Raw genomic sequence first — 230,686 nt, 5'->3', positions numbered from 1 at the left:
AGTATTGCCACCAATCGTGACGTCGTCGCCAATGGTAATTGCGTTATGAGAAACCAGCGCCGTACAACTCATGCCCACGCGGTCGCCAATCTGAATGCTTCCGCCCAAGTCAGCAATGAAAAAACAGGGCTGCTGTCGGCCGATGCGATTATGATTTCGGCCATTATTGATATTGAATGACCTGCCGATGGTCATCGAGCAGCCGTCGTTAATGTCGACGATGGGGATGCCGCAGCTTTTCAGGCCCGATCCGTACGAAACATTATTCAAGTAAAAGCGTACACGAGTAACCAGCGCTTCGGCAATCCGTCGACTGCGTCGCCATCCAAATCGGATGATCCGAAAACCGAAGCGAATAAATTTAAAGACCATATATAATCTTTTTGTACTCTGCCCGACAGACCAGCAGCATGCTTATATTCCAAATTGTTCCAGCAATCACCACACTTGCCGGGCCAACGTTAAGCCAGCGGAACAGTAACGTTATCAGACCAACATAAATGACGACGCCGGTTAATGAGACATACGTCAGTAGGCGAATTTGCCCGGTTCCGTTGATCAGGGAGTTGTAGTTGCTTAAAAAGACAAAACTGATTACGTAGGCCGTTAGCGCAAGAGACAGGTCTGCCGGAACCTTAATGGCCGGACCAACCCACACCTGAAAGATCGAGTTTGCCGCTAAGGCCATCAATCCGGCCAGCAGCGCCATGGCGCTGCCAATGTGATTCAACTGACGCATTGTCGCCCGAATCCAGACGTTATCGTGCTTGATATAGGCATCGGTAAAGGCCGACCAGTAAGGCGTAATGACGATACCATGCAGTACCGTTATCACACTGAAATATTTGTTGGCAATACTGTAGGGACCCACACTGGCAGAGCCCAGAAAGTAAGCTATAAAAAGCCCCCCCGACGTGAACACCAGTATACTAATGAGTTGGAGAATAAAAAATTTACCACCCATGCTGAATAATTCATGGCTTAGGGAAAAGTCAATGTCAGTGAAACGGGGAGCGATTTCCGCATAAACGTATCGGAAAAGGTAGCCCGAAACCACAAGAAGTATTGTAAGGGGTACCAAGTTGTAAATGTGAGCGACGTTAAGTAGTGATTTATTCAAGGTGCTGGACCCAAAATAAATAATGGCGATGATGACGACATTGGTCAGGAGCAAAATCCAACTCACCAAGGCGGCTTTCTGATCGGCAAAGAGGATCGAATTAATAGGCTTCAGCATAAGCTGGATACTAAAACTTACCAACGTATACGTAATAATAGCATTGACCAGCCGGGGCTCCGGGCTCTGAATATTCAGTAATGAAGTCCACTGGAGATAATGCCCGATTGCCAGAAAAAGGACGGTAAGCAACAACGCTATACCTATTGATAACGCATATAATGTGCTTACATATTTTCGGGCCGTTTGAAAGTCGCCGGCAGAAAAAAAAGCAACCAATTTATTCCGCAGACCATTGCCAAAGCTCACATCGATCAGGCTGAACCACGACGTCAGGAACGTAATGGTCATCCAAATGCCAAAATCTTCGATGTTGATGTACTCCAGCGTGAGTGGAATCGTCAGAAAGCCAATCAGAATACCCAGGCCTTTAACAAACACAGACTGTACTACATTTCTATAAATAAGCAGGCTACGCTCGTTGATAGAAGCTGGCCAGTTTATTTTAGCGAACAGCGATTTTGGCTTCATGACGATCAAAAAGCATCGGTATTTCCCTTTAGCATAGACACTAACGTTTGCAGGCAAATAGAGATGTCCATTTGTAGCGAGGCTTTGCGAATATAAAATTGGTCGTACATCAACCGATGTTTCATTTTAAGGGGGTTACCTGTTTCGCCCCGGCATCCCCGTGCCTGGGCAAGTCCTGTAATTCCTGGCCTGACCTTATATCGATGCGAATAACCCGGAAGGCTAAGCCAGAATTGAGCGTCCAGTTGGATCGGGTGGGGGCGTGGCCCTACAATGCTCATATCACCTAATAGAACATTGATGAACTGGGGTGTTTCATCCAGGTTTGTACGGCGGAGAAACTTACCAAGCGGAGTTACCCGGGTGTCGTCCTTTGAGACTTGTCGGAAGGGCTCATCACCGGTTGGCCACTGCATTGTCCGAAACTTATAGCAGATAAAACGCTGTCCGTACAAGCCTGAACGAGTTTGCCTGAAAATAGCGGGTCCGCGAGAGGTAAGCATAACGAGAAGACTGAGTAGTGGAATGAGCCAGCTCAGGATGAATAGGGTGACCAAACCGGCCACCAGTAAATCAAATAAACGCTTCCGTCTATAAGTGTTACCTGCTTCTATGAAAGGTTGCCTGACGCGGGCTTTAATACGGTGGGGGTCCAGGGCGTTAGAGACCATAACGGAACACGTTAAGTAGTAGAAGTTAGGCGGCTTAGCAGCGTTTTTTTCTTGACACTCGAATGGCCATATGCACTCCCTTTCTGTCCATAGCTGTAATAATTCGGTTCGCTGTCACCAACGTCATTGAGCACAATGTTGAGCTTGTTAAATCGCTTTTCGCGGTGGAGCATCTCAATCATTTTCAAATAGTTTCTGGGTGTAACATCGTGCCGAACGATGTATAATGTTGCATCGGCGTAGGGGGCAATCAATTGTGCATCGGTAACCAGTCCAACGGGGGGCGCATCAATAATTACATAGTTGAAGCGTTCCCTCAGCTCAAGAATCAGTCTTCCCAGCCGAACTCCGCTTAGTAATTCCGATGGGTTGGGTGGCAGCGGCCCACTTCGAACGATGTAATAGTTGTCATTGTCCAGAATAGGCTGAATGATAGAATCAACGTTTGTTTCGCCGATTAAATAGTTGCTCAACCCCAAGCCATTGTCGATATCGAGTGAGTTACGCAGTTGAGGTTTGCGTAGGTCCATCTCCAGGATCACGGTTCGTGATCCAACCAGGGCAAGGCTGGCTCCGAGATTGAGGGAAAGAAATGATTTGCCTTCACCGTTGATACTGGAAGTGAAAAGCAGTACCTGGCTGCCCGTGCGGTGCTCGCGTAGAAAACTCAGGTTAGTGCGAAGGGCCCTGATTTGTTCGGCAATGACGGAGTTAGTTCTCGATGACACAACGAGTGAACCTGGCGAGCGTTTTCGTACAATTTCGCCTAAAATGGGCGTTTGGGTTTGACTCTCCACATCGGTTCGCCGGATTACCCGATTGTTAATCACATCACGGCTGGCCATGACGCCTATGGGGATTATCAGACCAATCAGCGTAAACAGCAGGTAGGTGAGTGGTTTGTTTGGCTTGGTTGGGTCAGCCTCACTACGGGCTACGTCGATTACACGGGAGTCGGAAATGGTTGAAGCAAAGGATACCGCCGTTTCTTCCCGTTTGCGCAACAGGTAGGTATATAAATCATTTTTTATAGCCTGTTGCCGGGTGATGTTCAGTAAAGCCCGCTCTTTGGCGGGAATGGTTCGGATTGTTCCTTCTATCTTCTGATTAGTTTGGGCAAACTGGCGCTGAGCGGTGGTCAGCATAGCCCGCATGGTACTAATGTTTTCGTTAATATCGGCTTTAATGGCCCTGATCTGGGCATCGACGGTACGCAGAAGCGGGTTTTTATCTGGAACCGTCTGGGCCAGCTCGTTCCGCTGTGCCTCTAACTTAGTGGCGGTCTGAATGAGGTTAATCAGCGTAGGGTCGCTTAACCCGAGGGTAGCTGGCGTCCCATTTCGTTGGCCAGGTTGCTGGTGAATATAGTCTTCAATTTCGCGGAGGGCGCCTAACTGAATGGACACCTGACTGAGTTCGGCATCGTTGCGCTGAACCGTTTCCAGAAAGCCTTTAGCCTGGCTGGTGAGGTCGGTAATTCCCTGAGCCGATTTATATCGTTCAACTCCTTTCTCAACAGATTCCAGTTCGCCCGCTACCAGTTGCAACCGTTCTTCGATGAAATTCAGCGTATTTGAGGCAACGCGATTTTTATCCAGTACGGCGGCTTCGTTATAAACATCGATCAGGCGATTCAGGATCGCTTCTCCTTTGTCCTGAACTCCTGTTTCGAGAGAAAGTGCGATTACAGTAGAGGCTTTACTGGTGGGTTCGGCCTTTAATACTTTCAAATAGTCGTTGGCTGTTTTCTGCTCTTCAAAAACCTGAACAAAAATTGGCGCGGTCGAAGACGAAACCGGTTGGCGGGGGAATACCCGTAACCGTCCGTAAGGGGTTCGAACGCTTTGATTCAGCGGATACAACTGGCCGTTTATTTGTACAGTGTTTTTATCGATGAATGACAGGTTCAGAAGGCTTTCTGCCGAGTACAGTGATGGATTCGCCTGTTCAATGATCAAATGCACCGGCGATTTGTTAAAGATTTCCCGTTTTCCAAATGGGGTATCCTGGTAGTAAACTACATCCAGATGGAGCTGCTGCACAACTCTGGCCATTAGGGTGTAGGATTTCAATACTTCAATTTCATTCTCAACTACTTTCTTGGGGGCAAAAATCTCCAGCTCTTTGAGCATGCTTTCGGAGTCCAGCCCCTTTTTTTCGTCTTTAACCAATAAGCTGGCCCTGCTTTTATAGACAGGCTGCTGGTAGAGCAGGTAAAGAAAAGCAGTAATGAGCAAGGTTCCGACCGACAGTACAAACCAGTACCAATGGCGGACATACCGTAACAGCGTTGCTCTGATTTGGGTGTTACCCGTATCCATAAGTTGGTAAGGTATGTAACTGTAGTTCGATGAGTTGGTTGCCATAGCGCAGTTAATAGGTTCGGGAAATGATGATGGCAACTAATGATAAGGCGCTTAGAATAGCTGGTACGATCTGGTAAAAGTGATCGGCATTATTTACCCTGGCCCGGCCGGGTTCTACGTAAACTATATCGTTCGGATGCAGGTAGTAGTACGGAGACCGAAACAGACCCCGTTTGGTAATATCAACGCGAGCAAAGGTTTTCTGCCCATTCTCCTCCCGAACGACAAGGATGTTGTCCCGTCGTCCGTAAATGGTTGCATCACCGGCTAAACTTAAGGCTTCAATAAGGGTAATCTGATCATTAGGTATTGTGAAAAGTGAAGGCCGCATCACTTCGCCGAGTACTGAGATGCGGAAGTTCAGGTTTCGTACGTTCACCGTTGGCTCTTTCAGGTACGTAGACAATTTTTCCTTAATCAGGGCGCTGGTTTGCGAAGTTGTCAGCTTTTCTACTTTCAGGAGACCAATTAGCGGCAGTTCGATCTCGCCCGTACCAGATACCATATAACCCGCCATTTCGGGAAGTCCAGCAGTGTTTGTTGGCTGTTGAGTACGCGGAGTGGTCTGGGATATGGGGGTGTATGGGTTAAAAAAAGTGCTTGCTTCAAGATTAAGGCTACTTACCTGGACGGATAATACATCGCCTGCTTTAATAAGCGGAACATAGCTTTCCGGCATTCGAACATTGGCGCTATTTTCCATGTCACTCTGAAAATAGACGATCCTCGTTGAGGATACGCAGCCTGCCATCGTAACCAGCGCTACCAAACAAACAGTAGCTATCAGAGATTGTAGAAAAGTATGCTGAGAGGGAAAGTCGTAAAAAGTACAATTCATGCGATAGTCATAGCAATAGATGATGAAGCCAGCTTTCAGACGGAGTAAATAATCTTTGGTAACATATCATTTTGGTACTTTGGGAACCCTTATTTATAGGTTAACCAAGCTGGGCTGTCTATTTCGACTAGTACACGATTCATGCCAAAGCGTATAATCAGGCGATAATTTTGACGGGATTATCTGAAGTGAACTCAGGGAAGATTTGCATTCAATTTGGGACTATACAGTTAATTGCCGTCCCTTAACGTTGAAATTCAACAGTCAAGAAACGGCAATCAGCTTGTAAAACAGCCTGATCAGTACGTCGGGCCATCGTCGAACCTAAGTAAGTTCAACTCAAAACGGAGAGGTAATAGCCAACCGCCAAAAACCCTTTTTAAGGTTGACGACATTGATATCTACCGCTTCCTAATCTGCAAACGAAGTGCTTTAGGCCTTATAAAGATTCAGCCGGCAGAGGTTGGACTGTTGATGAAAAACTTGTTTTCAGGCATTAAATCTCCTTCCAAACTAATGGAACTGCAATGCAGATTTCATGTATCCCCTACAGACTACCTGCAGGAAATAAACTGGCATTCGTTTATACCAGCCGGGTGAGGCCTGTTAAAGTCGCCGGAGGTCACGCCGAAACCGTTTGATCAGTTCCTGCTCTTTGCGGGAGGTATCGTCGTGCGACTGGGCGATCTGGATTAATATGTCGACGAACTGTTTTTTAATAGGCTCAGTAAGGCCTTTTCGATTGTTGGTGAATCGTCGCATCCCAAAGGCATAGGCCTCTTCGACGGTTTCATTACAATTTTCGCGAAGGAAAAAAGCGTACAGGGCTAATTCGCCATGGGGCACGCTGGCCAGCAGTTCTTTAACGGTTTGCATCTCGGCCAATTGAATGCGGCCATCGACTTTGGCCAGCGCGTACGCCACACTACCCAGACCCATGTACAGATCGGCTGGTTCGGCAGTTGATTGATCAAGATTTACTTCTTCGTTGGTATTCATGAGAATTGGGTTTACTGGTTTGCAGGAATTGTGGGTGTTATTTTAGTTTACGTTGGCCTGCCAACATAACTTGTCCTTGTGGCCGGGTGCTGTTAAATAGTAGGCAAAATCAGGCAAATCGGAATCTGAACGAGCCGAATATCAATGGCCGTTTTACTTTTATCGGCTGAAACATAGGTGCTAAAGGCCGCGATCATCAGGCGGTTGCGAATCAGCAGACTAACGAAACGGAGATCGTCGCATTCGAAATTATGGAACCCGGGGCGCGACAGGGTAATTTCGATGGACTGATCATCCGTACAACGTCGATCCTCCAGAATAACTGTCCACTTGGGGAACTCATTGATGAAATACTGGTATACCGGGAGTACAGGTGTGTCTGTCATAGTGATAAGTGGAACGGGCGGTTAAAAGGGGCTTACATCAGTTTAGGGGTAACCGCCGGATAGACCGGCGCGCTTCGCCAGGGCTATCTGGTGGTGCAGAGCGGCCAACTGCTGTTCGGTTTCCTGTTTAGCCGCCAGCAACGAATCATACTGAATGACCTGATCGTTATAATTCTGGCGAATTTGCTGTATTTCCGTGCGTTGGCGAAGAAGATAGACCAGGGCAATGCAATACAATAACCCATTCAGCAGGATGAATACAAGGATAATAGGCTGGTACCTGCGCTTTTGCGGTCGGCCGTTATGGCCGGGGCGACGGCCCAGACTATCCGGTTCGGAGTAATCGAGAATGTAAGGGTTCATGACGGTTCAGCTTAAACGTTGGTCTTACTAGCTCTGCAACCTGATATTCGGCTGCTCTCTGCTGGATGGACACAAAGTTGCAATCTCGGCTTTAGAGCCGAATTAGCCCGTCATTAGAAACAGATTAGAATTGTAAAGGGCTCGCTGCTAGACGGCTCGGGGGAGGTCAAGCTGGAAGGAGGTGCCCTGCGCTTCGTTGGAGGTGACTGTTAGCTTACCCCGGTGAAGTTGAACGATACGCTGAGTTAGCGACAAGCCAATGCCATGCCCGGCCACGCTTCGGCCGTTGGTGCCCCGTTGAAAGGGTTTGAAAATTTCGGGTAATTCCCCGGCCGGAATAGGTGGCCCCTGGTTTTGGAACGTCAGGGTAACCAGATCCGGTTCGATGACCAGCCGGACGCTCACTCGGTGATCGGGAGAAAACTTGCCGCCATTTTCCATCAGGTTAAATAGGGCCGTGCGCAGCAATGATTCATTGCCCGTCACCAGCGGGGTAATTTGTGGGTTGGGCACTTCTCCAAAAGTAACAGCCACGGTATAGTCAGGTCGGAGTCGGAGTAAGTCGGCGCGTACCTGCCAGACCAGTTCGTCGAGTGATACGGCCCCAATAGCTACCGCCGATTCATCTACGCTCACGTTTGCCAGGCTCAGCAGGCCATTGGTCAGGCGGTTCAGGTCGCGTACGTCTTCCAGCACAGATCGAACCGTATCCCGCAGGTCGTTCAGGTCGTCTCCCGCCAGTAAGGCTACTTCAAGCTGCCCGGTGATGGCCGTCAATGGTGTGCGTAATTCATGTGATGCATGCGAAACGAACGTTCGCTGCTGACGAAAAGCCTCTTCGAGCCGGTCGAGCATACGGTTGAAGCGCTGAGCCAGCTGAGTAAGTTCATCGGCGTCGGTGCTTTCGGCCAGCCGCCGTTCCAGTTTGGAGGCTGTGATCGTATCGATCTGCCGGATAATACGCCGGATGGGCCGTAACGCCCGACCGGCATAAATAAGCCCGGTACCAAAGACAATCAGTACGGCGAGTCCCCAGCCAATCGATAGCAACAGGGCGAGTGCCCGTTGTTTACTAAAGCCGTACTTATCTACGCCGGAGGCCAGGACCACCAGTCGGTTGGCGTGCTGCGTGTATCGTATGCCGATGATTTCGCGTAGCCCAACGCGCCAGTATAGCTGTCCTGCCAGCCGTACCTGGTCGAGTTGTTTTTTTGAAACGGTCAGGTAATCGGTTCCGCTCTCAAAAGCAATCCGGTTTCGGTAGTCATAAATGATAATCTCTTCTTCATCCAGCACCGTCATGTGATTCTTGTCCAGGAGCTTATACAACTGCCTGCCGGTTGTGTCGGAGCCAAACAATAACTCGGCCGAGGTAAGCGCTTCAGCCTTCAGTCGCTCGCGAAACTCGTATTGCCGGTGGCGTTCGGCTACCAGATAGATAATGCCGCAAAACAGCAGCAGCAGGCCGGATACAACGGCGGTGAACAGGCCCGTAAGTCGGTTGCGGAGAGTCATGCGGTGGGCAGCATTGCGTTATTTTTCCTTTAACACGTAGCCGAAACCAACAACGGTATGGATCAACTTCACCGGTTCGCCTTTGTCGATTTTGTTACGGAGGTAATTCACGTATACGTCAATAACATTGGTACCGGTATCGAAACCTACATCCCAGACCTGCTCGGCAATGTCGACCCGCGACACAACCCGTCCCTGATTTCGCATCAGGTAGTCCAATAGGGCAAACTCCCGGACGGTGAGGTCGATGGTGCGTCCGGCACGGCGGGCTACCTTTTGTTGCCGATCCAGTTCCAGATCGGCCAACCGCAGTATTGGCTGGCTTTCTTCAGGGGGAGCCGACCGGCGAAGCAGTGCCCGAACGCGGGCTACCAGTTCCAGGAAATCGAACGGTTTAGCCAGGTAGTCGTCGGCCCCGGCTTCAAAGCCCATGAGTTTGTCGGTAGTGGAGTCGAGGGCCGTAAGCATTAATATAGGCAGCTGCATATTCTTGGTGCGTATGTATTCGGCCAGTTCCAGCCCGCTTACGAACGGCAGGTTAACATCCAGAATAGCCAGATCGAACCGTTCGGTGCCAATCAAGCGTTTGCCCTCGCGCCCATCAGCCGCAATGGTAACCGTAAACGACTGTGTTTCGAGTCCTTTCTTAATAAAGAGGGCCACTTTGGTTTCGTCTTCAACGACCAGCAAGTGTGGCTTTGTTGTATTTAGCATGAATTACCGACCTTATTTAGCTGCTCCCTGTTCCAAAAGGCACAAGTTAGGCGACAAAAGCTGAAAGCGTATACGTCCGGGTACGATAAGTGCGTCAAGTTGCGGGCTGATAGATTCGTCAGATTAACGATCCGATAGGTGTGGAGAAGCGTGGTTTGGCATTGGATTCGGGTCGCGTACCGCTCGAAGCAGGTCTAGTTGGCCATCAGTGCCAGCCACACATTTCGTAAGCCAAGAAAGGCCGTGACCGCTACAATGAAGAGCATGAGTACGTTTTGCCACAGCCGGTTACGATATTCTTTCGGTATAATTACTTTGTTATTGACGGCAATGAATAAAAATATCGTTACCACGGGCAGTAGTAATCCATTGGCCGCCTGTGCCAGCACGATGACCGGTATGGGTTTGATACCCAGTAACCCGAACGTCAGCCCTACCGCCATAACGGTAAGCCAAACGGCCTTATATGCTACGGAGTTTTCCGGCCAGCCCAGCAGGCTTTTAGCGGTTATAGCAGCGGCTAACGGGGCCGTTAGGGCAGAGGTGAAACCAGCCGCAAAGAGTCCAAAGGCAAACAAAGCCGCAGCCCAGCTGCCCAGCCGGGTGGTTAGGGTCTGAGCAACGTTTTGAAACGAGAAATCGCCGGTTACGAGCGTGCCCGATACGAGGATTGCCATCGAAATAAGCCCGCCAATGAGCACGGCAATACTAATGCCCCAGCGCATTTCTGACAACGGCTGAGATTGCCCGATACCGGAACCAAGAAAAAGGTTGTATGGTACGATGGTGGTGCCAATCAGCCCGATCGCCAGCACGGTAGCGTTGGCCGGGAGTGAAGGAACGAAAAGCGCCGATGTGAACTGAACGGGTGTAAACGATGCATTGGCCGCTACATAGGCAAAGGCGACGCCCATAACGAAAACAATCAACCCCAGGAAGTTGGCAATGAGTCGGGTAGACCCCTGCCAGAGCAAACCGATGCAGATAAGGCCGAGTAAGACTGTTAGTAGTTGAGGAGTGAGGGCCGTTATGCGATCTGCGGTGAGCAGCGACAGACCGGATACTGCTCCTAGTATATTACCCGCCTGATAGGCTGCACAACCCAGGGCTACGGCGCTAAACAGGACGACCATCAGCCAGCGAACGCGTAATCCGTAGGTCTGGGTCAGGAGTTCGCCCAGACTTAGCCCTGAAGCAATAGTAACCCGGGCGGCTGCTTCCTGTAAAACAATGGTGCCAATGGTAGAGAAGGTGAGGGTCCAAAGCAAATCGAGACTGAAGCGCGACCCCGCCATTAAGCAGGTTGTTACAGTACCGGGACCGATAAAAGCGGCCGAAATCACCGACCAGAACAAGACGCTGCCAAGACCGGCGCGGAAAGATAGAACTTTAGGCACTGATAGAAATAGGGAGTGGTGACGTATAAATGATGAATGTAGTTAATTACCGCATCATTTATAGGTCACCACTCCCCATTTTTCACTACGAGAGGTATTTACGCAGCATCCAGGCCATTGCCTCGTGCGCTTCCATTAGACCCGTCAGGAAATCGGCGGTGCCGGCATCCTTCAGCTCTTCATCGCATTTATCTACATCTTCGCGCAGTTCACGAACAATCTGCTCGTGATCGGACAGCAGATTTCTGAACATATCCGCCGTGTCTTTCGGCTTACCCGAATCTTCCTTCAGACTGGTGTTATGGATAAACTCGGCCATGGTAGCCAGCGGGGTACCGCCTAACTGCCGGATGCGTTCGGCCACTTCGTCAATCTCAGCTTCAATGGCTTTGTACTGTTTCTCAAAGAATTTATGGTATTCCATAAAATTCGGACCCGCTACATTCCAGTGGTATTTGCGGGTTTTGATGTACAGCACATGAAGGTCGGACAGGAAATCGTTGAGGAGTATGTTGTCCTGTTTGAGGACATCTTTTTCAAGGCCAATATTGGGTTGCATGATACTAACGTGAGTTTGTAAGGTTGTCAGGAGCACAGTGCTCCATACATTAACTAACCCACAAGCGCCCGCTTTGTTTTGCTATCCTATCAACCCGGCAAACAAGGTTTTTACCATGGCCAGGTCTTGTTTATGGGCATCCACCGCATTCATCGTATCGGGCGAACCTTTCTCCAGACATTGTTCCAGCACCAGATTCGGACGTACATCCTGTGCTTTTAACTCACTGGCAAGTCGCTTGTAATCAATATCACCCTCCCCGAACGTTTCCTGCCAGATGCCGTTTTTTGACTGGCGGATGTGGATTTCGACGACCCGTTTGCCATACAGCTTCACTACATCGAACAGCGCTACCTGCGAATTCCCCGAACCCCGATACACCCAGTGGGCATCCAGACAAAGGGATACGTTTTTCGGGTCGGTGGCCAGCAGCATATGGTGAAATTCGCGGGCGGCCTGCCGGTGCTCAGGGGCGTGGGTGTGGTAGGCAAGGGTAATGCCCCGTTTGCGAAGCTCAGCGCCAAGCCGGTTAAGGTTGCGGGCTTGCTCGATCAGGTCAGCATCCGTCTTATCGTCGTTCGTGCCCCATTTAATAGGACTCGGGTTTGTGACGAAGATCGACGTTCCGGCGGGGCGGGCGGCCTCCGCAATTTCCAGTACCGAGTCGATGGATTTTTGTGCCTCATGCGCCTGGTGGAGCGTGCTGTTCACGTAAAGCGAATGCATGGACAGCTTATGCTTTGTCAGGAAAGGAAGGAGCTTCGTGACCTCGGCCGCCGAAGTAACCCCCGGCTCATAGGCCGTTATGCCTGTTTTGGCTAGTTCGGCCAGCGATGCATCGGGATCGGCCATCCAGGTTTTGCCCTGCCGCTCGTAGAAGGTAAGCCAGGTGTAGGAGTTACAGGCAATGGGAAACGACTTTACGGCTGATTTCGCCTGAACGGATTGACTGTCAGGAAGCAACGCGGCACCGGTCAGGGCGGTGGCAGTAGTGAGGAAACGGCGTCGTGTTGAGGACATAGGGCCTTGGAAGATACGTTTGTAAGCACGGATGCGGTTCTGATTTACTCTATATAGCGCAGGTTTTTACCAGTATAGACGCCCAGTCCATTATGTTCGGTCAGAAAAAGCAGGGTGCCGTCGGGCGTAAACTGCATTTTCAGGACATTCATGGCAGGGCCTGCTGCGTATGGACTGTTCGCTGTCCACTTGAGATTTAATTTCAGGGTATTCAGCCATTTTTTTATATCCGACAGATCTGCCGTCGGTGAGCCCTTGAAAATACCAAACTGCGAGTAAAAATACAGACACGTATTGACCGGGTTATAGGCCATTGGACCGATGCGGTGACCGCCTTTCCAGGTAATTAACCGCTGTTTTTTTTTCTTGCCCGTGCGTGGGTCTTCCATCATGACCTCTACCGGAGTTTCTTTGTCTTTGGATTGTAAAACAGGTGTCGCCAGTCCGTTCGAAAATCGACTGATAGAGCCATGCGTCAAAAACATATGGCTGACACCTCCCGACATATACACGTTCTGGCGATCATCGCAGAAGCCATTTACCGGGTTTGTTGTCATCCTGATCTGTTCCGTTTGCAGTTGGCGAAAGGCGTGCCGGCGGGTATCAAACGAAAATACATCACCGCCCCATTCGCCATGATTGAAGCCCAGCCATAGGTTATCCTGGTAATCTAAAAAGCTGACCGGCGGGGAAAACCAGCCTCGTGTGTACCGAATTTGCCTGTTGGTATAAAATGAACTGTCGGGGAAGTATGTCGTGTGGGTTTGGACATCAACAATTCCCTTATCCGTAATCAAAAAACACTGGTTCTGGCTGTTGAAAACAATACCGGTCAACTTATCAGTGTAGGTCGACAGAACACGCCAGGTTTTTTGCCGGGAATTATAGGCCTGGATGGAATGGTTTGTGTCGCCGATAACGATCGTGCCTTCACGGTCGATGGTTGCGGCAACAACGGGAGCCGCTGTTTGTACCGGTATTGCCTGTTTGGCGGTGAGGCTGTTGAACAGGTCAAGACGACCGGAGCGGGTTAGTAGCAGGAGGCTCTTGCCCACCAGTGAAAAGTCTTTGTACCTAACCTCCTTACTGACTTCCTGACCACGAACGGTCTCTCTGTTTACGAAGAGTAAGACCAGCGAGAACAGAGTAGAAAAGACGAGTTTCATCCAATGCCAGTTTAAGAAGTACCCAGTTTTTGTGCAAACCGTGTCACTAATGCATGAATCTCCTGATGCTTAATCAGGGTTTGAAGCCACGCTGCCGGAATGTCGCTGTAACCAAATAGAATACCCGCCAGTCCACCGGCCACTGTTGCCGTTGTATCGGTATCTTCACCCAGATTAACTGCTTTCAGGACACATTCCCGGTACGATGAACTGGTTAGCAGGCACCATAAACTACTTTCCAGCGTGTCGATCACGTAGCCCGAACTGCCAATGTCGTCTTCCTTGCATTGGCTTATGTCTTGCCGGAGAACCTTATCAAAAAGAGTGACTTCCAAACTGGAAAACGCTTTTTTCTCCGCGAATTCGTTGACAGAGTCCTGCATCTGTTTGTAGGCGGCAACCTTGTCCATGTTTGCCAGGAGCCGGATACCGAATTCGACGTAGATAAAACAGGCAAATACCGAACGGAAGTGACCATGCGTGAGACCAGACACTAACTGAACAATTCGGTATCGTTCTTCGGCTGAAGGTTCGTTTTTCAGGAAATAGACCAGTGGGAGAATCCGCATGAGTGATCCATTTCCATTATCGTGCTCCATCATACCACCCGACAAGGTTGGATCAGTGCCTGAAATCAACCGGTTAAGCGCACTCCTCGTGGCATTGCCAATGTCGAATACTACATCGTGCGCACCCCAATAGCCCTCTTTATACCATCTGACAAAGGTTGAGGCCATATCGGCAAGATCGAACCCCTTGCTCAAACTTTCCGCTGTGCAGAAAAGCAGCGAGCTATCGTCGGAGAATGTTCCGGGGGGCTGGTGCCAGACCCCGTAACCACGCATGCTTACAACCGGGTTGTAGGACAGGGCTGTACGGGCTGAAAACTCTACCGGAACACCCAGCGCATCGCCAACGGCCGCCCCGAAAAAACCACCTTTTATTTGATTGATCATACGAAGAATAAGGTAAAGGCCAGCAGATTGGTCGCGTTAGTGATCAGCTAGCTGTAGAATTGTGTGGTTTGCCAAACGTGATTTACAGACTTATCTCCTACAAACAGGGCATCCCCAGGGGACTATCTCGCAGCTTACCTTAAGAACAGTCCAGCGTTCAGTACGTTTAGGTCAGATGTGCGTGAAGTTTTGATGGGCTTATGTCCAATATACCCATCGACTGTCGCTTAATTCTTCATTTTAACCGAACCGGCGCACACATCACCGTCTGCAAGGCCCGTTAGCCAGACTGTCAGGGTTTTGGTTCGTTGCCGGGTAAGTTCCGTACGGTAAGCTGCTTCACACATGGGTTGCGAACTGCCATAATAGCCAGCCGGGCGGTTCGGGTATTTCATCTTCACTTCGGCATCCCGAAACTGAACCCAGATTCGCTGTGCGGTTTTTAGGTTTTTGATGAACTCGACGTCCTTGCTGTATTGCTTCAACACGTTTTGATAAACGGAATTCAGGGCTTTGTCGGCCTGTTGCAGGGTTTGGCCCTGCCCCTTGTTTAGGGACGATTGGGTTTGGCCAAACGATGCAGTAGTGACGATGAGCAGAGCACCAGCGATAAACAGCTTACGAAAATTGATTGACATAGGCGTTAGGTCTTGAACGTAATGAAAACAGTTATTATCGTTTATCCGGTCACTTTGCCAGCGCCACCGCCCCCCGGCGTTTCCAGCCGGATGCGTTCTCCCGCCTGCATGGCTCGGGTGAAGATGCCCGGCAGACTTTCCAGTCGGCCGTCGGCATGAATCAGTGTTTGCTGACCGGTTGCGCCCGCGTCTCCGCCATTCAATCCGTATGGTCTTTCTACCCGATGCTGGCTGAGCAGTGTAGCCTGTACAGGTTCCAGAAACTCAATTTCGCGGATAATACCGTCGCCCCCGCGCCATTGGCCGTTGCCGCCCGAACCGCTGCGAATGCTGAATTCATGGAGCCGAACGGGGTAACGGCGCTCCAGTTCTTCGGGATCGGTAAGTTTAGTGTTGGTCATGTGCTGATGCACCGCCGACCGGCCATCGGCACCAACTGTTGCCCCGGCACCCCCGCCAATGGTTTCGTAATACCCGAATGGATTTGGCGCTTCTGCCGACTTTCCGAACAGAAAATTATTCATCGTTCCCTGACTACAGGCGGCTAACCCCAGCGCTTTCAGCAGCGTGTCGACCAGCCGTTGGCTTACTTCGGTGTTGCCGCCTACCACAGCCGGACAACTGGCGGGGTTGTCGGGAAAGACCGGGTTCAGGAAGGAGGATTCCGGCAGGATCAGGTCGACCGGGGCCATCAAGCCTTCATTCAGGGGAATGTCTTTGTCGCACCAGAGTCGCAGCACATACAGCACTGCGCTGTACAGAATGGATATATTGGCGTTAAGGTTGTTCGGGTGAACGCCCGATGTTCCTGAGAAATCGAATGTGATCCGGTTATTGGCTACGCTGATTTTTACGCAGATTTTGTGCCCATCGTCGAGGGATTCTTCGGCAGCAAACGACTGTCCATCGAGTGGCTGCAACACGGCAAGAATGGCATCGGTGGCCGATTGCTGGAGCCGGTTCATGTAATGCTGCACCGTGGCCAGTCCGTATTGCCTAACGAGCGTACGCAGGGCCATTTCGCCTGCTTTCAGGGAAGCCAGGGCAGCTTCAATGTCCGCCTGATTTTCGGCCAGTGCGCGGGTCGGGTAGGGGGCATCGGTAAAGTGGGCCGCTAATCCGCTTGTCTCGTTGTAGCTTTGCCACAAAAAGTCGCCCGCCTTCACCACGTACATCGGTTCCAGCACGACACCTTCCTCAACCAGCGATGTGGCATCGGGTGGCATGGAGCCCGGCACTTTTCCGCCAATTTCGGCGTGGTGCGCGCGGTTGATGACGTAACCGATCAACTGGGGCGGAGTGCCCGATGATTCATCGGTAAAGACGCCACTGATCAGCGTGACGTCTGGTAAATGAGAACCGCCGTACTTGGGATGATTCGTGATGGCCACGTCGCCCGGTTCAAGGGACAATTTTGCTAAAACTAATCGGGCGCAAACGCCCAGACTCCCCAGATGGACCGGAATGTGGGGCGCATTGGCAACCAGTTCGGCCCTGGCATTGAGCAGGGCGCAGGAGAAATCCAGTCGCTCTTTAACATTGACCGAAAAGGCCGTTCGCTGCAACTGAGCTCCCATTTCTTCGGCAATGGCGCGGAAACGCTGGGTGAATAATTCAAGCTGAATAACTTCGCTCGCTTCCGACTCGCCCGGCTCTTCGATGTCGGCGATGTAGTCGACAAGGGCATTTCCATCTGCCTGAACAACCAGCCGCCAGCCAGGTTCGATGAACGCCGAGGAGGTTGTGTTCAGTAGCAAGGCCGGACCACGAAACGTGTCGCCTTCCCGCAACAGTGTCCAGTCGTAAGCCGGGTAGTGGTCTGTTTCGAAGGCGGGTACAGCGTGGCGATGCGTTACCGGAGAACCGCTTACCGGTTGCTCATTGGTGGCTGTACTGACCAGCACCCGTACGCTTTCTACTTCAATCGGGCGTGGCTGACCGTTGGTACCGCTTGGAAAGTGACCGTACAAATGCTGGTACTTCTGCGCGAAATCGGTGGCCAGACAGTTGCTTAAAGGCACATCGACGGTGGCTTCCTGGCCGACAAGACGCAGAAACACCGAGATGGATTTAGTTTCGACGACTGTGTCCGGGCCAACATCCTGCCGTAGCAGATCGGTTGCTTTGGTGATCAGGTTTCGGCAAAGCACATCGAGGTCAGGCTCAACGGTCGTTAATGGTTTGAGGACGGATTGAGCCGTCATGCGTTCAATTTTCGCCTGGCCAATGCCGTAAGCACTCAGTAGTCCGCCATCGAAAGGTAGAATAAGCTGTTCCATACCTAGTCGGCGGGCAATGGCGCAGCCGTGTAAGCCACCGGCACCCCCGAAAACCAGCAGTGAATACGCTTTGGGGTCAAATCCGCGCGCTACCGAAATTTTTCGGATAGCCCCGGCCATCGTCTCATTGGCAATGTGTTCAAAGCCCCGCAGCACACTCATGGATGACATGAACGAACCAGCCGCTTCGATTTGCTGACTGACGGCTTCGAGTGCTTTCTGTGCATTTTCGGGGAAAACAGGAATGCCAAACTGTTTTGGATGGAGTTTGCCCAGCAGCAAATTGACGTCGGTGATCGTTAGTAACGGGGCTGCGTCGGCGATGGTGCGGGCTCCGTAGCAGGCGGGTCCGGGATCGGCTCCGGCGCTATGGGGACCCACGCGTAATTGGCTCCCATCGAACCAGCAAATGGATCCGCCACCGGCGGCTACCGTTTCGATTGCCAGCGAAGGCAGCTGCAAATCGAACGGGCCAATTTTTGTTGAAAATCGGTAATCCAGCCCGCCCTGAATCCGCGCCACATCGGTACTTGTGCCGCCCATGTCGAGGGTGAGCGTACCTTTTGTACCCGACAGCGCCTTGCTTCCGGTGGTATTTTCCTGCGGTTGCAGGATGCGGCCGGATACCTCACTTGCCCCAATAACACCCCCCGCCGGGCCACTTAGCAGGCTGTCTTTAGGTTGGAACAAATCCGCCCGAACCAGCCCACCCGAACTGGTCATGATACGAACCGCCCCACCGCCTAACTGCTGTTGTACGTTATCCAGATACGACCGCATAACGGGCGTCAGATACGCGTCGACCACCGCTGTCTGGGTTCTTGACACATACTGCGGAGAGGTTGATACATGGCTGGAAAGCGTTACATAGGTGTGTCCCGTCCGTTGAAGCGCATCCAGTAGCTGTCGTTCATGAACCGGGTTTCGGTAAGCGTTGAGGAGGGATACCGCCACGGCATCGGGGTTGATCCGGCTGAGGTCATCTACTAATCGGGCAATACTCTGCTCTGATAAGGGGGTTAAAATCTGCCCGTTGGCCGTGATGCGTTCGTCCAGTTCGAAAACGGAATCATACAGGACTTGAGCGGGCGGAATAGCCAGTTGAAAGAGATCGGGCCGTTGCTGGCTGCCGATTTTCAGCAGGTCTTTAAAGCCTTTGGTTACGAGTAAGGCGACCCGGCCTCCCTTCCGTTCGAGCAGGGCGTTGGTGCCTTTGGTCGTTCCCAGCCGCATGTCCAGCGCAGGGAATGGTTCGGTAACTGGCGTTCGAGTCAGTAGACGAGCGGCCAAAACAGGCGCTTCTTCACCCGTAAACAATTCAACCGTCAGTGGCTGGTCAACTACCTCGAAAGGACGGTTAAGCATCAGGCGCCCATCGGTCTGTAACGACCTGATCGTATATTGCTCACCTGTTTCGTTGATGCGAAGTTGATAACCGTCAAAAATAGGGGCAGTTAACCAGGGCGCTATCACGTTGCCGTTTATCAACTGGCCGCGTAGCCGACTACTGCTCAGCACTTTGGCACGGTGCAGGGTTCCGTTATCGTCCAGGGCAAGGCCATCCGTAAAGGTGCCACCGGTATCAATCCAGATTTGGTACATGGTTAATTAATCAGCGTAACGCCCGCCTGCCGGTAAGCCGATACGACCTCAGGCTTCGCTTCGGCATCGGTAATCAATACATCAAACAGGCTTAGGGGCGCAAAATAGAGGTATTTGTTGGTTTCTAGTTTCGACGAATCGCAGAGGAGATAAACTTTATCCGTTTGCCGGGCAATGGCCATTGTAATGCTGGCTTCTTTCTCGCTATTCGCACTTAACCCGTGTTCGAGAGAAATTCCGTCGACGCCCATAAACGCCCGATTGGCCCGATAACGGGCAATGTGTTCTTCGGCAATAAGGCCATGAATTGCCTGCCGACCCTTATCCACTTCACCACCCACCAGATTGACCGTCACCTCAGATGACAGTAACTCCGCCACAACGGGCAATGAATTAGTAACTACCGTAATCCGTTTGTTACGAATAAACTGACACAGCCGGAATACCGTACTGCCGCAGTCCATGAAAAGGACATCGTCCTCCTGTATCTCCTGGGCTGCCAGTTGACAGATATAGTCTTTCCGGTCGGCGTTGACGGCGGCTTTGTTGTCAAAACGGAATGAATCGGTGGCCAGGCTAACTTTCATGGCGCCACCGCGCGTACGATACAGCAGGCCTGAAGCTGCCAGTTGAACCAGGTCGCGCCGGACGGTCATTTCGGATGACTGCAGTAAATCAGCCAGTTCGCGCACATCCACGGAGCCACGCGCATCGACCGTTTGTAAAATAAGCTGCTTCCGGTGTTGGAAATTCATACTGAATTACGTTGTTTTGTTCAAAAATAAACAAAAATTAACAATATCAAACAAATGTTAGCTGAGCATACAGAACGGGTCGAAATAACGGAAGAAAAAATATTATCGGATAATTGGTATGTATTACGGCGGTTCACCTTCAATTACCTGGGAAAAAATGGGGAGTGGACCACCCAGCAACGGGAGGCATATGACCGTGGAAACGGCGCCACGATTCTGTTGCACAATCCGAAAACAGATACGGTTATTTTAACCCGTCAGTTTCGGTTACCGACTTTCGTGAATGGCAACCCAACCGGCCTGCTGATCGAAGCCTGCGCGGGACTGCTCGACGATGAAGACCCGGAAGACGCCATTCGACGGGAAACTGAAGAGGAAACGGGTTACCGGATTCAGTCGGTAGAAAAAGTAATGGAAGCCTATATGAGTCCGGGGTCGGTAACCGAGAAGTTATTCTTCTATCTCGCCGAATATTCCGCCGACACCGAGCGGACGGATGGCGGTGGTATCGACGAGGAAGAAATCGATATTCTGGAACTATCGGTTCGTCAGGCGATGGCCATGATGGAACGGGGGGAGATTATGGATGGCAAAACGATTATGCTGTTGCAATACCTGCGCCTGAAGCAGTTGGGTAATCGTTAATTAAGGTTACGCGGTTGGTAACAGAGTCGATATGGTCGTGTAGTGGTGTGTGGTGTAGTGGTGTGTGGTGTCAGTTTCTTAAAACTGACAAGTGAGGTTTCTCAAAACCTCGTGTGACTAACTGGTTAATCAACGAGGTTTCTTAAAACCTCGCTATGGCGGGTCAGATGACCCGCCACCACAAGCAGGCTGATACCTCACGAACAGACTGTATTGTAGAACAAAAAACTATCAAAAAGGACACGGTAACAAACTGAATCAAATAAGAGAGGTAGGTGCTGATAACAGGTAGTTGTGATAAAAAAGCAACGCTCTTCTTTTAATAACGTACGGTTGCGCAAACCCATAAAACACGTGTTTTAGCTATACGCATAAGACGAGTTCACGGCCAGTGAGCCACTTGACTATTTACTTTTCGGATGAATTACTTAAAACCTCGTGTGGCTAAATGGTCAATCAATAAGGTTTTGAGAAACTTTGCTTGTCAGGTCTAAGGACCTGACACCACCCTGATGTGTGCCATTGTGCGATTTGTGTGATGTCGGGTCCTTAGACCTGACACTACACCACACGATCACATCGACTCTAAACCCGGAACGCCAGGCTTCTCGTTAATAAAATGCCTTAAATAGCAACTCTACCTTTTCGGTTGTGAGCCCGATACGGAAGCCGCCGAATTATTGCCCGCCGAGATCATATTGGCGAACAGTCGATAGGCACCGGGAACACCAGCGGGGAGTTCGCGGAAGAAGACCAGACCGGTGTACATAAAATGCCCTTTGCCGTATTTCGCGTAAATCAGACTGCCCTCTTTGGGCGCTTCGTTCTGATCGTGGGAGGAGAAAATTGGCTCGTACGCTTTGTCCCAGTCCCGCGCAAAGTAGATACCGCGCTCCTGAATCCAGCCCGAAAAATCGGCGTCGGTAATTTTGTTCGGGTAGTTGAGCAGTTGGTGATTCGGGTTAATGAACGTCATGGGCGCATCTTCCTCCGTTACACGCTCGTTGACAACCGTGAATGGATACGGGCCTAACTGGGGTAGGGGAGACTCATTCCGGAAGAATGAATTGACCGGTGTTACGTATTGTACAATCATCGTTCCGCCGTTTTTAACGTACTCCATCAACCTGGGCTGGTAACGAGCCATGGCACTATTTGTGTTATACGCCCGAACACCCACAACAATAGCGTCGTAGCCGGACAGGTTACCCGTTAATTCTGTTGGACCCAGGATGGTTACCCGACAACCCATTTGCTGGAGGGCCGCCGGTACTTCATCGCCCGCTCCCACAATGTAGCCGATGTTTTTAGCCGTCACTTTTACATCCAGTTTAACCAGTTTGGCCTCGGCCGGTGGGAAAAGTGTCTGCGTAGGAATATGCTTGTAGGCTACGTAACGAAGCCCCGTCGTAAACGTGCCCGTGCCGGTTGTCATCACCGCCTGCAGCTTGCCGTTCTGTGCTTTGTCAGAAGGGGTCAGCCGGAACGTAATCCGCTGCTCATCGCCTTTATTTGTCAATGTAAACGGTTGCGTGGCCGGTTCAATTTGCCAGCCTGCGGGCACCGACATCTTGAGCGTACCGGATACATTGGCCCGACCGGCTCTGAGCACAATATCGGCTGTTTTAGGTCTGTTGTCGCTGAAGGTGAACACGCGCTCGGTCAGGTTGGCCATCACATCGGGCTGAATAATAAACGGACGGTAAATCTCACCATCCACAGGATCCGTTGATTTGTAAACGACCGGTCGGGTAAACATAAAACGCTGACCACTAATCTCGAAGGTATAACTGGCCGACATAGCCGCCGGGTTTTCGGGCAGGCCAATGAGCTGCTGATTGTCAACCTGGAACAGCCCTTTATCGATGGGTTTTTCGAGCCAGTACGGTTGTGAAATCTTCGCCGTTTTGGGGATGGTTACCGAAGTTGGAAATAAGATAACGTCGTTCGGCTTCAGGGGGGTGTTGAGCGTCGTATCCTTACCGGTAGAATACTGAACCCGTACCAGCGTAATAGGTAAATCGGCCCGATTAACGATGTTGGTTGTCAGCTTGATTGTCTCGCCGGGCGTAGCGGCATAGTCGGCGGGGTTAGTTTCAAACCAGAGACCCAGGCACTGGCGAATCAGCGTTTCAACTTCTTCACGTTTGGCTTTTACATAAATATTGGTCGTATCCAGTTTGCTGATAGTTCCGTATAGCTGAACGAGTGCCGGTACCGAAGCTGCTGGCTGATCGGGTCTGAAATTCGCGATAAGCTGCGTTACCTGTGCCTGAGCGGCTCCACTGTTAGGCACCCTTTTCCAGGTCATATCGACACCTTCCATCGGGTCTTTCTGAACGGGATCACCACCTTTCAGCAGCAGGTAATCAACTTTAGCACCCCTGTTGGCAGCCACACCAAATCCCTGACTCTTGTGCTGGCTGCGACTTTCGGCCGCTATTTCACCATATGATTTTCCCAGTAACGGGTTATACAAGCCCGTTTCAATGCCGATCAGGTTTCCGGCTTCCTCCGGTTTTTTATTGCTCAGAAACGCGCCTGGAATAAACATGTTCCACATGATTCGGCGGGCCTGCCAGGGCTTTACGAAAGCCAGCTGCTCGGGGAATTTCGTTGGGTCATTCGATATTTTGAACGCTTCTTCGGCCAGAAAACCGGACGCGCTATGGTGCCCGTGACCGGCGCGGGAATCGGGCGGAAAGCGGGTCATGATCACGTCGGGCTGGTATTTGCGGATCATCCAGACCACGTCGGCCAGCACTTTCTCCTGTCCCCAGGTACGAACCGCTTCGGAAGTTTGTTTGGAAAAGCCAAAATCATAGGCCCGGCTGAAAAACTGATCGGGACCGTCCACGCGTCGGGCTGCCAGCAGTTCCTGGGTTCGGATCACGCCAATATTCTCTCCCTGCTCGGGGCCAATCAGGTTTTGCCCGCCATCACCCCGGGTGAGCGAAAGATACCCCGTACGAACGAGCCGTTCTTTGGCCAGATAAGATAGCAACAGGGTGTTTTCATCGTCGGGGTGAGCGGCTACATAAAGTACCGAGCCCAGGACATTGAGCTTTTTTAGGTTCGAGAGTATTTCGCCCGGGGCCGCGGGTTTGATCGGGCCATAAGGAACCTGAGCGAAGGAAGGAAACGTGAGCAAACTGCCGACGAGCAGTGTATAAAGCGATTTTCTAAGTGACACAGGCAGGGAATGAGTTTGAACGATTAAACCCAAAGATAAGAAAAGGCTACCTAAAACTGAGGTAGCCTTTTGACTCACTTGACCTAACATTAACTTATTACTGGAAGATCGGTACTTTCTGGAATTGATCGGGCAGGGGTTTGGGTACGTTAGGGTTTGTATTGATTTCGTTCTGCGGGTAGATAAACCGTTGTGGTTTTTTCGTGCCGGCATACAGGGGGATTGGCAGTTGTACCACAGGAACGGCTTTTTCCAGGCGCCGTACATCATTAAACGCTTCGTACTGCATCAGGAAAAAAATATACCGCTGGGTGATAATCTCATACAGCAGCGCCGTTTGTACACTGGCCAGCTTCATGGGATTCGCCAGCCCGGCGGGAGCAAAATCAGCCAGGGTGTATGCATCATATTTTAACCCAGTGGCCGACATATTTTTGCCGTTTAGGTAGCCGCTGGCCAGACCGGATCTGACGGTATTGAGGGCCGATAGTGCCTTGTCCGTAACCCCCAATCGGGCCTGTGCTTCGGCCAGAATAAGCTGGTTTTCGTAGTAGGTAATAATTGGATGAGGAGCGTCTTCGGTAAAGGCCCCATCGTCGGTATTCGGGTCCAGCGCCCCTGTTGTTGAAATGCCCACTTTAAAATAATGATTATAGAGGGCTGTTTCGTTGGTTTTTGTATTGGCTGAACCAATCCGCGACTGCATCAGAACCGGGAGGTAAGCCCCGTCGAAGCCCGTGTCGCCCGCCCGTGTGATTCGGAAAAAGTCGTAGTTCTGATTGTCATCTACGCCCTGGCTGGTACCGTGTGGGGTTAGCGCATCGCCCGCCGTGCTGCCAATGCCCGATGTCGCATTGGTAACCGCCTTGGCGTAATCGCCGGTGTGGAGATAGAGCCGGGCTTTGAGGGTGTACGCAGCCGCTTTCCACTTAGCCACATTGCCTTTGTACAGATAATCCTGCCCCGAAAAAGCCAGCCCTGAGGGCGCCGACAGATTCTGAATGGCGTTGTCGAGAACGGCCTGAAGAGCCGTATACACATCGGCCTGCTTATCAAAGACAGGGGTGGGGTACTTCACGTCGTCGAAGGCCTGGCTATACGGGATGTCACCGTACAGATCCGTCGCTTTGGAAATTACCAGGGCCTCCAGAACCTGGCCAACGCCTTTTATCCATTTGTCGCCAACGGCATCGGCTTTTGTCTGAATCAACCGTGCCTGACTCGCAACCGGATACAGCGGACTCCAGCCAAACGTGCCTGCCGAAACAATGTAGCTCGCGTAAGTCTGGTGCTGCCTCGACAACCCGTTCAACTGACCGGACCAGATGGCGCCAATCCGCACATCGGTGTCTTCGTGCAGCATCGAAACGCCCAAAAGTGTACCTGAGAGCAGGGTGGCCACATCAACATCCGTAACGGCGTTCGGGTTATTTTTAATGTTGGCTTCATTGAACAAGTCGCTGCAACTACTGAGCAGCGTAAGGCTCAACAGGGTAATCGTAATTTTATGAGAAACAAATTTTTTCATGATCGTGCCTTATCGGTTTAAGTAGCCTGAAACGGATTAATAGTTGATCTTGATCGAGAACAGGATCGATTTTGTGTTTGGGTTGGTAAACCAGTCCTGACCACGGGCCAGGCTGGCTCCGGTGATGCTTACTTCTGGATCGGTACCCGTGTATTTAGTCCACAAAACGACGTTACGTCCGGTGAGGGAAAAATCAACCGACGACAGGTGGGTTACCCGGCGGAATCCGGGACTGCGCAGGCTATAATTGAGCGTCACTTCGCGCAGGCGAGTCGATCCGCCATCTTCTACAAACTGCCTGGTAGAAGCTGAGCTGAAGGAAGTGCCGGGTCCCTGATACCAGGCCTGCGTTAAGGCCACCGGGCCAGCGCCAAAGTCCTGTATGTTACCCTGAAACTTTGTGCCAGCGGCAATACGATTGCCGTTGTAGTCCTTTATGCCACCGGAGGGAGCAACCGATGTGTTACCCACGTCGCCGTGCGTACCAATCAGGTAGAGCGCTCCCCGTGTGCCGTTGTAAAAGTCATTACCGTAGACTTTGTCGAACAGAAAGTACAGCGAAACGCCTTTATAAGAGAAGGTACTACCCAAACCACCCCGCCATTTCGGATTCGGGTTGCCAACAATTTCGTTGCTGGTGCCGCCCTGCGGGAATCCGTTGGCATCCAGTATGTATTTGCCGGACTCATCCTTGAGGAAGTCCGTTCCGTAGAATACCCCGAACGGCTGGCCCGGAATCAGGGATTGCCCTGCGTAGGTGTTCGACAGGGTATAAACAGATGCATCGGCCAGAGATACAACCTTATTGCGGTTCATCGAAAAATTGGCCGACAAATTCCATTTGAACGCACTCTGCGGGAACATGTCAGCACCGGCGTCGAATTCAAGCCCTTTATTCGACAATTCGGCGGCATTGATGTTCCGAACGGCATACCCTGTTTCATACGGTACATTCAGCGACAGGATTACGTCCTTGGTATTGTTGCTGTATGCCGTTCCTGAGAACGAGAACCGGTTGTTGAGGAAGCGTAAGTCGACCCCCACTTCGCTTTCGGTTTTCCGTTCCGGGCGCAGAAAGTCGTTACCGGCCGTTGTACTCCGAACATAGCCGCCACCATATAAGGAACTGGCTGCCGAGAGACCATTGGCGTAGGAATCGCCAAAGGTGGCTGGGTTAAAGGTAGTGAAGTTCTGGTAAGGCTGAGGCTGAATCCCCACTTGCCCCCAGGTAAGCCGGAGTTTACCAAAGCTCAGGACAGTGTTTGTCTCCAGTCCTTTCAGCTTCGTGAACTGCCACGCCAGGGCTGCCGATGGGAAAAAGAAACTGCTGTTCGTTTTTGAGCCAAATGTAGACGCACTTTCGTTACGGCCCGTCAGCGTCAAAAACAGCATGTTATACGCCTGCATTTCGGCCTGGGCGTAATACGCATAGGTCCGGATCAGCGAGTTGTAGTTGCTGGCCGATAAGTTTGAGTTCAGGGCGTTGGTCAGAATATCGGGCGCGGTTGGCACGATCAGGTTGGAGATCGCATCCGAAAGGGTAGCCTTTCGACGGCTGTTGTAATTAACCCCCACCAGGACCGATCCACTGAAATCGTTGCTGAATGTCTTATTCGCATTGATGAATACATCCGTGTTGAACTGTTTTTCTGTGATCCAGTTCTTCGACAGAAAGCCGTTCAGGTAGTTGGCCGAGTTGCGGGCAAATCGCTCCAGACGATTGTCCGTAAAATTGTCGATACCCGTTCGACCCGTAATGCTTAGCCAGGACATGGGCGTGATTCCTAATTCAACATTACCCGTGATCCGGTCAACATCGGTTGTGTTGCGGTTATTGTTGATGTTCCAGACAGGATTCGAATAAATCGTGTTCTGATCGATACCCAGCGGATTCCGGTACGAAACGTGGGCATCGTTGAACACCTGGCCGGATGCATTGGTGTATGTTCCGGTATAATACTGGTTGTTAAAATCGGAAGGGGTACGCGTACCGCCCAGCAAGATACCATCGAGGTTGTCGCCCTGCTGAATACGTGAAGACCCTACTTTACTGTACCCTACATTGGCCGATGCCCGAAACCATTCGGTGAACTGGCTGGCCACATTGATACGGGCCGTATTCCGCTGATAATTGCTGAAGGCTTTGACAATACCATCCTGATTCAGATTTGAATAACTGAGCATGAAGTTGGAACGGGCATTTCCTCCACTGATATTGATCGCGTTGTCCGTAAAATGACCCGTCTGAAATACATCGTTCGCGTGGTCATAAATGTCTTTGGCGTTTTTGCCGCCATGTGGATTGGCTGCATTGCCAGACGCTATGGCATATCGTTTGGTGCCATCGGGAAAAGTAACGAAGCCCTGGTAGCCAGGTGCCGAAGGGTCTGTAATGTAAGTATCCGGTCCACCGGTACGGTCCGCAATCAGGTCGCCGTAGCTGTACTTATTGCCTTGCCTGAAAAAGCCGCCACTGCCCTGTCCATAGGTGGTTTGAAGGGGAGGCATTTTGTTGACCTTATCAAACGAGACCGACGACTTAAAGGTGATGTTGACTTTACCTTTGGAATCTTTTCCTTTTTTAGTGGTAATTACCACAACACCATTAGCCGCCCGGGTACCCCACAAGGCGGCTGCCGATGCGCCTTTCAGCACTTCCATGCTTTCGATATCTTCGGGATTGATATCATTGATACGGGATTGCTGAACAATTGAGTTACCCCCGGCCGAACCATCATTATCGTTGGAATTACTAACCGGAACCCCATCGACAATAAAAAGGGGCTGGGCGTTGCCATTGATCGTGTTCTGACCACGAATCTGAATGTATGAACCGGCACCCGGATCGCCCCCGCTTTTGGTTATCACCACGCCGGAAGCCTTACCGCTCAGGCCCGATAGCAGACCGGTCTCCCCGGATTGAGCGATGCCTTTGCCGCCTACGGTCGAGATTGACGAGGCAAACTTGTCGCGTTCTTCTTTAACGCCAAGGGCTGTAATGATGACTTCAGTTAATTGCTTCGTGTCTGTTTTGAGCTGAACGTTAATGGTTGTTCGGCTGCCAATTACCTCTTCAACCGATTGCATGCCTACAGCTGAGATAACCAATGCATTTCCCGCTGGTGGGACCGTTAAGGTATACGCCCCATTGACGTCCGTTACTGTACCGATTGTTGTGCCTTTAACAACAATCGTCGCACCTGCAAAACCACCATTTCCTTCTTCGGCAGAGATAATGCCGCTGACCTTTCGGCCTTGTGCCCATCCACTCGAAAAACTTAAGCCGACTAATAGAAGGCTCATGAGTAATAATCTCATCATAGCTTAGTTTAAGTTAAGAAATGTTATAAGAGGCATATAAACACCTACCTGTGTGTGAATATGTAGAATAAATTTTTAACAAATAGATTAAATTTGGAATTATATATTAGTTATACAAAATATTTCAAAATAAATTATATTTTAATCTGATTTTAACCGTAGTTTATTTGGGTTAAGGTATGTATGTCTTAAGTTGTTTATAGATAGACGTTTACCGCTTATTTGGGTTATAGCTTGTCGGCAAATTCGGAGTTTGCCGGGGTGTAATTAGTGTAGGTCTATATACGGTAACTACTTAGTTCGTGTAACGCATAAATGCCCGACTTTACCGGATAAACTAGACGGTAAAGTCGGGCATTGGGATCACGAAGGATAGCTATCGTCGACCTCGTGAGTCATCCGGGCACTATCAGGGCCGGGTAAGGAGTTGGTTTATAAGTAGAACTTCGCCGTTTCGAATAACCTGCTCTACATTTAGGGCATCCTTTATGTTAGTGAGGGGATCTCCGTCAACAATCACCAGATCGGCTAGTTTGCCCGGTTCAATCGACCCAAGGTCTTTGCTGACTCCTACGGTCTCAGCCGCCCACAACGTAGCCGAGCGTAATGCCTGATACGGCGTTAGGCCCGCCCCAACAAACGATTGAAGCTCGGTATGCAGGCTCATACCGTAGGGCACAAAAGGGCTGTCGGTACCGGTAGTCACGTGGGCTCCGGCGTCAATCAGGGCTTTTACGCCTTTCTGGAGATTTCCGAAGTTGCTTAGATAACCAGGGCTCAACTTAGCATACTGAGCCGACCCGGCCAGAAGGGCATTTGTGTACTCTTCCGAATAGAACGTTTTATACTGCCGATTTTCGAGTAGACTGGGGTCGTTCGTTGTTAGTACTGAAAAACCGCCCTGCAGGGAAGCCGTGGGTGTAATGTTCATGCCGGATTTAGCCAGTAGCTGAATCACGTCCTGATAGCTGTGGTTCATGGCCGTAATCTTGGGCGAGTAGCCCCGCCGACTTGTGCCGCCAATGTGTTCTACGGCATCGACATCATAGCGCATAGCCGGGAAAATCTCATGCGAGGATACCGGTAAGCCGTGGGCGTGGGCGAATTCCGTAATGCGTTGCTGTTTGTTATCCGGCATACGAACATAGGTTTTGATCAGGTCATAGCCCAATTGTACGGCCCGGTTGAGTTCACGGTCAAGTTGCTCATCGGAGTTGATGCTGGTGGCGGCTCCGTAATAAATTCGGTTGCCGTCGGTTAAGCCGCCCGTAAAGAATTGCCGGGGGCCAGGCCGTACGCCACTGGCCCAGGCTTCTTTTCGTTCGAGGGCGTCGTAGGGGTCGGCACCGGGTTCGCGAATGGAGGTGATGCCGAAGGATAACCACAGCCGACCGATTTTTTCGCCCACCATCGAGTGCTGATGGGTATGCATTTCAAACAAGCCGGGGATAATCGTTTTGGTCGACGCGTCGATCAGTTTACCCGGCCGCCCTGCCTGATGGGGTAGAACCGCCTTGATCCGGTGCCCATCGATAATGATGTCGACGTTGTTACGGTACGTGCTGGATTTCCCATCAAACAGCCGTCCGGCATGAACGACTACGGTTCCTGTCGGCTGGCTTATCGTCCAGGAGAGGTCCATCGGGTAAGTATCGATGTGCCCGTCTGATAGAAAAACCTGTTTGAAAACGTCCGTTGCCAGAAATAACAGGCTTTTTGAGTCACTCGTCCAGGTGGGTGTCTCGGCCTGTTCAGTCGTCAGCTGGCGGGGTGTGCCAACGATGGTGCCGTCGGGTTTAACATCGGTAATCCACAGGAGCCCATCGAGCACATACGCCATTTTAGTGCCATCCGGCGACCAGACAGGCCCATTTTGCCCGCGTGTGGCGAGGCTGTGGTTTGGTGCGGGCGATACATAACGGTCGTTTTTACCATCGAATGATAGGAGCAGCACCTCACTAACGCCTTCGCGGTACCGCGACGAGTAGGGGTGAAGGGCCGACACGGCAATGGTTTTGCCATCCGGCGACCAGCTTGCCTGACTCGGAACAAACAACGACTCGTGTAGTTTTCGCGTTTTGGGCACCGTTACATCAGCAGTATAGGTCACATCGGCTGCATAGAGCGTACTGCGGCCCCAGGCATTTCTCGGGTCGCTTTGGTAAAAGGCGATCTTGCTGCCATCCGGTGACCAGGTTGGGTAATGAAGGTCATCCGCCATATCTACCAGCAGCCGGTCCTGTCCGGTTTTAAGGTCACGAATCCAAACGTCCATATTCCCGTTTCGATCCGACACATACGTCAGTTTAGTGCCATCTGCCGACCAGCCGGGTTCAACTTCCATAGACTGCCCCTTGGTCAGGCGTTCGGGCACTTTGTTTCCTTTCGTCAACAGCCAAAGGTCGCCCAGTGCAGCAAATGCAATCTGTTTACCATCAGGCGAAATCGCCGATCCTTTAATGCCTTTAACAAGCTGTGGTTTCCGGCTGTCGAAATCGTAGGTTTTTCGTTTGTAGGTGTTCCTGGGTAACGTAATGACCACCTGAAACGGAATGGTCTGTGCTGTTGCGCTACCCAGCCGACGCCGTTTCAGGAGCCCATCGGCTGTATATAGATACGTATCTGCCGAAAACCAGCTGGCCCGAAACGGGAAAACATCTTCTTTGGCCTCCGTCAATATTTCCGCTTTCCCATCGGCAACGGATGCCCTTGCCAGGCCGCTTTGGGTATTGTTTAAAGTATTGTAAAATAACTGCGACCCATCGGGTTGCCAGGATACACCCGCCAGTTTGCTTGTTGAGGGAGTAACCAATTTTTCAGTACCGCCTAATGGGAGAACATAAACGCCCGGCGCATCCGTCCGATCAGAAATATAGGCGACCTGTTTGCCATCCGGTGCGTAAGCGGGATTGAAATCGTTACCTGAGTCGTGGGTCAGTTGGGTCAGTTTTCCATCGTCCAGATTTAGTTGCCAGATGTCATAATTACCACTTCTGTCGGAGGCAAAAATCAGTTGTTTGCCATCCGGCGACCAGTGGGGTTCACGGTCATCAAAAAGTCCGTTAGTGAGTTGCCGGGGTTTGCCACCCGCTGCCGAAACTGTCCATATATGGTACCGTCCGTCCCAGAACGAGTGGAACGCAATTTGTTGCCCATCCGGCGACCAACTCGGCTGTCGGCAGTCGCCCAGCGGGTCGGTCAATGGTTTGGCAACACCGCCCGTTGCGGGCAAAAGCCAGATGGTTCCCTGTAAGTCAATGACAATCTGCCGTTTATTGGGTGAAAGGTCGGCAGCCATGTTGGTTCCCTCTTTAACAAGTACCCGCAAGGAATCGGCACTCATTGACTGTGATGCGTTTGGGTAAAAATAGATAAGCCAGAATTGTATGGTTGTAAGTAGCTGAAATGCCAAACTGATATTCTGCATAAGGTTATAAATTCAATAGATATATTTTATCCAGACTTGTTTTTCATGAACCTACACAGCCTGCTCGCTACTTCCAAATGTGGACTCGATTTGTACCGCTGTAATTAGAAAACTCCTTGAATAACCGAAAAAATCCTCAAAAAAAGTCAATGAATTTACCTTGAGTTTGGTCGTATTGCAGAGGCAAATTCTATCTTTGCGGGCAATCAACCCTTTAACTTCTACCTATTTCTATGAATTACAGTGTTTATCTGGTCCCCATCCTTGGCGTTGTAGGCCTGCTGGTGATGTTTACCAAATTTATGTGGGTTTCGAAGCAGGAAGCCGGTGACGCCAGGATGCAGGAAATTGCGGGCTACATTGCTGATGGAGCGATTGCTTTTCTTAAAGCAGAGTGGCGTGTTCTCACCTATTTTGGCATTATCGTAGCGCTTCTGCTGGCCTACATGGGCAGCCTGGTGCCAAACTCCAGTCCAATCATTGGATTTTCTTTTATTCTCGGCGCGTTCCTATCGGCGCTGGCCGGGTACATTGGTATGAATATAGCCACGAAGGCAAACGTTCGTACCGCTCACGCAGCCCGCACAAGTTTGACTAAAGCCCTCGAGGTTTCGTTTACAGGTGGCTCTGTAATGGGGATCGGTGTTGCCGGTATTGCGGTGCTGGGACTGGGTAGCCTGTTCATTGTTCTCTATAAATTGTATGTTGAGCCATCGGGCGATGTCAACGGTTTACCCATGGAAAAAGCCCTCGAAGTATTGGCAGGCTTCTCGCTCGGTGCCGAATCCATCGCGCTTTTTGCGCGGGTGGGAGGTGGTATCTATACCAAAGCCGCTGACGTTGGTGCTGACCTTGTGGGTAAAGTAGAGGCTGGTATTCCGGAAGATGACCCACGCAACCCGGCCACGATTGCCGATAACGTAGGCGACAACGTAGGTGATGTAGCTGGTATGGGTGCCGACTTATTTGGTTCATACGTAGCCACGATTCTGGCAACGATGGTGCTGGGCCGCGAGATCGTTATCCCGAATGATCCGATTATAGGTCACGCCCCCATTGTACTACCGATGGTCATTGCCGGTCTGGGTCTGATTTTCTCCATCATCGCGACCTATCTGGTTCGTGTGAAAGACGACAACGGTAACGTGCAGGCTGCTCTGAACCTGGGCAACTGGGCATCGATTGGTATTACGCTGGTTGCTTCCTATTTTCTGGTCAACGCTATGCTGCCCGAAGGCGTGATGTCCATTCGGGGGGTTGAGTTCGACCGGATGGATGTGTTTTATGCCATCGTAACAGGTCTTATTGTGGGTGCGCTGATGAGCATCATTACGGAATATTATACCGCTATGGGTCGTCGTCCGGTGCTGTCGATCATTCGTCAGTCGGCAACGGGCGCTGCTACCAACATCATTGGTGGTCTGTCGGTTGGTATGGAGTCGACGGTGTTGCCAATTTTAGTGCTGGCTGCCGGTATCTATACGTCATATCACTTTGCCGGTCTGTACGGGGTGGCTATCTCGGCCGCCGGTATGATGGCGACAACTGCCATGCAGTTGGCCATCGACGCTTTCGGACCAATCGCTGATAATGCCGGTGGTATTGCCGAAATGAGTTATCTGCCCGAAGAAGTTCGTGGTCGTACCGATATCCTGGATGCCGTTGGGAACACGACAGCCGCCAGTGGTAAAGGGTTCGCTATTGCTTCGGCTGCCTTGACAGCCCTGGCCCTGTTTGCGGCTTTTGTGGGTTTGTCGGGTATTTCGGCTATTGACATCTACAAGGCCGATGTGTTGGCCGGTCTCTTTGTGGGTGGTATGATTCCGTACATCTTCTCCTCGCTGGCGATTGCGGCTGTGGGTCGTGCGGCTATGGCGATGGTAGAAGAAGTTCGTCGCCAGTTCCGCGAGATTCCCGGAATTATGGAAGGAACGGGCAAGCCGGAATATGAAAAATGCGTAGCTATTTCAACGCAGGCGTCGATTCGCGAAATGATTCTTCCGGGCGCTATTGCCCTGACAGTTCCGGTTATTGTGGGCTTTATTTTTGGCCCCGAAGTACTGGGTGGTGTGCTGGCCGGTGTAACAGTATCGGGCGTGCTGATGGGTATTTTTATGAACAACGCCGGTGGTGCCTGGGATAACGCCAAGAAATCCTTTGAAAAAGGGGTATTGATCAACGGCGAGATGTATTATAAAAAATCTGAGCCCCACAAGGCATCGGTTACGGGCGATACCGTTGGTGATCCGTTCAAAGATACATCCGGTCCATCCATGAACATCCTGATCAAACTGATGTCCATCGTGTCGCTTGTCATTGCGCCGTACATTGCGGTTAAATCGACTTCGGCGAGCGAAGGTAATCGGGAAGGTATTACGGCTCAGGGCGGTATGCCTGGCGTTGATCTGGAAAAGTCAACAGCGGCCGAAAACATAACAGTGACGGAGAATGTACTGAAGTTTAAAAACGATAAAACCGGTGTCGACCTGAATTTGTCGGGTGTGGGTAAAATTGAAGAACAACTTATTGAGTTCATCAACTCCGATAAGGCTGTCGATAAGGAAACCTGGTTCGATTTTGATAAGCTGACGTTCGAAACCGGCAAAGCGACGCTAAAGCCAGAATCTCAGGTGCAATTAGGTAACGTTGCACAGATTTTGAAAGCATATCCTAATGTGAATGTTAAGGTTGGTGGCTATACGGATAACACGGGTGTGGCTGCCAGCAACCTTAAACTCTCTCAGGATCGCGCTAATTCCGTTCGGGTTGAGTTGGAGAAACTAGGAATAAGCAACGATCGGCTGGCCGCAGAAGGCTATGGCCAGGAGCACCCGGTTGCATCGAACGACACCGAAGAAGGCCGGGCACAAAACCGCCGGATTTCGATGCGGGTAACAAAGAAGTAGTCAGAACGGCCAATAAGTAGGTTCTTATATCGGAAAGTCAGCTCATTACGTGGGCTGACTTTCTTTTTTTATCTACTAGTTCAACTCACACGAAATCAATTGATGAGGGAACTCAAAACCGGAGAGAGTGGGCAAATTAATACGTAGAATCATACCGGATCAGCTTCCCAGAGCATTGTAAATCAGCAACTGGTTTGTGGTAACAACCCGGTCTCCGGGGGCAACACCGCCTGACAGGTAAGTCTTCTTGCCAATGGTTTTGTAGATCGAAACTTCGCGGACAACAGGCTGATTTTCTTTGTTGACCATCACGACGAAGTTGCGATTCTTGTCAAAAACAACAGCAGCCGCCGGAATGGCTACCCGCTGGTCATGGCCGGCATACGTAACGCTCACATTGGCGAACATTTCGGGTTTTAGCCGGTAATCGGCGTTATCAAGTGTAACGCGTACTTTAAGGGTTTTACTGTCGGGGTCGAGGACATTGAATATCTTGTCGATCCGTCCGTGAAAAACTTTATCGGGGTAGGAGATGGTCGTTATGGTTGCCGGGTCGCCTTCATGAACATTGGCCAGATCAGACTCATACACGTTAGCCAGTACCCAAACATGGTCGAGGTTGGAAACGGTGAACAGGTTTTCCGGATCATCTGAGCGAAGTTCCATACCCGACGAAGCTGTTTTTTCGACGATAAACCCATTCATGGGCGATTTGACCAGATAAACGGAGCCTGTGCCACCAACAATTCGGCGACGTTCGCCAACCCGGTTAAGTTCTCCTTTAGCCGCTTGTAGCTGTTCCTGACTGGCAACCAGGTCTTTTTGCGAGCTAAGACCGGCCTTGGTCATATCTTCCGTTACCTGCTGGTTCTTTTGTGCAACTGCAAGTTGCCCGCGTGCCGAGATGGCCTGTTGTTCGAGGTCGGCAAGATCACCGGAGCGAATAACTGCCAGTACCTGACCTTTCCGGACGTAATCGCCCAGATCGGCCTTTAACGTCTCTATATGGCCGCCGACCAGCGGAAATACCTTAACTACCTGATCCTGGTTGAAGGTAATCTTACCCGTCAGGTTTAGTTCGTTTTTAGCATTTTCCAGCTTTGCCGTATCGAGGGTAGCCGTGGCCAGAAGGTTGCTCTGTCGGCGTGTTGTTTCGGTTGAAGTTCCATCGGCTTTCGTTTCACTCCGACAGCTCGCCAAGCCAGACAGGAACAGTAATCCGACCAATACCTGGCTACAAAGCCAGAGCGGCCTGACAGATTGAGAAGATTGCGCTCTAATTAACTGGTGACGCAGCTGAAGCCACCACCTGTGAAGTGGGAAGCTATTTATTGGGTAAAGCAGGTGTTTGTTCATGGCTATGTTCTTGATAACAAAAGTCTGCATCGCCAATTAAACGCTCCTTAAACGAAAATTAAAAGGTAGTTAAACCCATATAACACGCAAAATCCCCACCGGAGACCGATGGGGATTGGCTTTCAAGAACGTTGAGTAAATCGTGTATTAAGGCTTAATTGACTTTAAACGAAGACTGCGCATCGTTTATACCCTCGCGGGCGTCGTCTGCCAGTTCATCAACTTTGTCGTTGTACTGACTCTTAGCGTTCTCTTTGTTTGCATTGACCGTAGACTGAGCCTGATCTTTATACTGGTTAAGCTGATCCTTAGCTTTTTCAGTATACTGGCTCACCTGGGTTTTTGCCTGTTCGAATCCTTCTTTAACCTGCGATACGCCTTTTTCCCACTGATCTTTCAGATCGCCGGAACGCTTATTAGCCTCTTCGGTTAATTTATCTCTTGTTTCTTTACCGCTACGTGGAGCTGTCAGGATACCAATAACAACGCCTGTGATAATACCGGTCAGAAAATCTCTTGTGCTTCTCATGATTTGTTTGTTTTAGGTGAGTTGGTAGATAAGATAGTGAATTAATTACTGTCTTGCTTTTCGCTTAGCCTGGCTAACTACATCCTGGGTCTTTTCGGCAGCAGAGTCTACATAATCATTGTATTGACTTTTGATGCTCTCCAAACCCGACTGGAGCTGATCCTGAAGATCTTTAAAGAACGAGTCAGATTCTGACGAAATGCGCTTACGAGTTTTCTGGCCACTTTCCGGAGCCAGTAAAATTCCAACAACAGCTCCAACAGCTAATCCTACTAATATTCCTGGCAATGCTTTCATGGTTTCTGAAACTTTTGTGAATGATTTACTAAGTTATCAATGACTGGTGGATAGAAAATTTTGTACCAGTAATAAATTCAGAGGGGTAAGCCTTTGATAACAAGTTTGTTACCTATTTGCTGTACACTTGCTTGCGCTTTCTTTATTGAGGACTTTTTTCTACAAGGGCGTCCACGATTTACGCAACTGTGCCCCACTGTCAGGTTAGAATTATAAGCTTTGCACTGCAATTATACAGGTTTAGATTGAGCAGGTCACATCTTTTGAAAAGGGGTAAAATAAAAATCCCCGCGCTCAATTTGGCGCAGGGATTCCGTACCCACCGTAACTTGTACTTAACCTAAAATGAAATCACCTAAATGAATAGGAATGTTATTTAGACTGTCATAAGCCCTTTCGGGTTACTTAATCAATATTTCTAAGGTACTTTTATCTTCACACAGCGCAACATCGTACCAGACAAAGTATAACTGCAATTACTGCAACTACGAATGATGTGTGGATTAGACCGCTAGTTGCGGTGCCCATTTTCTCGACTTCCGGGAATCCCGAAAGTTACGTGTTGACAGGCACTGCCGCTATCGTGTAAAGAAGGTTTCCCATTATGTTTCGTGAGTAAATCAGAATAAGCCATTTTGCAATCGATAAGGTTTAGAGAAAAATTTGTGCCAACTACCATTAAATTCAACGGATGTGGTAGAGTTAGGTTGACAAAACGGCCTATTGGCTTGGAAATGAGCAAATAGAGGCATTTTTTATTTGAGTGCCAAGAAAAATGAGCCTTGTGTAAAAAAATCAAAAAGTGGGGAAATTGTTCCACATGTGTGGAATTAACGTGGAAAAATGGCCCATTCTACACAACTGCCAAGTGTAACTCACTGAAACTATATCGTTTAAAAATGAGTAGTATTAATCCGCAAACAGTTAAGTTATCGGCTTTTAATGGATATAATGAGCTTATTTCTGTAGTCTTATGAATTTTCGGCATCATATTTTATATAGAGAATGAATAAGTAAGAAATTTTAGAAAACGAAATTCACCGTGGTAAGACCGATAATAGGCGTTAATGCGGGACAGCAATTTAGACCAACCGTAATGAATACAACAGCTCTTGCAAAACGAGTGTTGATTGTCGATGATGAAGCGGATATATGTTTGCTATTATCTGGACTGTTACGTCGGTTGGGCTATCAGCCTACCTGTGCTCATTTTATAGAAGAAGGGCGTCAGTGGCTCGATTCACAACAGTTCGACGCAATATTTTTAGACTTGAATCTTCCGGATGGACTGGGCTTTGATTTGCTTCCTTTTATTAAGGACGGTCAAAATGAGGCCAAAGTAATCATGATTAGTGCCTTCGACGGGCAGGCTGAAAGACGACGCGCAACGGAGCAGGGAGCCGACTATTTTATTGGTAAACCATTTACCCGACGCTCGGTTGAGACAGCTTTGCAAACCATTCAGGTTTGAGTAACTTTGTTCATAAAGCCAACAATGGCTACCTCCCGTTGCACATGTTGTGTGCAGCTTAGCCTGAGTGTGGTCTATTTGAACAAGCTTCTTCCTCTTCATGGAAAAAATTCTGATTATTGACGATAACAATGATATATGTCTGCTTTTAGAGCGCTATTTAACCAAGCAGGGGTATAAGACGGCATCAGTTCAGCGAGGGGATGATGGTCTCGTTCTATTGCGAAAAGAGTCTTTTGAGTTAGTCATTTGTGATTTTAAGCTTCCCGATATAGATGGCCTTGAAATGCTTCGCCGTATTAAGGTGATGCATCCAACGACAGCCGTTATCATTATTACAGGTTACTCCGATGTTCGTGTTGCCGTACAGACGGTGAAACACGGGGCATATGATTACGTAACCAAACCCCTCTATCCCGACGAGATTCTGTACACGATCAAGGGCGCCCTCGAGCGTCGTGTACAATCGCTGAGTCAGACAAAGTCAGCCACACCGGCAGCAACACCCGCTGCAAAGTCCAGCACCGTTAAAGCGGCCTCCAGTAAGTTATCACTGACACCTGACGGAAAACGGTTCATCTTCGGAAAAAGCCGGGCCGCTGAACAACTTCAGAAACATATTGACTTGATCGCCCCTACCGATATGTCCGTTATCATAACGGGCGAAACCGGTACGGGAAAGGAGTTTGTGGCCAATGCCATTCACCTCAAGAGCAAACGAGCCGATAAGCCTTTTATAGCGATCGACTGCGGAGCCCTGGGGAAAGAACTGGCAGGTAGTGAATTGTTCGGCCATGTGAAAGGCTCGTTTACCGGCGCTATGTCCGATAAAGCCGGTAGTTTCGAATACGCGAACGGTGGAACCATTTTTCTCGATGAAATTGGCAATCTGTCGTACGATAACCAAATCAAGCTATTAAGGGTCTTGCAGGAGCGAAAAATCCGGCGTATTGGCAGCAACCAGGATATACCGGTTGATGTACGGATCATTGTTGCTACGAATGAAGACCTTCGCGAAGCCGTTCGGCAGGGGAAATTCAGAGAAGATATCTACCATCGTATTGCCGAGTTCGAGATGCATCTGTCGCCTTTGCGTGAGCGAAAAGCCGATGTAATGATCTTTGCCGAACACTTTCTTGAGTTAGCCAATCAGCAACTGGAGAAAGATATTTTGGGTTTTGACGAGGAAGCGAAAGAAAAACTGAAAGAATACTACTGGCATGGTAATCTGCGTGAATTGCAGAATGTAGTGAAGCGTGCAGTGCTGCTTACGCAGGGAGACTACATAGAGGCTGATGTATTACCTCAGGAGATTATATCCCCTCAGTATTTGACGGCGGAAGACACTGGCACGCCTTCTATTCAGATCAACTATGACCCCGCCCGCCCTGGTGTACCGGTCTTCAGTCAATCGGCGGCCAACCTGAAATCAGTTTCAGAGAACGCCGAACGGGCTGCCATTTTGAAAGTTCTGGAGAAAACTGGATACAACAAAACCAAAGCTGCTGAAGTGCTTAATATTGACCGTAAAACCTTATACAACAAACTGAAGGCTTACGACATCCATTTATAAAGTGAGTTACTAACCCAACTAAAAAGGCCAAACGCTTAATGCGTTTGGCCTTTTTAGTTGGGGACTGTTTTGTGAACTTAGTTGATGCTGAAACCAACTGAAAGCAGACCAACACCATTTTTGGCACTTCCCAGTAATGTTTTAGCGGCTCCGCTATTGGCAACCTGCTGAAGACCCTGTTCATAACGGGCTCCGATGAAGGCTTTACCAAAATAAAGGTTGATGCCACCCGCAATACCGTAATCTATTTTGTTGAAATTATCCCGGTTGATTGCCGCTGTGCCCGTACCAAAATCGCTGTTTGAATTGATGTTCGAGTTCAAAAGATAGGATACGTACGGACCTGCCTGAAGTTCGACCGCCTGACCAAGTTTGAACGTCGCAAGAACTGGCAATTCAGCATAGTTGAGCTTGAAGGTATTCTTTCCATTAACGCCAAGAACATTGAAATCAGCTGATGCCCCCTTTGTCATATACAGCAACTCGGGCTGAATGGCAAAAAACTCCCCAATAGGCGCCTGAGCAAATACACCCACATGATACCCAATACGCTCGTTCTTATTGGTTGCACCCTGGCTGTCATAAAACAGTGAACTGGCATTTAAGCCACCTTTAATACCAACTCGTGTCCGTCCCTGAGCCAAGGCATCTGATGAATTGAAAACAATTGTACCGGTTAATAAAACGGCACTTGTCAGCAAGGTATTGACTAACTTTTTCATAACGATTAGTGAATTAGAAAACAGATTATAAAATTATCTGTGTTAGCTCATAATAGGTTAAAATCGTGCCAATACCCTTTCCAGGAGATGCATTAGCCCTATAGCGTTGTATTATACCTATTTGTGGGTTGAGAAATATTAAATTGATGTTAGGCATAAACTGACACCTTGCGGAGGAAATTCCCCATTTTGTGGAAGCGTATAATCAATATGTAAAAATTAGCCTCTCGAATAAAGTAAGTATAAATTTTAAGATTTTTAGTAGGTTTAGCGCAAATAAGCATTGCCAGTGGGCCATTAATTAACAATACTTACTTTTGTGTAATAAAGTGTTTGTTGTAATTAATAAAAGCGAATAGTATGTTTCATAATATTAAAATCAACACGAAATAAAATAACATATGGTTTAGTACTGTATGATCAATTGAAAAACAATGTTTTTAAGTATCTTTGAAATAAAGAATCGCTTCCTGATTTATTGAAATTAGATTTTAATGTTTACTATAAAAGCAGTAAGCTATTATAATAAACATTCACCTGAATGTACAAATCAATACAATTAGGTTGCCGTAACTTCTTTATCCAATTTAACCGTATGCACCGTAAGCAAGCCCTCATGACCATTCTCATTGCCGATGACGATTCCGATGATCGCTTATTCATGGAACGCGCCCTTCGACAGAGTGGGTACACACAAACTATTCAATTCGTTGAAGACGGCGAGGATCTGATGGAGTATTTACACCGTAAAGGTCGTTATACCGAACAAAATGCGCCTTGGCCGGACCTTCTGATTCTTGATCTGAATATGCCGCGGAAGAACGGATTTCAGGCACTTAGCGAAATTAAAGACGACTCTAAATTACGTCGATTACCCGTTGTTGTTATGACAACGTCCTCAGCCGATGAAGATATATTGAAGACATATACATTAGGCGTGAATTCATTCGTTACAAAGCCATTCAACTTTAACCGGCTGGTTGAAATGGTTGGGGCGCTGAAAACCTACTGGATGGACACTGTTAAATTACCGTAAGTTGTATTTATGTTATTGGTAAAATACCTCGTTACTGGTGTTTGTGTCTGCCAGTTGTTCACTATGATTAGTTAACTGATTGCCTTTATGACTCCTGTTGCAGCTGTACTCAATGTTACTGATGAGGAAGAAATGATCCGCGTGCTTCTTATTGAAGATGACGAGGACGATTATTTGTTGACAAAAGCATTGGTGTCAGCTAAAGAAAATGCAACAATTAAACTAGACTGGGTAGATAGTTACGATCTTGCTTTGGATACCATCGACGCCCATAAGCACGACGTGTACCTCGTTGATTATCGATTGGGGCACCATACCGGGATTGATCTTATCCAGGAAGCTTTTCGTCGGGGGTGCCGGGCACCTATGATTCTGCTCACCGGTCAGGATGACCTTACTGTAGATCAGTCGGCGCTGGAATTAGGTGCGGCAGATTACCTGGTTAAAGGAAGAATTGATGCCCAATTGCTCGGACGAAGTATTCGGTACGCCCTTCGTCAGGCGAGTGTGTTAGCAGAAGTAGCTCAGAAAGAGAATAAATATCGGTCTCTGTTTGAACGATCGATCGATGCCATTTTTGTCGCCAGTAATGAGCTTCGCTTTCAGGATGCCAATTCATCCGTCGAACGCTTGCTGGGCTACAGTCGTGACCAATTACGAACCCTCAATCCCGCACGCCTGTTTGCCGACCTGAATCAACTGCGTAATTTACGTTTCAACGTTCGGGAGCACGGGCAGATAAAAGATTTCGAAACTACACTGATCCATCGGACCGGGCGCAAACGGATCTGCCTTATTTCTGTCTGGGCCGTTGAAGACTTCGTTGGCCGGCCCGAATGGTACCAGGGTATTGTACGTGATATTACCGATGAGAAGAAAGCGCAGCAGGATCTTATCCTGGCCGAGAAGCTGACAATGACCGGCAAGATTGCCCGCAGTATTGCCCACGAAGTTCGGAATCCCCTTACTAATCTTAGCCTGGCACTCGAGCAGTTAAAAGACGAACTGGATACCGACAATGAGTACGTCACGATGTTTACGGACATCATTGGCCGGAATGTAGACCGTATTGGCCAACTGATCACGGAAATGCTTAATTCATCGAAGCCGCGTGATCTTGATCGGAAAAAGCAGGACTTCAATCAGGTTGTCAAAGAAACGCTGCAGCTCGTCAGCGACCGCATCAAGCTCAAGCGGATGCGGCTGGAAACCAACTTTATCGAAGGAGAATGCCAAGCCCTCATCGACCGTGATCAGGTAAAAACAGCCTTACTTAATATACTCGTCAACGCCGTTGAGGCCATGCAGGAAGGAAAGGGTATATTGTGCGTCAAGACAAGTTGTACGGACGATAAACGGGTTTACGTAGAGGTGACCGATAACGGTGGCGGAATTAGCGAAACAGATCGACAACGCCTGTTTGATCCATTTTTCACCGGTAAATCCGGGGGAATGGGATTGGGCCTAACAGCTACTCAAAACATTATTAATAGCCATAAAGGGTCTATTGAAGTAGAAAGTCAGGTGGGGCTGGGTACAACATTCAGGCTCTACTTTCCAAAATAGACAGGTGGCACCCTTACGTATAAGTGCCACTCAATTCCACAAAAAAGCCAGCTCTGACACAGAGCTGGCTTTTTTGTGGAATTGAGTGGGTATTTTTCTACACATCTTCATAGCTATTTTCTACATAGTATTAATACTTCTCAATAAAATCTGTAGAATAAAAGACGCATTGTTGAAATAGTATTTGTCTGATTATGAGTGTGTTGATTGGCTGTTAACTTCTTCTGCCCCAACCTTATAAAGAAGTGGCACAATATGCGCTATTCTATTAGCAACCTTCATCCAATTATTATGTGGACTACCAAACACTTTCCGGCGGCTATGCGGTCGCTTAATCCGAGTACTCGGGCTAAAGCCATCGAGGTTGCTAACCGGCTGTTGGAACAAGGCCAATTGGATAAGCAGCGCGTAGTTGCTATGAGCATTGAGGAAGCCCGTAGATGGACACGTCTGGAAGCTGCTCACGCGGAGTGGCCCACACCAACGATACGAACATTTGCTTAGTTAACATCAATATAAAGCCATTAACTACCATGATTTGGAAAAAAAGCATCTACGACTCGCTAACCAGTTGCGCCACACTCTGTAACGAGTTTGCTACTGAATGTTCGAACTCCGATTGTATCGAGGACTGTTACCGCAGCATATTTCTAAGCCTTGATTGCAGCGACATGTGCCGGAATTTGGCCATGCTTTATGTACGCGGTTCTGAGAATGCCCGTCTACTGGCACAGACCTGTATCGAAGTCTGTGAAAAGTGTGCTCAGGAGGTTGTTCAAGTTAAGTCGGATCGTGCTCAACAGGTATATGCTATGTGCCAGCAAACAATTTGCAGCTGTGTCAGCATCATTGAGATGAGTTCTCAAACAGGAATAGACCCTAAAAATCCTGCGGTTACGCCAGCATCCTTGTTTTACGGGATCGATCTTCGCGAAACGCTTCATAACTAATTAACCAGACAGTGGTTAATTGATTGTACCAGGTCTGACCGGGTGCAGTCAATTAACCACTTTTCGTTTATCAATTTTCAGAACGTTATGGAAACAAAACCACAATCGAATAAAAAGCTTGAGAAAGTCGCTGATCTGATCGGCGATATTCGCATTGCAATGATGACAACCGTTGATGAGCAAGGTAATTTGGTAAGCCGTCCAATGGCTGCGCTTCAGGTAGATGAGGACGGAACCATTTGGTTTTTCACGCAGCGCACGTCACCGAAAGTAGAACAGATTGATAACGCTGATCATCATGTGAATTTGTCCTTTGCCGATGTTGGTGATGCCAGTTATGTATCCATATCGGGAACGGCGGAGGAGCTGGATGATCGTGCCAAGGTAGATGAGCTCTGGAATCCACAGGCAAAAGCCTGGTTTCCAAAGGGTAAAGATGATCCAAATTTGATTCTGCTCAAGGTGCACACCCACATGGCTGAATACTGGAGTGCCAGTTCGAGTACGATGGTTCGACTGGTGCAGCAGGCCACCGCAGTTGTAACGGGTAATCCACCAAAAATGGGCGAAAACGAGAAAGTATATAACTAGGTGCCGGGTGTTGTAATCGATTGACAGTCCTAAAATAGTTTAATACTTTTTAACACCTGATTTATCAGAAGGCGTAACGAAAGGAGGGGAGTGCTGGAAAGAGAAGGTAGATGATACAATTTCTTTCTTTCAACCCGCTCTACCCGTTGCGCTTTTGTTCTTTCTTATGATTGTTACACAGACAGACGAAGGTTGGGGAATCATTAACCAGCAGGCGCATGGATTGCTGGCCGTTCAACTCGCTTTGCAGTGGCAAGTCGAGAAGCGCCCCGTTCATTGGGTCGAAACCCTGATTGCACTGACAGAGCACGACGACGGACAGGACCCTTGGGAAGGCCGTAATCACCTGACAGCAGCCGGTGCTCCGCTGCACTTTAAAATTCTGGAATATTCAGTCGATCAGTGCCGGAAAATGATTCAGATTGGCTTGCAAAAAAGTCGCTGGAATGCCCTTCTGATGTCATTGCATACCACGTTTCTGTACGAATCAAAACGAGGAACCGACAAAGAACTGGATGATTACCTGAATCAACAAATCACCAACCAAACAAAGTGGCGTAAGGAGTCGAACGCTACAAAAGAAGAAGCGGCCTATGGGTATGCGTTTCTTCAGTGGTGCGATGCGCTGTCTTTAATACTGTGTTTAGAGCAGGTTCCGCCAGAAGGTCGTCGTCTGGAAGTTAGCCTCGGTCCGGATGGTGTACCTTATTTTATATATCAGCGAACAGACGGGCACCTAGCTATGGACCCCTGGCCATTTAAATCCCCGACCTTCAACGTTCATGTGGAGACATTTCAACTCGCTCAGCTTATGTTCAAGAACGACAAACAGCTTTACAATGCTATTCAGGACGCGCCTGTGCGGGTGAAAGAGTGGACATTCAGTAAGGATAAATGACCAGCCGGTCAAGAAACGAAAAAAGCCATAACGATCTGTCATGGCTTTTTTCGTTTCGTATCGAATAAGACTATTTAAGTCGTAATAGCATCGACGAGCGGCCGGTAACATCAATCGAATGGCCACCTTTAACAGTCATGCCTTCCGGATATACCTTCCCTGAGTTCGTATCCATTATAACTTCCCAGTCTTTACTTTTTCGGCCAATCTTGGGAATCATGAACGGTATGGTTTCCCAATAGGAATTCAGAATCCAGATCAACTGTTCATCGCCGATATCCTGCCCATCTTCCGTTTGTTCTGTTACGCGCATGCCGTCAATGAAGAGTGCCAGACAATGCGTATTTGGATTCTGCAAATCGTCACCGGTCATTTCGCCACCATCCGGCAGCAGATAAGCAACCTGATCACTATCGAAGAACCGACGTCGGCTTAGTAATGGAATAGCCTGGCGTAAGGCGGTCAGCTGGCTTGTAAATTCAAATAGTGCCTGTTGTGATTCGTTCCAGTGCCAATCCATCCAGCTGATCTCGCTATCCTGATTGTATCCGTTGTTGTTTCCGTGCTGTGTACGACCGCACTCGTCGCCCATCACCAGCATTGGCGTTCCCTGGCTAAGCAGCATGGTGGCCAGGAAATTGCGTTTCTGTCGCTCGCGCAGCTCATTAATGGCCGGATCATCCGTAGGGCCTTCTGCACCACAATTCCAGCTCAGGTTGTCGTTGGAGCCATCATTGTTATCTTCACCATTGGCTTCGTTGTGCTTCTCGTTGTAGCTAACCAGATCGTTCAACGTGAAGCCGTCATGAGCTGTAATGAGGTTAATGCTGTTTGCCGGAGAGCGACCATCATTAGCATACAAGTCGGGGCTACCCAACAGGCGAACGGCCGTTTCGGCGGCTTTGCCTTCGTCACCTTTCCAGAAGCCTCGGAGGGTATCGCGATACTTACCGTTCCACTCCGACCAGCTCACCGGAAAACCACCCACGTGATACGACTGAATATCCCAAGGCTCTGCAATCAGTTTCACAGAAGCCAGAATCGGGTCTTGAGCTACCGTGTCCAGGAAGGACGAAACGGTACCAAACTCTTCGTCGGTGCGGATCAGGGCAGAGGCCAGATCGAACCGGAAACCATCGACGTGCATATCGGTTACCCAGTACCGCAGACTGTCCATAACCAGTTGGAGAACACGCGGGTGGCTTAAGTTAAACGTATTGCCCGTACCCGTATAATCCATGTAATACGCTGGATTATCGCCTACCTGGTGGTAATAAACCCGGTTGTCGATCCCTTTAAACGAGAGCAGTGGTCCAAGCTGATTGCCTTCGGCGGTGTGATTGTACACAACGTCCAGAATTACTTCTATACCTGCTTTGTGCAGATTCTTGACCATCTGCTTGAACTCAGCTACCTGCTGGCCCGCCATCCCGGACGATGAATAGGTGTTCTGTGGGGCAAAGAAACCAATGCTGTTGTACCCCCAGTAACTTTCATCTGTAAATTGATGAACAGGCAGTAACTCAACGGCTGTAATACCTAAACGTTTGAAATAGTCGATACTTTCGGGTTTGCCAAGGCCGGCATAGGTTCCACGGGCCGTTTCGTTAATGGTGGGGTGCAGGTACGAAAAACCTTTTACGTGCATCTCATAAATGACCGACCGATGCAACGGGATGTCCGGAGCGGAGTCATCTTCCCAATCGAAAGTCTGATCTACCACAACACTTTTTGGCATGGAAGGGCCACTATCTTCCGTGCTCATTGTTAGGAGCTTATTGGCTTCCCGATCGGCATCCATCTTTTTATGGTCGTAACCCAGCCAGGCATCGTTATGATTTACCGGAGCATTTATGGCTTTAGCATATGGGTCAAGCAAGACTTTATTAGGATTGAAGAAGTGCCCGGACGGCGGATCATAAGGGCCATCAACCCGATAGCCATACAATTGGCCAGGCTGTAAGCCATCAAGATAGATGTGCCATACGAGTTCAGTACGCTCTTCCAATGGAATTCGAGCTACTTCATGGCTGGCATCGGCCGGGTCGTAAAGGCACAGATGAACAGCGGTTGCATTTTCACTAAAAAGGGTGAAGTTTACGCCTTCGCCGTCATATGTGGCTCCCAGAGGGTAGGGCTTGCCCGGTTTGGAATGTATGGATTCGAGAGAAAAATCCGATTTGGAATGTTTACTCATAACGTGTTTGTATGAATGTTTTTTTTAGCCGATAAGGGCTTTTATGAATCAACCGCTTGTGCGTTGGGATTGTTTTTAGCCGAGAGAATACAAAAAAGCCTACCCCCAACGGAGGTAGGCTTTCCAATCCCACCATTCACTACACTACCAAGGCCAAACGAGCCATCGTTGCATTGGCCGAATCGATGCTCTGTTTTTGATGGAGCAGTAACTCACGGGTGCTGGCAACCAGGTCGGTTTCCTGCAACACCGAATTATATGTATCAAGGGCTTCCTGATCGCCCCTGTGGCACTCCTGAACGGTTGCTTTATCGTCGTCGGAGGCAAATGTCGATTTTATGTTTATCCAGGCACGGTGCAGGTCGGCCGCAATGCTTGTGCCGTTATCTGGCTCACCGCCTAATGCCCGAATTTCCCGGTCTAATGAAAGTGCAAATTCGCCACGCTGGCGCGACTGATCCAGAAATAAACTTTTCAGATCGTTGTCTTTTGCGTTTTCTGCAGCTTCCTGATATCCTTTTTCAGCGTCGTGGCTGATCGTTAAAAGACGGTTAAGCTGGTCCAGGATTTCTCCTCTTGTTTCCTTTACGTTCATGTCTGTGTATGTTTTGTCGAGTTGTTAATTAGGACTGGTAATCTTATGGTTGAGTAAATCAGAAAGTGCTTGTAATCAATCACTTGTTGGGGCTATGCCCAGTACTTTAGTCTATTGTAGTGCGTCTATTTTTTGCCTTTAGACACCTCACTGGCCGACTTTATAATTTTTTTGTCACCCTGTTTCAGCACAAGCGCAGGTTCTTCTTTAGAGCCTTTACGTTTCACGTTAGTGCCCTGTACTTTCTTCTCTACATCGTCGGTGTGCACTTCGGCAACAACGCCTTCTGCTTTCCCTTTTCCGTAGTTCCAGGTAACTGAATCTCCTTTCTTAACCGTTGCCATAGCTGATTTTATTTATTCGCCGATCTTACCATCTTTTGCATCGCGCTGTAATTGCTTGTTGGCGAAAACAGCAACATCTACGCGACGATTTTTCCGGCGACCTGCTTCTGTTGTATTATCTGCCACAGGCTGTGCTTCGCCGTAACCTATTTCATCAACTCGCGAGGTTTTTACACCCTGCGATTCAAGGAAACTACCAACGGCCTTAGCTCTTTGTTTAGAAAGTTCTAAATTGTGAGCATCCGATCCCGTTGCGTCAGCATGTCCCTCAATTCGGACGTCTGTGTCCTCATACTTGTTGAGGGATTTAGCAAATTCAATGAGTTGTTGTTTGGTTTCTGTCTTCAGGGCATATGAGTCAACATCGAAGAGGATATCCGAACCGAGTGATACTTTTATCCCTTCTCCAACCCGTTCTACCTGAGCATTGGGCATCTGACGTTTAATTTCTTCAGCCTGTTTGTCCATTCTCCGACCAATGACAGCACCGGCAGCACCCCCAACGGTGGCACCAAGGATAGCACCCAATGCAGTATTGCCTGTTTTGTTTCCGATGATTCCGCCGATGACAGCTCCACTACTGGCGCCAATTACGCCACCTTGCTGCGTTTGATTTAATCTTTTTGATGATTTACAACTTGTCAAAACATTACCTGATAAAATACCCGCAGCCATTAATACCGCTAGGGACTTTTTTCCGGCCGATTTCAACTGATTATTCATAGTGTTGTGAACATTTGGTACTGCCTACACTCACCCAAATGCTGTACCACTTTGGTTAGCATGTCTGGTAATCAATCTGAAATTTGAGTACATATGCTTGATTATCAGCATATATGGTATGGATGGTATATTATTTTTTACAGACGGGCACTTCTTATTCTAAAGTAGTTCTGTAGAGTAATCGGGAAGTATGATGCCTATTGTTGTAGAGTGTATTCCACATAATCATAATTACTCCCCAACGCTAGATGGTAAAGGAAACTGCCGCAGGAGATTCAGTCCCTGATAATCGTTTGCAAAAGTCCTTTTGATTGTTGATAATTATTTGGTAATCAGGAAGTTATTTTGGTTGAGTGCTTTGTTTTTATGGGATGTTGATAAACGAAAACCTAGTCAAATTCGTTAAAAAGTAGGCCGATAGACACGGTACATTTTCCCCAATGATACTATTCAAATCAACGCTTATTCTTTTTCTGGTTGGAACTATGCTGCTGGTTGTACCGACCAGTTGCAATCAATCAAAGGGAAGCGAATCTGTTACGCCAGCACCGGCGCGGACACTGGTCAGTAGCACGCTGATTGGCGAGTATACACCCGATCAATTACGAAGTCGGTTCAGTGGTGCCACGACTTTGTTTCAATTCTTCATCCGATACGGGATCAAGGCGTATCGACTGGAATACAACACCACCAATACTGACGGGAAGCCCATTAAAGCATCTGGTGCGGTTATCATTCCTAACGTAACAACGGGTGTACCGCTGTTGAGTATGCAGCATGGCACCATTACCAGCGATGGAGATGCACCGTCTTATTTTCGTTCCAGCAGTGAAGCGTACACATTCGGGTCGGTGTTTGCCTCCCAGGGTTATATCATTGCCGCTCCTGATTATATCGGTTATGGGGCTTCCAAGGAGGTGCCGCATACATATGAACAGCGGAATGGCCTGGCTACGGCTTCTCTTGATATGCTGCGGGCCACCCGCGATTTTCTGAGCGATCAGAGAGTTAACTGGGACAATCGTCTGTTCATTGCCGGGTATTCGGAAGGAGGGTACGCCACGATGTCCTTGCAGAAGAAACTGGAAGAAGAAACGGGTTCGGAGTTCAATCTGGTGGCATCGAGCTGCGGAGCGGGGGCTTATGACAAGCCCGCTTTCATGAAGCAGATTATTAACGAAAAAACCTCCGGAATCGACTACGTCAATCGCCTGTATCTCTGGGTGTTGCAGACTTATGACCGTATTTATGCGCTCAACCGACCTGCAACGGCCTATTTTAAAGAGCCTTATGCTACACAGATTGCGGCTCAGGGACAGTCGGTTTCGATCAATGTCAGTTTAAATCAGGTGTTTAACGATGGCTTCAAGCAGGGAATAAACGATGGTACCGACAAGGCGTTTCTGGCGGCTGTTCAGGATAACGATGTTCACGACTGGAAACCGCTTACACCAACCCGACTCTATCATGGTGATGCCGATGAAACGGTGGCCTTTCTGAACTCACAAAACGCATATGATGCCATGCAGAAGCGGGGCGCTGCCAATGTGCAACTCATCCGCATTAGTGGTGCTACTCACGCCACCGGAATCCTGACGTTTATTACCGGGACGTACGAGTTTTTTGGGTCGATACAGTAATGATCGTATACGCGGCCTGATTGGCCTGTCGGGTTCTGTTGCCAACCATTGTTTTCGCCCGGTCGTCATCATGAATAAGCAGGAGCCGATTGGCATCCAGGGGTGTTATGTCTTCTGCTTTATGACCGGGCGTATGCAGCGGTTGCCCTTTGGCATCCCGAACCAGCGTAAAGGGTTTGTTGGCATACAGGTCATTGGCTGATATAGTCCACAAATAGGCGTCCAGCTTTCCATTTGCCTCCATTGAAGTCAACATCCAGAATTGCTTACGATAGGGGTCGTACTCCAGGCTCGACAGGGCAAGTGGCTTGGGTAGTTCGGGATGTGCAGAAACGATGTCGTAATTATTGATGATCCGCCAGTCGTTTGCCAGACGAATCCGGTCCACGTCATTGTGTTTCTCGATACGGTAAGTAACGCTGATGACTTTGACCTTATATGAGAAGTTTTCGTATGATTTACCTTCTTCCCGAATACCGAACAGGAGCTGCTTGTCTGTGGCGGCCAGCCCCTCGATTTTGAAGTAAGGCATACCTTCTGGAAACGCAGCATCGGCCAGCAGTTTTGCTATCTGCTGCCGGTACGACATAGAGGTTGTGCTGGTATTGTCGGGAGCGAGTACGTACGGGTGTTGCTCGTCGTCGGAACGCCAGTATAAAATCGTATTATACCCATCCCAGTCGTGACTGCCTTCTTTTACCCGGTCGAAAGCGGTCGTCAACAGGATAAACTTTCCATCGGGTGTCCGGGCAAAGTCCTCATACTTGCGGGCGGCTGAAAAGGTGGGCTGGGTTAAATAAACCGGTGTTTTTGTGGAATCGCCCAGTGCAGACAGCGTTTTGGTAAAGACCGGACTTTGGCCGGCGGGCATGTCTTTATCATTAGCCAGAAACAGGTTTTTGCCATCGTAAAGCACGGCCGAGGCCTCGCACCACACGGGTTGATTGTTGAGAGTTGTACTGGCGGTAAAGCAATTGATAAAGCCTTCTTCCGTAATGGTGGCCGTAACGGCTGTGGTTGTCGTTAAGGGTTTCGCTGTTTTGCAACCATAACTCAGTAGGAGCGATGCTAGGAAAAGGGCAGAAAGTCGACTGTTCATTGGTGTACGCGGAGGATAAATAGGTCTGCAAATCTCGCAGATTAATCCCGCAAAACGAATGATGGCTTCACCAATTGATAATACGGTTAGACAGACCGCGGGCGTTGGTTCGCAGATTGGTGAGCAGAGGGGTAAATTCTGGTTACTCACCAATCCGCGAACCAACGCCCGCAGCTAATTAAACCGGAAAAATCAATACTTCATTTCACCCCGATCTTTTTCCACCGCAGTCCGGCCTTCTTTCATCCAGACGGGCATGGGAGCATCTTTCAGGTAGTAATCGAAGTATTGGTACAACCGGATGCTTAGGTCTTTGGAATTGTGCCGCTGGGTCAGGTTGTGGCCTTCGCCATTGTAGACCAGCATCCAGACCGGTTTATTCAGTCGGCGCAGGGCTGAGAACAACTCGATGCCCTGATACCAGGGGACGGCTCCGTCGGCATCGTTATGCGTCATCATCAGGGGCGTTTCAATTCGGTTGGCAAAGAAAAGGGGCGAATTCTCGATGTAATTCATCGGTTTGTCCCATAATGTTCCGCCAATGCGGCTTTGGGTTTTCTCGTACTGGAACGCCCGGCTAATGCCCGTTTCCCACCGAATGCCGCCATACGCGGAGGTCATATTGGCGACGGGTGCCCCTGCTTCGGCCGCCCGGAAGAGATTCGTGCGGGTAATGATGTAGGCAGTTTGGTACCCGCCCCAGCTCTGGCCCTGAATGCCTAGACGATCCCGGTCTACAAACCCTTTGTCGAGCAGACTCAATACCCCCGGCACAATGCAGTCATAGGCATTAGGCCCTGGTTGACCGGTTGTGTAAACGATATCCGGCACGAAAACCAGGTAGCCATTCGACACGCAGTAGGGTATGTTGATGGTCGACCGGCTGGGTGAAGGCGCCCGGTAGTCGTTCAGCGTTTCGGCGTTGCGCTCATAGAAATACGTGAGCATGGGGTACTTTTTCTTGGGATCGAATCCTTCCGGTTTGAATAGCAGCCCTTCGAGCTTGATGCCATTCGTTCCAATCCAGCTTACAATCTCGGCACTTCCCCACCGTACGCTATCCTGTTGTGGATTCGTATGCGTAAGCTGAATGGGAGCCGTCAGCGTGGTATCGGTTTGAAAGAGATTGGTCGACTCTTTGTAATTTCCCCGATAGAACGTCATAACGGGCGCGTTTTTGGCCTTGCTCAACCCGAAATACCGGTGATTGCTTCGGGTGAGCACCGTTGGTTCGGCAACCGCCATTCCATTCTTACTCTTTAGGATACCGGTGGCTTTATCACTTTCCCAGATACCCGTCAGAAACAATTCGGCTTTTGGGTCAATGGCTTTTTCGGCGGCCGATCGTCTGCCCGGTGAATCATCATCGCTGTCGATTTCAGCCCGGCGCAGCCGAATTTTGTTTTTACGTCCCCAGCCAGCCGTCAGGTTAGTTGGTTTGTCTTTGCCGGTTGGGTCCACCTGCCAGATGTCATAGCGATCATACAGCCAGAGGTACCGGTCGCCGGTTGTCCAGCCTGCTGAGCCATAAGCACCGGGTAAATTTGGGGTGTCATGTTCCTCATCGAAAAACTTGCTGGGTAAGCCGCGGGTGAGGTCCAGTCGTTTGCCGTCGGCCACCGACCAGGCCCGCCAGAGGGAATCGCGCTCATCGAACCAGTAAGCGTACTTGCCCTCGGGCGACAGTTTAGGCTGAGAGGCCATGATGTCATTGGCAATACGCTTCTTTTCTCCGTTTTGGGTATCAACCAGATACAGGTCTGTATGGCCGGGGTCCCACGACGCCTGAACCTGATAAGGCAGGTCGCTCAGGCCCAATAAATACCGGCTGTTAATTTTAGTGTCAAAATTCACCGTTGGCATTTCCCGGCTGGCTAATGGGATAACCTTACCGGATGCCGGATCGTAAAGGGTTAGGAAACCACGTTCTTTTTCTTCCTTTAGCCGCCGTTGCTGCATGGGCTGCAAGCGGGTGTCGGTCCAGGTCCAGATGTCCATCTTGACTTTTTCGTCATCGGGCGTCAGGGTGTCTTTAGTTGGCTTGGGGGCAATAGGAGAAGTAGAAAAATAAAGCCGTTTACCATCGTCCGAAAACTTTGGCTCGCGGTACTCATTTACCGACCAACGTTTGGGTAAGGATGCTGTCAGCGTATCGGCAATGACGTTGAAAGGGGCTGCCGGGGCTGTTGTTTTTGCTTTTTTACCTTTCACCGCAACGGCTGGAGCGAGGCTCTTGTAGTAAAGAGTAAAGACTTTCACATCACTGCCGGCACTGTCGGCGGAGGCCATCCAGCTCAGTTGCTGCCCTACTTTGTCAATGGCCAGACCTTTGTAAATTTTTCGTTTTGAACTGGTATCGACGAGCATGGTTTGACCACTGGCGGTATTGAACAGGAATACACCGGGAACGCTCGATTCGCCCGTCTTAAGGGAGTCGTTTGCCGATTCTTTACTGTAAAAGATAGCCCGGCCATTATCTGATATTACCACGTTCGATACATACCGGACCGTTTTACGCGTGCCATCCGCCATGTTAAACAGCGTCAGGTCGTCGCCTTTAGGTTTTTTTACGGGCCCTTTTCGGGTGGCAACGGTAGTCGTTGATACAGGGGCCGAGGGCGTCAGAGTGTCTTTCAATGAAGCACTTCGGGATGCCGGAGCAGCCCGTTCTTCTTTACGTTCCTGTACAACCGCCAGCCACGAACCGGCATCCTTACCGTAAACAAACGATTTGGCGTTGGGAAGTTTCGTCTGTTTTCCCGTTGCCAGGTTCAATACGAGCAGACTGTCTTTTGGGAGCTCGTCTGCTTTCTTTTTCTTAAGTTTAGCGGTACGGGTGGCCAAATAGGGGGCTTTCAGCCGCACGACCAGAAACTTGCTGTCGGGCGTAAACTGCGCCATATAGCCACGGGGAAAAACATACTTGCTGCGGTTTGTGTTGGCAGTAGACGATACCACTTCCAGTCGGCCATCGCCTTCCTGCAGGTCGACCTGATAAGCAATCCAGCGGCCGTCGTCCGATAATTTTTCGGATCGTACACTTTGCCAGCGGTCATAGTCCGTTGCGTTTAGTGCTCGTTTCTGGGTTTGGGCGGCCAGCGGGTAAGCAAGGAGAATGTAGAGTACTAGTTGACAGAAGTGCCTCATGAAGGAAGAAGAGTTAATGTATTAACGAAAATACGTAAAACCTGTCATTGGTCTGTTGGTGTCGCCTAATCAGTCTATTAGTTATGAGATACATACCATTATTTGTTGTTTTCTTCATTTGTATTCCGGTACATAGCTACTGCCAGCAGAAAAATCGCCTAAAAAATGAGCTTGACAGCATGTATGTGCTGGACCAGCGCAACCGGGAGTGGCTCACTAAGTTGGGGAACAATCAACCGTTGACCGACAGTTTAAGTACTGTGTACAAGGTCGACCGGGCCAATCTGGCTGGAAGGTTGTGGGCCGAGCAAACGAAAATCGATACCAGCAACCTGGCCCGTGCCGAAGCTATTCTGAAAGAACAGGGTTATCCGGGGAAAAGTCTGGTTGGGACACCCACCAATGAAGCCGTGTTTTACATCATTCAACACTCCAATAAAATTGATACGTACCTGCCGGTCATAAAAAAAGCAGCCGATCAGGGGGAGTTGCCTTTTTTTCAATACGCCATGATGCTCGACCGATCCCTTATGCATAGTGGTAAGGCGCAACTTTATGGCACACAGGTCTCTTGCCGACAGCTGAAAAGCACCCGGCAGTCGCGTTGTTTTGTCTGGCCCATTGCCAACGCCAAAGACGTCAATACGCGTCGGAAACAGGCCGGTTTCGAGTTGACAGTAGAAGAAAACGCCAACCGGCTGAATGCGGCTTACGAACCGGGCAATACCGTTGAGGAGATACGGAAAATGTACATTTTCTAACCCCGGGAAAGACAATCGGCAGCTGCTCTCGCTACGCCTGCACCAGCTCCGCCAGCCCGACTCCCGAATCGGCAGCACCATAATAAACCCAGATTTTATCTGCGTTTACGCTTTCATCGGGCCATTGAATCCAGCCATTCGAGAAAACGACATTGGGAAAAAATCCTTCGCGTTCCCACGGTAGTTCCGGCGTGAGCAAGGGCGTGTGGGAGCGGTCGAGAACCTTTGATGGATCGTTGGTATCGAGTAGCGCAAGGGCAAGTGCGTAAGCGTGCGTTGCATCGGCACCGTGGTAGCAAACTAACCAGCCTTCATCGGTTAGTATCGGTTCGGGACCGGCGCCAATTTTACCGCCTTCCCAGGCGAACGGTTCCGTTAAGGGGGTTGAACTGGCCTGGCCGCGTCCGCCAAACAGGAATTTATGATTGCCCCAATGAATGCCATCGGTCGATTCGGCCAGCCATACCGACGGTTTGCCAATCTCGGAAACCATTGGCCGATGCAGGAGCATGTACTTTCCATTTATTTTTTGCGGGAACAATGCCACATCTTTATTGGGTGGCGGCAGAATCATACCTACCCGTTCGACTGTCTCGAAATCGGTCGTGACGGCCAGACCAACGCCCGGTCCGTGTTCCGAAACGGCAGTATAGGTGATCCAGTATTTGCCTTCCAGCCGTGTGATGCGGGCATCTTCTATACCGAACGATTCATCCATCCGGGCCGGAAACAGAAACGGTTTTTCATCGATAGAGAAGTGGACGCCATCGCGGCTGCGGGCCAGGCGAAGGTGGCTTATGGATGTTAAATAAACCTTACCGTCGAGCGTCACCACGCGGGGGTCGTAAGGGCCGGCGGGTTCCGGAAACCGCTTGATTGTCACCGTTGGTACGCCATCCTGCTCATCAATGAGGGGAACAAGAATAAACCCCTTTTCGGCAGGTGGGGCCTCGGCAACACGAAGGAGCAGCAGAATTTCACCGTCGACGTAGCAAGCTGCCGGATTGAATGCCCCCAGTACCTCAAAACCGTCAAGGGCTGGTTTTACGTCGCTGGTTTGAATGATTGGCTGGTCAAAAAGTCGACGGAGTTGATAATCTTTCATTTATACTGAATTAGCGTTGAGTGTAGAACGCACATACTCAGTAACTCACAAAGAGAAGGCTGTGTTCGGCGTCAAAAAGTGGCAGAAGTTTACAAAATGACTAAACCTTCCGGGAAATTGACGCGTTATGAGGGGTGAACTAACTTTTATACTCCGTTAACCATGATTTACGAGCCAGCATTTGATCAGGACGAAGATGTTCTGATGCTTAACCCAGATCCGGAAACAGCCGCCTTCGACGACGACGACGATGACTTCGACGACGCGGGGGCTGATTTCGATGAACTGGGCTCCGGAGCCGCCAGCGGCTATGGAGCAGATGATTTAGACGACATAGAAGAGGACTTCAATGAGGACGATCTGGATGAAGATCTGGACGACGACTCCATTGAAGACGATCTGGACGACGATAGCATGGAGTAAGGTTTATCGGGCAGATCAACGACCGGTTCGTCCACTATCGTAAGTCGTATTAATCAGTTCACTACATTTCTTTACTCAATCACTAACATGGCAGATCAAGAAGCAAACCCAGGCCCTGAAGAAGAATTAATCGTTTCGTCGGAGAACGCCGTTACGGAAGGTACCGCACCCGATGCAGATACGCAATCGTCTGCGGCTAGTGAAGCCGGAGGTCGGACCGACGAAGATGGCTCCCGTGCGCCTAATGACCCCGCCGAAGGCGCGTAAAGAAATGTAGTATGATGAATTAAGAATGATACGTATTGCGGAAGCAATCGATTGTTCTTAATTCATCATTACCTGCAACAAAGTCTGACACTTCATTTCGGTTTCGAACCATTCGCGCTCCGGTACGGAATCCTCTGTAAGACCCGCTCCCGCGTAGAGAGTTGCCATGTTTTCCTCCAGCTTCATGCAGCGGATGTGGACGAAAAGATCACTTTCTGCCCCTTCCTTGTCGGTATTGACATTAACGGGCCCCAGAAAACCGCTGTAAAACTCCCGGTCGTGCGTTTCGTGCTGGTTGATAAAGTTGAAGGCTACATCGCGGGGCATTCCACAAACCGCTGAGGTCGGATGCAGCAACCGCAGCATAACCGTACCCAGTTGCGGATACCGAACGGCCTGTGTATCGACGGTAAAATAGGTGCTTAAGTGCATCAGGTTACCCGCAATGACCGTTTTAGGCCCTTCTTCAAGGTATTCGCGCAACCGAATCTTTTTGAAACATTCAATAATATAGCGGCTTACAAGCGCCTGCTCTTCAATTTCCTTTTGCGACCACATGGCTTCAGCGGGTCGTTTGGGCGTTCCGTCGGCTTCAAATGCCGACTGCGTTCCCGCAAGTGAGGCCGTTCTGAAAATACCATAGGCATCAACACTCACCAGCCGTTCGGGCGTGGCACTAATCCAAATCTGGCCCCTTTCCGGAATCGATACGGCCGATATAAAGGCCGTAGGGTAAGCCGTGCATAGCTTATCGAACAAAGCGACGGCATCTGGCGCATCAGCAAACTGCACCTGTTTGGTTCTTGATAAAACAACTTTTCGGAACTCACCTCGTTGCATGGCCTCAACGGCCAAAGCTACATTGCGTATATAAGCCTCCTGAGCATCTGGGTCGGCAAGGGGAGTGCCCGTCTGCGCTTTGTTCTCCGACGTCTGTTTCGCCATCTGCTCCCGCAAAAGCTGCCGGAACTCGTCGGCCGGCGCGTTGGCTTTGATCGTTACCAGCCGACCAGAACGGGTAGTTGCCGGTTCGGAGAAGGAAGCCTGGATGTCGGCCCTTAGAAAAAGCGATTCCGTACTGATACTGTTGCCCAAGGTCGATCCGAGCGACATATTGGTGGGCGCCGTGCTGGCCAGATTGTCAAAGGGGCTGATCAGGAAGCCCGCTGGTAACTCGTCCAAATCCGCCGATACGCGGGGAAGCACCTCATCAAACGAAACGATGAGGTGTTTGTCCTGCTTATTGGGTAAGCGCCAGAGGGCCGCCGGAAAGCCGAGTAGATGAGCCGTTTCCCAGATATGACTGGCGCTGGGCTTGCCGGTTCGATTATAGGATTCAGTTGCTGATGAAGTCGTACTAAAATAATCAGGTTGCATAGCCGATAACCGGGCGGGTTAGGCCCCGTTATAGAGATAACAGTTTGTACACGAATTTTGTGCATACAAATGAAAAACAGTTCTCATTTGTACATAACAAGCAGTTAATCAGGCATATATTTAGCATATACATGAGTTGTACATAAAGTTATGGTGGGAAAACTACCCGATTTTGTGACGGTAAAAAAGAAAACTCCCCGACGTAAACGAGATTTTCTTTTTTTGCGCCCCTAAACCTTCCAGCCATGAACGCTTTTCCCGATCTCTCAAAAATCATTCGTAGGCTTCCCTTCATTGTGGCGCTGCTGGCTCTTTATCCCTGTACTGCCCAGCCGCCCGCTTTCAGGATACTCGACAAACCCATCGTTTTCGATGAAGAACGGAAACAGTTGTCGCTCGACTACCTAGCCAGGCGTCATGGCATCCAGCAATCGGAGCCGTACATAAAACCCAGGATGATTGTGCTGCACTGGACGGCCGTGCCAACCCTTGATGCTACTTTCGATCTGTTTAACCCGAGTGTGTTAACGGGCCGTCCTGACCTTCAGGCGGCCAGCCGATTAAATACGTCCGTCTCGTTTCTGGTCGATCGGGATGGCACGATCTACCGGCTTTTGCCCGACACAGTCTTTACGCGTCATTGCATTGGTTTGAATCACTGTGCCATTGGTATTGAAAACGTTGGCGATAACGACCTGACCGACGCCCAACTCGAAGCCAATGTGCAACTGGTACGTTACCTGAAGCAGCGCTATGCCATCGAATACCTGATTGGCCATTACGAATACAAAGATTTTATTGGAACTCCGCTCTGGAAAGAGACCGACCCGACCTATATGACCGGAAAAGCCGATCCCGGAAAAGAATTTATGAAGAATGTACGGAAGCGAGTGAAGGAGTTAAACTTGAAAGGAAGTCCCTTGCAGGCGGATTAGCCATTAGGAGATCGTTCCTGCCAAGTGACATAAATTCAAAAAGGAGCGGGATATATGGGTTCTTTTCTGCGAACTTCGCAGCCGGAAAATCTGCTCCCGACTTTATGATCCGTATCTTTCAGCAGGACGCTACCGCCGTCCGGAAAATTCGTGATATCGACTCCTTCTCCAATACAGAGCGTACGCTCTGGGTGGATTTGCAAAACCCCACACCCGCCGAAATCAAAAGCGTCGAGGAGAAGTTCGATGTCGACTTTCTGAGCCAGCAGGAGCAGTTGGAAATCGAAAGCAGTTCGCGCTACATTGAAGAGGACGATTTCCTGATTGCCAACTCCAATTTTCTGGTGCCTGATTCGGAACAACGGTACATCAACGTACCCGTAAGTTTCCTACTTAAAGATGACACACTTTTCACCTATCGCAACGCCGATCTGAAATCCTTCGCCGACACCGTAAAACGTATCAAATCGCGCCGGGCCTTATTTAGTGACGGAGCGCAGATACTGATTTCGATCTTTGAGTCCCGCATCGACTACGATGCAGATTTGATTGAGCTGGTCTCGGGTGAGATCAAAGCCATTAACCGGCTGCTCGACCTGGATGCTAACCTGGACCGCGAAATGCTGCTCAACATCAACGACTACCAGGAATTGACGATGTTGATTCGGGAAAATGTGGTTGATAAACAACGTGTTATTACGTCCATGATTCGGTCTGATGGCTGGTTCAACGAGGTGGAACAACAGCGCCTGCGAACGCTTATCAAAGATATAAACTCACTTATTGAACATACTAACTTCATATTTGAGCGGCTGGAGTTCCTCCAGAATACGTACCTCGGTCTTATTGATCTGGAACAGAATAGGGTCGTGAAAATCTTTACGGTCGTATCGCTCGTTTTCCTGCCGCCTACCTTGCTGGCCAGTATCTGGGGGATGAATTTCGACGAAATGCCCGAGGTCCACTGGAAGTATGGCTATGTATTTGCCCTGGCCATGATGGTTATCTCGTCTGCTCTGACTGTCTGGATATTCCGGCGCAAGAACTGGCTGTAGTTGTTGAGTAAAATTACTTATACGAAGCTAAGCTGTACTACTTAGTTATAAGCACTTTTCTGCTTATTTGCGTCTGATTTTCAACTTACTTACCTATTTATTAGTATGGATCAGACACAAACGAGAATGGAGCGCATTTACGATCAGGTACTGGCATTTGCTACAATTTATGGGGGCCGTATACTACTGGCCATTTTAACGCTTGTTATTGGGCTTTGGGTCATTGGATGGATTGTACGGGTGTTGTCGTCCATCATGACCAAACGGCATGTAGACCGGGATGTACAGCCTTTTTTATTATCGTTGCTTAGCGGGCTGCTGCGAGTTTTACTATTGCTGAGTATTGCCAGTACCCTGGGTGTACAAACAACGTCGTTTGTTGCCATTATCGGGGCGGCTGGGCTGGCGGTAGGTCTGGCGTTGCAGGGTAGTCTGGCCAATTTTGCCGGCGGAGTATTGATCTTGATTTTCAAGCCATTTCGGGTTGGCGATCTGATAACGGCCCAGGGTTTTACGGCAACCGTAGAAGCGATCCGTATTTTTGATACAACCCTGGTGACCCTTGATAACAAAACCATTATTCTGCCCAACGGACCCCTGTCAACGACGGCTATTGTCAACATTAGCACCAAGGGTATAATTCGGGTCGATCAGGTGTATGCTGTTGGGAGCCAAAATGATATTGACGCAACTAAAGCGTCGTTCATGCGGGCCATCAATAGCTGTCCGTATGCGTTGCCAGATCGGGAACACGATGTCTTAATTGCGAAACTGAATCCTAACTCAAGAGAGTACGACGTGCGCGTGTGGACCAAAAGCGAGAACTACTGGGATACATACTATTACATGCTTGAGTGCATTGCCCGTCAGTTTGTGATTGATGGTATCGAAGCACCGAAACCAAAAATGTTTATTACAAACGAAGAGTGAAGGCTTTTGAGTAGCATTTTATTAATTGCTGATGAAATAACCTGATCAGCCGGGGTACGTCTTGCCATCACTCCGATCATACCTTATCTCAGGAATAGCAGGGTTGATCAAAAGGGCTGCTTCGCGTACCCCGATTAAGTTACGGGGAATGAACACTTTGTTTGATGGTCGGTTAAACGTTTGGGGGGCAGACACATCTAACCTTCGACGCGTTTCGATACGCGGCAGATAACGACCTACTGTCATGACTATCCTGAAAACACTACACGTACTTGGCCTGGTGGCGGTACTTGCTCTGGATCCAATAGCTCCCCAAAAAGCTACGGCACAGCCGGGGATAAGTGTTCCCATCCAAACATTTTATAATGAACTGGCTCCCTACGGACAGTGGGTGCCCAATCCGGTATATGGCTCCGTCTGGCTACCGAACGTGGGGCCGGATTTTCAGCCCTACGCAACCGACGGGCATTGGGTCGTAACGGAGTTCGGCAACACATGGGTATCCGATTATCCATGGGGATGGGCTCCGTTTCACTACGGGCGCTGGTTTTTTGACAGCCAGTACGGTTGGGCGTGGGTACCGGGCAACGACTGGGGACCAGCCTGGGTATCCTGGCGTACGGGTGGCGGTTATTATGGATGGGCACCGCTGGGTCCTGGCGTCGATTTTAACGTAAACATTAATATTCCAGCCCCGTACTGGACCTTTGTGCCGCAGATTTACATTACCAGTCCCAGACTTTACAGTTACCGGGTAGCTCGGCCAAACGTCATCAATATCTATCAGAATACCACCATTATCAATAATGTGTACCGGTCAAACAACCGGGCCTACGTGTACGGTCCTAACCGGAATGAAATTGAGCGTGTAACCCGCCAGCGTGTTCCGGTGTACCGAATTGATCCGCTGGACCGGCCCGGCCGGTCTGTGGTAGGCAATGGCTCGGTGGGCTTCTATCGCCCCGGTCAGTCGTCGGGTTACGGACAGAATTATGGGCGCAATGACCGTGACCGGTACAACGACCGATACGATAACTCGTCCCGCCCGAATTATAACGGCAACTATAACAATCCCGGTCGTGGCGCTTACAATGGCGGTACCAATGTTCCTGATCGGAATTATAATGGTAATGCTACACCTAACCGTCCATACGAGGGAAATACCACGACCCCCGGTCGGGAGTATAATGGCACGCCAAGCCGGGGTGGAAGTTACAACAGCGATTTTAACAATAACCCAACGTCGCCAAGTCGCAATGGATATAATGGCACACCGGGAACTAGTAACCCGCCCGCGCCCACACCCGCGCCCGTTGAACCTAGCCGTGGTTCATATTCATCGGGTAACACGCAGCCCCAACAGCAGGGAGGGGGTTTTTCCCGAAGAGACGACCAGCCCGCCGGTCTTCAGCAAACACAACCCAATCGAACGTACGAGCAACGAACGGAGCGGTCGAATCAGAACCTCGGCAACACACCGTCAATGCCGGGCGCACGCAGTGAAAGCGGTGGTGGTTTCCAGCGGTCGCAGGAGAATAGAGGTGGTCAACCTCAGCAACGTATTCAGGAGCAGTCACAGCGCGTGAATGGTGGGGGCGAACGCCAGCGCGGTCCCCGGTAGACCAAAATTAGGACAGATCATCAAAGCGGCCACCGGGTGAACGATATTTCATTCTGGTGGCCGCCTTAGTTTAGGTGAAGTCAAGTGCTCAAGCCTGATTTCATCTATTGTCGGTAAGCACAGGGGCTGCAATTGAATTCGGGACGACTCATGTTTAGTTAAATCGCTCTGTTGACAGCGTCGCTAAGTGCTGATTAAGCGGTACTTTTGCCCGTTATGCGTTATTTTATTGAATTATCGTATCGGGGAACGGCTTATCATGGCTGGCAAACACAAGCTAACGGGGTGAGCGTTCAGATTACGCTGGAAGCAGCCCTGACCCAGCGCCTGGGGCATCCCATTTACATCATGGGCAGTGGCCGTACGGATGCGGGCGTCCATGCCAAACGGCAGTATGCTCATTTCGATGTTGAGGAACCGCTGGACCTAACGGAAAGCCTTATTTACTCGATCAATTGCATGTTGCCGGAAGATATCGCCATTCATGACATTTTTCCCGTTTCCGCCAAAACGCATGCTCGCTTTTCGGCGGTTTCCCGGTATTACCAGTACCACATCACCCGCCAGAAGAATGCGTTTCAGAGTAGTCTCACTTATCATTTTCGGCCGACTCTTGACATCGACCGAATGAATGACGCCTGCCAACTGCTCCTTCAGCACACTAACTTTCAAAGCTTCAGCAAAGCCAGAGCCAATGTGACTCACTTTCATTGCCAGCTCGATTTTGCCTATTGGGCATATACAAATGCCGATTGCCTGACGTTTCATATTAAAGCGAATCGATTTTTGTGGGGCATGGTGCGAACAATTGTGGGAACGATGCTCGAAATAGGGCAGGCGCGCATGAACCTTGACCAGTTTGAGAAGATCATTCTGGCCCGTGACCGTAAGCTGGCTGGTCGGGCTGCACCGGCAAACGGGTTGTACCTGATGGAGGTAGGCTATCCGGTGGAGGTATTTGCGCAGCGGGGGAGGAGTTCAGGGATGGGGTAGAGTCGGAGCTAAAGCGAAGCAGTGGCTGATGAATTGGGTGTCAGGTAGGGTGCGTAGTTATGGCTCCTTTGTCGAGCCCCCTCTGTCGGTGGCGGCATTTCCCCTTAAATTTTGTTAATTTGGAGCGTTCCCCCGTGGAATCCGTTATTTTTGTCTCATAACACGAACCCCATAAATGGCTCGTAACAAGAAGAAAGTTGGTGCGTATCCCAGTGGCATGATCTTATTCAGTCTGACACTGGCATTATTTTTAATCGGTTTTTGCGGATTGCTGGCTATCCAGTCAAAAAAACTGGTGACTTATATCCGTGAGAATTACGAAGTGCGGGCATTTCTGGATAAGGATCTCGACGTAAAAAAGAGTAGCACACTCTTTCGCACGATTTCTGAGCGGCCTTATATTCTTAAGACGAATGGTGTACCTCAGGTAAATCTGGTTACGAAAGAAGATGCCGCCAAAGAGTTTATTGCTGAAACGAAAGAAGATTTCTCGAAATTTCTGGGTGAGAATCCGCTTCACGACAGCTACCGGATAAAGCTGAACGAAGGGTACTTTGAAGAAGCCAAGTTACAGGAAGTAAAAAAAGACCTGGAGGAAATTGACGGTGTTTTTGAGGTGGTTTATCAGGAAAATTTGGTTGATAACATCAACCGCAACATTACGAAGATCTACGCCATCATGTCGGCTTTTGCCCTCATTCTTTTGTTGATTATTGTGGTGTTAATGAACAACACGATCCGACTGGCGCTTCACTCGCAGCGGTTACTTATTCGGAGTATGCAGTTGGTGGGCGCGACAAACGGGTTTATTACCCGGCCGTTTTTAGGGCGGGGCATGTGGCAGGGCTTTCTGGCGGGCGTTATTGCCGTTGTGCTTCTCATTGCCGGATTGCAGATCGCTATTCATAATCTACCTGAATTAGGCGCTTTTCAGGACACCGAAAAGATGATTTTCCTGATGGCAGGTATTGTAGGCTTGGGCGTTTTAATAGGTTTCTTAAGTACATTTCAGGCCGTAAATCGGTATTTGGGCCTGACATTGGATGAGTTATATTAATTGAGCTCACGTTACGCTTCCAACTGATGCATAAACTAGAGCCCGATTTTTACAGTTACACAAAAAGCATAACTGACGAACGAATATGGCAAAGGATAAACAAGCTGGCACCCCTACGCTCATGCGTGATGAACCAGTTAAGAAAATAGTCGATACGACACCGGCAGCACCTAAAACGGTGCCAACGCGGCCGTCTATGGCAGAACCCGTACGCCGTGACTCGGCAGCAGCACTTCCCTTCGGGCGGCAGAACTACACACTTATGCTGGCGGGTATCGGCGTTATTCTGGCCGGGTTCTTTATTATGAGCCTCGACAAAGAGGAATTCGGATTTGGTTTTCTGGGCCTTACACTCGGTCCCTTAGTGGTTATGGGTGGTTTTGTGCTGGAGTTTTTCGCTATTCTCGCCCGGCCCAGAGCGTAAAAAGTTTAGTTGTTAATCGTTTGTTATTTGCCGTTTGATTCTGCTTGCCATAAGTTTGTCTGCTCTTGGCAACCAATTAACTGCAAACGACAAACGATTAACTATTTTTGATGGAACTGATTCACGCTATTGCGCTGGCTATTATTGAAGGCTTGACCGAGTTTTTGCCGGTCTCCTCAACGGGCCACATGATTATTTATTCTTCGTTGGCCGGTATTGCCGGGAATGAGTTCACTAAATTATATACGGTCGACGTTCAGTTTGGGTGTATACTGTCGGTACTTGTCATGTATCACCGGCGTTTCATGACCGATACCCGCACGGGAACGTTCGTAGTGCCCAGTTACCTGAAATCGCTGCCCGTCCGGTTGCAGCCCATGGCGGATTTCTACAGTAAAATTCTCATCGCTTTCTTGCCAGCTGCCATCATTGGTTTCCTGCTGAACGATTTTATCGACTCACTTCTCGAAAGTATTACCACCGTTGCCGTCTCGCTCCTGGTGGGCGGTATTGTACTGGTCTTTATCGACCGAATTGTCAATCGCCAGCCTAAGGATGGAGAAGTAACGGTCCCCGACGCCATTCGCATTGGCTTTTTCCAATGTATCGCCATGATTCCGGGCGTATCCCGCTCGGCAGCAACCATTATTGGGGGCATGTATCAGGGATTGAGCCGGACCCAGGCAGCCGAGTTCTCCTTCTTTCTGGCTGTGCCAACCATGGCAGCGGCTTCGGGATACAAACTGCTGAAAACCTACAAGCTGATACAGCCCGCCGACTACCAGACGTTATTGATTGGCAATGCCATTGCCTTTGTGGTAGGCTTACTGGCTATTCGCGGGTTTGTTGGCTTTCTTAACAAGTACGGTTTCAAAGTATTTGGCTATTACCGAATTGCGCTTGGGTTACTTCTGCTGGGCCTGATGGCCGCTGGTGTGAAGTTGGACGTGCTATAGTTTTTTCCCACGGGCATACACCGCGATTTCATCTGCATCTTTTTCTCTGTGTATCTCCATGCTTCTCCAAGTATTTCTGTGTCGCAACAAAATCAACAAACGCCCGACCCCGGTCAGGTAATTTTAATAGATAAGCCACTGACCTGGACGTCGTTCGACGTGGCCAACAAGCTTAAATACGCCTGTAAGTTCAAGAAAATCGGTCATGCCGGTACACTGGACCCACTTGCTACCGGTTTGCTGATCCTCTGTACGGGTAAAATGACCAAACAGATAGACCAGTACCAGGCTCAGGAAAAAGAATATACTGGCACCCTGGTGCTGGGTAAAACTACGCCATCGGTTGATCTGGAAACGGCCTTCGATGCCGAGTTCGATACAACGGGAATCACGCCTGAGCAAATTCAGGAAGCCGCTCGTCAGCTAACGGGCGACATTCTACAGGTGCCACCCATTTATTCCGCCGTTCGGGTGAATGGTGAGCGACTTTATGAGAAAGCCCGCCGGGGCGAAACCGCCGACCGCGTTGAGGGAGGAATTAAAGCGCGTCAGGTAACGGTGAAAGCGTTTGAGGTCGATACCGAACGCTTCCCGGAAGTCGATTTTCGCATTGTGTGTTCAAAAGGCACTTATATTCGTAGTCTGGTACGCGACATGGGCTTACTGCTCAACAATGGGGCTTTTATGAGTAAGCTGCGCCGAACACGTATTGGAGAGTTTAACGTAGAGAATGCCCCTACCATCGACGCATTTATTGCAGCACACCAGGCGGCACAATCAGAACTGTTACCAACGAACGAATGATTATTTACAGAGGCCTCGATGATATTCAGCCTTTACTAAATGCCGTTGTAACGAGCGGTACATTTGACGGGGTTCATAGGGGCCATCAGATTATTTTATCCCGGCTAACGGAAATAGCGCAGGCAAGCGGGGGCGAGTCGGTTTTGATTACTTATTGGCCGCATCCGCGTACGGTGGTATCGAACGATAGTCAGAATCTGAAGCTGCTGACCACGCTGGATGAAAAAATTGACCTGCTCGATCAGGCAGGTGTTGATCACCTCGTTGTTATTCCATTTACGCGCTCTTTCTCCGAACTCACATCAGAAGAGTACATCCGGCAGATTCTGCTCGAAAAAATAGGTACCAAGAAACTGGTTATTGGCTATGACCATCGTTTTGGCCGCGATCGGGAAGGCGGTTTCGACTACATACAGGCCCACCAGAGTGAATACGGCTTCGAAGTAGAGGAGATTCCCCGGCAGGATGTGGAAGCGGTTGGCGTTAGCTCCTCAAAAATCCGGGCTGCGTTAAACGAAGGAAATGTGCATACGGCCAATCTGTTTCTGGGTCGGCCGTACAACCTCACCGGAACGATTGTAAAAGGGCGCCAACTCGGTCGGACTATTGGCTTCCCAACGGCAAACATGCAGGTCGACGATCCATCAAAGCTGATTCCGGCCAACGGGGTCTATGCCGTTGATGTGGAATATGCCGGTCAAACGTTAGGCGGTATGCTCAATATTGGCTTTCGGCCCACGGTGGCGGGTACGTACCAAACTATAGAAACCTACATTTTTGACTTCGATAAGGACATTTACGGGGAGCATTTGACCCTCCGATTCCGGGAGTTCTTGCGGCCGGAACAAAAGTTTGACGGCCTGCCTGCACTGGTTGCTCAGCTCAAAAACGATGAGGAAGCTGCCCGTAAAGTACTCGGGGTCTAGACGGATTACTTTCCGATGTTCAACCCGGCAACGTAACCCGTTGTCCAGGCACTCTGGAAGTTGAAGCCGCCCGTAATGCCATCTATATCCAGCACTTCACCAGCGAAGAACAGTCCCGGCTGAGATTTACTTTCGAGCGTTTGCGGATTCAGACTACCGAACGAAATCCCTCCGCAGGTGACAAACTCATCTTTGAAGGTGCTTTTGCCCGAAACGGTAAATTGGTTATTTGTTAGCTTCTCAATGAGTCGATTTAGCGGTTTGGCGGGTAAATCTGCCCAGCGTTGTGTCTCAGCAATACCGGCTTCCGAAGCCATCATCTGCCAAAGTCGGGAGGGCAATGCAAAGGGGTTTTGAGAAATCACCTGCTTGCGGCCGTTTTGCTGACGGAAATCCTGTAAAGCCACCCTTAGCTGATTTTCAGTTAACTCGGGCGTCCAGTTGATGCGCAGGGTAAACTGATACGCTAACCCGGCCAGGTCGCGGGCAGCCCAGGCCGACAGCCGTAAAATGGCGGGGCCGCTAAAACCCCAATGGGTTATTAATAGTGGCCCTCGCTGCTCTTGCTTGGTACCTATAATCGATACTTTGGCATCCGGAACGGATACCCCGGCGAGGGGCAGAAAAGGGTTCTCCGGCACATTAAACGTAAACAAAGAGGGCACCGGCGGCACCAAAGAATCGGATGGTTCAGGGAGCCAGCTATAGCCGTCTGTTTTCGGGTAACCACCGGTAGCCACCAGCACACGATCGGCGGTGAGGATTTCATCGGTATATAGGTGAAGTTGCCAGCGGTCGTTTCCATCGCGGGTTAGTGTGCTAACTCCGCAGCCAGTGCGAACGGTGATGCCCAGCCGACGCGCCGTGGTAAGCAGACAATCGACAATGGTATCGGAGGTGTTTGTGCTGGGAAACATACGTCCATCGGCTTCCGTCTTCAAAGGCACCCCCCGCTTTTCGAACCATTGAACCGTGGCGGTGGCGTCGAAGAGGTTCAGTAGTGGACGCAACGGCTTTTCGCCCCTGGGATAATGCTTCACCAACTGCCGGTTGTCGAAGCAGGCGTGGGTAACATTGCAGCGTCCGCCACCCGAAATGCGTACTTTGTTGAGGACCGTGCGGTTTTTTTCTAAAATAGTAACGGTAGCATCCGGAAAGGTTTCGGCCGCTGTAATGGCGCTAAAGAAACCGGCGGCACCACCGCCAATGACGACAATATTCAACGAGGACATACATTTTTAACAGCGGTTTGCGGTTTACGGTTCACCGCTTCATCAGCATGCTAAAATCCGTGTAACTTTACTTTTATGTTCTTCAAGCCTCGTTTTTCAACAAAAAAGTACGCCCGCCGTGGCTTTCGGCTGCGTGGAAACACGCTTGTTCTTTTGTTTATATTCTTCCTGATTGGTCTGTTTCTGCATTATGGCGGGCAAACGAAACCCGTTGTGGCATTCTGGAACGATTTCAGGCAGATGATTGGACTCGGGCGCTCCCGTTCCGATGCAACAAAAGAAGATAACCCCTACAAAGCTCCGGAACCGAATACCAACGACGAAGCTACCGATGATCGGCGTGGTAAGTCGCGGCAACGCAATAGGACCGACGAAAGTGAAGCCAGTGACCATAATGGGAAGCCGTCAACGGCCTCGTCAGGAAACACTCGATTTGATTTTGAGAAGGAAGTCGATTTCCTCCTGCCCCTCGTAAAGGCCGGAGACGAAATTATTCGGCACGAAGGGTACACGCTCCGGTACCGTGACCAGTACAAAGACGCCGACTGGGTGGCCTATCCTTTACTGGCTTACGAAACAACGGGCGACGCAGACCGAAAAAATGAGCAGTTTAAGCCCGATCCGAGCGTTGAAAATGGAACGGCGCTACCTTCCGACTACACCCGTTCGGGCTACGATCGGGGGCACCTGGCTCCGGCGGGTGATTTTAAGTTCTCCCAGCGGATGATGCGGGAAACGTTCTACATGAGCAACATTACACCCCAGGCACCGGACTTCAACCGGGGTATCTGGAAAGAACTGGAAGAGTTGATTCGCAGCTGGGCTATCCGCGACAAAGGGATTTATGTAGTAACGGGTGCTGTGCTCAAACCCGGTCTATCCACGATTGGCAAGACGACAGAAGTCAGTGTGCCTGAGAAATTCTATAAAGTGATCCTGTATTGCAATAAGCCAGAGATCCGGATGATCGGCTTCTTGCTGAATAATGAGCCATCAACCCAGTCACTAAAACAGTTTGTTGTACCGGTTGACCGGATCGAACAGCTAACCGGAATTGATTTCTTTCCCAAGATTCCGGATGAGCTGGAGCGTCGGTTAGAAAGCAAAAGCCGGGATGAAATGGTAGCGGAGTGGTTTTCCTATTCGAATTAGGAAGATCACTGCCTAGGTCTTCTGCTTCTTTTTCTTGGCAGCGGGGAAGAGGATATTGTTGAGAATCAGTCGATAACCGGCGGAGTTGGGATGAAGATTCAGATCGGTGGGTTCTTCGCCGATTTCATGCCGGTAGTCTTCGGGATCATGACCGCCGTAAAATGTGAAGAAACCCCGGCCATAGGGTGAGTGAATGTAACGAGCTTCACCTGCCGCGCGGTTTTCAGCCAAAATGACTACTTCGGGCTTGATGTAATTTTTTTTGAACGCCGTTGTTTGTCCCATGAATCCCTTAATCACGTTAGCGTGATTCTGCGTCAGCATCGTTGGAATGGGGTCGTATTTAGCCGAAAACTGGAACAGGGTGAAGTAATCGTTGTGCTCGCTCAGGCCACGCTCTTCGGGCTGATTGTCGATATTGGAAAACTCGATCAGAAACGGATTCGTGTAGACCTGAAAGTTTCGGAACGCCATCGTCTGGCTGTAATCCAGCTTGTTGTTCGCATTGGGATCGGCACCGTCGCCGTCGTAAAACGAGTCGACAATATCGGTGTTGTGGGCCGATAGGGCGATATCATACGTATCTGTTGCATTGCACATGGCGAACAGGTAGCCGCCACCCAGTACAAAATCACGAATTTTCTGGCTTACTGCCAGTTTTAACTGAGGCACTTTGGATAAGCCAAATTTGCGCGTAATATTTTCAGCTTCCTGCTTTTGGGCAATGTACCAGGGCTGGTCTTTAAAATGAAAAAACTTGCCGTACTGGCCCGTAAAGTCCTCGTGATGCAAGTGAAGCCAATCGTATTCGGGGAGTTTCCCGTTCATGACCTCTTCATCGAAAACTACATCATACGGGATTTCGGCATAGGTCATAACCATCGTTACGGCATCGTCCCAGGGCTGTTTTGTTTTGGGAGAATAGACGGCCACTTTGGGGGGTTTTTGCAGTTTCACCGCATCCATGTTTGCATCAGCTGCCGAAACCTCCGACAATATCTGAGCTGATTGCGCATCTGAAATGACTTCATAACTTACGCCCCGGATGACCATTTCGTTAATGAACGCCTGGCTTTGCGGCATCATGAATGAGCCACCCCGGTAATTGAGCAGCCAGTCGATCTCTGTATCATGCGTTTTGAGTATCCAATAGGCAATTCCGTAGGCTTTCAGGTGATTCTTCTGGCTATCATCCATGGGAATCAGAATTTTAGAGGCCCACACACGACCCGTCAGCGTGAGAAAAAGGATGAGCGGTAACAGCAGACGTTTCATTGGCTTCCCGGATAAAAATGCTTATGCTAGTTTTGCTATAACGAAAGATACACAAATATTGTGCGAGAAAATATAGACGAACGAGCGAATGCGTGAAAGAGCGGAAAAACTAAGCGTATAAGTCTACGCATTTCACGCATTCGCTCGATTATCTCTTCAGCTTTACTAGATGAACTTACTCGAAAATATACGGGAAGGTTTGCGCTCAATTGCGGGTAACCGCTTACGAACCATCCTGACCTCACTCATTATCGCCATTGGCATCACCTCACTGGTTGGAATCCTGACGGCTATTGAGGGCATACAAAGCTCGGTTAACAGTAGTTTTGCCGGACTTGGCGCCAACACATTTAACATTGTGGCCCGGCAGGATGCCTTTCGGCGGGGAGGGCGCATACAACGGCAGGATGCTCCTATTGACTATTTCGACGCTATTCACTTTAAACAGCGGTTTCCTTACGGGGCTACAATTGCCGTTTCGAGCGTGGTAACGGGGGCTGCACAAGCCAAATTCGGCTCAAAAAAAACGAATCCCAACGTCCAGTTGATTGGTATTGACGATGTTTTTCTGTCGGTGAAAGGCTACACCCTCCTCAGCGGCCGAAACATGACGCAAAACGAGTTGCAGTATGCCCGCAATGTGGCCATTATCGGGAGTGAGTTAGCGGGTACATTGTTTGAAAAGAAAATAAATCCGCTTAACCAGCTAATTCGGGTGTCGGGGGCGCAGTACAAAATTGTGGGCGTGCTGGAAAAGAAAGGTGGGTTTTCGGGCGGGGGCGACGATCGACTGATTCTTATTCCGCTCGATAATGCCCGCGCTCTGGCAGGAACCCGAAAACTGTCATTTGATATTACGGCCTCGGTACCCAGCGTTGCCGATCAGGATGAAGCCGTTGGCGAAGCGCGCGGAGTAATGCGGTTAGTACGGCAGGACCCGCTGGGGCAGCCCGATTCGTTTGATATCGAGCGAGCAGATGAACTGGCTAAGGAAACCGAAAACATTACCGGTTACCTCCGGATCGGAGGCTTTGGCATCGGATTTATTACCCTCCTGGGTGCCGCTATTGCGCTGCTCAATATCATGCTGGTGTCGGTTACTGAACGAACCCGTGAAATTGGGATCCGAAAATCACTTGGTGCAACGCCCAAACGTATCCGGGAGCAGTTCCTGATCGAGGCTATCGTTATCTGCATTCTCGGCGGGTTAGGGGGGATAACCCTGGGGCTCGGCATTGGTAACCTCATTGCCACGCTTGTCAGCCAGGGTAAAGGAAGCTTTGTTGTGCCCTGGGTATGGATGGGGCTTGGTATTGTCGTTTGTGTAACCGTCGGCCTTTTTGCCGGTATTTACCCCGCCGTACGTGCTTCTAAACTCGATCCCATCGAAGCCTTGCGGTACGAGTAAACTACCTAACCGGATGCCTGCTCTGGCGAGCCGGTCATGATTCAATTAGTGGCAGAAATACTGTAAATGTAGAGCCCAGGCCTGGCTGACTGTGCGCTACAATGGTACCTCCATGGTTTTCGGTTACCTTGCGGCATATGGCCAGACCAATTCCCGTTCCTGAGTATTCATTCCGACCGTGCAGCCGTTCGAACAGATGAAAAATCTGCTCCTGGTATTTTTCGTCGAATCCAATGCCGTTATCTGAAATATCGATAGCGACCCATGAGCGCATTGTTCGATCCGGTACGAATGCAGGCACTTCCTCTGGCGAAACCATCTGTACCCGAAACGTTATTTCGGGAGTTCTGTTTAAGGGAATGAATTTCAGAGCGTTACTAACTAGATTCTGAAATAACTGCCGCAACTGACTCCGATTGCCATTGAAGCAAATCAAGGGGTATTTAGACTCGTCCTGAAACAGTAGACGCGCCTTCTTTTCGTTAATAACCAACTCGAGGTCGCTCAGGATTTCGGCCAGTATCCGCTGGAGGCCAATTGGCTCAAACGCTTTCAGCTCGGCGGTCAGTCGGGAGTAAGTCAGCAAATCGCGGATCAACTGACTCATTCTGTCGGCGGCTGATTGCATTCGTTTGAGCATCATTCGGCCATCATCCGGCAACAGGTGGCCGTATTGGTCGATGATCAAATTGCCAAATGACTGAATTTTGCGCAGTGGCTCCTGTAAATCATGGCTGGCTATGTAAGCAAACTGCTCCAGGTTATGATTGGAATGGCGTAAGTCGAGGACTACCTGCTCTGCGTACCGCAGGGTTTTGCGAAGGAGTGTATTGTCGTGCGCTACGACTACAATTCCGTCGTCCTGTTTAACGACTGAAATGTCGAACCAGCCATCAACAGCCCCATCGCTGTAGTACTGTTCAAATCGTTGGGTTTGCCCTGTTTCGACTACTTCGATATAATGGTCAAAAATGCCGGACGATTTTAGACTCGGGAGTACCTCCAGCATGGTCCTGTGCTGGGTTTCTTCAATTGGGTGGCCCACCAGGCGGGCATTTGCGTCGTTCTGAACCAGGTAACGGAAGTCGATAATTTGATTCGTCTGATCTCTGATTGCTTCAAACAGGACGATGGGAGTCTGGCATCCATCCAGAATACTCTGTAAGATAGCGGCCCGCTGTTTGGCCAGCGATTCGGCTTCTTTCCGCTCGTTGGTGGTTACGTATACCGAAATGAGTCTGTTCGCATCAAGCCGGTTGATCCAGTTGTCGGTGTAATTGCTGTGCCCGTCGAATGTATAGTGTGACTCAAAATGCTGAGGCTGGCTACTTTGTAAAGCTGTACACAAGGCATCCCAATGGGTTGTGTGTATAGTATCCGGAAAAAGGGAGAGCACCGATTGGCCAATTAACTGCTCACTGCTCATCCCGGTGTCTTGCAAAACCGTCTCGCTAACACGAACGTACCGAAAGTCAACAGGATGGCCGGCATCATCCCGTATCGCTTCGAGGACCGAAAGGCCGTTGGTCATCGTTTTCAGGACTCCGTCAAAAAGCTGGGCCTGCTCCTCAATTTGCTGTGTAGCCGAGTAAATCTGACTAATGTCGTTGAAGGTGGCCACAAGTCCATCGCCAAGCTTGCTCACGGTAGCGTCGAACCACTTCCCCAGGGTAGGAAAGTAGTGCTTCCCGCGAAAAAGTTGTCCTGATTCATAAACCGATACATATTGATCCCAAAGGCCGGTGTTTTTCGTATCGGGGTTAAGCGAGGTTAATAAACGGCCAACGATATTTTCTTCCGTGCGGTAAGAGGCCCTTAGTGAAGCATCATTGGTTAGTACTACCCGAAAATCGGCCAGTTTTCCGGTATCGTCATGGACGGCTTCGTAGACCATGATCGAACTCAGCGAAGTACTAAGTACACCATCCAGTAGTTCGTTCTTTTTGCGCAGGGCTTCAGCATCGAGCCGCATCTGGGTAATGTCATTGAGCAGGATGATGATGTTGTCAGCATCCATCCGTGTCATTGACAACTCCAGGTGTTTATTAATAGGTTTGGCGAAAAAGGTAGTTTGTAAGGGCTTACCCGTTTGTAATACGTCGATGTAGGCAGCCATCAGGCCCGACGGTTTGAACTCGGGGTTAAACTCGCTTACAGTTCTCGTAAGTACCTCGTCTTCTGTAAACTGACCCAGCCTCAGAGCTGCCGGATTAATTAATGTTATCTTAAAGTCAATGATCTCACCAGAAGCGTTTCGAATGGCTTGTTCAACGGTAATACTGTTTGGCGAGGTGTCGAGCACACTTTTAAGCAGTAGTTGCTGTTCTGTAGTCCGGCTAATCGTTTCTTCGAGTACTTTATTTTGTTGTTCCAACTGCAGCTCTGCTCGCCTAAGATCGTCGATGTCGCGAATAGTTGTAAAAAAACCAGTGCCTAACTGACGATTTTCAAACGAAAACCACCGATTTTTTTCGGGGATGATGTGCTCAACATCAAAGGGAAGTTTCCGTTCCACCACCTGCCTGAAATTCTCTTCGTGTTCCCGCGCGTAAGGTGCCCGCTGGAATAGGGACAGGTTCATCAGTTCCTCATGGGTATGACCTGTAATGGCCAGCACACGCTGATTATAGTACACCGTCTGATAATCGATAATCGTACCCAATTTGTCGTGCACCGGTTCATAGACGATAATGCCGTTGGGTAAGTTGTCCACTAAGCTAGCGAAAAGGAACGGGGAGGGGGCAGAGGAGGGTACCAGTCTTGAGGTGGTCATGAGGAACGTTGTAGTACGGTAAATTTAAGAAAACTGCACGAACGCACCGCTTCATTTTATCTCTAATTTTTATTTGCAAAAGCCATGTTAACGCCTTACTTTTGCACCCACGTTTGACAAACGCATCACGCAAGAGCGTGACGATTCTGTCGCCGGGATGGCGGAATCGGTAGACGCGATGGTCTCAAACACCATTGTCTGCAAGGACATGCCGGTTCGAGTCCGGCTCCCGGTACTTCTAAAGGCTTTAGATACTTGTTTTACAAGTGTTTAAAGCCTTTCTCTTTTGCTCTTTTCGTCGGTTATTTTTGATGCGACATACGAGCTTTTGGGTTTTAAACTGACCTGGTATTAGCCTGCGTAGAGCTAGTATCCCCTATACCGCAATCATCCCTTTTGTGTATAGCAGCGCCCGACAACACGGTATAAACAAGCACACTAGAGCAACTCGTATCTTCAGAATTGCTCCAGAATCATCAAATAATTTTGATGCCCAGTTAAACCATTGTATTGCTATACTAATCTCATCAGTTTAATGGCCTGTTCTTCATTGACGGGTTATTTTTTTGACGTTTAATCTGTTCTAGCTACAAATCATCCATTGGTAAATCGTTCCTTATCTATTTTGGTCGTAGAGGCCAATCCCGATCATCATTTACTTATTGGCTACAGTTGTCAAGTAAACAAGTTTCAGGTAAAACCTATTTTTGCCACAACTGTAGAGGAGGCACTGGATTATCTGAACGTATACGCCAATGACAGGCAGTTATTTCCTCAGCTAGTATTGGTGGACATTCTTCTGCCCCATCCTGAAGCCGGACTACAGTTAATCAGAGATATCAGGAGGTCGTATCCTCGTTTGCCTATTGTGGTATTGAGCCATCACCAAGACCAGGTCGATATTCAACAGGCCTATGATGTAGGGGCCAATTCGTTTATCGCCAAGCCACTCAACTTACTGGATTGGGAAGAACATTTTCAAATTTTACTTTCTTACTGGTTAAATGTCGTTACCCTGGCTCCCTCTTGACCAACTGTTTCAGGAGTTATAGAAGCGGCTTGAGCCCTGGTGAAAATGTTATCGGACGAAGGGATTTACCGGACCTGCGGGAATAACTAGAAGATCATTCCATACTCATTTAACGCAAAAAAGCCGGGGGCAACAGTTAAGTCGCCCCCGGCTTTTTTGCGTTAAATGGAATCGTTAACGACAACTCACACGCCCCGTCCTTGAATAAGACGCAGGATGATTGCAATAACCGCAATGACTAACAGAATGTGAATCAGACCGCTGGAGGCAATTCCAGTTCCTAAAACGCCCAAAAATCCGAGTAGCCAGATGATAATCAGAATCACCGCAATGGTGTATAATAAATTGCCCATGGTATTTATTTAATTAGTAGATGTTCGAAGTTCTAACTCGTACACTTTCTAAACGTTTAGAAAATTGAGTGAACGGGCAAACATATATGTCCTTATACGTAGAACAAAAGGGGTAGTATATAGAACTATTTGACGTACTTATGGCAACTGGTCCAAAAATGAAGACTGGCTGAACCTGCGGTCGATACATGGACTTCTTAATTTATTATATTTTGTTAATGCGCTGATTTTTAGGGTAATGTAGGAGATTGTGGGATAAAAATGTTTTCTAAATAGGTGGCTTCTTCGCCTGCGAAAGGAAAAGGTTTACCCAATCAGTGTATTTATTGCCGGATGATTTAGCGTGTACTTTTACCTGCTCGATGTCTAGTACAAATTGCACAACTTTGTTTGTGACAAGATTGGAATTCGGTGAACGAATGGCGACGTTTGCTTCCGTTTCTTTTCCATCTTTCCTCAATAATGGCTAATTCAACTCTTTTTCAACTTTTCCCGTCGGATGACCGGATTCCTGCCGAATACCGTATCGAACCGATTCACCAGCGCGAATACCTGCTCAACGGCGAAATGCGCCGGTGGGACGGTCCCGTATCGGAAGTGTATTCGCCCGTCTGCATCCCCGATAAGAATGGTCTCCTGCAACGACAACTGGTGGGTAGTTTTCCCGTTACAGGTCCTGAAGAAGCACTCGAAGCACTCGAATCGGCGGTGGCTGCCTACGATAACGGACGGGGCGAGTGGCCCCAGATGTCGGTGGCGGGGCGCATTGCCTGCATGGAAACATTTGTCGGGAAGATGCTTGAACAGAAAAAACTGGTCGTGAACCTGATTATGTGGGAAATCGGTAAAAACCTTGCCGATGCTACCAAAGAGTTTGACCGGACGGTAACCTATATCTACGACACCATCGATACGCTAAAAACGATGGACCGAAATTCGTCACGGTTCCGGATTGAAGAGGGTATAATTGGCCAGATCCGACGGTCGCCCCTGGGCGTGGTGCTGGCCATGGGTCCGTTCAATTACCCGCTCAACGAAACCTACACAACGCTCATTCCGGCTATCCTGATGGGGAACACCATCCTGTTCAAGACGCCGAAGCATGGCTCTCTTTTGCATTATCCCTTGCTCGAAGCGTTCCGTACCAGTTTTCCCAAAGGCGTTGTCAATTCACTGTATGGCAGAGGAGCCAATGTCATTCCGCCCGTTATGCAGTCCGGTAAAGTAAACGTCCTCACGCTGATTGGCTCCAGTCGGGTTGCCGATGAACTCCAGCGGCAGCATCCAAAACTAAACCGGCTACGGTCCATTATGAGTCTGGATGCCAAGAATGCCGCCGTTATCCTGCCTGATGCCGATCTGGATGTAGCCGTCAAAGAGTGCCTTTTGGGTACACTTTCGTTCAACGGGCAGCGGTGTACAGCCATCAAGATCATCTGGGTCCATCGCTCAGTTGCCGACGAATTCCTGAAACGCTTTAGTCCGGAAGTGAGTAAGCTAAAACCCGGCATGCCCTGGGAAGCCGGTGTGCAGATCACCCCGCTTCCCGAACCAAACAAGACGCAGTACCTGACAGACATTATCGCCGATGCCAAAGCAGGGGGCGCGTCTATTATTAATGAGGGCGGGGGCGAAACGGAGGCATCGCTGTTTGTGCCGGCGGTCGTCTCGCCGGTTAAAGAAGGGATGCGGTTATACCGGGAGGAACAGTTTGGTCCCGTTATTCCGGTGGTTGTATTCGACGACACCGAAGAGTTTATCGACTACCTCATTACGGACGATCATGGCATGCAGGCGAGTATTTTTGGTACCGATACCGAAGAAATTTCCCGATTAATTGACCCGTTGGTGAACCTGGTAAGTCGGGTGAACATCAACGCCCAATGCCAGCGCGGACCCGACACGTTTCCCTTCACCGGCCGTAAAGACTCGGCAGAAGGTACACTATCGGTCGAAGATGCCCTGCGGTCCTTCTCAATCCGGTCGGCGGTAGCTACGAAAGATACCGCTACTAACAAAGCGATTCTGAACGACATTGTGGAGCACCACAAATCTACATTCCTGAGTACGAATTTTATTTTTTAAGGAAATCTCCACCCGACCGTCGATGCGTTGAGCTACGCTGGTCGGGCAGGAGTTCACACGTAAATGGCTGACCGTTCCGGTTGGCACTACATGCTTACTGCCACCAAACTTTCCAAAGTCTATTCGAACGTTACGGCGGTTCGTAATGTATCGCTATCGCTCGAGCCGGGTCAGATCATGGCCCTTGTGGGGGCCAGCGGCTCGGGGAAAAGTACGCTGCTGAACCTGTTGGCAGGTATGGCCGATCCGGATACCGGCATGGTCAGTCTGGATGGCGAACGGGTAGCGGGTCCTTCCGACGTACTGGTGCCGGGTCATAAGGACATCCGGCTTGTGCATCAGGAATACCAACTGATGCCCAATGTCTCCGTCCGGGAGAACATTCGGTATGCACTTCGCTTTTTTGAGAAAAGCTACCGCGATTTCCGGGTCGATGAACTGCTGCGGCTGTGTCGCCTGACGGAGGTGCAGGATCGCGTACCCCGGCAAATATCGGGGGGCGAGAAACAGCGCACCGCCATTGCCCGCGCCATTGCCGACCGACCTGCGGTGTTGCTGCTTGACGAACCATTCAGCCATCTGGACCTGCCCAACCGGCTCATCGTGCGCGATTTACTGTTCGATATGGTTCGGGAGGGAGCAGGTAATGGGCGTGCAACGTCCTGTCTGATCGTTACGCACGATGCTACCGACGCGCTTTCCATTGCCGATTCGCTGGGGATCATGCGGGATGGACGATTGATACAGCTTGGGTCGCCGACGGTTGTTTATCACCAGCCGCAAACCGCTTATGCCGCTCGAATGACGGGACCCGTCAATATCATAAAAGCCAGATACCTCCCTTTACTTGGCTTACCCGAGCCGACGAGTCCAAATGAGTTGATTTGTTTACGGCCCGAGCAGATTCGGCTAACTGAGGGCGGGGCCGTTGGTACTATTCGGGCGGTGTTTTTCAAGGGTAGTCATTACGAGCTGGAGATTGCTCTGTCGCGCTATGTGTTGCTGCGGCTGCTGACTATCCGTACCGATTTACGGGTTGGCCAGCAGGTGGGTATTCGTGTTGCGGATGAGGCCGTTTGGGCAGTAAAGTCATAATCTGGTCTAACCTTGACGGGTTGTTTTGGGTTGTATGGAAAACAAAACGACAACACGTTATGGAAAACAAAGAACAACCCCCCGGCGTAGACCAGCCTTCCGGTCAGGATGGCTTTCTGGTGAGTGAAGAAACCGAAAACGTAGATGCCTCCGGCGTTGATGACCACTCGACGGGTATGGGCGAGGGCGATAAAGATTATCTGGGTAAGACAAACCTGCGGGATAGGGACGACGAGTAAGGCTATCGTTTGATAAGCTATTGTCATAAAAGAAGGCCCACCGCTTTAGCGGTGGGCCTTCTGGCTTTATACAAAATGTACGCTTACAATAAGCGTTTGATCAATTGCTCAACGGAAATGCCTTCGGCTTCGGCCTTGAAGTTACGCACCACCCGGTGGCGTAAAATGGGCAATGCTACCGCCTTAACATCCTCAATGTCGGGAGAGTATTTCCCGTTTAGCAGGGCATTGCATTTTGCCGCCAGGATGAGTGCCTGAGAGGCCCGTGGCCCCGCTCCCCATTCCAGATATTGATTGGCATCGGAAGCGGCCATTTCGGTATTGGGGCGGGTTTTATGCACGAGTTTCACGGCATATTCAACCACATTGTCGACAACCGGCACCCGGCGAACCAATTGCTGAAACTCCCGGATTTCTTCGCCCGTAATAACGCGCTGAACATCGTATTTCTTATCGGAAGTCGTGCTTTTAACAATATCCAGCTCCGATTGATAAGACGGGTAATCCAGATAAATATTGAACATAAACCGGTCGAGCTGGGCTTCGGGTAGGGGATAGGTACCTTCCTGCTCAATCGGGTTTTGGGTAGCCAAAACGAAAAACGGCCGCCCCAGCCCATACTTCTGTCCGGCAATGGTAACCGAGTACTCCTGCATGGCTTCCAGCAAAGCTGACTGCGTTTTGGGTGGCGTCCGGTTGATTTCATCTGCCAGAATAATGTTGGCAAATACCGGGCCTTTGATAAACTTGAAATTGCGCTCCTGATCCAGTGTCTCGGAGCCCAGAATATCAGACGGCATCAGGTCGGGCGTAAACTGGATACGGTTGAAGTCGAGGTCAAGCGCACCGGCAATTGTTTGAATCAGGAGCGTCTTGGCTAAGCCGGGTACACCTACCAGCAGGCAGTGGCCCTGGCAAAAGATGGCCGTCAGCAGCAAACGAACCGTATCATCCTGACCAATAACAACTTTTGAGATCTCGTTTTTTAACTTCTGATAAGAGGCAGTAAGGGCTTCGGCAGCCGCAACATCCGAGGAGTAAGGCACAGTTTTTACAATTAAGAATGATGAATAAAACGGGGTTGCCCTCGCGGTGATGTGATAATTAGAACCGGCTCACCGTAAGACTAACGGATTTTGAAATATAAAGCGTGAAAGCTGTAATTCATAATCCAACACCGCACGCGTAGCCATGTTTTAATTTATCATCAATTTCCTCCTCCACTTAGTGTAGCGGCACTATTCTGAGTGGTGCCAAAAATACGACAACCATGAAATTCAGGGTCGACAGTAATGTACACATCGGCAACGGATTTCTTGAACCAATCGTCAATAGCCCTGTTTTTCTTATTGCTCAGGACAATAGCCTGTAGTTTTTCAAAATCCTTGGTATAATCGGCCGTATGGGGGGCAATCTTACTTTTGAAGTACAATATTCGTACCGCACTTTTTCCGTCTTCGGTACGGTAAGGTAACGGAACCGAAATAGCGCCTACTTTCATGGTGTCCAGCATCTGGAACAGCGCATACTCCATAGAGCCATCCATGGCCATACGGCTGCTGCCCGACTGTGCATCGCGCAGTAATCCACCGGCATCGGCGGTACTTTTGTCCTCAGAATATTCCTTGGCGGCCTTTTCAAACTTAAGGGAATCGAGTTGAATCAGGGTGCGCAGGCTATCCAGGTAATGCGTTGGCCCCGATATATCCAGACGGTTATAGTCGGGGCGGAGCAGAATGTGGCGGGCGTGGTATTCGGCACCGCGGGTTTCGATCAGCTGGATCAGGTGAAGGCCGAAATCCGATTCAACGACGTCCGACAATTGGTTCGGCTTTAGCTTCAGGGCCGCGCCTTCGAAAGGAGCCACCATCATTCCACGTTTCGCAAAGCCCAGGTCGCCCCCGTTCTGCGCTGAACCAACGTCTTCGGAGTTGTCTTTCGCCAATTTCGCAAAATCTGCACCGGCTTCCACCTGCTTCTTGATATCCAGCAGCCGTTGCCGCAATACATCTTTTTGTTCTTTGGTTGGCTTGGCAAAACGTACGATTTGGCCCACTTCCACTTCGGCAGGAATATAAGGCAGACTGTCTTTGGGAATACCGTCGTAAAAGCGACGCACGTCGCGGGGAGTTACCTTTACGTCGGTCGTGATTTTCTGTTGCATTTTTTGAACTACCTTCTGGTCTTTCACTTGCGACCGTAGTTCGCTTTTCAGCATTTCCAGACTTTTGCCGTAAGCTTCCACAATGTTTTTGTCCGAGCCAAACTGCTGAACCATGTACTGCATGCGAGAGTCGAGCTCGCTGTCTACGATTTTATCGTCAACGACAACGGAGTCGATTTCGGCTTTGGCCAGCATCATTTTGTTAATGACAAGGCTTTCCAGTAGCTGACATTTTTGTGGGGGCGTCTGGTTCTGGCCAACGTATGACTGATAGGCTTCTTCCAGATCAGACCGAAGCACGTAGTAGTTGTCGACTTTGGCGATGATCTTGTTCAGGCTAACGCCCTGGCCCTGCCCAAACGTAGGCACGGTCAGAAACCATCCTATCAAACCAATGAGCACACTGCTTATTACTTTTTTCATGATTTAAAGATAAGCAGAGAATGGTTGTTACTCTGCGTTTTAAGCATTTTTAAGACTGAAATCTATTGTGTTTTCTGCCTGAGAGAAGTCAGACTGTCCGGAAATCCGAACCTCGCTTTTCCGGACAGGGAATGAAACGGCTATTTGACCAGTTTTCGAAGCTGGTCTTCATTGACTTTCACCGGGTAAGTTTGCCGAAGCTGGGCCAGCCATTGCTTTTCGAGGGTGGTCTGGTATTCATTGATAACGGCTCCCCGTGCTTCGTCGAAAGTTTTGGCCCGCGCAGGTTCAATACGCTCAATCATCACAGAAATTGCCTTGTTGTCGCGGTGAAGCGTGGTTGTTCCGGCTTTCCACTGACCGATTGCATCCAGAAATGGATTATCTCCCTGTGCAAACAGGCCGGTAATGATGCTAACCGCCGGGGCGTCGGACAATCGTGTTGCGCCCGCCGGGTTGTCCGGCCGAACGGGACCCGCTGTTGTCGTGTACCTGCTGTTGAGGACTTTGGCGATGTCGTCTTTCGCATTACTAAAGTATTGAAACGACACATTGCGCTGGGCGTCTTTAACGGCTCCCGGCCGTACACCCTGAAAATCCTTTTCCATGATACGGCTCAGGGGAATGCCGTTCTTCTGCAAATAACTAACGACCGAACGAATCCGTCCCGCTGATACCGAGTCGGCTTCTGTGGCATCGTGGGAGCCGCTGACTTCGACTACATAATCGGGGTTGGTGCTCATCACCACCAGTACATCAAAGAGTGATTCACGCAGGTTTTCACTGAGTGCTGTCTGGCTTTTGGCAAAGGATAATGGGGCTGCCGACCGTCGAAGCTGATAAGGTGGCCGACTGCTCAGCATGCTGACGGCCTGTTTGAGCAGGCTGTCATTCTGAGCAACAACAAGGGTGGCCCTGGCTCGTTCGGGAAAGCGATACTTGTCTTTATGCTGTTCGAAGTATTGCCGCTGCCCCGTTGAATCGACCATCGACCGTTCCCAGACGTTCTGTTCCATCATTTGAGAGAGCAGAACACCATCCCGGATTTCGGTCAGTAACGCCCGGAACTCAGGTGATTTTTTGTCCAGATTCATTTCTTCGTTCGCAATCAACTGATCGCCAACGAAACGGTCGAACAGCCGGCGCATCGCAATCGCTGCCGACCCGCCAACCGGTTTATCCACTGCTGCCGAAGAAGCCGTCAAGGCCGGGTTTCGGGGTGGCTGCTGCCGCTGCCGAACGTAGGCGAAGAATTGATTTACCGTATAAGGCTGTTGGGCAATGGTTACCAGTGGTTTGTTTTGCAGCGTCGCATCAAGCGGCTCGGTATAACGCCACTGGCCGCGCAGGAGACTGCTGTCGGCTTTGGCAATTGCGCTCGCTAAAAGTGTTTGATCGGTCTGAACGGGATATTCTTTTTGTAGCCGTTGAACGGTAACCTGCCGCAGCACATCGGCACGGCTATCGGTCGTGACGCGCTGCCGCAGCGAGGGCGCAAGCGTCGTGAACGAGTCCAATCCTTTACGCTCGATGAGCTTGATGATATGCCAGCCGTAATTAGTTCGAACCGGTTTGGAATAATCACCGGGTTTGCTGAGCGCAAAGGCCGCATCTTCAAAGGCAGGAACCCAACGGCCCGGTTCAAATAGGGGTAACACACCACCATTGGCTTTGGACGTTGCATCGTCGGAGACCAGTCGGCAAACCTGCTCGAAGGAATCGCCACGCTGCAATTGGGCAAACGCTTTGTCGATCCGTTCCTGAGCGGCTTTTTGTCCGGATTCGTCGGCACCGGGGCTCATACGTACCAGAATGTGTGCTACACGCACGCGTCCCCGGCTCGGCCGACGGTTGTTTACTTTGAGGATGTGGTAGCCAAACCGCGTACGAACAGGCATCGAAATGCCATTAACGGGCGTTGTGTAAGCCGCAGTTTCCAGCGGATAAACCACACTGAAGGCGGCTATGTACCCCAGGCTGCCTCCGTTTTGAGCTGAGTTGACATCCTGTGAATTTTCACGCGCCAGTTTAGCGAAATCAGCTCCTTCCAGGGCCTGCTTGCGAAGCGATAGACTGGTCTGATACGCTGCGAGCGTGTCGCCGGGCTGAGCGTACTCCGAAATGGGTATCAGGATATGCGATACATTAACTTCTTCCTGCATACGCTGGTAGGCTTCGGCCGCCAGCGATTCTACCAACACTTTATCGGTCAGATAGGATTGCGCCAGTTGTTTGCGGTAGGTATTCATCTCCTCCCGAAACGCTTCCGTTGTATCACGGCCATCAGACTCAGCCGCCAGTACTTTTAGCTTAAGGTTTGTGTAAAGGTCAAAGTAACTTTTGACGTCGGTACGTTGGGTTGAGTCGGACGAAAGCTGGTTTTTGGTGAACGACTGAAAGAAATCGTCGGTCGTGAAGGCTTTATTGCCGAGCGTCAGAATAACGGGTTCCGGTGGTGTTTGCTGAACAACCGGAGCGGCTGTTTTACAGGCTGTTACAAAAAGGGCCAGTAAGATACCGCCTGTGAAATGGCGCATAGCGTCTCTAATAGGTGATTTTAAACGTATTGATAAAACAGTTACGGCAGAAAAAACATTCGGTATGTATACCCAACGTTGTCCGTATCACCTTATTGGCGTACGGGCTGGATTTTCACCGACTTAAGGGTAATGTCGTACTCAAGCCGATAGTCGAACGAATCCTTCAGATTCTGTCCTGTAAAGATGGCGGGTACCCGGATAAATTGCTGTTTTTTCTTTCGTATATCGGCTTCGCGCAGTTCAACACTGCTTTGGCCGAGGAGGTCATCCTGATCCAGTTTGTCCAGTAGTTGAAGCCCAACGCCCGTGGCGACCAGCCCTGCCGACACGTATTTTAGCGGGGTGAGCATTTCGGTTGCCGTCAGTAGCAAGCCTGCCGGAACCGCAATCAGGTTATGGATCTTTTGGATTTTTGCCATCGTTTGCCGTGCCTGGCTATAATCATCCACTTCGATCAGTACCAGTGAAGCCACGATCCGGCCGTTTTTGGGGAGGGCCAGGCTAATTGGTTTTGCCGGACTATGTTCGCCCGAAGCCGCCGTTTGCAAATTCAGTTGCTGCTCTTGCTGGATGGATTCTATACCCCAACCGCCATTCACAACGGCTACCGCTTTATTTTGAGCGTCGTAGCTGGTCAGGGAATAAGCCATCATCAACTCATCGCGTCGGCTGATGGTCTCTTCCAGATTTATGGCTTTTACCGAACGGGGCATCAATTCGGCAGTGAGCATCGGCTGGCGTACGCAACCGGTTAGCTGAACCAGGATGAAGAGGAATAAAAAGAGTCTCATGATGCTGTTGTTTCGGAAAGGCTTCTTTCCGGGTCAGGCGGGTATTTCTTCAATAACCGATTGGCCCGACGATTGATCGCCACTGGTCCATTGCCACTGCTCATGCAGACGTATTCGGCCGTCGGGCAATAACTCGGGTGTCGACAAACAACGACCTGTCATCAACTCATCCTGTGTATTCACGTGTTCATACCGCATATCAAGGCTATTGTCGGGTTGAACAACCGCAATCAGAAAGCCTTTTACAATACTTCCGCCAGCATACTCGGCCCAGACAAGTTTGTCCTGCTGGTGGTAGTGAAAAAGCGTTTCACTGCTTACTTCACCATTGTTGGTGTTAGTTACGGATCGGAAGGTTTTGTTGTCGTACACGTTTTTGGGATGTAGAGTGTAGGATGTATGATATAGGCTGTATGATGTAGGCTGTATGTTGGTAAATACATCATACATCTAAACAGTTGGCTCCTGCTGGCTCAGGCAGTGGAAACTACCAAGACCCCAAACGATGTCCGTTGAGTCGATGCCGACAATTTTGCGGTCGGGGAAGCACGTGCCTATAATGTCCAGCGCCTGCTGATCCTTATTGCATCGGAACGTGGGTACGATTACCGCGCCATTCGTAATCAGGAAATTGGCGTAGGAGGCCGGAAGTCGTAGGCCATCACTCTCAACCGGATCGGGCATGGGCAGCTCAACGATGTTCAGTTGCTTGCCATTCAGCAAACGCATCTGCTTCAGTTCGTGATGGATTTCCTGCAGGAACGGATAGTTCGCGTCGTTTTTGTTCGGCTCATAAGCCGCAATGACGGTGTCTTCATTCACAAATCGGACGGTGTCGTCAATGTGGCCATCGGTATCATCGCCCACAATGCCTTCTTCCACCCAAAGCACCTGCTGAACGCCGTAATAATCGCACAGGTATTTCTCGATGTTCGCTTGTGTCAGATGAGCGTTGCGGTTCTGGTTGAGCAGACAGGCACGGCTGGTGAGTACAGTTCCGGCACCGTTAAACTCCACCGAACCCCCTTCCATAATGATACCCGGTGTCACATAGTCCAGTCCCCGGTAGTGCGCAATGTTAACCGGAATCAGGTCGTCGCGGTCGTAGGGAGGGTATTTGCCGCCCCAGGCATTGTAGCCCCAGTTGACGATCATCCGTTCGTTTTTCTCTGGATTAACCAGAAAGGCCGGGCCGTGGTCGCGGCACCAGGAATCGTTGGTAGGGTGGGGCAGGAGGGTAATTCGGCTCATGTCAGCACCAGCCGCTAACAGCCGCAGTTTAGCTGCCTGAATCACAATATCATTGTGGGCGTTAATGCACACCTGCTCGCTTTCGGCGATGGCCTTGATAAAGTCGATATAGGCGGGGAACATCAACTCTTGCCGCTCTTTAGTCCAAGAGGCTTCGGTATGGGGCCAGCTGAGCCAGGTGGCCACGTGCGGATGCCATTCGGCAGGAAAGAAAAAGCCCTCTTGGGCAGGAATCAGAGACATGGATAAAAATGATGAATGCAGAATTGGGTAGGAAGAACAGTGAAGGAGTCGGTTTGACACAGCACATTCTCCAACATAAAGGTAAAACGTGTTAGGCGATTAAGGTACGAACCGCATCGACGGTCAGTTCCGTAAAGTCTTCGACAATCAGTGAGGCACCCGTATTGGCGAGTTCCTCGCGGGTGTGGGTGGTGGCCAGGGCGATCACTTTCATGCCTGCCCGCAGTCCCGACTCGATACCTGCGAAGGCATCTTCGAAGACGACGCTATGAGCTGGGGCAGCACCGACGCGGTCGGCAGCGGTGAGGTAGATTTCGGGGTCCGGCTTGCCGTGCTTAACCATGGTAGAATCGACAACCGTGTTGAAATAAGGCCGCAGCGAAAGCCCATCCAGGGTAAACAGGACATTGCTTTGCGGAGCCGATGTGCCCACCGCCAACTTAATTCCCTCCGCCTGCAAGGCACTCAAAAATACCAGCAGTCCCGGTGCGGGCTGAAGATGCGGGCGGTATAATTCCCGATAGATCGCTTCTTTTTCTTCAGTAAGCACGACCAACTCACCGGGGGTAATTGGCCGTTGGAAAACATAGGCCATTGCGTCGGCTGATACCCGTCCGTTAATATTCTCGACGTACTGCTCTTTTGTCAGCGGTCGATCGTGTTTCTGGGCAAACTGAAGCCAAGCATTGACATGGAAATCGGTATTGTCAACCAAGACGCCGTCCATGTCGAATAGGGCGGCTAAAATGGGCGAAGTTGTTTCGGGCATGTGTAGAGACGCAACCCTTTGCGTCTGATTTATGAGCACCCCCCTGCGTTGAATTTAGGGAAGGGATGGCATCTGACTTATAAACGAAAGCGATAACAGTCTTACAAAGAAAGCAGATTGCAGCCTAAACCGTATCGTCGTTGGGTTGACTTGGTGAGTTTTCGTTCAAAACATCCCCGGCCAGAACAGCGGCTTCGTGTAGTAATTCCGTCGCGACCAATTCATCCGTAACAAGTTCGATCCGTTCATCAAACGCGTCGAGGCTCTCATCAACGGGCATCGACGATGCCTTCATGCCCAGTAACAGTCGACCTACATACAGCAGATTGAGCGAAAAGCGCAGTTCGGGAAGAGCGGGACTATGGCGGGTTACGGGGTCAGTTTGCATGCCGGTAGAACAACCGCCGGGGGGCGTTAGGTTCTGTAGATGCAGTATGGACTTTGGTCCGTGCTACAACGTCTTGATCTTCAGATTTCGGAAATAGATCGGTGCACCAGCATGTTTTCCCTGAAGTCCGATGTAACCACGGAGCGGTAGTTCAGCGGGAGCTTTGTTGAGCCAGGATGGTACTTCGGAACCATCGGGATTCGTTTTTGCCGAGGTGAATTTTGAGAGATCGATGGTATTGACCAACTGGTTGTTGAGGACCACATAGATCATTTTGCCCTGACACGTAATGGTGTATCGGTTCCATTCGTCGGGCTTTTTAACCACCTGTTGTTTCGTCGCAGCCTGATGACCGAAGAAAGCGCCACACTGCCAGTTGGTTGGCGAATCGGCCCATTTTTTTGCGTAATCGTCGGCAATCTGAATTTCGACTGAGTTGGGAATCCAGTTCGTTGTATCGCTGGCGTGAACCACAACGCCACTGTTGGTGCCATCGGCGGTTTTGAAGAGCAGATCCAGTACAAAATCATCGTAGGGAATGGCTGTCCAAATGGCCTGATCGGCTGTAGCCGTCAGAACGCCCCCGTCATCGAAACTCCAGATACCTTTTGGATAGCCCGCATCAGACAGGTCGCTGGCAAAGAGGGGTTTCCAGCCAGCACCACTTGAGTTCGGGTGTCCTTTGGGGGGCAGGATGGGGGCCGCTGTCGAAGCGGCCGTTTGAGCAAACAGATGAAACGAACAGGTTAGCAGTAGGCCAGTAAGTAGAACAAGTTTTTTCATGAAGGGGCTTTGTTGAAAGAGACTATTCACAAAGAAACACTTTTATTTTTAATGGAGAATCCTCTCTAAAAGGGTACAGCGTGTGTAGAACAACTTCTGGAAGTTCCACACACGCTGTACTAACGCGTTCAGTCAAAGAGTATTATAAACTACTTACGGCAGTTTGTGCGTGAGCCGTGAACTCGTCGCCCTGACGGAAGCTTTTCATGATCCAGCCGCCACCAATTACATCGTCGCCTTCGTAGAAAACAGCCGCCTGACCCGGCGCAATAGCCGATACCCCTTCGTTAAAGAGTACCTCGACCTTATCGCCGGTCTGCGAAATGGTTGCCGCCGTGCCGGGGTCTTTATATCGCACTTTCGTAACAGTTTCCATGGGTTCGGCCAGGTGGTCGTACTTCTGAAGGTTCAGTTTGCTGACAATCATGCCATCACGGTACAGGTCTTTGTCGACGCCCAGCACCACTTCGTTCGTGTCTTTTCGAATCTCGGTGACGAACATCGGCTGACCGAACGCCATGCCCAGCCCTTTCCGCTGACCGATGGTGTAGAACGGATAACCCTGATGCTTGCCCAGTACTTTACCTGTGCCTTCCATGACAAAATTGCCCCCGGCTACTTCGGCTTCCAGACCTGGCATACGCCGTTTGAGGAAGCCCCGGTAATCATTATCGGGTACGAAACAGATTTCGTACGATTCCGATTTGGTGACCAGTTCCATGAACCCACGCTCTGTGGCCATGTCGCGAATTTCGGATTTTCGCAGATGGCCCAGCGGCAGTTTCGTCCGGCTCAAACTCTCTTGCGATACACCCCACAGTACATAAGACTGATCTTTCAGCGTATCCACACCTTTGGAGAGGACAAACCGGCCGCTCTCTTCCCGAATATGCGCATAGTGCCCCGTAGCGATGGATTCACAATCGAGCCGGTCGGCCCGGCGCAGGAGGGCATCCCATTTAATGTGGGTGTTGCACATTACGCAGGGGTTCGGCGTACGCCCTTCGAGGTATTCGCCCGTAAAGTGGTCGATAACGGCATCACCGAACTCTTCCCGAATGTCCAGAATGTAATGAGGAAAGCCGAGGCTAACAGCAATGTTGCGAGCGTCGTTGATACTGTCTAAACTACAGCAGCCCGTTTCTTTTTTTGTTCCACCCGAAGATGCGTAATCCCAGGTTTTCATGGTCATCCCAATGACCTCGTAGCCTTCTTCGTGGAGCATGACCGCTGCCAGCGAAGAGTCGATGCCGCCACTCATGGCGACCAGAATTCGTCCGTGTTTGCTCATATCCGCCGGGGTTCAAAGCCCCGCGATTTTAAGGTGATGCTGTCTGTTTCTTTCTGAAACGACATGCAAAGATACGAACGCAAATTGACGGGGTCTTAGTTTCGGAGGGTGAGAATTGCATTCGGGATAGTAAGCTCTTTAACTGCCATCTCGATAATACATCCGTAAAATTGCTGCGATAGCCGAAAGCTATTTCCCTAAATCAGGGATTTGTATGTGGAGACTAAATCGAAAATCGAGTAGGTTTGCCCAAAGTCTACCAGTTTAGGTAAATGTAGTTGAAACTCGGTCATTGCTCTCTAACCGTTTAGTCTGCTTGCGTTATGAATGTTGTGATCCCTTCTGGGCATGTGTTGAAGGCACGTGTGGCCACCCGGTTAATTTTTCTGGTCTGCGGCCTGGGTATGGCCAGTTGGGCGCCTATGGTTCCTTTTGCCAAAGACCGCTTAGGGTTGAATGACGCCAGTCTGGGCCTGTTGCTCCTTTTGCTGGGCGGTGGGGCCATGCTCATGATGCCTGCTTCGGGTTGGCTGGTGAGCCGCTTTGGCAGCCGGATCGTCATGGCCTCGGCGGCTTTTGTCATGGCGCTTACGCTGCCGTTGCTGCTTATTCTGCCCTCCGTGGCTGCCATGTCGGTCGCCCTGTTTGTTTTCGGGTCAAGCATTGGCTCGATCGACGTAGCCATGAATGCGCATGGCGTACAAGTACAAAATTTGTATGGTAAACCCATTATGTCCTCTTTTCATGGACTGTTCAGCGTGGGTGGCTTATTTGGTTCAATGGGGCTGGGCTTTCTAATTAAGCTGGGGATTAATCCGGTCTATGCCATTGTCAGTATTGCCATCCTGATAATCAGTATTACACTCACTCAATACAACTACTTGTTTCCGCTATCTACTGAGCGACAGGCTATTGCTCTTTATTCTGCGCCTGAAAAGGCTGTTGAGGGTAATCCGCAGTATAGCTGGTTAAACGGAAAGGTCTTGTTCCTGGGGTTTATGTGCTTTGCCGTGTTTCTGGCCGAAGGCGCTATTCTCGACTGGAGTGCTATCTTTTTGCGCGATACCAAAGGGATCGACTCCGAGTTTTCGGGGGCAGGCTATGCGGCCTTTTCTATCGCCATGGCGATCATGCGTTTAGTAGGGGATAAACTTGTGGCACGTTTGAACGGCAAAACGGTTGTGGTAACTGGCAGTCTGCTCGGTGCCGTTGGATTAAGCATGGCTATTTTGAGCCCGTGGGTAGCGGGTGTATTAGTTGGCTTTGTACTATTAGGTTTAGGGGCGGCTAATATTGTGCCTATCTTTTTTAGCGAAGCCGGAAGATTACCGGGTATTGCCCCGAGTGTTAGCCTGCCAGCTATTACCACCATTGGGTACACCGGTATGCTGGCTGGGCCGGCTGCGCTGGGTTTTATTGCTCAACAGTTTTCTCTGTCAACTGCTTTCGGTGCATTGGCCTTGCTGTTAGTTTTGGTTGCGTTGAGTTACGCAGTGAAGGCCGACTAGCTACCGGCGGACAGGAGCCAAAATAAGAGCTCGTCCTTTACTTTCCTAACTCCTGCATCATGTCACTCAGCGATATAACCGTTACACCGTTGGCAATAGGATAGGACTCTTTGCCTGGGTAGACGAGAAACCGTTTGGTAGCACCAATGTCTTCGCAACCCAGGTAAAAACCTTTTGACAGCGATGGTGCCAGCGAGCGTTTGATCTCAATGGCATAACGCTGCGTTGTACCCTGTTCAAGCACCAGGTCAATTTCTGCACCTGCAGCCGTCCGGTAAAACCAGGGCGTTACGCCGATTGGTAAGCAGGACAATAGGTTTTCGATAACGAACCCTTCCCAACTGGCGCCAACAACGGGATGCCCCAGCAGGTCGTCCAGCGAAGGTATATTTAGCAAGGCGTGAGTCAGTCCACTATCCCGAATGTAGACTTTGGGTGATTTAACCAACCGTTTGCCCACATTGCCCGACCACGGCCGCAGTGTGCGGATGAGCAACAGATCGTCCAGTAGTTCGATGTATCGCTTCGCTGTTGGATCTGAAATGTCGAGGTTACCGCCTAACTGGGTTATATTTAGCTGCCCTCCCTGGTTGTGAGCTAGCATAGTCCAGAGTCGGCGTAAGGTCACGGCGGGGATACGGGGTCCCAGTAGCGGAACGTCCCGTTCCAGATAGGTGCTGATGAAGTTTAATCGCCAACGCAGACTGGAAGTATCCTGTTGAGCCAGAAAGCTATCCGGAAATCCACCTCTGAGCCAGAGCTTGTCTTGTTCTGCTGACGTTTGAATCGGCAGTTCAGGGACTGTTAGACCCGACAGTTCTTTGTAGGCTATGCGACCAGCCAGCGATTCGGACGACTGCTTCAGTAAATCCAGTGATGCGGAGCCTAAAATCAGAAACTGACCCGTTCGGAAGCCTTTTCGGCGTCGCTGGTCGATCACTCCTCGCAGAATTGAAAACAGTTCGGGTACACGCTGTATTTCGTCCAGAATGATAAGCCGCCCGTTATTAAGTTCGAAATACGCTTCGGGGTCTCTTAATTTTGCCCGGTCGGTGGGGCTTTCGAGGTCCAGATAGATAGGGTCCGGACTGAAGGAGGCTGCAATTGTTTCTGCCAGTGTTGTTTTACCAACCTGCCGGGGTCCCAAAACGCCAACTGCCGGAAATTCTTCCAGTAGCTGTGCTATCTCCGTTTGTGCCGTTCTCTGAACCATCCTTGCAAATCTAACATAGCGCGTTAGATTTGCAAGGTAAAATCAGGATTAAGTACGCTTTTTAGCTTAATTAGAGTATTTGGTCTCGGGGGCATTTTGCTAATAGCATGTAGTACCGACCAGGACGGTCGCCGGGCCGACGCTCGGCACTACATAGTTACTGATACATCAAATACTTCTTCCGCATTTGCTTGTAAGCCGACAGGCCCGGCTCCCAGCTTTGGCGGATTTCTTTTTCGGAAACGCCTGCAATAATTTGTTTTTTAAGCGCTTCGTTACCGCTCCGGTAGTTGAAATTGCCCATTTGTTTACTATAACTCGTATCGAAGAAACGGGCTTTGTCGGGATAGGCCTTGTATAACTCCATCAGCCATTTCAGATTGAGCTGTTTTGTTTTGCGCAGCTGGTTGGTATCGTAGTTTCGAAGATCGAGCCCATAACAATCCTCATCCTGATGCAGCGGGGTTTCGCTCATGCCTTTCAGGCTCACGGGTTTGAAGGAGAAGGCATACTTGCCTTTCAGCGCAGGGGCGCCCAAAACGGTAAACGGCATGTAGGTTCCCCGGCCCTGACTAATGATCGTTCCTTCGAACCAGCAAAGGCTGGGATACAGTAAAATTGACTGCTGCGTGTTCAGATTAGGGGAGGGCAGTATGGGCAACGTGTAGGGCGTGTCGTGCGTGTAGTTGGCCAGCTTGATGATCTTCAGTTTGCATGGATTCGTTTTGGCAACGCCCCCCCAACCTTCGCCATTGATCATCTGGGCAAATTCGGCAATCGTGCAGCCATGTGTTATGGGAATGGGGTGCATACCAATCCCCGAGTACAGATGAGCCTCCAGAATAGGGCCGTCTACGATGAAGCCATTTGGGTTGGGACGGTCCAGAATCATCAGCTCTTTATTGTTCTCGGCACAGGCCTCCATCACGTGGTTGAGCGTGTTGATGTAGGTGTAAAACCGGCAACCCACATCCTGAATATCAAAGATCATCAGGTCGATATTCGCCAGTTGCTCTTTGGATGGTTTCTTGTTCTTGCCGTACAACGAAACGACCGGTATGCCTGTTTTGGCATCGACCGCATCGTCGACTTTGGCCCCGTTGCTGGCATTGCCCCGAAAACCATGTTCCGGTCCGAAGATCGAGACGATGTTCACGCCCAGGCTAACCAAACTGTCGACGCTGGGTTTATTGCCGATGATGGATGTCTGGTTAACAACCATGCCAATACGTTTACCTTTCAGATAGGGCAGATAAGCCGCCACCTGATCGGCCCCGGTAATTATTTTTTTAGCTTGTACCGATCGGGTAGCGGGCGTTTCATAAGGAGATGATTGAGAAGAATGAACGCCCAGATTGATGGCACACGACAACCCAAGGGCCAATGGTAACAAAATGAATGAGCTAATTTTCATAAATTCGGGGTAGCGACAGAGAGAAAAATAATTCTGTTGGGCTTTTGTTGACGGTAAACTTAGTGAAATCCTGTAAAGAGTTTGTAGAGCGAACAGCGCAGACTGCTTTGCGGGGTATTGACGGTAGGTTTCAATACTCCCTCTAAACCCTCCTATTTTTCTGTTGAAGCTCCGTAAGAGCGTAAAAAGATTACGTTCTCACGCTCGTAATCTTGTGACCGATCGAATAAAACCTTAATCAATCCGACCTATGCCATCCACCAAAGCCATTCTGAAAAATGCCTGGCCCTACCAGCAGGACCGAATGAACTTACCCGTTGCCAATCTGAAAAATGCTCTGCCTTTTTACGAGACCATCCTTGGGTTTCGGGTGCTTTCATGTTGCGAAACACCCCAGGCTTCGGCTATTCTTGAGCGGGATGGTATTCAGATCGGGCTGACCGAAAACGGCGGTGACCCTCAGCAGGACGGATGCTTCTTTGAGGTCGATGATGTCGAAATGATATTGGCAGAACTTAGGGCAACGGGCTTTGACAAGATCAGTCCCGACTTTCAGCAGCAGCAGTTTGGCGATGTTCGCTGGAAAGTCCTGTTCATCGTAGCGCCCGATGAGCTATGCTACAGTTTCGGCGAACGGCAGAACTGATTTATAGTGTCTGGCGACCCGGTCAGTTGATTAGTTTAACTCAGCTAATCACCCGGTCGGGTCGCCAGACACGACATGACTACTCGTTTCGTAAACTTTTCACCGGATTCGAGACGGCGGCTTTGATGCTCTGAAAACTGATCGTTAGCAGGGCAATGCAAATGGCTATCAAACCAGCCAGAGCGGGCATCCACCATTCAAACTCGGTTTTGTAGGCAAAGCTTTGCAGCCAGCGGTTCATCGCATACCAGGCAATGGGCGAGGCAATGACAAGCGCAATCAGTACCAGTTTCAGAAAATCTTTCGAGAGCAGGGTTACGATACTGGCAACGGAGGCTCCCAGCACTTTTCGGATGCCTATTTCCTTTGTGCGCTGCTCCGCCGTGAACGCCGTCAGCCCAAACAAACCCAGACAGGAAACCAGAATTGTCAGGATGGCAAAGTAGAGAATGATCTGGCCAATTCGTTGCTCTGATCGATATTGTCTGTCTAAGTCCTGATCGACGAAGCCATACGAAATCGGGTAGCTCGGATTCATTTTCTTGTAAACGGCTGTTATAGCGGGCAAGGTACTGGCAACCATGCCGGGCTTTGTTTTTACCAATAAGTCAAAATAGAACTCTTTCGGTCGGAACCGGAGAATGAAGGGTTCAATACTGACGTGCAATGGCCGGAAGTGGAAGTCTTTGACGACGCCGATGATGGTGCCGTCTGTACCCCAGAACTTGACCTTTTTTCCCAGAGCGCTGGCGGGCGTCCAGCCCATGCGTTTGGCCGCTGTTTCGTTGATTAGGTAGGTGCCCGATTGCGATAAGGTATCGCTGGTAATCTGAGCGGAAAAATTGCGGCCAGCAGCCATCGACATGCCCGTTGTTTTGATAAAATCAGCGTCCACGTTCATCTGGGTAATCAAAAATTCATCTTTGGGTGTCTGACCTTCCCATTCAATCGTTGAACTGTTTTGCATATCGACCAAGTTGCTCGTGGTCATGGATGCCTGAGCTACCCCCGGCAATTGCGATACGTCTGTCTTGAATCGCTGTGCGTTCTGTCTCAAATCACCTTTGAGCTGCACATGCAGTAATTGCGATTTATCGAATCCTAATTTGGTACTCTGTAAAAAAGCCAGTTGCCGATAGATCACCACCGTGCTGATCGCGAGCGCAATAGAGAGTACGAACTGGCCCACCACCAGCGACTGCCGGAAGCTCCGTCCCGTTCGACCATTGGAAAAGTAGCCTGCAACGCCAGTTTTCAACACCGTGACGGGCCGGAACGACGAGAGGAAAAAAGCCGGGTAAAGTCCGGTCAGTAAGCTGACTACGCCGGTCAGTCCAGCAATGACCAGCCAGAAAGCGGGCATCTGGTAGGGAATCGACATGTTTTTCTCGGTCAGTTTATTAAATACAGGCAGGAGCAGTTCGGCCAGTAATAGAGCAACCAGCGTGGCTAAGGTTGTCATTAATAAGGCCTCGCTTAGAAACTGCGTGACCAAACTCGACCGCTGTGCCCCTATGCTTTTCCGAACACCCACTTCTTTGGCCCGCTGCGACGCTCGCGCCGTGGCCAGATTGATGAAGTTAATGACCGCAATGAGCAGCACGATCAGGCCAACCGCTACGAAAATTCGTATGTAAGTAATGTCGCTGCGTTTGCCGTGATCGGTGCCAAAGGCAAATTTGGAATACAGGTAAATATCGGACAGCGGTTGTAGCAACAGGGGCGTTTCATTGCCCGAATGATACTGCTTGAGTTGTCCCCGTAGTTTATCCGCAAAAGCAGTTGGATCGACGGCTTTTCCGGATATATCCGGCCGCAATTGGAGATAGGTATGGTAGCTGTTGCTGCTCCATTTCATACTCCAGTCGTCATTCCGTTCAAGCCACTTGAACGGAATCAGCACATCAAACTGTATGTGCGACTGAACAGGCGGGTTTTTGGCGACACCCACCAGTTTGAGTACCTGATCATTATTGAAGTTTATGGATTGCCCAAGCACATTTTTCTGCCGCCAATCGGCACCAAAAAATCGTTCGGCGGCTGCTTCGCTGAAGATCACTTCATTGGGCCCACGAAAGATGGTGTTCGTATCGCCCATACTGAGCGGATAACTGAACAGGCTGAAAAAGTCCGGATCAACGATCAGAAACTGCTCAGGTTCAATGGATTGTCGCCCTTTGGTTAACAGACCGTGCCACTGGCCAATGCGGGTAGTGCGCTGTACTTCAGGAAAATCTTTTTGGAGGGCAGCCGCCAGCGGGCCCGGCGTAACGGCTACATCGAAAATACCTTCGGACTGTGTTTGCCGTTCGGTAACCCGATAAATGTGCGCGAAATTCGCATTGAAGCGGTCGTAATTCAGTTCGTCGTAGACATATAGAGCAATGAGCAGGCAGCAAGCCATGCCCAACGCCAGTCCGCCAATATTGATAGCAGAATACACCCTGTTCTTGATAAGGTTTCGGGTGGCAATTTTTAAGTAATTACGCAGCATGTCGGGGTGTAGGCTAAAGAGTGGTGAATAAGTCTGTGCTTTCGATCTGGCCAATGGCCGCAGTAATTTCAGCGCACTGAGCGTGTACCGCCAGCGGGCTCGTCGTTCGCCCACCGTCTGCAGCCAGTAGTCGTAGAGTTCGAGCAGGTCGCCCTGCACTTCCTCTCGCGTATCGGGGTGGCCGAAAGCATTAAGGAGCTTCTGTGCCCAGCGTGGCGGGGTCCGATGGTTCGGTTTCATTGTGCTTAATGTAAAATAGGTAATGAATGTAAAAGGATATCGCTGATTTACAGGTAATTGTGCATTATTCATTATACATTCAATAGTATTTTACCCACCCATAAGTTGCAGCATTTGCGGAGGCAGGGCGCTCCACAGCTCCTCCCGAACTTGTTTTACTTCCTGTAGTGCCCTGCGTCCGGCAGCCGTAACGCTGAAAAAACGCTTTCGTCGTCCACCCCGCTCGGCAGTAGCGCCACCCATTTCGGAGGATAGATATCCTTTTTCGGCCAGGCGTTGCAGGGTCGTATGAACGGTACTGAAGCCAACGGTCCGCCCGGTCCGCTGCTCGATCTCCTGCGTGACCGTTACGCCGTAAGCCTCGTTGCCCAGAACCGCCACCGTTAGCAAGACCACTTCTTCAAACTCTCCCAAAAAGGTTCGTTTCATACCCGGTTGATTTTATACGATAATGCCGGACAAATGCGGTGCCAGCTCCTCAAAAGTGCTTTGATTGATCAGAATCGAAGTAATTGCCGTATGAAGGTAAAGTCAAGTGTCCGTTTCTGGACAGCAGATGGTGCTAAAACGGACAAGCCAGTCCGAGGGGTCGAACTGGCTTGCTAAACGGATTACAGGATTGCTTTAGTTGACACAGACGTGTCCAGGAACTATACATCCTTCATCAACCCACGTCGGCGGAGGAGCGGCTTGATGTCGGGTTCAGCACCCCGGAATTTTCGATAGAGTGTCATGGGGTCCTCGGTGCCGCCCTTTTCAAGCACGTTTTTGCGGAACGACTGGGCCGATTTGGCATCGAATAGCCCCTTTTGCTTGAACACCTCGAAGGCATCTGCATCGAGTACCGCCGACCAGATGTAGCTGTAGTAGCCAGCCGAGTAACCACCCGAGAAGATATGCTGGAAGTAGGTACTGCGGTAGCGCGGTGGAATCTGATCGATCAGACCAATTTTATCCATGGCCTGTTTCTCGAAGGCCAGCACATCCGTCGGTGTCTGGTCCGGTTTTAGTGTGTGGTAGGCCATGTCGAGCAACGAAGCGGCCAGATACTCACTCGTCTCGAAACCCTGATTGAACAGGCTGCTCCGCTTGATCTTGTCGACCAGCGCGTCGGGAATGACGGCTCCAGTCTTGTAGTGTTTGCCAAACAGCCGGAGCATTTCCGGCTCTACAGCCCAGTTTTCCATGATCTGCGATGGGAGTTCGACAAAATCGCGTGGTACCGATGTCCCCGACTGGCTACCGTAGTGTACGTTGGACAGCAGCCCGTGCAGCGCATGACCAAATTCGTGGAAAAAGGTGCTGGTTTCGTTCAGGGTGAGTAGGGCGGGGGCGTCGCCGGTTGGCTTCGAAAAGTTGCAGACGATAGATACAACGGGTGCTATTTTCTTGCCATTGTCTACTTCCTGACGCCGGTAGCTGGTCATCCAGGCCCCCCCGCGTTTGCTGGCCCGGGGGAAAAAATCCATGTAGATAATCCCGATATGTCGTCCGTCGGATTCTTTAACCTCGTAGGCCATGGCTTCTTCGTGGTAGACCGGAATATCGGTCCGGCGTTCGAAACGCAGGCCATACAGTCGGTTGGTTAGCATGAAGATGCCCTCCCGTACACTTTCCAGCGAAAAATAGGGGCGAAGTTCCTGCTCATCGAGCGCAAATTTTTCTTTACGCAGCTTCTCGGCATAATAGCGCCAGTCCCAACTCGCCAGTTGGGGGTTACCATTGCGGCTTAGATTAGCATCTTTATCCATCATAGCCTGCAATTCGGCGGCTTCCTGTTTCGCTACGGGCACCGTTGCCGACCAGAGCTGATTCAGTAACTGGGCTACCTTGTCGGGCGTTTGAGCCATACTTTCTTCAAGGACATAAGCCGCGTGGTTATCGTACCCCAGCAACTGCGCTTTTTCGGCCCGAAGCGACACCATTTTGGCCATGATCGCCTTGTTGTCGTGTTCGTCGTTGTGGTTGCCCCGTTCGAGATACGCCTTTAAAAGTTGCTCACGCAGGGCCCGGTTGTCGGCATATTGCAGAAACGGCATGATGCTCGGGTTCTGGAGTGTGAAGACCCACTTACTGCCCGTCAGTTTTCGCTTTTTCGCTTCTTCGGCGGCAGCGGCTACGACCGAGGCTGGCAGCCCGCTCAGGTCGTCGGCTTTGTCGATGACCAGTGTGTACGCATTGTTTTCGGCGAGGAGGTTCTGCCCGAATTTCAGCGTCAGTACCGAAACTTCGCCGTTGATCTGCCGCAGACGGTTCTGTTTATCAGCGGTCAGGGCGGCTCCGTTGCGTACAAAATTCTTATACATCTTTTCGAGCAAACGCTGCTGATCGCCGGAAAGCTTCAGTTTGGCGCGACTGTCGTAAACAGATTTTACCCGCCCAAATAAGGCCGGGTTGAGCATAATGTCATCGTTGTGTTTGGCAAGCTTCGGGGCTACTGTCTGGGCAATTTTCTGCAGCTGATCGTTGGTGTTAGCTCCGTTGAGATTACCCAGCACCGTGTTGACCCGCTGGAGCAAATCTCCGCTGGCTTCCAGGGCTTCAATGGTATTGGCAAAGCTGGGAGCCGCTTTCTGTTTGGTGATGGTTTCGATTTCGGCCGTTTGTTGTCGTATGCCTTCTTCGATGGCCGGTTCAAAATGCTCGGGTTTGATCAGATCAAAGGGCGGCACACCAAATGGCGTGGTGTAGGCGCTGGAAAACGGATTGGGGCCGGGCGTCTTAGCTAAATTAACACCTGAAGTAAAAGAAGTTAGCACAGTCGTTAGGGCAAGAAGGGTTAGTCCAACGTTCATGAATCTGGGGTTATAAGGGCTAAGTTGTTGTGCGTGATTTGTCAAAAATACACATTTTGCAGGCATCGGTGCGGCAAAGTTTTCCGGAGTCCGGCTAGCGTAGGTTTTTATCAGCTTGCCCATTAAATCAGTCTTAGTTAAGAATTTGATGCCTGCAATTGTTGATCTCACGTAGACCCGTAAAAGCCAATGCCAACACATACTGCATGTGTTGGCATTTTTCTATGGTTTTGCTGGTTCACTCCGCGCTTCGCAAACTCTTTACCGGGTTCATCAAAGCGGCTTTAATACTCTGGAAACTAACCGTCAGTTGGGCAATGCCGATAGCCAGCAGCCCCGCCATCACAAACACCCACCACTCAATGTCGATTCGGTAAGCGAAATCTTTGAGCCACTGGTGCATGGCCCACCATGCCAGGGGCGAGGCAATCAGAATGGAAATCATAACCAACTTCAGAAAGTCTTTCGAGAGCAGGACAACGATGTTAGGTACCGATGCCCCCAGTACTTTGCGAACTCCGATTTCTTTGGTGCGCTGTTCGGCTGTGAACATCGCCAAGCCAAACAGGCCCAGGCAGGCAATGAAAATGGCGATTACGGCAAAGGCGTTGGCCAGCGTGCCCACCAGCGTTTCGCTTTTGTACTGCTCCCTGAAACTTTCGTCGGCAAATTTATAATCGAATGGATAGGCGGGGTTGAACTGTTTGGCCAGCCGTTCCATGCTCTTTAGTGCCTTCTCGGTCTGACCAGGATGGGTACGCACCAGTAACACCGTATTGGTCGAGTCGAGTCGCAGAATGAGCGGCTCGATGGCAACGCGTAAGGAGTTGATGTGGAAGTTCTTGATCAGGCCGATCACTTTTCCCGATTTCCCCCAGAATTTCAAATCCTGCCCCACGGCCTGTTTCATTCCCATGCGCCTGGCGGCTTCTTCATTTACGATGTAGTTGGTACTGTCGGTGATGATGTCTTTTGAAAAGTCGCGGCCATCGAGCAGTTTGATCTTCATGGTCTTAACAAAATCATAGCTGATGGGCAGTTGGTTGAAAAGGGTCTTGTCGCCTTCTGGTTTGCCTTTCCATTCGACACCGGTGGTCGAACTGCCGATCTGCATCGGGTCATTGCCCGCCGAAGACACCGATTGAATGCCCGGTGCTTGCAGTAGCTGCTCGCGGAAAGTGTCGAATCGTTTGGGGAGATCACCTTCCAGGTCCATATACACCACGTTTTCGCGGTCGAGGCCCAGGTTTTTCGTTCGGATGTAGTCGACCTGCCGACCGGCGATGAGCGTACCGATAATCAGGAGCAGCGATAGCGAAAATTGAAAAACAACCAGCCCCTGCCGGAACAACACAGCGCCGGATTTAAACCGTAATGTTCCTTTCAGCACTTTTACCGGCTGCAGCGACGACAGAAATAAGGCTGGGTAACTGCCCGAAACGAGGCCGGTCAGCAGGGCTAATCCCAGCAGGGTTAGCCAGTATAGGGGGTTTGCGTACTGAATGGCAATGTGTTTTTCGGTCAGGGTGTTAAAGCTGGAGAGCAGGACCTGTACCAGCATAATGGCGATCAGCAGCGAGAAGAGGGCCGTTAATACGGCTTCGCCAACGAACTGCCCTGCCAGGTAGGAGCGTTCGGCCCCCACAACTTTCCGGATACCGACTTCCTTGGCCCGTTTGGCCGAGCGGGCCGTGGCCAGATTCATGAAGTTGATGCAGGCAATGATGAGCAGGAAGATGGCCACAATGGTAAACAACCGCACATATTCGATCCGGCCGCCATCGGGCTTGCCATTGGTGAACTTCGATTGCAGATACGCCTTTTCGTACGGAAACAGGAACGTCGTGATGGTGGTCACGTTCTTGTCGTGCTTCTTGATAAAGTTCAGGATTTTGGCGTTCAGAGCGTTCACATCGGCCGTTGGGTGCAGCAGGGCGTAGGTACGAATGCCGTTGTTATCCCACCCTTCGAGCCACTTGTTTTCTTTTTCGTAGGGTGCTTCAGGTAGCACAAAGTCAAATTTAAGCGACGATGTTTCGGGGATGTTCTGCACAACACCCGTTACCTGATGGTCCTCTTTGTTATCGACCCGGACCATCCGGCCCAGCACATCGGTCCGACCGAAAAGCTTGTTGGCGGCTTTTTCAGAAATGACAATGGACGATGGCCCGACAAGCGCTGTTTTTGCGTCGCCCTGCACCAGCGGGAAGGAGAATATCTGAAACAGATCGGGGCTCGAAAAGCGCCCTTTTTCTTTATAGGCCTTGTCTCCTACCGACAGCAGGTGTTCCTCCTCCCAAGTCACCTTAACACTTCGTTCAATACCGGGCAGTTCTGCCGTGAGGGCTGCTGCCAGTGGACCGGGTGTGGAAGGTGTTGTGCTGATATCGTTGCCCGTCCATTGCTGGTTTTCCATCACCTGATAGATGCGTGGTCCATTGGCGTGAAACTGGTCGATGTTTCGCTCGTCCTGTACCCAGAGCAATATCAGGAGGCTGCTGGTCATGCCCAGCGCCAGGCCCAGCACATTAATAAAGGAAAAGGTTTTACTCTTGGCAATATTGCGCCAGGCGATTTTGAGGTAGTTCCGGAACATGGTTTCCAGCGGTTGAGGACGTAATTTTCTCAATGACACCGGAAATTATGTTTCGTTGCTTGCGAGTAGAGCCGCAACCCTTTGCGGCTCATTCCCCGGATGGATAGTTTTTAGGGATATTATAGCTGACGCATGAGGGGGCGCAAAGGGTTGCGGCTCTACTCGGATCGCAAACTTTTCGCCGGGTTCATCAACGCGGCTTTGATACTCTGAAAACTGATGGTCAGTAAGGCTATGCCAACGGCCAGAAACCCTGCCAGAACGAATACCCACCACTCAATATCAATCTTGTATATAAAACCCTGCAACCATTGTCGCATGACCCACCATGCCAGGGGAGAGGCCAGAAGAATGGCAATCAGAACCAGCTTCAGGAAGTCGGTTGAGAGCAGGGTGACGACGCTGGTAACCGAAGCCCCCAGTACTTTGCGCACCCCGATTTCTTTGGTACGCTGCTCGGCTGTGAAGGTGGCCAGCCCAAACAGACCCAGGCAGGAAATGAGCATGGCCAGTAAAGCAAAGTAGTTTGCCAACTGGCTAACGACCTGCTCGCTACGATAGAGGTTCGCATATTCCTGGTCGGAGAACTGGTACGAAAAAGGCGTTTTGGGATTTAATTCCTTGCAGAGCTTTTCCAGGTTCGTAATGGCTTCTTTCGTTTTGTCCGCTTCGGTGCGGATCAGGATCGTTCCCCAGCGGGGTTTTGGGTCCAGTCGGATGATCAGGGGCTCGATGGCCTGCCGCATGGAGTTGAAATGAAAATCTTTCAGGACGCCGATGATTTGACCGTGGTAGCGCCCCCAGTTCAGAGACTTGCCAATGGGGTTTTGATACCCGATTTTAGCCAGTGCCGTTTCGTTAATTAGAAAGCTCAGGGAGTCGGTACCATAGTCTCTGGAAAAATCACGGCCTTCCTTTAACTGAAGATTCAGCGTCTTGACAAAGTCGTAGCCAACGGCCGTATTGGCGAAAGCCGTTCTCAAATTAGGGTCTTTCCCCGACCAGCTAATATCGTCGACATGGTGACCGATTCCGGTTGGAGCCTCGCTCATGCGGGATACGGTCGCCACACCGGCCACCTTGCCCGCTTCTTCTTTGAAGAGGTCGTACTTCTGCGTCAGATCGCCTTCGAGGGGAATATAAAGCAGGTTTTCGCGGTTGAAGCCCAGGTTTGCCGTCTGCACATAGTTCATCTGGCGGTAGATAACGATCGTGCCGACAATCAGTAGAATCGATAAACCAAACTGAAACACAACCAGACTTTTCCGAAAAAAAGTGGCTCCCGAACTAAACCGGAGACGACTTTTTAGCACCCGAGTCGGGTTGAGCGAGGATAGGAACAACGCCGGATAACTACCCGCCACGAAGCCGGTCAGCAGGAGCAGTCCCAGCAAACTAGCCCAGAAAACAGGGTCATTGACGGGCAGAGCCAGCGTTTTACCCGTCAGGCTATTGAATGCCGGCAACAAAGCCGCTACCAACGCCAACGCCATACCCAGAGCAATCATAGTGAGTAGCATGGCCTCACCCACAAACTGGCCCATCAACGCTGAACGGGCCGCGCCGACCACTTTCCGAACGCCTACTTCTTTGGCGCGTTGTGCCGAACGGGCCGTGCTGAGGTTCATAAAGTTGATGCAGGCAATGAGCAAAATAAAAATGGCGACGATACTGAATAATCGCACATACTCGATCCGGCCGCCATCCAGATACCCATTTCTAAAGGTCGAATGGAGGTACTTCTCAGGGTAAGGCTGTAAGCCCAGTTCGACCAGAAATCCTTTCGTTTTTGGAATATAGTTATAAATGAAATTTTTGATCTTCGCTTCTACGCGAGCCGCATCGGCGGGTTGACCCGCTGCCTCGGGGCGGAGCTGTACATAGGTGACGGGATCGGTGCTGGTCCAGGTTTTTGCCCATTCGTTATCTTTAAGCAAATCGGCCCAGGGCCGCAGGTAGTCGAACTGCACCGACGAGTTGGCGGGTATGTTTTCGAACACGGCGGTTATCTGTAAATCTTCTTTGTTTTCGTATCGAATTGACTGGCCAATGGCTTTTTCGGAGCTGCCAAAAAACTGCTCGGCCATGTTGCGCGAAATAGCAATACCGCCCGGACGGCTCAGGGCAGTAGCGGCCGTTCCCTGCAAAAAGGGATAACTGAACATCTTGAAAAAGTCGGCTCCGGCGAATGTCCCTTTCAGTTTGTTTATTTTATCGCCCGCTTCAAACGTGGTGCTGTAAGGCCATTCCAGATTGCTGGCGTATTGTACTTCGGGAATGGATCGCTTGAGTTCATCGGCCAGTGGACCCTGGGTGAAATAACTGGCGTACACTTTTCCGTCGAAGTGCTGCCGTTCATAAATCTGGTACAGATATTTACCATTGGCGTGAAAGTTATCCACCTTACGTTCGTCCTGTACCCAAAGCAAAATGAGCAGACTACTCATCATACCCAGAGCCAGTCCGGCAAGGTTGATGCCTGAAAAGGCTTTGTTGCGAATCAGGTTTCGCCAGGCGATTTTAACATAATTGCGTAGCATAACGGGGCTTACAAAAAGAGGTTGAGTGTGTTCACTGATAGGTTTTTGTCGTTTCATCAAGGAAGGCCGCATCAGGCTGGGCCGCATTAGGCTGGGCCGCATTAGGCTCAGTACATCCTTCACATAGCGCCAGCGGGCTTTTGGCAACCCCAACTGATTGACTCGATGCTGGAATAATTCATCCAGATCGTCTTCCAGCTCATCCACGCGATGGGGAGCGTAGAACCACCGAATCAAATATTTAGCCCAGCGGGGTGGATGTGTCATAACGGTTAATGTATGTAAAGAGTCGTGGAGTTGTACCCACGGGCCGCGTTTGGCTTTAGCCCGTGTTTTAATTCAATTCATACACGGGCTAAGACCCGTAGGGATAGATTCACTACATCCAGAGTAGTTAATTTATTCGGAACTAACCATTATTCACTATCCATTCTACATTATTCATTACTATGGCTTCCCACATCTGATTGCGTACCTGCCGGACTTCCTGCAACGCCCGACGGCCAGCCGCCGTAACGGAATACAGTCGCTTTCGTCGTCCACCGCGTTCAGTTGTGACCCCGCCTAATGCAGACGTTACCATTCCTTTTTCGGCGAGACGGTTCAGGGCTGAGTGTACGGCCCCCAGGTTCACGGAGCGGTTCATCTGCTGCTCGATCTCCGTGACAATGGCTGCCCCATACGCATCCCCCGACCGGATCGCCACCGCCAGCAATACCACTTCTTCAAACTCACCTAGGTAGGTTCCCTTCATGGTTGTTCATTAGTTACGTATATGTATAACAAATGCGTGGCCAAACTATAAAAAGTGCCACCCCGGTCAGGAATGGCACTTTTTATGTTTTTAAGAATACGGGTTATGTCCAGAAACGGACAAATTCTGTACGCATCTGGACAGTGAGATTCAGACGTTCGGCTTATCCTTACCCAGAATTCGGGCGCGGTGCTGAATGCCCCAGTCGCGTAAGGCTTCGATAATACTGTTTAGCGACTGGCTGTATTCGGTCAGTTCATATTCGACGGTGACGGGCATCGTGGCGTAGACGCGCCTAACCGCGAACTCATTCATTTCCAGTTCCTTCAATTCTTTGCTGAGGACTTTGGCTGTTATGCCTTTCACGAGCCGCTGCAATTCGCCGAAGCGTTTGGGGCCAGCACTCAACGAAACGATAATCGGGAGCTTCCACTTACCGCTCAGGACATAGAGGGCGTCCTGAACAGCCTGGGCGCTCTGCGTGCATTCGGCTGCGGAATGGCTGGTAGGTCTACAATTGTCAGGAGCAGTGGTTTCAACGGTTGCGTTCATAGACTAAAGATAGTGAGCGGTATTTAGTTAGTCACCTAGTATCCTATTGGAAACTGGTATCCTTTGGTATACTGCTTACAAATTGATAGTTGGTTTGACTACGTTTGTTGCCACTAAACACAGCCCGGAAAGGCTATTAAAATTGTACTGACTATGAGTCCCAAAGTAATGCGTATCGTAACGATTGTTTTCACCATTCTGGCTGCCGGAATGGCTATTATGAGTGGTGTTATGAAGCTCACCCAATCCAAGGAAATTATCGATACACTCACCAAAGCGGGAGTAGGCGACAAAGCCATTGTTCTGGGTTTAATGGAAATCGGCTTTGCCGCTCTGTTCATTTACCCAAAAACCATGAAGCTGGGTTTCATTCTGCTCTCCTGCTACTTTGCCGGTGCACTGGCTACCGAGCTCTCGCATGGCACGCCCTTCAATGCGTTTCTGCCGCTGGTTCTGATCTGGATTGCCGCTTTTCTAAGAGACAGAACGATCTTTTTGCCTGCTCAGGGGGTATAAGGTCGGAATAATGCAGAGACCGGTGCGGTCTCTGCATTATTCCGACCTTAACGACTTCACCGGGTTCGTTAGAGCCGCTTTTACAGTCTGGAACGAAACGGTTAGCAGTGCAATTGCTGTCGTGAGGCCACCCGCCAGGGCAAAGACCCACCATTGTATATCAATCCGGTAGGCAAAGTCTTTCAGCCACTGATGCATAGCCCACCAGGCCATCGGCGAAGCAATGAGCAGGGCAATAATAATCAGCCTGAGGAAGTCTGCCGAAAGCAGTGTAACGATACTGGTAACGGAAGCCCCCAGCACCTTCCGAACGCCAATCTCTTTGGTGCGCTGCTCGGCCGTGAAAGCCGCCAGGCCAAACATGCCCAGGCAGGCAATGAACAAGGCGAAGCCCGTGAATGCACTAAATAAGCTGGCTAGCCGGGCCTCTGATTTATAAATGCTGTTGAAGGTCTGATCCAGAAAATAATACTCAAACGGTTTCTCGGCATTGATCTGACGATAGGCTGTTTCAATGCGTCCAACCGTTTGTTGTAAATCGACGCCGGGCTGAATACGAATGTACAAACTGCCTCCGAACGTAGCCATGACACTGGCGGTATCTTTGGCCACAAAGAGTGCCAGTGGGGCGTCTGAATCGTTGATGTTTGTAAAGTAGAAATTATGCATGATACCCACTACCTCGCTCTTTTCTGCACCCAAAGATAGCTTCTGTCCCAGGGCCTGATTACCCAGTCCCAGTTTGTGTACCGCTATTTCATTCAGGACAACCGTGTAAGGAGCCGCTAAGCGGGTTGGCCCGGGTTTGCTTTTCCAGGGAATCTGGAGGGTTTCGGCAAATTGATCGTCTACGGATAATACATGAATGCTAACGTCTTTCTTCGTGATCGGCGATTGTGTAAAGAAAATGCTGCCTCCTTCTTTATAGAGTATCGATGAGGCCGCTGCTACCCTCTCTACGCCTGGAATCTGGCGCAGGTCGTGTTTCAGCACACTGTATTGCCGGGTGAGCGAGGCATCAACTGGCAACACGAGCACACGGTCTTTATATAAACCCAGTTTCCGGTTCTGTAAGTGCTGCACCTGCTGGTAAATCAGCACACTGCATCCAATCAGGCCAATGGATACGGCAAACTGGACAACCGTGAAAACCCGCCGAACTGTGGGGCCTCCTTTGCCGGATGTTAAGTTTCCTTTCAATACATTAACCGGACTAAAAGAGGATAGCAACACGGCCGGGTAGCTCCCGGACAGTAGCACGCAGGTTATCAATAAAACCAGTGCCGCCAATCCGAACGCAGGTGTATACATGAATGACGGGTCGATATCGAGTTGCAGAAGCTGGTAGAACGGGGGCTGAAGCACCTTGACCAGTACCAGTGCTAACAAAAAGGCCAGCCCTGTTATCAGAATCGATTCGCCGTAAAACTGGCCTGCCAGTGCGCTCCGGGCGGCTCCCATCACTTTCCTGACCCCCACTTCGCGGGCCCGCTGGGTGGCGCGGGCAGTGGTTAAGCTCATGTAATTGATCAACGCCAACAGTAGAATTAGAGCCGCAATGCCCAGAAAGATGGTCAGATAGCGCGAATTGGCGGTATCGCCGAAGTTCATACCTAAATGCACACTTGTTAGCGGGTCGATCAGGTACCGCGTTCCCTGCATAGTACCCCCGGATGCCTCGACCAACATGGGCAGTGTGCGAAGTATACTGGATGTGTCGGCCGACGAGTTAAGTAGAAAGTAGGTGCGAAATGATCCACCTTCTACACGCTGATTCATTAGGGCCACCTCGTCATCCTTGAGCAATTGATTTTGTATTTGCTCAATAGCCGGATGACTCTTCAGGGAAGCAACAAAGTCGAATTGTACGGTCGAGTTCGACGGTGGGTTTTTCAGTACGCCGGTTACCTCAAACTTGAGCTTGTTGTTATAGGTAATCATTTTGCCAACAGGATCTTCGTGGCCGAAATAGCGTTCGGCGGTGCGTTCGGTCAGCAGAACAGTCATTGGCCGGACGAGTGCCGTTTGGGTGGACCCTTCTACCAGTGGGAACGAGAAAATGGACAGAAAGGATGGGTCGGCCAGAATGAATTTATCTTCGAAAAACTTGCGTTCCGGGCTGGTTTTGATCACCACCCGTCCCGGCGTTGTAGCTACCCGAACCACATCCAGCACACCGGAATTGGCTTCCCGAACAGCCGGTCCGAACCGAGCCGACACCCGATCGGTTTGAATTTCCTGCTCCCCAAATTTCATTTTGGAATACACCCTGAAAATCTGGTCAGCATTGGCGTGGAAACGGTCGTAGGTTCGTTCGTGAATCACAAACAGAAGGATGAGCAAACTGACTGCAATCCCCAATGCCAGGCCGCCAATATTGATGAACGAATATGTCCTGTGCCTGACGAGGTTTCTGAAGGCGATGGTGAAATAGTTTCGGAACATGGCTGAGTTTAGAAAAGAAGTTGAGGAATAGTCTGAAGAGGAATGATCTCTGGTAAAAAACCAGTTCGTGAAAGAGAGCCAGATAAAGCCCAGCACATCCCGCCAGTAACGCCAGCGGGCTCGTCGCTCACCCACACGCTCCACCTGATACGCGAACTCTTCGTGCAAATCGCCCTGCACCTCCTCCAGCCGGTGAGAAGCGCAGACAAGGGTGAGCAGGCGGTCGGCTAAGCGGTTCGGTTTCATAATGGATAATGTAAAATGAAGAATGAAAAATGGGGTTCAGCGGTCATTTCGTGGTCATGGGACACATTATCCATTGTCCATTACTCATTCCGACCGTAGGGAGCGAACCGGGTTCATCAGGGCGGCTTTGATGCTTTGGAAACTGACAGTGAGCAGGGCAATGGCCAGTGCCAGCAGACCGGCGATGGCAAACATCCACCACTCAATATTGATTCGATACGCGAAGTCTTCAAGCCATAGACTCATAGCCCACCAGGCTACTGGAACGGCAATGATGATGGCTATAATAACCAGTTGAATAAAGTCTTTCGCCAGGAGCTGAATAACGCTGGAAACGCTGGCTCCCAGTACTTTGCGTACTCCAATTTCGCGGGTGCGTACCTGTGCCGTATACGTTGCCAAACCAAACAAGCCCAGGCACGAGATCAAAATAGCAATGGACGAAAAGATCGTGAACAGAAGACCGGTTTGCTGCTCGGATTTATAGAGGTTATTGAATACATCGTCCAGAAAGAAATATTCGAACGGGAAGTCGGCATTGTATTGTTTCCAGGACTGTTTCGCCGAGGCAATAGCGTGTTCGGCCTCCTGGCCGGTTGTTTTGATATAGATGGCGCCCAGGCTTTCGGGTTCGTAATAGAATATAGCGGGCTCGATCTTTTGTTTCATCGACGCAAAATGAAAGTCCTTTACCACGCCGATGATAGTACCGTTATGTTTCCAGAGCTTGAACCGCTTGCCTACGGGATTCGTAAGTCGGGCGGCTTTGACCGCCGTTTCATTCAGGATAAAATGCAGCGAGTCGGCGACGGCCCCGGTGAAATTAGCTCCATGTTGCAACTTCATATTGAAGAACGGAATGAAGTCTTTGTCGATGGCTACTGTATGCATCATCATGGTTTCCCCCTGTGCTTTTCCGTCCCATTGATTGTCGCCGGTTTGGCCACCCAATTGAATAATATTAGCGTTGGCGCGGGTGACAGCCGATACACCCGGCTGGTTCAGTAAGTCGGCTTTCACCGCGTCGTAGTGCTTGCCCATATCCCGCATATTAAACGCGAACACATGCGTTTTGTCGTACCCCAGTTCTTTGGAGCGGATGTATTGCAGTTGGTTGTTGATGATAAACGTCCCCGCAATCAGGATAACAGAAACCGCGAACTGAATGACGACCAGCAGTTTGCGGAACGAAGCTTCACTCAGCCGGGCCGACACTTTACCTTTCAGGGCTTTGAGCGGCTCGAACGACGACAGCAACACCGCCGGATAGATACTCGACGCGGCCAGGGTACCGATAATGGTTAGTCCAATAATCTGCCAGATGTGGTAGTCGCTAAAATCCAGAACCAGTTCTTTACCCGACAGTTCATTATAAAACGGCAGCAGACCAATCAGCAGGCCAAAGGCCAGCGCGGCTGCCAGCGAAAAGAGCAACGTGGTTTCGACCAGAAACTGGATGAATAACTGACTCCGGGCGGCCCCCACAATCTTGCGCATACTTACTTCTTTGGAGCGCAGCAGCGAGCGGGCCGTCGACAGGTTTACGTAATTGATGCAGGCAATCGCCAAAATCAGCAGCGCAATAATGAAGAACATCCGGACGGTTTCGATGCCGCCTTCTGTGCCGCCTTCTGTGCCGTCGGCTTTGTAGAGGTGCATCTCGGGCAGCGGCTGTAGCAGATAGGTCAGGTCGGTATCGTCGGGCTTGTTGCGAAGGTGAATGGTGCGCAGTTTAGTCGCTAAACTGGCAACCGATGTGTTTGGCTGGAGCAACAGATAGGTATAGTACCTGAACTGGGAGAAATCATTGTCCATGTTTTTACCGTCCTTATTGCCTGCGTAAACATTTTTGAAGAACAAAGAAATAGGGAGGAACAGATCGCCTTTGATCGAAGAGTTTTTCGGAAAATCACGAATAATGCCACTGACGGTAAAAGCGGTGTTGTCATTAGCCGCCAGTACTTTTCCAATCGGGTTTTCGTCGCCGAAATATCGTTTGGCCGTACTCTCGGTCAGAATAATTGAGTTGTTGTCCGGAAAGGGTTTGGTCGGGTTGCCCTGAACGAGGGGAAAGTCAAATACCGAGAATAGGCTTGGGTCAGTAAAGAACGACTTCTCCTCCTGTATGGTCTTGTCTTTATAGTTGAAGAGGGTGTACGAGTAGTTCTCCGTTAGCCGGACAGCTTCTTTTACCTCCGGTGTTTCTCGCTTGGCGAAGCCTGCAATGGGCGCAACAGTGGCTGTCCAGATCTGCCGACTGCTGCCGGTACCCGCCCAGTTTTCGAGCCGGTAGATAGACGACGAGTGCGTATGGAACCGGTCGAAGCTCAACTCATCCTGCACCCATAATAAAATGAGAAGGCCAACCGCCAGGCCGACGGTCAGGCCCGAAATGTTGATGAACGAGTAAAATTTATTTTTGACCAGATTGCGCCAGGCGGTTCTGAAATAGTTGCGGATCATAGCAGGGTTGAGTAATGATGTAGTTGGATGATTTGACGATACGTAGTGACTGGATTGTGAACCCTGAAGCAATGGGTAGCTTGCCGGTTTTCGTTTGATGGCAAATGGTTTAACAAAGCCCAGCACATCCCGCCAGTAGCGCAAGCGGGCGCGTCGTTCGCCCACACGCTCCACCTGATACACAAACTCTTCGTGTAAATCGCCCTGCAACGATTCGAGCAGGTGAGGGGCCACGAACCATTCCAGCAGGCGGTCGGCCAGGCGGGGTGGTCCGACGTTTCGGGGCGTTGTCATAAGCTGGTTACGGGTTTAAACGGATTGACCAGCCGACTCCACAGGCTGACACGCACTTCCTGAATTTCCTGCAACGTCCGCCGACCGTAGGCGGTTACCGTGAACAGCCGTTTTCGACGGCCACCGCGCTCGGCAGTGGGTTCACCCATTTCAGATTTTACCATGCCCTTGTCTTCCAGCCGCTGAAGGGCTGCGTGAATCTGGTTCAGGCGTACCGAGCGGCCCGTTTGCTCAATGATTTCGTGGGTGAGGGCTACGCCATACGCCTGCCCCTCCAGCACAGCCACGGTTAGCAGTACGATTTCTTCAAACTCGCCTAAGTAGGTCCGTTTCATAGCGGTTTATTAGTTCTAGTTTTGCTGAGCAAATGCCTTGCCATAACAGGAAAAGCCCTCCAGGACTTCCTGGAGGGCTTTTTGGGAAAGTGTAGAATAATGGTTCTGTCCGAATATGGACAGAACTTGTACGGTATGGGACAAGGGTTGGGGGTGGTAAAAGAGGATGGTCTCTACTCGTTCCGCAAACTCTGCACCGGGTTTGTTAAGGCTGCTTTGATACTCTGAAAGCCAACGGTTAGTAGGGTGATGACGATGGCCAGCAGACCCGCCAGGGCAAAGACCCACCAGTCGATAGACACTTTGTAGGCAAAATCCATTAGCCATTTGTCCGTAGCCCACCAGGCCACCGGCGACGCGATGACCAGTGCAATCAGGATTAGGGTTAGAAAATCTTTGGAAAGCAGCCCAACGATACTGGCGACCGAAGCCCCCAATATTTTCCGGACGCCAATTTCTTTGGTTCGCTGTTCGGCTGTGAATGTCGCCAGCCCAAACAAACCCATGCAGGAAATCAGGATAGCTATAGCCGTTGCCGTGTTGACGAGCTGTGCCGTTTTCTGCTCTTTTTCGTAAAGCCGGGCGATGGAATCATCCAAAAACGAATACGAAAACTTGTTGTCGGGATACACTTCATTCCATTCCTGTTCGATGCGGGCCAGTGTAGCTTTGACCTCTTCCATCGGACGGCCTTTGGTTGCCAGCCTGACACCAATGTTTTTGGCTTGACGCGGCATATAGCCAATAAACGCGGGGCTGATTTTTTCGTGAAACGACTGTTCGTGAAAATCGGCAACAACACCCACAACAGGAACCTGTTTGCCCTGGAAGTCGATGAGTTGGTTGATGGCGTCGGCGGGTTTTTTGAACCCGAGCGCTTTGGCATAGGTCGTATTGATGACCATTTCCCGAAGCGAATCACTTTTTCGGTAGTTCCGGCCAGCCAGCAAGCGGAGTTGATACAGCGGGATAAAGTTTTCGTCGCCCACCTTGGCCGAAACGTCCATTTCGATCTCTTTCTTGCCCCGGTATTTGAGTTTTGTTACCATATAACTCTGGCCCATGGGTGGAAACCATTGCATCGTAACCTGATCCACATCGGCTAGTTTTTTGATGCGTTCGGCCAATACCAGACTTTTATCGTCACGCAGCGTATTCACCTCAATGATGGCATCGGTCGAGAAGCCGAGGTCTTTGTTGCGCATGAAACTCAACTGCCGCCCGACCATCAGGGTGCCGATAATAAAGGCCAGCGAAACCGTAAACTGAAATACGATCAGACCCTTGCGTAAATAGCCCTTCTGTCCGCCTTTGAGGGCGTTCTGCCCTTTAAGGGTAAGTGCCGGTACATAGGATGACAGCAAAACGGACGGATACAACCCGGCCAGCAACGACGTACTGACCAGGACAACTACCAGAAAAAGTAAGGTTTGCGGACTCAGTAAGTCGACTGACAGACCCGTTGGGGTTAGTGAGGTTAAGCCCGTAAGAATGGGTTTCACGATCAGTAAGGCAACGCACACCGCTACACAGGTGAGCAGGACCGTTTCACTCATAAACTGAAAAATGAGGCTTTTGCGACTGCTGCCCAGCACCTTGCGTACGCCAATCTCTTTGGCGCGTTGCATAGACTGCGCCGTGGCCAGATTGATAAAGTTGATAGCCGCAATCAGCAGAATAAAGGCGGCTACACCCATTAGGCCGTAAAGCGTTGGGAGATGGGCCTTCCGGGAATAATTGTCATCATAATCGGCATTGAAATGAAGATCGGATAGGGGCTGTAAAGCCGGAATGAATTTCATTTCGCCCTGAAAGTGCCTGGTCGAGAATTGCCGGAATGAAGTGGTCAACTGATCGGGAGTCGTACCGGCTGGCAGTTTAACAAACGCCTGTGAAGCCGACCACAGGTCATCCCATTGGTCGAGGTTGATTTCTCGCTTGAGTTGGCTGGCCCGTATGGTGGGGAAAGATATGAAATCGGTGAAGGTAAAGTCGGTGGGCTGCGTCTCATCTTTCACAATGCCCGATACACTCACGTGAACAGAATCCTGATAAATCACTTCCTTGCCCAATATGCTGGAAAGGGGAATGTCGCCAAAGTACGTACGGGCCTTGCGTTCAGACAGAACTACCTTGAACGGTTCCCGCATGGCGGTTTTAGGATTACCGGCCAACCATTGGTGCGTGAAAATATCGAAATACTGCGGCTCTGCCACGATAATGTCGGCGGGGCCGCCCGTTCGTCGCCGACTTTCAAAACGCGTTGGTTTTTCCTTGCCGTTGGGGATCAGCACATCGGATTCAATGTTGTGAAAAGCCGCCACCGTTTCCAGGCCGGCCACTTCGGTTCGCATGGCCAGCGGCACCGGGCTGGGAACGAAACCGACCGGGTGTTTTTCGCCCGTTGCCCCATATTGCGCTTCGCCGACGACCCGATAGATCCGGTCGCGGTTGGACTGTGTTGTATCGTAGCTCAGTTCGTAGTTTGTAATGAGGTAAATGACCAGGCAGGCCGTTACACCCAGCGTAAGCCCAAACAGATTGATAAGCGTGCTGACCTTATGCTTTGTCAGGTTGCGGAAAGCAATTTTGAGATAGTTGCGTAGCATGACAGGATGTAGTAAGGGTGATGAGGGATACGGACTGGGTTGTCGTTTCAGGGCAAACGGGCGTACAAAGCGCAGCACGTTGACCCAGTAACGTTGGCAAGCGCGTTGGCTGCCCACCTCCCGCACATCGCGGATAAATCGCTCATACAAATCGCCCTGCACTTCCTCCAGCCGGTGCGGAGCGCAGAACCATTCGAGAAACCGGTCGGCCCGGCGGGGCGGTTTTATGGCAGAGGGCATAGGGGTAGGGGCATGGGGTTAAGAGCAGTGAGTTAAGGGCAGGGGAGAGAAGTGATGCATCGAGGAATTTAACGAGTAAGGAAGTAGGTTGAATCGTTCCCTTATACCCTTCGCCCTTAGTCTGCTTTCAAACTCTTGACCGGATTGATCGTGGCGGCCCGCAATGACTGCCAGCCAACGGTCAGAAAGGCAATGGTTATGGCAATAAATGCCGTAGCCAGGAACATCCAGACGCCAATGCTGATTCGATAGGGATAATTGTTGAGCCATTCATTCATGGCGTACCACGCGGCCGGGAATGCGAAGATGAACGAGAGCGAAACCAGTTTCAGAAAGTCTGTCGATAAGAGCTGAACAACACTGCCAACCGATGCACCCAGCACCTTCCGGATACCGATTTCTTTGGTACGTCGCTCGGCGGAGAGTGTCGCCAGGCCAAAAAGCCCGATGCACGAAATGAAGATGGTAAGAATGGCCCCGAAGAGCATCATCTGTTTCCACTTGGCTTCCGACTCATACCGTTTCAGATTTTCCTGATCTAAAAATTGATACGAATAGGGATTAAGGGGGAAGAGCTTTTTGAAGACTTTCTCGATATGCCGAAGGCTGGCCGTTTCGGTACCCGGTTTGATTTTAATAAAGGCCTTACCGTACTCATTGCTTTGTTTCATGGTAAACAGTTGCGGCTTTATTTTCTCACTTAGTGACTGGTAATGATGGTCTTTCACTACGCCGACTACAGTATATTTCTCGTTTCTGAACCAGAAATTGACGACCTGACCAATAGGGTTCTTCCAGCCCGCTTCTTTCACGAACGTTTCATTGACCAATACCGAATGTGACGAGTCGGATGGGTAGGCTGTAGAGAAATTACGTCCTAGTGTGATCGGTATTTTAAAGAGCGGGAGGTAGGATTCATTAACGGTTTCGTAAGCAAAATTCATCTGCGTTTCTCCGTTGATTTTAGCCACTGTCCCCCAAAAACCGCCATTCTTGGGCGCCACATCAATAATGTTTTGATTTTTAAGCAGCTCTTCTTTCAGTAGTTTTTCTTCGCTGCGTTTCAGGTTCGACTTGTCGATAATGACCAGATTTTTATCGTCGTAACCCAACTCTGTATTAGTCAGAAAATTGAACTGTGAATAAATGGTCAGGGAGGCAATGATTAGAAAAGAGGCCAGTGTAAACTGAAGCACGACCAATGATTTTTGCAGGTAGTTTTTGCCGGACAAATTAAATCGGCTGTACAGCGTTTGAACCGGATTGTAGCCCGACAGAATAAGCGCCGGGTAGAAACCGGACAACAGACTTGTGGTAATGAACAGGATGATGTACCCCGCTACTAACTTCACATCAAACAGATACGAGAGCGCAAGGGCCTTGTTGGCGAGTTGATTGAACGTTGGCAGGGCCAGTTCGATCAGGCCGATGGCCAGCAGGAAAGCAACAAGACAAAATAAAAACGACTCGCCCAGAAACTGGATGATCAGCTGCGTTCTGGCCCCGCCCACCACTTTCCTGACGCCTATCTCCTTGGCGCGCTTCAGGGAGCGGGCTACGGTCAGATTGACAAAATTGATACAGGCGATCAGCAGGATGAACAGCGCAATACCCGACAGAATGTACGAAAAAGTGGGGTTACTCTCGTCGACAAGCCCGTTGCTGGCCGGTAGCTCTTTGCTCAGGTGCATGTCGGTAAAGGGCTGAAGCGTGTACACCGTTTTGCCCGTTATACCGTACTTTTTGGCAACTAGTTTAATACTCTCCTGGGCATCGGCCACATAGACCCGATTCATCTTTGCCTCTACCGCTTTCAGGTTGGCCCCCGGACTAACCAGTACAAACGTATTCATGAAGACACTGAACCAGTTTTCATTATTGGCCATCTCGTCAGCCCCGATCACCAGGGGCATGAGCACGTCAAATTTGATGGATGAGTTTTGGGGGCTCTTTTTGGCCACACCCGTCACCGTATAGGGTTCAAATCGCTCGTCCTGCCTGAAAAACAGCGATTTGCCCAGTGCATCTGTTGTCCCGAAGTTTTTCTGCGCAACCTCTTCTGATATGACAACCGATTGTGGGTTTTGCAATGCGGTTTTCGGGTTGCCGCTTAGGAGCGGGAAGGTGAATACCGAAAAGAAATTTGTATCGGCGTAATGAACGGACTGGCTTTTAATGTCAGTGCCCTCCTTCATATCCCGATGGTTTTCCCGATACCTTACAAAGGTGGTTATCTCCGGGACGCCCTCATGGAATTTTGGCCCTGGAAAAACACCGGTGTAGGGCTGTAACTGCTCAACAATACCGGCGGGTGTCAGCGATTTGCTAGTGATTCGGTAAATGGATGGATTATTTGCATGAAACCGGTCGTAACTAACTTCGTCTTTGGTATACAGCATAATCAACATGGCCGCTGACAGACCAATGCTTAGCCCAATGATGTTAATGGCCGAATATGCCTTGTTTCGGGCGAGGTTACGAATAGCGATTTTGAGATAGTTCTGGAACATAGCCGGACTGAATAAAGAGACTGAAGGATAGCGTTCTGGTTGGCGTTTCAGGGCAAACGGGCGTATAAAGCGCAGTACGTTGATCCAGTAATTACGGTTTGCGCGTCGAGCACCCATCGTGCTTAATTCGCGGGTAAATCGCTCATGCAAATCGCCCTGCACCTCCTCCAGTAGATGCGGAGCGCAGAGCCATTCGAGGAGCCGGTCGGCCCAGCGGGGTGGTTGCGATGCGTTCATATACTGAGGGCCGGTAAGACGTTTGGCGAAATGGATTCCCACAACTGGTCGCGCATGGCCCGGATGTCGTGCAGGGCCCGGCTACCTAATGCGGTAACTGTAAAGAGTCGTTTCCGTCGGCCGCCCCGTTCGGCGGTGGCTTCGCCCATCTGCGATTTGAGCATGCCTTTCTCTTCCAGTCGATGCAGGGCCGCGTGTACCGCGCTGATGCTCACCGATCGGCCCGTTTGCCGATCCAGTTCGTCAGTGATAGCAACGCCGTAGGCACCTTCGTGCAGGACAGCTACCGTCAATAATACCAGTTCTTCAAACTCACCCAGGTACGTTCGTTTCATGCCAAAAGAATAAGATTAACTTTTGTAGAACAAATGCTTTGCCAACTCTTAAAAAAGGACTTTCTAGCTTACAGGCGAAGATTTGGTGAAATATAGTCTGTCCGAAATCGTACACGGCTGTCCGCTGGTGAACAATACGGACGGCCTTCGGGTAGTACAATACGGGTCTGTCCGTACCTTTGCGGACACGTATTGTCAGAAAATCCTTACTACCCTTTACTACTATGGCCCTGAAGACGCTGGTCAAAATCTCGAACGTTACGAACCTCAGTGATGCCCGCTACTGCGCGGGTATGGGCGTCGATATGCTTGGCTTTTCGATGGATACTGACTCGCCGGACTACGTTGACCCAAAAAAGTTTGGCGAGATTCGGGGCTGGGTGGCTGGCGTTCAGATTGTTGGTGAAACGTCATCGACTGATCCCGAGATCATCGAAGAACTGATAGCTACTTACCAGCCCGATCTGTTACAGGTCGATGAGGCTGCTTTATTGCCGTACCTAAGTACGCTGGCGAATACAGCGAACGATCTGCGGTTCATCTTACGGGTGGATGTTGCTCAACTCACCTTCGACCAACTCGATACGACCCTGCAAACCGGGGCAACCAATGCTGATTATGTATTGCTGGAAAGTAAAGGCCCCATGCACCTGGATGAAGATGTAAAAGAACTCTTGAAACGACAGGCGTCTCGCTACCCAATTCTTTTGGGAACGGGTATATCAGTCGGAAACGTCCACCAGCTACTCGATGATTTATCTGTGAAAGGTATTGCCCTGAGCGGAGGTGCCGAAGAGCAACCCGGCAACAAAGAGTTCGGCGAGTTAATGGATATTCTGGAAGCGATAGAGGAGGATTGAGGAAGTCGGTGGGCAGTTTACCCAATACCTTATCATAATCCAGTACTATGTATAACCTACTATCATTGAAAACATACATCCATCCATAAGCGCGTCCTTTCTTCCTATTCTACTTCCACAGAACACGTTCATCGGCTAGGTTTACATCAGTTTTAACGGTCCGGCGATCCGGCACTAGAAGCCATGAACAAGAGATTAGAACGTATAGCAGACCAGGCCCAGATTGGGGGCGTATGCGCTGGTCTTGCAGATTATTTCGGAATTGATCGCACATTGGTGCGGGTACTTTTTGTGGTTGGGATTTTTCTGCCCCATTTCCCGGCTTTCATCATTTATGTTATCTTGTGGATCGCATTGCCTGAACGCCGTTTTGCGGGTTCTGCGGCTCAATCAACTATTTACGCAAACCCTGTTTTTTCCATGAATCCTTACAATCCCAATAAACCCGCATCGCCCGACCGTAGTCTGGTTGGTGGAGCTGTTCTGATTTTACTCGGTGTTCTTTTCCTGATTGATCGCTATTTCGACATCAGTTTCGGCGATTTGTGGCCATTCATCCTGATCGCTATCGGTTTGTGGCTGATTTTCCGGGACCGGATCAAGACCCCGTTTGATCAGAATCAAAACGATCCCTACAAGAGTGATCCTTACAAGAGTGACCCAACTCAAAACGACCCCAATAACGGAACACTATAAATGATGTGGGGTGTAGGCTATATGATGTATACGCTTAGCAGTTTAAATACATCATTTAGCCTACATCCTACATCAAAAAACTCTTATGAAACGCACTAACGGATTATTCTGGGGCATTTTCTTACTCACCCTGGGTGTATTGTTTCTGGCACGGCGGGCAGGTTGGCTCGATGTAGACTGGCACTCGCTGGTGAATTTATGGCCTGTGTTATTGATTCTGGCCGGTGTTAACCTGATTCTGGAACGGCGGGGCAATCCGGCTGCTTTTATCACAACGGTCATGCTGGCCGTCGCCGTACCCACAACGCTGTTTGGCTTTTTCTCGCACGACCGTGACCGCGATGGTTTTCATATGCGCTGGAATCATGACGATGACGATGATAACGACCGTAGTTATTCGGATGGCGATGATGACAATTCGGATGAGGACAATGGAAATGATGATGGCGACAACGAAGACGACTACCGGGCCGAGCGCGACCGGCGTGATGCGAACCGGACAGAAACCCATTCGAATACCTTTGCCGAACCCATGAGTGGCGAAACCCGGGAGGCTGTATTGAAGTTGTCGGGTGGCGCGGGCCGTTTCATCATCAGTGATCCAACGACCGAACTGATCAAAGCCGATACAAAACAAACGGTTGGCAGCTATTCCATGTCGGTTGAGCGCGATGAAACGACGCATATCCCAACCATTGAGTTAAAGCCTACGGAAGAAAAACAAGACATCGACCTGAAAGACGGTGACTACGAAAACCGGGTGGACGTACACCTGAACACAGCACCCGTCTGGACAATGGACGTTGCACTGGGTGCTGGCCAGGGCGACCTGGATTTAAGTGCTTACGCCGTAAAAAGTCTGAAATTAGGCGTAGGAGCCGCTGAACTCGATCTGAAACTAGGGGCTAAAGCCGATCAGGCTGATGTAAAGCTCGACGTTGGTGCGGCTTCCGTTACGGTTCGGGTGCCCAAAGAAGTGGGTTGCCGGATCAAGAAAGACGGTGCATTTAACATTGAGCAGCTGGACGATTTTACCAGCGTGGGTGGCGGAGAGTTTGTAAGCCCTGGCTACGATGCTGCCAAAAAGAAAATGCTTATTCGCTTCGACGGGGGCATTTCAAAGTTTAAAGTGGTGCGCTATTGATCCCAACCGGGATTTTAACCAGAAAGGATTAAACAAGATTATTACAGCCAAAAAATAGTGCTGACAATATCAGCTTGCTTCAGTAATCTTGTTCAATCCTTCAAATCTGGTCAAAATCCCGGTTAAAGAGATTTGCGAATGACCAGATGGAACGGGTTCTCCACGTGTTCTACACTGGCATTCAGTACCAGTTGAGCGGCCGTTCGGCCCATTTGGGCGAAGTCTGTTGAGATGACCGTGATGCCATCCAGCAAAAATTCTTTCAGGGGTGTGTCATTATACGACAATATGCCCACCTCCTGGCCAACGATGTAAGGCGTCGTTTTTATTCGCTTGATGAGTTCGACCAGGTCCTCTTCCATCAAATTTATATAGGCATTCTGCGGGCGAATCACTTCGTTGTTGATGTCGTTGATGACGCGTGTTTCAAAACCATGTTCGAAGCAGAACTTATAGAAGCCATTCAAAATGGCTTTGGGATGGTAAGTATAGTGCGGAAAGAGAATATTAAGCGTCGTGTATTTCTTTAGGAGTGGAAGTGCCTCCGTAAGTGCCTGATAAACATCTTTCTCAAAGTTCTGGAATACAGCAGCGTACTGCCCCGATACACCCTCCATGAGTTTATCCAGAATAACCAGTTTGTGTTTGGGCAGGCTGTTGATCAGCTCATCGGCTTTGTCTCCCCCCTCAAAAAAGTGGCCGATAATAACGTAATGCGTGTGATTGCGGGCCTGCCGTTGAATCAAATCCCGAAATAAGCGGAAGTCATTGTTATAGATAAAAAAATCAATGGCTACGCCCGGTCCCAGCAACTCAACAAAGGAGTCATAAATGATTTTCTTGTGGGCACTCAGCTTGTTGAATAAGAGAAATATCTTTAAGTTTTTGCCCGTTTTGGTATAGTTAATATAGAATCCTTTGCCTTTTACGGCACCAATTATCTCCTTTTCTTTCAGCAGTTCGTACGCCCGTTCTACTGTTCCTTTCGCTACGTCAAACTCGGCACATACCTCATGAATAGACGGTAGCTTGTCGCCGGGTAAAATATCCTGGTTTTCAATGCCTTCGACAATTGAATTGTAAATCTGTTGATACTTCGGCGTATTTGAGTAATCATTGATTTTAATGTGATACAGCATAGTCTCTTTGTCGCGTATACGGAATAGCTACAGCGCACTTATAAGAAAGTGAAGAGAGTAGGTTTAGCTACTATTAACAGGGCGAAACAAAAACTGTAAATCAAACCAGGAATAAGGTTAGCTCTGGTCTACTGAAACTCCCCAAAGGTCTCTTTTTTAATTTAATGCCGAAAAACTATTAAAAAACTATTAAAAACTAGGAAGGTATAGGAAAGTCACACATAGCCTTATTGTAATATTTGGCCATAGAGTTGTCTATTTCCAAGTAGTTCAAGTCTAACCAAACCCTCAAACAGTAACACTATGAAAAAGCTCTATCAATTAGTTGCCTTTAGTATAGTAGCTGGCTGTTGTATAAGCCATGCGTATGGACAGGGAGTAAGTGTAGAGAAAGGCAGCCCACCGTCCAAGGTACGGGATCAGGTGGCGCTGGCTAATCTCACACGACAGACCGTGAGCAGCGATTCGAAACTAGTCGATGTTATTGTTACTGGTAGGGTAATTGATGAGAAAGGAAGTGGACTGCCGGGGGTGAGCGTCGTTCTGAAAGGCTCGACTCAGGGAGCAACGACGGATGGATCGGGAGCTTACCGGATCTCGGCACCCAACTCGGCTGCAACGCTCGTGTTCAGTTTTGTGGGCTACCAGAAAAAGGAAGTTCTAATCGGCAATCAAACGTCGATAACCGTTTCCCTGATTCCGGACGACCAAACGCTCAACGAAGTGGTTGTGGTGGGGTACGGCTCGCAGCGTCGGCAGGATTTAACCTCAGCCGTTTCGGTTATTAACATGCGGGATATTGGTGAGCAACCCGCCAACAACCCCAACCAGATTCTTCAGGGACGCGCACCGGGCGTTGTCGTCAAGCAGAAAAGTGGTACACCCGGTGGCGTATTTGAAGTTCGGGTACGGGGTATTGGCTCACTGGGGGCGGGCAGTAATCCGCTGTACGTTATCGATGGGTTTGCCGTTGGCACAACGGTTGGGCAGAACCTGAATCCGAATGATATCGAGAGTGTCACCGTCCTGAAAGATGCAGCGTCCACCGCTATCTACGGGGCCAGAGGGTCTAACGGTGTTGTGCTCATCACGACCAAACAGGCTAAAGAAGGGAAGGTAAATGTCAATCTGTCGCTCGATTACGGGATTCAGGCGGTGCCCCGATCCAGACGGGTGACCATGCTGACCGGGCCTGAATTTGCCCAGTTTAAGAAGGACGTTTTCATGGATCAGATTCGTATTCTGCAGAATCGGGAACCCGCCGAAAGCGAAGTCCCGATTGGCTACCGTTTTCCGGAACAGACCAAATACTCGACCAACTGGTTTGACCTTATCATGAACGACAATGCCCCTTATTCAGATCTGAATATGACCGTCTCTTCGGGCTCAGGTCCTATAAAATCGCTGATTTCGGTGGGGTATTATAAGGAGGAGGGAACCATCAAAAAGACGAATTATGATCGTATCTCCGTTCGCTCCAATCTGGGAGGACAAGTCAATAAATTCATCAACGTTGGCCTAAATATCAACGGAACCTATACCCGGCAGAATCTGGCCAATACAGACGGTCGAAGTGCCCTGGTAGGTGGCGCTTTACTGATGGACCCACGGGCTACCCCCTATAATGCAGATGGGTCATTGATTCCATACATCAACGGAGTCGATGGGGTTTTCGGCTTCCCCAATCCGCTGTTCGTGCTGGAAAACGTGTACCGCAAGCGCAACATTGCCGATCTCTTGACCAATGGATTTGTTGAGCTATCCTTCCTGCGGAATTTTAAGTTTAGGACCTCTGCCAACGTAAAACTGACGAATAACACCTACAAAGAATATGTGCCATCAACCATTGGTCTGCCGGTAGCATCCGGTACGGCGGGTGCACCCCCACGGATCGCTACTGAAACAGACAATACGGAGGAGCTAACCAACTACTCGCTGGATCAACTGCTTACGTACAAGCCGCAGCTGTCGGCCAATCATAGTCTGGATGTTCTGGTGGGTTATACCGCTCAGCAGGAAAAAGTACGCGGCTTTACGGGTACGGGTAATACGTTTCCGGATGACCTGGTTCCGTTTCTGGGAGCCGCATCAATCCGATCGGCTTCTTCCACTGAATTTGGCTGGAGTATGCTGGCCTATTTGAGTCGCGTCAACTATTCGTATAAAGACAAATACCTGCTTTCCGCGTCTTTTCGGCGGGAGGGAAGTTCGCGATTCGGGGCCAAGAACAAGTACGGCGATTTTCCGGCGGCTTCCATTGGCTGGCGTATTACCGAAGAATCGTTTATGCCGAAAACCGCCTGGCTTAGCGACCTTAAACTTCGGGCCAGTTGGGGCGTAACGGGTAATAACGACATTGGTAACTACCCAAGTCTGGCATTCGTAGGGGCCAACAACTACATTCTGGGTAACTCATTTGCCGCCGGTAAAGTGGTCAGTTCTTTTGCCAATCAGGAGTTGAAATGGGAAAAATCCAATCAACTGGATATTGGTCTGGATCTGGCCCTGTTCAACAGCAAGCTGATTTTTAATGCCGAATACTACCGGAAGATTACCAACGACATGCTGTTGCCGGTTTCCATTCCGTCGGTATCGGGCTTTACAACCAGTCTGGATAACATCGGTAAAGTGGAGAACCACGGGTTTGAGCTGGGCGCCGAATTCCGGACTACCATTGGTCAGGTCAACTTCCGCAGCAACGCCAACATCAGCTTCAACCGTAACAAGATTCTGGCCATCAAGGGCGCTAATGACGCCCTGTACTACGGCAGTTTTTACGGAGGGTATAACGTTCAGAAAGTGGGTCGTCCGGTGGGTATGATCTACGGCTATAAAAAGCTGGGCATTTTCAACACGCAGGCCGAAATCGATGCTGCACCCAAGCAGGATGGGGTTATTCCGGGCGGGATGAAGTTTGCGGATACCAACGGCGACGGCGTTATTTCGTACGATACCCAGGATATGGTTGAAATTGGCAACCCAAATCCGGCCTTTACCTGGGCCTGGACATTTGCCGCCGACTATAAGAAGTTCGATATCAATCTTATGTTCCTTGGCGCGCAGGACTTCGATATTTACCGCAACATTGAAGCTTCGACCATGAACATGGACGGGGTATTCAACGTACTTGACAAGGCCAAAGATCGCTGGCGGTCGGCTACCAATCCCGGAACCAACCCAACGGATGTACACGCGCAGGGCGGCACCAGCTACTTCAAATGGTCGCGCGAAAGCAGTGACCGGTATGTGTATGACGGCAGCTACGTCTGGCTGAAAACCGTTACCATTGGCTACAACTTTCCCAAGTTCAAATCAATCCTGAGCAACGCGCGGGTTTTCGTGACGGGTAACAACTTGTTGATCTTCACAAAATACCCCGGCAACAACCCGGACGCGGGTGTCCGAAGCACGACCGAGCCGAACAATGACGACGAGTCTTATCCGGTTCCCAGAACTTATGCTGCTGGTATCAAACTGAACTTCTAATCGCCACGAACATGAAAAATAAACTTCTTATCGGAACCCTTCTTCTTTGTCTGGGCCAGTTTTCGTGCAGTGATGATTTACTGGTCACTACCGACCCGACCCGTATTGGCACCGACCTGTTTTATAAAAACGAAACCCAGTTTTTACAGGCACTGAATGGCGTGTATGGTCAATTACAGAACATCACCAACGCAGCTTACATCTTTCAGGAGTTCCCGTCCGACAACACCACGCTCGATTTTAACCCGCTCGATCGCGGGGGAGCGGCTGGCTGGGAAGCCTTCGAATTCTCGACTGTCAATCAGGGAAATGGCGAAATTGCCAACGTCTGGAACCTGTATTATTCCGCGCTGTATAATACTAATTACACGCTGGAAAAGCTGGCCGCCAGTACGCTCGATGCCGCCGTCAAAGCGCCCATCGAAGGACAGTTGAAGTTCCTGAGAGCCTATTTTTATTTCCATCTGGTCCAGTATTTCGGGGATGTCGTGCTGGTTACGTCGACGCTGGATAAGCCCGATAAAGCGTTTGACCTGGTTCGATCGCCCCAGGCCGATGTGTGGGCGCAGATCGAGAAGGATTTGAAAGAAGCGGTCCCCTTACTACCGGCCACTTTCCCCGCATCTCAGCTGGGCCGGGTTACCAAAGGAGCTGCCCTGGGCTTGTTGGGTAAAGTGTACCTAACACAGAAGAAGTACGGTGATGCCGTAACAACGCTGAAACAGGTAACCGGCTACTCGCTAAACGCCGTTTATTCGGATAATTTCAACCCCGCCCGAAAGAACGGGCCTGAATCCCTGTTCGAAATTCAGTACCAGGGAGGTAACGACCTGGGCGAATGGAGTACGTTTGCCTACACGTTTGCTCCCCGGCTATCCGCAGGGGCCGTGACTGGGTTTGCCAACACCACGCCGGGCGGACGCAACATCCCGACCAACGACATGATTGCGGCCTACGAACCCGGCGATCTGCGGAAGGATGTGTCGCTAAAAACCAGCTATACGCTGAACGGTACGGTTGTTCCTATTCCATATGTGACAAAGTTTACCTACCCGCACACCATCACCGGGCGGACGGATAACAACTGGCCGGTTCTGCGGTACGCCGATGTGCTGCTGATGCTGGCCGAAGCCATCAACGAACAATCGGGACCAACGGCAGAAGCCTACGGCTATGTAAATCAGGTTCGTACGCGGGCAGGTCTTAAGGCGTTGGATGGTCTCGATAAAGCAGCTTTCAAAGCGGCCGTGCTCAAGGAAAGACGCGTTGAATTGGCGTTTGAAAACCATCGCTGGTTTGACCTGAAACGGACCATGACGCCGGCCGAACTGGCCACCTTCATGAATGCTCACGGAGCCAGAGAGAAAGCAAAGCCAACAGTAGATCGGGGCGGTATTGCGTTTAATGCATTAGACTATGTCTACAGTGACTTCGAATATTTCTTCCCCGTTCCCGCACCTCAAATTTTGATTAACAGTAAGCTAACCCAAAATGCGGGTTATCAGTAAACCATTTTTTCTTAACCCATTACTGCAACGTAATGTCTGTATTAACTGAAACATTTTGGCTTTGGCAGTTTTTGGGCCGTCTGCACCCGCTGATGGTCCATTTCCCGGTGAGTTTGCTCTGCATCGCGCTCGTTCTCGAAGCGGTTGGCTGGTTCCGGAAATCGACAGAGCTGCAGGCGGGTATTCGCGCAATGGTCTGGATCGGCACGATCAGCTCGGTGGTGGCAGCCGGGCTGGGACTGCTTCTGGTCAATCAGGACGACTACGGCGGCAACACCGTAACCATTCACCAATGGTCAGGTCTGGCAACGATGACCCTGGCGCTGTTGACGGTGTTCGCCCTGCGCTCCGGACAGACCCGTTTATATCGGGGACTGTTGGCTACTACCGTGTTGGGCGTCAGTCTGGCGGGCCATTATGGGGCCATGCTGACGCACGGCGACGACTACCTGAGCAGTGTGTTGCCGTTCGACAAAGGCGGGAGTTCGCCAGTGGAAAGTGATACCAAATTTGCCTTCGCCACGGTCAATCAACCGCTGAGCGATAAACAGATTGGTGAGCTGAACATGGAGGTGCGGTCTATCCTGGCGCATAACTGCTACAGTTGTCATAGTGCAACTAAAACCAAAGGAGGGCTGCGGCTGGATAAGAAAGAGCTTGTCATGAAGGGGGGCGAGGATGGTGTCATTCTGGTGGCTGGCCATCCCGAGGATAGCGAGATCATACGTCGGATCAAGCTCCCCGCCGGTCATAAAGAGGCTATGCCAACCAAAGGAAAACGCTTGTCTGAACACGATGTTGAGTTACTCGAATACTGGATCAAGCAAGGCGCTCCCTGGCCTAGCGGCCCCGAGAAAAGCATCTATCGGGTGGCGGCTCTGGAGCCCCGGCTACCCGAACTGCCCGATGCGCCAGCCGGTATTACCAACCCCATCGACAAGTTTGTGAACGTCTATTTTCAGCAGCACAAACTGACCTGGAAAAACAGTATTGACGACCGCACCTACATTCGCCGGGTTTACCTGGATGTAGTGGGTTTGCTGCCATCGCCCGAACAGATCAAGACGTTCGTTGCCGACCAGCGGCCCGATAAACGGGATCTTCTCGTTAAAGAGCTGCTCAACCGAAATACCGACTATGCCCAGCATTGGCTGACCTTCTGGAACGACGCCCTCCGCAACGATTATACCGGTACAGGCTACATTACCGGTGGCCGGTTCGATATTACCAGCTGGCTTTATAACTCCCTGAAGACCAATAAGCCCTACAACCAGTTTGTGCGGGAATTGGTAAGCCCGACTAAAGAATCGGCGGGATTTATTAAAGGCATCAAATGGCGGGGAACCATCAATTCGAGCCAGCGTACCGAAATGCAGGCCGCGCAAAACGTGTCGCAGGTGCTGCTTGGGCTCAACCTTAAGTGTGCGTCGTGTCACGACAGTTTTATCAGCGACTGGAAACTGGCCGATGCCTACGCCTTCGCCAACGTCTTTGCCGATACAACGCTGGAAATCAACCGCTGCGACAAACCGACGGGCAAAAAAGCCGATACACGCATCATCTTCGAAAAATTGGGTACCATCAATGGTAAAGCAACCACCGACCAACGGCTCAAGGAACTGGCCGATTTTCTGGTGCAGCCTAAGGATGGCCGTCTGTACCGCACGGTCGTGAACCGGATATGGGCACAGGTGATGGGCCGGGGAATCATCGAGCCCGTCGATGTGATGGACAACGACCCCTGGAGTGCGGATTTACTGGACTGGCTGGCGTCTGATTTCGTTACGAATGGCTATGACATCAAGAAACTGATGTACACCATTCTGACCTCGAAAACATATCAGCTTCCTTCCGTCGGTCTTAAAGAAGCGGATATGATTACCGCGCCCAACTTTGTGTTTCAGGGTATGGTTCGCCGTCGCCTGACTGCCGAGCAGTTTGCCGATGCCGTTAGTCTGGCGTTCAGTCCGGTTTATGCCGATTCCTCGATTGTGGAGAAGCAGTTTCCGCAGCAACTCAAAAAAGAAATGCCGTTTCCAAGGGCTTCTCTAGTTAAAAATGATCCCTTCCTGACGGCACTGGGACGCCCGAACCGCGAAACAGTCAGCACCAGCCGGTCATCGCAGGCGAATTTGTTGCAGGCCCTGGAACTAACCAACGGGGAGAAGTTCAACGACGCCCTCAAGCGCGGGGCTCAGCAATGGAAAGCCACTTACCCAACCTCCGATGTGCTGGTGCGGAATTTATACTGGAAAGCGTTGGGGCGGGAGCCAAAACCAAATGAACTGGCCATTGCCCAGAAGATTGTGGGCAAAAGTCCCAGTACAGAAGGTATTCAGGATTTGGTATGGGCTATTAGCCTGCACCCCGAATTTCAGCTGATTTACTGACAGAGGCATTTCGCAGCGCAAACGCATCTAACGGGCTACATACTAAGCAGTAAGAAAGACCAGTTAATGACTTATAAACACCTGATGTACAGTCCTCCGACGCCGAGGTACGTACATCAGGTTTTAAGCCGGAAATAACATGAATACGAACTGGAATAGACGGGAATTTCTACAAAAAGCCAGTGCCGCAACCATGGCCGCTCTGGCAGCGGGAGCCCCCATGTCGAGCCTGTTATCGGGTTGCAGCCGGACGCGAAAGCCGGGTGAAACAACCGGAACCGCCGACACGGTTATCCTGCTCTGGATGGCGGGTGGCATGGCGCATACGGAAACCTTCGACCCTAAGCGGTACACGCCTTTCGAGAAAGGAATGGAAGGGAACCGGGTGTTGAGCACGTTCAAATCCGTACCCACCGTACTGGATGGCATTCATTTTTCGGACGGGTTGCAGTCCATCGGGAAGGTGATGGATAAAGGAACGTTGATTCGGTCGTACGTGGCTGCGGACATGGGCCACATTCTGCACTCCCGTCACCAGTACCACTGGCACACCTCTTATGAGCCGCCCCAGACTGTAGCGGCTCCGCATCTTGGCTCCTGGATTGCCAAGGAACTAGGGCCGAAAAATCCGGTCATTCCTGCCTTTGTCGACATCGGTCAGCGGTTTACGGTGGGCGAGGCCGAAGAGCTGAAAGCCTTTCATACCGCTGGTTTTCTGGGTAATGAATACGGCCCGTTCTTTATCCCCGACCCAAGTCAGGGGTTAGAGAGTGTTCGGCCGCCGGTGGGCATGGATGCCAAACGCTTTGAACGCCGGAATCAGCTGTATAACGATCTGATCAGTGGCGGACCGATGGGCGAGTTTGGGAGCGACTACCAGAAAGAGTCCCTCAAACGCTCGATGGAACAGGCGTATATGCTGCTTAACTCGCCCGAAGCCAAAGCATTTGATCTGAGCAAAGAACCCAAAGCGAGCTACGACATTTATAATACCGGCAAGTTCGGACTGGGTTGTTTACTGGCCCGCCGACTAACCGAACAGGGTGCCCGGTTTATCAGCGTTACGACTGAATACGAGCCGTTTAAAGGCTGGGATACCCACGAAAACGGACACACCCGGCTGGAAGATATGAAAAAGCAGATCGACGGGCCGATTGCACAGCTTATCAAAGATTTGGACAAAACTGGGCACCTCGACCGCACAATCGTTATTCTGGCCAGCGAGTTCAGCCGGGATATGATGGTAGAGGGGCGGCCGGATGCGAAAGTACGGGAACAGGTTCAACAGCCGGAGATCTTGTCCGATCTGAAGTTCTATGGTATGCATCGTCATTTTACCGACGGTTGCTCGATACTGATGTTTGGTGGGGGAATCAAAAAAGGGTTCGTCTATGGCAAAACGGCCGACGAACGCCCCTGCAAAACCATTGAAAATCCGGTGCATATCGAAGGTATTCACCAGACCATTTACCACGCGCTGGGTATTGCCCCCGACACGCATTACGAAGTGGAAAAAAGGCCGTTTTACTCGACACCCGATGGAAAGGGAAAAGCAGTGATGGAGTTGCTGGCGTAAAAGCGGACGGTCGCTCCCGTGGCCTGGTTCGTTCGCTCTAAATAAATTGTTCGGTATGCATAAAAGTGCTTTTTATATCATTGGACTGATTGCCGGAATTGTTGTGTATCTGCAATCCTGTTCAACCAGTTCGTCCAGCCGGGTAATCGACCAGGGCCGATCGGACAACATACCCGAAACCATCAGCTATAACTTCGATATCCGGCCAATTCTGTCTGATAAGTGTCTGGCCTGCCACGGGCCGGATGCCAACAAGCGGGAGGCAGGATTGCGACTCGATATGGCCGAAAGCGCGTACGCTGCCCTGAAAGAGCATCCGTCGGCGCACGCGCTGGTGCCGGGCAAGCCCGAGTTGTCGGAAGTATTCCGGCGAATCAGTTCGGCCGATACGTCGATCATGATGCCACCGCCTTCGTCGAACTTAAAGCTGACAGCCCGTGAGCTAAAGCTGATCGAGAAATGGATTCGGCAGGGGGCGGCCTATGAAAAACACTGGTCATTTGTTCCGCCCAAAAAACCGGCTGTTCCAACCGTAAAACTGGCTGAGTGGCCGAAGAATGAGATTGATTATTTTGTCCTGAAAAAGCAGGAACAGCAGGGCGTAACGCCAAACGAAGAAGCGGACAAAGAGCGGCTGCTCAAACGGCTGAGTCTGGATCTGGTTGGCTTGCCGCCGACGCTTGCGTTGATGGATGGCTTCCTGGCCGACAAGAGCGCCAATGCGTACGAGAAAGTTGTCGATCAGCTCTTGAAGAACCCCGCTTACGGGGAGAAAATGGCGCTGCACTGGCTCGATCTGGCCCGTTATGCCGATTCGCACGGGTACCAGGACGACGGTTACCGAACGCAATGGCCCTGGCGGGATTGGGTCATTCATGCCTTCAACAAAAACATGCATTACAACGATTTCGTGAGCTGGCAGCTAGCTGGTGACCTGATGCCTAACAGTACAAAAGAGCAACTACTGGCTACGGGCTTCAACCGAAATCACAAAATTACCGAAGAGGGGGGCGTCATTCCGGAAGAGTACCGGACCATGTACGTGACTGATCGGAATGATCTGTTCGGGAAGGGGTTGCTCGGTGTAACCATCGAGTGCGCTCATTGCCACGACCATAAATACGACCCGTTCTCCCACAAAGAGTACTATCAGCTTTTTGCGTTTTTCAATAACGTAAAAGAAGTGGGTATCGAATCCGTTATTGGTGGCCCAGATACCTACGCTAAAAAACCCCTGATGGAAATTAGTGATGAGGACGTAAAAAGTATCTTGTCGTTCGTCAACAAACGGGACACCAACCGCCTGATCGTGTCTGTGATGGGTGATCTGGATACGACCCGAAAAACATTTATTCTCAAGCGTGGGGTTTATGACGCCCCCGGCGAAGAAGTGCAGCCCGGAACCCCCAAAGCCATTCTGCCTTTCAATCCCAGCTATCCCAAAAACCGGCTTGGGCTGGCTAAATGGCTGTTCGACAGAAAAAACCCACTGACAGCCAGGGTGTATGTCAATCTGTTATGGCAGGAGTTTTTCGGAAAAGGAATCGTTAGAACGTCCGGCGATTTCGGGATGCAGGGCGAACTGCCTTCCCATCCCGAACTACTCGACTGGCTGGCGGTTGATTTCATGGAGCATAACTGGGACATTAAGCGGCTGGTAAAACAGATGGTGACCTCCGCCACCTACCGGCAGTCGGCGGTGATTACACCTGAGAAACTGGCGGCCGATCCGGACAATCGCTTACTGGCCCGGGGGGCACGGTATCGTATTCAGGCTGAGTTTGTACGGGATTTAGTCTTGAGCAGCAGCGGGTTATTAAACCCAACTATCGGTGGTCCCAGCGTAAAACCCTATCAGCCCGCCGGTTTGTGGGAAGGAGCAACGTCGGGCCGGGGCCTGCTGTCGATGTACACCCAGGATCACGGCCCTAATCTGTATCGGCGGGGTATGTACACCCTGATCAAACGTACGGTTCCGCCCCCGTCGATGGCTATTTTCGACGCCAGCAACCGCGATCTCTGCGAGGTAAAACGACTGAAGACCAACACGCCCCTACAGGCGCTGGTCATGATGAATGATCCTGCCGTACTGGAAGCATCGCGCGTGCTGGCTGCCCGTTTGTTACAAGAGCGGGGAGACGTAAATGCCAAGATAGAAAAGGCATTTCGGCTAATTGTGAGTCGGAAACCGAACGAAAAAGAAGTGTCTATCCTGAGTGACTACTTCAATAAAGAACTGAAGAAGTCGACCAGGGCCAGCGCGGAAAAATCGCTGGCAGTGGGCGAATACCCAATTCCGGCGACTATCGACAAGCTAAAACTTGCCGCACTGATGCGGGTCGTAACGACCATTTATAATCTCGAAGAAACCATTACGAAGTCCTGAAATACCCCTGAATCTCCTACAGGGGACTTTCACCTGACTAGTCTCAACTCAAGGCCCCCTTTAGGGGATTCAGGGGTTAAAGAAACGGAACTCATGGAAAAAGAAATTCTCGAACACGGCCTGAACTTTAACCGGCGTCGTTTTCTATCCAGACTTAGCTTAGGTTTGGGCAGCGCAGCGCTGGGTTCGTTGTTAATTCCTGATCTCTTTAGTGGAAACGGTGCCGATGAAGATGGCCTGACGGTTGGCATCCCGCATTTTGCCCCCAAAGCCAAACGGGTTATCTATCTATTTCAAAATGGAGCCCCTTCTCAGCAGGAATTGTTTGACTACAAACCCAAGCTTCGGGAAATGATGGGGCAGGAGCTGCCGCCTTCCGTTCGGGGTACGCAACGACTCACGGGCATGACAGCCAACCAGAAGGAGTTTCCGATGGTGGGTTCATTTGTCGACTTCAAACAATATGGCGAGTCACGGGCCTGGGTCAGCGATCTGTTTCCGTACACCGCCAAAATTGTGGACGACCTGTGTATCGTGAAGTCAATGTTCACCGAGGCTATCAACCACGACCCGGCGCTTACATTTTTGCAGACGGGTTCGCAGCAGGGCAACCGACCAAGCATGGGCTCGTGGTTGAGCTACGGCCTGGGGAATGAAAATAAAAACCTGCCCAATTTTACAGTGCTGCTCTCGCGTGGTATCGGTAACGGACAGGGTGTTTACTCCAAATTATGGTCGAACGGTTTTCTGGACTCCGTGCATCAGGGTGTTCAGTTCAGCAAGGGCGAAGATCCGGTACTCTACTTGCGCGACCCGGAAGGCATGAGCCGACAGGATCGGCGGGATATGCTCGATAATCTGGCCCAGCTCAACGATCTGTCGTACCAGGAGTTTGGCGACCCGGAGATAGCCGCCAAAGTAAAACAGTATGAAATGGCCTACCGGATGCAGACCGCCGTGCCGGAGGTGATGGATTTGTCGAAAGAGCCGGACGATATTATTAAGCTCTACGGTCCCGACTGTCTGGTGCCCGGTACGTTTGCCGCCAACTGTCTGCTGGCCCGAAAATTATCCGAAAATGGCGTTCGCTTCGTTCAGTTATATCACCAGGGATGGGACCAGCACGGCAACTTGCCATTCGAAATCGCCAAACAGGCAAAGGACGTCGATCAGGCATCGGCGGCTCTGGTCACCGACCTCAAGCAGCGCGGTTTGCTTGATGAAACGCTGGTTATCTGGGGCGGTGAATTTGGCCGGACGAGCTATACGCAGGGTAAACTTACCAAGGAGAACTACGGCCGCGACCATCATCCCCGCTGCTTCACCATCTGGATGGCGGGCGGTGGTATAAAGCCGGGTATGGTCTACGGCGAAACGGATGACGTAGGCTACAATATCATAAAAGACCCCGTTCATGTGCATGATTTTCAGGCTACAGTTCTCAACCAACTGGGGCTTAATCATGAGAAACTGATCTTTAAACACCAGGGTCGGCGGTACCGATTGACCGATGTGTCCGGGAAAGTGATCCACGACATTATCGCTTAAACTCATTGTATCTAGGAGCTTGCGGCTGCTTGCCGACGGTTGATTGATCTACATTTTTTAGCACAAACAGCTTCCATCTGTTTGGTACACATTCCTGTTAAACATGAATAAACGGCTGGTCAAGTTCGCAGAACAGGGAGTATTTGTTCTGGTCATCTTTATCCTGTTCATCCTGCTTTTTAGCGATCGGATTGTTGTGCCTGTATGGTTGCAGCCCATTGGGCGTATGCACCCGCTGTTTCTTCATTTTCCTATCGTCATTCTGTTACTGGCGATGCTCATGGAAGCGTTTCGCTTTCGAACCACAACGGCTGAAAACCGGGTAGAAAATTCGGCATTTTACCGGGACTTTCTGTCTAACCTACTGCTCATTGGTACGTTGCTGGCTGGTCTCACGGTGATTATGGGCTTGTTTTTAGCACGTGAAGATGGGTATTCGGGCCAGGTGTTGTTCTGGCACAAATGGTCGGGTGTGGGTATTTTCTTCGCATCGACACTAGTTTACTCCATTCGGAATAAAACCTGGTATAACGTCCGGATTGCCAGAGTGGGCGCGCTATCCACAATCGTATGCTTGATTGCAGCAGGTCACTACGGAGCTACATTGACCCACGGCGACAACTTTCTCTTCGCCCCCATTAGCAATGAACTGAAACCGGCTCCCGTTTCGCTCGATCAGGCGCTGGTGTTCAACGATGTGATACAACCCATTTTTGAGCAAAAGTGCGTTAGCTGCCACAACCCCGACAAGTTGAAAGGAGAACTGAATCTGACCAGCATTGAGTCGATTCAAAAGGGAGGGAAAAGCGGTAAGTTGTTCGTGGCTGGTCAGCCCGCCCTTAGTCTGCTGCTACAACGGATTCATCTGCCATCCGACGAAAAAAAGCATATGCCACCGCTGGGAAAGAGCCAGCTCACACCTCAGGAAATGACCCTGCTGGCATTGTGGGTAAAAGGTCGCGCCGATTTCCAAAAAAGAGTGGTCGATTTGCCCCCCACCGACTCACTTCGTTTCATGGCGGCTGCCTTGTTTAAGCCGGTTCAGCCAGTCGAGACGTTTGATTTTGAGGCCGCTGATGAGGAGACTGTAAAGAAGCTGAACGACGATTACCGAACCGTTGCTCCGTTGGCCAAAGAGTCGCCCGCGCTGGCCGTCAATCTGTACAATCGGGCTTCCTACAAACCTGAGAAAATAGATGAACTAAATGCGGTAAAAGAGCAGATCGTTTATCTGAACCTTAATAAAATGCCCGTGACTGATGCAACTCTAGCGCGGATTCGACAGTTTGAAAATCTGCAAAAACTGGATTTGAATTTTACGGATATTACGGGAAAAGGCTTGGCTGAGCTGGCGTCACTGAATCAGTTGAAGACGTTGTCGCTGGCCGGAACGAAGGTTACGTTCGCCGATTTGCAGAAGCAGATTGGCTCGTTTAAATCCCTGAAAACCTTAGCTGTCTGGAACACGGCACTAACGCCCGCTCAGATCACACAATTGCAGAAAGAACATAAAAATATCCAGTTTATCGGTGGGTTCGACGGGGCGGCTAGTGAGCCAATCAAACTAAATCCGCCACAGATCAAGAACAGCTCCACTATCTTTAATAATACGCTGGCCCTGCAACTGAAACACCCTATTCGGGACGTTCAACTCCGGTTCACTACCGATGGCAGCGAACCCGACAGCATTCACTCGCTCGTCTTTACTGGGCAGACAGTTCTGGATAAACCGACCGTCATAAAAGCAAAAGCCTATAAGCAGGGCTGGTTTAGCAGCGATGTCGCCACGTTCAATTTTTACAAAGGAACGCATTTGCCGGACAGCGTGAATTTGTTGTTGCCGCTTAACCCGGTTCATCAGGCCGACGGCGCACATACTTTTTTCGATGGCAAACTGGGCACATTCAATGCCAATAGCCCGGCCTGGGCCAACAACTGGGCGGGATTCAGAAAGAATGAAATGGCCCTGGTATCCGAATTCAAAAAACCGGTTAGTGTAAGTTCGGTATCCTTGCGGATCATGGTTGAGGAGGAGACGAGTATTTTCCCCCCCGGTCTGGTTGAGGTGTGGGGTGGACCCAGTCGAACGCAGATGAAACGACTGGGCACGCTCAAACCTGAGCTTCCGGTCAAAAAAAGTCCCCATGAACTGAAAGCGATCACCTGCAAATTCCCCCCCCAAACCGTTTCTTACCTCAAGATTGTAGCGTTCCCGCTCAAGCAAATTCCTATCTGGCATCCAAATAAGGGCAATACTGCCTTGTTGCTGGTAGATGAAGTATTCATTAACTGATCTGGCTTATATAAGAATTTATTGATCTGTAAGGCAATGTTTTTCCCGATTATCTATTGATTATCAGGGCGATATCTATTTTGTATACCGTTAAAAAACTATATTTTATAAAGATTTTACCTGACTATGGGTAGGTATGGGAAAGTATGCTTTAACTCAATATTAATATTTGATTATTCAATTGACTTTTTTTAAAATAGAGTCACCTTAAAAATCCTAATCTTTACTCAAAAAACCATGAAGAGATTCTATTTATCGATGGCTATAGCCATGGTGGTTGCAGAGCCGATAACAAGCTTGGCAAAACAGCCTGGTATGAGCCCTGCCAAAGAGCGGATGTCGGCCAATACCTTATTCGCTCTTAACGTCCCGGCACGTCTGGGAGAGGTGTCAACAGATATCACCGTGACGGGTAAAGTTACCGACGAAAAAGGTGACGGATTACCAGGTGTAAGCGTTGTGGTTAAGGGGTCCAATCAGGGAGCCACTACCGATGGCGCGGGTAGTTTCCGAATTGCGGTACCCAATGCCAACTCGACACTGGTTTTTAGCTTCGTTGGGTATGCAAAGAAGGAAGTAGTAGTTGGTAGCCAAACATCCCTGACAGTGGCTCTCTCACCCGATGATCAAACACTAAATGAGGTTGTAGTTGTCGGCTATGGTAGTCAGTTAAAGAAGGAGATTACCGGTGCCGTTCAAACGGTAAGTGCTGCAGAAATCAAAGATTTGCCCGTATCGCAGATCGGCCAAAAACTCCAGGGCCGACTGGCGGGGGTGCAAATTAACCAGGCTACTGGTAAGCCGGGCCAGGGTATCAGTATCCGTATTCGCGGTCAGGTGTCGGTTTCAGCCGGTAGCGACCCGCTTTATGTCATTGATGGTTTCCCGATAACAGGAAATATTGCCCAGCTTAACCCTGATGAGATTGAAGATCTTTCGGTTTTGAAAGATGCTGCCTCAACATCGCTTTACGGTTCCCGGGCCGCCAACGGAGTTGTCCTGATTACTACTAAAAAAGGAAAGCCCGGTCAGACGAACATTAGCTTCAGTACGTTTGCGGGTATACAGCAGGTTCCCATGCGCGGTCGGGTGAAAATGCTGGACGCGGTTCAGTTTGCTCAGTTCAAAAAGGAGTACTACGAAGACCAGGGACAGGCTGTGCCCGTCGAGTTTCAGAATCCGTCGCAGTACGAAGGCAAAAACAACGACTGGTACAATGCTTTGCTGCGGCAGGCTCCTCTCCAGAGTTATAACCTGAGTATTTCCAATAATACGGGTAAGGCCAATACATCGTTGGTTGCCGGTATTTTCAATCAGGATGGGGTTGTACTCAATAACAAATACAAACGGTATTCGCTGCGCCTGAACTCCAACTACAATCTCTCTGATCGGGTAACGGTTGGCTTTAACGTAGCCCCTTCGTACGTGTACGACAACACACCCCGTACAGATGGCGACCGGGGAACCGGAATTCTGTTTAACGCCCTGCACACCTGGCCGGTTATGCCTATTTATGATGCCAGTGGCCAACTAACTAAGTTCAACACCTTTCCGGGTAGTACAGGTAATATTTTCCAGTATCCTAACTGGGTGCGGGCCGCAAATGAGTTGGTTAACGAAACCAAGAACACTAACCTGCTGGCGAATGCCTATGTGCAATATCGGCCAATTACCGGGTTGACGTTACGGTCGACGATGAACGTCGAGTACCAAAACTCTAAATTCTTCTTCTTTAACCCATCGACGGCTACGAGTGCCATCAACGTACCGATTCCGACAACGGCCGTTTCTATTCGGCAGGGACTGGAAAACACATCCTGGCTGAACGAAAACCTGGCAACGTATACCCGTAGCTTTAATGACCATAACTTTGAGTTGCTGGCTGGTTTCACCAATCAGTGGTATCGGCAGGAGTTCAACCGCATTCAGGCTGATACCTATGCCGATGACCGGCTGCCTACCATTCAGGGAGCGCTCAACATTAACCGGGGTGGTACAAACAACGGGATCAACCAATGGGCATTGACCTCTTATCTGTCTCGTTTAACGTACAACTACAAAGGGAAATACCTGTTTACCGCAGCTGTACGGACAGATGGTTCATCCCGATTTGGGGCCAACAACCAGTTTGGTACGTTCCCATCGGCTTCGGTGGGCTGGGTACTTTCGGACGAAAACTTCATGAAAACAGTTATGCCGGTTTCGTTTGCTAAAATACGGGCCAGCTACGGCGTAATTGGGAATAACAACATTGGTAACTACACCTCGTATGCGCTGGTCAACAACACCACAAACGCCGTATTTGGTAGCACGGTGGCTACGGGAGCTGTCGTAACGTCGCTGGCTAACCCAAATTTAGGTTGGGAAACGACCAAGCAGTTTGATATAGGTCTTGATCTGGGTTTGTTAAATGACCGTATCCAGTTTATCTATGATTTCTACACGAAGCGGACGACAAATCTGCTTTACGCGGTACAAATTCCGCAGGAGTCGGGCTTCACAAACTTTAACGATAACATTGGTGAGATTAAGTTCTGGGGCCATGAGTTCTCGCTGACAACCAAGAACACGACGGGCCGACTCAAGTGGAATACCAACGCGAACATCTCGTTCAACCGCAACCTGGTTGTGGCCCTGGCTCCGGGTATTGACCGGGTGTATGGTTCGTTCCACATCACGCAGGTTGGCAAGCCCTTTGGCCAGTTTTATGGTTTGATCAAAGAAGGGTATTACCAAAACGCTGAAGAACTCAGAACTTCGCCGATTATTCCGGGCCGTTCCGCCATTGGTACCATCAAAATGAAAGATGTGAACGGCGATGGTGTGATCACCTACGGTGGTGATGCCGATGACCGTACCATAATTGGTAACCCCTTTCCGAAATTCACCTACGGTATCACAAACGACCTGAAGTACGGCAACTTCGACTTCTCGGTTACGGGTTCGGGCTCCTATGGCAATCAGTTGTGGGTTCGCCACTTGTACAGCACCGCCAACCTGGACGCCGTGTTTAACATGGTTGAGGGCGTAAAAGATCGTTTCCGCGTTCAAAACGTCGTAACGAATGGTGTTGGCGTTGCCACTAAAGTAATAACTCCGGGAGCTGGCCAGTTTGGTGCAACTAACAACGGGGGGAACTTCACGGGTATTGAGCGCGACTGGAATAGTACGCAATTCCTGGCTGATGCGTCGTTTTTCACCATCAAAAACATAACCCTGGGTTACAATATAGGCGCTGTGAATAAGCTCTTCAAGTCGGCACGGATTTACGCATCGGCCCAGCAGGTTTACATATTCACGAAGTACTGGGGTGGTCCAAACCCGGAAACCAGCGGCAACGGATCCGGCGATGGTGATGGCGGTAACCTGAGCCAGGGCGTCGACTTCTCGAACTATCCGGTTCCACGTACTTACACACTTGGCGTTAACCTGAACTTTTAATTCATCGTCATAGAATCGTTAGTGGTTGTCAACTATCGTCCGACAATCCAGGAACTATCAAATGACCTATAAACTCATTTCGAACTATATGACACGTAAATTCATAGCGACCGGGCTTTTAGCAATTGCTTTAACCGGTTGCAGCAAAGATTTCCTGACTGTAACGCCTGAAACAGCGTTGAGCTCGGCAACATTTTTCAAGACTGAAGCCGACTTTCAGCAGGCTGTTAATGGCGCTTATGTTCCTCTTCGGCAGATGTTTAACGAGCGGGCCTGGGTGTTGGAGGAGATGCACTCCGACAATACGTATTATGCCCGTAACACGCTCTACGGAGCGGTTGACCCAACCGAAAACGTAGCTGATTTTGCTGTTCCAACGGCCAACGGAGTTACCGCCAATGATAACGTACTGGTACAGTACCGGTTAAATTACGTGATCATTGCCCGGGCCAATCAGATCTTGTCGCTTATCGACGGCAATGGCGTAACGTTCAGTTCAGAGGCCTTAAAGAACAATCTGAAAGGACAGGCCCTGTTCCTGAGAGCTTTCGCCTACTTTGATCTGGTACGCCTGTTTGGTAAAGTGCCACTGCATCTGGTGCCGGTTGCCGGCCGGGAAGATGCCGCTTTACCGCTGGCCACAACGGATGCTATCTACGCACAGATAGAAAAGGATGCTTTAGCGGCCAGCACGGCCTTACCGAATAAAACTGCTCAGCCAGATGGGCGGGCTACGTCGGGAGCGGCTAAAGTTCTGCTGGCGAATCTCTACATCACGCAGAAGAAATGGGCGCAGGCCGAAACGCTCCTGAAATCAGTAGTCGCTAATGACGGCTATGTTTTGATGCCTGATTATAACGATGCTTTTTCGTATACCAGCACGAATAAGAATAATAAAGAGTCTGTATTCGAAATTCAGTACATGGAAGGTTCGGCCGGGTATAATGGTAACCAGATTTACCGCTTTATACCCTCGCCCATAACAGCAGCTGAGATTCTTCCGCTTACGGGCACATCGAATGCTCAGCCTACGTCTCAGGAGAGTAATAACATTCCGACACCAGATCTGATTGCTGCCTATGAGCCAGGTGATAAGCGGAAAGATATTTCGATCGGGTACGTTACGTTGAGTGGTAGCCTACGCGCCGACAAAACATACCCCTACATCAAAAAATATGCCCGTCCTCATTCGCAGCATAACAATACCGGTCAGAACTGGCCCGTCTATCGCTACGCCGAAGTGCTGTTATTTTTGGCAGAATCGCTAAACGAGCAGGGCAAAACGGGCGAGGCCGCTCCCTACATCAACCAGGTACGTGCCCGTGCGGGTTTGGCGGCTACGACGGCATCGTCCCAGACGGATATGCGGGAGGCAATCTTTAAAGAACGGCGTGTTGAACTGGCTTTTGAAAACAAACGCTGGTTCGATCTGACCCGTACGGGCCGAGTGAAAGAGATTATTGGCGCCTACGGAGCGAAGGTAAAGGCTAATCCGGCAGCGTACTATTTCCCGGCCGGAGCAGTTCCACCACCGAATGCATTCACGGTTCTGGATGATTACTACGGCCTGCCTGCGGTTGAAGCGGCTTTGACTCCGAATTTCTAACAATAGACTGGTCAGCTGGCTTCTTAACCCGCTGGCTGACCAGATACCTTCTTGCTTTGAATACCAAGGTTGGTGATTCTGATTACCTAGAAGCAGAATCGGTTTCGGCTCTGCTTCTTTTCTTTCTGTCTGCCTGGTAAAGGCGGTATATCACCATAAACCGATGCTTTATAAATAGTACCAGGTTGGTTGTTCATACCACCTAAAAAGCTGAATAGTAAGCCTGCAAAGGTATTGATGTCAACTTACTCAATAGAAATATGTTCTTCACGTACAAATCATCCAGGTTACTGCTATTTGTTTCGGCCATTGCGCTGGTCGGAACATCTTGGGTTAACATGAGCGGAGTAACGTCCGATGCAACCAAAGCAGACAACCCCAGACTCGACAAGCTGAAGCTACAGCCCGGTTTTAAAGCCGAGCATTTGTATAGCCCCTCCGACAACAAGCAAGGTTCGTGGGTGGCTATGACCTTCGACGATAAAGGCCGGATGATCACATCCGATCAATATGGTTTTTTGTACCGGCTCGAAATTCCACCCGTTGGTTCGGGCAATCAGCAACCTAAGGTTGAGAAGCTGAAAGTGGGTATTGTTCAGCCCGGCGACACAACGGTAGGCATGGGTTATGCACAGGGCTTGCTGTATGCCTTCAACAGCCTCTATGTGATGGTGAATAACCGGGTAAACAAAAATTTCAACAAACCGACGGGGTTATATCGCCTTCAGGACACCAACGGCGACGATCAATTTGAGACAATTACCCTGCTGAAAGAGCTGAAAGGGCAGGAGGGTGAACATGGCCCGCATAGCATGAAACTCTCTCCGGATGGTAAGTCTATCTACCTTGTTGCCGGTAACCACGTTGATGTGCCGCAAATGGATGCTTATCGGTTGCCATCGAACTGGAAAGAGGATAATCTGTTTCCGCAAATAAAAGACCCACGTGGGCATGCCAACGACCGTATGGCGCCTGGTGGCTGGGTAGCCAATATTGATCCCGAAGGAAAGCGATGGGAATTGATAGGGGCCGGTTTCCGAAATACATTTGATATTGCCTTCAACGAAGCCGGTGATATGTTTGGCTATGACTCCGATATGGAGTGGGACTTTGGTCTGCCCTGGTATCGCCCAACCCGGATTTGCCATATTACCAGTGGAGCTGAATTTGGCTGGCGTACCGGAAATGGCAAGTGGCTTCCCGGAAATCCGGACAATCTGCCGCCTGTTCTGAATATTGGCCAAGGATCGCCAACGAACCTGATGTATGGCGATAAGGCACGTTTCCCCGAGCGGTACCGCCAGTCGTTATTTGCTTTTGACTGGAGCTTTGGTATTATCTACTCGATTCACCTCAAGCCTAAAGGTGCCACCTACGAAGGGGAGCGGGAAGAGTTTATTTCAGGATCGCCCCTGCCACTGACCGATGGTATGTTTGGTCCTGATGGCGCTATGTATTTTCTGACGGGTGGCCGCCGGCTGGAGTCGGACTTATACCGGGTTACGTATACCGGTACCGAGTCGGTAACGCCGGTTGCCAAAGCACCTGTTATCACCAAAGAACATCAGATAAGAACCCAGATGGAGCAGTACCATCATGGGGCAAATCCAGCAGCTATTGCGGCTGCCTGGCCTAACCTGAATCACCCGGATCGCTTTGTTCGGTATGCCGCCCGGATTGCCGTTGAACATCAGCCCGTTGCCCAATGGCAGGAGCGCGTATTTACCGAAACTGATCCGCAACGTTTAACGCAGGCAGCTGTAGCGCTGGCCCGTCAGGGAGATGCTACCCAAAAGAGTAAGCTGTATAACGCATTGGTTAAAATTAACTATAACCAATTGTCGGAGTCACAGCAATTTGATCTGAGCCGTGCTTTTGAATTGACTATGTTGCGGATGGGTATGCCGGAAGGAGCCGACCGCGATAAAGTGATTGCTTACCTGAATCCGCACTATCCGGCCAAGACCGCTCTGATGAACCGCGGACTCAGTCGTGTTCTGATTTCGCTCGAAGCACCGGGTGTGGTTAATAAAACACTGGCGCTGATGGATGTAAAAGACGAGCCAGGTAGCAAAGATCTGGGTCTCGAAACGGCCACCGCTTCGTCTGATCTTATCCTGCGCAATCCACAGTATGGACTGGATATCGCGAAGATGCTGGAAAAAGTGCCGCCCTTACAGCAAACGTTCTATGCTGTCATGTTAAGTCGGGCCGATGCAGGCTGGACACCAGAACTGCGGAACAAATATTTTACCTGGTTTGGCAATGCATTCAAATATCAGGGTGGCCGCAGCTATGTAGGATTCATTGACAGGGCTCGTAAACTGGCCTTAAATCATGTGCCGAAAGAAGAGTTCGAGAAGTTTAATAAACTGTCGGGTGCTGATCTGCTGACGGCAAATGGCAACGACTTCGTCACAGACTACGCGCCAAAAGGTCCGGGTCGGCGTTGGGAGCTGGATAAGGCGGTAGCGGTTATTGACAGTGGATTGGCCGGTCGCAGCTTTGATACAGGCAAGAAAATATACTCCGCCATTCTATGTAGCCGCTGCCACTCGATGGGTGGGCAAGGTGGAGATATCGGTCCCGACCTGACCCAGCTTGGTACCCGTTTCTCGAACAAGGATATTCTGGAGGCTATCATTCACCCGGATAAAGCCATTTCCGATCAGTATGTATCCAGCATTTTCACGCTCAAAAACGGGCAGTCTGTACTGGGGCGTCTGGTTAATGAAGACAAGACAAGCTACTCGATTTCGCAAAATCCCTTCGCACCCGACGAACTTCGGAAGGTGGCCAAGAAAGATGTGGTTTCGAAGAAAAATTCGACTGTTTCCATCATGCTGCCAGGGCTTATTAATAGCCTCAATTCAAGCGAACTCAAAGATCTGGTCGCTTACCTGAAATCAGGCGGTAATCAGGATAACGAGGTGTACAAAGCAGCAGCCGGAACAAAAGGTAAATAAGTATAAAGCGTCGTGATCGTCGGATTTCCATCAGACAGTCACGACGCTTTACAAATTCTAACGATTCGATTGAGATGATCAAATACGTAAAGCTCAACTTTATCCAGCTTGGTTTGGCGATGGCCATCATTGCGGTGGGCAGCATCAATACATCCTGTGTGGCACAGAAAAAGAAGAATGGCTTCGTTAAAATATTTGATGGAAAGTCGCTCAAAGGCTGGGATGGCGACCCAACCTATTGGCGTGTAGAGAATGGGAATCTGGTTGGAGAGATTACCCCGGCAACATTGCTCAAAACCAACAACTTCATCATCTGGCGCGGTGGCGAACCCGGCGATTTTGAGTTCACTGGTGAGTTCAACATTACCGAAGCAGGAAACTCCGGCATTAACTACCGTAGTGAACAACTGACCGACGTACCCTTTGCCTTACGGGGCTATCAGGCAGATATCGATGGACAAAATCGGTATACGGGTCAGAATTACGAGGAACGGAAACGGACAACACTCGCCTACCGTGGACAAAAAACAACCATACCCCCCTATACCGGCGAGGCAACACCAGAGGCCGTACGGGCCAATGTAAAGCGAAATGCCTGGGGTGGATTGACCGTGACCGGATCGCTGGGTAGCTCCGATTCGCTTAAGACGTTTATTAAAAGTGAGGATTGGAATACCTTTCGGCTTGTCATAAAAGGCAACCGGCTGCAGCATTATATCAACGATATCCTGATGAGCGATGTCACGGACGAAGATACCGTTAACGGCAAAGCAAAAGGTCTACTGGGCGTTCAGGTACACGTTGGCCCGCCCATGAAGGTTCAATATCGGAATTTGATGCTGAAGCAATTGTAAGATTCTTTAATGGATAATGTTAAATGAGTAAAGGATAACGTGTCCAATGGGATAGATTCCGTTTCATTATTCATTTTACATCATCCATTCTACATTATTCATTTACTACTACCTTGACTCAACAATCCTGGACAGACAAAGTATCCAACCCAGCCCAAATCGGCGGTATCGAAACATCCATTCTCGACAATGGAACCGGCCGGGGTACCCGTATTGCGTGGATAAACACTGGCACCGGCTTACGCTATAAAGTCGTCATTGACCGGGCAATGGATATTGCCGATGCTTTCTTCAATCAGCACAGCTTAGCCTGGCTTAGCCACACGGGTATAACGCCCCCCCAGCCATTTTCCGATAAAGGGGCAGACTGGCTCCGCACGTTTGGCGGTGGTTTGCTCACTACCTGCGGCCTTTCGCACGTTGGAGGCCCCGAACAGGATGCTTTTGGTGAGCGTGGCCTCCATGGACAAATAAGCAACAGCCCCGCCGAAATTGAGTCCATTATCCAGCCCGATCCGCTTAGGGGGCAATTAGAGATGAGTATTACCGGTCGAATCAGGGAAACGAAAATCTTTGGTCCCAGTCTGGAGTTGCGCCGGACTATTTCCGGAACGCTCGGGCAGCCTTTCATCCGAATCCATGACGAAGTCATCAACCGGGCCAATACACCGGCTCCACACATGCTGCTTTACCATTTTAATTTCGGATGGCCATTGGTCGATGAAGGAACCGATATAATTTGGAAAGGCAACTGGCAGGCGCGGGAAGGCGGAATCAATGCGGATATCTTCCACGAAGGCAACGACTTTCGCAAATGCCCGGCCCCTTTGGAGACACATAGCGGTACTGGCGAAGCGGTAGCTTCCATTGACAGTACGCCCGATGGCTCCGGACAATGTATCGCCGGTTTGCACAACGCTCAACTGGGCATGGCCGTAGCCTTACGGTTTAAGAAGGAGCAGTTGCCTTGGCTCATTAATTGGCAACACTGGGGAAAAGGTGAGTATGTCACAGGGCTGGAGCCCACTACCAATCCACTTATTGGGCAGGCGAAAGCGCGTGAACAAAACGAACTCATTTTCCTGAAACCGGGAGAAACGCGCTATTACGACCTTGAATTAGAAATTTTACATGAGAAAGTAACAATTGATGACTTTCTTGCCAAACAACTCTAGCTGACTATTAATACACCCTACATGGAAACGACGTCATCACTTAGTGTCATTGAAAAAGCATTAGAACAAGGGAAAGGCGTTTTGCGCCTGACCCCAACCTGGGTACCCAGATCATTCTGCGTTCCGGGCCGTCGAATTAAATTGCACCCGGACGACTATTATGTACTCGGTGGTGAGCGGGGCGGTATCGATGAGCGCTGGTTCTCGTCGACCACACCGGCCAAAAATGGCCCACTGACGGGCGAAAATGAAGGCTTAAGTCATGTTGTCTTTAACGACAACGGACAGGAGGTACAATTCCTGCTGAAAGATGCCGTGAGTGAACTGAAAGGCGAACTCATTGGCGATCGGTTATGGAATGAGTACGGTGCCTGGCCAATGTACTCCAAGTTCTTTGACAACATGGGTCCGCTGCCGCATCACCTCCACCACAATGATGAGCAGGCCGCTCTGATTGGTCAGTTGGGTAAGCCCGAAGCCTATTATTTCCCCCCGCAGGTCAACAACCATGGTGGCGATTTCCCCTACACCTTCTTTGGTATCGCGCCGGGAACATCGAAAGAACAGATAAAAGAGTGCCTGCAAAACTTTACCAAAGGCGATAACAAGATTACCAATTACTCCTCGGCCTACCGGCTGGAGCCGGGAACGGGTTGGGATGTGCCACCGGGATTGCTTCATGCGCCCGGCAGCATGTGTACCTACGAGCCGCAGAAAGCGTCGGACGTGTTCGCCATGTACCAGTCGCTTGTGAACGAGGCAATTATTCCGGAAGAACTACTTTGGAATGGTACCCCAAAAGACCGCATCGGCGACTACGACCAGTTGATGGAAGCCATCGACTGGGATTTGAATGTCGACCCACAAATGATGGCGAATCGATTCATGAAGCCGCTGCCCGTTCGGGATGTCGAGGAAATGAAGGCGCAAGGGTACAGTGAAGTGTGGGTTTGTTACAAATCCGACGCCTTTAGCGCCAAGGAACTTACTGTGCTGCCTGGCCAGACGGTCACGATAAAAGACAGTGCCGCTTACGGACTGATCATGATGCAGGGGCATGGTAAACTGAACGATTGGGACATCGAAACACCAACCATGATCCGGTATGGCCAACTGACGAACGATGAATTCTTCGTGAGCGAAAAAGCCGCTATGGAAGGCGTAACCATCATTAATGCCTCGTCGACCGATCCGATTGTCATGCTCAAGCACTTCGGTCCGGCAAATCCTGATTTAGTATTATAATGTATTATGTCTCAGTTGTAAAATAGTATGACACAGAGATTCTCAGAGAATAAAAAAATATACACAAAGATTCTTTTTATTTACTAAATAGGTCTCAGTGCATCGCCTTTTATCTCCGTGTATTACTGTGCAATAACTTTTTTTAAAAACCATGAACGAGAATAACTATCCTAAACTCCACAATGCCATGTGGCCGGGTGTCGTCGGAAAAGGCCCGGATTCAGAACCCGTCATTGGCTTCGATACGATGCTGGAACTGACAGCTGCGGCAGACGTTGATGGCGTGAAATTCGATGGCGTCGATCTGGCGCTGTTCGAGCACATTGACGTTAATATCTCAGATGACGAAATCAAAAAACTGGCTGATAAAGTCGGTGGCTACAACCTGAAAATCGGCTCTTTGGTGGCACCTATCTGGGGCGGACCGGCTATGGGAAGCAAGGAAGATCGGGCCAACTTTGTCGAGATGGTACGCAAATCCTGCCATATCGGTCAAAAACTGACCGAACTCGGTATTCGTCCAAGTGGCGTGGTTCGGATCGACTCGGCCAGCTCTCCCCACGACTGGGATGCTGATCCGGCCGGGAACTCTAAATTAATTGCCCAGACGTTCCGCGAAGCCTGCGACGTGGCCGCTGATTTTGGTGAGAAGCTGGCCGCCGAGGGTGAAATTTGCTGGGGCGGTATGCATAGCTGGAAAACCATGCTCGAAACACTGGAAGCTGTCGATCGGCCAAATATGGGTTTTCAGGCCGACATGGCACATACGCTGCTGTACACTATGGGCTACAACCGCGAACAGGACCGTATCTTGCCGCCCGACTTTGACTGGAGCGACCGGGCTGCCCTGGATGAAGCGCTTAAAACATTAACCAAAGCATTACGCCCCTGGACGATCGACTTTCACGTTGCTCAAAACGATGGGACCGTCTTTGGATCAGGCTCGCATGATAAGACCGGTCGCCACTGCCAGGCGCTGGACCCCAATGGAAAACTGGACGTCGTTCATGATGCGGGCTACTGGCTGCGCGATGAAAATGGGGTGCTTACCAAAGCTTTTAAACACATCTGCTGGGATGGCTGCATGTTCCCCAACGCCGTCATGACCAATCAGCAGACCTGGAATGACATTCTGGCTACAATGATCAACGTACGTAAACAGCACGGCTGGTACGAGTAGAGACGCAAGGGATTGCGTCTCTTTGTTGGCAATTGTAGAATAAGACGCAACCCCTTGCGTCTCTACATAAATAACCACCTAAAATATGACACCCAAGAAAGAGATACGAATTGGATTAATTGGTACCGGCTTAATGGGCCGTACACACTCAAATGGTTATAAACGCATTGGCGACTTCTTTCCCGAACTGGAATACCGCCCGGTACTGAAAGTGGTTTGTTCGCGGAATGCCGAAAACGTACAGAAATTCGCCGATCAGTGGGGGTACGAATCAATAGAAACCGATTGGCGGGCTGTGATCGCTCGGGATGATGTTGATGCCATTGACATCTGTACGCCAAACGATTCACACGCTGAAATTGCCATTGCTGCCGCCGAAGCGGGTAAAATGATCCTATGCGAAAAACCCCTTGCCCGCACTGTGGCCGAAGCCCAAAAGATGGTCGACGCTGTGGAGAAGGCAGGTGTTAAGAATACCGTTTGGTATAACTACCGTCGGGTTCCCGCTGTTACCCTGGCCAAGCAGATCGTTGATTCGGGGAAACTCGGCAAGATCTTCCACTACCGGGCTAACTTCTTACAGGACTGGACTATCAGTGCTGATCTGCCGCAAGGTGGCGCAGCGCTCTGGCGGCTTGATTCGGACGCGGCAGGATCTGGTGTAACAGGTGACTTGCTTGCGCACTGTATCGACACCGCCATGTGGATCAATGGCGCCATTACCGACGTATCGGCCGTTACGGAAACATTCATTAAAGAGCGCGTTCACCAGTTGACAGGGCAGGTACAGAAAGTGGGTATCGACGATGCCTGTATCTTTCACTGCCACTTCGAAAATGGCTCGCTTGGCCTGTTTGAAGCGACCCGCTACGCTCGTGGACATAAGGCACTGTACACGCTTGAAATTAATGGTGAACATGCATCTATTCGATGGGATCTGCATGATATGAACCGCCTGGAGTATTTTGATCATGCTGATGATTCGGTTGTTCGGGGCTGGCGTTCCATTCTGGTAACAGATAGCGATCAACCTTACATGAAACGGTGGTGGATTCCCGGCACCATCATTGGCTACGAACATACGTTTGTACACCAGGCGGCTGATTTCTTTAAAAGCCTGGAAACGGATGAGCCCTGCGCACCAACGTTTCAGGATGCAATGGAAACCCAGAAAGTATGCGAAGCCGTTATAGAATCGGCAACATCAAGAAGCTGGAAAGAAACGGGAGCTAAAAATATATAGTACTCGTTGACGCCAACTATAGAAGTGGACACCTCAGGTGTCCACTTTTTTTATAACTGTCATCCATCAAAACTATAAGGATAACCCAATTTACTTTTGCATCTTGATGAGAAATCAGTATAAACACAGGTATAAATATGAAATAATTATCAATGGTTTGGCATACAAGATGGAAGTCTGTAATGAAAAGTTCCTAATTTGTGCCTGATTACGTCGACAATCTACCCTATAGTCTAATGATTCAAAAAATTCTCCTTTCGTTTATGCTTGCCCTGTCGCTGGGTGTTTTAGCGGTTCAGGCGCAGACAATTCCTACCCCTAAAGAGCACTTTGGCTTCAACATTGGTGATGACTATCACTTGGCCACCTACACGCAAACCGAAGCTTATTTTAAGAAGCTTGCAGCATCCGATCGGACCAAATTGACTGATATTGGTCTGACGGAAGAAGGTCGTCATCAGTTTATGATGATCGTTTCTTCGCCCGAAAATCTGAAGAAGCTCGATACCTACAAAAGTATTTCGCAACGGCTCGCCCGTGCTGAAGGCATCAGTGAAGAACAGGCTCGTGCGCTTTCAGCCGAAGGTAAAGCCATTGTCTGGATTGATGGCGGGTTGCATGCTACCGAAACGGTTGGTACGCACCAGCTTATTGAAACAGCCTATCAACTGGTGAGTCGTAAAGACCCCGAAACGCTCAAGATTCTTGACAATGTTGTCATCCTGATGACCCACGCCAATCCGGATGGGCAGGAGATCGTATCAAACTGGTACATGCGCAATCCAACTCCCGAAAAGCGGTCGCTGGACAACTTACCGCGTTTGTATCAGAAATACGTTGGCCACGATAACAATCGCGATTTCTTCATCATGAACATGAAAGAGTCGCAGAATATCGGTCGCCAGTTATTTGTCGAGTGGATGCCGCAAATCATGTACAACCACCACCAGCGCGGGCCTGCTGGCTCGGTATTGGCCGGACCTCCGTATCGTGACCCTTTTAACTATGTATTTGATCCGCTCATGATTACCGGCATCGACGCATTGGGTGCGGCCATGATCAACCGGCTGAACGCCGAGAACAAGCCGGGTTTTACTCGATTAGGCGGTTCTGTTTTCTCGACCTGGTACAATGGAGGCCTTCGCACGACTACGCACTTTCACAACATGATTGGCTTACTTACCGAAATTATCGGTAATCCAACGCCCGAAGATGTCCCGCTCGTACCAAACCGTTTGATTCCGAATGGAAATACGCCGTTCCCGGTTACACCGCAGAAATGGCATTTTAAACAATCGATTGATTATTCCGTTTCGCTGAATTACGCGACGCTGAATTATGCCGCCCGTCATGCCGACGAGTTATTGTACAACATCTACCGGATGGGGAAAAACTCCATTGAACGCGGAAGTAAAGATTACTGGACTTTATCACCCAAGCGGATTGATGCCATTACGCAGGCCTACCAGGCCGACCAGAAGAAAAGTTCGGCAGGGTCTACGGCAGGTCCGGATCAGTACGGCCTGTTGCCCCGTGGTGGCGGTATGCCTGTTAAATACTTCGACACGATCATGAAGGCCCCTGTACTGCGTGACCCGCGCGGATTTATCATCACGGCCAATCAGCCCGATTTTCCGACGGCGGTTAAGTTTGTCAATGCACTCATAAAAACGGGTATTCAAATTCAGGTGGCTACCGCCGATTTCTCCGTGGCGGGTAAAAAGTACCCGGCGGGTTCATACATTGTCAAGACCGACCAGGCGTTCCGGCCGCACGTAATTGACATGTTTGAACCACAGGATCACCCCAACGATTTTCAATACCCAGGTGGCCCTCCGGTACGTCCTTACGATGCCGCTGGCTGGACACTGGCTTTCCAGATGGGCGTTCAGTTTGATCGGGTGCTGGATGGATTTGACGGACCATTTAAAAGACTGCCTTATGGCGAACTTCAGTCACCTAAAGGACATGTGTCTGGTTCTGCTGTAGCGGGCTACGTGCTTGGCGCGCGGGCTAACAGCTCATTCATTGCGGTTAATGACCTGCTTAAATCAGGGATAGACGTGTATCGGTTACCAAATGGAACCGGTGATAAATCGGGCATTGACGCCGGTTCGTTTTTTGTTCCGGCATCGGCTAAAGCGAAGTCATTGCTGGATAAATCCGTTAATGATCTCGGAATCGATGTAACAGGCCTGGCTAAAAAGCCAACTGCGTCAATGATTAAAGTCGCGCCAATGCGTATTGCTTTGTGGGATACTTACGGAGGGTCAATGCCTTCCGGTTGGGTACGTTGGTTGATGGAGCAATACCATTTTCCGATGCAGTTGATCTATGCCCAGGATATTGATGCCGGCGATCTGAAAAAGAAATACGATGTGATCGTCTTCGTTACCCGCGCTATTCCCGGTCTTGGAAATGCCGCAGGTGCTCGGGGTGAGGGAGAGTTTACTACCAGAGAACCCAAAGCCGAAGAACTGCCGAGTGAGTATCGTCCGTGGCTGGGAAAAATCACGGCTGATAAGTCAATTCCACAGTTGAAGAAGTTTATGGAAGCCGGTGGCAACGTGATCACTATCGGCTCCAGTACGAACCTGGCTTATCACCTTGGTCTCCCCGTGAAAAATGCACTTGTCGAGATGACGGCCAGCGGACAGGAGCGGCCTCTTGCGGCTGAGAAATATTATATTCCGGGCAGCATTCTGCAAATCGATCTGGACTCGACCCAGCAGGCTACCTGGGGAATGCCCACAAAAACGGATGTGTATTTCGATGCCAGCCCGGTATTTAAGATAGCGCCGGATGCCATTGCCAAAGGTGAAGTAAAACCGCTGGCCTGGTTTTCAACAGCAAAGCCTTTGCGTAGTGGCTGGGCGTGGGGACAATCCTATTTGCAGGATGGCGTTGCTGCATTTATGGCACCTGTCGGGTCTGGTAAACTACTTGCCTTCGGGCCGGAAATTACCTTCCGCGCGCAAGCTCAGGGAACGTTTAAGTTGCTCTTCAACCAGCTTTATGCGCTGAAGTAAATTTTGATTTTTGTCATCCTGACGCCAGGAAGGGGCTTCGGTAAGCAAGAAAACCCAGACTCGACCGAAGCTCCTTCCTGGTAATAAGATAACAAAAACCGAACTTAGTTCTAGACGCACGAAAAAGCCTGACAGTAATGCTGTCAGGCTTTTTCGTGCGTCTAGGCTTTATGTTAATTTGAGTTATTCAGCTTATTCAGAAGCATTTTATTGAACATCTGCTCTGTATTATACAATTCTTTTAGCTGAGCCGGGCTAATTACTTTCAGAAAACGACTCATGTATTCCTGATCAAGATCGGCCAGTTTTTGTTTAGTAGCGTTAACTTCCCGCAACCCGTCGACTAGTTGATTATCATTCACGTTACTGCGTGACGGTTCATTGTTCAACTGCCTGATTCGCCGGTTTAATTCCTGCTTCCTCGCGTTGTATTCATTGTATACTGCCCAAAACTGGGGAGCCTGATCGGTGGTCAGGTTAAGGCGATTGGTAATCAATCCAATCTTTGCCGATTCAATTTTCTGGCGTCCGTTGAGATCGTTCTGTGCGTAAACGAGTTGAGTCGTCATCGTCAGGGCAATCATCCAGCCAATCCATGCGTGTTTCATCGCGGTAAAGTTAACCATGCTAAATAAATCAGGAGCCGATAGTCGGATTGTCTGACAAGTACTCGTCCTTAATATGCTGCTGAATGTCGGTAGGTAGTACGTTCAGGTACTGAATCGCCGTGGTGTCCGTTCCCAGTGATGAGTGAAGCTGCTGGGTATCGGCCAGTTCATCGGCATTGACACCCTGCTCATCAAGATAAGCACTAATAACCTCATTACTTACGCCGGCCAGTGCTTCATTGGGTAACGACTCCTGTCGCTGCGGAATTGTTTGCCAAACGAGCAGCGCAATCAAGCTGGCGCCTACCAGCGATGCTGCTGTGCGTTGCCAAGACCAGCTGATACTGAAGGCTGGTTTAGCTTTATGTTGAACACGCGCCTGTACCCGAGAGGGCAGCGTATCGAAATAGCCATCCGGTGCCGCAAACGGAAGTTGCCGCATCGGGTGTTCGGGTGGTAGTTCGTCGAGCCTAAAGTTTCTATCCTCGTTCATGGTAAGTGGTGTGTGTATCACACAATTCTTTCTCAGTTCAGGTATTGGACACTGCCCAACGGCGGTGGTTTAATCAACTGTATCCGTTTTCGTTATAAAATCCTCAATTTTTTTAACCGCCAGGTGATAGGATGCTTTTAGCGCTCCTACCGATGTTCCTGTGATCTCTGCAATCTCTTCGTACTTCATGTCGTCGAAGTACTTCATGTTGAAGACGAGCCGCTGTTTGTCCGGAAGTTTTAGGAGCGCCTTCTGAAGCTTCATTTGGACCTCTTCACCGCTCGGCTCACTGCCCGACGTAACATAGGCGGAGTTGCTTTCCAGTTTTTCCATCAACTCGCCTTCTACGTCGCCAATGGGTAAGAAAAACCGTCGGCGTTTTTTGTTCAGAAAGTTAAGGCATTCGTTGGTTGCAATGCGGTATACCCAAGTATATAACTGACTATCACCCCGAAACTGTTCCAGGCTGTTCCAGACTTTTATAAACGTTTCCTGCACTAAATCATCGGCATCGTCGTGGTCAATGACCATTTTGCGGATGTGCCAATAGATTTTCTGCTGATACTTGCGTACCAGCAGATTAAAGGCGTAGTTCCGGCTCGACGGGTCGCGGTATTTAGCGAGGATTTCTTCGTCAGTCATTCTTTGTTTAGTAGTTGGGAGTTAGTAGCGAGGAGTGAGAATAGCGTTTTACCTCCTCGCTCCTCGCTACTAACTCCCAACTACTTTATTTTCTGGCTATTGCTTTCTTCACCTGCTCAACAATTTTGTCGGCGGTGAGTCCATATTTTTGCATCAACTGGTCGGGGGTTGCGCTTTCTCCGAAGGTATCGTGGACACCAACATACTCAAGCGGGGCGGGGTAGTTACGGGCCAGAACCTGGGCTACGCTATCCCCTAATCCACCGTTAATCATGTGCTCTTCAGCTGATACCGCACAACCCGTTTTCTTGACCGAAGCCAAAATAGCCTCTTCATCTAACGGTTTAATCGTGTGAATGTTGATAATATCGGCTTCAATACCTTCTTCGGCCAGGATTTCCCCAGCTTTAATGGCTTCCCAAACGAGGTGGCCTGTGCAGAAGATAGAGACATCTTTACCTTCGTTAACGGTCCACGCTTTGCCAATCTCGAACTTCTGATCGGCTGGGGTAAATACCGGAATCACCGGCCGACCGAAGCGCAGATAAACTGGCCCAACATGTTCGGCAATGGCCAGCGTAGCGGCTTTGGTCTGGTTATAATCGCAGGGATTGATAACGGTCATGTTGGGCAGCATTTTCATCATGCCCAAATCTTCCAGAATCTGGTGCGTCGCGCCGTCTTCACCAAGCGTGAGGCCCGCGTGTGATGCGCATATTTTTACGTTCTTATTCGAATACGCCACCGACTGCCGAATCTGGTCATAAACCCGACCCGTAGCGAAGTTGGCGAAGGTAGTAGCAAAGGGGATATGGCCGCCAATGGTCAAGCCCGCCGACACACCAATCATGTTGGCTTCGGCAATCCCGCACTGAACGAACCGTTCTGGGTTTTCTTTGATGAACGTGTCCAGTTTCAGCGAACCGGCCAAATCGGCTGTTAGTGCAATAACGTTAGGGTTTGAGCGGCCTAATTCAGCAATCCCCGCGCCGAATCCCGAACGCGTATCTTTTTTCTCCGTGTATTCGTACTTTTTCATGTATTCGTTTGAGGTGGAGATGTACTTAGTACGTCTCTCGTCTGGATATGTATGGTGATGACCGGGATTTTCCTGGTCATTTACAGGTCATTAAAATAAGCGGGAGACGCAAGGGATTGCGTCCCTACAAGAATCGAGATCAATAATCAGTTACACCAGTAGACAAAGGCAGTCCGTTCAGAGCCTGCGTTAATTGATCCGCATTGGGAGCCGTACCGTGCCATTTGTAGTTACCCACCATGTACTCAACGCCAAAGCCCATCTCAGTATGCATCAGAATCATCGTTGGGACCTCAGGGTTCTCCTGCGCTTTCTTAAGGGTTCGAATAACATCTTCAATATCGTTCCCTTCCATCTCGTCGACAAACCAGCCGAACGCCCGGTATTTAGCCGCCAGATCGCGGTTGCTGTTTACGTTATCGGTAGTACCGTCAATCTGGGCGTGGTTAAGGTCGATGATGGCGGTCAGGTTGCCTAGTTTTTTGTTGGGGGCAAACTGAGCCGCTTCCCAAATCTGGCCTTCCTGCTGCTCGCCATCGCCCATCAGTACGTATACATGGCTAGTATCGCCATTGAGCTTTTTAGAGTAGGCAGCCCCGCTGGCTACCGATAAACCCTGGCCCAGTGAGCCTGAGGCAATGCGGACACCGGGCAGATGCTCGGCCGTAGTAGGGTGACCCTGCAACCGGCTGTCGAGCTTACGGAACGTAGCCAGTTCGCTAACCGGAAAATAACCCGCCCGTGCCAGCACTGAATAAAAAACTGGCGAAATGTGCCCGTTCGACAAAAAGAAAAGGTCTTCATCGCGACCGTCCATGTCAAAAACAGGCTTACCGTCGGCATCACGCTTCAGGTTCATTACATCAAAATATAGGGCAACCAAAAAATCAGTGCAGCCTAATGAGCCGCCGGGGTGGCCAGAGTTTACAGCTGCAACCATGCGGAGGATGTCGCGTCGGACGGCTACTGCCGTGCTTTTGAGTTGTTCGATTTCCATAGAGTAATGCGGGTGATTTCCCGTTTTTTAATCAAAAATGGCGGACGTTTGTCCGCGTTACTTTAAAATTTGATCTGCGTGGTTTTTGGTATCTATCTTATGAATAATATTCGTGATAATACCCTTCTCGTCAATTAAAAATGTCGTTCGGACTGTTCCCATGTATGTTCGGCCATACATGGATTTTTCTTTCCAAACGTCATAGGCTTCAGCCACTTTCGTGTCTGTATCGGCAACGAGTGTAAAAGGCAACTCGAACTTATTGATAAACTTCTGATGCGATTTTTGGTCATCAACACTTACTCCGATAATCTCGTAGCCAGCAGCTCGTAGATCGGCGTAATTGTCGCGCAGGCTGCACGCCTGAGCCGTACAGCCTGGGGTGTTATCTTTCGGGTAAAAGTACAGAACCACCCTCTTACCCCGGTAATCGGATAGTTTTACGGGCTGGCCGTTCTGGTCTGTGCTTGTAAATTCGGGGGCAAGATCGCCAATGGTTAAGCTCATGCTGGATTGCGAGATTTTTAAAACCGCTCAGGCGGCCCTGCTTAAGTGTACTGTTTATCGTTTCTTACGCCCTTTTTTCGGAGCCGCTTTTTTGCGAACTACAGGCCGCGGAACCGCAATCGTTGTGCTATCGGAGCCGATGTTGCCGGAGCGATCTTTTACCTGGACCAATACCTCGGCACCGTCCTCAAACGGTTCATCAGGGTCCAGTTTGTCCGACCACAGTAACGCACGTTTGTAATCGTATTGCATTAACACCCATTCTCCATTAACCAACGCTCTAAATTCCGCCACCCCTGACAGATCATCTCTGATTTTGGCCGTAATGCCCTTCGGTGTTGCCGATAGAATTTCGACCGTTGGGGGAGTCGCATCGGTCATCAGCTGAAACCGCCCCAGTGTACGGGTTTTAAATTCAATCCTGCCTTTTGTCCAGGTTCCTCCCAGAAAGCTTTCCCGACCATCACTCACCCAGTAGGCTTTGGTACGCATGGTATCAATGGCAATCGGGTAATTGGGTACGTATTGAACCGTCAGGTATTCATTGAGTGGAATTGTAGACTGGTTAATTTCTATACCCCCCCATGGCAATTGACGTATGGCCAGGTGTAAAGTATCGAATAATGTATTTGACTTAAACTCAAGTCGGGTGTTCCCATCGGTTATCACCTCCGAACGACCCGGTATAATACGTCTTCTGAAATTTGTTCGAATCACACCTCTGCCAAACTGAACGGAGTCAGGCAGATTATAGCGCAAATCTATAAGATAAACGGCTTGGTTGTTGCGAACATAACTAACTGGCTGCTCCGTTACGGTACGACCTGTAATAAGTTTAGCTACCGGTGCACTAGAGAGGGTAGTGTTTTTCAGCGTTATTTTAAGTACGTTTTCATCGGTTGTAACGGTAGCGGCTGTTTCTCCTCCTGTTGATTCTGACGAGTAACTCGCCGGTTGAACAGCGATAGAGTCCAGTCTGGGAGGGTTTGGCGGCACTTCAGGTAGTAGGGTAAACGTCAGTTTTGCCGAGTGGTCGTACGCGTCGTATAGAATTAGGGTTACTTCATGAGGTTGCCCATCCAGTAAAGGCAATCGTCCCCGGTAGGCTGCGTTGCTTTGCAGTTTGTACAGGTTCAGACTGTTGCCGTCGGCAATATACCCCCGGTGGTATCGTTGCCCGGTGGTTTGTTCTACTTCGTAGTTTTCGTGGATGTTCATGAACCGCGTTTGCTCATTCGGGAAACTGTTCATGTTATACGCAAACACTTCGCGTCCATCGAGCCGTATTTCCAGGCAACTAATGCCATTACGATAGGGAGAACCACTGGTTTTATCGTAAGCCAGCACTTCCATACCGATCAATCCGGAGGCTGTTATCGGCTTGGAAATGGTGTAGGAACCGTCAGACAGGCGGGTAGGAACGAAACTAACCCGTTGATATTCGCCGTTTATGCGCGAACTGGCCGTCATGGTTTTCAGCGCTACCCGCTCAAAATACGGTGGTACATTGTCCTGAATCTCAGAAAAATCGTATAGAAGGGGATTAATAAGATTATCCCTGGCGTCGCGAATCTCGAAGTGAAGGTGTGGCCCGCCCGAGCCACCTGTATTGCCCGACGCGGCAATGACATCTCCCTTTTTAACCGGAAACTGGCCGGGTTGAAACCGCAGGTCTATTTCGAAGGTTTTTTTCTGGTATTGCTGTTCCCGAAGGTAGCTGCCCAGTGTATCTTTTAGGGTTTTTAGATGTCCATAAACAGTGGTTAAGCCATTGGGATGTTTGATGAAAACGACGTTTCCGTAGCCACCCGTAAAAACGGCAATGCGCGATACGTACCCATCGGCGGCTGCATGGACATCCAGGCCCTCCCGCCCGCCGGTGCGTATATCCAGGCCGGCATGGAAGTGGTTGGGGCGTAAGTCTCCCATGCCGCCCGATAAAGAATTAGCACCACCCGGCTGAATAGGGAAAAGAAAATAACCAGCCTCAATCGTACCCGGTTGAAGGTAGCCTGTCTGATTTACTGGCGTTGGTTTCGGGCTTGTCTGTCCAAGGCTTATACCGGAACATAACAGGCTGGCTATAGCCAACGGATAAATTAATAATTGTTTCAAAAGCTAGATAATTGAAAATGTAGGTGCTATGTCAGGCCTGTTTGCAAGATGACCGCTTCATAACACTCATTTTACGTCAAATGTCAGCATTGGCTTGTCTTCGATAAAAGCTGTCAACTGGTCGCCAACCTTTACGGGGCCAACACCTTTGGGTGTTCCGGTAAATAATATATCGCCCTGTTGTAACAGGAAGTACCTGGATACGAAGGAAATAAGGTAATCGATGTTGAACAGCATCAGGCTGGTATTGCCCTGCTGCCGGGTCTCTCCGTTGACATCCAGACGAAAGTTCAGGTTCTGTAAGTTTGGAAAATCAGTTTTAGGGACAAAGCCGGAAATAGGAGCGGAACCATTGAAACCCTTTGCTAGCTCCCAGGGCAGGCCTTTCGCCTTCAGCTTACTTTGTAGATCTCGAGCCGTAAAATCTACCCCAATACCAATTTCGTCGTAATATTTATGGGCAAACTTCTGGTCTATATTCTTACCTACCCGATTGATTTTCACCAGTATTTCAACTTCGTAGTGAACATCATTGGAAAAGTCCGGATAAAAGAAGGGCTCGTGTTTTAAGGGAATAGCCGTTTCAGGCTTCATGAAAATGACGGGATCTTCGGGCTGTTCGTTGTTGAGTTCCTTGATGTGTTCAGCGTAATTACGGCCAACGCAAATAATTTTCATAGAAGTAAGGCGGGCGGCAACCCGAATTTGTGATCAACTTATGACCATCCAAGGTGCGGATCGTCTATACTATAATGGTGGATTAATCTACCTCCATTAAACTTATATAAATGCCACAAATCTAAGGACTAAAGAGGGGTAATCGCACGGGTTACGAAAATTTTGAACAATTCAGGTACTTTGATCGTCATATAACGTCAGAATACTCTACCAAACAATACACAAACAAATGAGAAAAATCATAATTGTCATGTTGTCACTCGCTTTTGCAGTAACAGCCTGCGAGAAAGTGCCCTTAACAGGACGAAAGCAACTGATTCTAGTACCTAATAATGATATGCTTTCTATGAGTTTTACTCAGTACAAAGCATTTTTAGACACGAGTCGGGTTGTGCCGACGTCTAGCGGAGATGCAGAAATGGTCAATCGGGTTGGCAATCGAATTCGTCAGGCCGTTGAAAGCTATATGAACAGTAATGGGTATGCCAAACGGCTCGAAGGTTTTCAGTGGGAGTACCACCTGGTGCAGAGTAACCAGGTCAATGCCTGGTGTATGCCCGGCGGTAAAATTGTTGTTTACTCCGGTATTTTACCATATACCAAAAACGAAGCCGGCTTGGCGACAGTGTTGGGCCATGAAGTGTCGCACGCTATTGCCGAACATGGTAACGAACGCATGAGCGAGGGGCTGGTGGCTAATGGCCTTTTACAGGCTGGTCAGGTCGCAACCGGTATCGGTACGTCTGGAAAGAGTGCGCAAACGCAGGCTATTTTTCAACAGGCGTTTGGTGTCGTCGGGCCGTTGGCTTACCAATATGGCGTCGGTTTGCCCCACAGCCGCAAACAGGAATCGGAAGCCGACCATCTGGGGCTGATATTTATGTCGATGGCGGGTTATGATCCGAACGAAGCCATCACCTTCTGGACACGTATGGCCCAGGCAGGCGGTGGTAAAGCACCGGCGGAATTTTTATCAGATCACCCATCGGATGAACGACGGATTGCTGATTTGAAGAAGTTACTGCCGGATGCACAGAAGTACTATGCCAGTGCCCGTCGGTAGAATCGGCTGAGAAGATATAGAAAAAGCCGAAGCGTGAGCTTCGGCTTTTTCTATTAAGTACCCCATAGCATCTTACTGTCGAAGTAACGAGTACAACTTTTAAGACCGATGGCAAGATGCTGTCGGGTATTTACAATGCTTCAACAACCTGGCGTACTTTCTCAGCCGCTTCTTTCAGCAATACGGCCGACTGTACTTTCAGTCCTGATTCATCAATGATTCTGGCACCTTCTTCAGCGTTTGTACCTTGCAGACGAACGATAATCGGAACCGGAATATCACCAATCGCTTTGTAGGCTTCGACAACACCCGTAGCCACCCGGTCGCAGCGAACGATACCTCCGAAGATATTGATCAGAATCGCTTTAACGTTCGGGTCTTTCAGGATGATTCGGAAACCGGCTTCAACGGTCTTGGCGTTTGCGCCACCCCCAACATCGAGGAAGTTGGCGGGTTCACCTCCAGACAATTTGATGATGTCCATCGTAGCCATCGCCAGACCAGCGCCGTTAACCATGCAACCCACATTACCGTCGAGTTTTACATAGTTCAGGTCGTTTGCCGAGGCTTCTACTTCGAGGGGATCTTCTTCGGCCAGATCGCGCATGGCTTTCAGATCGAGGTGACGGTAAAGAGCGTTATCGTCAAGGTTCACTTTTGCATCAACAGCCAGAATTTTGTTGTCTGACGTTTTCAGCACGGGGTTAATCTCAAACATCGACGCATCGGTATCGACATAAGCTTTATAAAGAGCGGTCACAAATTTAACCATCTCCTTAAATGCTTCGCCTTCCAGACCAAGCCCGAAAGCGACCTTGCGAGCCTGAAATGGTTGTAGACCAACGGCCGGATCAATCCATTCTTTGACAATCTTCTCGGGCGAATGTTCCGCCACTTCTTCAATGTCCATACCGCCTTCGGTACTAGCCATGATGACGTTGCAGGCTTTCGTACGGTCGAGCAGGATACCGATGTACATTTCTTTCGGTTCTGAAGGGCCTGGATAATAGACATCTTCGGCGATCAGAACTTTGTTTACCCGCTTCCCTTCCGGACCCGTCTGGTGGGTAACCAGTATATTGCCGATGAGGTTTTTCGTTATGTCGCGAACGGCATCGACCGATTTGGCTAACGCCACACCACGCTGTTCTGAACCAACGATTTGACCTTTTCCGCGCCCACCAGCGTGAATTTGAGATTTAACCACAACAAACTTCTGGCCAGACTGGGCAATCAGAAGTTTAGCGGCTTCAACGGCTTTCTCGGGCGACTCAGCAACGATACCCTCTTGAATGCGGACACCGTACTTTTTGAGAATTTCTTTGCCCTGATACTCGTGTATATTCATGACAACTGCAACAAGGAGGATTGGAAATCGTATTTTTGTGCGGCAAGTTAACATGAAATGAAGAATGAAGAGTGAATAGTGAAGAATAATTACCTTTCACCGCTCATTCTGCACCCTTCATTTTACATTCTTCATTCTTGATGAATCCCCTTCTTCAAACGACTGATATACGCCGGAACTACGGTGATCTCCCTGTTCTTAAAGGCATCAATTTAACCATCGAACCCGGTGAAGTAGTTTCCATTGTGGGGGCATCCGGAGCGGGAAAAACGACTTTACTGCAAATTCTCGGCACGCTCGATCGGCCCGATTCCGGTACACTACACATTGCCGGACAAAATGTGTTCACGCTGAACGACCGGCAACTGGCTCAATTTAGAAATGAGCGAATTGGCTTTGTTTTCCAATTCAATAATCTTCTCCCAGAATTCACGGCATTGGAAAATGTATGCCTGCCAGGGTTCATTGCCGGTAAAGACGAACAGGCTGTTCGGGAGCGGGCTAAAGCATTGCTGACAACACTTGGGTTGGGACACCGTCTGACAAATTTGCCATCGCAATTATCGGGAGGAGAACAGCAACGGGCTGCGGTAGCGCGTGCGCTGATCAACGAACCGGCTATTGTCTTTGCCGATGAACCGAGTGGTAACCTCGATTCGCGTAATGCCGAAGAGCTGCATCAACTGTTTTTTCGCCTACGGGATGAACTCGGCCAAACGTTCATAATTGTAACGCATAATGAAGCCTTGGCGGCCCTCGCCGACCGGACCGTGACGATTCGGGATGGACTTTTATTTACATGATTAGTAAAAGGCAGATGTAGCGATTTGAGTATATGTACTTATGCTGCTTTATATGACTAAGTATTTATTCGCCTGTAAGGGATTGATTTTCAGCACGTTTATTTTTAAGGTAAAAAATATTTAAGAAAAAGAATCAATTTTCGAGGATTTTGTTTTATTATTGTGTCGAAAAGAAAAGTTTTTCATAACGTTGAGTAAATCAGAAAGCCAAGAGAGTGTCTCGCTTGGCTTTTTTGTTTGCCTATAGTTGTAAAAAAAAACCTCAATTTCAGGCTTTAGCTCGTATAGCACTTAGCCTTTTCGCTGCTGATGTAAAGGATTGATAAGGGCATCTACACTCCATTTGCCCGCTCCTGTAAAAAAGAAAACCAAGGCTAGCAGCACGAATAAAAACGGATGCTGATCTTCATACCAGAACCGGCCGTGACCAATAAAGAAGGTGATGTAAAGCATCGTGCCAGCCACGATTAGACAGGCTAGACGGGTTAGCAAACCCATGGTGAGCAGCACACCCGCCACAAACTCAGACCCTTTTCCAAGATAGACCATAACTAAAGGGTAAGAAGACTCTTTAAAATCATCCCACGCTGCATACTCCCGCATCTTGGCTGTATCAAATACCTCCCATCCGTGATATACCAGAAACAAGCCGACTATAACTCTTACAAGAGCAAGGCCAGAATCTGGTAAAATAGCTTCTGTTGAAAAGAATCTCTTCATAAACCCTGTGCTGTTCCTTTATAGACTAAACAATCCGACTGTTGTTCACTACTAAAACTACACATGCGCAAACACAGTTCTGCTTATATTATCCTTACATAAAAAAGGCCCCTAATCGTGAGATCAGAGGCCTTTTGCAAATTAGGGAAATTCAGCTGGGTCGCTGTAGCGGTTTAGACTACATCATGCCGCCCATGCCACCGCCTGGGTGACCATGGCCACCACCGGCTGGAGCTTCTTCCGGCTCGTCAGCAATCACACACTCGGTTGTCAATAACAGACCGGCGATAGACGCTGCGTTCTCCAGTGCCAGACGGGTTACTTTCTTCGGATCGATTACACCAGCTGTGAACAGATCTTCAAACGTGTCGTTCTTGGCGTTGTAACCAAAGCCGCCCTGACCGTCTTTCACTTTGTTTACGATAACTGAACCTTCGCCACCAGCGTTGGCTACGATCGTACGCAGAGGTGATTCGAGGGCGACACGGATAATGTTAACACCGGTTTTCTCATCTTCGTTGATCGTCGTGATACTATCCAGAGCAGAGATAGCACGGATCAGCGCAATACCACCACCGGTTACGATACCTTCTTCAACGGCGGCACGGGTTGCGTGCAGCGCGTCGTCAACGCGATCTTTCTTTTCTTTCATTTCTACTTCGGTAGCAGCACCGATGTAGAGGATAGCCACACCACCCGACAGTTTGGCCAGACGCTCCTGCAATTTCTCGCGGTCGTAGTCCGATGTCGTGTTTTCAATCTGAGCTTTGATCTGATTGACGCGGCCCGAGATATTTTCTTTCTCACCAACACCATTGACAATAGTTGTATTGTCTTTGTCGATCAGGATTTTCTCAGCCTGACCCAGGTATTCGATGGAAGCGTTTTCCAGTTTGAAACCGCGCTCTTCGCTGATAACCTGACCACCCGTTAGGATAGCGATGTCTTCCAGCATAGCTTTCCGACGGTCACCAAAGCCAGGAGCTTTAACGGCAGCTACTTTCAGGGCACCCCGGATTTTGTTAACTACCAGCGTAGCCAGTGCTTCACCATCAACATCTTCAGCAATGATCAGCAACGGACGGCCGGTTTGAGCAACCTGCTCCAGAACGGGCAGCAGCTCTTTCATCGACGACACTTTCTTTTCCGAAATCAGGATGAACGGGCGCTCCAGTTCAACTTCCATTTTCTCGGTGTTGGTCACGAAGTAAGGAGACAGGTAACCACGGTCAAACTGCATACCTTCTACGGTTTTAACTTCCGTTTCAGTACCGCGAGCTTCTTCAACCGTAATAACACCTTCTTTGCCTACTTTCTTCATGGCTTCGGCGATCATCGTACCGATTTCTTCGTCGTGGTTAGCCGAGATGGTAGCTACCTGTTCGATTTTACCGAAATCGTCGCCGATGGTTTGTGCCTGCTCAGCCAGGTTTTTAACAACAGCCAGAACGGCCTTGTCAATACCACGCTTCAGGTCCATTGGGTTAGCACCAGCAGCTACGTTTTTCGCGCCAATCGAGTAGATCGCCTGGGCTAACACGGTAGCCGTCGTGGTACCATCACCAGCCGAATCAGCGGTTTTCGATGCAACTTCTTTTACTAACTGAGCACCCATGTTTTCCATGGCGTCCTTCAGTTCAATTTCTTTGGCTACCGTCACACCATCTTTGGTGATAACCGGCGAACCGAATTTTTTATCCAGGATAACGTTCCGGCCTTTTGGTCCGAGAGTTACTTTAACTGCGTCGGCAAGGGTATCGACACCCTTCTTGATACGCTCACGCGCTTCGGTATCAAAAAATATTTTCTTAGCCATTGTTTTGGAGAAATGTAGAATGAAAAATGTAGAATCGATAACGAAAAATGTAAATAATGCTTTTGCATTATTACAAATCAGTCATTGGGCATTATGCCTTCTACTTACAGAATTGCGAAAATGTCTGATTCACGCATGATGAGGTACTCTTTGCCATCGACAGTGATTTCTGTACCGGCATATTTGCCATACAGCACCGTGTCGCCCACTTGAACCGTCAGCGGCTCATCTTTCTTGCCTGCACCAACGGCGACGACCGTACCACGCTGGGGTTTTTCTTTTGCCGTGTCTGGAATAATAATACCAAACGAGGTTTTTTCTTCGGCAGGGGCTGCTTCTACCAGCACCCGGTCGGCCAGCGGTTTCACGTTTACTTTAACGCTTTCCGTTTCTGCTACCATGATAATGAGTTGATTAAGGTTTTAAACTGTTTGTGTTTTTTACTTACACGACGATTCTCGATCGCCAATTACTGTGCCAATGCTGTAAACTGCCAAATTTTCAGGTTTAAGCCTGACATACTGCCATTCTTATCTTTCGCTAAATTTCCTTCGGTCACCTCAGGAATTTGAATGTATAGAATTTGGCAGTTTGCCGCCTGTTTGTTAGTTTAACAAAAGCATACACCTGAGAATGAATTTTTACAGTATATGAAAAAATTACAACCCGACTGGTTTACGCAAAATTGGCTTGATGCCGAATATCAGAAATATGTCGTCTTGGCATACTTACAGGCTGTTCAGCAGAACTTCGTGGAACACAAACTCTGGCCGGATCTACCTGAACTACGCAGCCATTACGACGCTGGCATTCGTTTTTCGAGGGGCAAAGGTACGTTAAATGCTGCGTTCCCCAAACGTGTTAGCCGAGTTACTGGTCCACCGCCCCGAATCGAATATAAATCCGAGGTAACGGATTCTGCGTTGATGGCAGAGATGGATGCCATAATGGATTTTGCCTTGCCCCGTTTTCAGGCCATGCTAACCGAGGGGCAGCAGCGCTGGGCCGATATTGCACAATCCCTGACATTAGCTCCGGTAGGATTACTGCCCCTGCGGCCGGAAGAGGGTTATCTCTTTCTTCATGCCAGCAACCAGGCAGACATGCAGGTTTACTACTACTGTATGACGTTATATTCCGATCAGGAGCCGGGCGGACGGCTGATTCAACTGCGCTTTGTGGAGGCTGTCCGGAAAAGCCTGGTCAATACATTCGAAAATATTAAGCTCGATTTGATACGTCGTCACCGGCACATGCCTAATCCGGCAACGTTTATGCTGGAGAGCAAAAAAATGTACCCTGTACAGGAGACCTTACTACCTATCGCCCGGCAGTTACTGGCCCAGGCTGTAGCCTAGTTCTGGTACGGCCAAACAAAAAGAGCCATATCCTAAAGGATATGGCTCTTTTTGTTTGGCTAGTTTTGGGCAAACGTTACTTCTGTGGCGTTAACGCCGAAGTAGATGCACCTGGCGTAGCAGCACCCGGAGCTGCCTGACTAGGCGCTGCCCCGTTGGCTGCGCTGGGCGCAGGTGTTGGCGCAGCCGCACCCGGTAAGGTCTGCGTTTGTGCGCGATCTACGTTTGCACTGTTAATGCCGGTTGCCTGATTGCGGTCGATCATGATGTACGATGCCAGTGACAGCACCATGACACCAACGCCAAGACCCCATGTAATCTGCTCAAGCAAATCGGTGGTTTTCTTCACGCCCATGAGTTGGTTAGAGCCTAAGCCTCCAAATTCGCCGGCTAGTCCTCCGCCTTTTGAGTTCTGAATAAGTACAATTAGAATCAAAAGAACGGTGAGAATACAAATGATGACAATAGTTGCCGTTACCATGAATTCGGTTGTCACCGGGTCGCCGGTGCGTTAAACAGTTAAGAGTAAATACAAATCAAGTGATAGCAGCTTCTTTATGACTCAGTTGAGTCCTCTGCTGCTCTTTTTAATTCACTGATTTTTGCCGCAAAGTACGCATTTTTTTCTGGAGTTTTCACTATCAGCTTCTTATAGATTTCGATAGCCTTATCAATTTTGCCTTGCTTTTCAAGAATTTTAGCGAAACTTTCGGTAACCAAGCTACCCGAAACGGGTTTATTTCGCTTGGTCAGGTCTTCCTGTTCAAGTACTTCACCCGGCTTGCCGCGTACCGGCGATATACGGGGTTCTTTCTTTATAAAGCTGTCAATCAGATCGAGTTGACGCTGGCGTTCAATGTCAGCTGCAGAAAGAATCGGTTGACTGGGAATTGCTTCTGCAATCTGTTCAAGATCATTTTTCAAATTTGTTTCGACCAGTGTAGGGTCTTCAGGTGTTGGTACTGTAAGAGGAAGTTCATTGTGTTCGCTAGCCGCTGAGCCATCATACTGGCCGGGTAATCGTAGGAGCGCTAACTTAGGAAAGCCATTGCCCAGACCCGCTCTGGATTTGAAGAGCGCATAACTTTCCTGTTGATAATCGTCGGGAATTGGAACATGTTTGGCCGATAGCTCATTCAACTTGGTCAGTAGGTTTTCAGACCATTGAAATTCGTTATCGATTAACTTTCTGAGGGCATTACGACTTAAGGCGTGTGCGGCCGCTAGTCGCACGCAGGAAACAGCCTGACCCCGCTGGTGAATCGACGCGGCTTTAGCGGTTAATGTATGTAAAGTTTGGCAGTATGGATATACGGCCAGACTTTCCTGAAGCTGGGTAAAGTCGATAGGAGCAAGGTCATCGGGATGAGTGACCCAGTACGAAAATGTTTCTTTGTCGAGTGGAAGCACGAATTAAGTTACGATTTACAATTTATATTGGATGAGTTGCTTTTGCAGGCTTTGCCAGGGAACAACCATGCGAAATTACTTCTTTAGCTTGTAAATCGTTCTTACAACTGGTAACTTTTTACCAGTCGGCCGCTGTCTTGTTGAATATGTCCAGTACAATCTGGTCCAAAATTTTCGGTACCAGACGGCTTTCATTTTGGCTCAGTGTTTGCCCCTGCGGGAAGTCCTGATAAAAAGAAAAAGATTGTTCGAAGTTCTTACTTTCATCTTTATTGTTATAAAAACGAGCCAAGACGGTGATTTGTAGTCGGTTAACGCCTGCCTGGTCCTGCGCTGTTGGCGCGACGGCCAGCAGGTCGTACCCCGTGATATTGCCCTCCAATACCATATCGCCGTTGTTTGGGACAACTTTTAGGCTAGTATATCGCTGGTAATATTCTTTCAGTTTTTCATTAAACGTTAGGGGCAAATTTGCTGGTCCGCCCGCCGTGGCCAGCACAAAGTTATTCACCGTAACTGTTTTAATATCGGGTGATAGCGTCGTACCTGTGAACGAATATACTCCGCAGGAGGACAGGAATAATGTACACTGGAAAATGAACAATGTATAAAGCAGAAATGACATCCACCGCTTAGGATTATTCAATATCCATTTTCCATTTTTCATTGAGAAATTATTCTTCATCAATTTCATACTGTTTGATTTTCCGGTATAACGTGCGTTCGGAGATACCGAGTGCCTGAGCGGCATATTTTCGTTTGTTGTTGTTGCGCCGAAGGGCTTTCAGGATCATTTCTTTCTCCTGGCGTTCGAGCGAAAGTGAGTCGTCTTCCTCGGTTTCGTGCGTAACATCTTCCACTTCGGTCAAGTCGTTAATATCGCCGTCAACATCATCGAAAATCTGTACAGGCGGGTGGCTGCCATAGGTTTCGGTGGGCGGTACTACGTTCCTGGGTGGAGAGGTATCCGTTCGCGTTGTTCCATTGACAGCTGGCAGCAGGCGGGTGATGTTGGTATCGGTCAGCGGGCGGTTATCACTATCGGGCGAGATGGAGTCGAACAGGTCTTTATGCGTGTGCAGAATGTGGTCACTATCCTGTTCGTTGCCCATCAGGACATCGCGAACGAGTTTTTTAAGGTCGTTCACATCCCGGCGCATGTCGAACAATACTTTATACAGCAGGTCTCTCTCCGAGAAGTTGTCTGATCCATTGGCTCCGTTTGCCTGCGGAAATAAGGCTAAGGTACGGTTACTCTGCTGCGGCTGAGGCAGGTACTTCGACAGGGTTTCCGCTTCAATGGGTTTGTTCTGTTCCGATTCGAGGATAGAAACCTGTTCGGCAATATTCTTCAACTGACGAATATTGCCGGGGAAGGGATAATTGATCAGCACTTGCTTGGCCCCTTCCGTAAGCTGAAGCGGTTTAATTCGGTATCGCTCGGCGAAATCGGTGGTGAATTTACGGAACAGCAGTTCGATGTCGTTGCCACGCTCACGCAGGGGCGGCACAAAAATAGGCACCGTATTAAGCCGGTAATACAAATCTTCCCGGAACTTGCCCTTTTCAACGGCTTCCATCAAATTGACGTTTGTAGCCGCCACAACCCGCACATCTGTCTTCTGGGTCTTGGATGAACCGACCCGGATAAACTCCCCGTTTTCGAGTACACGCAAGAGCCGGGCCTGGGTACCCAAGGGCATTTCGCCGATTTCGTCGAGAAAAATAGTCCCCCCGTTGGTCGTTTCAAAATAGCCTTTTCGGGAATCTACGGCACCGGTAAAAGAGCCTTTTTCATGGCCAAACAGTTCGGAGTCGATGGTGCCTTCGGGAATAGCACCGCAGTTGATGGCAATGAATTGACCGTGTTTACGGGCGCTCAGACTGTGGATGATCTTCGAAAATGATTCTTTACCACTGCCGCTTTCGCCCGTAATGAGCACGGTGAGGTCGGTTGCCGACACCTGCATGGCTACGTTGATGGCGTAGTTAAGGCCAGACGCATTACCGATTATACCGAAGCGTTGTTTGACGCTTTGAATTTCCTGTTGATTCATAACTGACTCTAATGAATAATGTACAATGAATAAAGAATAACAAAGCGTGTAAACCAGGAAATAGGGGAGTAGCACGACAGCGGGGTGTACTACTCATTATCCCTTCTACATTACTCATTATCAATTACCCATTATTCATTAACAACCTCTCCACGCAGCGTTGCTGAGGTGCATTCAGTAACCAATACGTTGACATACTGGCCTTTCTGGTGGTTGCCTCTTGGAAAAACGACCATCTTATTCTGGTCATTCCGACCGCAAAGAAAATCGTCGGATCGTTTGGACGTTCCTTCGATCAATACCCGCTGTACCTGACCTATGTGCCGCTGGTTGCGTTCGGCCGAGTGAGACAGTTGCCGGGCAATGATTTCGTTCAGGCGACGTTTTTTTACATCTTCCGGAATGTCGTCCGCATATTTTTTTGCTGCCAGTGTCCCCGGTCGTTCAGAGTAGGCAAACATGTAAGCATAGTCGTAATGCACATAATCCATGAGCGACAATGAATCCTGGTGTTCTTCTTCGGTTTCGGTGCAGAAGCCCGAAATCATATCAGTCGAAATGCCACAATCCTCTCCCAGAATTTCCCGAATGCGATCGATTTTGCCAATGTACCAGGGGCGGTCGTAGGTCCGGTTCATCAGTTTTAACACCCGGCTGTTTCCGCTTTGCGCGGGTAAGTGGATGTAATTGCAGATGTTGTCGTAGCGCGCCATAGTATGCAGCACGTCGTCGGTAATATCCTTTGGGTGCGAGGTCGAAAACCGAACCCGAAGATCGGGGTGGATTTGAGCCACCATTTCGAGGAGGTGCGCGAAGGTTGTCGTATTTGGAGCAGGGAGCGAGGAGTCAGGAGTTGCTGACGCGTCAGCAAAAGGGGATGCGTCAGCAACTCCTGACTCCTCGCTCCTAACTTCTAATACTGCATCCTCAGATACCCATTTATACGAGTCCACATTTTGCCCGAGCAGGGTCACTTCGCGATAGCCCTGGTTGAAAAGATCCTGCGCTTCGCGGACAATACTGTATGGGTCCCGGCTGCGTTCACGACCGCGCGTGAACGGCACCACGCAGAAACTGCACATATTATCGCAGCCGCGCATGATGGAAACGAACGCCGTTACACCATTGGAATTCAATCGAATTGGCGAAATGTCGGCATAAGTTTCTTCACGCGATAAAAATACATTTACCGCTTTCTGGCCCGATTCGGCTTCTTCGACCAGCTTTGGAATATCGCGGTAAGCATCCGGACCTGCCACAATGTCGACCACTTTTTCTTCTTCCAGCAGTTTCGTTTTCAGGCGTTCGGCCATGCAGCCGAGCATTCCAACCAGTAGCTCCGGTTTCTGGCGTTTCAGCCCGGTGAGGTGCTTGAGCCGGTGCCGGACTTTCTGTTCGGCATTGTCGCGGATGGCACACGTATTCAGAAAAATGACATCCGCTTCGTCGGCCGACGAGGTGGTGGCATAACCAGCATTCCGCATCACGGCTGCGACGATTTCGCTGTCGGCAAAGTTCATCTGACAACCGTAGCTTTCGATATACAATCGTTTTTTACCAACCGCTAACTCATCTTCCAGTGTGCGTGGTAAGTCGATGTGTTCCTTGTCGTCAGGTTGCAGTATGGTTAATTCGGGTATGAGCGTCATAAATAGCTAGTCAATAGGCGCTGGTCGATAGTCAAAGAACCCTTGATCGTGGCTGATGACTATTGACTAACGACTTTTTTTACAAAATTACGAAGAATGCCCCGATAATGCTGTCATTTTGGCAGGATTTGACAGTTAAAATACGTTAAGGATGGTCATTGATTGTTGATGATTGAATTATCGGTTAATGCCTAAACCATTCACAAATAACGAATCACCTATAAATAATCAAAAGGGATAACCGATACCAAAATTTATAATCAGTGGGTTAGGGCCACTCGAGAGTTTACTGAGTGAAAATTCGCGAAGCAGGAATCGCTTGTCTACCGGCCCTTTATCGCCGTCTATGTATTGGCGGGCCGGGTCCCAGACTTTAATACCCCCATCGAATCGAATGATGAAAAACGAGAAGTCGAAACGCAGGCCCACGCCTGTACCAACGGCAATTTGAGGGATGAATGAATCGAACCTAAATACCCCTCTGCTATTTGCATTGCTATAAGGCAACCGCCATACATTACCGAAATCAATAAAAGCGGCCCCGTTGATATCCGCAAAACCAAGTCGGAACAAGCGGCCCCGTAACTCAGCGGACCCTTCAATCAGCATATCGCCGGGTTTCTCGAAGGTGTACAAAAACTGATCGGTTCCGGCCTTGATGGCGGGTTGGGTGGGGTCCAGTGCCGACGGCTGCGGGTAATCGGCTCCGGGACCCAAACGACGGGGTAGCCAGGCACGCAGGCTGTTGCTGCCGCCCGCAAAAAATAGCTTTTCGTAGGGAGCCGTCCGGTTGGAGCCATAACTGTAGACCAAGCCAGAGTTCAGGCGGAAAGCCAGTGTGGTGTGCGCATTGAGCGGGACGTAATGCCTGAAATCGGCACTGACTCTAAAGTATTTATAGTATTGGAGACCAGAGACGGTGTCTTTTGAGTTGAAAAATTGGCTTAGTTGAGCGTCTTTGAACAAGTTGAGCGTCGTTCCGCCTGACTCAACGACTGCACGAAGGAAGTTTGCCCGCTTGTTCTGGCCAACCGTATTAGTGTTATATGTGTACGCAAAGCTAATGCCTGAAGCGAATGACCGCCTGAAGCTCAGCCCAATTGTATTACCCTGTCTTCCCAGAGAATCCAGTTGAGCCCTGAAAAGAGCCCCCAGTTCTGTATCGAAATTGGCATTGATGAGGTTAACATCCGCAATGAAAAAACTAAACTGCTTAACCGGACTGGGTTGCCAGTTATAGGCCATAGTAGCGCGTAGCAGTGACCGCCGGAAATCAGGACGCAGAGTGTTGTTGTAACTCAAGCTGACCTGCGTGCGGGGGTTGGCACGGCTGAAAACAAACCGTGCCCGTCCCGGAAAGAGAATCTGGGGGAAAGTAACGGAACTTATAATACCCAGCTCCTTTGAATTATATACATCTTTATTGCTGGTAGCGCTGGTCAAGAAGCCCGTTTGTGCTTCAATGCCAAAGCGAACGGTTGTTTCGAAGGTTTCCAGGCCGCCAAACAGATTTCGAACCCGGAAAATCAGGCTGCCGAATCCACCCGGGTAACCACCCTGACCCTGATAGAGTACTGTCACACCGCCTTCCGCAGTCGCTTCGTATTTATCCAGTGGTGTAGCTGTAATGAGGGTGCGTAGCCGTCGGTTGGTGGTGTCGGTAAAGTTGAGGTTAACAAACTTAAATTGATTCAGCAGAAACAACTGCCGTTGGGTATCACGGTAATTAGTTTGATTATACAACTGGCCTGGCCGCAGAAGAACTTTAGAGCTTAAGAGCCGGGTCGAAATATCACGACCACCCAGCAGATAGGTGATGCCATCGCGCCGGATGGTATCCAAAGCCGTGCGGGCAGCGGCTGGTTGTGTTTCGTCCGGGCTGATTCTGACTTCAACATCCCCAATGTGGTAAATTGGGTGCGCCAATTGACCCGGCGGGTTTACAATCTGAAGAACTACATCAACATTACGCCGTAGAGAATCGCCGGGTTCAAGGCCGTTAAAGAAACGACGATCATTACCCCGTCGTACGGTGTCGACGTCCGTAGCCCGGATATACTGCCGGGAAAAAGCGTAATAGCCCTGGTCGCGCAGCAGTGTCTCGATACGTACTTTCTCCCCCGACATGTTGTCGAAATCGAACCGGTCGCCGGTATGAAGCCGGGACTTATCAAACGATTGCCGGACAATGGAGTCCACACGCGGGTCGGCAATTTCGTAAACGATGTTGCGAAGGTAAAAGGCCGCATTTTCGTTTATGAGGTAGTTGACTCTAATCTGGCTACGGCGCAGTGTATCGAGCTCATAGCCCGTTTTTGCATTGAAAAAGCCTTTGTCAGCAAGGTATTTCTGCATCTTGACGGCGTTAGCCTGGGCGTCTTTTTCGGAGAAATAGGAGGGGGGCTCCCCCAGATTACGCATAACCCAATTTCCTTCTTCCGCTTTCTGCCGAAGGCGTTTCAATTGACGGCCATACTGGCGGTTAAGTTTTTTTAGCTCCCTGGGCTGATCGGCTATCAGCTGGCTTTGCTGTTCAAATTCATTAGTTTTGGCCTGTAATTCACGGATGGCTTCTTCGCGGTTGTACCGGCGTGCGCCCCATTGGTACAGCCACAACTGGGTTGTGATCGGCAAGCCAAGTAAGCGTCGATTCGGTTTTTGGGGTACCAGGCTGATCAGGTCCTCATCGGGAATCGCTTTATTGCCCCGCACCATATTCGACGTAAGTATGTATCCATTTTTGCGCAGCTGGCTAGAACTCAGGCAGCCCGACAAGGAAATAACCAGAAGAAGTAGGCCTATTCGCGATGTATGATGTAGGGTATATGATGCATTGCCCGCCAACCAGTCATATACCTTACAGCCTATATCATACATTTTTCTCATGCTTTCTAAAAATCAACTTAAGTATATTCAGTCATTGCACCAGAAAAAGTACCGGCATCAGTACGGCGCTTTTCTGGTTGAAGGCGCCAAGAGCGTTCAGGAAGTGCTACAATCCGATTTCCAGACGGAACTGGTTGTAGCGACTGAAGGATTCTACAAAGAAAACGCACACCTGACAGACCACCAACGAACGCCGGTCGAAATTGCGTCAGTGGCCGATCTGGAACGGGCCGGAACCCTCGAAAGCAACAATGCCGCGCTCGCTGTGGTCAGAACGAAAGAAAACCGTCCGCTATTGGCTGGTATCAATGAGATTGCCCTGATTTTGGATGATATTCGTGACCCCGGTAACCTCGGCACCATTCTGCGCATTGCCGACTGGTACGGCGTGCGCAAGATTTTATGTTCCGAAACCACAGCCGATGTGTATAATCCCAAAGTTATTTCGGCTAGTAAAGGCTCCTTCACCCGAGTCAACTGGTGGTACGGCGACATTACTCAGGTGCTGGCACAAGCTACCAGTTCTGTGTACGGCGCCTTTCTGGATGGTGACGATGTGCACTCGCTTGGGTTTAATACTTCGGGCTATCTGGTGATGGGGAATGAGTCGAACGGGATTCGGCCGGAAGTCGGTACGTTTGTCACCCAGCGTGTAACAATCCCGCGCTTTGGCGAAGCCGAATCACTCAATGTTGGTATTGCTACCGCTGTGCTGCTGGATAACTGGCGCAGAGTGCTGAAACCATAGTGCGTTTCAAGCTACTTCCTAATTCGTTTATATGTATCGACGACTTCGTTTGTTTCTTGTTGCGGGGATTCTGGTGGCTTTTCTGCCTAAACAGAACACGCTCAACAGCGACGGCGTAGTGGTTTATCAGCAGTTTTTGGCCGATAATGCCCAATTCCGGCAGCAGGTAGACCAGCTGACTGCCTATGTGGCGAAAAATGCACCAGAGGATTCGCTCAGGGCCGCTTTCAGGCGAAGTCGGTTAGCGTACAAGCGCATGGAGTGGTTGCTGGAATATTACCAGCCGTTTCTGGCAAGCCACGTTAACGGTCCGCCGGTGGTAGAGGTAGAGGGAAATGAGCCGGGGCAGGTGCCAATCCTGCCGTCGGGACTCCAGGTTATCGAACCGTACCTGTTTCCGGATTACAACCCCGCCCGTAAAGCCGAGCTCGCGCATGAACTGACCATTTTATTGGCCTACTCAACCCGTCTCGAACAAGGTATTCCCGAGGGCAAGCTACGTGACGCTGACCTGCTGGCGGCTATTCAGCAACAACTGTTCCGAATTATTACCCTTGGTATTACCGGTTACGATGCTCCGGAAGCAAAAACAGGTATAGCAGAAGCCGCTGTAAGCTTACAGGCATTGCAAAACGCCTTTCGCCCCTATGCCGCCCAACTGCCGACAGAAACAGCGGTTCAACTAGCTAACCGGTGGAACGAGGCCATTCAACTATTGGGAAGTGCCACAAACTTCGAGACGTTTGATCGGGTATCGTTCATCCGGCAACAATTGTATCCACTCTGCCGGGCGTTGAAACAGGCGCATCAAAGTCTGACTATTCCTGCCGGGACACGTAATCGCTTTTTGTCGTCAACTACGGCTACGCTTTCCGATACCGGGGCGTTCCGGCCGGATTACCTGATAAATTTTGGTGAGTTTGTCAGCAGTCCGCAAAAGGTCGCCCTGGGCCGACTTTTATTTTTCGACCCGCTTTTATCCGGGAATAATGCTCGCAGTTGTGCGTCATGCCACCAGCCTGAGCGGGCATTTACGGATGGCCGAGCCGGAAGCCGTTCATTCAAAGGTCGAAAACAAGTGCTTCGGAATGCCCCGACGCTCATCAATGCCGGTCTGCAAAATGCGCAGTTTTACGATTCCCGTGTGCTGTACCTCGAAGATCAGGCACACGATGTGTTGAGCAATGCGCACGAAATGCGAACATCGCCCGAGGAGGTAGTTGCCAAGCTTTCATCAAGTGCCGGGTATCGGAAGATGTTTGCTGACGCTTTCCCGAACGGGTTAACGGCGCCGGCAGTCCGAAATTCGCTGGCCGCTTACATACGCAGCCTTACCGCGTTAAATGCCCGCCCGGACCGCTACCTGCGTGGTGATTCGGTGGCGTTGTCTGCGGAAGAATCATTGGGATTCAATCTTTTTCTGGGGAAAGCCCGGTGCGCGACCTGCCACTTCTTCCCCATTTTTAACGGTTTCGTGCCGCCACATTACGAGAAAACGGAAAGTGAAATTATTGGTGCTCCCCGTTCGCCTAAAATCCGTAACGCCCGGCTCGATACAGATGTCGGGAAGTTTGGTACGTATCAGAAAGATATTCACCGCTTCGCCTTCAAAACGCCAACCGTCCGTAATGTGGCCTTAACAGCACCGTACATGCACAATGGAGTTTACAAAACGCTGGAGCAGGTCGTTGATTTTTATAGCCGGGGTGGGGGCAGAGGAATTGGTATCCCGCTCGACGGGCAGACATTGCCCGACGCACCGCTTAACCTGACCGCTGTGGAGCAAAAAGCCGTTGTTGCTTTTCTGAAGGCATTGACTGATACAACCGGCCTAACGCAACGTCCGGTTCAACTGCCGCTGATGGATCAGGAAACAAAGCTCAACCGGCGAAAGCCCGGTGGTCGGTATTAACAAACTACATAAACGAACTCATGGCCGATTCGTTCGCCAGTTCCTCCGCGTGTTCTTTACCCAAATATTTGTCGATAAAATAATGGGCTACATACAGCAAGGGCGTCAGGATAACGGCCGTTGTCGCTTTGTATATGTAGTTGATAATGCCCACCGCCAGAACCTGGGTAAGCGACCAGTTTCCGAATATGTAAAATGCAATGCCAAGCACGACGAATGAATCGACCAGTTGCGAAACGAGCGTTGAACCGGTAGCGCGGAGCCAGATTTGTCGGCTGCCCGTAATCTTGCGGAGCGAATGGAACACATATACATCCAGAATTTGCCCGATCAGAAAAGCCGTAAGCGACCCGATAATGATTCCGAGTCCCTGCCGGAAAATCATCTGGAAGGCATTGTTGATGTTGATGGCATTTCCCGCGCTGTCTTTCGCATTCACATCGAGCCAAAACTGGGCTGGTGGCAGTGTTGTAACGGCGTAAATAATTAAAAAGCTGTAGGCAACGAAACCCGCTGTGAGAAATGAAATCCGGCGAACGCCCGCTTTTCCATAATACTCATTAATAATATCGGAAGTGATGAACACAAACGGCCAAATGACAGCCCCGGCAGTGAGGTTAAAATCAAGGATAAAATCGCCGAAAAGGTGAATTTGGGCAGGCTTGGTACCAACTAGAGTTTCGGCCGAAAAAATTTTGACGCCGATGATCTCGGCAATGAGTGCATTCGTCAGAAATACCGCACTTAAAAAGATGTAAAGATTTGTACGTTTATTGGTAAAGGACGCAGCCATAGAGATGTACGAGTTAGGAAGTACGATTTACGATTTTTTTCGAGTGTCGGCAACGGTACTTTGTAAATGACACCTTATTTACGCTTGTATACGCCGGGAGAGGCCGTTTTTTCGTACTGGAGCGATAGGGCTGGCGCGCGTTGAAACAACTTTTCCACCACCTCTTCTCGGTCTATAATGTAGTCGGGAGGATCTTGCCGGAAGTGGTCAAATACATTGATGACGGATTCGTAGTTGTCCAGGTTCTTAAGGTCATACTTGGCCAAATCCCAGTTCAAATAGGGCGTAGCTAACCGGTTATGCCGATAAGCGCTCAGGTCTTCGCCAATGATCAGTACCCGCCGATTGGTAATATTGTCGGGCAGGGGAGAGGGTTGAACCTGTAAACTGCTCAGCCGGCCGAGGTTGGAACCGGGAATCAGACCCAGTGAACCCTGATAAAACAGTAGAAGCATCAGCGAAAAAGCAATCAGAAAGGTGATTTCGGCCAGCCACGCTTTGCGAATGTTCTCAAAGTAAAAGAACGCAAAATAGGCCATTGGCGGCACAAAACTCAGAAACATCATGGGGGCTAAAAAGGGCATTAAGCCAATGGTTAGAAAGGCGAAAAGAAACCAGATAGCCATAATTTGCTGGACCCGCTGTTGAAAGTTAACGTAGCGCCCCGCCCGATTGAACAGGCTCAGAAATCCCAATACGCCCAGCCCGAGTGGTATGAGCAGCGAGGCAATCAGCGACTTGAAATCAGAGAGCGAATACTGCCGGACCCGGAATACCGACGACAGCAGATTTCGGTTGAAATCGTCGAGGCTATCGCTCAGGTAATAGAACAGGACCGTAGCCGCAAAGGGAAACAGAAAGCCGAACAGTGACAAGGAATACTGCCGAAAAGTGGCACCCGTGTAGAACAGCAGCGAGAGAATGGCCCACAAAATGAACAGCGCCGAGGGTAGGTAGAACAGGGCCGCGATGCCGATATAAAACCCTACTTCAAACACTTCATCGGTAGCACCCCGCCGTTCCATTTGCCGGATCAGCGTACCAAAGGCCAGCAGCAAAAAACTCGTCGACATCAATACCGGCGAAAGCGTGAGGCAATCGAAGGACAGATGCATGAATAACATATAGATCAAACCTGGCCAAAACGTGCGGTCCGGATACACGTCCCGGTTGTTTGTCAGGTAGTTAAAGTAAACGATCTGGAATACGGAAACCAGCGTTGCGGCCGCGTGAAGCACCAGCGTAGACCGGCCAACGACGCTGTTGATACCCCAGTAGACTAATGCCGATAATGGGCTTATGCTATCCCATATGTCCCGATACAGTAAATTTCCCTGACTCATTTGCTCACCAACGAGCATCCAGTTGAGTTCAGGAATCAGCAGCGGAAAAGGATGTAACAACAAAGGCAGTCGAATGAGCAGCAATAAGCCCAGCAGACTGACGTACTGATACGGAAAATACGAGTTGAAGAAGCGTAGCAAAGTGCAGTGAAGCCGTTAATAATTTTCGGAAATACAGGGACTAATTGGCCGAGGAAGTAACTCGCTCTACCACTAGTCGACGGTAAAATTACAGGCAATTTCGGCAGAACGGAAAAATGGGCGGATATTTGCAGTATATAGGTCCGGTTGCCTGTAAACCATTCAGCACATTGGACCGTTCAGTTTAGTACCCAAGTACCGATAGTATGGAATCGAAAAGACAGCAGAAAGTATCCCGGCAGCTCCAGAAAGATTTAAGTGAAATCTTTCAGCGCGATGTGCCGCATTTGTTTAATGGGGCCTTCATTACGGTCACAAGCGTGCGTATATCGCCCGATTTGAGCGTTGCGCGGGTATATCTTAGTTTTCTGGCTACCAAGAATAAACAGTTGCTGCTGGAGACGATTCAGGAGAAGGGCAAAGTGCTCCGGCAACACCTCGGCGACCGGGTTCGCCATCAGTTACGGATTGTTCCTGAATTACATTTCTTCCTGGACGATACGGCTGATTATGCCGATAAGATGGATAAACTTTTCTCCGGCCTCGACATCCCGCCCGCTCCGGCAGAGGATGAAGACGAGTAATTGGTGAAGTAGTGTAGTAGGTAAATTAAGGGTTATTCAATTGATAGCCTGCTTAACCTGCTCCACTACATCACTTACGCCACTATTTACTATTTATGAATCTCCCCGTCTGGATTGCCCGTCGTTACTTCTTCTCCCGAAAAAAACGCAGTTTTATTAGCTGGCTGTCTATTCTATCGATGCTTGGCGTGGGTGTCGGCACCATGGCGCTGGTGGTGGTACTGTCCGTTTTTAACGGCATGGAGCAGTTGAATCAGCAGATATTCAGGACGTTTGAGGCCGATATGACCATTTCGCCGAAGCAGGGGAAGCGGTTCATGGCGACACCTGATTTAAAAAATCGACTGCAAAAGATACCGGGGGTAAATCTGCTGACGACCGTTGCTCAGGATAACGCACTGGCCCGTTATGGCAGTGCACAAACAGTTGTTCGATTGAAGGGCGTCGACGATAACTATCTGCAACGACAGCAACTCGACTCGGCATTGCTCGAAGGGAAACTACTGCTTCGTCGACAAGGGGTTAACTATGCGATTGTAGCGGACGGTGTTCGTAGTGATCTCACCATCTCGCCGATTGATATTCTGACACCCCTCGAAATTCTGTATCCACAAAGCGGACAGACATTTAGCGTACTCAATCCGGATGCGTTTAATCGTGAAGCATTCACGGTTTCGGGTGTGTTTTTTATCGAGTCGAAGTACGACAACTTTGTGCTGGCGCCTATTTCATCGGCACAAACCCTGTTTGGCTATCAACCCAACGAGGTAACGAGTATCGAAATCCAGCTACGGCCCGGAACCGACGAAGTTCAGGTAAAACAAGCGCTCCAGGACGTGGTTGGTGAAAAGTTAACCGTACAAAGTCGGGATGACCTGAATGTAGATCTTTATAGAGCTATACGCGTCGAAAAGTTATTCACTGCCCTGACACTTTCGTTCATTATTCTGGTTGCATCGATCAATATATTTTTCTCGCTTTCCATGCTGGTCATCGAGAAAAAAGAAGATATCCGGATTTTGTACGCGCTGGGTGCTACCCGGCCCATGGTACGCCGGATTTTTCTGACAGAAGGCGCCATCATTGCCTTAACCGGAGCCTTTGCCGGACTGCTATTGGGCATTGGCATTTGCCTCGCACAAGAGCGGTATGGGTTCATACGCATGGGTACCGAAAGTTCCATTATCGATTCCTACCCCGTACGCCTTGACACCAGTGATATTCTGCTAACGGGCGTGTTAACCATTGTGATGACCATCCTAACGTCCTGGTTTCCTGCCCAGCGAGCCGCTACGATTCGGTAAAGAAATGGGAGCGCCCAAAAAGGGCAAGACAAGTTGTTAGTCGGCCAGAGTCGTCGTTCCTTCGGCAACATTGATGACATACGCTTTTCCTCCCTCCCGTTCGATGGCTTCGGCCACTTCTTCCGGCTTTTCGGGTGCGTAGACAAACATGCATCCACCACCGCCCGATCCATTAATTTTACCCCCAAGTGCACCTGCCGTGAGAGCTGCGTCCAGCATACGGTTAATTTTCGGTGTCGAAATGCGTTGTGCTTCACGCAAATTAGCCTGATGGTCATTCAAAAGCTGGCCAAAACGAACGTGGCCGAAGTTTCTGTCAGAACCGTCCGATGCGCGCAGCATGGAGAGGGCATCTCTCAGAATATCGCGGTTCGAGAGGTTGCCTTTCAGGAGTATGTACTCGTCTTTTGACAGAAAATCCTTGAATTCCGATACCTCGGTAATGTCTGAGGTCTCAAGGGCGAATTGGGGATTGATGGTTTTCAAGTTCTTGATGATCGCCAGCATGCCAACTTTTACACGCTTAAGGATGCCAATCGTATCTTTTGGCTCCTGCGAATCGCCAAGCACAAAAGCGCCTAAGGGCGGGCTCAGCTTTTCTAACCGGATCTTGGGTTGAGACTCTAAATAAATGACGTTGCCAACCGCCGTTGAGTAGTGATCCATCATGCCGCCGGGCTCTCCGAACTCCAGTACTTCTGCCACATAGGCCAGTTCAGCAATTCGTTCGGCAGGTAACTTCGTTGACTGATCCGATAGCTGCGTGAGTACATTGAGCCAGGAAACAAGTAAAGCCGATGAGCTTGACGTGCCTGAGTTAATAGGAATATTGCCGTGAACCTCGCCGTCAATCCCTTTCTGAAAAGTGAACCCCTCCCGCAACAGCACATTAACCGCCGAACGGAAATAGTCCCGAATTTGCGGATAGGGCAATTCATGTCCGTCGAATGGTATATCGACAATGTCCTGAATATCCGGCAAATTCAACCGAAATCCACGCTGGTCGGTTGCCTGCGCGGTTACCTGAATACGGCGTGAAATAGCCGCGGCAATGACAGGTAGCCCTAAATAATCCTGATGTTCGCCAAAAAGGCAGATTCGGCCGGGAGTGGAAATTGTCATGAGTAGACGCAAAGAGCGCTAAGATTTTCAAAGAGCGCTTAAACATTGCGGTCCTTGCGAAACCTTAGCGCCCCTTGCCTTTAGGGATTAATTACCAGTTGGTCTTCTTATGACCCAGTAGAGCGTAATACAGAATGTAGCCGAATAAAGGTAAAAGCAGCGCGTAGGCCATTTTGGCGCTGATGGTATCGGTCAGATAACCATGTAGCAATGGTAATAAAGCCCCTCCCGAAATGCCCATAATCAACAACGCCGACCCAATCTTGGTAAACTTACCCAAGCGGTCCAAGGCTAACGGCCAGATAGCAGGCCACATTGGTGAAATGGCGAAACCTAACAGGGCAACACATAAAATAGACGTGAAGCCGTCGGTTAGAATTGCTCCCATGGTTAAAATCAGGGCCAGGATGGAGCCAACCCGTAATGCCATTTGTTGCGAGATGTATTTGGGGATTGCTACGATACCAAGGATATAACCAGCCAGTAAGCCATAAAGCGTATAAGTCGTAAAATATTTGGCTTCGTCATTGGTGAAGCCAATCGCTTTGCCGTAGTTGATAATCGTATCTCCGGCAATAACTTCGGCACCCACATAGCAAAAGATGGCTGCCACGCCCAACACCAGATTAGGAAACTGCCCAACGCTGGTCCGCGCCGTTAATTCAGCAGGGGCGTCGTCCTGCTCCTCCGATACTTCGGGAAGGTTAGAATAACGGATCAGAATCGCCAGCAAGATGAGTACACCGGTGAGAATCATGTAAGGCGTTACTACTTTCTCCAACGTAGCCGCTCCCGAAACAGCGTTAGCGCCCGTCAGCAATAATCCACCGAAAATAAACTGGCTGAAAATCCCCGCCAGTTTATTGGCAACACCCATGAAACTAATACGCTGAGCAGCACTTTCGCGGGGCCCAAGAATCGTTGCGTAGGGGTTCGATGCGGTTTGCAACACCGTTAGGCCAATACCGATGAGGAATAAGCCCACCAGAAACAAGGGGTACGAAACGGCTTTAGCCGCTGGCACGAAAATAATGGTGCCAACGGCCATAATGAGCAACCCCATCGACATGCCGTTCTTGAAACCTGTACGCTTTAGTAACGCCGACGAAGGAATGGCCATCAGCGTATAGGAAATGAAAAAGGCGAAAGCGACCAGGTTAGAACCTACTGTGCTTAAGTTAAACGCCTGCTTGAAAAAAGCAATCAACACGCTATTGACCCACGTTACGAAGCCAAAAACAAAGAAAAGGGCACCAATAATAAGCAGTGGGCCGGTATAATTTTGGGTTTTAGGCGGAGCAGTAGGTGTCATTGGCTTGGTTGCAAGGTCAGGAAAATAGATTTTAAAATTTTTTACAAATTAAAGATAGAAATCGGATTCTCGGCAATTATTAATGATTAGTTATAAGCTATAGCGTTAATAGGTCTGGTTGGCAAATTAACTATTGCCAACCAACCAATAGGGCCATGACCAAAAACTAATAAAGGTCATTCAGTCCGAAAATCGGTTTATTCGTTTTCCACTTTCCTTTGGTGAAATCAGGAATTTCGATGGGTTTGCTGCCTCCGGCGATGCTCTGTTCGGATAAGGGGCTGATGGCACTCCAGACGGCCGCGTCGTACACGTCGATAGGGACGGGTCCTTTCGCTTTTATCGATTCAATGAAGGCACGAATCACGAAGAAGTCAATACCACCGTGTCCGGCATTCTCGGCAGTTTGGGCGTGGCGTTTCCAGAGCGGATGGTCGTATTTTTCCTGGTAAGCCGCGAAGGGTTCCCAACTGTGTGGTTTAGGCGAAACTCCTTCCAGATAGATCATGTCGTTATCGTCCATCCAGATGCCATTGGTACCCTGAGCCCGGAAGCCAAGCGAGTACGGTCGGGGTGAGTTCGTATCGTGGATAATCACGATATTTTCGCCGTTAGCGCACTGAATAACGGTCGTGACCACGTCGCCAAGTTTAAAGTTAACCTTGGCGTTGGGGTGGTTGGGACCGCCTTTGTCGACAACGTATTTATGCAGACCCCGGCTTTTGGTTGCCGTACTTGTCAGGTGTGTAAAACGGTTACCCCGGTTAATATCGAGCCAATGGGCTACCGGTCCAAGGCCGTGGGTAGGGTAAAGATCGCCGTTTCGATCGACGGAGTGTTGGGTACGCCAGTGTGCTTCGGAGTAGCCCTTCTCGCCAAATTCGGCACCGACACCCCCAATCGATTTGCCGTCGTTGAACTTGATATTCCGCAAATCGTGCTGGTAGCCGCAGTGCGCGTAGGTCATTTCGCCAAACATGCCTTTCCGGATCATGTTCAATACCGCCAATACATCGCGACGGTAACAAACGTTTTCCAGAATCATACAGGGAGAGCCTGTTTTCTCGAACGCATTGACCAGATCCCATGACTCTTTCAGCGTCACCGTTGCAGATACTTCCACACCGGCATATTTACCCGCATGCATCGTTGCTACGGCCATAGGAACGTGCCACTCCCAGGGGGTTGCAATCACGACGCCGTCGATGTCGTCGCGTTTGAGCATATCCTTAAACGCTTCATCGCCTTTGCTGTAGGCCACCGGGGCCTTCCGGCCAGCCTTCTCGATCATGGCCGTTGTGCGGCTGATGGCTTCCTGTGCGGGGTCACAAATAGCGGTTATTTCGACATCATCTCGGTAAAGTGCCTGTTCAACATGGCTGCGTCCTCGTGAGCCAACGCCGATGAATGCCAGTCTGACTTTAGGGTCAGCGGGTTTGGCACCCGTTAGAATGGCCGGGAAAGCGGAGGTCGTTGCAACGGAAGTGACTGCGCCTGTAAGGGCAGCCGTACGAATAAACTGGCGCCGGGTAGGTGTCTGCATAGCGATATGAGCGTAGGAGAATTTACGAACCAAATAACGAGGTTTCGTATCAAAAAACATACGACGCGCTGTTTTTACCCATTGGCCTGACTGACGACGCAAGGAATCAGCCGATAGAGTCCATCCTTGCGTCGTCAATCAGGCTACTGATTCCACCAGACTGATTTAGGATAGTGAACACCTACCAACAGCGGCTCGCCAATCAGCGGGGTGGTAACGTCCAGTTTTTGTTCGGCAGCCCGCTTGGTAAATCGTTCAATTGATTCTTTCCAGCCGTGCGTCGAAAGAGAGAATTTAGCCCAGTGAACGGGCAATACTGTTTTAGCATGCAGATCCTGGGCTGCCGTGGCTACCTCTTCCGGAAACATGTGAATATTGGGCCAGTCTTTACCGTACTGCCCGCATTCGAGAATGGCCAGATCGAACGGGCCGTATTTATCGCCGATCTCTTTGAAATGCTTGCCGTAACCTGAATCGCCACCCAGATACAGCGAATAACCATGAAGCTTTAGCGCAAAAGCGGTCCATAGTGTTTTACCCCGTGTTAAACTACGTCCTGAAAAGTGACGGGCTGGCACCGCAGTCAAGTCAATATCGGTGTCGACGTGATGACTTTCCCACCAGTCAAACTCAACAATCTGGTCGGGTGTAGCTCCCCATTGCTCAAGGTGAGCTCCTACGCCAAGTGCCGTATAGAATTTTTTGACTCTGGGAATGAGCTGCTTGATCGTCAGATAGTCGAGGTGGTCATAATGGTCGTGGGAAAGGACCAGCATGTCAATTTTCTCCGGCATATCTTCCACTTTGTAAACATCAGACCCCGGAAACGCCTTGCCGAAAAAAGAAACAGGCGATGCGTTGCCGCTGAGAACCGGATCGACCAGAATGGTGATTCCTTTCGATTTAATAAGATAAGACGAGTGACCGAACCAGACAATGGTTGGAACAGAATCGGGTAATGCGTTAAGATCGGTACGAACGGATGGTAGCGGTCTGGGGGGAATATTATCCGGCGCTTTGTTGAAAAAATCGCTCATCATACCAATGTAGGAGGCATCTTCCCGCATGACTTCGGTCTTCTCCAGGTTTTGAAAAGAGCCGTCGCGGTAGTTAGGTGAGCGTCTGATTCGTTCCAGGCGTGTAGTGGCCGGGTTACTGCCAAACGTACTCTGCTGCATGAAAAGAAAGGTGGTGGCAATCAATCCGGTAATGATGAATAGTGTTAGTATCATTGGTTTTCGTAGGCGTTTCATGGGGGCACAACGGGTGCTTATCCTGTCTGGTTCCGTGGTCACTGGCTGAGTACATGAGAGGGAACATTACAGGATGAGCGGATGTTATTAGCCTGAACCGACAAAAAATTTTTGTTTAATCTTTATTGGGAAACGTTGAACAAAATCGAAGACTCGTCGGTTTATCAAGTATCAATCGCATACGAAAGAGCGTTCTGGCTACCCGCTCGGCTGTCTGCCTGTGTTGTACACAAACTTTGTAACGACAGGTTGATCGAACTTTAATTTGATTCATTTTTATGGATAATCTTCGGGCCAGTGCCCCACGGGTTGCGGTGTTTCGAAAGGAGCATTTCAACGCGGCTCATCGTCTGAACAACCCCAATTGGTCGGACGAGAAAAACACGCGGGTGTACGGCAAATGCAACAATCCCAATTACCACGGGCACAACTATGAGTTGATTGTGCAGGTTACTGGCCCAATAGATGACGAAACGGGTTATGTGATCGACATGAAGCAACTCAGCGATATTGTGAAAGAACACGTCTTGGATCGATTCGACCACAAGAATTTAAATCTGGACACCGAGGAGTTTGCTGATCTGAACCCATCGGCCGAAAACATTGCCATTGTCATCTACAACATTTTACGAAATCAACTAAGCGAGGGCTTAGACCTTAAAATCAGACTTTATGAAACTGAACGGAACTTCGTCGAATACCCCGTCTAATGGCACCCCGTTGAATGGTCAACCGACAAACGGTAGCCATAAAAATGGATACTCGCTGGACGATGTCTACACAGACGAATTGGTGGATGAAATTGGTGATGCGCACGGTGCTTCCTCCATTGACACCCCCATGCGTCCTGATGCCTTCGCACTGGACGATGACTTGAAAATTGACCTTATTGAAGAACATTTCCGGGAAATAATGAATATCCTGGGGCTTGACCTGACCGATGACAGTTTGAAGGGATCGCCACGTCGGGTCGCCAAGATGTATATAAATGAAGTGTTTAGCGGCCTGAATCCTGCCAACAAGCCCAAGGCAACTTTATTTGATAATAAGTTTCGGTACAATGAAATGCTGGTCGAGAAAGACATTACCGTTCAGACCTACTGCGAGCACCACTTTGTCCCCATTATGGGTAAAGCACACGTGGCTTATATCTCCAGCGGCAAAGTAATTGGCTTGTCGAAACTCAACCGCATTGTTGAATATTTCAGCAAGCGCCCTCAGGTACAGGAGCGTCTAACGGTTCAGATAGCTGAGGAGTTGAAGCGTGTTCTCGAAACTGAGGATGTGGCCGTCATCATTGATGCCAAGCATCTGTGTGTGTCGACACGGGGTATCCACGACGTTAATAGCTCAACAATTACGGCATCATACAGTGGCAAATTTTCTGAAGATGCCACCAAGCAGGAGCTACTGCGGTACGTAACGCAGCCAAGTGTGAATATTTAGAGAACCAAAGTTTTTATGTGAGACTCTCAAACTGGAATAATGCCTGTTTCGGGGAGTTCTACACCCAATTACACTTCATCAACTTAAATTATGCAGGGTAAAAATATTCTCATCATTGGTGCAAGCTCGGGTATTGGCCATTCGCTGGCTTTACAGCTCCAGGCGCAGGGTGCAACGCTTTTTACCGCCGGTCGAACGCAGCCCGAAGGTATTCAGTCCACGCACATGGTATGGGATATTACCCAGACACCTGCCGTCGACGCGCTTAACCAACTCCCCGACACGCTGCATGGGCTGGTTTATTGCCCGGGAACGATCAACCTTAAACCTTTCCAACGGCTTACCCTAGACGATTACCGTCATGATTTCGAGGTAAATGTCCTGGGTGCGGTGAGTGCCATTCACGCCAGTTATGCGGTCATCAAAAAGTCGAAATCGGCCAGTATTATATTATTTAGCACGGTGGCGGCTAAGCTGGGAATGGGCATGCATTCGTCCGTATCCGTGGCCAAATCGGCGGTTGAAGGACTTGGTAAATCATTAGCGGCTGAGTTAGCACCCTTCAATGTCCGGGTAAATGTTTTGGCACCTTCTCTGACCGATACACCTTTAGCGGGTTTCCTGCTGGGAGATGATACCAAACGGGAGGCTGCCAACAAACGGCATCCGCTCAACCGATATGGTACACCTGAGGATATTTCCGGTATGGCTGCCTATTTACTCACCGATCAGGCGAGTTGGATAACCGGACAAGTTATTGGCATTGATGGTGGTATGGGAAGCCTGAAATAATCAATCAACAGACCAAAAAAAGCGGTGCCACGGTTTTAAACCGTGGCACCGCTTTTTTTGCTTACTTTTTATTATTTCGTAATCATTCCATCCACGTTCCGCCAAATGCCGAGGGGGTTAGCGTTTTGTAGAGCAGCCGGCAGTAACTCATCAGGGAAACTTTGGTAGGTCACAGGCCGGACAAACCGCAGGATAGCAGCCGTACCTACTGATGTAGACCGGCTATCGCTGGTGGCGGGGAATGGACCACCGTGGGTCATCGCTTCCGATACTTCGACGCCTGTTGGGTAGCCGCCAAACAATACCCGTCCTGCTTTGGCCTGAAGTAAAGAGACCCAATCGACTGACGAGAAGGTCAGTTCAGCTGGTGTGGCATAAATGGTGGCCGTAAGCTGACCTTCCAGCGTTATCAGGCATTCTTCCAGCTCCGCTTCGGTCTCGCAAACGACAATCAGCGATGTTGGTCCGAAAACCTCTTCGCTCAGTGCCGGGCTGCTCAGAAAAATAGGGGCCGTTGTACTCAATACCGCCGGGCGTCCCTGCGTTTGGCTGCTTTCGGCATCAGCGTCAGCTTCGGCCAGCACGCGAACACCCGGGATGATCCGGTTTTGCTGAACGCCTTTTTGATACGCCTGACAGATACCCGCGTTAAGCATAGTTGCTGGTGCCGATGCCCGAATCTTTTCGGCCACTGTATCCAGAAAAACCTGTGTTTTGGGCGAATCGAGCAAGAAAACCAGCCCCGGATTGGTGCAAAATTGGCCCACACCCAGGGTTATTGAGCCCGCTAGTCCGGCGGCTACTGTTGCGGCAGAGTTTGGTCCTGCCTCCTGGCTAATCGCACCCGGTAAGACAACAAACGGATTGACGGCACTCATTTCGGCATAAACGGGAATGGGCTCGGGGCGGCTCTGAGCCACGCGCAACAGCGCCAGCCCGCCAGCTCTTGAACCCGTAAAACCGACTGCCTTCACAGCCGGATGCGCTACCAGTTGCTGAGCTACCTCAATGTCGGCATGAAGCAGCGAGAAAACGCCATCGGGCATTCCGGATTTCTGAGCAGCTGTTACAATGGCTTGACCTACCAAAGACGATGTACCCGGATGCGAGGGGTGCGCCTTCACGACAACCGGACAACCGGCGGCCAAGGCCGACGCCGTATCGCCACCGGCTACCGAGAAAGCGAGTGGGAAATTACTGGCGCCAAAAACAACGACTGGACCCAGGGGTACCAGCATTCGGCGCAAGTCGGGACGGGGTAGGGGCTGCCGGTCGGGGAGGGCCGGATTAATACGGGCATCCACCCACGAACCTTCACGAAGTACATTGGCGAACAACCGTAACTGCCCCGTGGTGCGGCCCCGCTCGCCCGAAATCCGACCTGTGGGCAACCCGCTCTCCAGCACGGCCCGCTCGATGAGTTCATCACCAATAGATTCTATTTCGGCGGCAATAGCCTCTAAAAAATCGGCTCGTTGCGCCCCGCTAAGCTTAGCATAAATCGGAAACGCTTCGGCGGCTTTGTCGATGGCCAGATTTGCCTGTTCTGCGGATACGTTTGCGAAGTCTTCGGCAAGATTCTCGTGTAGGGAAGGCGCAAAAGCCTTGAAAAAGTTGCCGTCGCCGGTAACGGGCTCATTGCCAATAAAGCTGAGAGTGACAGATTGTTGCGTGGTTGACATACGTTTGAATGAATCGGAACCTGACGTAAGTATAGGTTTTAAGGGGAACAACAGGAAGGTTAAAAAAGTGGCCTGAGTACGCATGTTCGTGCGTAGACAGGCCATGAAATTGACATTACGGACTTTTAAGCTATTGGCCCCACGCGCTCCAGCACCGCTTTTGCCTGCCGGATACCAGCGTATTCGTCCAGTTTATCGCCTTCATATTCGATACCAATAATACCTTTGAACTTGCTGTCTTTCACAATCTTGAGGATTCGGTTGTAGTCGGTTTCAACGCAATTGCCGTTGGCGTCGAAGTCATAGAACTTAGCCGATGCGCCTTTGGCGAAGGGCATTAGTTCTGCAGTGCCTTTATACCGATCATATTCTTCGGCACACGTATGATTATCGCCACGTTTGATGCAGAAGTTGCCGAAGTCGGGGAGGGTACCTACGTTCTTCATGCCTACCTGCTTCATCACGCCGGAAAGCCACTGGCCATTGGACGAATACCCGCCGTGGTTTTCCACGATCACATTGATATTCATCGTTTTGGCAAATTCGCCCAGTTTGCTCAGACCGTCAACGGCTGCTTTGGCTACTTCTTCGGCAGTACCCTGTCCGGCGGCATTGACCCGAATGGTTTTACAACCCAGGTATTTAGCACATTCAACCCATTTGTGGTGGTTTTCGACGGCCTTCATTCGTTCGGCAGCATCCGAAGCACCCAGGTTGCCTTCCCCGTCGATCATGATGAGGTTATTCGTGATGCCGTTGTCCTTGCATCGGGCCAGCAGGTCGTTGAGGTAGGTTTTGTCCTGCGCTTTGTCTTTAAAGAACTGGTTTACATATTCAACAATGCTGATATCGAATTCTTTACGGGCAATGCCGGGGAAGTCCAGGTTAGTAATTTTTTTGGCAAACAGTGCTTTATGGAGCGACCACTCGGCCAGCGAAATATCGAAGAACATCTTCTTCGCGGGGGCTTCCGCAAAAGCAGTTGGCACAATGGCCATAGCCGCCAATGAGCCGGCAGCTTGTTTCAAAAACGAACGACGGTCGGAGGTCATAACGAAACGGGTTTACGAGACATAGGTTTTGGGTAAGCAGTCGGTTGCTTATCTGATAAAGAAAGAAGACAAGGCTAAATTACTCATTTGATTAGTTGAGGGCGCTTTGGTTTAGGTCATATGGAATTGTTTTCTTCCGTAATTTGCCCGAAACTGATAAAACGGCTCCAGGCAACTTCTGGTTGTTTGCATTCGTAGAAGTAAAGTCTTAATAAACAACCGGAGGCTGTTTGCGCCTTCTACCGCATGATCACACCCGAAATCATTCAGGAAGCGCATGGCCGCATCCACCCATACATTCACCGGACCGCCGTACTCACCAATCAAACCATCAACGAACGGGCGGGAGCGGAGTTGTTTTTCAAATGTGAGAACTTTCAGAAAATAGGGGCCTTTAAGGCACGGGGTGGTCTGAATGCTGTGCTGCAGGTCGCTCAGTATCAGGAAGGGTCGGCGATTACTACGCACTCGTCGGGCAACCACGCGCAGGCTGTAGCCTTTGCGGCCCGGCAGGTTGGCATGCCCGCATACATAGTGATGCCGCGCACCGCTCCGCAAGTGAAAAAAGATGCCGTGCTTGGTTATGGGGCGGAGGTGATCGAGTGCGAACCAACCCTGGATGCCCGCGAGGCTGGCGTTCGGGAAGTTATAGCGCGAACCGGTGCGGTACTCGTTCACCCTTTCGATGATGATCGGGTTATTGCCGGACAAGCTACAGCCGCAAAAGAACTTATTGAAGATTTTGGCAGCGATCGGCCATTTGATGTTATTCTGACGCCCGTAGGTGGGGGCGGGTTGTTAAGCGGAACGGCCCTGGCAACACATTACCTGTCTGCGTCAACCCGCGTCATTGCCGGAGAGCCAGAAGGGGCCGCCGATGCAATTCTGTCTTTTAGAAGTGGTCAGGTTGAGAAAGCGCCTTATATTAACACCATTGCCGACGGGCTCATGACCAGCCTCAGTGAACGAACGTTAGCCATCATCCGCGAGCACGTTACGGATATTCTGACGGTATCTGATCCCGAAATCATTGCGGCCATGCGGCTCGTCTGGGAGCGGATGAAAATCATCATTGAGCCATCCTGTGCGGTTCCGCTGGCCGCTGTGTTAAAGCATAAAGCTCAGTTTGCCGGGCAAAAGATTGGTATTATACTAACCGGTGGAAATGTCGATTTAGGAAAGCTGCCGTTTTGATATGGTGCATATACAAGCCATTGCTGCCGAGGAAACATATCCGCTCCGCCATTCAGTTCTGTGGCCCGATAAGCCTTTCGATTATGTAAAAATCGATAATGACGACGAGGGACACCACTTCGGCGCCTTTCGGGAGAACGAGCTGATTGCCGTCATTTCATTGTTTGTCAATGGAGAAGAAAGCCGTTTTCGCAAATTTGCCGCCCGCCCGGACTGTCAGCGGCAGGGCGTAGGAACGCTGCTGCTGAATCATGTAATCTACGAAGCCAAGCAATTAGGTGCTACTTTTCTTTGGTGTGATGCCCGGCTGGAGACTGCCGATTTTTACCGCCGGTTTGGTATGGAGGCCATTAGCGAGGTATTTTATAAAGGCCCGATTCCCTATGCCAAATTTTCGCGTACCTTGTAAGTAACTGGTGCCTAATTCGGATCCATTCTTACTAAACCTTAACGTCCTATTCTTATGAAATACGTACTGAATCTAATCTTGGTCGTTTGCCTGTTGGCAATAGGAACAAAATCAAATGCGCAGACAGCTCCGGCCGACACGGCGAATCTTAAAGCCTATGCAGGTTCGTACACCTTTGCCAGTGGTAGCCCGATTCAGAAGTTTACCGTTACGACCGAAAAAGGTGAGCTGTTTGGTGAAGCAGACACATTCGGAAAAAATAAACTGGTGAAGCAAGCCAAGGCCGATACCTATCAATCAACCAGTTCCTACGGCTCCATCATCACGTTTGTCCGGGATGCTGCTACCAAAGCTGTAACAAGTATGACGATGGCGGTTCAGGGTACCGAATTAGCGGCTAAGAAGGACAATCCATAACCAAACGATTGCTCAGGGAGTTGAGTAAGCAATGCTATAATTGACTCAACTCAACGATGAAAACAACAAAAATTGTACTGTCAGCCGCTGTATTGTCAGCTACTATGCTGGCCTGTAATCAGAAGAAAGACACAAGCCAAACCGGAGAAACGGTAGCGACTGCCGACACCACACTTGCGTTACCGGCACCTTACGCAACGGCGTCAAGCCAGAAGTTTAGTAATGTCGTTGGCTGGCCGGAAGGTAAAACACCCCAGGCACCGGCTGGCTTTACCGTTACGGAATACGCTCGTGATTTAGCGAGTCCCCGCTGGCTTTACGTTGCCCCAAACGGTGATGTATTTGTGGCCGAGTCCAACACCGAACGAAAGGGTATCAAAACGAAAGTGGTGAATGCCGTAACGGGCAAGAGCAATTCAGAGCGTACTGAAGCCAGCGCCAATCGAATCACCCTTCTGCGTGATACCAACAGGGATGGCAAACCGGATGTAAAAGAGCCCTTTCTAACGGGCTTGAATCAGCCGTTTGGTATGCTGGTGCTGGGTAATAGCTTCTACGCGGCTAACACCGACGGGATTATGATGTATGACTATAAACCCGGCCAAACGAAGATAACCGCCCCCGGTAAGAAAATCCTGAGTTTACCCGCCGGTGGCTATAACAACCACTGGACACGTAATTTACTGGCCAGTCCGGACGGTAAAAAGATATTCGTGTCGGTGGGTTCGGGTAGTAACGTAGCTGAGCACGGCATCGAAAACGAAGTGCGTCGGGCTAATATTATCGAAATCAATCCGGATGGAACAGGTGAGAAAGTTTATGCCAGTGGCCTGCGGAATCCGGTAGGTATGGGCTGGCAACCTACTACCAAAACCTTGTATACCGCCGTTAACGAACGCGATGAATTGGGCGACGAACTCGTTCCCGACTACCTGACCAGCGTAAAAGAAGGTGCTTTTTACGGATGGCCTTACTCATATTATGGGCAGAATGAAGATCCCCGCCGAAAAGGTGAGCGTCCCGATCTGGTGAAAAAAGCCGTCGTCCCGGATGTGCCGCTGGGCGCGCACACGGCTTCATTAGGCCTGGCTTTTTATGACAAAACTGCTTTTCCGGAAAAGTATCGTAATGGGGCCTTCGTTGGCCAGCATGGTTCCTGGAATCGATCGTCATTCTCGGGCTATAAAGTGGTTTTTGTGCCATTTGAGGAAGGTAAACCCGGCAAGCCGGAAGATTTCCTGACGGGATTCCTGACTGGTAAGGACAAAGACGCATACGGTCGACCAGTTGGCGTTGCTGTTTTACCCGATGGTTCCATGCTGGTAGCAGATGATGCCGGTGGCCGAATCTGGCGAATAGCGGCAACTAACTAAGTTGAGTAGTGTACCAATAAGAAAGGGGCCGCATATGCGGCCCCTTTCTTATTGCCAGGATTATTAAAACTGATAGAGCAATCGTGCCCGGAGGCCCATCAGCGTAGAGGATTGCCAGTTTTGACCGGGCTGAAAAGGTTGGGGTGCCGCTTGTGTCGGTATCGTCAATACAGGGCTACCCTGCAACACCCAATGTCCGCTTTGCCATTCGATACCTGCACTTAAGGCAACATTATTGATTAAGGGAGCAGTCCGTTTGTCGCTGACGCTGATTTGTTCAAACCCTCGTTGAGGAATGGGTACCTGACAGAAATAAGTTGCATTTTCGGTGCTTGAAATCGTAAAATAAGTCCCTGCTGTTGGTATGAATGACACGTTCTTGCTAAGCGCAACCCGATAGCCTACAGAAATAGGGAGAAGTATGCGGGTAGTACGGGTATCTATGTTGAAGATATCACGTCGGGGATCGATTCCATGGGCAAACTCTTTCCGGAAATCCCGGCGCATACGAATGTCGAAATCAAAATCACTACCAAATTTGTCTCCTGAATAGTTAGCCTGGCTCAGTCCGGCACTCACTGCCCAGTGTTTACCCAGCAGGACTTCTGTAAATACTCCCGCACCCGTTAGTTTGGAGGCAATTTCGCCACCAATGCCAGCCCTGAATTGTACGCCTGTTGGGAGCACAGGTTGGCTTTCGGGTGCCTGGGTCGGCTCAGCACCACCTACAACCGTTGTTCGCGCCGGACGCATGCGCTTTGCACGCAGAGACATCATTTTCGTCCAGTTAGTACTCGGCATCGACAGCGGTAAACTATTGATCGACTCAATGGTAACTGAAGTCAATGGGTTGTTCGACTCGGATAGTGTTGATCCAATTGGTGCCAGGCTGTAATCAGTCTGGTTTGGTATCGATCCCTTAACCAAGCCAGTAACCTTATTGCCTTTTCCATATGTCGAACCAGCCATAAACTCACCGGACGAACCTGCTTCCCGATTGTTCGCGTACTGGCCACGCTGTTTCCGCTCGCGGGTGGACCGATTGGCTATTCGGGGCGATTTTACGGTAGTACTGTTGAAATTTTCACTGGCAATAGACGAAGTAGACGATTCACCATACGCGTTTATATTCGGGTTATTGGTTAAATTATCCGGTTGATTTCCCTGATTCACTGCCCTTTGACCCCGGTTAGTTGTCGCATACCGTTGCTCTTGTTGTTCTAACGGCGCTCCCGGTCGGTCAGTATATTGCTCTTCATTAGGCGGAACGACATGGGATTTTGACGGCACAGCAACGTAACGGGTTATGTACACCGTATCTCGTGGCTGTTGATGGACCAGGTTCGGGTTACCACCCGACGCTGGTGACCCTGGTTGGAGAGCGGGCGATGCTCCGTTTTCTTCGTGTTGTCTTTGCGTTACCTTATCGTCTTCCGGAGCTGTATGGCCGGGTTGGCTTTTTGCTGATTGGCTGGACGCTGGTTTTTTTAATTGACTTATCGTTTCCCGTAGTTGATTGATCTCACGCTGTTGCCAGAAGCCAAAGCTTACCATGACGACAGCACTTACAGTGGCCGCTGCCATTAACCAGGGCTTGGCAGCCCATATACTACCAAAAGGCTGGCCAGGGTTTTGCGGAGCCGGTTGAGGCATTCCAGTTTGCAGGGAAGCCTGCATCCGGGTCCAGTCTTTTTCGGAAAATTCCGGCCGAATACTTTCCAGTTTTCGCCGGATAATATCGGAAAATCGGTCAGTTTTCATGATACGGAATTGAGGCTGTAGAGCCTGATTTAAAATATTGGGCTTCTTTGAGCAGGATTTGTAGTTTCTGCCGGGCACGGGCAAAATTAGAACGCACCGTTGCCTCATTATGGCTAAGGATGCCCGCTATCTCGTGAAGACTATAGCCATCTACAACGTGCATCATGAATACCGTTCGATACGTTGGAGATAACTGTTGTACTAAGGCTAAAATGTCCTCAGCGGCAATCTGATCGACTACGTCTACATCAAAGGCCACCTGCTCGCCTGTTTCGAGGGAAGCATGTTGTTCAAATCGATGGTTTTTTCGGTAATGGCTAATGGCTGTGTTGACTAAAATGGTCCGCAGCCACGCTTTAAAAGGTAATGTTTCGTCATAACTGTCCAGATGTTGAAATGCTTTTAAAAACCCTTCGTTCAGCACGTCTTCCGCTTCTTCAACACTCGAACTGTAGCGCAGACAAATGCTCTTGGCATACCCAAAAAATTGTTTGAATAGCGTTCGTTGCGCGCGCGGGTCGTTGGCGCGGCAGGCCCGAATGACACTCAGCAGGTCATTATCGGCGAACGAGGACGATTTTCGGAAAAACAAAATTTGGTCGGATTTATGTAAACATTTCTGACTACAAAAAGACTACGCAACATCAACGTATAACGTTGCATCCGGAATGTTGGTTATTAACTTTTTTTTTATCATAAGCAACGCTTGTGTTCATGTGAACGTACAGGTAACGAATGGGTTTACTCGCCCCATTTATTGTTTGCTAATGAACGTGTTAGTAATTGGTGATGAACATACCTACGGTTATGGACTGGCTGTCGGGAAGCTTAGTTTTATAGGTCACTTTATCCGGCAGATGGGCCGAACCGGGCGGCCGGTATCGGTAGATGTGTACGCCCATCTTACGATGTCACAAACGATAGCCACCCTGGCCCAATTGCCATTAAACCGGTATGATCTTATTATACTTCAACTAGACCATACGCTGATTCAGGTACCGGCTTCTCAACTGGTTTCCTCAACGGTCGTTCAGATGCCGGTTATGCATTCGGGATCGATGATCGCCAGGGAAAGATCCTTTAAATCTCGTTTGAAATCGATAGGTACCGCGCTACGCTCACTTGTATGGCCTAATCGGGAGCGTATGGCCATTTCGGTGCTGCTGAATCAGCTAAGACCATACCGGCATAATGTTTTGCTGTTAACTCCGCTTGCCAGTCAGTACACAACCAGTCGTTGGTTGCAGCGACGAAGTCGTGCTGTTGTTTTGCAGGAAGCCGATAAACGTCTGGTGAGCGTTTTTGACACGGACTCCATCATACGGCCAAGAGAAGAGTATTTTCTGCCAAATGATCAGGTACATTTAAACGCCATTGGTCATGAATTACTGGGGCGTTCATTATACGATTTCTACGAATCGGCACCAACCATCGTTACTATTCAGTCTATTCGAAGGGATTACTAGACAGGGATTAAAAGAAAAGAGGAGCTGGTTGTACAACCAGCTCCTCTTTTCTTTTAATCCCTGTTTTATGACCGGAAGGCGTTCTTTTTGCGCAGTGCATCGTAACGTAAAAGCGCTTCCAGGTAATAGTAGTCTGTGTAAATAATAGGCGTATCTACTTCACTTTTGGCCGGTTTATGTCCTACACTGTGTTTCAGGATAAAATTGTTGTTCTCGCCCAGATTTGCTTTGTAAGCCGGGCTTGAGAGACTTTCCAGCATTTTAACCGCCGATTGGTAATAGGTCTTGGCCGATGGGCCGCCATAGGTACAAAGTTCGAACAGAGCCGCCGACGTAATAGCGGCTGCCGATGCATCGCGTTCTTCGTTGGGGATGTTGGGCGCGTTGAAATCCCAATAGGGAACCTTGTCGGCTGGCAGATTGGGGTGATTTAAATAAAAGTCGGCAATGTGCCGGGCCTGCTCCAGGTACTTCTTGTCTTTTGTTTCGCGGTACATAACCGTAAACCCATACAGTCCCCAGGCCTGCCCTCTGGCCCAGGCTGAGTTATCTGCATAGCCCTGTGCGGTTTTCTTGGCCGCAACGGTTCCATCTGGATTGTAACAGACAACGTGATAACTACTGTAGTCGGGCCGGTAGTGGTTCTTTATGGTGTTGTCGGCATGAGTGACCGATAGGTTATAAAAGTCTTTATTGCCCGATCGCTTAGCGGCCCAGAATAGAAATTCCAGATTCATCATGTTATCAATGATAACCGGATAGTCGTATGTCTGAAATTTGTTCCAAGATTTGATAACGCCCCGCTTTGGATCAAAACGCGTTGACAACGATTTGGCACCGGTTAACAAAATAGGGGGATAGGCTGCGTTTTTAGTCAGCCGATAGCCGTTGCCAAAAGGGCAGTATAGCATAAAGCCCAGGTCATGCGTACCCGTATTGTATTGCTCTTTTGCCACGGCCATTGTCCATTTATTAGCCGCTTCTTTCCACATAGGGTCTTTGGTGCGTTCGAAGATGTGCCAGAGTGATCCCCCAAAAAAACCGCTGCACCACCAATCCGATTTCCGGTCGTCGGGTGATCCGTCCGGTTTAGTCGATTGTGGAAATCGGGTTGTATCGGGGTGGCTTTTCAGCATGAGCGCATACTGCTTTGCCGCAAAGGCAAATTCTTTATCAACATCAATAGTTGTTTGAGCGAAGGTAACCTGCGCTGTAAAGAGCAAGCCAAGTAAAATGGAACGTTTCATGCGTGTTTGTTTCAAGGGAAGAGCCCGGTTCTTCGGGTTATGACAGACTCTGTTTTAACCTAAGCATAAAAAGCTTACTTTTTAATCAGTTGACCAGGGTTATCGGTAAAGTTTGTTTAGAAAGCCGGTTTCACTTTTAACTAAAATGCACCCAACTCGTTGCCGCATTAAACCAGCACTAACTATCGTAATCCCGGTAATGCAGAGTCGGTAAAAAACGAAGGGCATTCGACTAATCGAATGCCCTTCGGTAAGTTCAATCAGTTGCCCGATCGTTACGCATGTATTTCCAGTTCCTTCGGTTTTTCCTTGTCTTCCGACTTCGGGTCAACTTCTGGCTGAACATCTTTCCGACGAGACATGTAGGTGTAAATAACCGGTACCACATATAGTGTCAGAATGAGCGAGAACATCAGTCCCCCTACAATAACGATACCCAGCGGTACCCGGCTTTTTGAAGCAGAACCCAGTGCCAAAGCCAGTGGCAGAGCCCCAAAAGCCGCAACGAGCGTGGTCATCAGGATAGGACGCAGACGCAACGCAGCCGATTCTGCAGCTGCCTCGAACTTGTTCTTACCCGTTAGGCGCTGCTCATTGGCGAATTCTACAATGAGGATACCGTTCTTGGTAACCAGACCAACCAGCATGATGATGCCGATCTGGCTGAATATATTCAACGTCTGGTTAAACATCCAGAGCGAGAACACCGCACCGGCAAGGGCCAGTGGTACCGTAATCATGATGATGAGCGGATCGACAAACGAATCGAACTGTGCCGCCAGAACCAGATACACCAGAATCAGGGCCAGACCAAACGCAAACAGGGTATTAGACGAACTTTCCGCATAATCGCGGGAAGGGCCGGAAAGGGCCGTCTGGAAGCTTTCGTCGAGGGTACGAGCTGCAATGGCCCGCATGGCTTCTACACCATCGCCAACCGTTTTGCCGGGTGCCAGCCCTGCTGATACCGTCGCTGATTTGAATCGGTTATAGTGGTATACCTGGGGCGGGCTACTAACTTCCTGAAACTTAACCAGATTGTCCAATTGAATCAGTTGCCCCTGGTTGGAACGAACATAAAAGGAGGCTAAGTCGACCGGTGCATCGCGGTCAGCACGGTCTACCTGACCAATTACCTGATACTGCTTTCCGTTCATAAGGAAGTACGCCAGCCGCCGGTTACTAAGCGCAAGCTGGAGTGTTTGGGCAACATCCTGCACCGAAATTCCCAAGTTCGTCGCTTTCTCGCGGTCGATACTAATGTTCAGTTCAGGCTTGTTGAACTTCAAGTCTACATCGGAGTTCTGGAACGTTGGATCTTTGGCCACTTCGTCCAGAAACGTTGGCAGTTTCTCACGGAGTTTCTCGAAGTTCAGGTTTTGAATAACGAACTGCACCGGCAAGCCACCGCCCCGACCAACCTGAATGGTCTGATCCTGCGTGGCGAACATACGGGCTTCATTAAACTTCTTGAGATTTTTATTAATGTAATCGACAATATCCTGCTGAGACCGTTTCCGGTTTCCAGGCTCCACCAGGTTCTCCATGACGAACGAAGAGTTCACCGCACCCGCTCCCGAAAAGCCCGGAGCAACCACGCTGAAGGCTAGTTTGGTTTCGGGGATAGAGTCGAGTACGAACTCCATGACCCGGTCTGTCAGAGATGCCTGAGCCTCGTAGCTTGTTCCTTCGGGTGACGTTATAACCAGGCGGGTCCGGCTACGGTCTTCGAGGGGAGCCAGCTCCGATTTAAGCAGAGAGCCAAGCCCGAAGATGAACAGCAGGCACGCACCAATCATGACAAACGCCCAACCCCGTTTCTTCATAAAGCCGTTCAAGGACGATCGGTAGGAGGTATCCAGCCATTCAAAGAAGGGCTCCGTTTTTCGATAGAACCAGGACCGGCCATGGTTTTTGCTGGTCAGTTTTACACTCAGTACCGGTGTCAGCGTCAGCGAAACGAAGGCCGAGATCAATACAGCACCCGCAACAACGATACCGAACTCGCGGAACAGGCGGCCTACAAAGCCCTCGAGGAATATAATGGGCAGGAATACGATAGCCAGTGTGATACTGGTCGCAATGACGGCGAAGAAGATTTCGTTGGAACCCTCGCGGGCGGCCTCCCTGGTGTCCATGCCCTGCTCGATCTTCTTGAAGATGTTCTCAGTGACCACAATACCATCGTCCACCACAAGTCCCGTTGCCAGAACGATACCGAGCAGCGTAAGTACGTTAATGCTGAAATCGGCCACGTACATGATGAAAAAGGCTCCGATAAGGGATACTGGAATATCGATCAATGGCCGGAAGGCAATGAGCCAGTCGCGGAAGAAGAAGTAAATAACCAGTACGACCAGCACAAATGAAATAAGGAGCGTTTCGCCCACTTCTTCAATGGCTCGTCGAATAAAGGTACTCCGGTCAACGCCGATACTTACGATGATATCGTCGGGCAGGTCTTTTTTGAGCTGGTCGAAACGCTTATAAAATTCATCGGCAATGCTTACATAGTTGGCTCCAGGCTGAGGAATAAGGGCGAGAATTACGCCCACCGCCCCGTTCTGCTTAGAGATAGTTTCTTCGTTCTCCGCGCCAATGGTTGCATAGCCAACATCCTTAAAGCGGACAATTTGATTGCTCGTCTGACGAAGAATCAGGTTGTTAAAATCTTCTTCCGTTGTTAAACGACCTACCGCTTTAACCGTCAATTCCGTATTGTTACCATACACCTTTCCGCTGGGTAACTCAACGTTCTGCGCGTTCAAGGCCGTTTGTATATCCTGAGAGGTCAGGCGATAAGCCGATAGTTTGATGGGGTCGATCCAAAGGCGCATAGCCTGACGCTTCAAACCATAGATATTGGCCTGACTAACGCCCGGAATGGTTTGCAGACGTTCCTGAAGTACATTTTCGGCATAATCCGACAACTGTGTCGGGTTGCGGGTCGTACTCTGAACGGTCATGAAAATAATAGGATCGGAGTTGGCATCGGCTTTGGTTACCACCGGTGGCGCATCGATATCCTGGGGTAACTGCCGTTGGGCCTGGGCTACCTTATCACGTACATCGTTGGCGGCCTGCTCCAGGTCAGCATCGAGGTTGAACTCGACCGTTATGGTACTGGCACCCAAGGCACTGTTCGATGAGATCGTACGAATCCCTTCAATACTGTTCAGCGATTTCTCGATGGGTTCCGTAATCTGCGACTCAATAATGTCGGGGTTAGCACCGGTATAGTTTGTCCGTACCGAAATTACCGGCGGGTCGATAGCCGGGTATTCGCGAACACCCAGAAAGGTGAAACCGATAATGCCAAAGAGGACGATGACGATGGACATCACCATGGCAAAGACCGGTCGATTCAGACTAAGCTCGGGAAGACTCATGATTGATTGAGTTTATTTTGTCGGGTTTAGCAGCCATACTCCGCAAACGCCGTTTTATTTAAGTGCTACTTTCGGTTCTGTACCTGTAGCTGGCAGCGTAATCACCTTGTTGATCTTAACGGGTGAATCTGGTTTTAAAAACAATAAACCCGTCGTTGCTACTGTATCGCCTTTCTGCAAGCCTGATAAAATCTGTATTGTCCCGGCAGTACGCAAACCAGTTTTTACATCCTTGAACAGGGCTTTTCCGTTCTTCACCAGAATAACCTGATTTGTCCGGGTTTGGGGGATGATTGCCTGTGTTGGAACTACCAGACTTTGTTCGTTCTGAATCGTTAAGGTAACCCGCGCAAAGGTGCCCGGACGGAAACGGGGCAGTCCTTTTTCAACGCCAGTATTGTTAACTCTTGCCCGGATACGAAGGTTACGAGTCTGTTCTTCAACCCCCGGTTCAATGGCATATACAACCCCCTGACTTGACTGGCCGCTTCCGTCTACCATAAACGAAATCTGGCTGCCATTATGTACCGCCGGACCGTACTTTTCTGGAATGGAGAAGTCAAGTTTAAGCGATGATATTTGTTGCAGACGGGCAATGAGCGTATTGGGCGACACAACGGCTCCGGCACTCACGTTACGAAGGCCAATAACCCCCGAAAAAGGGGCCCTGATCTCTGTTCGCTGCAGGTTGGCTTTCACCAGTTCAATGTCGGCGAGGGACGACCGTAAATTTGTGGTGACGATGTCATATTCCTGCTGACTGATACCACCCCGTTCCAGCAATTGTTTGTTTCGCTCTTCGGTACGGCGGGCATTGTCGGCCTGTGCCTGAAGTTTCTGAAGCTGTGCGCGTAAGTCGGCATCGAAAAGCTTGACCAGCAAAGCTCCTTTGGCTACTGGCATACCTTCCTGAATGTTAAGCTGGGTAATTCGGGCTGAAATTTCGGGATAAATGTCAACCTGCTCGTTTGGCAACAGCGAGCCACTGGAAACAACATCTTCGCGCAGGTTTTGGGATATGACCACATAACCGTTTACGTTCGTTGGTCCGCCACCCCCCGGTCCGCCGGGTCCACCTTTACCACCGGGCCCGCCTTTAGCGTCCGGTCCACCTTTGCCGCCACCCCCGCCTGCCGACGCACCAGGAGCTGGGTGTAATACCTTATTGTACACAATTATCCCGCCGAGTACCAAAACGACGAGAACGATAGCAATCCATCTTTTCACAGGAAAATTCAGTCAGAAGGGCCTATAATTAAACGGCTAAACAGCCATGTTTGTTCTTAAACTACAAAGCTATCAAGGATGATGACTATAACAATCGGTAGCGGATTGAATATGAATGGATTTTAGCATAATTGTTCCAGCTTTTCAAGGGGTGTTAGCTCAACCGGAATGCGTATAAATCCTTAGTTCGATCCATCTGTTAAGTAAACTTTTTCACGCCTTGTGTACGGTTGTGAATTGGTAATGAAGCGTCTAGGTCAAGAAACTGTTAACTCTTTACTGACAAGTACAAGCTTCAGGAAGTACTTAGAATCGTATTTTTTATAATTGATTTATGGTCATAAGGTTTTGTCTCTGAATTGATTAACCAGAGTTATTCAATAGAATTTGAGTGTTAATGGTGAGTCTACTCTACGAATCAATGACCATCAGCAGTTCACTAATCATCATGGCCGTAGCGCCCCAAACGCGGTACCCCTGAATTTGATAAAATGGGGCGTCGACCAGTACGCCCCGGACGTCAATCTGGCTGTCGCCAACAATGGTTTCGTCCAGGAGCGTGTCCAGATCCACTTCCACGACAGCTTCAACTTCGCGGGGGTCCGGATAAAAATCGGGTCGGTAGGGGAGTACGCCCACCACGGGCTGCACGTAGAAATTACTGGGTGGAATGTATAACTCGGTCAACAGCCCCAGTACTTTCACATCAGACACCCGGATGCCCACCTCTTCCTGTGCTTCGCGTAAGGCCGTGCGGGTAAGGTTTTCATCAATGCGCTCCATGCGTCCGCCCGGAAAAGCCATCTGGCCGGCATGAACACCGTCGTACTGAGGCCTGAGAATAAGGGGTAGATAAATAGAATTCTGGTACGGGTAAAAACAGATCAGCACCGCACTCCGACGCGTCCGCTCATTCGGTTTGATACCGAGCCGATACCGGGCTGTGGACGCCATTTTTTTGTGGGCGGCTTCACCAGGCAACTGCTTTTGTAAGCGTTGGCGTAAATGTTCGGAGAAGGAATGAAAGCTGGTGCCAATCATTAGTGGATGGTTTATAGATAACGAGTCAACCTATTACATGTCAGTGGTTAGATGTCGAAGTACCCGTTATGCTTGTAACAACCTTGAATTTGAAAAGTTGACCCGCTCTTCAGGAACTTGACGCTACAGTCCTTTTTTGTACAATTTTACCAATTCTTCCGCACAGCGTTCTCCATCCATGGCAGCGGATACAATACCCCCGGCATAACCCGCTCCTTCACCGCAGGGAAACAGGCGGCTAACCTGCACATGCTCGCAGGTTTCGCGATGGCGCGGAATACGAACGGGTGAGGACGTTCGGCTTTCAACGCCAATTACCTGGCCGTCGTTACTCAGATAGCCGCGCATCTTCCGTCCGAAATCGCGCAGTCCCTGCCGCAGGGGTTGGGCAATGTGATCGGGGAGTACTTCACGCATATCGACCGAAGCCAGGCCCGGCTGATAAGAGGTAGGCAGGAGTTGGTTCGACACACGCCCATCCACAAAATCGGCAATGCGCTGGGCCGGTGCGGTTTGCCGACCATCGCCCATCTGGCATGCCCATCGTTCGAGATCCTGCTGAAGGGCCAGTCCGGCCAGCGGACCTTCCTCCGCATAAGGAGCCAGGTCTTCGTCGGCAATGGCGACAACCAGTCCCGAATTGGCAAACTGTGAATCACGACGAGAGGGCGACATGCCGTTGACGACCAGTTCGCCAGGTGCGGTGGCAGCCGGAACGATAAACCCGCCGGGGCACATGCAAAATGAGAAAACACCCCGTTCAACGCCCTTGAAACGCGTTTGAGCGACCAGGCTATACGACGCAGCCGGTAAATAATCGCCCCGGGTTGGCCTGTGATACTGAAACTGGTCGATCAGGCTCTGCTGATGTTCGATGCGAACACCCATCGCAAACGGTTTGGCTTCAATCAGCACATTTCGTTTGTGCAGCAGATAGAAAATGTCCCGGGCAGAGTGGCCCGTTGCCAAAATGACGCCAATGCCCGTCAGTGAATCACCATTGGCTAATACGACGCCTTTTAACTCATTACCAGCCAGAATCAGGTCGGTCACTTTTGTATCGAAACGAACTTCACCCCCAGCTTTCAGAATGCTTTCACGAAGGTCCGTCACAACATTGGGCAGCTTATTCGTGCCAATATGCGGGTGGGCATCGACAAGGATCTGTTCGGTAGCACCGTGCGCCACAAAAATTTCCAGTATCCGGCGAACATCGCCCCGTTTGGTCGAGCGGGTGTAAAGTTTACCATCAGAATAGGTTCCGGCCCCGCCCTCGCCAAAGCAATAGTTCGACTCCGGGTTGACAACGTGGTCTTTATTGATAGCGGCCAAATCGCGTCGGCGGGCGCGAACATCGCTGCCGCGTTCCAATACGATGGGTTTAATATCCAACTCAATCAGACGAAGGGCCGCAAAAAGTCCGGCAGGACCGGCACCCACCACAATAGCCTGAGGTGCCCGGCTCACATCCATTTGCGGTTTCTGGTACTGAATAAGCGGGGGAGGAGTTTCACCGGCATACACATCGACATCGACCTTCACCCGAACCTGCCGGTTGCGGGCATCAATCGACTGGCGACGTTTCCGCACGACTACATCCGCCGAATCGGGAAGTGAAAGGTGCGTTAATGCCTGATCCCGGAAAGCAGGTTCGTCCAGGGCTAACTCGGGAGGTAATGTAAGCGAAAGTTGATGAATCATTGTTGAATAGACCGGCAGGGGCCGTTGTCGCGGCTAATCGGCAAATAAACTGACTAAACGTATAAGGTTCACAAAACGATATACAAGTATCCCGTCAAGTAACAGGGATCAACCGGTTTGGGTTCTTTTACCATGATTTCAACAGCGGTTCTTCCTGCAGGCCTTCCGAAGCCGCTTTTGAGTGAATCCCTTTTTTGTATGTTTGGGTAGAATTTCCTTTAAGTGTGTTATTTAAGGTAAAAATAAGTATCGAGCATAATGAAGTTGAGTCTTATAGGTTGTCTGCTGACTGTCAGCTATTGTACACTGGCGCAGCCAACGGCCAGTAAATCCGGGAGTACTATACCCTGGTCACAACGAATGGTGGCCACGATCATGACCAACAACGCCGATTCGATTGCCTACGTCAAGGAAGGTAAAGACGCACGCTGGGAGTATGAAATGGGGGTACTGCTGGAGGCCGTTGAGCAAGTCTGGTATCGTACGGCCGACGACCGCTATTTTCAGTACATCCAGAAAAATATGGACCGGTATGTAAACGCCGATGGCGACATCCGCACCTATAAAATGGAAGACTATAACATTGACTTTGTGACGCCCGGCCGTGCTCTGCTTCTGCTTGCCCAGCAATCGTTGCCCGGCAATGCGAAATACCGTAAAGCAGCCGATATACTCCGTCAGCAAATCACCCAGCAGCCACGTACGAAGGAAGGGGGTTTCTGGCATAAGAAGCGTTACCCCTACCAGATGTGGCTCGATGGTCTGTACATGGCCGAGCCGTTCTATGCCGAGTACACCCGTCTCTACGGTGAAGAAAAGAACTTCGACGACATCGTCAATCAATTTGTATGGATGGAAAACCACGCCCGCGACGAAAAAACGGGCTTGCTCTACCACGGCTGGGACGAAAGCCGGGAGCAGAAATGGGCCAATAAACAAACGGGTAAATCGCCAAACTTCTGGAGTCGCTCTATCGGCTGGTATGTGATGGCGCTGGTCGACGCGCTCGACTACGTGCCGCAGTCGCACCCGCGCCGGGGCGAACTGGTCGCCATTTTACAACGGGTGATGCCAGCGATCGTGAGATACCAGGACCCAAAAACGGGGTGCTGGTATCAGGTAACCGACCGCCCTGGCGATAAAGGGAATTACATTGAGGCTTCGGGAACGTCGATGTTCGTCTATGCGCTGGCCAAGGGGATTCGGATGGAGTACCTGCCTGCATCCCTGACCGCACCGGCCCAGAAAGGCTATGCCGGGATACTGAAAAACTTTATTACAACCGATGCTCAGGGGCAGATCCATCTGGAGAAAACGGTTCTCGTCAGCGGCCTCGGTGGAAACCCGTATCGCGATGGGAGTTATGAGTATTACCTGAGTGAGCCGCTGCGTCAGGATGATCTGAAAGGCGTTGGACCTTTTATCATGGCCAGCGTGGAAATGGAAATCGCTGCTGAACGAGGCATTGCCAAAGGCAAAACCGTCGCTGTCGACAACTATTTTAACCATGAGTTCCGGAAAGGGGCGACGGGTGAGCAGGAGCCTTTTCACTATACCTGGGAGGACCAGATGCACTCGGGCTTTTACTGGTGGGGATCTATCTTCCGAAATTTGGGGGCCAAAACGGCTACCGTTGCGGGCGCACCAACGGCAACTTCGCTGAAGGGAGTGGACGTGTACATTATTGTCGATCCCGACACGCCAAAAGAAACAGCGAAACCTAATTATGTTCACGAAACGGACATCAACGCCATTGCCGATTGGGTAGAGGCAGGTGGTACACTGGTGCTGATGGCTAATGACACCTCGAACTGCGAGCATGTAAACTTCAATAAGCTGGCCGCCCGTTTCGGGATGCAGTTCCTGCCCAAAAACCGCAATATGGTACAGGGCACCCAGTGGGATCAGGGGACGATCTCGATTCCCGCCGGTGGGCAGACTATCTTTCCAACCACCCGGACAGTTTACATTAAAGAATTAGCACCGTTGGCCGTGAAAGCGCCCGCAAAAGCAGCCGTGACCGATGGCGGTGACATAATTATGGGGGTAGCTACCGTTGGTAAAGGAAAGGTCTTTGCCGTCGGGGATCCCTGGCTCTACAATGAGTACGTCGATGGTCGCCGAATACCCGCTAAATTCCAGAACTTCCAGGCCGCCAAAGAATTGGCAGTCTGGCTTATGTCTGGTAAATAATTATTGATGTAGTGAGTTTCGTCTTCTTCACCGCATAGTTTGCGGCCCTTGCGGTGAGGGCCATGTAGGTCAGGGATGGGTTTTGGGTGCTGGTGGACGTCATGCAGGCGCCGTCGGTAACGAAAACGTTTTTGCAGTGGTGAAGCTGGTTCCAGCGGTTCAATAATGATGTTTTGGGATCATGTCCCATACGAACGCCACCCATTTCGTGGTTCTCACTGCCAGGCAATCGGCCAGTATCCTGGGTGCGGATGTTTTTGAATCCGGCCATTGTGAACATCTCGGTTAGCTGCTCGATGTAGTCTTTCAGAATCTTTTCGTCATTGGCATTGTAACCAACCGATACCCGAAGCTGAGGAATGCCGAATTTATCTTTTAGAACCGCGTCCAGGCGAACGGTGCTTTCCGCTTTTGGAATGGTTTCGGCCATCATGGCTGAGCCTACGTGCCAATCGTCCGGCGTTGGATCGAGTAATTGCTGTTTTAGCAAAATTCCGATGCCGTCCTGGTTTTGGTTCAGTTCTCTTGAGGAATAGAACGTAGAGGTATAGCCACGCAGAAAATCGGTTTCCTGTTTATAAACGTTTCTGAATCGGGGAATATAATATAGCTGCTGTTGGGTCGGCGACCATTGGTCATGAATTCGTCCAGCCCTTCGTAGGTTGCTGAAATACGACCCCGATAACTGTGAAACGCCATGTGTGTACCCAGTAGTCCATTGTCGTTATCCAGCCCGTTCGGGAACCGGACAGACGTTGAACTGAGCAGAATAAGGTTCGTATGCAGTGCCGATGCGTTCAGGAAAATGATTCGGGCGTAGTGTTCCGTCATTTGCCCGGTGTTCGTATCGATAACCCCAACGTTCGGTGCTGGCATTGGGCGCGTTCCTGTTGAAAATGAATTTCTTTCGGAGTTGTACGGCCGCCCACCTGATAGCCGTGAATCCAGTCGAACGGCTTTTCCTGAATGTAAGGTTGATCGCTGTCTTTGGCAAAAAAGTGCCGGGTATCTTCACGAAAGGCATAATTGCGACTGGCAATGGTGTATTCCTCCCGACTGGCAGGCGGAACCTGACCACGATGGACCATCTCCCAAAGATTCAGCAGGGTCTTGGGTTAGTCGGTAACGTGTTTCACATCCCGTCCGCGCTCCAGTAAAAGCGTATGCAGACCGTGTTCGGTAAGTTCTTTTGCTGCCCAACCGCCACTAATACCCGAGCCAATGACACTGGCATCGTAGGTACGGGCTTTCTGGCTATCGATCGTTAAACTGGCCATGCAGGATAAAAGCAGACAAATTTCTACTCTTAACCATATCTGTAATTCTTTCGTGCCGCGTCGGTATCTTCTCCGGTTTATTCTCTTTTACCAGCTTACCCGGTTCGAGTGGCTGCTAGTTAGTATAGCTTTTTGGTGATTTATACAACCTGGTCTACATTGTCTGCAAAATTTATATACTTTAGTAACAAGCTCTATATTTTCTGGTTAACTCCCTATGCAATCCCCTTCCTTAACTTCGCCCCGGAATAAAGTCGACTCGTTCGAGTCGCCCGATTTCTACTGTCTGGATGATCTGTTAACGGCCGAGCATAAATTGGTTCGGTCTGCTGTACGCAATTTTGTTAAGCGTGAGATTGTGCCGATTGCCGAGGAGTATGCCCAACGGGCTGAATTCCCGAGGCATATTGTGCCCAAGTTTGGTCAGATCGGCGTGTTTGGCGCTACCATCCCAACCGAGTATGGCGGAGGAGGGCTGGATCAGATTTCGTACGGGCTGATGACGCAGGAAATTGAGCGGGGTGATTCTGGTATGCGCTCCTGCGTATCGGTTCAGAATTCCCTGGTCATGTACCCAATTTGGGCATTTGGCTCAGAAGCGCAGCGGCAGAAATACCTTCCCCGCCTGGCTACAGGCGAGTTGATAGGCTGTTTTGGCCTGACCGAAGCGAACCACGGGTCGGACCCGGGTGGAATGGAAACCAACTTTATCGAACGGAGCGATTATTACCTGCTCAATGGCTCGAAACTCTGGATTACGAACGCTAACATCGCTGATATAGCCATCGTCTGGGCCAGAAATGATCAGGGGAAAGTACGTGCTTTGATTGTGGAGCGGGGCACTGAGGGCTTCTCTACCGCCGAAATTAAAAACAAATGGTCGTTGCGGGCCAGCACAACGGGGGAGTTGATTTTCCAGGATGTACAAGTCCCGAAGGAAAACATACTACCCGATTCATTTGGACTTAAAAGCGCGCTCAAGTGTCTGGAGCAGGCTCGCTATGGGATTAGTTGGGGTGCATTGGGGGCGGCTATGGAATGCTATGAAGTGGCCCGCCGGTATGCACTGGAACGAATCCAATTTGGCAAGCCAATAGCCAGTTTTCAGCTGGTTCAGAAAAAACTGGCCGAAATGCTGACCGACATTACCCAGGGCCAGTTACTATGCTGGCGTCTTGGTGTGCTTAAAAACGAAGACAGAGCCACTGTTGCCCAAATCTCCATGGCCAAACGAAGTAATGTAGAAATGGCGCTGCGCGTTGCGCGGGAGGCCCGCCAAATTCTGGGCGCTATGGGTATTTCGGGTGAGTACCCGATTATGCGTCACCTGATGAACCTCGAATCGGTAAGTACCTATGAGGGCACCCACGATATTCAGTTACTCATATTAGGAGCCGAAATTACAGGTATCCCGGCCTTTAAGTAGGCTATTATTAGCGAGGTTGCGATAGGTGTATGGGGTCAAAACCTGCACTGTGGTGGTCCGTTGCTCATCTATCGCAACCTCTTAGTCGTCAATAACTAACCTGTTTGTAGCTCAACATCATCGGCACTATGGGCTTTATTCCATATGCCGGATGGTTCATACCGCCAAAACCGAACGAAGCCCTGAAGGGCACAGACGTTTACAAGCGTGATATAAAGCGGAAGCTGTAACGCGTTGATCCGGCGGCCTTGTTGCTGTAACCGATACCCCGTATACGCAAGGCTGTAGAATACACACTGGATTAGAAAAGACAGAACCCAAAAATAAGGTAAATACGGGTGTGGCTTACCCGTAAAAATCAGCGCCAGATTGAGAAACCACAGGGTTGGCAAACAAAAGGGAAGGACTGCCCAGCGCAGCAACCAGCGCGAAATATACTGAAAGGAAAGCCAGCCGTAACGAGTTGAATTGACCAGGTAAACCAGGCGCATTAGGGACTGAAATCTACCCGTAGCCAGGCTAACCTCCCGCTTTTGCTCTTCTTCGATTGAGCGCAGCGGCCGTTCCATCGTGTAAGCATCTGGTTCGTAAGGAACGCGATACCCTTTTTTGGCTATGCACATTGAGATTGTAAAATCGTCCAGAAGGGTACCTTCCTCAATGGGTTCATACAGTGTAGTTCGTATGGCCAATAATCCGTTAGTTTCAGCAACGGCCGTTTGAAACTGAGATTCCTGCCGATTCAAATACGACACACACGACTGGTACCAACGTTCTCCCCGGGCCTGGGCGGGTTCATGGAGCGAGTTGACGACGCGTTTCTCACCCACAACGGCTCCAATGCAGTTATCCTGAAAATGCCGGACCAGATTACGCACGACCAGACTATTGAGTTGGGCAGTGACATCGCTGAAAATAACAATCGGCGAGGTGACGTGCTTCATCGCGCGATTCATAGAAGCCACGGTACCTCCTTGCTTCGATCCCCCCTGCACCTCGATTTGCTGAGCGCCATCATCCCGCAACGATTCCAGCCATTCCGTACTTCCATCTGTCGAGCCTTCTGTCAGAAACAAAAAGCTAAGTTTGTCGGCGGGATAATCCAGCGAATACAAGTTCTGAAGTTTGGCAGGCAAACTGGTTATTTTGTTGTAAGCCCTTATGACCAGCGTTACCTGGGGCGTATCGCTATTCTGATCTATAACTGAAGGGGCTGATTGAAACAAACGTCGGATTTTAGCCAGCAGGGTAATCAGAAGTCCGTATCCTGCATACGTGTAAAAAAGTATGCCCAGACACAGGAAGAATAAAAATTGTAGCATAATCAGGCCGCAGTAAAGCGCTGAAGAACAGGTTACTGCCTTACAGATTAAGGTGGCTATAAAGACATTGTAATTATTTCGCTGGGTTTAACCAGTCAAATCAGCGGTGGAGAACAGCGTTGATCTTTACCTTCATTTCCCGGGGGTTAAACGGTTTTTGAATAAAGTCATTTGCCCCCTGTGCAAGGCAGGTGGTTTTTGTTACGCCATCTTCCAGGCTCGATAAGACGATGATAGGGACGTTTTCGAAGGCTGAATTCTTCCGGATCAACTCAATTAACTGCTGACCATTCAACTGCGGCATTAGCAGATCAGTGATGATTACGTCGGGTAAGTTGCCGCTTTCAAGCCATGTTATCGCTTCTTTGCCGTTCGTGCAGGAATTGAGCTCGAATTCTTTACTCAATGTCAACTGAACAATCTTTCGAATGTATACGTCATCGTCTACGTGTAATATCTGATACCTGTTTTCCATCTTTATATGGTTGTAATCGGCAAGTGATTCGTTGTCAAACAAAGAATAACTAAATATATACGAATTGATAATAAAGTAAATAAATAGTTTAGCAAGCGGTTGCTGTAAGTCAGCTAATCTTATTCAATGACAAATGCTGACTGATGCTAGCTGCATGTTTGTTGGTTTAGGATGCTATCTTCTCCAACTGAAGAATACGGTGCAGCCTTCTCCAGGCGAGGTGTTTACCCGTAAGGAGCCGCCCTGTTCTTCAACGAGCATTTTGAGCGTATTGAGCCCGACACCTGTACTGCTTTCGTGCTGCGATTGACCAACGGGTCGGAACAGGGTAAAAAGTTTTGCCTGCTGGTCAATTGTCATACCTGGCCCATTATCCCGAACGTAGAATTCAATAAAGTCGTCCTTGTCGGCATAACCGATTTCTATCTCTCCCTGGGCTTTATCATTATACTTAATGGCGTTGCTGAGCAGATTCTGGAATACCTGCTGCAGCTTTATTTTTTTAGTATAAAGTGTAGGCATCGGTTCGATCGTGGTGACCTGTATGTGTTTGGGTGGGAACAGTAGCTTAATTGTCTGAGCTAAAAGCTGAGATACATCGACCCATTCCGATGCCTGTTGGTCGATACTTTGACGCGAGTACTCCAGAATATTGCTGATCATCATGGACTGGTGGTAACCCGCTTCTTTCAGGTAACCCAGATAACTGGCAAGTTCATCCTGTTCAATGGGTCGACTCTCATTCGTATTTTCGACCAGATGGAGCAGGGTGATCAAACCGGTTAGTGGCGATTTGAGATCATGAGCCACCATATAAACAAACTTCTCTAACTGCTTATTGATGGCCGCCAGATCCGTAGCCGATTTCTTTAGTGCCTGTTGTGAGCGCCACAACTCCTCAAAGACATTGACTTTGGCCCTGGTAATATTACTGTCCAGCGGCTTCGAAAGGTAATCAACGGCTCCTTCTTCAAATCCCTTCAGTACGTATTGTTCTTCCTTGTTGATTGCGGTAACGAAAATAATGGATATATCGCGGGTTTTGGTGTTGGCTTTCAGGAATTGAGCCACCTCGAAGCCATCCATTTCAGGCATCTGTACATCCAGCATGATAAGCCCGATCTGGTCATTTTTTAAGGCATACTTGAGGGCTTCGTTGCCGGAGGTTGCTTTAAGGAACTGCCGGTTTCCATTGTCCAGAAGTTCTTCGAGCACAAGCAGGTTTTCGTCCCGATCGTCCACGAGGAGTATGGTAAACGGGTTTGGGCTGGTACTATTTGTGGGTTTCATAAAGGATTGAGAAGAGTACGTTACGGTGGTAATGCTGTTCTTTCTGGGCATCTGTATTGCCGGCGTTGCTGGCTTAACAGTCTGTTTATCGTATACGACGAAATATTTTCGTATCGGCGGTGATGGGTGCAAACTGGTCGCGCAAGTCCGTAAACAAGAGTGATTCCTTCGGACCAATAGCCAGGAAACCAAGTGAGGCAAGGCTATCATGAAAAAGCCGAACGACATGATTTTGTAGCTCTTTGTTGAAGTAGATCAATACATTACGGCAACAAACCAGTTGAAACTCGTTGAAAACGCGGTCAGTAACCAGGTTATGCTGGGCAAAAAGAATGGAATCCCGAAGCGTTTTGTGCATTTGCATGTGGTTGCCCTGCGGGGTATAGTAGTCTGAAAAATTACGCTGCCCACCGGCCTGCTGGTAGCTTGCGGCATACTCGTTAAGGTGCTGTATCGGAACCAGACCCTGGCGGGCTTTCTCCAGATTAGCCGGGTTAAGGTCAGTAGCGTAAAGTCGGCATCGCTCCAGCAGATTGGCTTCTTTAAGCAGGATAGCCATGGAGTACACTTCTTCGCCGGTTGAGCAGCCCGCATGCCAGATCTTAATGATCGGGTAGGACGCTAGTAGCGGCAGCACTTTATCACGCAGGTTTTGGTAAAAAACGGGGTCACGAAACATTTCGGTGACGTTTACCATGATTGACTGCAGGAACCAGGCAAAAAAGGTGGAGTCATTCGCCAACTGAAATCGAAGTTGTGAGGCTGTTCGGATTTGAGCCATGCCCATACATCGAATAATTCGACGTTTGAGCGACGACTGCGCGTAATTCGTAAAGTCATACCCGTGTACCAACCTGATGAGGGTTAGAATTTCTTCCAGTTCGGGGGTACTTAACTCGTAATCAAGGTTCATCATCAGGAAGGCATCCAGGTATGCATGACAGAAAGCAGCTGCTTAACATCCAGCGGTTTAGTGATGTAGTCCGACGCGCCCGCTTCAAGGCACTTCTCCCGGTCGCCAGGCATGGCTTTGGCCGTCAGGGCTATGATGGGCAGTTCCGCAAATTGTTTCTCTGCCCTGATTTTTCGGGTCGCTTCGTAGCCATCCATGATGGGCATCATGATATCCATCAGGACCAGATCGATCGGCGATTGGCTGTTCAGGGTATCAATGGCTTCCTGGCCATCACTGGCAGTAATGACAGTCAGCTTATTCTCTTCCAGCAGGGTACTGATCGAAAAAACATTCCGCATATCGTCGTCTACCAGCAGTACAGTCTTACCCTGCCAGTTAACACTGGTTGGCAGGTGGGGAAGGGCGGGCGTTGGTGGTGGCGACTTGATATGAGATTCCTGCTGAACGTTGTAGAGGAATAATTCAAGCTGGTCCATCAGCCGGTCTTTTGCCTGGGCCGAGTCGTGAACAACCGTATCGGAGAGTTTCTTTAATTGTAATTCATCGGAAGAGGACAATTCTTTGTCCAGGTAAATAATAACCGGTGTCTGGTCGCCCGCCATAGCGGCCTGTAACTGCCGTAACTTCTGAATTCCCAGTTCCAGATCCTTGCCAATGTCGGCAATGATGCAGTCGTAGGCTCTGGCGTGTACTTTCTGCAGCGCTTCTTCATTGAGCACGGCATAGTCGCAGTTGACATCGAAGTGCCGCTCGCCAATTAGTTTGGTCAGTGAATTATTGGGCAGATAATCGCCGGACAGCACAAGGATGTTTTTTATCTTTTCGGTAATGAAGTCACCAATTCGGTTGAACGCATCTTCCAGATCCTGCTTGGTCAGCGGCTTCTGTAAATAAGCCAGTGCCCCTGGCAGAACAAGCTGTTGCTCGTCACTCGCCGACATGACATGTACCGGGATTGCACTTAGTTTTTTGTCGTCCTTGAGTAATTTCAATACGCTGATGCCGTCGAGTGCCGGTAACTGCAAATCCAGGATAATGGCCGTTGGTTCATACCGACGGGCGTAAGCCAGTCCCTCGTCGCCCTGGAGCGCCACCAGTGTTTTGTAGCCTTTGGTACGGGCAAAATCCTGAACAATACTGGCAAAACGGGCATCATCCTCAATAATGAGCATGAGCTTGTCGCCTTTTTGGATCGATTCGCGGTCGTCCGTTACCGTTGCCTGCAGCACGGGAAGTGACGACGGAACCGGTGTATTGACTTCGGTCGTCCTGCTCGGTTGCGTTGGGAGCGTGTCTGATTGGGCAGTGGGTGAAAACGATAACGGGAGCCACAGGGTGAACGTGCTTCCTTTGCCCTCTTCACTGTGAAGAGTAATTTCGCCACCCAGTCGTTTAATCAACTCGCGGCTGATGGATAAGCCAAGGCCGGTGCCACCATACTTACGGCTTGTGGAGCCATCTACCTGCTGAAAGGCTTCAAAGATAAGTTGTTGTTTGTCGGGCGGAATGCCAATGCCCGTGTCGGATACGGATATGGCCAACAGCGATTTTTCCTGCCGCAGCTCCTGGCGGGTAATTTTCGATAGACTTGTTTCGATGGAAAAATTCAGGGTAACGCGGCCATTGCGGGGGGTAAACTTAAACGCGTTGGAGAGTAAATTTTTGAGGATCTGCTCCACCCGTAGCCGGTCGGTTACGATCTCTGCGGGGACAGATTCATGCAGGTTGGTAATAAACTGTACCTTTTTCTCTTCGGCGACAACGGTAAAAAGCTGCGTGAGATCCCGAACTATACTTTTAACCGGTACGGTTTCGCGCAGAACAGTAATGTGCCCGGCTTCAATCTTGGCCAAATCCAGGATGTCGTTAATGAGGGTCAGTAAATCATTGCCGGACTTGTGTATAATGGTTGCGTACTCAATCTGTTTGGGAGTGAGGTTGTCTGGTTTATTATCAGCCAGTAATTTGGCCAGAATCAGGACGCTGTTCAGGGGCGTTCGTAATTCGTGCGACATGTTGGCCAGAAAAGCCGATTTGTACTGGCTGGTCACCTCCAGTTCTCGGGCCTTAAGGGCCAGCGATTGCCGGGCAATTTCGACCACTTCATTCTTCTCGATCAGTTCAGCGTTGATCTGCCGCAGTTCTTCCTGCTGCACCCGCAGCTCTTCTTCCGAAGCCTGCAGGTGCTCGGCATGGCGTAGCAGGGAGTCATTAGACTGGCGGAGTTCTTCCTGCTGTTCAGCAACCAGTTCGTTTTGCTGCTGAACCTGTTGTAGAAGAGCGCGAACCTGTTCATGCGTTTGCGAAGAGTTAATGGCTACAGCCAGCGGCTCCATCAGGCGTTTGAGCAGTTTCATGACGGCTGGCTCCAGAACTCTGAAGGAGGCTAGTTCCAGGACGCCAATCAGTTCTTTATCTTTTCGGTACCATAACGGCACCAGCACCAACTGACCCGGTTGTGCCTGCCCGCTACCCGACTGAAGCATCCAGTAGTTGGTAGGCACCTCATCGATAGCCAGAATTTTCTGTCCCTGGGCAGCCTGCCCAACCAACCCTTCGTCCAGCGAAAACGTAGTCGATACCTTGCCCGGTAGCCCAATAGCGGCCACTCGTTCGAGGAGTTTTCCATCCGGATTATAGAGATACAGAGCAGCAGCGGGTAAATCCAGATGATCGACAAGAGTGTCAATAATCCGTTTGGCCATACCCTGCGGAGTGTCCTGGTCCTGTAAACTATGACTTACTGCCGAAATGCCGGAGAGTTGCCAGTTTTGTTCTTCGCTTTCCTGATTAAAGGCCTGCATAGTGGCCAGGTTGGCTTTCAGTTCACGCTCAGCTCTCCGCCGTTTCCTGAACTCGTCAAAAATGACCAGTATCAAAATCGTGATGTTGACGACCGCTACCAGGATGGCTACCCACATGGCACACTCTTCGATGTAGTCGGTATCCAGCTCTTTTTGCTGACGTAGTAGTAAGCTTTGCCGTATTTCCTGCCTGAGCTGGGTCAATTCGATGCGTAGGGCACTCAGCTTTCTTGTATCTCCAGCGAGGTAAGAAGTTGTTGCTTCGTCAATCCGACGCATTCGATCCGACTGGTGCTCATCGGCACTGAGCAGATTATCCAGATCGCTGAGCAGCCGATCAACAGTTGCTATCGCAAGCGGATTCAACTGGGGTTTAACGGATGGGACAGGAGGGTTCTTTACCGTACTGTTTATATCGGCCAATGCCAGTTGCAGGCTAAAAACCAGTTCAGTAATTCGCTCGGATTCAGTTGATTTTACCAGTAAGGCATCATGCCTTCTAAAGGCACTGAAGTATAGTATGATAATGACTGGTACCGTTAGAAAGGTAAGGGCCGCCCCAAAATATATTCGACCAGCTAAAGATTTTCTCATTTACTATATTTTTTAATAGTATACTTTAGGTATTCACAATATTATATATGGAAACAAATATATGTATTTAGTAGGCAGATTGCCATCATATATGATAAAAAATTCAGATTACTTCTGATGCCAGAACCAGCACACAGCAAAAAACCATCTGAGTAGGTTAGTACCCGGACGGCTTCGCCTGTTGTGTTGCTGGCTTTTATCCCTTATTTATACGTTTATGGTTTACGCAGAGCCGCTTCTAAAAAGTTGTTCAGTAAAGCCACAACGTCTTTGGGTGGGTAAGCAGGCAGAAGAGATCGCCGGGTACAAGCTGGTTTTGTTGATCCGTAAACCCAATAATTAAATCGTTTCGGGCTTCTTTTAGTAACTGGACAGCGCGGCTGCCGCAAAGAATTACCATAAGGAGATTTGATGCCTATTCTTATTGAATAACAACAGTTTACATAAACGAGCGTTTTCGCGAATCGAACAATTTTAAATTTCTGTTCAATACAATTCGTCGTATACGTTAACTTACTAAAACGCTAGCCAATCAGATTAACAATCAAAAGATATAGTTTTAATTAACCGTTCCTGTCTAAATCTGTCAACACGGACCTGTATGCGATTTCCTACCGTACCTATTGCGCCATCGACCAATCGCTCGATTGGATAAAGTTCTTCAAACACATTAGTGACGTGCTGTTTATTCGAAAATGCCAGAAAACTACCTCCCTGATGACCGATACGGCAACCCAGCGCTACGCCAATCTGGTGGCTACTCATCCCCTTATTGAACAGAAATTCCCTCCGTATTTGATTGCCTCTTTCTTGAAGGTACGGCCCGAAACCCTGTCCCGGCTAAAAAGTCTTGATCTACATCAAGGAAAAGCTCATCCCTAACCGCCTACTTTTGAGCCATGAAAGCAAGACCATCGTGGATTAGCTGGCCACTTTTTTTGATGACTTACTCCGTAAGTATGGCTCAGATTCAACCCGCCCGAAAAGACTTACTGCATGTTTTGCTGGCCAGGCAGCCGCTGTCTCAAATTGATGTAAAACAAGTTACGATACCCATTGGCCAGACCGCGCCCAAACATACGCATCCGTGTCCTGTGGTTGGCTACGTTGTCTCAGGCCGCGTTCTATTCCAGATCGAAGGGGAAGCGAAACGAGTTATCCAGCAGGGAGAAGCCTTCTATGAGCCCAAAGATAAAGTCATCCTTCACTTCGCTAATGACTCGGCTCAGCAACCACTGACCTTTATTGCCTTCTATCTAAGGGAAGCCAATGAAGAACTGATCCAACTAATCAAATAACCCCCAAGCGTCAACCGGTTAAAGTAAGGGTCAGCCTGCTTACGGTATGGGACCCCAATACGTTACCTACTCTGGCCAAGTCGGCTACGGGCAGGGCGGAGGGGGTGTTGGGGCCGGTTGTGGCTTTTACTATTTCCCGGCAAAACAACTCTATGTTTTCATTGGGATAAACCTGGGCCTTCTTACCGGAGGCCCATATGTAGACATGGCTGGCAAACTAAGCGATGCACTGGTCGACCTGTTAATGAAATAAGCTGTAGCAAATGATTCTCAGGTTAGCTACAACAACCCATGACCGGGTTTACTGTCTGTTCGTCTTTTCGCATCAGATAATACGAGCCATCTACTGAATCGTCCTGACCTTCAATCAGCCAACCCAGAGACTGGTAGAAGGCCAGGGCAATGACATTCTGTTGCAGGCATTTCAACCGGGCGGGATAACTCAATTCAGCTAAACAAGTAGTAAGCAGTGCTTTGCCAATGCCTTGTTTTGTATAAGCCTGATCAATAAATAGATTGTGGATGAAGTTGGCGGGTGCGTACCAGGAAATAAAACCAACCGGTTTCCCCGCCACGAGTGCTACTTGTATCTCCTCATCCTGAGTTGACTGATCGAAATCGTTAAGTTCATAGGCGGATGTGTCGAGCCAGTGGAACGTACGCTGTCGTGATTCGAGGTAAATTCGACGGAGATCATCCGCGTAGGAAGTGTTGTATGTATAAATAGCGTAGGGCGTCATAGCGACAGAATCTAATACCCGTGTAAACGTTGTTGATCAATCAAACGGTCTTGCCCGGCTTTTGAAGATGGTTCCAGTACGTAGGCTACGGATGGCATTGGACAAATAGTAAAAAAGGGTGGTTGTAAAGTAAACGCTCTACTAATTAAATAATGAAGAGCTGTGCATCGTCTGTGCATAGCGCTTAAATACCAATTGGTCGGTTATGCTGCCGGCGATGAAAGTCGCTCATAAGCAGCTAATCGATGCCTTAATTGTTTGTGTTGTCGCCGGGAGATAGGCAGTCGACGTTCCCGGGAGAGCTGAACAAAAGGCGGATCGGCTAAGTGGGCCCTATAAGCCAAAATACAACCAGGATTGACTAAAAGGCTTTTATGAAGTCGTAGGAAGGTCGGTAAGCGTCGGGCCATTTGTTTCAGCGTAATGGCCACCAGCAGGGGCTTGTTTCGGGTGATATGCACCCAGGTATAGTTACCCTTGGCTTCCAGATATTCAATGGAAGCGACGGGCACTGGCCGTTTAAGAGTAAAATCAGGTAAAAGAATGGTTTCCACCGCAAACAGGTTTGAGCAGACAAAGTTAGGAAAGCTGTCTACCAGCCAGGAGGAACAAGCGGATGAACTGGCATAATATGGATGTGTATTGGCAGATTTAAAGACTGAGTAGTTACGCCTAAATAGCAACAAGGTGCAGTGGTGGTCTTGCCTTTGAGTTTAAATAGGCCGTTTACTTTCAGCTTATACAGATTAGGTTTCTGCGTCTCAAGCAGAAGCCTTTTGTGGGATAGTATATTTTTATAATCTGTTCAATTCAATTCGTTATATAGAGTACGCTTTACCTAACCCAACCGTTGGGAGTAACCAGCTAAAGTAAACAGGCGGCCAGCATCAGGGCTACGCAGCTATACAGTAGACAAGCGACAAGGCATTTAACTCGGCATAACGTGCCAAACGAAGTAGTGAAAGCCTCTCTGGCAAATCCAATAGACAATAAAAATTGACAGATTATCGAGAAAACAATAAACAGTACCATTGCACAGTAGATCTAGTCGTAATGTATAAGTAGTAGGCTATCGTGTAAAATATACCGCCTTACCTGGCTGGGCGCTATTAAAATCGGAGAGTGTGTGTAGGTTGTTCGGGCATCAAGCTATCTATGGCCGGTTGTTTCTAGACTTATGGTCTCAACGGACGGTTGGCCCCAAGTCGGCACTCCGACTGCTGGCTATTTTATTCGTCAACAAAGGGATGCCTTGAGGGATGGCCCCTTTTAAGTAGCCGATCGATGCATGTTCCTTCTTCTGGCTAAAGAGCGAATTGTCAAACAGTGAATTTTATTATCTGTCCGTCTAATCCGTCGCCTACGAGTTCCCTAAGCTTAGTTTCTGCATTCACCTCCCAATTCGTGTAAAACCTGCAAAGTCCGTCTCAACATGTTCGTCATTGGCCCCTCGTTGGTTAAGACCATGACTTGTTGGCCTTGTTGATAGAAGCCGATGAGGTCCGCTTGATTCATCGAATTAACCAGCAGCCATTTGTCAGCCAGGTAAGTAACGGGTACGCCCATTCGCCGACTGACTCGTTTGACAATATCCGGCACAGGAGGACAGGCTTGATTGAAATGGACTTCTCGGCAGTAAATCATAGCAATGAGTAGTTTGGCTTTAAGCAGCAGAGGATGTCAATTGGTTAGGAACGTTGGCAATGGTTGTCAACGCGTAGTCAGATCCATACTGCACATAATACTTGAGCAAATATACTTATCGATTGACCAATAAAGCAATATATATTCATGCAAGTCTGTATAAATAGTGGACTACATATTGGTAAGAAGTCGATCGATCGGCTTAATCCATGACGAACTAATCTACCTCTTTGGCTCAGGGTCATGTTCAATCATAAGCTACGCAAAAGAGCGTAAGCAACTGACCCAGAGAAAATGAACTAAAAGCCACTGGGAGAGACAGGTTGAACTGTGTGGGCTAGGCGTTTCCGGGCACCGAAGGCCTCTAGCTTAGAGCCATTATTGACACAAGCTTCTTTTAAAATGCTCCCATTAATGAGCAGATGTATAAATGCTTTGTCCCATCAGGCGGTAACCTGTACCTGTGCTGAGACGCCAGTTTCTACTATCTGTTCATCATGATGAGTCGTATTCAGATAAGTAATTGCCAAATTCTAGTCATATGTACAATCAGTCTGTTGCCTACGAAGTGACTTATAGACATATGTTTGGTCTATAATTAACAGGGAATTCCAGAACGTAGGTGGCTGACGGCACCCACCAGGCCACTGTCTTCTCCTTCCGTCACAGAGGATGGAGCAGAAGACAGCTACAGATTCCTCCTTGATTTCTAAGCCGTTCGGCTTAAATAATCAGGGAGGAATCCATTACACTCTTATCTCTTATCTTGATCAAAGCCTAGATGACTGAGCGATCTACACCTTACAACCCGTCCACTCCCTTAATAAACCCGATTCACTCCACCCCACCGCTGGTCTCAATCATCATTCCCTGCTTCAATCAGGGTCGCTTTCTGGCTCAGGCCGTCGAGAGCGTTCTCCAACAGACCTGGTTACGCTGCGAAATCATTGTCGTCGACGACGGCTCAACCGATAACACCCGCCAGGTAGCCACTCAATTCCCCCAGGTGCAGTATGTCTATCAACCCAACCAGGGGCTATCGGCCGCCCGCAACACGGGCTTGCAGCGAAGTCAGGGCGAGTACCTGGCTTTTCTGGATGCCGACGACTGGTTCTATCCCGATGGGATTGAGGTCAACCTGCGTCAACTTCAGCAGAATTCTCAGGCTGCTTTTGTCTCGGGTGCCCATGACAAGGTCGACTCGTCCGGACACCTGCTTGCCCGGGAGCAGATGCCGGTGGGACAGGGTCACTACTGGCGACTGCTGCAAAGTAACTATATCGGGATGCACGCTACGGTGTTGTACCGACGCTCGCTGTTCGATCAGTTTCAGTTTGACCCCTCCCTGAAAGCCTGCGAAGATTACGATCTGTATTTGCGCATTGCCCGCCATCATCCGGTGCTGCACCATACCCATCCCATTGCCGCCTACCGCATTCACGGGGGCAATATGTCGGCCAATGCCCCTCTGATGCTGGACCGGGTATTGTTTGTGCTGGCCAGGCAGGTAAGCGCCTTGAGGAGTCGGCAGGAACGAAAGGCCTATCGACGAGGGGTGATCAATTGGCGGGACTATTACGGGACACTGGTTTTTGAGTCCCTCCTGGCTCAACCCGCCGGTGCAATTCCCCAGCAGATGAAAAAGCCGGCGCTGAACATGTTAAGAAAATATAACCTTAGTCTTTATCTGAGTTATTGGCTCCTGCAGCGACTGCCCCAGTCAAAGCGGCTGTTCCTTCGGGCTCTCCTAGGCGGTTTGTCCCGTTAGATAAGCTCGTAAGCCCTGATATCCATTAACCGTATACAACGAATAGCACACTGGACATACCTCAAAATAAGCCGTTCCATTAAACGCCCCATTTATGAAGCATATGGATTGAGCAGCCTTTAGTTTCCTTCTGCCAGGCTACGTATCGATATACCCTCGCTAGCGATGAGACGTTGTCTGAATCAATGGAATAGGCCCGATCAGTAAGCGATTGCCTACATTCACAAACATAAAAGAATAGTAAACAAGATCATGGAGCTATTGCCGATTAGACCAAGCCTTCAAGAAAATCAGCCGTTTATTGAACATCCTGACTGTAAAGAAGCGCTATCCATGACGATTGATTATTTCAATAGAATCGGGTATGTACCGCCATGGATCGGTTATTTCGCTCAACTCGAAAATGAATTAGTGGGGAGCGCTGGGTTTAAAGGGGCACCTGGAGAGGGTAAAGTTGAAATTGCTTATGGTACATTTCCGGCTTATCAACGGCAAGGGGTTGGCAGCCAGATTTGTTATCAGTTGGTACAACTTGCCTTGCAGACTGATCCCGAGATTAGAATCACTGCTCGAACAGTAGAGCCCGACAACTACTCCGCCCGTATTTTAAAAAAGAACCATTTTTTTTGTACTGGCCCCGTCTGGGATGAAGAAGACGGAACAGTCTGGATATGGGAGTATCAAAGCACTATACCTGGTAATTATTGAAAACCCGTGTTTAGGGCCCGAATCATCACCATGGCAATGGTTGTTGAAAATGCCTGAGAGTTAACTAAAACTCTTATTCTATTAACGCTTAACAAATCAAGCCAGAAGCGCATAATCTCGAGCTACAGTGCCTCGTACCATACCAACAACGGATGGTCATTAGCGGTAGATTATGCCTTTCGATTCTGTGGCTTTTGTCTGGCTATACATAACCCCGTTACCTCTCCCAAAATACTTAAAGAGATTTAGAAATTCTGAGACCTTTTAACACGGGCATGATGAACTGTATTCAAAGTAGCTAACAATATAATGAGCGTGGCTGTTGCACAACTCTGCCAGTGCCTAAAACTGCATGATAGATGGAGTTTTTGTACCTTCAGCTATCTATGCAAGGCAGAAAACACGACCGCGAAAAACTCATCACCTCTTTCCACCTTT

At 49.8% G+C, this 230,686-nt stretch carries 179 protein-coding genes, 1 tRNA gene and 1 pseudogene (1 of these 181 cut by a window edge); 74 read left to right on the top strand and 107 right to left on the bottom strand.

The annotated features are described in order from the left end of the window. From ACYVJM_RS18750 to ACYVJM_RS18665, 18 genes are all read right to left on the bottom strand, one after another. A protein-coding gene (locus ACYVJM_RS18750; protein ID WP_461149761.1) for an acyltransferase crosses the window boundary here: on the bottom strand, positions 1–372 show its 5' portion. The gene continues 270 nt to the left of window position 1, outside the view; only the first 372 of its 642 coding nucleotides appear in the window; the start codon lies at positions 370–372; its stop codon lies beyond the left edge, outside the window. Further along, complete coding sequence (locus tag ACYVJM_RS18745; RefSeq protein ID WP_461149760.1) at positions 362–1,708, bottom strand: lipopolysaccharide biosynthesis protein; 1,347 nt, start codon at positions 1,706–1,708, stop codon at positions 362–364. Before ACYVJM_RS18745 ends, ACYVJM_RS18750 begins: the two co-directional genes overlap by 11 nt. A 5-nt stretch (positions 1,709–1,713) precedes the next feature. Then, positions 1,714–2,379, bottom strand: a complete 666-nt coding sequence (locus tag ACYVJM_RS18740; RefSeq protein ID WP_461149759.1) for a sugar transferase — start codon at positions 2,377–2,379, stop codon at positions 1,714–1,716. An 11-nt stretch (positions 2,380–2,390) separates the two neighbouring features. Beyond that, positions 2,391–4,745: a GumC family protein gene (locus ACYVJM_RS18735; RefSeq protein WP_461149758.1), complete on the bottom strand. Its 2,355-nt coding sequence runs from the start codon at positions 4,743–4,745 to the stop codon at positions 2,391–2,393. Positions 4,746–4,752: 7 nt separating this feature from the next. After that, a complete protein-coding gene (locus tag ACYVJM_RS18730) occupies positions 4,753–5,448 on the bottom strand; it encodes a polysaccharide biosynthesis/export family protein (protein ID WP_461149757.1) in 696 nt (231 codons plus the stop codon). 741 nt (positions 5,449–6,189) lie between these two features. Further along, the gene (locus ACYVJM_RS18725) at positions 6,190–6,582 is read right to left on the bottom strand and encodes a TerB family tellurite resistance protein (protein WP_461149756.1); all 393 of its coding nucleotides are present in this window, start codon (positions 6,580–6,582) and stop codon (positions 6,190–6,192) included. Positions 6,583–6,674: 92 nt separating this feature from the next. Continuing rightward, the gene (locus ACYVJM_RS18720; protein WP_461149755.1) at positions 6,675–6,968 is read right to left on the bottom strand and encodes a hypothetical protein; all 294 of its coding nucleotides are present in this window, start codon (positions 6,966–6,968) and stop codon (positions 6,675–6,677) included. Between the two features lie 42 nt (positions 6,969–7,010). Next, the gene (locus ACYVJM_RS18715) at positions 7,011–7,331 is read right to left on the bottom strand and encodes a hypothetical protein (RefSeq protein ID WP_461149754.1); all 321 of its coding nucleotides are present in this window, start codon (positions 7,329–7,331) and stop codon (positions 7,011–7,013) included. 147 nt (positions 7,332–7,478) lie between these two features. Next, the gene (locus ACYVJM_RS18710) at positions 7,479–8,846 is read right to left on the bottom strand and encodes a HAMP domain-containing sensor histidine kinase (RefSeq protein ID WP_461149753.1); all 1,368 of its coding nucleotides are present in this window, start codon (positions 8,844–8,846) and stop codon (positions 7,479–7,481) included. 18 nt (positions 8,847–8,864) lie between these two features. Continuing rightward, entirely contained in the window at positions 8,865–9,560 is a 696-nt protein-coding gene (locus ACYVJM_RS18705; RefSeq protein WP_461149752.1) for a response regulator transcription factor, read from the bottom strand. A gap of 194 nt (positions 9,561–9,754) precedes the next feature. Continuing rightward, the gene (locus ACYVJM_RS18700) at positions 9,755–10,957 is read right to left on the bottom strand and encodes an NRAMP family divalent metal transporter (protein WP_461149751.1); all 1,203 of its coding nucleotides are present in this window, start codon (positions 10,955–10,957) and stop codon (positions 9,755–9,757) included. Positions 10,958–11,042: 85 nt separating this feature from the next. Then, on the bottom strand, positions 11,043–11,516 hold the full coding sequence (locus ACYVJM_RS18695) for a Dps family protein (protein WP_461149750.1): 474 nt from the start codon (positions 11,514–11,516) through the stop codon (positions 11,043–11,045). Between the two features lie 81 nt (positions 11,517–11,597). Beyond that, positions 11,598–12,536 carry a sugar phosphate isomerase/epimerase family protein gene (locus ACYVJM_RS18690; protein ID WP_461149749.1) on the bottom strand — a complete coding sequence of 313 codons (939 nt, stop codon included), beginning with the start codon at positions 12,534–12,536 and terminating at the stop codon, positions 11,598–11,600. 44 nt (positions 12,537–12,580) lie between these two features. Next, positions 12,581–13,702 (bottom strand): hypothetical protein, encoded by a 1,122-nt coding sequence (locus ACYVJM_RS18685; RefSeq protein WP_461149748.1) that lies wholly within the window; start codon positions 13,700–13,702, stop codon positions 12,581–12,583. 11 nt (positions 13,703–13,713) lie between these two features. Continuing rightward, a complete protein-coding gene (locus tag ACYVJM_RS18680) occupies positions 13,714–14,658 on the bottom strand; it encodes an ADP-ribosylglycohydrolase family protein (RefSeq protein WP_461149747.1) in 945 nt (314 codons plus the stop codon). Between the two features lie 227 nt (positions 14,659–14,885). Further along, positions 14,886–15,296, bottom strand: coding sequence for a lysozyme inhibitor LprI family protein (locus ACYVJM_RS18675; RefSeq protein WP_461149746.1), 411 nt, complete (start codon positions 15,294–15,296; stop codon positions 14,886–14,888). Positions 15,297–15,337: 41 nt separating this feature from the next. Then, positions 15,338–19,177, bottom strand: a complete 3,840-nt coding sequence (locus tag ACYVJM_RS18670) for a hydantoinase B/oxoprolinase family protein (RefSeq protein WP_461149745.1) — start codon at positions 19,175–19,177, stop codon at positions 15,338–15,340. A gap of 2 nt (positions 19,178–19,179) precedes the next feature. Further along, positions 19,180–19,932: a DeoR/GlpR family DNA-binding transcription regulator gene (locus ACYVJM_RS18665; protein ID WP_461149744.1), complete on the bottom strand. Its 753-nt coding sequence runs from the start codon at positions 19,930–19,932 to the stop codon at positions 19,180–19,182. A gap of 54 nt (positions 19,933–19,986) precedes the next feature. Between ACYVJM_RS18665 and nudK the strand changes: the two genes are divergently transcribed. After that, a complete protein-coding gene (nudK, locus tag ACYVJM_RS18660; RefSeq protein WP_461149743.1) occupies positions 19,987–20,577 on the top strand; it encodes a GDP-mannose pyrophosphatase NudK in 591 nt (196 codons plus the stop codon). A 637-nt stretch (positions 20,578–21,214) separates the two neighbouring features. Here the strand turns inward: nudK and ACYVJM_RS18655 are convergent. The 4 genes from ACYVJM_RS18655 to ACYVJM_RS18640 form a co-directional block, all read right to left on the bottom strand. Further along, the gene (locus ACYVJM_RS18655; protein ID WP_461149742.1) at positions 21,215–23,770 is read right to left on the bottom strand and encodes a PIG-L family deacetylase; all 2,556 of its coding nucleotides are present in this window, start codon (positions 23,768–23,770) and stop codon (positions 21,215–21,217) included. 97 nt (positions 23,771–23,867) lie between these two features. Beyond that, positions 23,868–25,298 (bottom strand): SusD/RagB family nutrient-binding outer membrane lipoprotein, encoded by a 1,431-nt coding sequence (locus ACYVJM_RS18650; RefSeq protein WP_461149741.1) that lies wholly within the window; start codon positions 25,296–25,298, stop codon positions 23,868–23,870. A gap of 36 nt (positions 25,299–25,334) precedes the next feature. After that, positions 25,335–28,619 carry a SusC/RagA family TonB-linked outer membrane protein gene (locus tag ACYVJM_RS18645; protein ID WP_461149740.1) on the bottom strand — a complete coding sequence of 1,095 codons (3,285 nt, stop codon included), beginning with the start codon at positions 28,617–28,619 and terminating at the stop codon, positions 25,335–25,337. Between the two features lie 409 nt (positions 28,620–29,028). After that, entirely contained in the window at positions 29,029–31,962 is a 2,934-nt protein-coding gene (locus ACYVJM_RS18640) for an amidohydrolase family protein (protein ID WP_461149739.1), read from the bottom strand. Between the two features lie 317 nt (positions 31,963–32,279). On the opposite strand from ACYVJM_RS18640, the gene ACYVJM_RS18635 reads away from it, so the two are divergent. After that, positions 32,280–34,952, top strand: a complete 2,673-nt coding sequence (locus ACYVJM_RS18635) for a sodium-translocating pyrophosphatase (RefSeq protein WP_461149738.1) — start codon at positions 32,280–32,282, stop codon at positions 34,950–34,952. 159 nt (positions 34,953–35,111) lie between these two features. Here ACYVJM_RS18635 and ACYVJM_RS18630 read toward each other — a convergent pair whose 3' ends face one another. From ACYVJM_RS18630 to ACYVJM_RS18620, 3 genes are all read right to left on the bottom strand, one after another. Continuing rightward, positions 35,112–36,152, bottom strand: a complete 1,041-nt coding sequence (locus ACYVJM_RS18630; protein ID WP_461149737.1) for an efflux RND transporter periplasmic adaptor subunit — start codon at positions 36,150–36,152, stop codon at positions 35,112–35,114. A gap of 310 nt (positions 36,153–36,462) precedes the next feature. Continuing rightward, complete coding sequence (locus tag ACYVJM_RS18625) at positions 36,463–36,837, bottom strand: YtxH domain-containing protein (protein ID WP_461149736.1); 375 nt, start codon at positions 36,835–36,837, stop codon at positions 36,463–36,465. A gap of 45 nt (positions 36,838–36,882) precedes the next feature. Next, positions 36,883–37,134 carry a YtxH domain-containing protein gene (locus tag ACYVJM_RS18620; RefSeq protein ID WP_461149735.1) on the bottom strand — a complete coding sequence of 84 codons (252 nt, stop codon included), beginning with the start codon at positions 37,132–37,134 and terminating at the stop codon, positions 36,883–36,885. A 1,096-nt stretch (positions 37,135–38,230) separates the two neighbouring features. On the opposite strand from ACYVJM_RS18620, the gene ACYVJM_RS18615 reads away from it, so the two are divergent. Further along, complete coding sequence (locus ACYVJM_RS18615; protein WP_012925365.1) at positions 38,231–38,605, top strand: response regulator; 375 nt, start codon at positions 38,231–38,233, stop codon at positions 38,603–38,605. 100 nt (positions 38,606–38,705) lie between these two features. Continuing rightward, positions 38,706–40,178, top strand: a complete 1,473-nt coding sequence (locus ACYVJM_RS18610) for a sigma-54-dependent transcriptional regulator (protein WP_461149734.1) — start codon at positions 38,706–38,708, stop codon at positions 40,176–40,178. A 77-nt stretch (positions 40,179–40,255) separates the two neighbouring features. Here the strand turns inward: ACYVJM_RS18610 and ACYVJM_RS18605 are convergent, their stop codons facing one another. Next, a complete protein-coding gene (locus ACYVJM_RS18605; RefSeq protein WP_461149733.1) occupies positions 40,256–40,900 on the bottom strand; it encodes a porin family protein in 645 nt (214 codons plus the stop codon). Between the two features lie 595 nt (positions 40,901–41,495). Here ACYVJM_RS18605 and ACYVJM_RS18600 point away from each other — a divergent pair. The 5 genes from ACYVJM_RS18600 to ACYVJM_RS18580 all read left to right on the top strand — a co-directional run bounded on the left by ACYVJM_RS18600 (position 41,496) and on the right by ACYVJM_RS18580 (position 45,941). Next, positions 41,496–41,936: a response regulator gene (locus ACYVJM_RS18600; RefSeq protein WP_012925368.1), complete on the top strand. Its 441-nt coding sequence runs from the start codon at positions 41,496–41,498 to the stop codon at positions 41,934–41,936. Positions 41,937–42,023: 87 nt separating this feature from the next. Further along, on the top strand, positions 42,024–43,502 hold the full coding sequence (locus ACYVJM_RS18595; protein ID WP_461149732.1) for a two-component system sensor histidine kinase NtrB: 1,479 nt from the start codon (positions 42,024–42,026) through the stop codon (positions 43,500–43,502). A 291-nt stretch (positions 43,503–43,793) separates the two neighbouring features. Next, positions 43,794–44,006: a DUF2188 domain-containing protein gene (locus ACYVJM_RS18590; RefSeq protein ID WP_461149731.1), complete on the top strand. Its 213-nt coding sequence runs from the start codon at positions 43,794–43,796 to the stop codon at positions 44,004–44,006. 533 nt (positions 44,007–44,539) lie between these two features. Further along, on the top strand, positions 44,540–45,043 hold the full coding sequence (locus tag ACYVJM_RS18585) for a pyridoxamine 5'-phosphate oxidase family protein (RefSeq protein ID WP_461149730.1): 504 nt from the start codon (positions 44,540–44,542) through the stop codon (positions 45,041–45,043). Between the two features lie 166 nt (positions 45,044–45,209). Further along, a complete protein-coding gene (locus ACYVJM_RS18580; protein WP_461149729.1) occupies positions 45,210–45,941 on the top strand; it encodes a DUF3891 family protein in 732 nt (243 codons plus the stop codon). Positions 45,942–46,011: 70 nt separating this feature from the next. On the opposite strand, the gene glgX is transcribed toward ACYVJM_RS18580, so the two are convergent. The 4 genes from glgX to ACYVJM_RS18560 form a co-directional block, all read right to left on the bottom strand. Continuing rightward, entirely contained in the window at positions 46,012–48,138 is a 2,127-nt protein-coding gene (gene glgX, locus ACYVJM_RS18575) for a glycogen debranching protein GlgX (RefSeq protein ID WP_461149728.1), read from the bottom strand. Positions 48,139–48,277: 139 nt separating this feature from the next. After that, on the bottom strand, positions 48,278–48,733 hold the full coding sequence (locus ACYVJM_RS18570; protein WP_461149727.1) for a ferritin-like domain-containing protein: 456 nt from the start codon (positions 48,731–48,733) through the stop codon (positions 48,278–48,280). A 125-nt stretch (positions 48,734–48,858) separates the two neighbouring features. Further along, positions 48,859–49,077: a hypervirulence associated TUDOR domain-containing protein gene (locus ACYVJM_RS18565; protein ID WP_461149726.1), complete on the bottom strand. Its 219-nt coding sequence runs from the start codon at positions 49,075–49,077 to the stop codon at positions 48,859–48,861. Between the two features lie 12 nt (positions 49,078–49,089). Further along, complete coding sequence (locus tag ACYVJM_RS18560) at positions 49,090–49,800, bottom strand: OmpA family protein (protein WP_461149725.1); 711 nt, start codon at positions 49,798–49,800, stop codon at positions 49,090–49,092. A 440-nt stretch (positions 49,801–50,240) separates the two neighbouring features. Between ACYVJM_RS18560 and ACYVJM_RS18555 the strand changes: the two genes are divergently transcribed. After that, positions 50,241–51,440 (top strand): alpha/beta hydrolase family protein, encoded by a 1,200-nt coding sequence (locus ACYVJM_RS18555; RefSeq protein WP_461149724.1) that lies wholly within the window; start codon positions 50,241–50,243, stop codon positions 51,438–51,440. Here the strand turns inward: ACYVJM_RS18555 and ACYVJM_RS18550 are convergent. Together ACYVJM_RS18550 and ACYVJM_RS18545 are read right to left on the bottom strand one after the other, a co-directional pair. After that, the gene (locus tag ACYVJM_RS18550; RefSeq protein WP_461149723.1) at positions 51,403–52,539 is read right to left on the bottom strand and encodes a hypothetical protein; all 1,137 of its coding nucleotides are present in this window, start codon (positions 52,537–52,539) and stop codon (positions 51,403–51,405) included. The genes ACYVJM_RS18555 and ACYVJM_RS18550 overlap by 38 nt on opposite strands. A gap of 192 nt (positions 52,540–52,731) precedes the next feature. Then, a complete protein-coding gene (locus tag ACYVJM_RS18545) occupies positions 52,732–55,686 on the bottom strand; it encodes a S9 family peptidase (protein ID WP_461149722.1) in 2,955 nt (984 codons plus the stop codon). 83 nt (positions 55,687–55,769) lie between these two features. On the opposite strand from ACYVJM_RS18545, the gene ACYVJM_RS18540 reads away from it, so the two are divergent. Beyond that, positions 55,770–56,447 carry a DUF6624 domain-containing protein gene (locus ACYVJM_RS18540; RefSeq protein ID WP_461149721.1) on the top strand — a complete coding sequence of 226 codons (678 nt, stop codon included), beginning with the start codon at positions 55,770–55,772 and terminating at the stop codon, positions 56,445–56,447. Between the two features lie 31 nt (positions 56,448–56,478). On the opposite strand, the gene ACYVJM_RS18535 is transcribed toward ACYVJM_RS18540, so the two are convergent. Then, positions 56,479–57,552, bottom strand: a complete 1,074-nt coding sequence (locus ACYVJM_RS18535) for a glycoside hydrolase family 130 protein (RefSeq protein ID WP_461149720.1) — start codon at positions 57,550–57,552, stop codon at positions 56,479–56,481. Between the two features lie 162 nt (positions 57,553–57,714). On the opposite strand from ACYVJM_RS18535, the gene ACYVJM_RS18530 reads away from it, so the two are divergent. Both ACYVJM_RS18530 and ACYVJM_RS18525 read left to right on the top strand, forming a co-directional pair. After that, positions 57,715–57,975 (top strand): adhesin, encoded by a 261-nt coding sequence (locus ACYVJM_RS18530; RefSeq protein ID WP_097124410.1) that lies wholly within the window; start codon positions 57,715–57,717, stop codon positions 57,973–57,975. Positions 57,976–58,062: 87 nt separating this feature from the next. Beyond that, positions 58,063–58,242: a hypothetical protein gene (locus ACYVJM_RS18525; RefSeq protein ID WP_461149719.1), complete on the top strand. Its 180-nt coding sequence runs from the start codon at positions 58,063–58,065 to the stop codon at positions 58,240–58,242. Positions 58,243–58,299: 57 nt separating this feature from the next. Here ACYVJM_RS18525 and ACYVJM_RS18520 read toward each other — a convergent pair whose 3' ends face one another. Then, a complete protein-coding gene (locus ACYVJM_RS18520) occupies positions 58,300–59,619 on the bottom strand; it encodes a chorismate-binding protein (protein WP_461149718.1) in 1,320 nt (439 codons plus the stop codon). A gap of 245 nt (positions 59,620–59,864) precedes the next feature. Here ACYVJM_RS18520 and ACYVJM_RS18515 point away from each other — a divergent pair, with 245 nt between their 5' ends. The 10 genes from ACYVJM_RS18515 to ACYVJM_RS18470 all read left to right on the top strand — a co-directional run bounded on the left by ACYVJM_RS18515 (position 59,865) and on the right by ACYVJM_RS18470 (position 69,320). Then, positions 59,865–60,554 (top strand): peptidoglycan recognition protein family protein, encoded by a 690-nt coding sequence (locus ACYVJM_RS18515; protein ID WP_461149717.1) that lies wholly within the window; start codon positions 59,865–59,867, stop codon positions 60,552–60,554. A gap of 104 nt (positions 60,555–60,658) precedes the next feature. Continuing rightward, positions 60,659–61,609 (top strand): magnesium/cobalt transporter CorA, encoded by a 951-nt coding sequence (gene corA / locus ACYVJM_RS18510; protein ID WP_461149716.1) that lies wholly within the window; start codon positions 60,659–60,661, stop codon positions 61,607–61,609. Between the two features lie 105 nt (positions 61,610–61,714). Continuing rightward, positions 61,715–62,539 (top strand): mechanosensitive ion channel family protein, encoded by an 825-nt coding sequence (locus ACYVJM_RS18505; protein ID WP_461149715.1) that lies wholly within the window; start codon positions 61,715–61,717, stop codon positions 62,537–62,539. 244 nt (positions 62,540–62,783) lie between these two features. Next, positions 62,784–64,160, top strand: a complete 1,377-nt coding sequence (locus ACYVJM_RS18500; protein WP_461149714.1) for a DUF6600 domain-containing protein — start codon at positions 62,784–62,786, stop codon at positions 64,158–64,160. 216 nt (positions 64,161–64,376) lie between these two features. Next, complete coding sequence (truA, locus tag ACYVJM_RS18495; RefSeq protein WP_461149713.1) at positions 64,377–65,153, top strand: tRNA pseudouridine(38-40) synthase TruA; 777 nt, start codon at positions 64,377–64,379, stop codon at positions 65,151–65,153. A gap of 175 nt (positions 65,154–65,328) precedes the next feature. Beyond that, complete coding sequence (locus ACYVJM_RS18490) at positions 65,329–66,210, top strand: cell division protein FtsX (protein WP_461149712.1); 882 nt, start codon at positions 65,329–65,331, stop codon at positions 66,208–66,210. Positions 66,211–66,295: 85 nt separating this feature from the next. Beyond that, positions 66,296–66,634, top strand: coding sequence for a DUF3098 domain-containing protein (locus ACYVJM_RS18485; protein ID WP_461149711.1), 339 nt, complete (start codon positions 66,296–66,298; stop codon positions 66,632–66,634). A gap of 110 nt (positions 66,635–66,744) precedes the next feature. After that, positions 66,745–67,590 (top strand): undecaprenyl-diphosphate phosphatase, encoded by an 846-nt coding sequence (locus ACYVJM_RS18480; RefSeq protein WP_461149710.1) that lies wholly within the window; start codon positions 66,745–66,747, stop codon positions 67,588–67,590. A gap of 78 nt (positions 67,591–67,668) precedes the next feature. Next, positions 67,669–68,394, top strand: coding sequence for a tRNA pseudouridine(55) synthase TruB (gene truB, locus ACYVJM_RS18475; RefSeq protein WP_461149709.1), 726 nt, complete (start codon positions 67,669–67,671; stop codon positions 68,392–68,394). Next, entirely contained in the window at positions 68,391–69,320 is a 930-nt protein-coding gene (locus ACYVJM_RS18470) for a bifunctional riboflavin kinase/FAD synthetase (RefSeq protein WP_461149708.1), read from the top strand. Before truB ends, ACYVJM_RS18470 begins: the two co-directional genes overlap by 4 nt. A gap of 5 nt (positions 69,321–69,325) precedes the next feature. Here the strand turns inward: ACYVJM_RS18470 and ACYVJM_RS18465 are convergent, their stop codons facing one another. Beyond that, a complete protein-coding gene (locus ACYVJM_RS18465) occupies positions 69,326–70,552 on the bottom strand; it encodes a BaiN/RdsA family NAD(P)/FAD-dependent oxidoreductase (RefSeq protein ID WP_461149707.1) in 1,227 nt (408 codons plus the stop codon). A gap of 75 nt (positions 70,553–70,627) precedes the next feature. On the opposite strand from ACYVJM_RS18465, the gene ACYVJM_RS18460 reads away from it, so the two are divergent. Next, positions 70,628–71,704 (top strand): DNA/RNA non-specific endonuclease, encoded by a 1,077-nt coding sequence (locus ACYVJM_RS18460; RefSeq protein WP_461149706.1) that lies wholly within the window; start codon positions 70,628–70,630, stop codon positions 71,702–71,704. A 12-nt stretch (positions 71,705–71,716) separates the two neighbouring features. Here the strand turns inward: ACYVJM_RS18460 and ACYVJM_RS18455 are convergent, their stop codons facing one another. After that, complete coding sequence (locus ACYVJM_RS18455; protein WP_461149705.1) at positions 71,717–72,979, bottom strand: asparagine synthetase B; 1,263 nt, start codon at positions 72,977–72,979, stop codon at positions 71,717–71,719. A 169-nt stretch (positions 72,980–73,148) separates the two neighbouring features. Here ACYVJM_RS18455 and ACYVJM_RS18450 point away from each other — a divergent pair, with 169 nt between their 5' ends. After that, positions 73,149–74,387, top strand: a complete 1,239-nt coding sequence (locus ACYVJM_RS18450) for an ABC transporter permease (RefSeq protein WP_461149704.1) — start codon at positions 73,149–73,151, stop codon at positions 74,385–74,387. Between the two features lie 34 nt (positions 74,388–74,421). Here ACYVJM_RS18450 and ACYVJM_RS18445 read toward each other — a convergent pair whose 3' ends face one another. Continuing rightward, a complete protein-coding gene (locus tag ACYVJM_RS18445; protein WP_461149703.1) occupies positions 74,422–77,160 on the bottom strand; it encodes an ATP-binding protein in 2,739 nt (912 codons plus the stop codon). Between the two features lie 151 nt (positions 77,161–77,311). On the opposite strand from ACYVJM_RS18445, the gene ACYVJM_RS18440 reads away from it, so the two are divergent. Together ACYVJM_RS18440 and ACYVJM_RS18435 are read left to right on the top strand one after the other, a co-directional pair. Next, positions 77,312–77,395 (top strand) — tRNA-Leu (locus tag ACYVJM_RS18440). A gap of 366 nt (positions 77,396–77,761) precedes the next feature. Beyond that, on the top strand, positions 77,762–78,190 hold the full coding sequence (locus ACYVJM_RS18435) for a response regulator (RefSeq protein WP_461149702.1): 429 nt from the start codon (positions 77,762–77,764) through the stop codon (positions 78,188–78,190). A gap of 185 nt (positions 78,191–78,375) precedes the next feature. Here ACYVJM_RS18435 and ACYVJM_RS18430 read toward each other — a convergent pair whose 3' ends face one another. Continuing rightward, complete coding sequence (locus ACYVJM_RS18430) at positions 78,376–78,543, bottom strand: lmo0937 family membrane protein (protein ID WP_148562557.1); 168 nt, start codon at positions 78,541–78,543, stop codon at positions 78,376–78,378. A 462-nt stretch (positions 78,544–79,005) separates the two neighbouring features. On the opposite strand from ACYVJM_RS18430, the gene ACYVJM_RS18425 reads away from it, so the two are divergent. From ACYVJM_RS18425 to ACYVJM_RS18415, 3 genes are all read left to right on the top strand, one after another. After that, positions 79,006–80,628, top strand: coding sequence for an NADP-dependent glyceraldehyde-3-phosphate dehydrogenase (locus ACYVJM_RS18425; RefSeq protein ID WP_461149701.1), 1,623 nt, complete (start codon positions 79,006–79,008; stop codon positions 80,626–80,628). 63 nt (positions 80,629–80,691) lie between these two features. Continuing rightward, complete coding sequence (locus ACYVJM_RS18420) at positions 80,692–81,723, top strand: ABC transporter ATP-binding protein (protein WP_461149700.1); 1,032 nt, start codon at positions 80,692–80,694, stop codon at positions 81,721–81,723. A gap of 59 nt (positions 81,724–81,782) precedes the next feature. Continuing rightward, positions 81,783–81,962 carry a hypothetical protein gene (locus tag ACYVJM_RS18415; protein ID WP_461149699.1) on the top strand — a complete coding sequence of 60 codons (180 nt, stop codon included), beginning with the start codon at positions 81,783–81,785 and terminating at the stop codon, positions 81,960–81,962. An 83-nt stretch (positions 81,963–82,045) separates the two neighbouring features. Here the strand turns inward: ACYVJM_RS18415 and ACYVJM_RS18410 are convergent, their stop codons facing one another. From ACYVJM_RS18410 to mnmA, 10 genes are all read right to left on the bottom strand, one after another. Beyond that, positions 82,046–83,008: an AAA family ATPase gene (locus ACYVJM_RS18410; RefSeq protein ID WP_461149698.1), complete on the bottom strand. Its 963-nt coding sequence runs from the start codon at positions 83,006–83,008 to the stop codon at positions 82,046–82,048. Positions 83,009–83,169: 161 nt separating this feature from the next. Next, complete coding sequence (locus tag ACYVJM_RS18405; protein WP_461149697.1) at positions 83,170–84,549, bottom strand: peptidylprolyl isomerase; 1,380 nt, start codon at positions 84,547–84,549, stop codon at positions 83,170–83,172. A 140-nt stretch (positions 84,550–84,689) separates the two neighbouring features. Further along, positions 84,690–87,086: a peptidylprolyl isomerase gene (locus ACYVJM_RS18400; protein ID WP_461149696.1), complete on the bottom strand. Its 2,397-nt coding sequence runs from the start codon at positions 87,084–87,086 to the stop codon at positions 84,690–84,692. A 92-nt stretch (positions 87,087–87,178) separates the two neighbouring features. Then, positions 87,179–87,880, bottom strand: coding sequence for a hypothetical protein (locus tag ACYVJM_RS18395; protein WP_461149695.1), 702 nt, complete (start codon positions 87,878–87,880; stop codon positions 87,179–87,181). Positions 87,881–87,913: 33 nt separating this feature from the next. Continuing rightward, positions 87,914–88,252, bottom strand: a complete 339-nt coding sequence (locus ACYVJM_RS18390; protein WP_461149694.1) for a n-acetylglutamate synthase — start codon at positions 88,250–88,252, stop codon at positions 87,914–87,916. Positions 88,253–88,330: 78 nt separating this feature from the next. Continuing rightward, entirely contained in the window at positions 88,331–89,374 is a 1,044-nt protein-coding gene (locus ACYVJM_RS18385) for an agmatine deiminase family protein (RefSeq protein ID WP_461149693.1), read from the bottom strand. Between the two features lie 91 nt (positions 89,375–89,465). Beyond that, positions 89,466–90,143: an HAD family hydrolase gene (locus ACYVJM_RS18380; RefSeq protein WP_461149692.1), complete on the bottom strand. Its 678-nt coding sequence runs from the start codon at positions 90,141–90,143 to the stop codon at positions 89,466–89,468. Between the two features lie 124 nt (positions 90,144–90,267). After that, positions 90,268–90,531 carry a hypothetical protein gene (locus tag ACYVJM_RS18375; RefSeq protein ID WP_461149691.1) on the bottom strand — a complete coding sequence of 88 codons (264 nt, stop codon included), beginning with the start codon at positions 90,529–90,531 and terminating at the stop codon, positions 90,268–90,270. Positions 90,532–90,594: 63 nt separating this feature from the next. After that, positions 90,595–91,314 (bottom strand): 3-keto-disaccharide hydrolase, encoded by a 720-nt coding sequence (locus ACYVJM_RS18370; RefSeq protein ID WP_461149690.1) that lies wholly within the window; start codon positions 91,312–91,314, stop codon positions 90,595–90,597. Between the two features lie 142 nt (positions 91,315–91,456). After that, positions 91,457–92,605: a tRNA 2-thiouridine(34) synthase MnmA gene (gene mnmA / locus ACYVJM_RS18365; RefSeq protein WP_461149689.1), complete on the bottom strand. Its 1,149-nt coding sequence runs from the start codon at positions 92,603–92,605 to the stop codon at positions 91,457–91,459. A 323-nt stretch (positions 92,606–92,928) separates the two neighbouring features. Here mnmA and ACYVJM_RS18360 point away from each other — a divergent pair, with 323 nt between their 5' ends. Further along, a complete protein-coding gene (locus tag ACYVJM_RS18360; protein WP_461149688.1) occupies positions 92,929–94,113 on the top strand; it encodes an MFS transporter in 1,185 nt (394 codons plus the stop codon). A 37-nt stretch (positions 94,114–94,150) separates the two neighbouring features. On the opposite strand, the gene ACYVJM_RS18355 is transcribed toward ACYVJM_RS18360, so the two are convergent. Beyond that, positions 94,151–95,326, bottom strand: a complete 1,176-nt coding sequence (locus ACYVJM_RS18355; RefSeq protein ID WP_461149687.1) for an ATP-binding protein — start codon at positions 95,324–95,326, stop codon at positions 94,151–94,153. A 157-nt stretch (positions 95,327–95,483) separates the two neighbouring features. Further along, positions 95,484–96,740 carry an exo-beta-N-acetylmuramidase NamZ family protein gene (locus ACYVJM_RS18350; RefSeq protein WP_461149686.1) on the bottom strand — a complete coding sequence of 419 codons (1,257 nt, stop codon included), beginning with the start codon at positions 96,738–96,740 and terminating at the stop codon, positions 95,484–95,486. 250 nt (positions 96,741–96,990) lie between these two features. On the opposite strand from ACYVJM_RS18350, the gene ACYVJM_RS18345 reads away from it, so the two are divergent. Beyond that, positions 96,991–97,386 (top strand): VOC family protein, encoded by a 396-nt coding sequence (locus tag ACYVJM_RS18345; protein WP_461149685.1) that lies wholly within the window; start codon positions 96,991–96,993, stop codon positions 97,384–97,386. A 79-nt stretch (positions 97,387–97,465) separates the two neighbouring features. Here the strand turns inward: ACYVJM_RS18345 and ACYVJM_RS18340 are convergent, their stop codons facing one another. The 7 genes from ACYVJM_RS18340 to ACYVJM_RS18310 all read right to left on the bottom strand — a co-directional run bounded on the left by ACYVJM_RS18340 (position 97,466) and on the right by ACYVJM_RS18310 (position 109,357). Beyond that, a complete protein-coding gene (locus ACYVJM_RS18340) occupies positions 97,466–100,120 on the bottom strand; it encodes an ABC transporter permease (RefSeq protein ID WP_461149684.1) in 2,655 nt (884 codons plus the stop codon). A gap of 90 nt (positions 100,121–100,210) precedes the next feature. Further along, a complete protein-coding gene (locus tag ACYVJM_RS18335; protein ID WP_461149683.1) occupies positions 100,211–100,549 on the bottom strand; it encodes a PadR family transcriptional regulator in 339 nt (112 codons plus the stop codon). Positions 100,550–100,770: 221 nt separating this feature from the next. Further along, a complete protein-coding gene (locus tag ACYVJM_RS18330; protein WP_461149682.1) occupies positions 100,771–102,915 on the bottom strand; it encodes a M3 family metallopeptidase in 2,145 nt (714 codons plus the stop codon). A 238-nt stretch (positions 102,916–103,153) separates the two neighbouring features. Further along, positions 103,154–105,511, bottom strand: coding sequence for an ABC transporter permease (locus ACYVJM_RS18325; protein ID WP_461149964.1), 2,358 nt, complete (start codon positions 105,509–105,511; stop codon positions 103,154–103,156). A 158-nt stretch (positions 105,512–105,669) separates the two neighbouring features. Then, entirely contained in the window at positions 105,670–108,318 is a 2,649-nt protein-coding gene (locus tag ACYVJM_RS18320) for an ABC transporter permease (RefSeq protein WP_461149681.1), read from the bottom strand. A gap of 142 nt (positions 108,319–108,460) precedes the next feature. Then, positions 108,461–108,805: a PadR family transcriptional regulator gene (locus tag ACYVJM_RS18315; RefSeq protein WP_461149680.1), complete on the bottom strand. Its 345-nt coding sequence runs from the start codon at positions 108,803–108,805 to the stop codon at positions 108,461–108,463. A 150-nt stretch (positions 108,806–108,955) separates the two neighbouring features. Continuing rightward, positions 108,956–109,357: a winged helix-turn-helix transcriptional regulator gene (locus tag ACYVJM_RS18310; RefSeq protein ID WP_461149679.1), complete on the bottom strand. Its 402-nt coding sequence runs from the start codon at positions 109,355–109,357 to the stop codon at positions 108,956–108,958. Positions 109,358–109,510: 153 nt separating this feature from the next. Between ACYVJM_RS18310 and ACYVJM_RS18305 the strand changes: the two genes are divergently transcribed. Next, the gene (locus ACYVJM_RS18305) at positions 109,511–109,873 is read left to right on the top strand and encodes a DoxX family protein (RefSeq protein WP_461149678.1); all 363 of its coding nucleotides are present in this window, start codon (positions 109,511–109,513) and stop codon (positions 109,871–109,873) included. A 36-nt stretch (positions 109,874–109,909) separates the two neighbouring features. On the opposite strand, the gene ACYVJM_RS18300 is transcribed toward ACYVJM_RS18305, so the two are convergent. From ACYVJM_RS18300 to ACYVJM_RS18275, 6 genes are all read right to left on the bottom strand, one after another. After that, positions 109,910–112,564, bottom strand: a complete 2,655-nt coding sequence (locus ACYVJM_RS18300; protein ID WP_461149677.1) for an ABC transporter permease — start codon at positions 112,562–112,564, stop codon at positions 109,910–109,912. A gap of 84 nt (positions 112,565–112,648) precedes the next feature. Beyond that, positions 112,649–115,321: an ABC transporter permease gene (locus ACYVJM_RS18295; protein ID WP_461149676.1), complete on the bottom strand. Its 2,673-nt coding sequence runs from the start codon at positions 115,319–115,321 to the stop codon at positions 112,649–112,651. Next, a complete protein-coding gene (locus ACYVJM_RS18290; protein ID WP_097124455.1) occupies positions 115,318–115,656 on the bottom strand; it encodes a PadR family transcriptional regulator in 339 nt (112 codons plus the stop codon). The genes ACYVJM_RS18295 and ACYVJM_RS18290 overlap by 4 nt, the downstream gene beginning before the upstream one ends. Before the next feature lie 173 nt (positions 115,657–115,829). Then, positions 115,830–118,505 (bottom strand): ABC transporter permease, encoded by a 2,676-nt coding sequence (locus ACYVJM_RS18285; RefSeq protein WP_461149675.1) that lies wholly within the window; start codon positions 118,503–118,505, stop codon positions 115,830–115,832. Between the two features lie 116 nt (positions 118,506–118,621). Continuing rightward, positions 118,622–121,252, bottom strand: a complete 2,631-nt coding sequence (locus tag ACYVJM_RS18280) for an ABC transporter permease (RefSeq protein WP_461149674.1) — start codon at positions 121,250–121,252, stop codon at positions 118,622–118,624. Beyond that, complete coding sequence (locus ACYVJM_RS18275; RefSeq protein WP_461149673.1) at positions 121,249–121,587, bottom strand: PadR family transcriptional regulator; 339 nt, start codon at positions 121,585–121,587, stop codon at positions 121,249–121,251. Before ACYVJM_RS18275 ends, ACYVJM_RS18280 begins: the two co-directional genes overlap by 4 nt. 224 nt (positions 121,588–121,811) lie before the next feature. Between ACYVJM_RS18275 and trpF the strand changes: the two genes are divergently transcribed. The 3 genes from trpF to ACYVJM_RS18260 all read left to right on the top strand — a co-directional run bounded on the left by trpF (position 121,812) and on the right by ACYVJM_RS18260 (position 124,287). After that, a complete protein-coding gene (gene trpF / locus ACYVJM_RS18270) occupies positions 121,812–122,447 on the top strand; it encodes a phosphoribosylanthranilate isomerase (protein ID WP_461149672.1) in 636 nt (211 codons plus the stop codon). 183 nt (positions 122,448–122,630) lie between these two features. Continuing rightward, complete coding sequence (locus tag ACYVJM_RS18265) at positions 122,631–123,143, top strand: PspC domain-containing protein (RefSeq protein WP_461149671.1); 513 nt, start codon at positions 122,631–122,633, stop codon at positions 123,141–123,143. 85 nt (positions 123,144–123,228) lie between these two features. Further along, positions 123,229–124,287: a LiaI-LiaF-like domain-containing protein gene (locus ACYVJM_RS18260; RefSeq protein ID WP_461149670.1), complete on the top strand. Its 1,059-nt coding sequence runs from the start codon at positions 123,229–123,231 to the stop codon at positions 124,285–124,287. A gap of 122 nt (positions 124,288–124,409) precedes the next feature. Here ACYVJM_RS18260 and ACYVJM_RS18255 read toward each other — a convergent pair whose 3' ends face one another. Further along, the gene (locus ACYVJM_RS18255) at positions 124,410–125,426 is read right to left on the bottom strand and encodes a GntR family transcriptional regulator (protein ID WP_461149669.1); all 1,017 of its coding nucleotides are present in this window, start codon (positions 125,424–125,426) and stop codon (positions 124,410–124,412) included. Between the two features lie 303 nt (positions 125,427–125,729). Here ACYVJM_RS18255 and ACYVJM_RS18250 point away from each other — a divergent pair, with 303 nt between their 5' ends. The 16 genes from ACYVJM_RS18250 (at position 125,730) to ACYVJM_RS18175 (ending at position 157,352) form a co-directional block, all read left to right on the top strand. Beyond that, positions 125,730–128,912 carry a SusC/RagA family TonB-linked outer membrane protein gene (locus tag ACYVJM_RS18250; RefSeq protein ID WP_461149668.1) on the top strand — a complete coding sequence of 1,061 codons (3,183 nt, stop codon included), beginning with the start codon at positions 125,730–125,732 and terminating at the stop codon, positions 128,910–128,912. Positions 128,913–128,923: 11 nt separating this feature from the next. Then, positions 128,924–130,420: a RagB/SusD family nutrient uptake outer membrane protein gene (locus ACYVJM_RS18245; protein WP_461149667.1), complete on the top strand. Its 1,497-nt coding sequence runs from the start codon at positions 128,924–128,926 to the stop codon at positions 130,418–130,420. Between the two features lie 32 nt (positions 130,421–130,452). Beyond that, positions 130,453–132,810 carry a DUF1549 domain-containing protein gene (locus ACYVJM_RS18240; protein WP_461149666.1) on the top strand — a complete coding sequence of 786 codons (2,358 nt, stop codon included), beginning with the start codon at positions 130,453–130,455 and terminating at the stop codon, positions 132,808–132,810. 139 nt (positions 132,811–132,949) lie between these two features. Continuing rightward, positions 132,950–134,386 carry a DUF1501 domain-containing protein gene (locus tag ACYVJM_RS18235; protein ID WP_461149665.1) on the top strand — a complete coding sequence of 479 codons (1,437 nt, stop codon included), beginning with the start codon at positions 132,950–132,952 and terminating at the stop codon, positions 134,384–134,386. Between the two features lie 55 nt (positions 134,387–134,441). Next, positions 134,442–136,772 carry a PSD1 and planctomycete cytochrome C domain-containing protein gene (locus tag ACYVJM_RS18230; protein ID WP_461149664.1) on the top strand — a complete coding sequence of 777 codons (2,331 nt, stop codon included), beginning with the start codon at positions 134,442–134,444 and terminating at the stop codon, positions 136,770–136,772. 93 nt (positions 136,773–136,865) lie between these two features. Then, positions 136,866–138,320 carry a DUF1501 domain-containing protein gene (locus tag ACYVJM_RS18225; RefSeq protein ID WP_461149663.1) on the top strand — a complete coding sequence of 485 codons (1,455 nt, stop codon included), beginning with the start codon at positions 136,866–136,868 and terminating at the stop codon, positions 138,318–138,320. A gap of 103 nt (positions 138,321–138,423) precedes the next feature. Beyond that, positions 138,424–140,613 carry a c-type cytochrome domain-containing protein gene (locus ACYVJM_RS18220; protein WP_461149662.1) on the top strand — a complete coding sequence of 730 codons (2,190 nt, stop codon included), beginning with the start codon at positions 138,424–138,426 and terminating at the stop codon, positions 140,611–140,613. A gap of 315 nt (positions 140,614–140,928) precedes the next feature. Next, the gene (locus ACYVJM_RS18215) at positions 140,929–144,054 is read left to right on the top strand and encodes a SusC/RagA family TonB-linked outer membrane protein (protein WP_461149963.1); all 3,126 of its coding nucleotides are present in this window, start codon (positions 140,929–140,931) and stop codon (positions 144,052–144,054) included. An 88-nt stretch (positions 144,055–144,142) separates the two neighbouring features. Next, entirely contained in the window at positions 144,143–145,660 is a 1,518-nt protein-coding gene (locus ACYVJM_RS18210; protein ID WP_461149661.1) for a RagB/SusD family nutrient uptake outer membrane protein, read from the top strand. Between the two features lie 260 nt (positions 145,661–145,920). Beyond that, positions 145,921–148,626: a c-type cytochrome gene (locus ACYVJM_RS18205; protein ID WP_461149660.1), complete on the top strand. Its 2,706-nt coding sequence runs from the start codon at positions 145,921–145,923 to the stop codon at positions 148,624–148,626. Between the two features lie 74 nt (positions 148,627–148,700). Beyond that, positions 148,701–149,480 (top strand): 3-keto-disaccharide hydrolase, encoded by a 780-nt coding sequence (locus ACYVJM_RS18200; RefSeq protein ID WP_461149659.1) that lies wholly within the window; start codon positions 148,701–148,703, stop codon positions 149,478–149,480. 113 nt (positions 149,481–149,593) lie between these two features. Next, complete coding sequence (locus ACYVJM_RS18195) at positions 149,594–150,655, top strand: aldose 1-epimerase family protein (protein ID WP_461149658.1); 1,062 nt, start codon at positions 149,594–149,596, stop codon at positions 150,653–150,655. A 21-nt stretch (positions 150,656–150,676) separates the two neighbouring features. After that, complete coding sequence (locus tag ACYVJM_RS18190) at positions 150,677–151,900, top strand: class I mannose-6-phosphate isomerase (protein ID WP_461149657.1); 1,224 nt, start codon at positions 150,677–150,679, stop codon at positions 151,898–151,900. A gap of 151 nt (positions 151,901–152,051) precedes the next feature. Beyond that, entirely contained in the window at positions 152,052–153,080 is a 1,029-nt protein-coding gene (locus tag ACYVJM_RS18185) for a sugar phosphate isomerase/epimerase family protein (protein WP_461149656.1), read from the top strand. A gap of 85 nt (positions 153,081–153,165) precedes the next feature. Beyond that, complete coding sequence (locus ACYVJM_RS18180) at positions 153,166–154,323, top strand: Gfo/Idh/MocA family protein (protein ID WP_461149655.1); 1,158 nt, start codon at positions 153,166–153,168, stop codon at positions 154,321–154,323. 236 nt (positions 154,324–154,559) lie between these two features. After that, the gene (locus ACYVJM_RS18175; RefSeq protein WP_461149654.1) at positions 154,560–157,352 is read left to right on the top strand and encodes a M14 family metallopeptidase; all 2,793 of its coding nucleotides are present in this window, start codon (positions 154,560–154,562) and stop codon (positions 157,350–157,352) included. Between the two features lie 173 nt (positions 157,353–157,525). Here the strand turns inward: ACYVJM_RS18175 and ACYVJM_RS18170 are convergent, their stop codons facing one another. The 8 genes from ACYVJM_RS18170 to ACYVJM_RS18135 all read right to left on the bottom strand — a co-directional run bounded on the left by ACYVJM_RS18170 (position 157,526) and on the right by ACYVJM_RS18135 (position 164,431). After that, on the bottom strand, positions 157,526–157,978 hold the full coding sequence (locus tag ACYVJM_RS18170) for a hypothetical protein (protein WP_461149653.1): 453 nt from the start codon (positions 157,976–157,978) through the stop codon (positions 157,526–157,528). Positions 157,979–157,988: 10 nt separating this feature from the next. Then, the gene (locus tag ACYVJM_RS18165) at positions 157,989–158,453 is read right to left on the bottom strand and encodes a hypothetical protein (RefSeq protein WP_461149652.1); all 465 of its coding nucleotides are present in this window, start codon (positions 158,451–158,453) and stop codon (positions 157,989–157,991) included. Between the two features lie 69 nt (positions 158,454–158,522). Continuing rightward, positions 158,523–159,095 (bottom strand): RNA polymerase sigma factor, encoded by a 573-nt coding sequence (locus ACYVJM_RS18160; RefSeq protein WP_461149651.1) that lies wholly within the window; start codon positions 159,093–159,095, stop codon positions 158,523–158,525. A gap of 85 nt (positions 159,096–159,180) precedes the next feature. Then, a complete protein-coding gene (locus ACYVJM_RS18155) occupies positions 159,181–160,134 on the bottom strand; it encodes a transketolase family protein (RefSeq protein WP_461149650.1) in 954 nt (317 codons plus the stop codon). Between the two features lie 139 nt (positions 160,135–160,273). Then, positions 160,274–161,131: a transketolase gene (locus tag ACYVJM_RS18150; RefSeq protein WP_461149649.1), complete on the bottom strand. Its 858-nt coding sequence runs from the start codon at positions 161,129–161,131 to the stop codon at positions 160,274–160,276. Positions 161,132–161,188: 57 nt separating this feature from the next. Beyond that, entirely contained in the window at positions 161,189–161,638 is a 450-nt protein-coding gene (gene bcp / locus ACYVJM_RS18145; RefSeq protein WP_461149648.1) for a thioredoxin-dependent thiol peroxidase, read from the bottom strand. A 54-nt stretch (positions 161,639–161,692) separates the two neighbouring features. Continuing rightward, on the bottom strand, positions 161,693–163,753 hold the full coding sequence (locus ACYVJM_RS18140) for a M23 family metallopeptidase (RefSeq protein WP_461149647.1): 2,061 nt from the start codon (positions 163,751–163,753) through the stop codon (positions 161,693–161,695). A 66-nt stretch (positions 163,754–163,819) separates the two neighbouring features. Next, the gene (locus ACYVJM_RS18135; RefSeq protein WP_461149646.1) at positions 163,820–164,431 is read right to left on the bottom strand and encodes a fumarylacetoacetate hydrolase family protein; all 612 of its coding nucleotides are present in this window, start codon (positions 164,429–164,431) and stop codon (positions 163,820–163,822) included. A gap of 229 nt (positions 164,432–164,660) precedes the next feature. Between ACYVJM_RS18135 and ACYVJM_RS18130 the strand changes: the two genes are divergently transcribed. Next, positions 164,661–165,494, top strand: coding sequence for a M48 family metallopeptidase (locus tag ACYVJM_RS18130; RefSeq protein WP_461149645.1), 834 nt, complete (start codon positions 164,661–164,663; stop codon positions 165,492–165,494). A gap of 130 nt (positions 165,495–165,624) precedes the next feature. Here ACYVJM_RS18130 and sucC read toward each other — a convergent pair whose 3' ends face one another. Further along, positions 165,625–166,842: an ADP-forming succinate--CoA ligase subunit beta gene (gene sucC / locus ACYVJM_RS18125; RefSeq protein ID WP_297378697.1), complete on the bottom strand. Its 1,218-nt coding sequence runs from the start codon at positions 166,840–166,842 to the stop codon at positions 165,625–165,627. Between the two features lie 140 nt (positions 166,843–166,982). Between sucC and ACYVJM_RS18120 the strand changes: the two genes are divergently transcribed. Further along, entirely contained in the window at positions 166,983–167,645 is a 663-nt protein-coding gene (locus tag ACYVJM_RS18120; protein ID WP_461149644.1) for an ABC transporter ATP-binding protein, read from the top strand. A 291-nt stretch (positions 167,646–167,936) separates the two neighbouring features. On the opposite strand, the gene ACYVJM_RS18115 is transcribed toward ACYVJM_RS18120, so the two are convergent. The 3 genes from ACYVJM_RS18115 to ACYVJM_RS18105 form a co-directional block, all read right to left on the bottom strand. Continuing rightward, positions 167,937–168,365, bottom strand: coding sequence for a DoxX family protein (locus tag ACYVJM_RS18115; RefSeq protein WP_461149643.1), 429 nt, complete (start codon positions 168,363–168,365; stop codon positions 167,937–167,939). Between the two features lie 178 nt (positions 168,366–168,543). Next, the gene (gene groL / locus ACYVJM_RS18110) at positions 168,544–170,181 is read right to left on the bottom strand and encodes a chaperonin GroEL (protein ID WP_461149642.1); all 1,638 of its coding nucleotides are present in this window, start codon (positions 170,179–170,181) and stop codon (positions 168,544–168,546) included. A 104-nt stretch (positions 170,182–170,285) separates the two neighbouring features. Continuing rightward, positions 170,286–170,582 carry a co-chaperone GroES gene (locus ACYVJM_RS18105; RefSeq protein WP_012925587.1) on the bottom strand — a complete coding sequence of 99 codons (297 nt, stop codon included), beginning with the start codon at positions 170,580–170,582 and terminating at the stop codon, positions 170,286–170,288. A gap of 249 nt (positions 170,583–170,831) precedes the next feature. Between ACYVJM_RS18105 and ACYVJM_RS18100 the strand changes: the two genes are divergently transcribed. Continuing rightward, a complete protein-coding gene (locus tag ACYVJM_RS18100) occupies positions 170,832–171,539 on the top strand; it encodes a hypothetical protein (protein WP_461149641.1) in 708 nt (235 codons plus the stop codon). A gap of 76 nt (positions 171,540–171,615) precedes the next feature. Here ACYVJM_RS18100 and secG read toward each other — a convergent pair whose 3' ends face one another. From secG to tamL, 6 genes are all read right to left on the bottom strand, one after another. Then, on the bottom strand, positions 171,616–172,020 hold the full coding sequence (secG, locus tag ACYVJM_RS18095; protein ID WP_461149640.1) for a preprotein translocase subunit SecG: 405 nt from the start codon (positions 172,018–172,020) through the stop codon (positions 171,616–171,618). Positions 172,021–172,094: 74 nt separating this feature from the next. Next, a complete protein-coding gene (locus ACYVJM_RS18090; protein WP_461149639.1) occupies positions 172,095–172,679 on the bottom strand; it encodes a hypothetical protein in 585 nt (194 codons plus the stop codon). A 388-nt stretch (positions 172,680–173,067) separates the two neighbouring features. Next, on the bottom strand, positions 173,068–173,616 hold the full coding sequence (gene lptE, locus ACYVJM_RS18085; protein ID WP_461149638.1) for an LPS assembly lipoprotein LptE: 549 nt from the start codon (positions 173,614–173,616) through the stop codon (positions 173,068–173,070). Positions 173,617–173,623: 7 nt separating this feature from the next. Further along, positions 173,624–175,006 carry a sigma-54 interaction domain-containing protein gene (locus tag ACYVJM_RS18080; RefSeq protein ID WP_461149637.1) on the bottom strand — a complete coding sequence of 461 codons (1,383 nt, stop codon included), beginning with the start codon at positions 175,004–175,006 and terminating at the stop codon, positions 173,624–173,626. 131 nt (positions 175,007–175,137) lie between these two features. After that, the gene (locus ACYVJM_RS18075; protein WP_461149636.1) at positions 175,138–176,655 is read right to left on the bottom strand and encodes a MiaB/RimO family radical SAM methylthiotransferase; all 1,518 of its coding nucleotides are present in this window, start codon (positions 176,653–176,655) and stop codon (positions 175,138–175,140) included. A 228-nt stretch (positions 176,656–176,883) separates the two neighbouring features. Beyond that, positions 176,884–179,541, bottom strand: coding sequence for a translocation and assembly module lipoprotein TamL (gene tamL / locus ACYVJM_RS18070; RefSeq protein ID WP_461149635.1), 2,658 nt, complete (start codon positions 179,539–179,541; stop codon positions 176,884–176,886). On the opposite strand from tamL, the gene ACYVJM_RS18065 reads away from it, so the two are divergent. Beyond that, on the top strand, positions 179,540–180,289 hold the full coding sequence (locus ACYVJM_RS18065) for a TrmH family RNA methyltransferase (RefSeq protein ID WP_461149634.1): 750 nt from the start codon (positions 179,540–179,542) through the stop codon (positions 180,287–180,289). The genes tamL and ACYVJM_RS18065 overlap by 2 nt on opposite strands. 31 nt (positions 180,290–180,320) lie before the next feature. After that, a complete protein-coding gene (locus ACYVJM_RS18060; protein ID WP_461149633.1) occupies positions 180,321–182,201 on the top strand; it encodes a cytochrome-c peroxidase in 1,881 nt (626 codons plus the stop codon). A gap of 4 nt (positions 182,202–182,205) precedes the next feature. On the opposite strand, the gene ACYVJM_RS18055 is transcribed toward ACYVJM_RS18060, so the two are convergent. Together ACYVJM_RS18055 and ACYVJM_RS18050 are read right to left on the bottom strand one after the other, a co-directional pair. Further along, positions 182,206–182,994 (bottom strand): queuosine precursor transporter, encoded by a 789-nt coding sequence (locus tag ACYVJM_RS18055; protein ID WP_461149632.1) that lies wholly within the window; start codon positions 182,992–182,994, stop codon positions 182,206–182,208. A gap of 74 nt (positions 182,995–183,068) precedes the next feature. Beyond that, positions 183,069–184,478, bottom strand: coding sequence for a hypothetical protein (locus ACYVJM_RS18050; protein WP_461149631.1), 1,410 nt, complete (start codon positions 184,476–184,478; stop codon positions 183,069–183,071). 206 nt (positions 184,479–184,684) lie between these two features. Between ACYVJM_RS18050 and rbfA the strand changes: the two genes are divergently transcribed. Both rbfA and ACYVJM_RS18040 read left to right on the top strand, forming a co-directional pair. Then, positions 184,685–185,062 (top strand): 30S ribosome-binding factor RbfA, encoded by a 378-nt coding sequence (gene rbfA, locus ACYVJM_RS18045; RefSeq protein ID WP_461149630.1) that lies wholly within the window; start codon positions 184,685–184,687, stop codon positions 185,060–185,062. 95 nt (positions 185,063–185,157) lie between these two features. Further along, entirely contained in the window at positions 185,158–186,366 is a 1,209-nt protein-coding gene (locus ACYVJM_RS18040) for an ABC transporter permease (protein ID WP_461149629.1), read from the top strand. 36 nt (positions 186,367–186,402) lie between these two features. Here the strand turns inward: ACYVJM_RS18040 and ACYVJM_RS18035 are convergent, their stop codons facing one another. The 4 genes from ACYVJM_RS18035 to ACYVJM_RS18020 all read right to left on the bottom strand — a co-directional run bounded on the left by ACYVJM_RS18035 (position 186,403) and on the right by ACYVJM_RS18020 (position 191,575). Next, positions 186,403–187,488, bottom strand: coding sequence for a mevalonate kinase family protein (locus tag ACYVJM_RS18035; RefSeq protein ID WP_461149628.1), 1,086 nt, complete (start codon positions 187,486–187,488; stop codon positions 186,403–186,405). Positions 187,489–187,579: 91 nt separating this feature from the next. Further along, positions 187,580–188,800 carry a sugar MFS transporter gene (locus ACYVJM_RS18030; RefSeq protein WP_461149627.1) on the bottom strand — a complete coding sequence of 407 codons (1,221 nt, stop codon included), beginning with the start codon at positions 188,798–188,800 and terminating at the stop codon, positions 187,580–187,582. Between the two features lie 166 nt (positions 188,801–188,966). Beyond that, on the bottom strand, positions 188,967–190,343 hold the full coding sequence (locus ACYVJM_RS18025) for a Gfo/Idh/MocA family protein (RefSeq protein ID WP_461149626.1): 1,377 nt from the start codon (positions 190,341–190,343) through the stop codon (positions 188,967–188,969). 143 nt (positions 190,344–190,486) lie between these two features. Then, complete coding sequence (locus ACYVJM_RS18020; protein ID WP_461149625.1) at positions 190,487–191,575, bottom strand: MBL fold metallo-hydrolase; 1,089 nt, start codon at positions 191,573–191,575, stop codon at positions 190,487–190,489. Positions 191,576–191,874: 299 nt separating this feature from the next. Here ACYVJM_RS18020 and ACYVJM_RS18015 point away from each other — a divergent pair, with 299 nt between their 5' ends. The 3 genes from ACYVJM_RS18015 (at position 191,875) to ACYVJM_RS18005 (ending at position 193,834) form a co-directional block, all read left to right on the top strand. After that, the gene (locus tag ACYVJM_RS18015; protein WP_461149624.1) at positions 191,875–192,306 is read left to right on the top strand and encodes a 6-pyruvoyl trahydropterin synthase family protein; all 432 of its coding nucleotides are present in this window, start codon (positions 191,875–191,877) and stop codon (positions 192,304–192,306) included. After that, on the top strand, positions 192,269–193,042 hold the full coding sequence (folE, locus tag ACYVJM_RS18010) for a GTP cyclohydrolase I FolE (protein ID WP_461149623.1): 774 nt from the start codon (positions 192,269–192,271) through the stop codon (positions 193,040–193,042). Before ACYVJM_RS18015 ends, folE begins: the two co-directional genes overlap by 38 nt. 90 nt (positions 193,043–193,132) lie before the next feature. Continuing rightward, positions 193,133–193,834 carry an SDR family NAD(P)-dependent oxidoreductase gene (locus tag ACYVJM_RS18005; protein WP_461149622.1) on the top strand — a complete coding sequence of 234 codons (702 nt, stop codon included), beginning with the start codon at positions 193,133–193,135 and terminating at the stop codon, positions 193,832–193,834. A 71-nt stretch (positions 193,835–193,905) separates the two neighbouring features. Here the strand turns inward: ACYVJM_RS18005 and ACYVJM_RS18000 are convergent, their stop codons facing one another. Both ACYVJM_RS18000 and ACYVJM_RS17995 read right to left on the bottom strand, forming a co-directional pair. Further along, complete coding sequence (locus ACYVJM_RS18000; RefSeq protein ID WP_461149621.1) at positions 193,906–195,516, bottom strand: aldehyde dehydrogenase (NADP(+)); 1,611 nt, start codon at positions 195,514–195,516, stop codon at positions 193,906–193,908. A 125-nt stretch (positions 195,517–195,641) separates the two neighbouring features. Continuing rightward, complete coding sequence (locus ACYVJM_RS17995; protein ID WP_461149620.1) at positions 195,642–196,568, bottom strand: sugar phosphate isomerase/epimerase family protein; 927 nt, start codon at positions 196,566–196,568, stop codon at positions 195,642–195,644. 246 nt (positions 196,569–196,814) lie between these two features. Between ACYVJM_RS17995 and ACYVJM_RS17990 the strand changes: the two genes are divergently transcribed. Genes ACYVJM_RS17990 through ACYVJM_RS17975 form a run of 4 tightly spaced genes read left to right on the top strand, consistent with a single transcriptional unit; the run spans position 196,815 to position 199,961 of the window. Beyond that, on the top strand, positions 196,815–197,762 hold the full coding sequence (locus ACYVJM_RS17990) for a threonine ammonia-lyase (RefSeq protein ID WP_461149619.1): 948 nt from the start codon (positions 196,815–196,817) through the stop codon (positions 197,760–197,762). 1 nt (position 197,763) lies between these two features. After that, the gene (locus tag ACYVJM_RS17985; RefSeq protein WP_461149618.1) at positions 197,764–198,171 is read left to right on the top strand and encodes a GNAT family N-acetyltransferase; all 408 of its coding nucleotides are present in this window, start codon (positions 197,764–197,766) and stop codon (positions 198,169–198,171) included. Positions 198,172–198,225: 54 nt separating this feature from the next. Further along, positions 198,226–198,588: a DUF3471 domain-containing protein gene (locus ACYVJM_RS17980; protein WP_461149617.1), complete on the top strand. Its 363-nt coding sequence runs from the start codon at positions 198,226–198,228 to the stop codon at positions 198,586–198,588. Between the two features lie 56 nt (positions 198,589–198,644). Next, positions 198,645–199,961: a PQQ-dependent sugar dehydrogenase gene (locus ACYVJM_RS17975; protein WP_461149616.1), complete on the top strand. Its 1,317-nt coding sequence runs from the start codon at positions 198,645–198,647 to the stop codon at positions 199,959–199,961. A 63-nt stretch (positions 199,962–200,024) separates the two neighbouring features. On the opposite strand, the gene ACYVJM_RS17970 is transcribed toward ACYVJM_RS17975, so the two are convergent. Beyond that, the gene (locus ACYVJM_RS17970) at positions 200,025–201,722 is read right to left on the bottom strand and encodes a hypothetical protein (protein ID WP_461149615.1); all 1,698 of its coding nucleotides are present in this window, start codon (positions 201,720–201,722) and stop codon (positions 200,025–200,027) included. Beyond that, positions 201,712–202,314, bottom strand: a complete 603-nt coding sequence (locus ACYVJM_RS17965) for an RNA polymerase sigma factor (protein WP_461149614.1) — start codon at positions 202,312–202,314, stop codon at positions 201,712–201,714. Before ACYVJM_RS17965 ends, ACYVJM_RS17970 begins: the two co-directional genes overlap by 11 nt. A gap of 175 nt (positions 202,315–202,489) precedes the next feature. Between ACYVJM_RS17965 and ACYVJM_RS17960 the strand changes: the two genes are divergently transcribed. Further along, entirely contained in the window at positions 202,490–203,188 is a 699-nt protein-coding gene (locus ACYVJM_RS17960; RefSeq protein WP_461149613.1) for an SGNH/GDSL hydrolase family protein, read from the top strand. 65 nt (positions 203,189–203,253) lie between these two features. Here ACYVJM_RS17960 and ACYVJM_RS17955 read toward each other — a convergent pair whose 3' ends face one another. From ACYVJM_RS17955 to ACYVJM_RS17935, 5 genes are all read right to left on the bottom strand, one after another. Next, entirely contained in the window at positions 203,254–204,435 is a 1,182-nt protein-coding gene (locus ACYVJM_RS17955) for a glycoside hydrolase family 88 protein (protein ID WP_461149612.1), read from the bottom strand. 275 nt (positions 204,436–204,710) lie between these two features. After that, positions 204,711–207,824: an efflux RND transporter permease subunit gene (locus tag ACYVJM_RS17950; protein ID WP_461149611.1), complete on the bottom strand. Its 3,114-nt coding sequence runs from the start codon at positions 207,822–207,824 to the stop codon at positions 204,711–204,713. Positions 207,825–207,878: 54 nt separating this feature from the next. Next, entirely contained in the window at positions 207,879–209,051 is a 1,173-nt protein-coding gene (locus tag ACYVJM_RS17945; protein ID WP_461149610.1) for an efflux RND transporter periplasmic adaptor subunit, read from the bottom strand. Positions 209,052–209,462: 411 nt separating this feature from the next. Next, a complete protein-coding gene (locus ACYVJM_RS17940) occupies positions 209,463–210,092 on the bottom strand; it encodes an NUDIX hydrolase (RefSeq protein WP_461149609.1) in 630 nt (209 codons plus the stop codon). Between the two features lie 123 nt (positions 210,093–210,215). After that, a complete protein-coding gene (locus ACYVJM_RS17935; RefSeq protein ID WP_461149608.1) occupies positions 210,216–211,793 on the bottom strand; it encodes an NAD(P)/FAD-dependent oxidoreductase in 1,578 nt (525 codons plus the stop codon). 258 nt (positions 211,794–212,051) lie between these two features. Between ACYVJM_RS17935 and ACYVJM_RS17930 the strand changes: the two genes are divergently transcribed. Beyond that, positions 212,052–213,986, top strand: a complete 1,935-nt coding sequence (locus ACYVJM_RS17930; protein ID WP_461149607.1) for a DUF4350 domain-containing protein — start codon at positions 212,052–212,054, stop codon at positions 213,984–213,986. On the opposite strand, the pseudogene ACYVJM_RS17925 reads toward ACYVJM_RS17930, so the two are convergent. Then, a pseudogene (locus ACYVJM_RS17925) lies at positions 213,970–215,263 on the bottom strand (GMC family oxidoreductase). The gene ACYVJM_RS17930 and the pseudogene ACYVJM_RS17925 overlap by 17 nt on opposite strands. 217 nt (positions 215,264–215,480) lie before the next feature. Here ACYVJM_RS17925 and ACYVJM_RS17920 point away from each other — a divergent pair. Next, positions 215,481–216,689: an acyl-CoA dehydrogenase family protein gene (locus ACYVJM_RS17920; protein WP_461149606.1), complete on the top strand. Its 1,209-nt coding sequence runs from the start codon at positions 215,481–215,483 to the stop codon at positions 216,687–216,689. 95 nt (positions 216,690–216,784) lie between these two features. On the opposite strand, the gene ACYVJM_RS17915 is transcribed toward ACYVJM_RS17920, so the two are convergent. The 6 genes from ACYVJM_RS17915 to ACYVJM_RS17890 form a co-directional block, all read right to left on the bottom strand. Then, the gene (locus tag ACYVJM_RS17915; RefSeq protein ID WP_461149605.1) at positions 216,785–218,011 is read right to left on the bottom strand and encodes a glycosyltransferase; all 1,227 of its coding nucleotides are present in this window, start codon (positions 218,009–218,011) and stop codon (positions 216,785–216,787) included. 100 nt (positions 218,012–218,111) lie between these two features. Next, positions 218,112–218,486, bottom strand: coding sequence for a response regulator (locus tag ACYVJM_RS17910; protein WP_461149604.1), 375 nt, complete (start codon positions 218,484–218,486; stop codon positions 218,112–218,114). Positions 218,487–218,660: 174 nt separating this feature from the next. Further along, complete coding sequence (locus ACYVJM_RS17905; RefSeq protein ID WP_461149603.1) at positions 218,661–219,776, bottom strand: hybrid sensor histidine kinase/response regulator; 1,116 nt, start codon at positions 219,774–219,776, stop codon at positions 218,661–218,663. Positions 219,777–219,861: 85 nt separating this feature from the next. Next, complete coding sequence (locus ACYVJM_RS17900; RefSeq protein ID WP_461149602.1) at positions 219,862–220,692, bottom strand: CheR family methyltransferase; 831 nt, start codon at positions 220,690–220,692, stop codon at positions 219,862–219,864. Then, on the bottom strand, positions 220,692–224,090 hold the full coding sequence (locus ACYVJM_RS17895) for a GAF domain-containing hybrid sensor histidine kinase/response regulator (RefSeq protein ID WP_461149601.1): 3,399 nt from the start codon (positions 224,088–224,090) through the stop codon (positions 220,692–220,694). Before ACYVJM_RS17895 ends, ACYVJM_RS17900 begins: the two co-directional genes overlap by 1 nt. A 250-nt stretch (positions 224,091–224,340) precedes the next feature. Further along, positions 224,341–224,490, bottom strand: a complete 150-nt coding sequence (locus ACYVJM_RS17890) for a hypothetical protein (protein WP_461149600.1) — start codon at positions 224,488–224,490, stop codon at positions 224,341–224,343. Between the two features lie 278 nt (positions 224,491–224,768). On the opposite strand from ACYVJM_RS17890, the gene ACYVJM_RS17885 reads away from it, so the two are divergent. From ACYVJM_RS17885 to ACYVJM_RS17875, 3 genes are read left to right on the top strand one after another with little or no spacing between them, the layout of a single operon-like run. After that, positions 224,769–224,972, top strand: a complete 204-nt coding sequence (locus tag ACYVJM_RS17885; protein WP_461149599.1) for a hypothetical protein — start codon at positions 224,769–224,771, stop codon at positions 224,970–224,972. Between the two features lie 17 nt (positions 224,973–224,989). Then, the gene (locus ACYVJM_RS17880; RefSeq protein ID WP_461149598.1) at positions 224,990–225,388 is read left to right on the top strand and encodes a cupin domain-containing protein; all 399 of its coding nucleotides are present in this window, start codon (positions 224,990–224,992) and stop codon (positions 225,386–225,388) included. A 46-nt stretch (positions 225,389–225,434) separates the two neighbouring features. After that, positions 225,435–225,641 (top strand): hypothetical protein, encoded by a 207-nt coding sequence (locus tag ACYVJM_RS17875; protein WP_461149597.1) that lies wholly within the window; start codon positions 225,435–225,437, stop codon positions 225,639–225,641. A 22-nt stretch (positions 225,642–225,663) separates the two neighbouring features. Here the strand turns inward: ACYVJM_RS17875 and ACYVJM_RS17870 are convergent, their stop codons facing one another. The 3 genes from ACYVJM_RS17870 to ACYVJM_RS17860 all read right to left on the bottom strand — a co-directional run bounded on the left by ACYVJM_RS17870 (position 225,664) and on the right by ACYVJM_RS17860 (position 227,772). Beyond that, positions 225,664–226,128, bottom strand: a complete 465-nt coding sequence (locus ACYVJM_RS17870; protein ID WP_461149596.1) for a GNAT family N-acetyltransferase — start codon at positions 226,126–226,128, stop codon at positions 225,664–225,666. 203 nt (positions 226,129–226,331) lie between these two features. Further along, positions 226,332–226,682, bottom strand: a complete 351-nt coding sequence (locus ACYVJM_RS17865; protein ID WP_461149595.1) for a LytR/AlgR family response regulator transcription factor — start codon at positions 226,680–226,682, stop codon at positions 226,332–226,334. An 823-nt stretch (positions 226,683–227,505) separates the two neighbouring features. Then, positions 227,506–227,772, bottom strand: a complete 267-nt coding sequence (locus ACYVJM_RS17860) for a hypothetical protein (protein WP_461149594.1) — start codon at positions 227,770–227,772, stop codon at positions 227,506–227,508. A 781-nt stretch (positions 227,773–228,553) separates the two neighbouring features. Between ACYVJM_RS17860 and ACYVJM_RS17855 the strand changes: the two genes are divergently transcribed. Next, a complete protein-coding gene (locus ACYVJM_RS17855; RefSeq protein ID WP_461149593.1) occupies positions 228,554–229,540 on the top strand; it encodes a glycosyltransferase in 987 nt (328 codons plus the stop codon). Positions 229,541–229,792: 252 nt separating this feature from the next. Further along, positions 229,793–230,248: a GNAT family N-acetyltransferase gene (locus ACYVJM_RS17850; protein WP_461149592.1), complete on the top strand. Its 456-nt coding sequence runs from the start codon at positions 229,793–229,795 to the stop codon at positions 230,246–230,248. Positions 230,249–230,686 lie beyond the last annotated feature (438 nt).

Source organism: Spirosoma pulveris, assembly GCF_054781875.1.
Note: the sequence above shows the minus strand (reverse complement) of the source record. Positions and strands in the feature narration are given on the sequence as shown.

Coding starts and splice junctions, on each gene's coding strand:
- truA (WP_461149713.1), top strand. CDS start 64,377: ATGCGTTATTTTATTGAATTATCGTATCGGGGAACGGCTTATCATGGC.
- ACYVJM_RS18560 (WP_461149725.1), bottom strand. CDS start 49,800: ATGAATAATCAGTTGAAATCGGCCGGAAAAAAGTCCCTAGCGGTATTA.
- ACYVJM_RS18310 (WP_461149679.1), bottom strand. CDS start 109,357: ATGAACGCAACCGTTGAAACCACTGCTCCTGACAATTGTAGACCTACC.
- ACYVJM_RS17890 (WP_461149600.1), bottom strand. CDS start 224,490: ATGGTAATTCTTTGCGGCAGCCGCGCTGTCCAGTTACTAAAAGAAGCC.
- ACYVJM_RS17920 (WP_461149606.1), top strand. CDS start 215,481: ATGCAATCCCCTTCCTTAACTTCGCCCCGGAATAAAGTCGACTCGTTC.
- ACYVJM_RS18505 (WP_461149715.1), top strand. CDS start 61,715: ATGGATCAGACACAAACGAGAATGGAGCGCATTTACGATCAGGTACTG.
- ACYVJM_RS17950 (WP_461149611.1), bottom strand. CDS start 207,824: ATGAGTCTTCCCGAGCTTAGTCTGAATCGACCGGTCTTTGCCATGGTG.
- ACYVJM_RS18430 (WP_148562557.1), bottom strand. CDS start 78,543: ATGGGCAATTTATTATACACCATTGCGGTGATTCTGATTATCATCTGG.
- ACYVJM_RS18300 (WP_461149677.1), bottom strand. CDS start 112,564: ATGAAACCGAACCGCTTAGCCGACCGCCTGCTCACCCTTGTCTGCGCT.
- ACYVJM_RS18265 (WP_461149671.1), top strand. CDS start 122,631: ATGAACAAGAGATTAGAACGTATAGCAGACCAGGCCCAGATTGGGGGC.
- ACYVJM_RS18335 (WP_461149683.1), bottom strand. CDS start 100,549: ATGAAACGAACCTTTTTGGGAGAGTTTGAAGAAGTGGTCTTGCTAACG.
- ACYVJM_RS17915 (WP_461149605.1), bottom strand. CDS start 218,011: ATGCTACAATTTTTATTCTTCCTGTGTCTGGGCATACTTTTTTACACG.
- ACYVJM_RS18500 (WP_461149714.1), top strand. CDS start 62,784: ATGACTATCCTGAAAACACTACACGTACTTGGCCTGGTGGCGGTACTT.
- ACYVJM_RS18115 (WP_461149643.1), bottom strand. CDS start 168,365: ATGAAGAGATTCTTTTCAACAGAAGCTATTTTACCAGATTCTGGCCTT.
- ACYVJM_RS18305 (WP_461149678.1), top strand. CDS start 109,511: ATGAGTCCCAAAGTAATGCGTATCGTAACGATTGTTTTCACCATTCTG.
- ACYVJM_RS18645 (WP_461149740.1), bottom strand. CDS start 28,619: ATGATGAGATTATTACTCATGAGCCTTCTATTAGTCGGCTTAAGTTTT.
- ACYVJM_RS18250 (WP_461149668.1), top strand. CDS start 125,730: ATGAAAAAGCTCTATCAATTAGTTGCCTTTAGTATAGTAGCTGGCTGT.
- ACYVJM_RS18615 (WP_012925365.1), top strand. CDS start 38,231: ATGAATACAACAGCTCTTGCAAAACGAGTGTTGATTGTCGATGATGAA.
- ACYVJM_RS18345 (WP_461149685.1), top strand. CDS start 96,991: ATGCCATCCACCAAAGCCATTCTGAAAAATGCCTGGCCCTACCAGCAG.
- ACYVJM_RS17895 (WP_461149601.1), bottom strand. CDS start 224,090: ATGAGAAAATCTTTAGCTGGTCGAATATATTTTGGGGCGGCCCTTACC.
- ACYVJM_RS18580 (WP_461149729.1), top strand. CDS start 45,210: ATGATTGTTACACAGACAGACGAAGGTTGGGGAATCATTAACCAGCAG.
- ACYVJM_RS18625 (WP_461149736.1), bottom strand. CDS start 36,837: ATGAGAAGCACAAGAGATTTTCTGACCGGTATTATCACAGGCGTTGTT.
- ACYVJM_RS18225 (WP_461149663.1), top strand. CDS start 136,866: ATGGAAAAAGAAATTCTCGAACACGGCCTGAACTTTAACCGGCGTCGT.
- ACYVJM_RS18015 (WP_461149624.1), top strand. CDS start 191,875: ATGGATAATCTTCGGGCCAGTGCCCCACGGGTTGCGGTGTTTCGAAAG.
- ACYVJM_RS17955 (WP_461149612.1), bottom strand. CDS start 204,435: ATGAAACGTTCCATTTTACTTGGCTTGCTCTTTACAGCGCAGGTTACC.
- ACYVJM_RS18670 (WP_461149745.1), bottom strand. CDS start 19,177: ATGTACCAAATCTGGATTGATACCGGTGGCACCTTTACGGATGGCCTT.
- ACYVJM_RS18105 (WP_012925587.1), bottom strand. CDS start 170,582: ATGGTAGCAGAAACGGAAAGCGTTAAAGTAAACGTGAAACCGCTGGCC.
- groL (WP_461149642.1), bottom strand. CDS start 170,181: ATGGCTAAGAAAATATTTTTTGATACCGAAGCGCGTGAGCGTATCAAG.
- ACYVJM_RS18640 (WP_461149739.1), bottom strand. CDS start 31,962: ATGAGTGCCGATTCCTTGCGGGTACTTGTTAAAGAGGGAACCAACATG.
- nudK (WP_461149743.1), top strand. CDS start 19,987: ATGTTAGCTGAGCATACAGAACGGGTCGAAATAACGGAAGAAAAAATA.
- ACYVJM_RS18550 (WP_461149723.1), bottom strand. CDS start 52,539: ATGAACAGTCGACTTTCTGCCCTTTTCCTAGCATCGCTCCTACTGAGT.
- ACYVJM_RS18275 (WP_461149673.1), bottom strand. CDS start 121,587: ATGAAACGAACGTACCTGGGTGAGTTTGAAGAACTGGTATTATTGACG.
- ACYVJM_RS18465 (WP_461149707.1), bottom strand. CDS start 70,552: ATGTCCTCGTTGAATATTGTCGTCATTGGCGGTGGTGCCGCCGGTTTC.
- ACYVJM_RS18135 (WP_461149646.1), bottom strand. CDS start 164,431: ATGAAAATTATTTGCGTTGGCCGTAATTACGCTGAACACATCAAGGAA.
- ACYVJM_RS18745 (WP_461149760.1), bottom strand. CDS start 1,708: ATGAAGCCAAAATCGCTGTTCGCTAAAATAAACTGGCCAGCTTCTATC.
- ACYVJM_RS18685 (WP_461149748.1), bottom strand. CDS start 13,702: ATGAAACTCGTCTTTTCTACTCTGTTCTCGCTGGTCTTACTCTTCGTA.
- ACYVJM_RS17935 (WP_461149608.1), bottom strand. CDS start 211,793: ATGATTCATCAACTTTCGCTTACATTACCTCCCGAGTTAGCCCTGGAC.
- tamL (WP_461149635.1), bottom strand. CDS start 179,541: ATGAGAAAAATGTATGATATAGGCTGTAAGGTATATGACTGGTTGGCG.
- ACYVJM_RS18610 (WP_461149734.1), top strand. CDS start 38,706: ATGGAAAAAATTCTGATTATTGACGATAACAATGATATATGTCTGCTT.
- ACYVJM_RS18635 (WP_461149738.1), top strand. CDS start 32,280: ATGAATTACAGTGTTTATCTGGTCCCCATCCTTGGCGTTGTAGGCCTG.
- ACYVJM_RS18295 (WP_461149676.1), bottom strand. CDS start 115,321: ATGACAACGCCCCGAAACGTCGGACCACCCCGCCTGGCCGACCGCCTG.
- ACYVJM_RS18525 (WP_461149719.1), top strand. CDS start 58,063: ATGGCAGATCAAGAAGCAAACCCAGGCCCTGAAGAAGAATTAATCGTT.
- ACYVJM_RS18490 (WP_461149712.1), top strand. CDS start 65,329: ATGGCTCGTAACAAGAAGAAAGTTGGTGCGTATCCCAGTGGCATGATC.
- ACYVJM_RS18065 (WP_461149634.1), top strand. CDS start 179,540: ATGCTTTCTAAAAATCAACTTAAGTATATTCAGTCATTGCACCAGAAA.
- ACYVJM_RS18350 (WP_461149686.1), bottom strand. CDS start 96,740: ATGAAAATTAGCTCATTCATTTTGTTACCATTGGCCCTTGGGTTGTCG.
- ACYVJM_RS18100 (WP_461149641.1), top strand. CDS start 170,832: ATGAAAAAATTACAACCCGACTGGTTTACGCAAAATTGGCTTGATGCC.
- ACYVJM_RS18200 (WP_461149659.1), top strand. CDS start 148,701: ATGATCAAATACGTAAAGCTCAACTTTATCCAGCTTGGTTTGGCGATG.
- ACYVJM_RS18290 (WP_097124455.1), bottom strand. CDS start 115,656: ATGAAACGGACCTACTTAGGCGAGTTTGAAGAAATCGTACTGCTAACC.
- folE (WP_461149623.1), top strand. CDS start 192,269: ATGAAACTGAACGGAACTTCGTCGAATACCCCGTCTAATGGCACCCCG.
- ACYVJM_RS18260 (WP_461149670.1), top strand. CDS start 123,229: ATGAAACGCACTAACGGATTATTCTGGGGCATTTTCTTACTCACCCTG.
- ACYVJM_RS17850 (WP_461149592.1), top strand. CDS start 229,793: ATGGAGCTATTGCCGATTAGACCAAGCCTTCAAGAAAATCAGCCGTTT.
- ACYVJM_RS18600 (WP_012925368.1), top strand. CDS start 41,496: ATGCACCGTAAGCAAGCCCTCATGACCATTCTCATTGCCGATGACGAT.
- ACYVJM_RS17880 (WP_461149598.1), top strand. CDS start 224,990: ATGAAAGCAAGACCATCGTGGATTAGCTGGCCACTTTTTTTGATGACT.
- ACYVJM_RS18060 (WP_461149633.1), top strand. CDS start 180,321: ATGTATCGACGACTTCGTTTGTTTCTTGTTGCGGGGATTCTGGTGGCT.
- ACYVJM_RS17930 (WP_461149607.1), top strand. CDS start 212,052: ATGAAGTTGAGTCTTATAGGTTGTCTGCTGACTGTCAGCTATTGTACA.
- rbfA (WP_461149630.1), top strand. CDS start 184,685: ATGGAATCGAAAAGACAGCAGAAAGTATCCCGGCAGCTCCAGAAAGAT.
- ACYVJM_RS18720 (WP_461149755.1), bottom strand. CDS start 6,968: ATGACAGACACACCTGTACTCCCGGTATACCAGTATTTCATCAATGAG.
- ACYVJM_RS18460 (WP_461149706.1), top strand. CDS start 70,628: ATGTTCTTCAAGCCTCGTTTTTCAACAAAAAAGTACGCCCGCCGTGGC.
- ACYVJM_RS18120 (WP_461149644.1), top strand. CDS start 166,983: ATGAATCCCCTTCTTCAAACGACTGATATACGCCGGAACTACGGTGAT.
- ACYVJM_RS18695 (WP_461149750.1), bottom strand. CDS start 11,516: ATGCAACCCAATATTGGCCTTGAAAAAGATGTCCTCAAACAGGACAAC.
- ACYVJM_RS18710 (WP_461149753.1), bottom strand. CDS start 8,846: ATGACTCTCCGCAACCGACTTACGGGCCTGTTCACCGCCGTTGTATCC.
- corA (WP_461149716.1), top strand. CDS start 60,659: ATGATCCGTATCTTTCAGCAGGACGCTACCGCCGTCCGGAAAATTCGT.
- ACYVJM_RS18320 (WP_461149681.1), bottom strand. CDS start 108,318: ATGACACATCCACCCCGCTGGGCTAAATATTTGATTCGGTGGTTCTAC.
- ACYVJM_RS18235 (WP_461149665.1), top strand. CDS start 132,950: ATGAATACGAACTGGAATAGACGGGAATTTCTACAAAAAGCCAGTGCC.
- ACYVJM_RS18540 (WP_461149721.1), top strand. CDS start 55,770: ATGAGATACATACCATTATTTGTTGTTTTCTTCATTTGTATTCCGGTA.
- ACYVJM_RS18480 (WP_461149710.1), top strand. CDS start 66,745: ATGGAACTGATTCACGCTATTGCGCTGGCTATTATTGAAGGCTTGACC.
- ACYVJM_RS17910 (WP_461149604.1), bottom strand. CDS start 218,486: ATGGAAAACAGGTATCAGATATTACACGTAGACGATGACGTATACATT.
- ACYVJM_RS18675 (WP_461149746.1), bottom strand. CDS start 15,296: ATGTCAATCAATTTTCGTAAGCTGTTTATCGCTGGTGCTCTGCTCATC.
- ACYVJM_RS17900 (WP_461149602.1), bottom strand. CDS start 220,692: ATGATGAACCTTGATTACGAGTTAAGTACCCCCGAACTGGAAGAAATT.
- ACYVJM_RS18535 (WP_461149720.1), bottom strand. CDS start 57,552: ATGAAAGATTATCAACTCCGTCGACTTTTTGACCAGCCAATCATTCAA.
- ACYVJM_RS18020 (WP_461149625.1), bottom strand. CDS start 191,575: ATGATACTAACACTATTCATCATTACCGGATTGATTGCCACCACCTTT.
- ACYVJM_RS18240 (WP_461149666.1), top strand. CDS start 130,453: ATGTCTGTATTAACTGAAACATTTTGGCTTTGGCAGTTTTTGGGCCGT.
- ACYVJM_RS18130 (WP_461149645.1), top strand. CDS start 164,661: ATGAGAAAAATCATAATTGTCATGTTGTCACTCGCTTTTGCAGTAACA.
- ACYVJM_RS18180 (WP_461149655.1), top strand. CDS start 153,166: ATGACACCCAAGAAAGAGATACGAATTGGATTAATTGGTACCGGCTTA.
- ACYVJM_RS18040 (WP_461149629.1), top strand. CDS start 185,158: ATGAATCTCCCCGTCTGGATTGCCCGTCGTTACTTCTTCTCCCGAAAA.
- ACYVJM_RS18340 (WP_461149684.1), bottom strand. CDS start 100,120: ATGAAACCGAACCATCGGACCCCGCCACGCTGGGCACAGAAGCTCCTT.
- ACYVJM_RS17970 (WP_461149615.1), bottom strand. CDS start 201,722: ATGAAAACTGACCGATTTTCCGATATTATCCGGCGAAAACTGGAAAGT.
- ACYVJM_RS18420 (WP_461149700.1), top strand. CDS start 80,692: ATGGCTGACCGTTCCGGTTGGCACTACATGCTTACTGCCACCAAACTT.
- lptE (WP_461149638.1), bottom strand. CDS start 173,616: ATGAAAAATGGAAAATGGATATTGAATAATCCTAAGCGGTGGATGTCA.
- ACYVJM_RS17960 (WP_461149613.1), top strand. CDS start 202,490: ATGAACGTGTTAGTAATTGGTGATGAACATACCTACGGTTATGGACTG.
- ACYVJM_RS18025 (WP_461149626.1), bottom strand. CDS start 190,343: ATGCAGACACCTACCCGGCGCCAGTTTATTCGTACGGCTGCCCTTACA.
- ACYVJM_RS18595 (WP_461149732.1), top strand. CDS start 42,024: ATGACTCCTGTTGCAGCTGTACTCAATGTTACTGATGAGGAAGAAATG.
- ACYVJM_RS18665 (WP_461149744.1), bottom strand. CDS start 19,932: ATGAATTTCCAACACCGGAAGCAGCTTATTTTACAAACGGTCGATGCG.
- ACYVJM_RS18555 (WP_461149724.1), top strand. CDS start 50,241: ATGATACTATTCAAATCAACGCTTATTCTTTTTCTGGTTGGAACTATG.
- ACYVJM_RS18455 (WP_461149705.1), bottom strand. CDS start 72,979: ATGAAACGTCTGCTGTTACCGCTCATCCTTTTTCTCACGCTGACGGGT.
- ACYVJM_RS18360 (WP_461149688.1), top strand. CDS start 92,929: ATGAATGTTGTGATCCCTTCTGGGCATGTGTTGAAGGCACGTGTGGCC.
- ACYVJM_RS17870 (WP_461149596.1), bottom strand. CDS start 226,128: ATGACGCCCTACGCTATTTATACATACAACACTTCCTACGCGGATGAT.
- ACYVJM_RS18470 (WP_461149708.1), top strand. CDS start 68,391: ATGATTATTTACAGAGGCCTCGATGATATTCAGCCTTTACTAAATGCC.
- ACYVJM_RS18315 (WP_461149680.1), bottom strand. CDS start 108,805: ATGAAGGGAACCTACCTAGGTGAGTTTGAAGAAGTGGTATTGCTGGCG.
- ACYVJM_RS18730 (WP_461149757.1), bottom strand. CDS start 5,448: ATGGAAAATAGCGCCAATGTTCGAATGCCGGAAAGCTATGTTCCGCTT.
- ACYVJM_RS17940 (WP_461149609.1), bottom strand. CDS start 210,092: ATGATTGGCACCAGCTTTCATTCCTTCTCCGAACATTTACGCCAACGC.
- ACYVJM_RS18380 (WP_461149692.1), bottom strand. CDS start 90,143: ATGCCCGAAACAACTTCGCCCATTTTAGCCGCCCTATTCGACATGGAC.
- ACYVJM_RS18185 (WP_461149656.1), top strand. CDS start 152,052: ATGAACGAGAATAACTATCCTAAACTCCACAATGCCATGTGGCCGGGT.
- ACYVJM_RS18735 (WP_461149758.1), bottom strand. CDS start 4,745: ATGGCAACCAACTCATCGAACTACAGTTACATACCTTACCAACTTATG.
- ACYVJM_RS17995 (WP_461149620.1), bottom strand. CDS start 196,568: ATGACCTCCGACCGTCGTTCGTTTTTGAAACAAGCTGCCGGCTCATTG.
- ACYVJM_RS18415 (WP_461149699.1), top strand. CDS start 81,783: ATGGAAAACAAAGAACAACCCCCCGGCGTAGACCAGCCTTCCGGTCAG.
- ACYVJM_RS18355 (WP_461149687.1), bottom strand. CDS start 95,326: ATGGTTCAGAGAACGGCACAAACGGAGATAGCACAGCTACTGGAAGAA.
- ACYVJM_RS18220 (WP_461149662.1), top strand. CDS start 138,424: ATGAATAAACGGCTGGTCAAGTTCGCAGAACAGGGAGTATTTGTTCTG.
- ACYVJM_RS18605 (WP_461149733.1), bottom strand. CDS start 40,900: ATGAAAAAGTTAGTCAATACCTTGCTGACAAGTGCCGTTTTATTAACC.
- ACYVJM_RS18175 (WP_461149654.1), top strand. CDS start 154,560: ATGATTCAAAAAATTCTCCTTTCGTTTATGCTTGCCCTGTCGCTGGGT.
- ACYVJM_RS18165 (WP_461149652.1), bottom strand. CDS start 158,453: ATGAACGAGGATAGAAACTTTAGGCTCGACGAACTACCACCCGAACAC.
- ACYVJM_RS18590 (WP_461149731.1), top strand. CDS start 43,794: ATGTGGACTACCAAACACTTTCCGGCGGCTATGCGGTCGCTTAATCCG.
- ACYVJM_RS18205 (WP_461149660.1), top strand. CDS start 145,921: ATGTTCTTCACGTACAAATCATCCAGGTTACTGCTATTTGTTTCGGCC.
- ACYVJM_RS18620 (WP_461149735.1), bottom strand. CDS start 37,134: ATGAAAGCATTGCCAGGAATATTAGTAGGATTAGCTGTTGGAGCTGTT.
- sucC (WP_297378697.1), bottom strand. CDS start 166,842: ATGAATATACACGAGTATCAGGGCAAAGAAATTCTCAAAAAGTACGGT.
- ACYVJM_RS18680 (WP_461149747.1), bottom strand. CDS start 14,658: ATGATCAATCAAATAAAAGGTGGTTTTTTCGGGGCGGCCGTTGGCGAT.
- ACYVJM_RS17975 (WP_461149616.1), top strand. CDS start 198,645: ATGAAAACAACAAAAATTGTACTGTCAGCCGCTGTATTGTCAGCTACT.
- glgX (WP_461149728.1), bottom strand. CDS start 48,138: ATGAGTAAACATTCCAAATCGGATTTTTCTCTCGAATCCATACATTCC.
- ACYVJM_RS18565 (WP_461149726.1), bottom strand. CDS start 49,077: ATGGCAACGGTTAAGAAAGGAGATTCAGTTACCTGGAACTACGGAAAA.
- ACYVJM_RS18325 (WP_461149964.1), bottom strand. CDS start 105,511: ATGTTCCGGAACTACCTCAAAATCGCCTGGCGCAATATTGCCAAGAGT.
- ACYVJM_RS18160 (WP_461149651.1), bottom strand. CDS start 159,095: ATGACTGACGAAGAAATCCTCGCTAAATACCGCGACCCGTCGAGCCGG.
- ACYVJM_RS18370 (WP_461149690.1), bottom strand. CDS start 91,314: ATGAAAAAACTTGTTCTACTTACTGGCCTACTGCTAACCTGTTCGTTT.
- ACYVJM_RS18375 (WP_461149691.1), bottom strand. CDS start 90,531: ATGCAAACTGACCCCGTAACCCGCCATAGTCCCGCTCTTCCCGAACTG.
- ACYVJM_RS18255 (WP_461149669.1), bottom strand. CDS start 125,426: ATGCTGTATCACATTAAAATCAATGATTACTCAAATACGCCGAAGTAT.
- ACYVJM_RS18280 (WP_461149674.1), bottom strand. CDS start 121,252: ATGAACGCATCGCAACCACCCCGCTGGGCCGACCGGCTCCTCGAATGG.
- mnmA (WP_461149689.1), bottom strand. CDS start 92,605: ATGAGCAAACACGGACGAATTCTGGTCGCCATGAGTGGCGGCATCGAC.
- ACYVJM_RS18000 (WP_461149621.1), bottom strand. CDS start 195,516: ATGTCAACCACGCAACAATCTGTCACTCTCAGCTTTATTGGCAATGAG.
- ACYVJM_RS18215 (WP_461149963.1), top strand. CDS start 140,929: ATGAGCCCTGCCAAAGAGCGGATGTCGGCCAATACCTTATTCGCTCTT.
- ACYVJM_RS18515 (WP_461149717.1), top strand. CDS start 59,865: ATGAACGCTTTTCCCGATCTCTCAAAAATCATTCGTAGGCTTCCCTTC.
- ACYVJM_RS18585 (WP_461149730.1), top strand. CDS start 44,540: ATGGAAACAAAACCACAATCGAATAAAAAGCTTGAGAAAGTCGCTGAT.
- ACYVJM_RS18075 (WP_461149636.1), bottom strand. CDS start 176,655: ATGACGCTCATACCCGAATTAACCATACTGCAACCTGACGACAAGGAA.
- ACYVJM_RS18530 (WP_097124410.1), top strand. CDS start 57,715: ATGATTTACGAGCCAGCATTTGATCAGGACGAAGATGTTCTGATGCTT.
- ACYVJM_RS17855 (WP_461149593.1), top strand. CDS start 228,554: ATGACTGAGCGATCTACACCTTACAACCCGTCCACTCCCTTAATAAAC.
- ACYVJM_RS18155 (WP_461149650.1), bottom strand. CDS start 160,134: ATGAAAAAGTACGAATACACGGAGAAAAAAGATACGCGTTCGGGATTC.
- ACYVJM_RS18190 (WP_461149657.1), top strand. CDS start 150,677: ATGGAAACGACGTCATCACTTAGTGTCATTGAAAAAGCATTAGAACAA.
- ACYVJM_RS18740 (WP_461149759.1), bottom strand. CDS start 2,379: ATGGTCTCTAACGCCCTGGACCCCCACCGTATTAAAGCCCGCGTCAGG.
- ACYVJM_RS18425 (WP_461149701.1), top strand. CDS start 79,006: ATGGCTAATTCAACTCTTTTTCAACTTTTCCCGTCGGATGACCGGATT.
- ACYVJM_RS17905 (WP_461149603.1), bottom strand. CDS start 219,776: ATGAAACCCACAAATAGTACCAGCCCAAACCCGTTTACCATACTCCTC.
- ACYVJM_RS18210 (WP_461149661.1), top strand. CDS start 144,143: ATGACACGTAAATTCATAGCGACCGGGCTTTTAGCAATTGCTTTAACC.
- ACYVJM_RS18450 (WP_461149704.1), top strand. CDS start 73,149: ATGAACTTACTCGAAAATATACGGGAAGGTTTGCGCTCAATTGCGGGT.
- ACYVJM_RS17990 (WP_461149619.1), top strand. CDS start 196,815: ATGATCACACCCGAAATCATTCAGGAAGCGCATGGCCGCATCCACCCA.
- ACYVJM_RS18520 (WP_461149718.1), bottom strand. CDS start 59,619: ATGCAACCTGATTATTTTAGTACGACTTCATCAGCAACTGAATCCTAT.
- ACYVJM_RS18405 (WP_461149697.1), bottom strand. CDS start 84,549: ATGAAAAAAGTAATAAGCAGTGTGCTCATTGGTTTGATAGGATGGTTT.
- ACYVJM_RS18170 (WP_461149653.1), bottom strand. CDS start 157,978: ATGGTTAACTTTACCGCGATGAAACACGCATGGATTGGCTGGATGATT.
- ACYVJM_RS18230 (WP_461149664.1), top strand. CDS start 134,442: ATGCATAAAAGTGCTTTTTATATCATTGGACTGATTGCCGGAATTGTT.
- ACYVJM_RS18030 (WP_461149627.1), bottom strand. CDS start 188,800: ATGACACCTACTGCTCCGCCTAAAACCCAAAATTATACCGGCCCACTG.
- ACYVJM_RS18330 (WP_461149682.1), bottom strand. CDS start 102,915: ATGAACGTTGGACTAACCCTTCTTGCCCTAACGACTGTGCTAACTTCT.
- ACYVJM_RS17875 (WP_461149597.1), top strand. CDS start 225,435: ATGGGACCCCAATACGTTACCTACTCTGGCCAAGTCGGCTACGGGCAG.
- ACYVJM_RS18725 (WP_461149756.1), bottom strand. CDS start 6,582: ATGAATACCAACGAAGAAGTAAATCTTGATCAATCAACTGCCGAACCA.
- ACYVJM_RS18150 (WP_461149649.1), bottom strand. CDS start 161,131: ATGGAAATCGAACAACTCAAAAGCACGGCAGTAGCCGTCCGACGCGAC.
- ACYVJM_RS17985 (WP_461149618.1), top strand. CDS start 197,764: ATGGTGCATATACAAGCCATTGCTGCCGAGGAAACATATCCGCTCCGC.
- ACYVJM_RS18285 (WP_461149675.1), bottom strand. CDS start 118,505: ATGCCCTCTGCCATAAAACCGCCCCGCCGGGCCGACCGGTTTCTCGAA.
- ACYVJM_RS18395 (WP_461149695.1), bottom strand. CDS start 87,880: ATGAGACTCTTTTTATTCCTCTTCATCCTGGTTCAGCTAACCGGTTGC.
- ACYVJM_RS17980 (WP_461149617.1), top strand. CDS start 198,226: ATGAAATACGTACTGAATCTAATCTTGGTCGTTTGCCTGTTGGCAATA.
- trpF (WP_461149672.1), top strand. CDS start 121,812: ATGGCCCTGAAGACGCTGGTCAAAATCTCGAACGTTACGAACCTCAGT.
- ACYVJM_RS18035 (WP_461149628.1), bottom strand. CDS start 187,488: ATGACAATTTCCACTCCCGGCCGAATCTGCCTTTTTGGCGAACATCAG.
- ACYVJM_RS18445 (WP_461149703.1), bottom strand. CDS start 77,160: ATGACCACCTCAAGACTGGTACCCTCCTCTGCCCCCTCCCCGTTCCTT.
- ACYVJM_RS18705 (WP_461149752.1), bottom strand. CDS start 9,560: ATGCTAAATACAACAAAGCCACACTTGCTGGTCGTTGAAGACGAAACC.
- ACYVJM_RS17860 (WP_461149594.1), bottom strand. CDS start 227,772: ATGATTTACTGCCGAGAAGTCCATTTCAATCAAGCCTGTCCTCCTGTG.
- ACYVJM_RS18650 (WP_461149741.1), bottom strand. CDS start 25,298: ATGAAAAAATTTGTTTCTCATAAAATTACGATTACCCTGTTGAGCCTT.
- bcp (WP_461149648.1), bottom strand. CDS start 161,638: ATGAGCTTAACCATTGGCGATCTTGCCCCCGAATTTACAAGCACAGAC.
- ACYVJM_RS18005 (WP_461149622.1), top strand. CDS start 193,133: ATGCAGGGTAAAAATATTCTCATCATTGGTGCAAGCTCGGGTATTGGC.
- ACYVJM_RS18570 (WP_461149727.1), bottom strand. CDS start 48,733: ATGAACGTAAAGGAAACAAGAGGAGAAATCCTGGACCAGCTTAACCGT.
- ACYVJM_RS18400 (WP_461149696.1), bottom strand. CDS start 87,086: ATGCGCCATTTCACAGGCGGTATCTTACTGGCCCTTTTTGTAACAGCC.
- ACYVJM_RS18245 (WP_461149667.1), top strand. CDS start 128,924: ATGAAAAATAAACTTCTTATCGGAACCCTTCTTCTTTGTCTGGGCCAG.
- ACYVJM_RS18690 (WP_461149749.1), bottom strand. CDS start 12,536: ATGTCCTCAACACGACGCCGTTTCCTCACTACTGCCACCGCCCTGACC.
- ACYVJM_RS18545 (WP_461149722.1), bottom strand. CDS start 55,686: ATGAGGCACTTCTGTCAACTAGTACTCTACATTCTCCTTGCTTACCCG.
- ACYVJM_RS18385 (WP_461149693.1), bottom strand. CDS start 89,374: ATGTCTCTGATTCCTGCCCAAGAGGGCTTTTTCTTTCCTGCCGAATGG.
- ACYVJM_RS18485 (WP_461149711.1), top strand. CDS start 66,296: ATGGCAAAGGATAAACAAGCTGGCACCCCTACGCTCATGCGTGATGAA.
- ACYVJM_RS18715 (WP_461149754.1), bottom strand. CDS start 7,331: ATGAACCCTTACATTCTCGATTACTCCGAACCGGATAGTCTGGGCCGT.
- ACYVJM_RS18080 (WP_461149637.1), bottom strand. CDS start 175,006: ATGAATCAACAGGAAATTCAAAGCGTCAAACAACGCTTCGGTATAATC.
- secG (WP_461149640.1), bottom strand. CDS start 172,020: ATGGTAACGGCAACTATTGTCATCATTTGTATTCTCACCGTTCTTTTG.
- ACYVJM_RS18055 (WP_461149632.1), bottom strand. CDS start 182,994: ATGGCTGCGTCCTTTACCAATAAACGTACAAATCTTTACATCTTTTTA.